At 60.2% G+C, this 230,686-nt stretch carries 173 protein-coding genes, 4 tRNA genes and 1 pseudogene (1 of these 178 cut by a window edge); 112 read left to right on the top strand and 66 right to left on the bottom strand.

The genetic code is table 11. The features are described from left to right. From cobT to J3P97_RS20040, 4 genes are all read left to right on the top strand, one after another. Positions 1-584, top strand: partial view of a nicotinate-nucleotide--dimethylbenzimidazole phosphoribosyltransferase gene (cobT, locus tag J3P97_RS20055; RefSeq protein ID WP_434672614.1) — the 3' portion only. Its footprint begins 472 nt before the window's first position; the window shows 584 of its 1,056 coding nt (coding positions 473-1,056); its start codon lies off the left edge, out of view; the stop codon is at positions 582-584. Continuing rightward, positions 581-1,156 (top strand): alpha-ribazole phosphatase family protein, encoded by a 576-nt coding sequence (gene cobC / locus J3P97_RS20050; RefSeq protein WP_434672613.1) that lies wholly within the window; start codon positions 581-583, stop codon positions 1,154-1,156. Before cobT ends, cobC begins: the two co-directional genes overlap by 4 nt. Before the next feature lie 2 nt (positions 1,157-1,158). Continuing rightward, on the top strand, positions 1,159-1,890 hold the full coding sequence (locus J3P97_RS20045) for an adenosylcobinamide-GDP ribazoletransferase (RefSeq protein ID WP_434672612.1): 732 nt from the start codon (positions 1,159-1,161) through the stop codon (positions 1,888-1,890). A 151-nt stretch (positions 1,891-2,041) separates the two neighbouring features. After that, positions 2,042-8,095, top strand: coding sequence for a leucine-rich repeat domain-containing protein (locus tag J3P97_RS20040; RefSeq protein ID WP_434672611.1), 6,054 nt, complete (start codon positions 2,042-2,044; stop codon positions 8,093-8,095). Positions 8,096-8,261: 166 nt separating this feature from the next. Here J3P97_RS20040 and J3P97_RS20035 read toward each other — a convergent pair whose 3' ends face one another. The 4 genes from J3P97_RS20035 to J3P97_RS20020 are packed head-to-tail and all read right to left on the bottom strand — an operon-like array spanning position 8,262 to position 11,929. Further along, the gene (locus J3P97_RS20035) at positions 8,262-9,545 is read right to left on the bottom strand and encodes a TRAP transporter large permease (protein ID WP_434672610.1); all 1,284 of its coding nucleotides are present in this window, start codon (positions 9,543-9,545) and stop codon (positions 8,262-8,264) included. Then, complete coding sequence (locus J3P97_RS20030; protein WP_434601559.1) at positions 9,542-10,090, bottom strand: TRAP transporter small permease; 549 nt, start codon at positions 10,088-10,090, stop codon at positions 9,542-9,544. The genes J3P97_RS20035 and J3P97_RS20030 overlap by 4 nt, the downstream gene beginning before the upstream one ends. Continuing rightward, positions 10,087-11,082, bottom strand: a complete 996-nt coding sequence (locus J3P97_RS20025; protein ID WP_434672609.1) for a TRAP transporter substrate-binding protein — start codon at positions 11,080-11,082, stop codon at positions 10,087-10,089. The genes J3P97_RS20030 and J3P97_RS20025 overlap by 4 nt, the downstream gene beginning before the upstream one ends. A 22-nt stretch (positions 11,083-11,104) precedes the next feature. Next, a complete protein-coding gene (locus J3P97_RS20020) occupies positions 11,105-11,929 on the bottom strand; it encodes an SDR family oxidoreductase (protein ID WP_434672608.1) in 825 nt (274 codons plus the stop codon). A 273-nt stretch (positions 11,930-12,202) separates the two neighbouring features. On the opposite strand from J3P97_RS20020, the gene J3P97_RS20015 reads away from it, so the two are divergent. From J3P97_RS20015 to J3P97_RS19995, 5 genes are all read left to right on the top strand, one after another. After that, the gene (locus tag J3P97_RS20015) at positions 12,203-20,548 is read left to right on the top strand and encodes an NEL-type E3 ubiquitin ligase domain-containing protein (RefSeq protein WP_434672607.1); all 8,346 of its coding nucleotides are present in this window, start codon (positions 12,203-12,205) and stop codon (positions 20,546-20,548) included. A 77-nt stretch (positions 20,549-20,625) separates the two neighbouring features. After that, positions 20,626-25,581, top strand: a complete 4,956-nt coding sequence (locus tag J3P97_RS20010) for a dermonecrotic toxin domain-containing protein (protein WP_434672606.1) — start codon at positions 20,626-20,628, stop codon at positions 25,579-25,581. 291 nt (positions 25,582-25,872) lie between these two features. Next, the gene (locus tag J3P97_RS20005) at positions 25,873-27,882 is read left to right on the top strand and encodes a hypothetical protein (RefSeq protein ID WP_434672605.1); all 2,010 of its coding nucleotides are present in this window, start codon (positions 25,873-25,875) and stop codon (positions 27,880-27,882) included. A gap of 248 nt (positions 27,883-28,130) precedes the next feature. Continuing rightward, positions 28,131-30,272 (top strand): autotransporter outer membrane beta-barrel domain-containing protein, encoded by a 2,142-nt coding sequence (locus J3P97_RS20000; RefSeq protein WP_434672604.1) that lies wholly within the window; start codon positions 28,131-28,133, stop codon positions 30,270-30,272. Between the two features lie 146 nt (positions 30,273-30,418). Beyond that, entirely contained in the window at positions 30,419-31,894 is a 1,476-nt protein-coding gene (locus J3P97_RS19995; protein ID WP_434672603.1) for a hypothetical protein, read from the top strand. 9 nt (positions 31,895-31,903) lie between these two features. On the opposite strand, the gene J3P97_RS19990 is transcribed toward J3P97_RS19995, so the two are convergent. The 6 genes from J3P97_RS19990 to J3P97_RS19965 all read right to left on the bottom strand — a co-directional run bounded on the left by J3P97_RS19990 (position 31,904) and on the right by J3P97_RS19965 (position 42,647). After that, positions 31,904-32,986, bottom strand: coding sequence for a fimbrial protein (locus J3P97_RS19990; RefSeq protein ID WP_434672602.1), 1,083 nt, complete (start codon positions 32,984-32,986; stop codon positions 31,904-31,906). Positions 32,987-33,046: 60 nt separating this feature from the next. Next, positions 33,047-35,548 (bottom strand): fimbria/pilus outer membrane usher protein, encoded by a 2,502-nt coding sequence (locus tag J3P97_RS19985; protein ID WP_434672601.1) that lies wholly within the window; start codon positions 35,546-35,548, stop codon positions 33,047-33,049. Between the two features lie 33 nt (positions 35,549-35,581). Then, positions 35,582-36,271, bottom strand: coding sequence for a fimbrial biogenesis chaperone (locus J3P97_RS19980; protein WP_434672600.1), 690 nt, complete (start codon positions 36,269-36,271; stop codon positions 35,582-35,584). A gap of 141 nt (positions 36,272-36,412) precedes the next feature. Beyond that, entirely contained in the window at positions 36,413-36,970 is a 558-nt protein-coding gene (locus J3P97_RS19975; protein WP_434672599.1) for a fimbrial protein, read from the bottom strand. A gap of 230 nt (positions 36,971-37,200) precedes the next feature. Next, complete coding sequence (locus J3P97_RS19970; RefSeq protein ID WP_434672598.1) at positions 37,201-42,153, bottom strand: RHS repeat domain-containing protein; 4,953 nt, start codon at positions 42,151-42,153, stop codon at positions 37,201-37,203. Between the two features lie 23 nt (positions 42,154-42,176). Continuing rightward, the gene (locus J3P97_RS19965; RefSeq protein WP_434672597.1) at positions 42,177-42,647 is read right to left on the bottom strand and encodes a hypothetical protein; all 471 of its coding nucleotides are present in this window, start codon (positions 42,645-42,647) and stop codon (positions 42,177-42,179) included. A 209-nt stretch (positions 42,648-42,856) separates the two neighbouring features. Here J3P97_RS19965 and J3P97_RS19960 point away from each other — a divergent pair, with 209 nt between their 5' ends. The 4 genes from J3P97_RS19960 (at position 42,857) to J3P97_RS19945 (ending at position 53,875) form a co-directional block, all read left to right on the top strand. Beyond that, the gene (locus J3P97_RS19960) at positions 42,857-44,650 is read left to right on the top strand and encodes a hypothetical protein (protein ID WP_434672596.1); all 1,794 of its coding nucleotides are present in this window, start codon (positions 42,857-42,859) and stop codon (positions 44,648-44,650) included. A 97-nt stretch (positions 44,651-44,747) separates the two neighbouring features. Further along, positions 44,748-47,240, top strand: a complete 2,493-nt coding sequence (locus J3P97_RS19955; RefSeq protein ID WP_434672595.1) for a hypothetical protein — start codon at positions 44,748-44,750, stop codon at positions 47,238-47,240. Then, the gene (locus J3P97_RS19950) at positions 47,230-50,031 is read left to right on the top strand and encodes a hypothetical protein (protein WP_434672594.1); all 2,802 of its coding nucleotides are present in this window, start codon (positions 47,230-47,232) and stop codon (positions 50,029-50,031) included. The genes J3P97_RS19955 and J3P97_RS19950 overlap by 11 nt, the downstream gene beginning before the upstream one ends. An 88-nt stretch (positions 50,032-50,119) precedes the next feature. Continuing rightward, positions 50,120-53,875 (top strand): RHS repeat domain-containing protein, encoded by a 3,756-nt coding sequence (locus tag J3P97_RS19945; RefSeq protein WP_434672593.1) that lies wholly within the window; start codon positions 50,120-50,122, stop codon positions 53,873-53,875. 39 nt (positions 53,876-53,914) lie between these two features. On the opposite strand, the gene J3P97_RS19940 is transcribed toward J3P97_RS19945, so the two are convergent. Then, positions 53,915-54,649, bottom strand: coding sequence for a response regulator (locus tag J3P97_RS19940; RefSeq protein WP_434672592.1), 735 nt, complete (start codon positions 54,647-54,649; stop codon positions 53,915-53,917). A 54-nt stretch (positions 54,650-54,703) separates the two neighbouring features. Beyond that, the gene (locus J3P97_RS19935; RefSeq protein ID WP_434601540.1) at positions 54,704-54,979 is read right to left on the bottom strand and encodes a response regulator transcription factor; all 276 of its coding nucleotides are present in this window, start codon (positions 54,977-54,979) and stop codon (positions 54,704-54,706) included. Positions 54,980-55,281: 302 nt separating this feature from the next. Between J3P97_RS19935 and J3P97_RS19930 the strand changes: the two genes are divergently transcribed. From J3P97_RS19930 to J3P97_RS19920, 3 genes are all read left to right on the top strand, one after another. Further along, on the top strand, positions 55,282-55,686 hold the full coding sequence (locus J3P97_RS19930; protein WP_434601539.1) for a MarR family winged helix-turn-helix transcriptional regulator: 405 nt from the start codon (positions 55,282-55,284) through the stop codon (positions 55,684-55,686). Between the two features lie 52 nt (positions 55,687-55,738). After that, positions 55,739-56,947: an MFS transporter gene (locus tag J3P97_RS19925; RefSeq protein ID WP_434672591.1), complete on the top strand. Its 1,209-nt coding sequence runs from the start codon at positions 55,739-55,741 to the stop codon at positions 56,945-56,947. A 182-nt stretch (positions 56,948-57,129) separates the two neighbouring features. After that, a complete protein-coding gene (locus tag J3P97_RS19920; protein WP_434672590.1) occupies positions 57,130-57,681 on the top strand; it encodes a glutathione peroxidase in 552 nt (183 codons plus the stop codon). Positions 57,682-57,771: 90 nt separating this feature from the next. On the opposite strand, the gene J3P97_RS19915 is transcribed toward J3P97_RS19920, so the two are convergent. From J3P97_RS19915 to J3P97_RS19905, 3 genes are all read right to left on the bottom strand, one after another. Beyond that, complete coding sequence (locus J3P97_RS19915; RefSeq protein WP_305499461.1) at positions 57,772-59,046, bottom strand: OmpP1/FadL family transporter; 1,275 nt, start codon at positions 59,044-59,046, stop codon at positions 57,772-57,774. Positions 59,047-59,190: 144 nt separating this feature from the next. Next, positions 59,191-59,673 (bottom strand): hypothetical protein, encoded by a 483-nt coding sequence (locus tag J3P97_RS19910; protein WP_434572464.1) that lies wholly within the window; start codon positions 59,671-59,673, stop codon positions 59,191-59,193. A gap of 272 nt (positions 59,674-59,945) precedes the next feature. Further along, positions 59,946-60,170 carry a hypothetical protein gene (locus tag J3P97_RS19905; RefSeq protein ID WP_007898912.1) on the bottom strand — a complete coding sequence of 75 codons (225 nt, stop codon included), beginning with the start codon at positions 60,168-60,170 and terminating at the stop codon, positions 59,946-59,948. A gap of 930 nt (positions 60,171-61,100) precedes the next feature. On the opposite strand from J3P97_RS19905, the gene J3P97_RS19900 reads away from it, so the two are divergent. Both J3P97_RS19900 and rmuC read left to right on the top strand, forming a co-directional pair. Continuing rightward, entirely contained in the window at positions 61,101-61,424 is a 324-nt protein-coding gene (locus J3P97_RS19900; protein WP_434572466.1) for a sel1 repeat family protein, read from the top strand. 175 nt (positions 61,425-61,599) lie between these two features. Beyond that, positions 61,600-62,988: a DNA recombination protein RmuC gene (rmuC, locus tag J3P97_RS19895; protein ID WP_434674576.1), complete on the top strand. Its 1,389-nt coding sequence runs from the start codon at positions 61,600-61,602 to the stop codon at positions 62,986-62,988. Between the two features lie 143 nt (positions 62,989-63,131). On the opposite strand, the gene J3P97_RS19890 is transcribed toward rmuC, so the two are convergent. Further along, positions 63,132-66,602 (bottom strand): hybrid sensor histidine kinase/response regulator, encoded by a 3,471-nt coding sequence (locus tag J3P97_RS19890; protein WP_434672589.1) that lies wholly within the window; start codon positions 66,600-66,602, stop codon positions 63,132-63,134. A 252-nt stretch (positions 66,603-66,854) separates the two neighbouring features. Further along, on the bottom strand, positions 66,855-67,394 hold the full coding sequence (locus tag J3P97_RS19885) for a TetR/AcrR family transcriptional regulator (RefSeq protein WP_434672588.1): 540 nt from the start codon (positions 67,392-67,394) through the stop codon (positions 66,855-66,857). A 102-nt stretch (positions 67,395-67,496) separates the two neighbouring features. On the opposite strand from J3P97_RS19885, the gene J3P97_RS19880 reads away from it, so the two are divergent. From J3P97_RS19880 to J3P97_RS19870, 3 genes are all read left to right on the top strand, one after another. Continuing rightward, entirely contained in the window at positions 67,497-68,690 is a 1,194-nt protein-coding gene (locus J3P97_RS19880; protein WP_434672587.1) for an MFS transporter, read from the top strand. Positions 68,691-68,794: 104 nt separating this feature from the next. Next, entirely contained in the window at positions 68,795-69,943 is a 1,149-nt protein-coding gene (locus J3P97_RS19875; RefSeq protein WP_434672586.1) for a TDT family transporter, read from the top strand. 81 nt (positions 69,944-70,024) lie between these two features. After that, the gene (locus J3P97_RS19870; RefSeq protein ID WP_434672585.1) at positions 70,025-71,899 is read left to right on the top strand and encodes an MFS transporter; all 1,875 of its coding nucleotides are present in this window, start codon (positions 70,025-70,027) and stop codon (positions 71,897-71,899) included. Positions 71,900-72,049: 150 nt separating this feature from the next. On the opposite strand, the gene sugE is transcribed toward J3P97_RS19870, so the two are convergent. The 3 genes from sugE to rdgC all read right to left on the bottom strand — a co-directional run bounded on the left by sugE (position 72,050) and on the right by rdgC (position 74,510). Further along, positions 72,050-72,364 (bottom strand): quaternary ammonium compound efflux SMR transporter SugE, encoded by a 315-nt coding sequence (gene sugE / locus J3P97_RS19865; RefSeq protein ID WP_434672584.1) that lies wholly within the window; start codon positions 72,362-72,364, stop codon positions 72,050-72,052. A gap of 117 nt (positions 72,365-72,481) precedes the next feature. After that, a complete protein-coding gene (locus tag J3P97_RS19860) occupies positions 72,482-73,447 on the bottom strand; it encodes a bile acid:sodium symporter family protein (protein ID WP_434601534.1) in 966 nt (321 codons plus the stop codon). A 142-nt stretch (positions 73,448-73,589) separates the two neighbouring features. Then, complete coding sequence (gene rdgC, locus J3P97_RS19855; RefSeq protein WP_434672583.1) at positions 73,590-74,510, bottom strand: recombination-associated protein RdgC; 921 nt, start codon at positions 74,508-74,510, stop codon at positions 73,590-73,592. Positions 74,511-74,670: 160 nt separating this feature from the next. On the opposite strand from rdgC, the gene J3P97_RS19850 reads away from it, so the two are divergent. From J3P97_RS19850 to J3P97_RS19835, 4 genes are all read left to right on the top strand, one after another. Further along, positions 74,671-74,746, top strand: a tRNA-Val gene (locus J3P97_RS19850). 19 nt (positions 74,747-74,765) lie between these two features. Then, positions 74,766-74,842: transfer RNA gene (locus J3P97_RS19845), tRNA-Asp, on the top strand. Between the two features lie 176 nt (positions 74,843-75,018). Further along, positions 75,019-75,094, top strand: a tRNA-Val gene (locus J3P97_RS19840). A 17-nt stretch (positions 75,095-75,111) separates the two neighbouring features. Further along, a tRNA-Asp gene (locus J3P97_RS19835) sits at positions 75,112-75,188 on the top strand. 684 nt (positions 75,189-75,872) lie between these two features. Here J3P97_RS19835 and J3P97_RS19830 read toward each other — a convergent pair. From J3P97_RS19830 to J3P97_RS19820, 3 genes are all read right to left on the bottom strand, one after another. Then, positions 75,873-76,121: a hypothetical protein gene (locus tag J3P97_RS19830; RefSeq protein ID WP_434672582.1), complete on the bottom strand. Its 249-nt coding sequence runs from the start codon at positions 76,119-76,121 to the stop codon at positions 75,873-75,875. A gap of 234 nt (positions 76,122-76,355) precedes the next feature. Beyond that, a complete protein-coding gene (locus J3P97_RS19825; RefSeq protein WP_434672581.1) occupies positions 76,356-77,492 on the bottom strand; it encodes a catalase family protein in 1,137 nt (378 codons plus the stop codon). 31 nt (positions 77,493-77,523) lie between these two features. Beyond that, on the bottom strand, positions 77,524-79,329 hold the full coding sequence (locus J3P97_RS19820; RefSeq protein ID WP_434672580.1) for a di-heme-cytochrome C peroxidase: 1,806 nt from the start codon (positions 79,327-79,329) through the stop codon (positions 77,524-77,526). Between the two features lie 267 nt (positions 79,330-79,596). On the opposite strand from J3P97_RS19820, the gene J3P97_RS19815 reads away from it, so the two are divergent. The 5 genes from J3P97_RS19815 (at position 79,597) to J3P97_RS19795 (ending at position 82,272) form a co-directional block, all read left to right on the top strand. After that, positions 79,597-80,310, top strand: a complete 714-nt coding sequence (locus J3P97_RS19815; protein WP_305499483.1) for an FKBP-type peptidyl-prolyl cis-trans isomerase — start codon at positions 79,597-79,599, stop codon at positions 80,308-80,310. Between the two features lie 286 nt (positions 80,311-80,596). Continuing rightward, positions 80,597-81,052, top strand: a complete 456-nt coding sequence (locus J3P97_RS19810) for a YkvA family protein (protein WP_434672579.1) — start codon at positions 80,597-80,599, stop codon at positions 81,050-81,052. A gap of 111 nt (positions 81,053-81,163) precedes the next feature. After that, on the top strand, positions 81,164-81,502 hold the full coding sequence (locus tag J3P97_RS19805) for a helix-turn-helix domain-containing protein (RefSeq protein WP_305499486.1): 339 nt from the start codon (positions 81,164-81,166) through the stop codon (positions 81,500-81,502). Then, positions 81,499-81,870 carry a hypothetical protein gene (locus J3P97_RS19800; protein WP_003179080.1) on the top strand — a complete coding sequence of 124 codons (372 nt, stop codon included), beginning with the start codon at positions 81,499-81,501 and terminating at the stop codon, positions 81,868-81,870. The genes J3P97_RS19805 and J3P97_RS19800 overlap by 4 nt, the downstream gene beginning before the upstream one ends. Further along, on the top strand, positions 81,871-82,272 hold the full coding sequence (locus J3P97_RS19795) for a sel1 repeat family protein (RefSeq protein WP_434672578.1): 402 nt from the start codon (positions 81,871-81,873) through the stop codon (positions 82,270-82,272). It abuts the gene before it with no gap. Positions 82,273-82,464: 192 nt separating this feature from the next. On the opposite strand, the gene J3P97_RS19790 is transcribed toward J3P97_RS19795, so the two are convergent. Further along, positions 82,465-84,252, bottom strand: coding sequence for a bifunctional diguanylate cyclase/phosphodiesterase (locus J3P97_RS19790; protein WP_434672577.1), 1,788 nt, complete (start codon positions 84,250-84,252; stop codon positions 82,465-82,467). A gap of 130 nt (positions 84,253-84,382) precedes the next feature. Next, complete coding sequence (locus tag J3P97_RS19785) at positions 84,383-86,461, bottom strand: carboxy terminal-processing peptidase (RefSeq protein WP_434605186.1); 2,079 nt, start codon at positions 86,459-86,461, stop codon at positions 84,383-84,385. A gap of 142 nt (positions 86,462-86,603) precedes the next feature. Here J3P97_RS19785 and J3P97_RS19780 point away from each other — a divergent pair, with 142 nt between their 5' ends. Next, positions 86,604-87,566, top strand: a complete 963-nt coding sequence (locus J3P97_RS19780) for a zinc-binding dehydrogenase (RefSeq protein WP_434672576.1) — start codon at positions 86,604-86,606, stop codon at positions 87,564-87,566. 213 nt (positions 87,567-87,779) lie between these two features. Here J3P97_RS19780 and J3P97_RS19775 read toward each other — a convergent pair whose 3' ends face one another. From J3P97_RS19775 to J3P97_RS19750, 6 genes are all read right to left on the bottom strand, one after another. Next, positions 87,780-88,433 carry an HAD family hydrolase gene (locus tag J3P97_RS19775; protein ID WP_434572490.1) on the bottom strand — a complete coding sequence of 218 codons (654 nt, stop codon included), beginning with the start codon at positions 88,431-88,433 and terminating at the stop codon, positions 87,780-87,782. 45 nt (positions 88,434-88,478) lie between these two features. Continuing rightward, positions 88,479-89,468: an ABC transporter ATP-binding protein gene (locus J3P97_RS19770; protein ID WP_434601528.1), complete on the bottom strand. Its 990-nt coding sequence runs from the start codon at positions 89,466-89,468 to the stop codon at positions 88,479-88,481. Further along, complete coding sequence (locus J3P97_RS19765; protein ID WP_434672575.1) at positions 89,465-90,265, bottom strand: ABC transporter permease; 801 nt, start codon at positions 90,263-90,265, stop codon at positions 89,465-89,467. The genes J3P97_RS19770 and J3P97_RS19765 overlap by 4 nt, the downstream gene beginning before the upstream one ends. Beyond that, positions 90,252-91,088, bottom strand: coding sequence for an ABC transporter permease (locus J3P97_RS19760; protein WP_434605184.1), 837 nt, complete (start codon positions 91,086-91,088; stop codon positions 90,252-90,254). The genes J3P97_RS19765 and J3P97_RS19760 overlap by 14 nt, the downstream gene beginning before the upstream one ends. A 5-nt stretch (positions 91,089-91,093) precedes the next feature. Then, a complete protein-coding gene (locus J3P97_RS19755) occupies positions 91,094-91,900 on the bottom strand; it encodes an alkaline phosphatase family protein (RefSeq protein ID WP_434572495.1) in 807 nt (268 codons plus the stop codon). A 204-nt stretch (positions 91,901-92,104) separates the two neighbouring features. Continuing rightward, positions 92,105-93,172, bottom strand: a complete 1,068-nt coding sequence (locus tag J3P97_RS19750) for an ABC transporter substrate-binding protein (RefSeq protein WP_434572496.1) — start codon at positions 93,170-93,172, stop codon at positions 92,105-92,107. 350 nt (positions 93,173-93,522) lie between these two features. On the opposite strand from J3P97_RS19750, the gene J3P97_RS19745 reads away from it, so the two are divergent. Continuing rightward, a complete protein-coding gene (locus J3P97_RS19745) occupies positions 93,523-94,248 on the top strand; it encodes a UTRA domain-containing protein (RefSeq protein WP_434629121.1) in 726 nt (241 codons plus the stop codon). Positions 94,249-94,255: 7 nt separating this feature from the next. On the opposite strand, the gene J3P97_RS19740 is transcribed toward J3P97_RS19745, so the two are convergent. The 6 genes from J3P97_RS19740 to minC all read right to left on the bottom strand — a co-directional run bounded on the left by J3P97_RS19740 (position 94,256) and on the right by minC (position 98,849). Further along, the gene (locus tag J3P97_RS19740) at positions 94,256-94,438 is read right to left on the bottom strand and encodes a hypothetical protein (RefSeq protein WP_305499501.1); all 183 of its coding nucleotides are present in this window, start codon (positions 94,436-94,438) and stop codon (positions 94,256-94,258) included. 206 nt (positions 94,439-94,644) lie between these two features. Then, positions 94,645-95,934: a M18 family aminopeptidase gene (locus J3P97_RS19735; RefSeq protein WP_434572499.1), complete on the bottom strand. Its 1,290-nt coding sequence runs from the start codon at positions 95,932-95,934 to the stop codon at positions 94,645-94,647. Positions 95,935-96,111: 177 nt separating this feature from the next. Then, the gene (locus J3P97_RS19730) at positions 96,112-96,747 is read right to left on the bottom strand and encodes an RluA family pseudouridine synthase (RefSeq protein ID WP_018612476.1); all 636 of its coding nucleotides are present in this window, start codon (positions 96,745-96,747) and stop codon (positions 96,112-96,114) included. Positions 96,748-96,846: 99 nt separating this feature from the next. After that, on the bottom strand, positions 96,847-97,101 hold the full coding sequence (gene minE, locus J3P97_RS19725) for a cell division topological specificity factor MinE (RefSeq protein WP_039594520.1): 255 nt from the start codon (positions 97,099-97,101) through the stop codon (positions 96,847-96,849). Next, a complete protein-coding gene (minD, locus tag J3P97_RS19720; protein ID WP_042728954.1) occupies positions 97,101-97,913 on the bottom strand; it encodes a septum site-determining protein MinD in 813 nt (270 codons plus the stop codon). Before minD ends, minE begins: the two co-directional genes overlap by 1 nt. A gap of 201 nt (positions 97,914-98,114) precedes the next feature. Beyond that, entirely contained in the window at positions 98,115-98,849 is a 735-nt protein-coding gene (gene minC / locus J3P97_RS19715) for a septum site-determining protein MinC (RefSeq protein WP_030142350.1), read from the bottom strand. A 118-nt stretch (positions 98,850-98,967) separates the two neighbouring features. Here minC and J3P97_RS19710 point away from each other — a divergent pair, with 118 nt between their 5' ends. Both J3P97_RS19710 and J3P97_RS19705 read left to right on the top strand, forming a co-directional pair. Beyond that, positions 98,968-99,900, top strand: a complete 933-nt coding sequence (locus J3P97_RS19710; RefSeq protein ID WP_305499505.1) for a lipid A biosynthesis lauroyl acyltransferase — start codon at positions 98,968-98,970, stop codon at positions 99,898-99,900. Between the two features lie 35 nt (positions 99,901-99,935). Further along, entirely contained in the window at positions 99,936-101,123 is a 1,188-nt protein-coding gene (locus J3P97_RS19705) for a patatin-like phospholipase family protein (protein WP_434672574.1), read from the top strand. Between the two features lie 53 nt (positions 101,124-101,176). Here J3P97_RS19705 and J3P97_RS19700 read toward each other — a convergent pair whose 3' ends face one another. Further along, positions 101,177-101,452: a hypothetical protein gene (locus J3P97_RS19700; protein WP_434672573.1), complete on the bottom strand. Its 276-nt coding sequence runs from the start codon at positions 101,450-101,452 to the stop codon at positions 101,177-101,179. A 233-nt stretch (positions 101,453-101,685) separates the two neighbouring features. Here J3P97_RS19700 and J3P97_RS19695 point away from each other — a divergent pair, with 233 nt between their 5' ends. From J3P97_RS19695 to J3P97_RS19605, 19 genes are all read left to right on the top strand, one after another. Then, the gene (locus J3P97_RS19695; protein WP_434672572.1) at positions 101,686-103,392 is read left to right on the top strand and encodes a ShlB/FhaC/HecB family hemolysin secretion/activation protein; all 1,707 of its coding nucleotides are present in this window, start codon (positions 101,686-101,688) and stop codon (positions 103,390-103,392) included. A 22-nt stretch (positions 103,393-103,414) separates the two neighbouring features. Continuing rightward, on the top strand, positions 103,415-115,690 hold the full coding sequence (locus tag J3P97_RS19690) for a filamentous hemagglutinin N-terminal domain-containing protein (protein WP_434672571.1): 12,276 nt from the start codon (positions 103,415-103,417) through the stop codon (positions 115,688-115,690). After that, on the top strand, positions 115,691-116,074 hold the full coding sequence (locus J3P97_RS19685) for a hypothetical protein (protein ID WP_434672570.1): 384 nt from the start codon (positions 115,691-115,693) through the stop codon (positions 116,072-116,074). A gap of 305 nt (positions 116,075-116,379) precedes the next feature. Continuing rightward, positions 116,380-116,859, top strand: coding sequence for a pentapeptide repeat-containing protein (locus J3P97_RS19680; protein WP_434572512.1), 480 nt, complete (start codon positions 116,380-116,382; stop codon positions 116,857-116,859). A 232-nt stretch (positions 116,860-117,091) separates the two neighbouring features. After that, positions 117,092-117,679, top strand: coding sequence for a hypothetical protein (locus J3P97_RS19675; RefSeq protein ID WP_434672569.1), 588 nt, complete (start codon positions 117,092-117,094; stop codon positions 117,677-117,679). Positions 117,680-118,115: 436 nt separating this feature from the next. Further along, positions 118,116-118,448, top strand: a complete 333-nt coding sequence (locus J3P97_RS19670; protein ID WP_434672568.1) for a hypothetical protein — start codon at positions 118,116-118,118, stop codon at positions 118,446-118,448. Between the two features lie 456 nt (positions 118,449-118,904). Next, positions 118,905-119,288 carry a DUF6124 family protein gene (locus tag J3P97_RS19665; protein WP_434672567.1) on the top strand — a complete coding sequence of 128 codons (384 nt, stop codon included), beginning with the start codon at positions 118,905-118,907 and terminating at the stop codon, positions 119,286-119,288. A 234-nt stretch (positions 119,289-119,522) separates the two neighbouring features. Continuing rightward, positions 119,523-122,111, top strand: a complete 2,589-nt coding sequence (locus J3P97_RS19660; RefSeq protein ID WP_434672566.1) for a hemagglutinin repeat-containing protein — start codon at positions 119,523-119,525, stop codon at positions 122,109-122,111. Between the two features lie 54 nt (positions 122,112-122,165). Beyond that, complete coding sequence (locus tag J3P97_RS19655) at positions 122,166-124,079, top strand: DUF637 domain-containing protein (RefSeq protein ID WP_434672565.1); 1,914 nt, start codon at positions 122,166-122,168, stop codon at positions 124,077-124,079. Positions 124,080-124,096: 17 nt separating this feature from the next. Next, on the top strand, positions 124,097-124,465 hold the full coding sequence (locus tag J3P97_RS19650; RefSeq protein WP_434656418.1) for a hypothetical protein: 369 nt from the start codon (positions 124,097-124,099) through the stop codon (positions 124,463-124,465). Positions 124,466-124,758: 293 nt separating this feature from the next. After that, positions 124,759-125,241 carry a DUF6985 domain-containing protein gene (locus tag J3P97_RS19645; RefSeq protein WP_434672564.1) on the top strand — a complete coding sequence of 161 codons (483 nt, stop codon included), beginning with the start codon at positions 124,759-124,761 and terminating at the stop codon, positions 125,239-125,241. 280 nt (positions 125,242-125,521) lie between these two features. After that, positions 125,522-125,911 (top strand): contact-dependent growth inhibition system immunity protein, encoded by a 390-nt coding sequence (locus J3P97_RS19640; RefSeq protein ID WP_434672563.1) that lies wholly within the window; start codon positions 125,522-125,524, stop codon positions 125,909-125,911. 255 nt (positions 125,912-126,166) lie between these two features. Beyond that, a complete protein-coding gene (locus J3P97_RS19635; RefSeq protein ID WP_434674575.1) occupies positions 126,167-126,361 on the top strand; it encodes an EndoU domain-containing protein in 195 nt (64 codons plus the stop codon). Positions 126,362-126,370: 9 nt separating this feature from the next. Next, positions 126,371-126,757 carry a hypothetical protein gene (locus J3P97_RS19630; RefSeq protein ID WP_434672562.1) on the top strand — a complete coding sequence of 129 codons (387 nt, stop codon included), beginning with the start codon at positions 126,371-126,373 and terminating at the stop codon, positions 126,755-126,757. 168 nt (positions 126,758-126,925) lie between these two features. Next, a complete protein-coding gene (locus J3P97_RS19625) occupies positions 126,926-127,615 on the top strand; it encodes a hypothetical protein (protein ID WP_434672561.1) in 690 nt (229 codons plus the stop codon). 80 nt (positions 127,616-127,695) lie between these two features. Beyond that, positions 127,696-128,022 (top strand): hypothetical protein, encoded by a 327-nt coding sequence (locus J3P97_RS19620; RefSeq protein WP_434672560.1) that lies wholly within the window; start codon positions 127,696-127,698, stop codon positions 128,020-128,022. Positions 128,023-128,556: 534 nt separating this feature from the next. After that, a complete protein-coding gene (locus tag J3P97_RS19615; RefSeq protein WP_434672559.1) occupies positions 128,557-128,742 on the top strand; it encodes a hypothetical protein in 186 nt (61 codons plus the stop codon). A gap of 92 nt (positions 128,743-128,834) precedes the next feature. Further along, a complete protein-coding gene (locus tag J3P97_RS19610; protein WP_434672558.1) occupies positions 128,835-130,469 on the top strand; it encodes a DUF637 domain-containing protein in 1,635 nt (544 codons plus the stop codon). 25 nt (positions 130,470-130,494) lie between these two features. Continuing rightward, the gene (locus tag J3P97_RS19605; RefSeq protein ID WP_434672557.1) at positions 130,495-130,887 is read left to right on the top strand and encodes a hypothetical protein; all 393 of its coding nucleotides are present in this window, start codon (positions 130,495-130,497) and stop codon (positions 130,885-130,887) included. A 97-nt stretch (positions 130,888-130,984) separates the two neighbouring features. On the opposite strand, the pseudogene J3P97_RS19600 reads toward J3P97_RS19605, so the two are convergent. From J3P97_RS19600 to J3P97_RS19575, 6 genes and pseudogenes are all read right to left on the bottom strand, one after another. Further along, positions 130,985-131,284, bottom strand: a pseudogene (locus J3P97_RS19600) (IS4 family transposase); the annotation flags it as partial. 49 nt (positions 131,285-131,333) lie between these two features. After that, positions 131,334-131,633, bottom strand: a complete 300-nt coding sequence (locus J3P97_RS19595; RefSeq protein ID WP_434601507.1) for an addiction module antidote protein — start codon at positions 131,631-131,633, stop codon at positions 131,334-131,336. Next, positions 131,626-131,928 carry a type II toxin-antitoxin system RelE/ParE family toxin gene (locus J3P97_RS19590; RefSeq protein WP_434601506.1) on the bottom strand — a complete coding sequence of 101 codons (303 nt, stop codon included), beginning with the start codon at positions 131,926-131,928 and terminating at the stop codon, positions 131,626-131,628. The genes J3P97_RS19595 and J3P97_RS19590 overlap by 8 nt, the downstream gene beginning before the upstream one ends. A 102-nt stretch (positions 131,929-132,030) precedes the next feature. Further along, on the bottom strand, positions 132,031-132,303 hold the full coding sequence (locus J3P97_RS19585) for a hypothetical protein (protein ID WP_434672556.1): 273 nt from the start codon (positions 132,301-132,303) through the stop codon (positions 132,031-132,033). Between the two features lie 241 nt (positions 132,304-132,544). Further along, a complete protein-coding gene (locus J3P97_RS19580) occupies positions 132,545-133,276 on the bottom strand; it encodes a DUF899 domain-containing protein (RefSeq protein ID WP_434672555.1) in 732 nt (243 codons plus the stop codon). A 19-nt stretch (positions 133,277-133,295) separates the two neighbouring features. After that, positions 133,296-133,433 (bottom strand): hypothetical protein, encoded by a 138-nt coding sequence (locus J3P97_RS19575; protein WP_434672554.1) that lies wholly within the window; start codon positions 133,431-133,433, stop codon positions 133,296-133,298. A 25-nt stretch (positions 133,434-133,458) separates the two neighbouring features. On the opposite strand from J3P97_RS19575, the gene J3P97_RS19570 reads away from it, so the two are divergent. Next, positions 133,459-133,851 carry a hypothetical protein gene (locus J3P97_RS19570; RefSeq protein WP_030141150.1) on the top strand — a complete coding sequence of 131 codons (393 nt, stop codon included), beginning with the start codon at positions 133,459-133,461 and terminating at the stop codon, positions 133,849-133,851. Between the two features lie 126 nt (positions 133,852-133,977). Here the strand turns inward: J3P97_RS19570 and J3P97_RS19565 are convergent, their stop codons facing one another. The 3 genes from J3P97_RS19565 to J3P97_RS19555 form a co-directional block, all read right to left on the bottom strand. Next, positions 133,978-134,844, bottom strand: a complete 867-nt coding sequence (locus J3P97_RS19565; protein WP_434672553.1) for a DUF6279 family lipoprotein — start codon at positions 134,842-134,844, stop codon at positions 133,978-133,980. An 80-nt stretch (positions 134,845-134,924) separates the two neighbouring features. Further along, on the bottom strand, positions 134,925-135,635 hold the full coding sequence (locus tag J3P97_RS19560) for a TorF family putative porin (RefSeq protein WP_434672552.1): 711 nt from the start codon (positions 135,633-135,635) through the stop codon (positions 134,925-134,927). A gap of 197 nt (positions 135,636-135,832) precedes the next feature. Further along, positions 135,833-136,021 (bottom strand): hypothetical protein, encoded by a 189-nt coding sequence (locus tag J3P97_RS19555; protein ID WP_018607615.1) that lies wholly within the window; start codon positions 136,019-136,021, stop codon positions 135,833-135,835. A 317-nt stretch (positions 136,022-136,338) separates the two neighbouring features. Between J3P97_RS19555 and J3P97_RS19550 the strand changes: the two genes are divergently transcribed. Both J3P97_RS19550 and J3P97_RS19545 read left to right on the top strand, forming a co-directional pair. Next, a complete protein-coding gene (locus J3P97_RS19550; RefSeq protein ID WP_434572546.1) occupies positions 136,339-137,175 on the top strand; it encodes a CvfB family protein in 837 nt (278 codons plus the stop codon). Positions 137,176-137,586: 411 nt separating this feature from the next. Then, the gene (locus tag J3P97_RS19545) at positions 137,587-139,041 is read left to right on the top strand and encodes an NCS1 family nucleobase:cation symporter-1 (RefSeq protein WP_434672551.1); all 1,455 of its coding nucleotides are present in this window, start codon (positions 137,587-137,589) and stop codon (positions 139,039-139,041) included. Here the strand turns inward: J3P97_RS19545 and J3P97_RS19540 are convergent, their stop codons facing one another. Beyond that, on the bottom strand, positions 139,042-140,214 hold the full coding sequence (locus J3P97_RS19540; RefSeq protein ID WP_434672550.1) for a YbfB/YjiJ family MFS transporter: 1,173 nt from the start codon (positions 140,212-140,214) through the stop codon (positions 139,042-139,044). A 103-nt stretch (positions 140,215-140,317) separates the two neighbouring features. Between J3P97_RS19540 and ptrR the strand changes: the two genes are divergently transcribed. Beyond that, complete coding sequence (gene ptrR, locus J3P97_RS19535) at positions 140,318-141,211, top strand: putrescine utilization regulator PtrR (protein ID WP_434572552.1); 894 nt, start codon at positions 140,318-140,320, stop codon at positions 141,209-141,211. Positions 141,212-141,350: 139 nt separating this feature from the next. Beyond that, positions 141,351-141,479 carry a PA1414 family protein gene (locus tag J3P97_RS19530; protein WP_256222727.1) on the top strand — a complete coding sequence of 43 codons (129 nt, stop codon included), beginning with the start codon at positions 141,351-141,353 and terminating at the stop codon, positions 141,477-141,479. Between the two features lie 204 nt (positions 141,480-141,683). Here the strand turns inward: J3P97_RS19530 and J3P97_RS19525 are convergent, their stop codons facing one another. The 4 genes from J3P97_RS19525 to speB all read right to left on the bottom strand — a co-directional run bounded on the left by J3P97_RS19525 (position 141,684) and on the right by speB (position 146,197). Continuing rightward, positions 141,684-143,072: a sodium:solute symporter gene (locus J3P97_RS19525; protein WP_434672549.1), complete on the bottom strand. Its 1,389-nt coding sequence runs from the start codon at positions 143,070-143,072 to the stop codon at positions 141,684-141,686. A gap of 200 nt (positions 143,073-143,272) precedes the next feature. Then, entirely contained in the window at positions 143,273-144,778 is a 1,506-nt protein-coding gene (locus tag J3P97_RS19520; RefSeq protein WP_434674574.1) for a purine-cytosine permease family protein, read from the bottom strand. A 51-nt stretch (positions 144,779-144,829) separates the two neighbouring features. Further along, positions 144,830-145,237, bottom strand: a complete 408-nt coding sequence (locus J3P97_RS19515) for a YybH family protein (RefSeq protein WP_305499519.1) — start codon at positions 145,235-145,237, stop codon at positions 144,830-144,832. 9 nt (positions 145,238-145,246) lie between these two features. Further along, a complete protein-coding gene (speB, locus tag J3P97_RS19510) occupies positions 145,247-146,197 on the bottom strand; it encodes an agmatinase (protein WP_045155351.1) in 951 nt (316 codons plus the stop codon). Positions 146,198-146,541: 344 nt separating this feature from the next. Here speB and J3P97_RS19505 point away from each other — a divergent pair, with 344 nt between their 5' ends. Continuing rightward, positions 146,542-147,435: a LysR family transcriptional regulator gene (locus J3P97_RS19505; protein ID WP_434572557.1), complete on the top strand. Its 894-nt coding sequence runs from the start codon at positions 146,542-146,544 to the stop codon at positions 147,433-147,435. Between the two features lie 2 nt (positions 147,436-147,437). Then, the gene (locus J3P97_RS19500; protein ID WP_434572559.1) at positions 147,438-148,034 is read left to right on the top strand and encodes a tRNA-uridine aminocarboxypropyltransferase; all 597 of its coding nucleotides are present in this window, start codon (positions 147,438-147,440) and stop codon (positions 148,032-148,034) included. Between the two features lie 134 nt (positions 148,035-148,168). On the opposite strand, the gene J3P97_RS19495 is transcribed toward J3P97_RS19500, so the two are convergent. The 3 genes from J3P97_RS19495 to J3P97_RS19485 all read right to left on the bottom strand — a co-directional run bounded on the left by J3P97_RS19495 (position 148,169) and on the right by J3P97_RS19485 (position 153,289). Next, entirely contained in the window at positions 148,169-149,533 is a 1,365-nt protein-coding gene (locus tag J3P97_RS19495; protein ID WP_434572560.1) for an HlyD family type I secretion periplasmic adaptor subunit, read from the bottom strand. Positions 149,534-149,752: 219 nt separating this feature from the next. Further along, positions 149,753-151,912, bottom strand: coding sequence for a type I secretion system permease/ATPase (locus tag J3P97_RS19490; RefSeq protein ID WP_434672548.1), 2,160 nt, complete (start codon positions 151,910-151,912; stop codon positions 149,753-149,755). 18 nt (positions 151,913-151,930) lie between these two features. Then, complete coding sequence (locus tag J3P97_RS19485) at positions 151,931-153,289, bottom strand: TolC family outer membrane protein (protein WP_305499524.1); 1,359 nt, start codon at positions 153,287-153,289, stop codon at positions 151,931-151,933. 452 nt (positions 153,290-153,741) lie between these two features. Here J3P97_RS19485 and J3P97_RS19480 point away from each other — a divergent pair, with 452 nt between their 5' ends. Further along, complete coding sequence (locus tag J3P97_RS19480) at positions 153,742-160,125, top strand: retention module-containing protein (RefSeq protein WP_434672547.1); 6,384 nt, start codon at positions 153,742-153,744, stop codon at positions 160,123-160,125. 241 nt (positions 160,126-160,366) lie between these two features. Here J3P97_RS19480 and J3P97_RS19475 read toward each other — a convergent pair whose 3' ends face one another. Both J3P97_RS19475 and J3P97_RS19470 read right to left on the bottom strand, forming a co-directional pair. Beyond that, entirely contained in the window at positions 160,367-160,765 is a 399-nt protein-coding gene (locus tag J3P97_RS19475) for a YbaN family protein (RefSeq protein ID WP_434572566.1), read from the bottom strand. An 8-nt stretch (positions 160,766-160,773) separates the two neighbouring features. Then, positions 160,774-161,361 carry a YecA family protein gene (locus J3P97_RS19470; protein WP_305499530.1) on the bottom strand — a complete coding sequence of 196 codons (588 nt, stop codon included), beginning with the start codon at positions 161,359-161,361 and terminating at the stop codon, positions 160,774-160,776. A gap of 355 nt (positions 161,362-161,716) precedes the next feature. Here J3P97_RS19470 and recQ point away from each other — a divergent pair, with 355 nt between their 5' ends. The 3 genes from recQ to J3P97_RS19455 all read left to right on the top strand — a co-directional run bounded on the left by recQ (position 161,717) and on the right by J3P97_RS19455 (position 166,515). After that, the gene (gene recQ / locus J3P97_RS19465; protein WP_434672546.1) at positions 161,717-163,843 is read left to right on the top strand and encodes a DNA helicase RecQ; all 2,127 of its coding nucleotides are present in this window, start codon (positions 161,717-161,719) and stop codon (positions 163,841-163,843) included. Between the two features lie 117 nt (positions 163,844-163,960). Further along, positions 163,961-164,395 (top strand): MarR family transcriptional regulator, encoded by a 435-nt coding sequence (locus J3P97_RS19460; protein ID WP_305499533.1) that lies wholly within the window; start codon positions 163,961-163,963, stop codon positions 164,393-164,395. Between the two features lie 119 nt (positions 164,396-164,514). Further along, entirely contained in the window at positions 164,515-166,515 is a 2,001-nt protein-coding gene (locus tag J3P97_RS19455) for a FimV/HubP family polar landmark protein (RefSeq protein WP_434672545.1), read from the top strand. 136 nt (positions 166,516-166,651) lie between these two features. Here J3P97_RS19455 and J3P97_RS19450 read toward each other — a convergent pair whose 3' ends face one another. Continuing rightward, entirely contained in the window at positions 166,652-168,841 is a 2,190-nt protein-coding gene (locus tag J3P97_RS19450; protein ID WP_434672544.1) for a patatin-like phospholipase family protein, read from the bottom strand. A 71-nt stretch (positions 168,842-168,912) separates the two neighbouring features. Here J3P97_RS19450 and J3P97_RS19445 point away from each other — a divergent pair, with 71 nt between their 5' ends. After that, positions 168,913-169,200 carry a SelT/SelW/SelH family protein gene (locus J3P97_RS19445; protein ID WP_434572572.1) on the top strand — a complete coding sequence of 96 codons (288 nt, stop codon included), beginning with the start codon at positions 168,913-168,915 and terminating at the stop codon, positions 169,198-169,200. A 19-nt stretch (positions 169,201-169,219) separates the two neighbouring features. Here the strand turns inward: J3P97_RS19445 and J3P97_RS19440 are convergent, their stop codons facing one another. Continuing rightward, complete coding sequence (locus J3P97_RS19440) at positions 169,220-170,110, bottom strand: DMT family transporter (protein ID WP_305499541.1); 891 nt, start codon at positions 170,108-170,110, stop codon at positions 169,220-169,222. Positions 170,111-170,336: 226 nt separating this feature from the next. Next, a complete protein-coding gene (locus tag J3P97_RS19435) occupies positions 170,337-171,080 on the bottom strand; it encodes an AraC family transcriptional regulator (RefSeq protein WP_434672543.1) in 744 nt (247 codons plus the stop codon). A 135-nt stretch (positions 171,081-171,215) separates the two neighbouring features. Here J3P97_RS19435 and J3P97_RS19430 point away from each other — a divergent pair, with 135 nt between their 5' ends. After that, entirely contained in the window at positions 171,216-172,034 is an 819-nt protein-coding gene (locus tag J3P97_RS19430; RefSeq protein WP_434572576.1) for a UDP-2,3-diacylglucosamine diphosphatase, read from the top strand. 175 nt (positions 172,035-172,209) lie between these two features. Here the strand turns inward: J3P97_RS19430 and J3P97_RS19425 are convergent, their stop codons facing one another. Next, the gene (locus tag J3P97_RS19425) at positions 172,210-172,791 is read right to left on the bottom strand and encodes an HD domain-containing protein (RefSeq protein ID WP_434672542.1); all 582 of its coding nucleotides are present in this window, start codon (positions 172,789-172,791) and stop codon (positions 172,210-172,212) included. Positions 172,792-172,801: 10 nt separating this feature from the next. Further along, positions 172,802-173,113, bottom strand: a complete 312-nt coding sequence (locus J3P97_RS19420; protein ID WP_305499548.1) for a DUF962 domain-containing protein — start codon at positions 173,111-173,113, stop codon at positions 172,802-172,804. Between the two features lie 296 nt (positions 173,114-173,409). Here J3P97_RS19420 and J3P97_RS19415 point away from each other — a divergent pair, with 296 nt between their 5' ends. Then, a complete protein-coding gene (locus J3P97_RS19415; protein WP_434672541.1) occupies positions 173,410-174,465 on the top strand; it encodes an AraC family transcriptional regulator in 1,056 nt (351 codons plus the stop codon). Here the strand turns inward: J3P97_RS19415 and J3P97_RS19410 are convergent. After that, positions 174,422-175,876: a TrkH family potassium uptake protein gene (locus tag J3P97_RS19410; RefSeq protein ID WP_434601487.1), complete on the bottom strand. Its 1,455-nt coding sequence runs from the start codon at positions 175,874-175,876 to the stop codon at positions 174,422-174,424. The genes J3P97_RS19415 and J3P97_RS19410 overlap by 44 nt on opposite strands. A gap of 155 nt (positions 175,877-176,031) precedes the next feature. Between J3P97_RS19410 and J3P97_RS19405 the strand changes: the two genes are divergently transcribed. After that, the gene (locus J3P97_RS19405; protein ID WP_434672540.1) at positions 176,032-176,601 is read left to right on the top strand and encodes an NAD(P)H nitroreductase; all 570 of its coding nucleotides are present in this window, start codon (positions 176,032-176,034) and stop codon (positions 176,599-176,601) included. A 167-nt stretch (positions 176,602-176,768) separates the two neighbouring features. Here J3P97_RS19405 and J3P97_RS19400 read toward each other — a convergent pair whose 3' ends face one another. From J3P97_RS19400 to phhA, 3 genes are all read right to left on the bottom strand, one after another. Next, positions 176,769-177,962, bottom strand: coding sequence for an amino acid aminotransferase (locus J3P97_RS19400; RefSeq protein WP_434672539.1), 1,194 nt, complete (start codon positions 177,960-177,962; stop codon positions 176,769-176,771). Continuing rightward, entirely contained in the window at positions 177,962-178,318 is a 357-nt protein-coding gene (locus J3P97_RS19395) for a 4a-hydroxytetrahydrobiopterin dehydratase (protein ID WP_055101412.1), read from the bottom strand. Before J3P97_RS19395 ends, J3P97_RS19400 begins: the two co-directional genes overlap by 1 nt. A 99-nt stretch (positions 178,319-178,417) precedes the next feature. Further along, complete coding sequence (gene phhA, locus J3P97_RS19390; RefSeq protein WP_434672538.1) at positions 178,418-179,203, bottom strand: phenylalanine 4-monooxygenase; 786 nt, start codon at positions 179,201-179,203, stop codon at positions 178,418-178,420. 397 nt (positions 179,204-179,600) lie between these two features. On the opposite strand from phhA, the gene J3P97_RS19385 reads away from it, so the two are divergent. From J3P97_RS19385 to flhB, 44 genes are all read left to right on the top strand, one after another. Further along, a complete protein-coding gene (locus tag J3P97_RS19385) occupies positions 179,601-181,160 on the top strand; it encodes a sigma-54-dependent transcriptional regulator (protein ID WP_434601483.1) in 1,560 nt (519 codons plus the stop codon). A gap of 149 nt (positions 181,161-181,309) precedes the next feature. Beyond that, positions 181,310-182,011 carry a WbqC family protein gene (locus tag J3P97_RS19380; RefSeq protein WP_434672537.1) on the top strand — a complete coding sequence of 234 codons (702 nt, stop codon included), beginning with the start codon at positions 181,310-181,312 and terminating at the stop codon, positions 182,009-182,011. Between the two features lie 52 nt (positions 182,012-182,063). Continuing rightward, positions 182,064-185,609: a glycosyltransferase family 2 protein gene (locus J3P97_RS19375; RefSeq protein ID WP_434672536.1), complete on the top strand. Its 3,546-nt coding sequence runs from the start codon at positions 182,064-182,066 to the stop codon at positions 185,607-185,609. Between the two features lie 45 nt (positions 185,610-185,654). Next, a complete protein-coding gene (locus tag J3P97_RS19370) occupies positions 185,655-186,383 on the top strand; it encodes a class I SAM-dependent methyltransferase (protein WP_434572596.1) in 729 nt (242 codons plus the stop codon). After that, on the top strand, positions 186,380-187,228 hold the full coding sequence (locus tag J3P97_RS19365) for an NAD-dependent epimerase/dehydratase family protein (RefSeq protein WP_434572598.1): 849 nt from the start codon (positions 186,380-186,382) through the stop codon (positions 187,226-187,228). Before J3P97_RS19370 ends, J3P97_RS19365 begins: the two co-directional genes overlap by 4 nt. Next, positions 187,225-188,202, top strand: a complete 978-nt coding sequence (locus tag J3P97_RS19360) for an ATP-grasp domain-containing protein (RefSeq protein WP_434672535.1) — start codon at positions 187,225-187,227, stop codon at positions 188,200-188,202. The genes J3P97_RS19365 and J3P97_RS19360 overlap by 4 nt, the downstream gene beginning before the upstream one ends. After that, positions 188,183-188,860, top strand: a complete 678-nt coding sequence (locus J3P97_RS19355; protein WP_434672534.1) for a metallophosphoesterase family protein — start codon at positions 188,183-188,185, stop codon at positions 188,858-188,860. The genes J3P97_RS19360 and J3P97_RS19355 overlap by 20 nt, the downstream gene beginning before the upstream one ends. 51 nt (positions 188,861-188,911) lie before the next feature. Next, positions 188,912-190,063, top strand: coding sequence for a dTDP-4-amino-4,6-dideoxygalactose transaminase (gene rffA, locus J3P97_RS19350; RefSeq protein WP_434672533.1), 1,152 nt, complete (start codon positions 188,912-188,914; stop codon positions 190,061-190,063). Between the two features lie 175 nt (positions 190,064-190,238). Next, positions 190,239-190,976 carry a flagellar basal body rod protein FlgF gene (locus J3P97_RS19345; RefSeq protein ID WP_305499560.1) on the top strand — a complete coding sequence of 246 codons (738 nt, stop codon included), beginning with the start codon at positions 190,239-190,241 and terminating at the stop codon, positions 190,974-190,976. Between the two features lie 49 nt (positions 190,977-191,025). Then, entirely contained in the window at positions 191,026-191,811 is a 786-nt protein-coding gene (flgG, locus tag J3P97_RS19340) for a flagellar basal-body rod protein FlgG (protein WP_434572605.1), read from the top strand. Positions 191,812-191,882: 71 nt separating this feature from the next. Further along, positions 191,883-192,578 carry a flagellar basal body L-ring protein FlgH gene (flgH, locus tag J3P97_RS19335; protein ID WP_434572607.1) on the top strand — a complete coding sequence of 232 codons (696 nt, stop codon included), beginning with the start codon at positions 191,883-191,885 and terminating at the stop codon, positions 192,576-192,578. Positions 192,579-192,623: 45 nt separating this feature from the next. Continuing rightward, a complete protein-coding gene (locus J3P97_RS19330; RefSeq protein WP_434574135.1) occupies positions 192,624-193,694 on the top strand; it encodes a flagellar basal body P-ring protein FlgI in 1,071 nt (356 codons plus the stop codon). Positions 193,695-193,705: 11 nt separating this feature from the next. Further along, positions 193,706-195,013 carry a flagellar assembly peptidoglycan hydrolase FlgJ gene (gene flgJ / locus J3P97_RS19325; protein WP_434672532.1) on the top strand — a complete coding sequence of 436 codons (1,308 nt, stop codon included), beginning with the start codon at positions 193,706-193,708 and terminating at the stop codon, positions 195,011-195,013. 10 nt (positions 195,014-195,023) lie between these two features. After that, on the top strand, positions 195,024-197,090 hold the full coding sequence (gene flgK, locus J3P97_RS19320; RefSeq protein ID WP_434601473.1) for a flagellar hook-associated protein FlgK: 2,067 nt from the start codon (positions 195,024-195,026) through the stop codon (positions 197,088-197,090). 13 nt (positions 197,091-197,103) lie between these two features. Further along, positions 197,104-198,669, top strand: a complete 1,566-nt coding sequence (locus J3P97_RS19315; protein WP_434672531.1) for a flagellar hook-associated protein 3 — start codon at positions 197,104-197,106, stop codon at positions 198,667-198,669. Positions 198,670-198,779: 110 nt separating this feature from the next. Then, positions 198,780-202,361, top strand: coding sequence for a glycosyltransferase (locus J3P97_RS19310; protein ID WP_434672530.1), 3,582 nt, complete (start codon positions 198,780-198,782; stop codon positions 202,359-202,361). 62 nt (positions 202,362-202,423) lie between these two features. Next, on the top strand, positions 202,424-205,330 hold the full coding sequence (locus J3P97_RS19305; RefSeq protein ID WP_434672529.1) for a TIGR00180 family glycosyltransferase: 2,907 nt from the start codon (positions 202,424-202,426) through the stop codon (positions 205,328-205,330). A 330-nt stretch (positions 205,331-205,660) separates the two neighbouring features. Beyond that, positions 205,661-206,587, top strand: coding sequence for a ketoacyl-ACP synthase III (locus tag J3P97_RS19300; RefSeq protein WP_163006878.1), 927 nt, complete (start codon positions 205,661-205,663; stop codon positions 206,585-206,587). A 276-nt stretch (positions 206,588-206,863) separates the two neighbouring features. Further along, positions 206,864-207,712 carry a flagellin domain-containing protein gene (locus tag J3P97_RS19295; RefSeq protein WP_434572618.1) on the top strand — a complete coding sequence of 283 codons (849 nt, stop codon included), beginning with the start codon at positions 206,864-206,866 and terminating at the stop codon, positions 207,710-207,712. Positions 207,713-207,784: 72 nt separating this feature from the next. After that, positions 207,785-208,150: a flagellar protein FlaG gene (locus J3P97_RS19290; protein ID WP_434572620.1), complete on the top strand. Its 366-nt coding sequence runs from the start codon at positions 207,785-207,787 to the stop codon at positions 208,148-208,150. Between the two features lie 83 nt (positions 208,151-208,233). Beyond that, positions 208,234-209,673 (top strand): flagellar filament capping protein FliD, encoded by a 1,440-nt coding sequence (gene fliD / locus J3P97_RS19285; protein WP_434672528.1) that lies wholly within the window; start codon positions 208,234-208,236, stop codon positions 209,671-209,673. 133 nt (positions 209,674-209,806) lie between these two features. Next, positions 209,807-210,202, top strand: a complete 396-nt coding sequence (fliS, locus tag J3P97_RS19280; RefSeq protein WP_434572623.1) for a flagellar export chaperone FliS — start codon at positions 209,807-209,809, stop codon at positions 210,200-210,202. Positions 210,203-210,213: 11 nt separating this feature from the next. Then, the gene (locus tag J3P97_RS19275) at positions 210,214-210,510 is read left to right on the top strand and encodes a flagellar protein FliT (RefSeq protein ID WP_305499599.1); all 297 of its coding nucleotides are present in this window, start codon (positions 210,214-210,216) and stop codon (positions 210,508-210,510) included. A 174-nt stretch (positions 210,511-210,684) separates the two neighbouring features. Further along, positions 210,685-212,160 (top strand): sigma-54 dependent transcriptional regulator, encoded by a 1,476-nt coding sequence (locus J3P97_RS19270; protein WP_305499600.1) that lies wholly within the window; start codon positions 210,685-210,687, stop codon positions 212,158-212,160. Positions 212,161-212,270: 110 nt separating this feature from the next. Further along, complete coding sequence (locus J3P97_RS19265) at positions 212,271-213,479, top strand: sensor histidine kinase (protein ID WP_434572625.1); 1,209 nt, start codon at positions 212,271-212,273, stop codon at positions 213,477-213,479. A gap of 4 nt (positions 213,480-213,483) precedes the next feature. Then, positions 213,484-214,872, top strand: a complete 1,389-nt coding sequence (gene fleR / locus J3P97_RS19260; RefSeq protein WP_305499601.1) for a sigma-54-dependent response regulator transcription factor FleR — start codon at positions 213,484-213,486, stop codon at positions 214,870-214,872. 232 nt (positions 214,873-215,104) lie between these two features. After that, a complete protein-coding gene (fliE, locus tag J3P97_RS19255) occupies positions 215,105-215,431 on the top strand; it encodes a flagellar hook-basal body complex protein FliE (RefSeq protein WP_305499603.1) in 327 nt (108 codons plus the stop codon). A 15-nt stretch (positions 215,432-215,446) separates the two neighbouring features. After that, entirely contained in the window at positions 215,447-217,231 is a 1,785-nt protein-coding gene (gene fliF / locus J3P97_RS19250; RefSeq protein WP_434629230.1) for a flagellar basal-body MS-ring/collar protein FliF, read from the top strand. Continuing rightward, positions 217,224-218,243 (top strand): flagellar motor switch protein FliG, encoded by a 1,020-nt coding sequence (gene fliG, locus J3P97_RS19245; protein WP_007958288.1) that lies wholly within the window; start codon positions 217,224-217,226, stop codon positions 218,241-218,243. Before fliF ends, fliG begins: the two co-directional genes overlap by 8 nt. 7 nt (positions 218,244-218,250) lie before the next feature. Beyond that, the gene (gene fliH, locus J3P97_RS19240; protein ID WP_434672527.1) at positions 218,251-219,081 is read left to right on the top strand and encodes a flagellar assembly protein FliH; all 831 of its coding nucleotides are present in this window, start codon (positions 218,251-218,253) and stop codon (positions 219,079-219,081) included. Next, positions 219,071-220,429, top strand: coding sequence for a flagellar protein export ATPase FliI (fliI, locus tag J3P97_RS19235; protein WP_434572630.1), 1,359 nt, complete (start codon positions 219,071-219,073; stop codon positions 220,427-220,429). The genes fliH and fliI overlap by 11 nt, the downstream gene beginning before the upstream one ends. Before the next feature lie 6 nt (positions 220,430-220,435). Then, positions 220,436-220,885 carry a flagellar export protein FliJ gene (gene fliJ, locus J3P97_RS19230; protein WP_198797723.1) on the top strand — a complete coding sequence of 150 codons (450 nt, stop codon included), beginning with the start codon at positions 220,436-220,438 and terminating at the stop codon, positions 220,883-220,885. A gap of 102 nt (positions 220,886-220,987) precedes the next feature. After that, complete coding sequence (locus J3P97_RS19225) at positions 220,988-221,293, top strand: STAS domain-containing protein (RefSeq protein WP_258648063.1); 306 nt, start codon at positions 220,988-220,990, stop codon at positions 221,291-221,293. A 5-nt stretch (positions 221,294-221,298) separates the two neighbouring features. Then, complete coding sequence (locus J3P97_RS19220; RefSeq protein ID WP_434672526.1) at positions 221,299-223,005, top strand: ATP-binding SpoIIE family protein phosphatase; 1,707 nt, start codon at positions 221,299-221,301, stop codon at positions 223,003-223,005. 31 nt (positions 223,006-223,036) lie between these two features. Next, positions 223,037-223,381 (top strand): Hpt domain-containing protein, encoded by a 345-nt coding sequence (locus J3P97_RS19215; protein WP_434572634.1) that lies wholly within the window; start codon positions 223,037-223,039, stop codon positions 223,379-223,381. An 87-nt stretch (positions 223,382-223,468) separates the two neighbouring features. Continuing rightward, complete coding sequence (locus J3P97_RS19210) at positions 223,469-224,839, top strand: flagellar hook-length control protein FliK (RefSeq protein WP_434672525.1); 1,371 nt, start codon at positions 223,469-223,471, stop codon at positions 224,837-224,839. A gap of 233 nt (positions 224,840-225,072) precedes the next feature. Continuing rightward, positions 225,073-225,576, top strand: coding sequence for a flagellar basal body-associated protein FliL (gene fliL, locus J3P97_RS19205; protein ID WP_434601461.1), 504 nt, complete (start codon positions 225,073-225,075; stop codon positions 225,574-225,576). A gap of 9 nt (positions 225,577-225,585) precedes the next feature. Then, positions 225,586-226,554, top strand: a complete 969-nt coding sequence (gene fliM, locus J3P97_RS19200) for a flagellar motor switch protein FliM (RefSeq protein ID WP_053120288.1) — start codon at positions 225,586-225,588, stop codon at positions 226,552-226,554. Positions 226,555-226,624: 70 nt separating this feature from the next. Next, entirely contained in the window at positions 226,625-227,083 is a 459-nt protein-coding gene (gene fliN, locus J3P97_RS19195; protein WP_305499620.1) for a flagellar motor switch protein FliN, read from the top strand. Next, complete coding sequence (gene fliO, locus J3P97_RS19190) at positions 227,084-227,521, top strand: flagellar biosynthetic protein FliO (RefSeq protein ID WP_305499621.1); 438 nt, start codon at positions 227,084-227,086, stop codon at positions 227,519-227,521. Beyond that, positions 227,521-228,270 (top strand): flagellar type III secretion system pore protein FliP, encoded by a 750-nt coding sequence (gene fliP, locus J3P97_RS19185; protein WP_434572641.1) that lies wholly within the window; start codon positions 227,521-227,523, stop codon positions 228,268-228,270. Before fliO ends, fliP begins: the two co-directional genes overlap by 1 nt. 23 nt (positions 228,271-228,293) lie before the next feature. After that, positions 228,294-228,563 (top strand): flagellar biosynthesis protein FliQ, encoded by a 270-nt coding sequence (fliQ, locus tag J3P97_RS19180; protein ID WP_003184009.1) that lies wholly within the window; start codon positions 228,294-228,296, stop codon positions 228,561-228,563. A 10-nt stretch (positions 228,564-228,573) separates the two neighbouring features. Next, the gene (fliR, locus tag J3P97_RS19175; protein WP_370871115.1) at positions 228,574-229,350 is read left to right on the top strand and encodes a flagellar biosynthetic protein FliR; all 777 of its coding nucleotides are present in this window, start codon (positions 228,574-228,576) and stop codon (positions 229,348-229,350) included. 3 nt (positions 229,351-229,353) lie between these two features. Continuing rightward, positions 229,354-230,490 (top strand): flagellar biosynthesis protein FlhB, encoded by a 1,137-nt coding sequence (gene flhB, locus J3P97_RS19170; RefSeq protein ID WP_434672524.1) that lies wholly within the window; start codon positions 229,354-229,356, stop codon positions 230,488-230,490. Positions 230,491-230,686: the final 196 nt, after the last annotated feature.

Here is a 230,686-nt window from a genome sequence, read left to right as displayed (position 1 = left end):
GTGCCATGCGCGCCGCTGGCCGCGGAACGCAACTGTTCATCGGTGGCGAGATGGGCATCGGCAATACCACGGCGGCCAGCGCGCTGGCCTGTGCCTTGCTCGATTGCCCGGTGGCGCATCTGGTCGGGCCGGGCACCGGGCTGGATGCGGCGGGTATCAGCCGCAAGGTCCAGGTCATCGAACGCGCCCTGGCCGTGCACGGTGGGTCGAACGGCGACCCGCTGCAAACGCTTTGCAACCTTGGCGGCTTTGAGATCGTCGCGTTGGTCGGTGCCTACCTGGCCTGTGCCCAACAGGGCATCGCCGTGCTGGTGGATGGCTTCATCTGCAGCGTCGCGGCCCTGGTGGCGGTGCGGCTCAATCCGGCGTGCCGGCCCTGGTTGTTGTTCGCCCACCGTGGCGCCGAACCCGGACACCGCCACGTACTGGAAACCCTCGCTGCCGAACCGCTGCTGGACCTCGGCTTGCGCCTGGGCGAGGGCAGCGGGGCGGCGCTGGCGGTGCCGTTGTTGCGTCTGGCCTGTGACCTCCACGGGCAGATGGCGACCTTCGCCGAAGCGGCCGTGGCGGATCGCCCGGCATGACCTTGCGCCTGGACCTGTTGCGCCATGGCGAGACCGAACTGGGCGGCGGGCTGCGCGGCAGTCTCGACGACGCCCTGACGCCACGAGGCTGGGCGCAGATGCACGCGGCGGTCGCAGCGGGCGGGCCGTGGGATCGGCTGGTGAGTTCGCCCTTGCAGCGCTGCGCGCGTTTCGCCGAACAGCTGGGTGCGCGACTTGGCTTGCCGGTGCACTTTGAAAAGGACCTGCAGGAATTGCATTTCGGCGCCTGGGAAGGCCGCAGCGCGGCGGCATTGATGGAGACTGACGCCGAGGCGCTGGGGCGGTTCTGGGCCGACCCCTACGGCTTCACGCCGCCGGAAGGCGAGCCAGTGCTCGAATTCTCGGCGCGAGTGCTGGCGGCGCTCGAACGCTTGCATCAAGCCTACGCCGGGCAGCGCATCCTGCTGGTCAGCCATGGCGGCGTGATGCGGCTGCTGCTGGCCCGCGCCCGCGGCCTGCCGCGCGAGCAATTGCTCAATGTCGAAGTTGCCCATGGCGCGCTGTTTTCTCTCTTGGTGGCGTCCGGTCCAGTCCTCGAGGAGGCGGTCTGAAGATGTTGCCTTTCTGGATCGCCCTGCAATTTCTCAGCAGCCTGCCGGTGCGCTTGCCGGGCATGCCTGAACCTGCGCAACTGGGTCGTTCGCTGCTGTTCTATCCGCTGGTAGGGGTGATGTTCGGCGGCTTGCTCTGCGGGCTCGATGCCTGGTTGTCAGGCGCACCGTTGCTGCTGCATGCGGCGCTGCTGCTGACGGCCTGGGTGTTGCTCAGTGGCGGCCTGCACCTCGATGGCCTGGCGGACAGCGCCGATGCCTGGCTCGGCGGCTTTGGTGATCGCGAGCGTACGCTGCTGATCATGAAGGACCCGCGCAGCGGACCGATCGCCGTGGTCACCCTGGTACTGGTGCTGTTGCTCAAATTCAGCGCATTGCTGGCGCTGATCGAACAGCAGCAGACCTTGGCGCTGCTCATCGTGCCGGTACTCGGGCGTGGCGCGTTGCTGGCGCTGTTCCTCACCACGCCTTATGTGCGTGCCGGTGGCTTGGGCCAGGCGCTCGCCGACCACCTGCCACGCCATGCCGGTTGGCAGGTGCTGTGCGCCGTTGCGCTGGCCTCCGGGCTGGTGGCGGGCTGGGCCGGGCTGGTGGCGTTGATCGTCGCGGCGCTGACCTTCATCGGTTTGCGCCGGATAATGCTGCGCCGGTTAGGCGGGTGCACCGGAGACACGGCGGGGGCCTTGCTGGAACTGCTGGAGATGGCGGTGCTGGTGGGTTGGGCATTGAACTAGTCGGCACTCATTACCGCGACCAGAGACAGATTTACATACCGGCTTACATTTCTCTGCGAGTTATCCACTCACGCTATAACTATGTATGTCATCCGCCGCTTCATGGCTCGATAGGCTCGATGCTTTATCAAGCACAACACGGGTGACATCAATGTCTGTTCTATCTGAAGAAAACGCTGGGGCATCGCTTGCTGCCGACGCAGATCCGCTCTCCATCGCCGCTGTGACAAGCCGCGTCGAATATACCGGCCAGCTCGAACCGGACAACCCCGGGCAAACGCGCCAGGACAGCAGCCTTGAAACGCAGTGGATCCGCCAGCTGGTTGCCTGTTACCCGGCTGAAATACCGAGTAGCCTTGCCCATCCCATCACCCCTGATACGCTGATCCCGGTGATGTACTGGAGCACGCTGAGTACTTACCAGAACGGCACCGAACACATCGATCTGGTGCCTCTGTGGATGCTGGCATCTGGTGAGATGGCTTTCTTGAGGACCTACCTGTCCACGCCGCCGGACGACGCCGAACTCGCGACGACGCTGCTGGGCAGCGCACAGGCCCCTTATCGCTGGCACATGAAGATATTCTGGGGCGATGAACAGAGTGCCGGAACCTTCAGCGACTATAACCGCAAGCAGCTGGCAGATGCGGTCCCGGCCGATGTCCTCGGCGCCCTGGCGGGGCTCAACGACGGATTGCTGCAGGCGATCAGGCAAGGGATGCCACACAGCTATAACGGATTCGCCAGCCTGGCAGTCGGCATGGATTGCGGGACGTTGGAGCAGGAGCTGCGATCAGAGGCCGACGATACGTTCAAGCGACCTGAACGTCAGCGCAGGTCGGTCTACGATCAAGTGCTGGAGCCTGTCAGTCTGTTGCCCAACGGTCTGCGGTTCCGCCCCCACAAGTTTGCCGGGCAGTGGTTGGCCGAACGAGGCCTGAGCAGCGACGCGCAGGTTCGGGTGAATTACCAGGAAGTCGAGACGATCGATTCGGCTTCCGCAAGCAAAGGCGCATCGGTGCCGCTGCTTCACGTCGTCACCCAGGGGTTTTTGAGCACTCACCAGAGCAAGGACAAGTTCTACGCGTCTGCCGCTTCGGCGCGCGAGGGCTGGCGTTATCCGCATATCAGCCAGATGACCGTCGACTTTTCGTCACTTCAGGTCAACGGCAGAGCCTTGGCGCCGGAGCTTCTGCGACAACTGCAAGAAGGTGTCCCACCAGGTTATCAAGGCCCCGGACAATCTCTGATCACCGACGTGGATGAGCAAGGCAAGCTGCTCGGGCCCCAGGAAAAAGCGCGGCTCAGGCAGATGGAATTGCTGGACCTCAACCAAGTGAAACTGGCCCGCCTGTTTGCTGGTCTGCCGACATTCGACTCGGCGCTCAAGAACCGGCTGGTCCGCACGCTGGGTGAAAAATTTGAGGTACGCCAGTTTCAGGCTTCGCTGCCAGCACCTATCGATCCGGATAACTGCTACGTCAATCACTTCGTCACTGACTCCAGCGGCGGACGCTCGCTGACCTCCTCGCAAAGTTTCACCGAGGTAATCCAGGACTGTTTACAGCGTGATGCGCCGCCCCATTATCTATTGGGCGAGGTGGGTTTTTTCAGCCGCCCGGATTCCGTGTCGGAGGAGGACAGCGTATTTGCTGATCCGGTGGACGCGCAGGTCCTACGGACCATGGAGTCGGTCTTCTACTTCCCTCAGCCGACAACCAATGTATCCGTAAGGCGTCAGTTGCGTGACGATCTCAGCAGCTTCTGCAACAGCCGCACATGGGGTTACTTGCTCGAACCGCCAAAGTCGTCCTCCGCCGAAGCGGCCTTGGCATATCTGCTTGCCCAGCGATTCCTGCATCTTCTCAATCTACACAGAGCAGACCAGGAGCCGGCCACCCAGTTGACCCGAAGTGCGCGGGTCCTGCGGGCTGAGGAGGATCGCCTGCTGGACCTCATCACCACTCACCCTTCCTTGGCGGACAGAAACGGTTTGCTGCGCACGCCCGTACCCCATGTTTATGCGGTCATGCTCGATATGGGCAGCGCGACGACGCAGAAATGGCCCGCCGCGATGGTGATCAAGGTACCTGAGCGACGTTCACTGTTCCTTTATTCACTGGAAGGTGGGATACAGCGCTTCGGTTCTTTTCAAGCGCTGGTCTCAAACGTGCACCCTCTCTACAAGGGGGAGGAACGCACGATCCAGGACATTTCTACGGAATTGTCCGAGCCGGTGTTTGTAGTAGCCGCCAATGACCTGCTGCAGCTTCAACGCTCCGCGCTCGAGGCTGCGCTGACAGTTCCCGATGCTCAAGCGCCGGCTTTGGACATTTTTGCGCGCAGCGTAGAGGATGCGCTGGCTTTACCTATGCTGGGGCTTTCCGGGCCTCTGACTGTCCGTCAGGAGACCCTGGTGGAGAACAACCGCCCCAATCTCTATAAAACCGCGGCGCAGGCGGAAAAAAACCGTTATCGCCTGCTGGAGGAGCAAGTCCTCCAGAAGGCCAATAATGTGGGCAAGGAAATCCCGACGCTATGGGAATTTACCCGCCAGAAAGTCAAGGAATATGTGCAGGAAAATCTGCATCCAGCGGTGGATTTCGACCCGGACAAAACCCTGGTCACGCTTGCCTCTGGCACGAACACCGACCCTGGGAAGTCGCGTACCACCAACCTGACCCAGTGGATGCTTGATAACCTGCGCCCCAGGCAGTATCCGAGCGCAATGAGGGATGTGCAGCCCATCCACCTGACAGATCAGGATGGCCGGCGTGTGCGCAATCCGGCCAACGGCTACTTCTATACGTTGACCGGGATCGAGCTGGCCAGGATGACGAAGAGCATCGATGCCGGTGGAAGTTATGAGCTCGTGCTCGTGGAGGCATTGAACAAACCGGACTACAAAGCGGCATGGCAGGCGGCGTATCTGGCCAATATGCGCTTCAAGGGCTACGAAGCGGCCCTTCGGGGCAACGAGGCGTTCAAGGTCATCGTGAAAGATGAAGCTTTCAACCCACCGAAGCCGTGCAAGCAACTCGCCCTCTGGCTGGATGCCGTCCTGAAATCATCCTCGGCGCAGACACGCGCCCGGGTCGGGGGCAAAAAGGTCCATGTCCATGCTCTTCTGCTCGGCGGCAGCCTGGAGGATGGCAGGTCACACGGGTCGGGCGGTGCTGCCAGTATTGAGGGGGCGCTGATCCTGTCGGACCGGCAGAGGCCGGAAATCGAAGGTACGGTTGGCGTTTACTTTCCGGACAGCCCTGATGGCAATGACTTCCATGAGTTCTCCGACCTGAGCGATGGCGTTGCAAGGCTTTTGCTGCGGGAAGAATGGTACGGGTATTTCCGTTCACGCATTTCCTTGGTCGAACCTGAGGAGATAAAGCGGATTCTGGGACGGCGTGGCGGTCGTCCCTTTGTTGGGTGCTCATTGATCGACGGTGATTTTCTTGAAACCCTGCATCGTGCGCACGTCAGCTTCCACAGAGCGCATACCGCGGAGCGTTCCACCAGCAATCGAGATGTTCAAGTTACCTTCAGCGATATTATTCCGCAGATGATCGGGGGGGTATTGGATGTGGTCAGTCTGCTTCTGGTCCCCGGCTATCTACTGATCAAACGGGCCATAACGATCAGTTGGGCAATGTTCAAGACGGGGCTTGTCCCGCTGAACGCCAAAGGCTTGAAGCTTTTGCATCTGTTGGAAAGCACCAGAGGAGGCCTTGCCGGTGGGATGACCGTTCCCTTACGAGGCCAATCCTCGTTCCTGGCGGTGATGGCAGGCCAAAGTCAGAGTGAGGGACGGCTTGGGCTGCCGTTGGAGGAGGCGGTCTACCGTCGTTATGCGGTGACGGATGCATCGCCGATACGGGGGCTTACACCGGATGCCCAGGGCTTTTACCGCGTGACTCTCAAAGACTCGAGTACAGGCCGCGTGACGGCTCGCCCGGTCTATATTCAACAGCGCGACGGGACGGTGTTCCGGGTGCACGATCACACCAGGTTGACCGCAACGGAGGCCAACATTGTCGATCCGGTTACGGGTTTGAGCATCCGCTCCAGTGGTGTGACGAGAAATACGGTGGCACGGATGCCCGACGGTGACTGGCGCGCTGTGGGATTTGGCCGGGGCGGAGCGCATCGATCACTGCAGCGCACGAACGGCAGCGTGACACAACGCCTCAAGCGGCTGTACCCCGCGCACACCGAAGATAACCTCTCGACGCGTGAGCAAAAACTGGGTGCACAAGCCTTGCTCGAAAATACCACTGCTGAAGTGCTGGTTACCCGCTTGGAGAAAGAATGGGCAACGTTGGACGAAGGGCTGCGCAAGTGGCAGGTTCAGGAGGGCATTCATCACCCTGCCGAGAACAGTATCAGCCCCGAGGACTTGTCCTCGCTGCGTATGGAGGTGGCGAAGGAGATCCGCCGCGCCTGGCGGAGTGAGCCGCATCCGGAACACCCGGGAATTGATCTGCATTTGGTACTGACAGGGTGGGAGATTGGTCGACCGCCTCCGATCACCGCGCGTTTCGAGCATATCGAAGAGCTGCATATGGATCTCATGGGCCTGAGCGAGGACCCATCGGATTTCCTGCGGTTGTTCCCCAATATCGATACGCTGTCATTGAATGGCAATAGCCTGACCGTAGTGCCGGCGGCAGTGGGTGAGCTCCGCACGCTGTCGGTCTTGTCATTGGGCAACAATCCACTGGAAATCAAGGAGGATATGTTCGCTCCCTTGCTAGGCTCTGGTTCCGCCAGCAGTTTGCTTTCCCTGGATTTGTCCGGGCTGAGCAGTGGCGGCGAGGCAATGGTCGCAGCCATCGGTCGCCTGGCCGAGCTACCCGCCCTGCGCGCACTGGTGTGGGCCGACAACTTGCATTTCACCCCCCAGAGTTTGCAGGCCATTACGGCTTTACCAAGGTTACGATCGTTGGATCTACGGCACTGCGGCCTTCGCCTCAATGAGCAAGGCAGCGCTTTTCTGCGTACCGCCACGGTCTTGGAAGAACTGGTCCTGAGTGGTAACAATTGCCTTGAGCTGCCCAATCTGTCGGAGCTTGCAGGCTTGCGCATCCTGGAGCTGGCCAATGCGCAGCTTGATCGCGTGCCGGAACTGGCGCTGGCGGTACTCTCCAAGCCTTCACACGAAACGATCTTCGTCAACCTCAGCGGCAACCGCATAACCCACCTGCCAGATGAACTATTTGCCAGACTGCGTGACCTGCCGGCACAGGGGCGTCAGAGGTTGCTGCTTGACGACAACCCCCTGCAAAGCGCCCAAATTCAGGCGCTTCGTGCGGTGGAGCCTGGGGCTTATCGCAATACCGTAGACGTTTGGCTGGACGACCTTCCCGACTTCCAAAGGGCATTGGAAGTGGCTCGCGATGATGTCCAGCAGCGGAACTTCATTAACTGGTTCTCTGACTATATCCATTTCGACCATACCGCAGGGACGCTGGAACCTGCGAGTCGTGACAGGGCTAGCACCGTTCTGGAGCACTACATCAGCTACGCCAATATCCATGCCGACCTGCGGGCTAAAGTTGCAGATTTCGATTTGCAGTTGGGGCAACTGCGCGATCGCCTGCAAGCGCGTATTTCGGAGCGTGAGACACCGGATCTGCACGAGCTGGGGCTGCACTTTCTGATGTTCGAATCGGCCCTGCGCGCCCGCCTCGAACCGCAAGGAGTGCCTTTTGCAAGTTTCCTTTACGACCACTATGACTATTGGGACTTCGGCCTGTTGGAACTCTACCCTGAGGTCGTGCAACGCCAGGCACATATGACCCCAGAGAGGTTCATCGACTGGCTCAGCGGGATTCGTAACGCAGACAACATCCATGATCTGCCCTCTGCGGGGGAGATCACCTGGCGGCCCTACCTGGGATTGATGTCCGACGAATGGGTCGCTTGGGGTGCGGCATATGACGATCTATTGGTGAATGCTCCCTCAGGTGAGCCCATAGACCCGTCGCGTTGGCCTGGGGTGCTGCTCGATAACCTGGCCATGTTGGATGTGAATTGGGCCGCCGGACCGGCGGTGACGCTCACTGACGGCCAATTGTTGCGCACACTCGATATCTTCACCACGGTCAAGACTCAGGAATTCGAGCCCCTGGCACGTCGGGTGACCACCGAGATGGTCACCCGCTGGTGGCCGCGGCGACCGTCATTGCCCATAGACAGGCTGACCTGAGCAAAGAAAGACGTATCCCCGGTGAGCGTATCAACCAACGCCTTGGGCACACCGCCTTGGATTTCGCCTTGTACTTGACCCGCCACATGGAAGTACCGGATTGGGCCTGGCAGTACGCGAGAAAGGGCGTAACGACCCATACCCTTGCTGACTTGACGGTTTGATATTACTGCCCAAACACCCTGTTCGGTAGCCACAACGCCAGGCCCGGGAACAGCAGGATAACGCCAAGCATGGCGACCATCAGCAGCACGTACGGGAGGGCCCCGCGGATGATGGTCGCCAGTGGTGCCTGGGAGAGGGCCTGCAGGGTGAAGAGGTTCATCCCCACCGGAGGTGTGATCATCGCGACTTCCAGGTTGATCACCAGCAGCACCCCGTACCAGATCGGGTCGATGCCCAAATGCAGCATCGCCGGGAGGATGATCGGGGTCGTGATCAGGATGATCGCGATCGATTCAAGGAACATCCCCAGGATCAGGATCAGCAACATCATGACCAGCACGAAACCCAGGGCACCGACATCGGCAGCCACCAGAGTTTCGACGATCTGTTGTGGAATACGCATCTTGATCAACACGTGCGAGAAAACCGTGGCGCCGGCGAGAATCAGGAATAGCATCGCTGAAAGTTTCACTGATTCGATTGATGATTCCCACACCTCACGCCAGCCGACTGTGCGGTAAATGACGACAGTGACCATCAAGGACAACCACGCGCCCACTGCTGCTGCCTCAGTTGCGGTAAAAATGCCCAGGTACATGCCGCTGAGGACAATGATCGGCAGGAGCACAGCCCATATCGATTTGCGCAGAGCCTCGGCCATCTCGCGCAGGGATGCCCTCTTGGGGCGTTGTGTCGTGCTGTCCAGCATGCCCCTGATGACGGCCCAGGCCACGAAGAGCAGCACCATTGCGACACCGGGCCCGATACCGGCCATGAACAGCCTGCCGATAGATGTATCGGTGGTCACTCCGTACAGGATCATCGGACTGGACGGCGGTATGAGAATCCCCAATGTCCCGCCGGCGGCGACTACGCCATAGGCCAGGCGCGGGTCGTAGCCGAAACGGAGCATCTGCGGAATCGCGACGGCACCCACCGTAAGCGCGGTCGCCACGCTCGAACCAGAGATCGCGGCAAACACGCTGCAAGCAATAATGGTCGCCACTGCAAGGCCGCCGGGCAGATGACGAGTGAAGGTATAAGCGGCATCGTACAGATCATCGACGATGCGCCCTTTGATCATCAAGTTTGCCATGAAGCCGAATAACGCAACTGCCACCAGCAGGTATCGGTTGATCTCATGGAAGACGATGTCCATCACGGGGCCAAGGCTCCCTTGCACCAGCAACAGCAGTGTTGCGCCATAAAGCATCAGCGCCGCGAAGATCGGCATGCCGGTGAACAGCAGGATCAACAGGATGCCGAGGATCAACACCAGGATCATCGCGCCGTTTCCCGGGCGGTCGGCTTCAGCAAGGTCTCGACGTTGCGCCAGAGCAGCTCGATGGCGACGAGCGCCAGCAGCATGCCCCCCAGCGGCAACAACAGTTGCAGCATCCAGAGCGGCAGTTCCAGGTGTCCCTCGGTCAACGAGCCGAGCGTCCTTGAAAACCGTGCGGTATTCCAGCCGTTGACGATCAGCAGCCAGGCGACAGCCAGTACGCCCAGATTCGCCCAGATATTCAGGCAGACCGCTACGCGCCCCCTCGACAACGAAGTGACGATATCAACGCCGATATGCCCGCCCGACGCCAGCACCTTGGGAGCGCCCAGCATGACGATGGCGGTCAGTGAGAGAGCGACGATCTCATCACTCCAGGCCGGCGGCGCGCCTGCCAGGTATCGCATCGCAACGGCCAGCCCTATCAATGCCAGGTCCATGAGCACCAGCAGTGCGGCGAATGCCATGGCAACGTTACTGGTCACGCCTACCATGCGTCCATAAAGGCGCAGCGGGCGGCTGTCGCTGAAGCCCGCCGGGGGTGTCATCGCAGCTGCTCGATCAGCGCGAGCAGGCGTTCACCATCGTCGCCTGCACTGTCCAGGAACGCCTTGCGGACGGCAGGCTGCATGGCCTGGCGGAGTTCTTCGACCTGGGCCGCGTCGAGTACGACTACCTCCATACCGCTGTCCACCAGGTTTTTGATGTCCTGCGAACGCACGCCTTCATGGGTGCTCAGCGAACTCTGGACGGCATCGTCCGCCGCGCGCTGGAGGCCCGCCTGGAGTTCGGCGGGCAGGTTGTCCCACCAGTTCGGATTCACGACAAGATTATCGAACGCGAGGAAAACAGTGGACGCCGCACCGTACTTTTGCACTTCATGGAATTTGCGTGAGTAAGCCGCGGCGACACCGGTCACACCGGCGTCCAGCACTCCCGTCTGGAGCGCCTGGTAGACCTCGGACCCCGGCATCGCTACCGGCGCAGCACCCATGGCTTTCAGGCCGGAGTCGAACAGCTTGTTGAAACCGCGGATCCTGACGCCCTGGAAGTCGGCCGGCGAGCGCAGCAACCGGTTCGACGAGGTGAAGATCAGATCATTGGTATCGACGATCCAGGCGATATTGACGACGCCTTTTTCGCGGATTTTTTCATCAAGCAATTTCGCCGCCGGCGAATGGATAAAGGCCTTCTGGCTGGCCGGTGAACTCATCAGGTAGGGGATCAATGTCACCGACATTTCCGGAATCACGTTGCCCCACTGCAGGTTGACGATGGCCGCCGCTTCGATTTCGCCCGAGGCGACCGCCGCATGCTGTTGGCCTGGTTTGTACAATTGCGCGGCCCCGAATATCTGCACCTCGACTCGCCCATGGGTGTGCGCGGCTACATCTTTCTTGAACTGCTCAAGGCGCAAGGCCGAGTGATGGGCTGGAGGAAACTGATGACTCAGGCGCAGGGTGAATTCCTGCGAGAAGGCCAGCGAGATGGACAGCGCGAACGCCGCCATGGCGGTGATGACGAACCTGACTGTTTTCATGGGGTTTCCAGTGTGTCGGTATTCAATCCAGGAATAGGTCGGGCGTCAGCGCGCCGCCTTGCGGGTCGTAGCGGTACTGCTCGAACTCGGTCTGGCCGTGTTCCGCCAGCAGCTCTTCATCGATCAGCAGGCGGCCGGTGATCTGACGTCCGTTGCTGGAGAGAATGGCGCGGGCGGCGTCGGCCATGATGGCCGGCGTGCGGGCGCGCTTGAAGGCCTGGCGTCCGCCGAGTTCGAACTCGATGGCCGCGGTGGCAATGATGGTCTTCGGCCATAGCGCGTTGACACTGATGCCGTACTTCTCGAACTCATCGCTCATGCCGAGGGTGAGCATGCTCATGCCGTACTTGGTAATGGTGTAGGGGGCATGCTGGGCGAACCAACGGGTGGAGAGGTTCAGCGGCGGTGCAAGATTGAGGATGTGGCCGTTGCGGCTTTGCTTGAGGTAGGGCAGGGCGGCCTGGCTGCAAACCATCACCGCCCGGGTGTTGATCTGATACATCAGGTCGAAGCGTTTCGGCGCTAGGTGCTCGACGCCCATCAGACGAATCGCCCCCGCGTTGTTGACCAAGGCGTCGATACCGCCGAAATGTTCTGCGGCCTGGCTCATGGCTGCGCCTACGGCCGTCTCGTCGCGCACGTCCAGTTGCAGGGGCAGGGCCTTGCCGCCGGCGGCTTCGACTTCTTGCGCCACGCTGTAAATGGTCCCGGGAAGTTTTGCGTGGGCCTCGGCACTCTTGGAGGCGATCACAATATTGGCGCCATCAAGGGCGGCGCGCAGGGCGATTTCGCGGCCGATGCCGCGGCTGGCGCCGGTGATGAACAAGGTTTTGCCGGAAAGGGACACTGCGGTGCTCCTGTGCTTGTCTGGGGACTGGAGTGAGTCTTGCGCAAAGCGGGTCGCTCGCTTTCAAGAACCGCACGCAGTTAAGACAAGTTGTTTTCCGATGCATATAGGATCCTTCCCTGATTCCTGTAGGACTTTTCCGCAGCCATGGTGACAATAGGCCTACCCGGTCTTTTGCCGATACAAAAGCGCAACCAGCCTATACATAAGTACCACCTCGCCTGGCCGGGCGCTGTCTAGGGTATCGGTTCGAATTCACGAACCGGAATGCCCATGACGACGATCCAGAACACGGCCCGCCCTGACCCGATCATTGCCGATCTCTACGCGCGCCTTCTGCCGAACCTTCCACGCGACGAATTCCCGCCGACCGCGGAGCAGGCGTTGAGCCTGCTGACCCGGTTTGTCGATTTGCTTGCGCCCTTCAACGTGGCCCTGGAGCGCTGGGGCGATCGGAACTTCATCACCGCCATCGGCACCCAGACTGTGGTGCGGCAGGAGGCTGCCCGGTTGCAGGCTGTTCCGCTGGAAAACCTCGATGCGATTGCCGTGTGCAAGGTCTTGGGCCAACTGAGCATCGCTGCCTGGGAAGGCTTGGCACCTGAAGTTTCATACCCTGCCGAAACACCTCACGCCCTGGCACGCGCCGAGTTCAGGCAGGCGTTGGTCGAGCAGTTGCAGGAACGCAGCCGACAGCCGTTGAGCGAATATGGCTGGGCTCTGCTGGCCAACCTCGCTGATGACAGTTCCTTGCGTAACCAGCAACAAGCCTGGGTCGAGACACTGAACAAACGGCCTTCGCCGATCGAGCTGCTGAGCTCCGCAACGGGGCTGCTTGCCCTGCTGCAAGCCGAAATGCACCAAGCCTTTGCGACGCTTGCCAGAATCGACACCTTGGCGGATTTCGAGCAAGTGGCGGTGACGAAGCACGGCGTCGTCGATGCGAAGCCGCGGACCCTGGCATCGATCATCTTCACCAGTTTCACCAAGGCCGAACTCTTCGATATCGACGACGCCTACGAGTTCTCCGACAAGCGGCCTGGTCAGTTGGAATATCGGTTGCTCGTGAATGGTCGGCAGCTCAGCGCATTCGCCGCCCGCATCCAGACGTTCGGCGATGGACAGGCACTCGAGGCTGATTCCGCCACGCTGGCCGAAGCTTACCGCCGACGTTTCCAACTACAGGCGCGCCTGGCCTGCGCCGACGCCGGGGTGCGGCCCGACGATTTCCAGACCTTGCGCGACGTGTCGGAAGTGCGCGGCGCCATAACCCTGCATGGCGATGATCTGGCTGCCGAGGCCGAGGGCCGAATCCGGGTGACGGCCCTCTACGTCGAGCTGCCGGATGGCAGCCGCCGACAGCTGCACGGCGTGCTGGTGATTGGCACGCGGGCAGACAGCACCGCCATGCTCGTTGCCCCGCACCTGGGCATCGAGCCGTTTTCCGACCTGACGGCGCTGCGGGTCGAGGTGGAGCGGCGTTTTAATGACCCCGGTCTGTTCCGGCCCTGGTTGGGTTACATCCAGGCCCAGGATCGGGCGCTGGTCGGTTTCCACGACCCTGGCGCGAAGAAGCGCTGTCGTTACCAGCAGTTGAACGGCGACGTATTCGAGCACCTGGCGCAGAGCAATCTTGAACGGTTGCGCAGTGACCTGGAGCAGGCCTATCGACACGTCCCCGCGACCGGCTCCTTGAGCGAACTGGGCCAACGTATCGACCGCTTGCTGACGAGCGAAACCACACGATTGACCGAGGCATTGGCGCTACGGACGTTGCGGGCCGCCGAAACCATCGGTATTGAATCGCTGCTGCAGGCCTGCCACCTGCAGGCCCGCCCGGGTGTGGCGTTACCGTTGCAAGGCATGCCCGAGGGCCTGTCGTTGGTGCAGGTTTTTCCGGGGCAGCTCGCCGACGACGCACCTGAGCCCGTCACTGACAACAGCCATGCCGACAGGCTCGAGGCTTACTTCGGTACAGCCGAGGTTGCCCGCATGACCGCCCAGGTGCTCGCTGCCTTGCCTGATCACTACCCCATCCGTGTCGACGCATCGCCAGGCCTGGCCAGGTGCGTGGCGCGCAGGCTCTGGGCCGCGCGGGCAACCCCGGCCGAACTGGCATGGCCTGATCGGGGCGGACGTCACCAGGTCTTTCATTTCCAGGCCGGGTTGCGTGACCCGGCCAAGCCAGCAAAGGCTCACGACAAGCTGGCGCTGGCCAATGCGCTGTTGACCACCGGCGCGGCGGTTGACAGCTGTTTTTCCTGCGACGAATGGATCGAAGCCCAACTCATCACCCAGAACTGGCGACGCGCTGTGGTTCACCGGCACGTCAAGGGCGGCACCGCCATGCCGGATGTCGAGGCCCTTTGCACGGTGCTGGAGGCGCCCCGTGCCTTTGACTACAGCGAAGCGTCTCCCGACAAACTGGCCGAAGAGATCAATCCGCTGCTGGATGCGCTCATCGATTCGCCGGCCTTCGAGCGCTTGCAACAAGCATTGCTCAAACCCGCGGGCTGGCCCGTCGATACCGACGCGGAGCGAGGCCAGGCGCTCGCGCTTTCGGCGATCACCGATTACCTCTATCCACCCGAGGAACACCGCGCCGGTTATCTGTGCGGCTTCAACCTCTACGACCCAGCCCTGGGGGACCATACCTGGCAACAGGTGCTGGACGCGCTGTGGGCACACCTGCGCAATTATTTCCCCCGGCATTCGGAGTGGGCGGGCAGCCTGGCCGCGGTCATGTTGCTGCGCCGCCATGCTCCTGAATTCCTGGTCCGGGGCCGGCCCGCCACACTGTTATACGGCCGTACGCAGACCGCGGTGGATTTTCGCCATGCCGTGGCGCTGGCGCAGGCAACGGTACCCGGGCTCGCCTGGCGCAAGCGTTTCAGCGAACTCGAAACCTTGTGGGCGAGCGTTCTTGCGCAACCCCTGACGCAGGTCCAGCAAGCCGCCTGCGCGGCGCTGCGCAACGACGCCTCGATCTATTTCGCGATGTGTCGAGGCAATTTAAGTGCCGGTGGCCTCGACGAAGTCTCCGATGACGATGCACGACAGGCGATCGAGTTCACCTGTGCAGATGCCGAGCGCCGGGAGAAGAACCTCAACGCGTTGATCGAGTCACCGCCGGACAGGAAGGAAATGGCGCGCGCGCAGATGAAAATCGATGCGCCCGGCGTCGATCAGAACAAGGAGCGATTGACGAGCCTGGCGGAGAAAGAGCGGCTCAACGGTTTTCTGATCAACCTTGCCCAGTGGATCGGCAAGTTGGTCACCACACAGTGGAGGGGCCCTTACATGTCCAACGTCGAGCGCTACATGACCGATGTGGATGGTTATGGCCTCAACGACGATGAACTGGGGTTTGCCGGTAAAGGACTCGGTGGGCCGGCGTTGACCAGGCAGTTCGAGACGGCTTACGAGCGTTTCGAGCAGGCCAGCCAATCCGCTCAGCGCGAGAAAATGATCGACGCCATTTTCGATCTGCCGGCACACCAGCGCCGCGAGTTGCTGGCTGTCGATCGAGTGGTGTCGGTGAGCTTCAAGGATGCCGAGGGCAAGCCAGACAGGCTCGGCCATTTCGGTTTGCTGGCGCTGGGAGACGGTTATGCCTACGAACTGTTCTGCCCCTCCGGCACCGTTCGCAAGGTTGCTCTCGAATCCGGCCCGGACGTTCGCACCGATGAATATTACGGCCCGCCGGTTTCATACCATAACGGTATCCTCGACGTTCATGAATTCGCCGGGCTTCCGCAACTCGACGCGGCGGCTTATATCCAAGGGCGCGAAGGCCTCGCCAGGGAACAGGTGGGCAAGTTGGAATATCTGTTCGAAAATCGCTACCGGGCCACCCATCCGAACAACGTGGTACCGCAGCGCCAGGCTGTCGAGGGGTTCTGCAAGTTGATGGTAGAGCGCCACTTCGCCAAAGTGATCAACCAGTTGCGCGCCTTCTACCGGCGTCGTACGCCGCTGGAGAAGCACTACCAGCAATGGCATCAAGCGCTTGATACGCCGCTGAGCTTCATCGTGCCTTTCTACTCGCTCTACCTGGATATCAAGCACGACCAGGTCGGCACTGCCACGGTGGTGTTCACGGCGTTGGAGATCATCACCTTCCTGCTGCCGTTTCACGCTGCATTCAGGAGCGGCTACGCGGCGTCGGTGACGCTCGGCAGGGTGGTCGCCCGCACCACGAGCCTGGGCGTGTCGAAGGTCGCCTTGCGGTTGGCCAAGACTGGCGCAGCAAGCGCTGCCTTCAGCAAAGTCCTGCTGGTGGGAACGCTTGAAGCATTAAATCCTGTGCCGTGGGGCCTGCTTGCGCTGCTGGGCCGGGCCGGGTGGAAGGGCGCCAGGATGCTGAACGAAACGCTCTGGCGCCTGCGCCAGATTCAGGGGCATTTGGGCAGCGCTTTTGCCTTGGTAAAAGAACAGGTCCGTTATACCGGGATGAGGCGTGCAGCCCTTGCCCCGAAAAGGCTTTTGAATTTGCCCGCGGTCACCCAGGGTCCCGTCGAGACGGCAGCGGGTAATTTTCGTGCGGATTTCAGCTGGGGTAATCGCAAGCTGAGCATCGCGCAGCAAATCGACCTGCATGCGCGGGGCGTGGACGTCAGCGGCGTGGTTCCACACAACCAACTGTATCGCTTGGGCGACGCTGAATACATTTCCATGCAAGGCAACCTGTACCAGGTTCACCGCAGCGCAGATGCGCAACTGCGCATTCACCGTGGTGAGCACCGCGGCCCGCTGGTGGAATACGTCGAGCAACAATGGCGCCTGGCTCAGGGCGGGCTGGCTGGCGGGATGTTTCCGGCAGGCACGCCGCAGCCTTCAACCTCGCGTCAGATCACCTTGCCCATGGAGGGCGTGGAAGGAGCGCCCCCCGATTTCCAGGTGCGCATCGCGGTTCAGGTTGTGTATGACGCCGCTGAAGGTGGATGGCGAGAGAGGCGCGGCGGCCAGCTCGGCGCCATGCTCTGGCGCAACGCCGAAGGCGAATGGCAACGTGGTTCGCTCAGCGAATTCCGTAGCCGGCCAGCGCTGTTGGAGCACGCAAGCAGCCTGCGGACCGTCGAGTTGCCTGCATTGCCAGCGGTGCCGCTGCAGCTTGAACCGGTTCCGGCCATCATCCACTATCTCTGGATAGGGCGGGACCCACTTGGGCGCGATGCCCTGGTCAATCTGGCGATCAACGCACGCCAGGCCCCGCGCTTCCAAAGTATCTTGCATGTGGATCTGGACGCCGATGCACTGCAGCGACTGACCGAGCAAGCGGCTGAACTGATGCCAGGCCTGGTGATCAGGAACCTGAACGACGAACCGTTTTTCCAGAACCTGAGCGGCACGCCTCTCGGCGCGCAATATCGTCATATCACCGGTGCCGTGCAGCCTTACTATCCGGCCGCCTCGCACGTGTTGCGCTACCCATTGATGAATGCCTATGGCGGCATTTATCTGGACGTTGACCACGCCATTCTGACCTCCATCCCGCTGGGTCAGCTCGTTGCCACTGACGACGGGCTGTTGCTGGGCAACTGGGTCGCTAGCGCGTTGGGCTCCGGTTATGCGCCGAGCCATTTTGCCAGTCGTGCGAACAACCGGACCCTGCAGGCGATTTCACTGGAAATGACGCAACGCTATCAAGCCGGACGAGCCCATTACGACAGCATTGCACCGAGGGAAACCCGCCAGCACCTGCTGGACTTCTATCGCGAGCACTCCAGGCTGACAGGCACCTCATTATTCAATGAGATGCTGGCGCCGAGGCCTGAATACCCGCTGATGCGGCAACTCGACTCGCGAAGTACGCTTGGCATATACGATGCGGCATACGAGCGATTGGCTTTCGAAGCGCTCATGCGGCACTTTCCGTTTGCCACGCTGCATCCGATCCAGCCGACTCGGGTGCCGAATTGGCGGCAAGCCTTGGCCCGGTTCGAAGCGCCGCCCCCGGACGCGGTATTGCTGGACCGCATGCGGGCGCTCGATGTTCCCGGTGATTCCAGTTCCGAAGCGGCACTGGCCGCCCTGGCCGCCCTGCGTGCGCAAGGACGAAGCGCTGAGGCGATTGCCGCGACCTTATCGACAATGGGATTCCAGCGCGCGAGGATGGCCGAGGCGCTCGATCGAAGGCAATTGCTGCCGTCTGCCACCTCTCCAGCTCGCATCGAGGAGCACCGGGACCTGTGCACAGCGCTGATGGCGCACTGGCAGGCCGATGCCTGGGCAACCGAGTTGAATCTGCCCCGGACAGTCTTGCGACTCGGCAATGTGCCTGTTGAGTCGCTTGTCGACCTGCCGCCTTGTTTTTATTCGAGCGTGCACGGTTTGCGGTTGGGGCCAGGGATACATTGGCTTAATCGGGAAGCTCTGAGCAGGTTCAATAACCTTTCGCGCCTGGAGGTCGACTGCTCCGACCTCATGGGTTTTTTTGTTCCATCTTCTCAGCACGTTCCGCAATTGCTGCATCTGAGCCTGCTCAACATGCACGACGCCGCACGTCATCTGGGTGCCATTCGACGGATCGCCACGTTGCAAAGCCTCGACCTGACCGGTGCGAGGGGACTCACGCCGCCGGACAACGCGATTGTCGACCTGAGCGACTTCGGGTTGCGCTCGATTATTCTGGACGGCTGCAGGCTTCAGGCTTTCCCGATCATCGATTTCGGTGTGACCGAGCAGTTGTCCCTGGTCAACAACCGGATCGACGCCGTGCCTACGGGATTGCTGGCCAACCCGACCAGTACCGCACGCCACATCGAGGTGAGACTGGAGGGCAATCCGCTGCCGCAACAGGTTCGGGGAAGAATCCTCTTCGCCAACGGTGAGAACCGTCGATACCGGTTTGTCATCGACGACCGGCCGTTACCTGCCGAGCTGGGCCGGCATGTGGAGATCTGGCGGGCGGAGTCGGCACGGATTCGCCAAGTCTTCACCGAGTGGGCGCAGGCAAGCAGCTCCACCAGGCCCGTGCCCGATACTGTCCGCGTAGCCCGCGAACGGCTCGGCGGGCAGATGTTCGAGGCCCATCAACGCTACCGCAGCAGCGGCCAGGGCGCGACGCTGGTGCTGGAGTTGTTGACGGAGCTGCCACCGGACAATCTTCCAGCGTATGCCTACCAGGCGGTACATGACCTGGAGTTGCGGCGCCCTGGCCTTGCTTACCATGAGCTCGGTCAGTTCATAGATCGTTTCCAGGCTCTGCGCAGCCTGACCATCAGCAGCCCGACAACGTCGTTAGGCAGGCTACCCGACGTAATTGGCAGATTACCCGAACTCATGTGGCTGGAGTTGATGAACCTGGGGATCGGAATCGACCAGTCGGCAATGGACCTGTTCGCCTCGGTTGCCAACCTGATACACCTCAACCTGAGCGGTAACCGCTTGGGAGTGATCGACAACGCAACGGCCCTGGCCAATCGCTTCGGTGCCAACGCGGGCCTCTATCTCAGCCGTATGCATATTGAACGGTTTCCCCACTGGATAGACGCACACTTGCTATCGAGCCTGGAAGAACTCGACCTGTCCGAAAATCTCCTCACCCACATTCCGGAAGAGGTATTCAGCAACGAAGGCAATCACCAAGCGTCCACCGAAGTAGTGCTGGCAGGCAACCCGCTCGATCCAGCGCTTTCCCAGCGATTGCTCGACTCGATTGCCGCGGTGCAGCAGGGTATCCCTCGCTTTACCTTCGAACTGGATGACTTGCAGTTCGATCACTTCGCTCAAGCGGGACAGATTCCTGCGGTCAGCGTCGAGCCATGGCTTGAAGGACTCAGCGAAGTTGAAGCCGCGCATCGTCGGCAGCTATGGCAAGACCTTGAGCAACAGGCAGACACCTCGAACCTCATGACCATGGTCAATCAACTGCGACAAACCAGAGATTTTCTTCATGCCGCCCACCGGCCTGCACTGATCAATTCAGTCTGGACGGTACTTGAGCAGGCCGGAAACAACGCAGTTCTGCGCGGCCGAATGAATGGCATGGCCGAAGAAGGCGCTCGGTTGCGTGGGCAAATGGCTACTTGTACGGACGGCTTGCGTGTCGAGTTCGTCCCGATCGAAACCCACGCCCTGGTCCATCAGCCGCTTCCGGCCGGCATGCCGGAGGAGCGACGTGGTGCCTGGCTCTACCAGCGGCTACGTGCCAGCTACCGTGCCGAGGCGCTCGAGTTTGTTGCCAATCGACAGGCTGGGGCGCGCGATGTGGCCGAGGTGCGCATGGCTTATCTGATTGGCGCTCGCGTCCCCCTCGGCTTGCTCGCCGCGCCTCGTAGCATGGCATCTCCGGGATCTGCTCGGCTCAGTAGCGGCGAAGTGTCCAGGGCGGTACAGGATGTTCTGCAGGAGGAGCGCCGGGGAGGCCTGCTCAATTACGGCCAACTCCAGTCGTTCTGGACCCAATATCTGCGCGAACACTACGCCAATCGTTTCGCTAGCCTTGAAGCCGAATATCGGCAACGGTCAGCGGGCGTTGATGATAGGTATCCCGACACTGGCGACCAATGGGCAGCCAGTCAGAGGGAGCAGGCCAGGGTGTATGAGGAGGATCAGGAACGGCTGATACACGAGCTGACCGCCGAGGAGGGCCGCGCGTTCAATCTGGCTGAGTGATCAACCTATACATATGTACCGCCAAAGCCACCAGGCACCCGCAGAAACTGAAGCCTTCACGATAATGGAGGTTTCTGATGTCAACCTTGGCTCACCGCTCATTTATCCGCAGCCGGCTTCCCGCCTGGCTGCTTGATGCAAGTCCCGCCGAACAGGCCAGGATGCGCCAGGCTGCCCTCAGCCTGGCCAGTGCCGGGTATCGGTTGACCGACGCGATAAAGGTTATCCCCTCGATACGCGATTTCGCGCTACCGCGCTTGCAACCGGCCATGGACCGGTTGTTTGGCGCGCCAATCGACCTGGAGTCGTCATTCCTGGTCAGGCCCAACGACCGCGAAAACCATTCGCTGTTTGACTGGGCGCTGTACAACTTCACCCAAGCCGATGCCCAGGCGAAAGCTGGCGTCAAGGGCAGCCGTTTCGAGATTCGTACCGATAGTGCCGTGATAGCGAGACCAAGGCTCAATGAATTCGCAAGCCTGTGTCGCGACCTCGACATCGGTGCCGCTTATCAAACGGAGCTGGAGCGCCGGATACCAACATGGCCGGACAATGTGAATGATCCGCCGTCCCTTGTAATAAAATACCTCGAATATCGTCGGGCACTGCTCCAATACGATGCGCAACGGGCCCGAATCCAGGGCCTGCTGGACGCCGAAGGCGAGCGCATCCTGGCTAACTTCCGTATACAACTCGATGCCGCCCATCCCGTGGAAGCCCTGGCAACGGCACTCGTCAGCGGCCTTGCATTGAACATCAGGGAGGGCGCGGATCATCCGGTGGGTTTGCGTGGCGTACGGGTGTATTGGGCCCGGCACCCTGCCACCGCCAAGGGAAAGGTACCGTTGGTGGTGCATATTCCCGGTGACCCGGTCACGCCGCTCAAGCAATATGCCGGGTCGTTCGATTTCGCCAAGGAACTGTTCGGCCGCCTGGCCCGCACCGGTGATGCCGCGTTCCTGCGCAGCCTGGTGCCGTTGCGCGACCGGAGTTGGTTCGACAAGATTGTGCAGCACAGGCCGAGGGATGAAGAGCGGGACATTATCGCGGCCGCAGTGCCTGATAAATACTTTCACGGCCTTTATCAGGAATGGCGCAGCAGCGTGCTGACACGTTCATCAGAGGTCGCCAGGCCAGTGACTCTAATCGACAACAAGGCGCTGCCGGACAACACCGAATGGTGGCTGACCCTGGAATTGGAAGTCGTCGCCCTGATCGCTCTCAGTGTGGCTGGCGCCGAGGTCGTGGAATCCGCGGCAGTGTTTCTCGGCATCGGGCAACTCATCCGCGATGTTTATGAAGGCATTCAGGAACTGAGCCAGGGCCACCTGCGCCAGGCGATTGAGCATCTGTTCGAGGCTGCGCTGGACGCCGGTCTGGAGGCAACGGGCGAATTCGCGGCCAACAGCCTGGTGGGCGAGATGTTTCCCGTCCCCTTGGCCAATGACAGTTTACGCCTGTGGCATGGGCTCACCGAGGGGTTCATCGCCAAACGCTCACCCCCGGCTGGCTTGGCACCTGACGATTTTGGAATCTGGCGTGCCGCAGGCCGAGCCTGGGTCAAGGTCGGCGAACACTTCTACGAAGTCGTTGGCGATGAGCGTTCGCTGCGCCTCAAGTTGCCGGCGAATTATGCCGGGATGGAGCCGGCGCTTGAGTGGAGCCGAGCCAGAGGGTGGCGCTGGGCTTATCAAAGCCCTTTGTGCATGGAGGGCTTTAGCCTGCTGCGCGAAGTCATCCCGGAATTTCGAGGGTTACGCGATATAAGCCTGCAACGCGCCCAATGGTCGACTGGCATCATTGATGAGCAGCTGCGCTATGCGGCAGTGAACGACACGCCATTGCCGGGGCAGTTGCTTTACATGGCTCGGCGCTTCGAAGCACGCGAGCAGTTGCTGGAGGCCGAGGTCCGTTTACGCGCCGGCGAGGCTTTGCCAAGTGTGCCGCGGGGCATGGTGCAAATGCTCACTCAACTGCCCGGCTGGCCAGCCCAGCGGGCGTTTCGTTATAGCGGCGAAGCAGGCACCTCCTTCGCCTCGCCAGGAATCGGCGCCGAGCTGCTTCTCGACGTGGCGGATTTCAGAGCCGGTCGTTGGCAGCAGCGGTTGCTAGCACAGCTTGGATCAACCGAGGTGCGTGCATTTTTGGGCGAGAGAGCATCAGCGCAGGCACCGGCGATCGTCCATCAGCGCCTCGCCGACCGACTGGCCGACAGGCTGAAGACCAACGGGTATCCGCTGATCGACGCCTTTGCCGATCTCGACGCCTTTACCGATCTTGAGAAGCGTCCCGGTGCGGCGCTGATGCATCGCCTGTTCCCGAGTCTGCCAGGCCCCATGCTCGATTCGCTGCTGGCAAGCGTAACCGGCGAGGAACTGCAAGGGCTGTTGGCCGGTCGGGTGTCGAACAGCCTTGCCAGGCGAACGGTCGAGGCCCTGCGCGAGCTGCGAATCTCCCGTGCGCTGGAGTTCATGCTGGCCTCCGAGGCGAGTAATGATCGCGACCGCCTGGTCATGGCGTTGATAGGCCCCGAGCTGCATTACATGGACGAACTGGTACGGGTCCAGCTCCTTCTTGACAAGGGGTTTATCGGTGGTCCGTTGAGGGTGGGCAGGAGGGGACCGATCAAGACTATTCGCCGCACCGCAGGCCACTATCAGTTGTTTGACGAGGTGGGCAAGGAACTCACCGCGCTGACCAACCTTGAAGTCGCCTTGTCGCGCATATTCTTCAATAGCCAACCCAACGCCATGGATCTGGCCGTTCAGGGGCAAGGTGACCTGCGTGCTCGCCTGTTCGAACGCGCGTTGAAATCCCGTGCGTCGTTGCGCCTCCACCTGGGGATGCTCCCGCTGACACCGCCGAAGCTGCGGTTACTGGGCGGCTATCCGATGATCGACCGTTCGGCGCTGGTATCGGCGCGCCGCACACTGGACGAACGCCTTCGGGCTTTGTACCCCGGCCAAGGCATCAGCGCCGCCGTAAAGGCTGAATTGCAGGCGCGTAGCATCAGTACCGGCAGGGCCATCGAGTTGTTGGTAAGTGCCAAGGAGATTGAATGGAGCCGGCTCGCCTCGAGCCTGCGCCGTTGGGAGAGGGCAGCGGGCAAGCATCATGAAATTGAACACGACAACCCGGCTGTTCGACTGGAGGCACGTCAGCATTTTGGCAAGGCGTTGCGTGAATGTTGGCGGCGTGAAAGGACTTCGCCCTTGGTTGAAGAAGGTGAAGTGCGGGAAGTCTTCTCCTTGGCGGTGGAGGGCGATACGGTCGGGGTGCTGCCGAGCATCAACGCTGATTTCAGCCATGTCGAGCTGCTGATGTTGCATGATATGGGCCTGACGCCAGACCCTTCGCACTTTCTGCGTCTGTTCCCTCGCGTAGCGGCACTCTGGCTCAGTGAAAATCGTCTGACCCGTTGCCCACCGGCAATTGCGCAGATGCCGCGGTTGCGACTGTTGCACCTGGAACGCAACCCGATCGTATTTGATGACCAGACGTTTACCCCACTGCTCGCGGCGGGGGCGGGCTCTGAACTCCAACATATGGATTTGTCAGGAATCGATACCTCGATGGACGCCGAGGGGCCCGGCGGCGTATCTGCCATTGAGGCGCTGGGCCGGTTACCCAGGCTGGAGGAATTGGTGTGGCTGGACAATGACGGCTTCGCGCCAGCGCAACTCCAGGCCATCGGGCGCTTGATTCGATTGAAGTTGCTCGACCTGACGAATTGCCGACTGCGCCTGGACGCGCAAAGTGCTGCTTTTGTGGCCCGGTTGGCCAATCTGCGGCGCCTGAACCTGGGCGGAAATATCATCAGCGAACTGCCGGACCTGACAGGATTATCCCGGCTGACCGACCTGGATCTTTCCCTGGCACGGATCGAGAGCGTTCCCCTGGCCGTCATCGCGCTGCTGCGACGCGATCCCTTGGGGCTGCTCGCCGTTGACCTGTCGGGCAATCGCATTACCAGCGTCGAAGCCCTGTTGCCGACGCTGGCGCGCCCGCTTGGCGAGGGCGAGAGGATGGTTGTGGCCTTGGATGACAATCCTCTGCCGATAGAGCAGATCGAGCGTCTGCGCGGCACCGGGCAAAGCTTTGCCTATAGCCGGGACATCTGGATGGGTAATGAAACGGTGCAACGCCGGTTTGAAGCCTTGCGCCAGAATCCTGCCGATGGACGGTTCCTGGATTGGCTCAGCGATGCGGTGAAGCAGAGCGAAGGCTACGATTTCGGTCCCGATCTCGATAGCGGGAGGGATCGCGCGCTGGCCATTGCCGGGTGTTTGTTCCAGCTGGACGCAGAGACGGCGCAGCTGGCAGGGCTTGTTCCCGGTCTCGATGAACGTTTTGACGCGTTTCGAAAGCGCATTTGCCAGCGTTTGCAGCATCTGCACCTGCCCATCCTGGATGCGGCGACGCCGCCGATCCTGGACGAGCTGGAAACGCACCTCGCGATCTTCCTGTGCTGGTGCCGCGCGACGGTTCAGCCCCAACAGCCACCCTTCGCCTCGTTCATTCATGGTCTCTTCGGTGCCTGGCAGAAATACCTGAGTGATGTGCAAAGATGGGATGACATGCGTATCGCCAATGACGCTACTCAAGAGCGCTTCGTCCAGCGCCTGCTCGAAACCCAGGGCGCATTCTCGGCCTGGGAAAACCCTCAGTACGGCGACCTTTACTGGTTCCCCTACCTTGAAGAAATGTCGGCGCGTTGGGCCAACTTCCAGGCGCAGTGGGATGCGCTCGGCGAAACCTTGACCGAAGCTTCCAGCGCGCCTGTCGACACGTCCCAATGGCCGCAGGTGCTGCGCGAAAACCTGGCGGCCCCCGCCCAACGGCTTCCTGGCCCGACGCTGGAAGCGGCGGCCGACGTGGACTGGGGCAGCGCCGCTGTCCAGCTCAGCGAGGACCAGTATCGCAGGGCATGGGCGATATTTCGTGCGGTGAAGGCCAGCGAGGCCGAGCGCGTGGCCAGGGAGGCAACCGTGGAGTTGGTGGGGCCCTGGTGGGCAGGCAGGGGCGTGCCATAGGTCATGTTGGGAAGGCTGGTGGTGGTCGGTCTTCCCGGGGACGGCTGGGTTGTGATGGGGCGGCAAGGTGTGGCGAGGGCTTGGCTTGGGTGTCTTTGGAGGGAGTTGAACGTGCCTTGGTACCTGTCAACTCTGACAGTATCGCTGCGTTGAAAACGCGTCCTTAATTTGCCAAAGGCTGACGATCAGGCGCAACGGCGGGTTTCTCAGGGCTCGAATCCGCTCCTAGCCCGATCAAGCTTAGGTGCCATGGTTCGACCATGGGTGAGCGAATTGATTGGAGCATGAACAATGACAGGCACTCGCGACTTACCGACTGGCCAACAGGTGCGGGCGGAGTATCGTAAATGGCTTTTGCTCAAGCGCAGGGAAAGCCGGCAAGCTGACAACCACCTGCCTCCCGAGATCGTTGACAAGATTGCCGGTGACCTGGACGGCTTGATGCACATCGACAAAATCACCGCGCCACTGCAGGTAAAGATTCCCATCTGGCCCGATCGTCCCCCTGTTTCGGAGTTCAAGAATGTTCTCTATCTGGATTGGCGTCCGGTCACCATTCCCGAGGGCGAGTACCAGAACTTTCAACAGGAGGACATCGCCGGGCCGCCCGATGTCCCCGACGATCAGTTTCCCCTTGGGCGGGAAATACCCTTGCGGGTGTTTGAGAATTATGAGGGGAAATTCGAATTCAGGTATCGGGTACAAGCATGGAACGCACCCACTCAAACGAGTTCCGACCCGGCGCCTGTGACCATCGACAGAACAGGTCCGCTGGGGCCGCCGCCGAGTTTCGTGCCGCTCGCCGTTATCGCGCAGGACGGCCCCCTTATCACCACGGAGCTGCTGGAGCAACACTCAGGACTGAGATGCGAGATTCCCGACTTCACGGAAGACAAGAAAGAGTCTGTCGTCCTAGCGTTAGCCTTGCTGACCGAAATCCCGGAAGATTTTCCAGAAGCTGGAGATTTGGCGTTTGTAGGCCTCCTGCCCGCGGACCGGAACATTGTGATACCCAAGGATAAGGTCATCGCCCTTGGCTCCAGGAAGCAGTACCTTGCCTACGTCCTGTTCGACAAGGCGGGGAATCGTAGCGACATGTCCTTACCGACCACCCTACAGGTTGCCCTCGGCGCTCTGCCCGCTGATTTGAAAGCCCCGGAAGTACCTCTGGCGGCTGATTCTCTGATTGATCGCGCCGATGGCGCCACTCCGACGCAGGTGCGCATCAACGAGTATACGAATTGGACGCGCGATGACGGCATTGTGGTCAAGTGGGGAACGGACATCGCTCGAACCGCCGTGGGTACGCATTTGCCATTTCCCTTGTTGATCACCGTGCCCTGGACGCACATGAGAGCCGAATACGATTTCGACGCAGGGGGCGCGCAATCCACAGAGGTTGACTATATCGTCTTGCGGGGCGACCACCCCCTGTCTTCGCCGGGCAAGATCGACGTCGATGTCGATCTCGACATACCGGGGCCGGATAACCCCGATCCGGAGCCGACCAACCCGGCGTTGGGTCTGGTCAGATTCGAAAGCTCTAGCGGCAGTGCCACCGAATTGATCATGGCCGATGTGGGAAAACCGGCGACAGGGCATATCAAGTTACCCCAGACCCTGTTGGATGTGCTGGAAACGGACGATAAGCTGACGCTGTATTGGAATGGTGAACCTGTGACTTCATCGCCTTATCTCATCACTGGCTCTGAGGTGGCCGATGTAGAGATTCCTTTCGAGATTCCGTGGGCAGATATCGAAAAAACGCCGGTCATGGATGACTTGCCCATGCACTACACCTTGACCCGTGACGGTTTCGTCAATCCCCAGGAGTCGCAGCGCACACATATAGACGTGGTGGTCGAGGTGGTGGATCTTCCCGAAACGACCTTCCCGGATAGGGAAGGTACGTATCCGCTGAATTGCAACGCATTGATTGAAAAGAATGGGAAGTGGGGAATCCGCGTTCATATCCCGCCGTCGAATTACTTGAAGGAAGGCGAGACGGTGACGGCCACGTGGCAGACCTATGACAAGGACGGAACGACCCCGATACCCGATACCTTTCTTTCGGAAGACATAACTGTCGACCCTCAGCAGGAGTCAAACGGTATCGACTGGTTCATCGAGTACGAAACATACCTCAAGCCCACCTATGACGCTGATCAGTACGGTTGGGGCGAAACGAGCTACAGCATGTCTGTTCGTGGCACCACCGTTTCCTCCGAACCGGAGCGCGTGATGATCGCGGTTTTCGAAGGTGCCGGCCAGCACTGCACCATCCCGAGACCCATACCCTGAGCTTTCCGGAAGTAGAGACAGGAGGACGCGTGACTCCTGTCGTTCGGTTTGGCCTGTTTTCCGGATTTCAGATAAGTCCTACATATTTTAAGAGCGTTAATTCCTAATCTTCGCACCCGCACAAGTTCAGGCGCTCAGTTGCCGGGCGCTGAACGCCTACTGGAAATCTTTACCCGTGGTGTCTGATGAAAATTGAATACGCTTTTGCGCTACGTCCACTGCCCATGTTTGTGAGGTGGTTGACGATCATGCCGTTGTTACTGACCAGTACCCATTCATTCGGCCGCATTGTCGATAATGGCGAGCCGGCGTTTATCGACGGCAGGGACGCGCTGGACAACTATCTGGTCCGGGGCGCCTCAAGCTTGACGGCTAACGGCGCCAGCACCCAGGAGATCGTTGTCGAAAACGGCTCATCCGTCACTCTTGCGGGCACGACAGTGGTAGCCAGTGCCAGCACCTCCACCGGCATCGGTCTGGTGGACAGCGATGCGAGCCTGACCAATAGTCTCGTGACCGCCAGCCGAACAGCGCTGTCACTAGGCAGCGATACCTCGGTCGGCCTGGGCTCCAAGGCGACGGTCACCGGGAGTACCCTCACGGGCGGCGTGGTCGGTGCCGTGGTCGGCGGCACCAGTGAGCTGGTGCTGAGCCAGAGTACGCTCATTGGTACGAGTGGCTTTGGCCTGCAACTGGCGAGTGGCCGGGTCTCCGCTACCAACAGCACAATCGTCGGCGGCACCAACGGTGTCTTGCTGCTCACCGATCAGACCGTGTCGCAGCCCGGCCGCCTGACATTGGATGGCACGACGGTGCAGGGGCAAAGTGGCGCGGCGATCCTGGTCAATGACTTCGGCTTGCCTGCCACCACGGCAGAGATCCTGGTGGGCAATCGTTCCACCCTGGCAGGGGGAAACGGCAAGGTCCTGGAGGTCAAGGGAGTCTCGACCGCCAATATGATCATCGATAACAGCGATGTGAACGGCGATGTCAGTGCGGATGTCGGCGCCACCGCCAACATCACCTTGCAGAACCAGGCAATTTTTACCGGGCGGCTCGACAACGTTGCCAGCCTTGCGGTGAATAGCCAGGCGCAGTGGAACATGGTCGATAACGCCAGCATCGGCGACCTGTCCATGAATGGTGGTACGGTCCAGTTCGGCAGCCCGACCGAGTTCTACAAGCTCTCGGTTGCCAACCTTTCGGGCAGCGGCCTCTTTGTCATGGACGCCGACCTGGTCACAGGCCAGGTCGATACCCTTGAAGTCACCGGTACCGCCACCGGCAGCCACAGCGTGCTGATGGGCAGCAGCGGCGCCGAGCCGACCAGCGCAAGTTCCATTCCGGTGATCCACATCGGCGCCGGCGATGCGCAATTTTCGTTGCTCAACGGGCCGGTGGATCGCGGGGCGTTTTCCTATGAGCTGGTAAAAAAGGGCGATCAGGACTGGTACCTGGACACCACCACAAAAGTGATCAGCCCCGGCACCCGATCCGTACTGGCCCTGTTCAACACCGCACCGACCGTCTGGTACGGCGAACTCAGCACATTGCGCACGCGCATGGGCGAGGTGCGGATGGACAATGGCAAGGCCGGCGGTTGGATGCGCGCCTACGGTAACAAGTTCGATGTCGACGCCAGCTCCGGAGTGGCCTACACACAAACCCAGCAAGGCTTGTCGTTCGGTGCCGACGCCCCCTTGCCATTCGGGGATGGCCAGTGGCTGGTGGGCCTGCTGGGTGGCTACAGCAAGTCGGACCTGGACTTGAGTCGCGGCACCAGCGCCAAGGTCGACAGCTATTACGTGGGTGCCTACACCACCTGGCTGGATGAGCCCAGCGGCTATTATTTCGACGGTGTCCTCAAGCTCAACCGGTTCCAGAACAAGTCCGACGTGCAACTGAGCGATGGCAAAAAAACCGAAGGGCGTTACGACAACCATGGGGTCGGCGCCTCCCTCGAATTCGGCCGCCATATCAAGCTGGCTGACGACTATTTCATCGAGCCTTATACCCAACTCTCCGGGGTGATCATCCAAGGCCAGGATTACGATCTGGACAACGGCCTGGAAGCCGAGGGCGACCGTACGCGTTCACTTCTCGGCAAGGCCGGCGCCACTGTCGGGCGTGACTTCGATCTGGGCGATGGCCAACGGGTGCAGCCTTACCTGCGCGCGGCCTATGCCCATGAGTTTGCAAAAAACAACGAGGTACAGGTCAACGAGGTCATGTTCAACAACGACCTGTCCGGCTCGCGTGGTGAGCTGGGGGCGGGCATTGCCGTGAATCTCAACGACAAGGTGTCGATTCACGCCGATCTCGACTACAGCAAGGGAGACAGTATCGAGCAGCCGTGGGGTTTCAATTTTGGCGCTCGCTATCGCTGGTAAGGGTCTGAAGAGGTACCCGGGAACATCATCGTTCCCGGTTGATACCGCCGCCGATGCCTCATCGCGATAAAACAGCAACTGACGAATCTGCGGGGGAACATTTCCGCAGTTGTTTTTTTCTGCTTGTTCTTGATGAGGGCGCCGACATGTTCAAGTTTCTCGCGTCGTTGAATAAACGCTTCATGTATGAAAAAAGCCTGGTCGATCTGGATCCTCCCACCGCTGTCGGCGTGCTGCCGCCGATTCCGGGTGGCGAAGAGAACCTATTGCCCAAGGATGCCTGGGAACAGCCATTGCGTATCGTGTTTCCCCTTTGGAGCGACGCTGCTCCAGAGGCCGGGATGTACGATACGGTGGAGCTGATATGGGATGAAAATGAAGCCGAACCCGTGGCTACAAAACGTTGGGAGGGGCCTCTCGAACCTGACAGTCCGCCTGCGGATCTGTGGCTGGAAGTTCCTGTTGCCAAGTTGGATGAGGGCGTCCACAGCGTGTATTACCAGTTGCATCCCTGGAACAGTTCGACCCCTCGTCGATCCGTACGGATCAAGGTCACTATTGATAAAACGCCTCCTCAATTGGCCTTTAACAATGTTGTGTTGATCGACCCGACCATTGTCGAAGATGGCCTCTCCGAACAATACCTCATCGACAACAACGGGATCGTGGCCGTGAGCGTTCCCACTTACCTCGAACCGGCCCCCGGTGACCGTATCGTCTGCGCCTGGAAAAACGAGGATAGCGGCCAGCAACGGGAAGTATCCAGGACGCTTACCGAAGACGACTACGAAGAATTCCAGTTTCAACTGGAGTTCGACGAAGCGCTCATTCGCGACATGGGCGACGGGCCGCGTTCGATCTCCTATCGGGTCTTTGATCGGGCCGGCAACGAATCGCCTGAATCCGATCCGATCTCGTTCGTGGTTGCGGTCTTGCGAGCGCCGCATTACGTTCCTTACCCTTGGATCGAGGAAGCCGAAGGCAACCCGTCGCAATATGCCGATCTGAATCCACTGAGGGCTATAAACGGGGCAACCGCGCAGATTCCCGAGGATGCCGTCTATTATGACGATGACGTCGTCTCCATGCAGTTCGGCGAACCTGGTACGGCGGGAGCGATTGCCGTTCCAGTGCCGTGGGGCGTGAAGTCAGTGACGATTCCCGCGGCGAGTATTGCTGCGATGTTCAACAAGGACGTGCCAATGTACTACGGTGTCAAACTCGCGGACGGCACCTCCAAGGACTCGGAGAAACTGACGGTACAGGTCGGAACGTTTACCCAATTCCCGCCCCCCCAGTTGGAACCTCCCTTCACCACTCCGGTATCCAAGGCCGCAATTCCGGCCGGCGGGTTGCCTGTGCATCAAAAAAAATGGGTCTTTATCAGCGAGGCCTGCCTGGTGACTATCAAGGTGTCGGGCTTGAACAGAAGTCTGACCATCCTGGACAAGCACAAGGTCGTAGCGGCGGAGGTCAGCAATGGGGTGCATGTGAAACTGCCTCGGGATTTCATGTTGTCCCTGCCAACCGATACTCAGTTTATCGTGCAAACCCAGGTCAGCTTCGATGACGGCGAACACTGGCAGTTCTTCACCGAGTTGCGACCGATGCTGAAGGCTTGACCAAAGGCTTTACTGGAAGGTGAGGGTGAAGCTCAGCGCGCCATTGGCGCTGCCTGGGCTCACTACGCTGCCGGTCTTGTAGAACCGCGCACTGAAGCCGAGCGTCTTGTCGCGGGCGTTTTCAATGGAACCGAAGAACACGTCCGTGCCCAATGGCACGGGGGTGATCCCATCGCCTCGCAATATCTGGATGCCGACACCCCGGGCGCCCGAGCCATTACCCAGACTGAATACACCGTTACGGCCGTCGCCCTCGGGCAAGGACCCGTTGGCGCCGTCGAGGCGGATGTAGGCGTTGGCCTGGTTGGCGTTGGTCGGGTCGGCCTCGCAGCGGGTCAGGGTGATCGTGAACGGCACAGGCGTGGTGGCATAGTCGGGAGCATTGAAGTCGCCGACCTGCCAGGTACCCAGCGGTACCGGGTCGACACTCACCGGGTTGGCGCCCACTGCACATTGGGACTGAATGACCGTTGCGTTCAGGTTGTAGCCAAAGCCTTTGCCGATGTTGGAGAAATAACCGTCGAACATATGCCGGTTCACCGTGTGCGGACCGGGGGCGATAGGGCCGGTCTTGACCAGCGTGACCAAGCTGCGCAGTCTGGAGAGAGTGAACGGCGTCACCATGCGCTGGCTGAGTTGTGCATCGAAGGGCACCACGGGGCTGCCGCCGATGGGGACGAAGGAGTTGCCGGAATGTCCGTCGAATCCGGCTTCCAAAGTAACGCGCGCACCGATTCCCGGTATGTTGGTGGCGAAAATCCTGTCGTCGACGCCGCCATTGCCAAAGCTGCCCCGACGATGATCGAACGGCGCTATGTTGATGGCGTTGAAGTCCAGCGTCACGCTGCCGTCGTTGGTACAGATGATGGTCGGGCCCGGGCGGTTGCTGGTAACGAATTGGTCGGCAACGCCAATGACGCTGTTGGTACTCGCATCGCGAGGCACGTAGACGGTACCCAGGTTGACCTGGTAGGTGACTGGGCCCGGCGCTGAATCCCACCGGCAGGTATTGCCCATGACGGGCAAGGCAAACTGGCAGCCAGCGAAGACGCCGATCAGGCTGGCGAGGTGTCGCGCTGATAATTTAATCATGAATATCCTGCTGGGGAGGCGGCGTCGCGTCAAAGACGGTATCGCCTGGAAAAAACCGGTTCATCGGCAGATCGCCGTTTGCAAGCGGTAGCCCCGGGACGATGGCAAGCTCTGCGGATCAATGACCAGGCGGCATTGCTGTGCGGGTCTTTCACCCCAGGCAACACTCAAGACTTGCGGTTGCGCGTGAGTGCTCAACAGGGCCTGGCCGCCTTGGCCGACAATTCCGACGACTTCGCCCTCGGCGGATTCGAGCCGGGCGCCAAACGGCAACGGACGACCCTCGAACGTGGCATTGACCACGACTCGCAGGACTGAGCGGGCGGCGAACGTACGCTTGACCAGCGCTCCCCGTCGAGGCACGACCTGGGTGGTGCCGTTCTCCAGTTCGATTTCCGGCCCCAGCTCCGCGGTATCCAGCTCGATCTGGTTGATCCGGTAGGGCCGCAGGTAGGGAACCAGCGCGAAGCCTCGCGCATTGGTGCGTACCCCTGGCGCATTGGCGATACCGACATCCTTGATGCCTGGCACCTCGATCAGCGCCGCGGTTTCTCCCAGGTAGGGACCGAACTCGACACCTTCTCCGTGCAGCACGATGGCACCGGCGCCGTTGACCGACAGGTTGCGGTAGGCATTGCCGTAGTTCAGGCCCGCGCCGAAATTGCCGACGGGCATCTGGTAGCTCATCGAGAGCTCGGCGGCTTGCTGCCGGTGGTTTTCGTTGACGATGCCTGCGCGGTAACCGAGGCGATTCTGGTCCAGGCTGCCGGTGACGCTGGCACGCTGGCTCCAGCTCGTGCCGGTTTTTTGCGTGTCCAGCCTGATGGAACTGGTGTGACCGATGTCCAGCGGGAACGAGACACTCAAGCCCATCTGGCGGTCGCTGGTTTGCTGGCGGCTGCGCAATGACTGGCCGGCATAGAGGCTGTAGTTCACGCTTCGATGGCGGGTATTGAAGTTGAGCTGGAACTGGCGCTGTTGCTGATCGGTGCGCCAGAAATCTTCCTGGAAAAGCGTGAAGGTCAAGGCACTCTGCTGGCCGATGCCCTGGTAGATCGACGCCTCCAGGCGACTGCGCCGGCTGCCCTTGAAGGTAGTGTCCTGGCTGCGCTGGCGCACGGCTTCATCGAAGTCCCGATACCCTTGCGTGGAGTAGCGGTAACCGGCAAAGCGCAGGCTGGTACGTGAATCGAAGCTCTTGCCATACTTGATTGCGTAGCTCAGGCCTTGTACGGAGCCCGCATCCTGGACATCGATCGCGGCGCTGGAGCGGGTGACGTCCAGTGCCAGTGCGCCGATTGCGCCCAAGTCCTTTGCCGCGCCCAGGCTGGCCGCCTGGTAATGCTCGCTGGTCTGCAGGCCGCCGTAGAGAGTCGTGCCCCAGCCGATCCCGCTGGCAAGCGTGCCTTGCCAGAGCATCGGGTCTTCAACCTTTCCGGCGACGTTATAGCGGCCGATGGCAGCACTGTACTTCCAGGTGTTCTCGCGAAGCAGGTTGCCCAGGGATGCGTAGGGTTGGGTAAAACGCCTGACCTGGCCGTCGGCCTCGGTGAGCAGGATCTCCAGCTCACCGCTGCCTCCGCCGGTGTTCAGGTCGTCGATTTCAAAAGGACCGGCGCTGACATAGGTGGAATAGATCGGGTAGCCGCTCTGGCGTATCTCCAGGCGCGCCCGGCTGAACGCCACGCCGCGGATGATCGGCGAATAATTCTGCATGACGTCGGGCAGCATGCCGGAGTCCGATTTGAGCATCACTCCCTTTAGTGCAACGCTTTTGAACACATCACCGCCGCTGTAGGCTTCGCCCACGGTCAGGTTGGCGTGCAGGCCGGGCAGGTCACGCTGGGCGTAAGTGTAGGCCCGCGTCCAGGTGCGCCCGCCATCGCTGTCCTGACGGGCACTTTGATTGCTGCGCAAGCGCCATGGGCCGAGATTGATACCACCGTTCAACAGCAGATCCTGGCTGTCGCTACGTCCCGAATAGCGGGTATCGCCTTGCTGCGCCGAGACCTGGTAATTGACAAACGCGGCGTTGATGCCGTGCTCCCAGCGCTGCGGGTCGACGTAACCGCTGGCCTTGCGGTGCATGGCAATTTGCGGAACCGAGAGGTTCAGTTGCAAGCGCGGCGCATCAAAATCGGCGCGGGCGTCGGGGATCAGGATGGCCAGTTCTACGCATGGACTTACGAGCGTTTCGGGATTGGCGACGCTTTTGGTGTTCACGCCGAACTGATCGAGCAGGGCCATTGTCAGGCAGGCCGACAGAACGGCCGAACCGCCATTGATGAACTCGATGTCGTGCTCGCCCACGTATTGCTGGTTAAGCCTGACCTGCACACGGTAGCGACCCGGCACCAAGCCTTGTTCGTTGGCCATGGCTTGCAAGGCCAACTGGCCGGCGTCGGCATCCTGGTCATGGCCCTGATGCATGAAGCCCGAAAGAAACCGTGCTGGTGTTTGCGCCAGTACGTCGCCCGTCTCGATAAGCATGCCGCTGCCGCCGGCCAGCAGGCAGCGAGCCAGCCGCAGGCGCATGCGCCGGCCTGCTGAAAATCCGATCATGATCATGTTCCCTGACACTGCGGGCTGGAGGGGTTAAGGGTGCTGCCGCACGGGCAAGGTGGCGGGCTCGGTAATGCCGCCGTAGTCGTTGATCGTGGTGAATGAAAGCTGCGCGTCCGTGCCGGGCTGGAAACCTTTCAGCGAATAGACTTCACGCCCGAAGGGCGCCGCCATCGCCGGCCTGTCGATTCGTTTCGACTGACCGCCAGCGCTGATTTCCAGGTGCTGGAAGGTGTAGTGGAAGGGGGTAGGATTGTTCAGCACCAGGCTTGGCATGCCATTGATCGATTGCAATGACCATTGCAAATCCTGGAGCCGCTCCGCCGGGGTTTGCTTCAGTTCCGCAGGGCGATAGAAAAACTTGATGCGCGTACGGATGGCGATGTTCAGCACGTTGCGCTGGTCGGTTTCGGCCTGGGGAATTTCCTTGGCATTAAAAAAGAACAACGACTCGCGATCGTTGGGCAGTGAATGAGGCAAGCCATTGATCTGCACGTGCTGCTCTCTGCCCGGGTTGATGCGAAACAGCGGCGGCGAGGCTACGAACGGTACGATCGTAGTGGTGTCGTCGGCGCTGGTGTTGACCCAGGATTGCACCGCGAAGACTTTGTCGCTGGGGTTGGCGACGATCAGTGAAACGTTGCGTTTGTCACTGTCGAAAATCACCCGGGTCGCGCTCAGCGTCAGGGCTCCCTGGCTCAGGGGGGCGTAGGCCAGGAGCAAGGTCACGGTCCCTGTGAGTAAGGTGCAGGCACGGCGGTATTTTCTTTTTGATCGAAACACTGGGTCATCCCGTGATATTGCTGCGGTCCGTGGTGGTGAACGACGCGGTTGGATGCATGGCTATGCACCCAACCGCGGATCTCACGGGTAGGTGGCGACGAAATTGATATTGGCAATCACCGGGCCGGGAGTAACCGTTGCGCTGATGGAACGATACTTGGCGTGGAAGATCATCCGGGTTTCGCCGGTGGGGTTCAGCGGATAGGCCTTGGACGGCGTGCCGCTGTCGATAGGCGCGTTATCGTTGTCCTTGATGGTCAGGGCGACGCCGGTAGCACCGCCGGTCTGGATCCCGTAGTACTTGCCATCGGTGCCGGCGCTGCCATGGGTACTGGTGAACGTCACCTCCGCTGTATCACCGGCGGAAAAGCCGCAGGCAGTCCCATCCTTGACGCGCAACGCGAACTCGCGGCCGCCGACTTCCGTATCGGCTACCCCGGCGAAATCCAGGGCGGCGACCTCACCCAGGTTGATGGGACCAGGGGCGCCGCTGCCCGGATCGATGGGTTCGATCGGGCAGGTATTGGCATTGATGTGACCGGTGAAATTGATCTGCCCGCTGCTGGTACCGGCGAATGCGGATGCGCCGGCAAGGGCGGTTACCAGCCCGAGGGAGGCTGCCAGGAGGTTTTTTTTCATCTAGTCGAATCCTTGAACAATGAACGGTGAGCCATAGAGGAGGCGATGCACTGGCTGCTCGCGAATAGAGGGCTATCGCGAGGAGGCATGCTTCGGTGGGGGATTCTAGGGAGGGGGTGGGGCAGGGAATATGAGAGAACTCTCATTTCCCGAGACAACGGTTGGGGGAGTGTTTAAGGGTGTTTCCAAAGAGAAAAAGACCAGGCGACCTCAGGGCCGCCTGGCTTCGCTCAGACCTTGTGAACCCCGGGCATGACGGCCGGGTCGCCCGGCTTTCTGTGGGCGTACCACTGTTGACCGCCGAGCACGACATTCTTTGTCAGCTTTTTTTGGTCCCCTGCTACAAGTTGGGCCAGCGCTGGAGGAAGATCATAACTGGTGTTCGAATCGGCTGAACTGGCCCTGCTGCGGGTTCGGAAAGAATTGTCAGACGAGCTGACCGAAGCGGTGCTCGAACGGCTGCCGGAACTCGACGGACCCATCTCCTCCACCTGTGGTGAAAACGTGACTCGACGGTTCTGGTTCCGATTTGGACCGATGCTGTCGTCCGGAGTAGCTGAGCACCGGGGCTCGAACATGCTCAGGTCAAGGTCGGCAAAATCGTCGGTGTCATCCAGCGAGGCCCTGCCTGGAGCTCTTCCAAGCTTGGCCCTCGGAATGGTGATCGGATTCGGGACTTTGGGTACGGGCGGTTTGGGCAACTTGACTTGCGGAAGCGCTATCGCATCCAGGCCCAGCGAGATCCAGCCAAGTGCTTCGCTGGCATTCTCATCCCGGACAAAGCCGGAAGCAACCGCCACTCCTCCCGCCACCACCGATGAGCCCACGGTCACGGCTGTTATGGCGGTACTGATGGCCGCGGCCGAGGTCGTGATGCCCACTTGCGCCATGGCTGCGATCAGCGGCCCCGGATTGAGCGTCACAAATGACAAAACGATGCCGAGGACGGTGGTGGCTGCCGAGACCCCGATATTGAACCCTATATTATTGATAATCTGCCCCTGGCGCGCGTGCCCGGTCGGGTCGCCGAAGGCGATCGGGTTACCGGCGCAATACATGTAGCAATTGAGGCCACCGGCGCCAAAGGGGCTCAGGGCATCCGGGCTGTGGAAGCGCATCAGCGCTGGGTTATAGGCCCGGTAGCCGTTGCCCAGTAAATACCACCCGGTGCTCTCAAGCGCCTCGCCATTGAAAGCCAGCAGGCTCTGCAATGTCGAGTCCGGCCCCCGCTCGCCGTAGGTTCCATAGATGGCGCTGCGCACTTGATCGCCCTGGCTCTCGGCGATGACCGACTGTTTGGCATCGGTCATCAGCAACAGCGTTTGCCCATCGTCGCTGGGGGTCTGTTGGCCGAGGGGCTTCCCCTGGTGATAAAGGAACTGCACATGTTGATCGTCGTGCAGCGTGTCGGTGATCCGCGTGCCCTGGTAGAAACGCAGGGTTTGCGTATCCCCCTGTGGGGTGATCGCCTGCAAGTGGTCGTGGGCATCGTAGCGATAATTTTTCAGGGGCTGTCCGTCAGGGCTGGCGACACTCACCAGACGGCCCTGGCTGTCATAGTCAAGCTGTCGTCCCGCTTCATCCTGCTTCAGGTTGCCGTCCAGATCATAAGTGAAGCGGGTTTCCAGGCTCTGGTAATCAGGATGGCTGTGGCTGGCGCCCACCAGTTGGCAGGGATCGTCCACGGCAAAGCTGAAATGCGTTATGTCCAGTCGCCCGTCGCTGAAAACGGTCCGCGTGTAGATAATGTTGTCCAGCGTATCGAACTCGAAGTACTGGCTGAGGATGGCGTTGCCGAAGCGATCCTTTGGCAGTTCAGTGCCTGAGCAACGGTAGCGTTCCAGGCGCCCGCGCAGGTCGTAGCTGTAGGTTTCCAGCAGAACAGTGGTCCCTGCTACGCGCAGGTGCCGGCTACGCACGTTGCTGTCGGCCTGGTAGGTCAATTCGATCGAGCGCTCGGCCTCAATGGGCTGGTCCTGGGCGTCGAGCAGTACCAAGGTGCGCAGGGTCTCGCGCCCCGCATCATCGAATGCCAGGGTAGCGGTCAGGGTGTTGTGGCTGGCACTGTCGCGGCTGGTGGTTCGGAACAGTCGGCCAATTGCGTCGTATTCGAATGAGGCCTTCAGTTGCCTTTGCTCGATGCTCAGCAGCCGCCCGTTGGCCGGATGGTACTCCATGTGCGTATCGTGGCCGCCAACGTCGGTACGGCTCAACGGACGTCCTTTCAGGGAGGTGCTATAGCGGGTCGTGTACGGTTTGTTGTCGAGGGCATCGGTCCAGGTCTCGGCCTCCAGATGTCCGGCCTCATCATAGGCAAAGGCATATGCGCCCTGGCTGTTTTTCGAGCCGTTCAGTCTGGCGTCCAGCACGTCGATGTCGAAGGATGACTCGTCGTCCGTTGCGGTGATGACGGTCGGCTTCTCGATCAGGCCGTGCTGGTATTGAAACTCGACCGCGTTGCCGGCCGGAGTGACCCGGCGCTTGGGCAGCAGATAGCCAGCCTCGTACTCCCGTGACTCGATCCGGGGACCAACCTTGAACTGTGTCACCCGGTCCAGGCCGTCGAACTCTTGCTCGCCTACGGTGCGGGCGGGCCCGTCGAAATTGCCCGGCTTGACCTCGATCCGGCTACGCAGCTCGGCCCGGCTGTGCGCGGCGTAAGTAGTATGGACACTGGTCAGGTCGGGCAGGGTGGTGCGGACCAGGCGGGCGAACGCATCGTAGCTATAACGTGTGATACCGCCGAGCTCGTCAACCTTTGACGCACAATTGCCCAGGCCATCATAGTCGAATACCGTTCGGCTGATGCGCTGCCCGTTCAGGTCGATCCGTTCGACGCTGACGGTTTTTTCGAATCGGTTGGTAACGGTCCGGGTGCGTGCTGTGCCTTCGATCCATTGTTCGCTGGCAAAAGCTATGGGGTCGTTGAACATCAGGATTTTTACGCCGTCCGGCCGGGTTACGCTGTCGCGCAACCCCCAGGAGTCGTAGCTGTAGGTGGTCGTCAAGGGAAGATCGTTGGTTTCCAGCCAGTCGATTTGCGTTTCTTCCATCAGCAGGCCTTTGTCGTTGTACTGCGCCTTGTAGATATCGCGATAGGTGCCGAAATCCTCCAGCTCCTCGCGTACCACCCGGCTCATTCCGTCGAAGTGAGTCCGTAGCTTCACGCCCTTGACGTCCTCCATTTCCTGAAAGGCCTGGATCGCAACAGGAGGGAGGCCCGTATCGACCGGCCGTATCAGGCGGTAACTATAACGCCGCGCTGCTTCGTATTCCGTGCCGGGGGCCTGGGTTTCACGAACTACCCTGTTCAGTTGGTCATAAAGGTAACTGTATTGAACGCTGTCCTGGGTGATCAGCAAGGGTTCGCCGTGGAGCATCGAACGTTCGTCGACCACCGTCATGACGGTATCGTCGAAGTCCGTCGAGGAGGTTTGCTCGGTTTGTAACGAGCGGGTTTCGGCATTTTTTGTATAGCGGTAATCGATGAAGGAGGTCGGGCCGGTGTCGCTGCCCAGGGTAATTGCCTGCCGGGCTCGCCGGCCATGGGTCAACGGGTCGGCTGGAACGTTGAAGTAGCCGAAGAGGGTCGATGAGAGCTGGCGCTCGATGGGGTCTTTGGTGTCGGTCAGTTCGAACAGTTGCTCTTGTGTCATGGCTATCCAGGGCTTTTGGATAGTGCTGCTGCCCAGCGACGGCAGTGCTTCATAGCGAAACCGGGTACGCAATGGCAATGCACCGCTCTGCAGTCCTGGCACGAGTGTCGGATCGCTTGCGGGGAGGAAGGTTTTTTCGCGCACGTGGCGCACGAACCCATAAGGATCCGCCGGGCACTGCCCTGCCACCCCTTCAGCGGGGTAATAAGCAATGTGTTCGGTAACACCGCTGGGCTCGACCCGCAGCGTCTGGTTGCCGTAAATGTCGAATTCGCTGAGCTGCTTGTCCTGGCGCCAACTACGCGGGTCGTCGCTGATCGACCACAGCGTCGAAATTGTCCGGGGCAACTGGCACTGCCGTGGCTGTTCGTCGAAAGATAGCGTGTCGTCATCATCCGCGTAATAACGGCTGCGGACGGTTTTCTGCCGATTGTCCTGCACGGTGGTTTCTTCGGTCTGCAGGTGGAAGCGGTTGAATGTCCGGGTCACGCTGCGCACGACATCGGTACCGGCCATCAGGCTTTCGGTGGAGCTGTAGAGGTAGGGTTCGTTGACCTTGAACAGATTGTCCAGGCCGTCGTCCGTCCATTCGACAGCACTTCCATAGCCGAGGAAATTATGCCCGTCGCTGGCGTAGCTGTACTTCACCACGATGGGCGCGTTGCCGCCGCCGGGGGCGGTGACATGGTCGGTCACCCTCGGCAGTTTGCGCTGTTCATTGCCGCCGCCGGGAAAGCCATGGCCCGAATCGTTGTACTGGATAGTTTCGTGGGCGCCCAGCGGCGTCCAGACTTCGCTGATGCAGGCCAGCTCGCGCACCGTCCGGTACTCAAAGCGCCAGCCGGCGGCTTCGGTCGTCGGCAGGGTGACCCTGTCGATGCGATCATTTATCAAATTCAAGAGCACCTGCGCCGCAGGGGTGGTGCCGTTGAAGCCGATGCTGAAGGTGACCGTGTGTTTTACCCGGTCGCGGGTGACTTGCAGAAGCCTGCCGCTGCTGTCCTGGATGACGCTAAGCATCGGGCGCCCGTTGAAGACGTCGTACTCGAGCGTGATCTCATGGCCCTGCGCTGAATGGATGCTCACCGGTACTGCCACTTGCGGCTCCGCCCCCTGAAGTTCCAGAGTCTCCACCTGCCCCGATTTATGCACCACCCGATACTTTTTTTCGGGCAGTTCGAAGAGCTGGAAACTTTCGATTTTCTGCTCTTTCATGCGCAGGCGACCCGTATCTCCAGGGTATGACCCCGTGACCTTGAAAGTTTCCCCTGAATGAATCGAGACGATCTGCGTGCTCGGGGCATATTGCGTCAGCGCCAGGTCCCAGCCCAGGCCGAAGCCACTGTCGACCTCGTTCAGAGGGTTGAAGTTGAGCACCAGGGGAATCGCCGGGCCGCTGAGGTCACAGGTTTTCACTTCGGGTAAAGACAGCGACACCGTGTACATGCCCGTCCTTGCATCGACTCCGGACTGGACAAAACTGAGGAAGTTGAAGGCGTTGGAGTGGACGGCGGTGGAAGCGGGCATGGATGAGGCCTCGGTCTGGAAAGTTATTTATCGGTCTCGACGCGTACGCACGAGAGTTTTCCGTGAATGTCTCCGCCCGCGCGGGAGCGTATTTTCAGCACGCCAGGTTCGATGATCGTACCGTCCGTATGACCGTGCATCGATGCGAGGAACATCCAGGGCTCCGTCGGTGTTGTGGTCGGGTTCTTGATGGTACGAACCTCAATTTCCCATCCTTCATCATCCAGACAGCCTTCGCCGTTCTTATCGTCAAAAAAAGTTATATTGACCGCCGACGGGATGCTATCGAATCGAACCGAATAGGCTTGGTCATTGGTACAGCCAAAGTCTGATATAACATGATCGCCCGCCGTTGCTGGAACACTGCATTGAATGTTCGTGTTTTGTTCTCTGATGTAAATTGTGCCAGTGGCGTTTGTGGTGTTTTCCGTCATTCCATAACTTGCGTAACCAAGACCCATTACTAGAGTGAGTAATAACTTGAGATGTCGCATTACTTAATTCCTTTTGTCGGAGTTGGTATTCATTGGGCTTCTTCGCTACGCATCACGTAGCTTCCACCTGACAACGCTAGCAGAGACGCCGCCTCGGTAAACCTAACAGTTCTGATAGTTCCAACGAGCGTCGTTAGGGCGTAAATCTATATACCTGAACCCAAGTGATCCTGTGGATCGCTCAATACTTCCATGCCAAGGAATCGAAGATGACGCTCTCCAATCCGGCACCGGCCATTCCTTTATTAGGTCCGGATAATGCCGTTGACCTTGAGGAACTGGGTGCGCAGGAGCTTGAAACCTTTATAAAGTACGACGGCCTCGCCGACGCGGACTTCATTGTTGTCAATTGGTTCGGTTGTGGCGAATCCGGCGAGATAGTCGATAAATTCAATGACGAAGTCGAAGTGATCGAGGAGGAAGTCACGCCTGACGGCATGCCGGTATTGATCGAGAACAGTCTGCTGCAGGCGCTTCGCAACGGTACGGTTTTTTATTCATATCGTGTGAGAAAACCCGGCGGCGTGCCCGGAGACGAATCGCTTCGGTTGTTTTTCTACGTTGGCAAACGTCCGAGGTCGGTAGCGACCCTGCCGGTGTTGCAGATCCGCGAATCGCACGATCTTCACCTGTCACTCGTTGAGGATGAACCTCGCATTTTTACTCCTTGGGTGGCGCCTTACCAGGCGATGGCCGCTGGAGACACGGTGACCCTGTATTGCCGTCGGTTTGACTCCGACGGCATGGAATTGCCTGCGCTCAAAAACTCACGGACGCTCGAAGAGGAGGGCGTGGGCAAACCCCTGGGCCTGTTTCTTAATCGCTCCGATCTGCTGCGGGCCGAGGATGGAACCATGCAGGTGCACTACGGTATCCAATATGTAGGCACTCCGGGAGAAACCACCCAGTCCCCTGCGCAGACATTCAAGCTGCTGCCACCGACCTCGGTCGGGTTGCCGCCTCTGGAAATCGACGGGCATGACGGCGGCACGCTCAATCCCGCCTTGTTCCCGGAAGGCTTGCTGCTGCGCATCGCAGGCTACCCCGGCATGGAAGTAGGGGATGAGCTCCTCTGTCATGTCTCTTCGTCAATCGCGGATGTGGATCCGGTGATCCTGCGTGCCCGTGTCGATGCGTCCACGCTGGGCAAGGGGTTTCTCGAGTTACACCTGGACGCCGACTGGGTCGCCGCCAGTCAGGGCGGAACGATGGATTTGCGCTATCAATATGCCTGGGAGGGAACGGCACGCTCCTCGGAGCCTTATCGGGTAAACGTACGAGAGCCCCTGTACTTGCCGATGGTCATCGTGCTGGACGCCTACGTCGACCCGGACAATCCGGTAGAGGGCGAAGGTCTTTTGAATGTCACAAACAAGGCCTCTACCGGCGTAACTATCTTGATCGACCCGCTTGCCAACTACGGCCCCGAGGACATCGTTCAACTGCACTGGGAAGGTTATGGCGACGGCGGTAAACATATCGCGACAGTCCCGACGAATGGGCGTACCTACAACATTCCAGCGCAATTCATTCCCTCGAATCTGGATAAGGCTGTGCGGGTTTATTACACCGTTCAGCAGTCAGGCGAGCCTGCCGTGCAGTCGGAAATTTTTACTGTGCGGGTGTTGCCGATCGAGAAACACTTCTACAGAGCCATCCAGTCCGCGCAAGGCCAGGCGAATAACGGAACTATATATGTAAGCCGGATCGGAAGTGAAGGTGAACTGTTCACGCTCCTCTCTTGGCTTTATATGCGTGATGGTCAGGTCGTAACCGCGCAGATTATGGGTAAGGGCCAGGATGGATCTGACTTGATTGTCCCGATTCTTGAAGACTACCCGGTAACAGCTGCGGACGTTGCCAATAAACAAATTGAGAAAAATCTTGCCAGGTCCAGTTTCGAGGGTTTCCAACTGGGTGCGGTAGAAGTTCAGGTCAAGATAGTTTACGAGCCGGGGGCGGAGACACTGTTTGAGCCGGCAAGGTTTACGCTGCGGACTTAGTCTTATAACAACCGAACGATCAATAGGTTGCTGAGTGCGCGTTTGAAGAAGTGTTAGTCGCAGGGAAAATATTAATTTATCCCAGAGGATGAATGTCATGGCAGCAGAACGTAAAACACTGAGCGAATACCTTGAATGGGCCAGCTTGGCGCCTCGTACGAATGATTGGGATGCATTGGTTGCTTACGACCGGGATAAGTGCAACCAGTTGCTGCTTCAGGAGTACATCGAAAAACATCACACGAATTCGATGATGCCGCCCATCAATGAAGCCTATGGCGTATCAGAAAGCACTTGGCGATGGAAGCTGGATTACTTCACCGATACGCCACGTTTGAGTTTTCATAATAACCCGGACAACACCGGCGAGGTCATGATGAGCATGGCCGTCGTCGGTGGCAAGGACATCAGCCTGGACGACACCCTGAGTTTCCCTCAGGTCACCAGAATCGGTTCCTATGATCCTCTGGATCATCCGACACTGGAAGCCAGCAAGGTACCGCTCAAGGAGGTTCAAGGCAACATCAATGATAAGGGTGAAGTGCAGTTGGATCTGGGCGATTCGGCCTCACAAAATAGACTTTGGCTAGAGACCTGTGATCGTATTCCCTTTCAGCAGAAGAAGGCCGGAGCGTTTTTCAAACGCAAATTTCGTGAGGCTCCGGAGGAAAAGCGTCAATTTCACTTGGGTATGTTGGATACTACGACTCAGGAAATAATCAAGCCCGCCTCATTCAAGTTGCGGACCATTATGGAAGCCGGTGCCAATTTACTCGAGGCGGAGAACTACGGTAATGGCGCGCTTGAAATGCGTATCGCCATGGAAGGCTCACTGCAAGGCGGTATGCCTGGAGAAGATTGGTTGTATCCATTGCCCAGTGATCAGCCTGATCTCAATGCATCAATGTTATTTGGCTCGGATTTTTTCATGCATGAAATTATTGGCAGAGGTACGGCCAGGGCATTCAATGCACCAAATGCCACATTCAAGGGTACGAACGATGATAGGGGCTTTGTTCATATAATAGAAGTGGAAAGCTCCGATGGTTATTTGGAGGTTCCAGACTTTGAAGCGACTGCCCCATGGAATATGAGGTTCTCTGGGTATCGGCTACCTATTTTTATTGATGCGGATTCCAAGTTGACCATGTCAATGTACAGGACTGAGGGCGGCCCTCCTCTTCTGAGAGTGGGCATGGGTAATGAAAATGGGAGGTACCCCATGACTTGTGTGTTTGATGGGGGAACCTACGAATTTCAGCTTGGGATTGGTTTTAGTGCAGATTACGCTTTTGCTCTCGATGCGGCGTCGCGCCGGCTCCACGTTACGCTCGTATCAGCCCGGCTGTCACATACTTATGAGCTCACGGAAGCGGCGCCTGCAGGACTCGAGTTATTCCTAGTCACTTCGGGATTCACCGGCATCCTACAAAGTACTGCGGCCAACGCAATTTTGTCAGCGATTAACGGGCTTGAAGCAATTGATCTATTTATCCTTAATACAATCATTTTTAATACTGATGATGCGGTACAGCTTAAGACAGTTGATCCGACGGGGGACTTGGTCCTTTTCGGCGCAATCAGCCCCCGCCTGACCACGTTTGCCATAGACCCCATGGAAGTCATGCTGGGTTATGACGAGAAACGCCAATTTTCGGTAACCCCTACCCCTAGCGACACCATCGACTGGAGTGTCGAGGATCTCGAGGGCGGCACTCTGGGTGTCGGAACCATTGATTCACAGGGTCTCTATACCGCCCCGGCCTTGGCCGATATTCATGGGACCTATCTGCGGGTCAAAGTGACCGCGTCCATCGCTGGGGTCCATACCACCAGGGCGTTGGTTACGGTCGTCGCCAGAACCATTACCCTGAACCCGCTGATTGAAATCTGCAACGCTTCCAAGCCAGACGTGGCCCCTGAGACTCGCGAACTGTCGGCGCACACTTTGAACGGCGCAATGAAATGGAGCGTCGTCGGCGGCGGCAGTATTCCTGCTGACGCAGATGGAGAAGGAAAAAATCTCTACACCGCGCCGTTGGCACCAGAGCAATCCGTCGAGTCTTTCACAATAGATGAAGTGGTTGTAAAAAACACAACAACCAATCAAGAACAAAAAACCCTGATGGTGGTCAAGTACCGGCCTCAATCAGTAGTTATTAAGGCTGAGTTTGAGCAAGCTCCTTATGATTCGGTGAAATTGGTTGTCTCGTTTAATGGTCAGATACCCACCGTGCCTTTGGCGTGGAAATGTATACCCGCGGATGCTGGAGAAGTTGATCCTGCTACCGGGATTTTTACGGCAAGTGGAACCACCAGCAGTCAGTTTGTGCTGATCACGGTCATACTTGATTTGATGGGGATGAAGTTTGACGGTTTCACCATTCTGCCGTTGCCGCTTTCGCCATTGCCGGACAAGCCGATTGTAGAAGAAGATCCGTTTCCAGACCTTGAGACATTGAACGGCTTGTTGGATGCGGTCTCCGAAGAGCTCAAGTCAATCAATCCGTCCGCGAATGCCAGCGAAGAAATCAAAGGCTGTCTGCAGCGCATCGCCACCCTCGCCGAGGATAATCGAAATGGTCAGTAATTCACGTGCCGATATTGTGGCAAAAATGAAGGAGTATTCGATTACCCAAGGCTGGGGGGCCGTGTGTGCCTTCAATCGCGAGCGGCTTAATCGGGTGCTCCAGCAACAGTGGCTGGAAAAATATGACGGTACGAATTACCTGCCGGTATTTTCCGGCCGCATGAACCTCAATGACTCGGGATCCGAGGGAGGCGTGCTGACAAATGTCATGTTGGGCAAACCGTTGCTATCGTTCGAGCCCGCCGACATAAGCAACTCCCGAGCCAAGTTGACTTTGAGCCTTTTAGGCGGAAACTTTGCCGCTTATGAAGATACCTACGGCTTGATGTATGAGTTCGACATCAGCGAAGCCAATGGTTATACGCTCACGGTGGAATTGGACCTTTCCGTTGTGGTGGGGGTGGTTGATCGCTTGGGCAGGGTGACGCTGGACCTATCCAAGGGCGTGAAGTTCTCATGCAACCTCGCGGGGCCGGTGGCCAGTCAAGTCAAGATAGGCATGTACTTCGATGAAGTCTTTAAACAGCTGCCGCCCGAGCAGCAGGTGTATGTGTTGGGCATCCTCGACCTGAAAGGCGACAGCGACCTCACCCCGACGAACTTCATCCTACTGACGCAACGTGCGCCGGGTGCCGAACTGGCGGAGTCTGTCAATGCGCCAGACGGCGCGGTAGTGGTCATGGTGCAGCTCAGGGGGGACGAGATGGGCGGGGATTACCCGTCGCCGGACCGATTCCCGTACCTGATTCCCGATGACGGGGATTTTTCGGCAACGCTGGTCCTGGCGGAAAAATATGTGGAGCGTTCCGATCCTGACAAGTTGGCGCTGATCCAGAGCCTTTTGTTTCCCGGAGAGCAGAATGTATTTGTTGAAGTTTCCCGCGATACGCCCAAGGATCTGGTGATTTTTGGTCGTCTCGACCCTTCCAGAACATCGATGACCATCGAGCCCGCGGTTCGCGTGGTGAAGGCCGGGAGCCAGCCTGTTGCATACACGGCGCTTTTGAACGGCGCCCCGGTAAGTGTCAGTTGGACGGTCAAGAGCCTCAATTCGAATACATCGGCGGGCAGCATCGACGCTGCCGGAAATTACCTCCCCGTTTCCCAAGAGAAGTTGGGCAAGGAGCTGGTGCGCAATATAGTCACGGCTTCCTATTTCGATCCCGATACGCAGCAGACATATCAAGTGCGGGCACTGTTGCTGGTCACGACCCGGTCGATGGCGATTTCTCCCGAAGCCGCGGCACGTATCGAGGGGCACCAGACAAAAACCGTGACCTTTGTCGCATCAGCCCTCAGTGGCTCGACGTTGACCTGGAAGCAACCGACTTATGGGTCGTTGACGGTCCAGGGCAATACGGCGATCTATACACCACCGGCGGCCAGCGAATTGCTTGAGTTGCCCGAATTCACGGTTGTTGACCCCATCATCGTTACGGATAACGCGGGTGAATCGGTCGAAGCGTCGGTGGTACTGACAAGAGCTGCTCCGACACTTGAGATAGAGCCGCGGTTCGTCGGCGGAGTGGGGCGCTCCGCGACCCAGGTATTCACCGAAAAATCAAACGTTCCAGGGGAAGTCGAGCGCACCTGGAGAGTGATAGGAGACGGAACGGTAGATGATAAAGGCGTCTACACCGCGCCCGCAGCGTCTTCCCGATCTTTCGATTTCGTCAGGTGCGAGATTATTGTGGGTGGCATGCTCATCTATGCAGGCTACAGCATCGTAAAACTCGCCGCCCACCAGGAGGAGCCCGGTTGGGAGGGCCTGGTAAAGTTCGACCTTAAACCCCTTGGTGGCGAGGCAATGTTTGCCAACGGTTATCAACAACTGCCGCTGGAAGCGTTCATTGAAACCGATGGGGCACCGCTGACCCTCGAAGAGGAGGCGTCGCTGAAGATCTATCACGTCGGCTCCAACCAGATGGTCCCGGAGCTCCCTGCATTGCAGGAAGGCATCATGGCCGAGGAGCCTCCGCAGCCCGGCGGGCAGTGGGCACAGACGCGAATTCCCAATCGTTTCAAACCCTATGCAGGTATGAGCTCAGTGGCGCCTGGCAAGCAGGCTGAACCGAGCAGGGTGCGTGTGTATATGGTCGGCCGCACCACTGAGGTTACTCGTCTCTATGCGGTTTTTGAAAGCAGCCAGGGTGTCCCGTATCGCTCGGATACAGATAACATTGAGAACGGCATCGTGACGCTGAAGCCCGTCGCTCCGCCCACGCCTACTCTCGCTCACTACGAGCTTACGCGTACCCGAGTGGAGGGTGGGGGAGGAAGTGATCCGGAGGGCGACTACGATTTTGATCATTTCCTCAAGACGACAGACTACTGGGACCTCTCCTATATGCGCGAGGGCCGGGTGGGTGTGGACTTCCAGACCGCAGATGTGCGCGGCAAACATTCATCGATGGTGAAGTGGGAAAGCCAAGCCGCCAATGAAACCATGTTCAGCTACACCGGCTATGGCTATGGCGATCCGCTGAAGAAACCCGAAACATACGTCATGCATTATGACCAGGCGCTAGTTGATAACCTCGACGAAAAACCCAAGCCTGAAATGATTCAACAATATGCTCTGAGCGTGGGTTTATTCAGGGTCGGGCTGTTCCGGCGTGACCATTACGATAACGTCCGACGAGACGCGCATCCGCTCTTGTATCCAATGGAGAGTTCTCCACTGGAGGTCTACCTGACGGACAATGAAGGCAACCATCATGAGCTTGCGATCAGCTTCCAGTCCGGTGACCGCAATCGATTAAGTGTTTCTTTCGCCGGCAAGAAAGGCTGAAAACGATCGTTCTGCTGTGCAATGCGGCGGTGGTCGTATTGCCCAGCACGAACATCGAAGTTCACCTGGCTTATTCGCGAGGTTCATCATGACCGCTTCCACCGCCGTGCATTCCAACGCCTTCAACTTCATGAGCTTCATCCAGACGGGTGTAGACCCACGAACCGGTATCTATACCGTTTCCCTGTCGCTGCGTGAACTGCTCAGCAACCATTTGCGTGGCCCATCGTTGCCGCTGGTGCTCAGCTATAACCCGATGAACACGATCGACAGCGGTTACGGCAAGGGTTGGAATCTGCAACTGAGCCAATACACGCCCAGTACCCAGGTCGTCTCGGTGTATTCCGGCGAGACCTTCAAAGTGACCGGTCCCTACGAAGGCGTTGCCAATCGCCGGCGAATGAAAGAGCAGAAGATCGAGAACTTCCAGTTTTATGAGCTTTCTGCAAGCCAATTCAAGATCGTGCATAAGTCAGGCCTGGTGGAGTGGCTGGAGCCCAAGGGCGCCTCTCCGCAAACGGCTGTGCCTGTCAGGATATTTTCACCGCAAGGTCACGAAATCAGCCTGGACTACATCGTGGTCAATGGTGAGCCGATGCTCAGTGCCATTCGGGACGACAATGGCCTGTTGTTGCAAGTGGTCCGTGACACCGAGACGCATGCCGTCAGGATCGGCTTTACCCCCGTTGGCGGTGCCCCGCTGGCCGAGGTGATCCTGGACATCAGGAACGACCGGGTCGACAGGATCACGTTACCGACTGTTGAAGAGGCAGGTTGGCGTTTCGAATATGACCCGCAGAAGGACGTCATCAGCGAGGTCTGGACACCGTTGGGGGGGCATGAGCGCGTCCTGTACCAGGACGAGGGGCATGGTTTCCCGGGCAACGGCAATGAGCAACGCAAGTTGCCCAGGGTCACCGGGCATATCACCGACCCTGGCGCCGGCCAAGCGCCCATCGAGGTTCGATACAGCTACGGAGCCGATGGGCATAACTTCCTGGGTTACGGAAGCGGCGTCAACTGGACGGACGACGGCCTGGATAACCTTTATAAAGTCCTCGATGCCTATGAATATCAAACCACCGAGGAGCTGGTCGGAGCGAACGCGATACGCAGCGTCACCCGCGTCTTCAACCGCTTCCATTTGCTGGTATCACAGACGACTCTCCAGGGCACACACCAGCAGATTCTCAGCAATCGTTATTATGTGGACGATGACCCCAAGGCGCCTTTCGACCAGCAGCCACGCCAATGTCAGCTTCTGAAGGAAGCGGCCACGCGCTGGGAACTGACCGATGATCCAAGGGAATGGCGCGAGGACGTCGAACTGAGCGAGTACGACATTCATGGCAACCAGACCTTGAGTGTCCAGGCCAGCGGTGTCACCGAGGCGACTTCCTACTATCCGGCCGCGGGCGTTGTCGGCCAGTGCCCGCAGGATCCCTACGGGTTCGTCCGGCATGTCGAGCAAACAACCATCACGCCGACCACCGATCCGTTGCGTGTCCCCGACGTGCAGGCCGGCGCGCCAACCCTACGGACCCGCTACCGTTATATCGAGCTGCCAACGCTTGCCAAAAGCGACCTCAAGGAGCCCTGGGCAGTTGTCGCCGAGCAGGCCCTTTATCAAGTCGACCAGGCGGACGTCTTGCTGGAAACCACCCGCTCCGGGTATTTCGACACGCCGCTGGATCCTTTGATACATGGGCTCATTCAACTGGAAACTGTCGAGCGGGTTGGCGCAGATCAATCGTACGTCTCGACGACGGGTTATCAGTACAGCATCAAGACGGATGAGGAAAAGGCCAGGAAGAACAAGACGGACAAGGCTTCAGAGGTGCTCTTGGGTGAAACCGCGTTCGCCACTACCGAGACCTTTACCGGGCATGACAGCCTGGTCAAGGTCGTCAGTACGGAGCGTTCGCTGCTCAACGGCGAGCCCCTGCTCAGCCAGGACAAGGACATCCGCATTCGTAACACCTACGATGCCCTGTTGCGTGTAGTGGCGGAAACCGTTGCCCCCGACGATCCTGTCTATGCCGCCACGCGTTCCTACACCTACCGGCTGGTTCGCCCGTCGGACAGCGGCGAGGCGCTGGCGGCCGGGCAGGCTTGGCAGGAGATGGAAAACGTCAAGAAGGTCAAGACCCGTACCTGGTTCGACGGGTTGAATCGGCCCGTCAGCGAGGAGCAGCAAGATTTCGACTTCTCCGCTGGCGAATATCGCGAGACCTACCGGGCGACGCATAACGCTTTGGGGCAGTTGACCGAAGAACACGAAATCGATTGGCTGGAACTCGAACCCTTGGTTTTGAAGACCACCTACACCTTCGATGACTGGGGCGAGCAATCGAGCAGTACCGATGCTGCGGGCGTTACGCAACACACTCTGCAGGACCCTATCAAGTTCACCAGCACTGAGTGGACGCAGGGCATGGGCAAGACCGTCACCACCACCAATCGCCTGGAAAAGCCGGTGAAAGTCGAGCGCTTCGACCTCGCGCAGGCGTCCGTCAGCGTCCATGGCTATTCCTACGATGGCCTGGGCCGTACGGCTGTGGAAAAAAACGCGGCGGGTTACGAAACGTCTTATCTCTACGATGCGTTCGATCGCATGCTCGAATCGACTTTGCCGACGCAGGACAAAGTTGTCCGTGAATACGCCGGCCATAGCCGTGGCGATCTGCCAACGCTGATCAAGGTCAACGACAAGGTCCTCGGCACCCAGGCTTTCGACAGCCTGGAGCGCTTGGTTGAATCGACGACCGGGGGCCGAGTCACCCGACACGAGTACGACACCAGCTACACCAAGGCCAATCGGGTCGTCCAGCCCAGCGGCGACGTGATCCATTACGAATATGCCTATGAGCTCACAGATGAACCGCTCACTCGCAAGGCTGTGGCGGGGGAGGCAACCATCCAGCGCCTGCAGGAGGTTCCGGCGCCGATCGAAGCCATTTACGGCTACGATTTCCAAGATGCCCGGCTGCTCAATTCGGCTGAAACCGACATCCAACTGGAACGTACTTACGACGTCCGCGGCGAGATCAAGACGGAAACACGCAAAGTCACTGACGTGGTTGATCCCTATGCCATGACGTATGTCCACAGTCGGCTCGGAAGGATCATCCGGTACTACGATGTGATCGGTCAGGTCCAGTTGTCCGAATATGATCGAACTACCGGCAAGCTGGCCTACACCGAATTGGGTGTGCCGGGCACTGGCGGCTACGTGAGGAGTGACTTCACCTATAACGTCCAGGGACTGACGGAGCGTATTTCCACCGTTGATGGCTCGAACAATAAGGTGAGCATCCAGCTTGAGTACGACGCCTTGGGGCGCGAGACGCTGCGCACGTTCGATTTCAACGGCGCCCAAACGTGGTTGAAACAGGTCTGGAACAATCTCGATCAGGTCGAACAGCGTGAACTGAGTGAAGGCTCGGCGCCGGGCGAAACGTTGTTGCGCGACGAGAACTATCGGTACGAGCTACGTGGACGACTTGAGGAGTATTGGTGCGATGGGCCCCAATCACCGGTGGACCCGTATGGCAATGTCATTTCGGAGCAAGTCTTCTTTTTCGATGCGCTGGACAATCACGAAGAGGTCCGTACGACCTTTATCAAAGGATCGGCGACCGAAATCAATAAGGCTCAGTTTGAATACACCGGTGAGGATCCGACTCAATTGACTGCGGTGGTGAATTCCCATGTCGATTATCCGGACATCACCTTGGAATACGACGCCAACGGCAACCTGATCAAGGATGAAGAAGGACGAGCCCTTTCTTATGATCTTCTGTCACGTTTGGTCGAGGTGAGTGGGCCCAGCCCGTCGAACTGACGGGGGCTGTTTCCAGTGTCATGTCGTAGAAGCGAGGGCTCAGTTGATCAATCCGCTGACCCGCGCAAACTCCACCAGCCCACCGTCATGGTCAAGCCCCAGCTTGTCCATGGCGGTGCGCTTTTGTCGGCTGATGGTTTTCTCGCTGCGGTTGAGTTGCGCTGCAATTGTCCTGCCTGACAAACCCCGGACAAACAAACGCACCACTTCTAGCTCCCGGTTGGAAAGATTGTTTGACGCGCCGACGGTGGCTTTAGTTGGCGAGTACTGGGCCTCGAGAATGCCCTTGAACGCAGGGCATACATGCCGGTGCCCCCGGGTGGTTGTCAGGGCCGCTTGCTTGAGATTGACCAATGGGCTGCGCTTGTCGAACAACCCATCTACGCCGGCGTCGAGCAATGCTCGCAGCACCGAGGGGTTGCGCAACATGGTGATCACCATTAAGGGGCAGCGGCGATAGTGTCGTTTGAGATAACCCATCAAGGTCAGGCCGTCGGGAAAGCGGCAGTCGGGCATCGAGTAGTCAGTGATCACCAGGTCGCATGGAGTGCGCTTCAGGTGCTCAATCAGTTCATCGGCGTTGTGGGCCTTGGCGACTACCGAAAAGGCCGGGTTCGACAGCGCCATTTCCATGCCCATGAGTACCACGGGGTGATCGTCGGCGAGGATGATGCGTAACGATCGATCAACCGCAGGCCTGTAGGCGATGGGTGCATTGCCCCACGCTTCAGGGCTGGCCGTGTTGCAACTCGGGTACAGGGCATTCAGGGGCATTGTTACCTCGACAGGATTACTTCATCCACACCGCCGTCGAAACCCCAGCCTGCATCAGATCAAGCCTTGTTCCCGGGCAATTTTCCCGGCGAGATGACGCGAGCTGACGCCGAACTTCCGGCGGATGTTATTGAAGTGGTAATTGACGTTGGCTTCGCTGCAGTCGACGATCCTGGCGATTTCCCAGGAGGACTTGCCGATCTCGCTCCATTGCAGGAATTCTTTCTCCCGGTTCGTCAGGCGCACGGCTTGGGCTTCGTTGCTTTCTGCGCCGCGCAGGTGGGTAGAGCCTGCTGGCGAACGACTTGAAACAGTGCTGGCTTGGTACATGATTGAATCTCCCATTCATCATCATTGATGGCGTGGACGCGGTGCTGTCCTGCTGTCGCTTGCACGGCGCCCCCCAAGGCCTGGGCAGGACTGGGGATACCTCCTTATATCTGGATTCAATCCCGGCGAAACCTGTCAGGATTGACAGGTGCGGACTTTAAGCAGGTCACCGGGAAAAGGCTGTCAGGCCGAGGCCACGCAGCTTGTAGGACATATCGCTGGGACTTGCTTGCCGTGTGTTGGGGCAGTGACATTCTTTGAATTAACTTGCGTTAACTTAATCGCGGGTATATACACGCACCATGCTTGCCTCTCAATGTTTGTGCATCAACCTGCGTCGTGCCGCCCGTGGCGTCAGCAGGTATTACGACGGCGCCCTCGACGGCTTCGGGATCAACGTTGCCCAGTATTCTTTGCTGAACAACCTGGCGCGCCTGGACCAGCCGAGCATTTCTTCCCTGGCCGAGGCCATGGGCCTGGACCGCAGCACCCTGGGACGCAACCTCCGGGTGCTGGAAGGCGAGGGCTTGGTGAAGCTGGCCGAGGGCGAGGATCTGCGTAACCGTATCGTCGAGCTCACCGAGGCCGGACGTGCCCGACTGGCGGCGGCGCAGCCGGCCTGGGAAACGGCGCAACAGAAACTGATCGACAAGCTGGGCGCGGAAAAGCGTGCGACCCTGTTGGCCTTGCTGGATGAACTGGCGTGATGCCGGTTCGTCCGCTGATAAGTGGGTATATACCCGCGACCGGAGAACAATAATGACATCGATGTGGCGTACCTGTGGTTGGGTCCTGGTGGGCAGCGCGCTGATCCTGGCGTTATCGCTGGGTGTGCGACATGGCTTTGGCCTGTTTTTGGCGCCGATGAGCGCGGATTTCGGCTGGGGTCGCGAGGTGTTTGCCTTCGCGATTGCCTTGCAGAACCTGATCTGGGGCCTGGCGCAGCCGTTTACCGGCGCGCTGGCCGACCGCTTCGGCGCGGCGAAAGTGGTGCTGATCGGTGGCGTTCTCTACGCCGTCGGGCTGCTCCTGATGGGCATGGCCGACTCGCCTTGGTCGCTGTCGTTGAGCGCGGGACTGTTGATCGGCATCGGGCTGTCCGGCACCTCGTTTTCGGTGATCCTTGGCGTAGTCGGACGGGCCGTGCCAGCGGAAAAACGCAGCATGGGCATGGGCATCGCCAGCGCCGCCGGCTCCTTCGGCCAGTTCGCCATGCTGCCGGGCACGCTGGGGCTGATCGGCTGGCTTGGCTGGTCCGCCGCGCTGCTGGCGCTGGGCTTGTTGGTGGCGCTGATCGTGCCTCTGGTGAGCATGCTCAAGGACGCGCCGGCGCCGCTGTCCGGGCATGAGCAGACGCTGTCCGAAGCGTTGCGCGAGGCCTGCAGCCATTCAGGGTTCTGGCTGCTGGCCGTGGGCTTTTTTGTCTGTGGTTTCCAGGTGGTGTTCATCGGTGTGCACCTGCCGGCCTACCTGGTCGACCAGCACCTGCCTGCCAGCGTCGGCACCACCGTGCTGGCGCTGGTCGGGCTGTTCAATATCTTCGGTACCTACACGGCCGGCTGGCTGGGTGGGCGCATGTCCAAGCCGCGGTTGCTGACCGGCTTGTATCTGGCGCGGGCGGTGGTGATCGGCCTGTTCCTCTGGCTCCCCGTGACTACCACCACGGCTTATGTCTTCGGCATGGCGATGGGCTTTTTGTGGCTGTCGACGGTGCCGTTGACCAACGGTACGGTCGCGACCTTGTTCGGTGTGCGAAATCTTTCGATGCTCGGTGGGATGGTGTTCCTGTTCCACCAGTTGGGCTCGTTCCTGGGTGGCTGGCTGGGCGGGGTGGTGTACGACCGCACCGGCAGCTATGACCTGATCTGGCAAGTGTCGATCCTGCTCAGCCTGTTGGCGGCGGCATTGAACTGGCCGGTACGCGAGCGTCCGGTGGCGCGCCTGCAAGCACAGGCCGGTGCCGCATGAGCCGCGTCGGCCCATGGTTGGTCGCGGCCGGCGCCGCGCTGTTGCTGGCCTTCGCCTGGTGGGGCTGGCACCAGGGCGGGTTGGCGTTGATGCAATTGGGCATGGGTAACTGCTGAACAATGGACGGCGTCGGGCGGGCGGAGTAACGTCCTGGTCTGACAGGCTTTCAAGGAAAATCCGACATGCTGATGCGCTGGCTTGCTGTTCCCACCCTGTTGCTGGCTGCGGCCGGGCAAGTTTGGGCGGCTGATTGTCCGCCGCTGCTGGAGGGCTCGCTGCCCAAGCTGCGGGCCAAGGAAACCATCGACCTGTGCCAGCGCTTCGCCGGCAAGCCCCTGGTGGTGGTCAACACCGCCAGCTTCTGTGGTTTTGCACCGCAGTTCAAAGGTCTCGAAGCGCTGAACCAGCACTATAAGGGGCAAGGGCTGGAAGTGCTGGGCGTACCCTCCGACGATTTCAAGCAGGAGTCCAAGGATGGCGCGGAGACGGCCAAGGTCTGCTACGTCAACTACGGCGTGACCTTCACCATGACCGAGCCGCAGCCAGTGCGCGGCGCGGACGCGATCCCCTTGTTCAGGCACCTGGCCGAACAGTCCAGCGCGCCGAAATGGAATTTCTACAAGTACGTTGTGGATCGCGAGGGCAGGGTGGTCGGCAGTTTTTCCAGCCGGATCAAACCCGACGATCCTGACTTCATCAAGGCAGTGGAAACGGCCATCGCTTCGAAACCCTGACCGCCAGCCACGAAAAAGCCCCGCCTCTTTGCAGAGTGCGGGGCTTTTTTTCGCTTCAGCTGGCGAAGTGTTCAGCTTCGCCGTGAATCATCAGAAGCGGTAGGTGGCACCGACACCAAAACCGTTGGCGCTGTTTTCGTATTCAGCGTTGTAGGCCTGGCCCAGCGCGTTGCTGCGGTTGACGTTGACTTTTTCTTCCTTGAGGTAGGAGTAGGCCACGTCGATGGTCAGGTCGTCGGTCGGGCTCCAGCCGGCGCCCAGGCTGAAGATGGTCCGGTCGCCGGTAGGGATGCGTGGCGAGCGGTCTTCGTTGTTGGCAGGCGACTGGTCGAAGGTCAGGCCGGTGCGCAGTACCCACTGTTTGTTCAGCTGATAGGACGTACCGATGGCGTAGGCCCAAGTGTCGTGCCAGTTCTGTTCTTCGGTGATGGTGCCGAAGAGGGCTGGGTTCAGGGCACCGCCGCCAGTCAGGTCGTTATCGACGGTGATGTCCTTCAGGCGGCTCCAGCGGGTCCAGGTGCTGCCTGCATAGACGGTCCAGGCGTCATTGATTTCCTGGGTAACCGAGAAGTCCACCGATTCAGGCGTGGTGATGTCCAGCGAAGCGTCATAACGTGCACGGCTCAACAGGAAGCCCGGCGTACCGGCACCCGGGCTCACTTCGGTGTGGCCTTCGAGCTTGTACTTGACCTTGGAGTGGTAGGTCAGGCCGACACGGGTGCTGTCGGTAGCCTGGACCATCAAGCCGATGTTGTAGCCGTAGCCGATGTCATCGCCCTTGATCTTGACGTTGCCGTCGTTAGGCGAGAACGGTGTGGTCAGTGCCGATTCCAGCGAACCGGAGATACGGTTGATGGTCGGGCCGAAACCGATCGATACCTTGTCGTTGAAGGCATAGCTGATGGTTGGCTGGAAAGTCACGACCTTCACTTCGCTCTTGCTGCCGAAGTTGCGGCCCTGGAAGCTGTTTTCATAATCGGTGATCAGGCCGAACGGGGCGTAGACACCCAGGCCGAATGCCCATTTGTCATCGATAGGCTTGACGTAGTAGCCCATCGGAACGCCGGTGAACGGAACCATGTCGCCGTCGTTGGTGCCGGAGCGGGTACCGCTGGCATCGTTGATATCGGTGGACGCGTCGATCACGGCGAAGCCGCCGGTCACTTGCTCGCGCTTGAGGCGCGACATACCGGCAGGGTTGCCAAACACGGTGCTTGCATCATCGGCAGAAGAAGAACGACCCGCGAAGCCAGTGCCCATGCCACTGATGCTTTGTTCGTTCAGGGCAAAACCACTGGCAAAGAGTTGGGTGGATGCCAAGGTAACGGCAAGGCCAAGGGTGGTTTTGAGCATCATTTTTTTCATTGTTAGAACTCCAGGTGATCACCGACGCGAAAATTACCAACATTTTCCTTCAAGCGCTATAGCTTGTATGGCTTGATTTAGAGGGGTTTTGTAGGACAATCTGACCAAATTCACTGAAGTTGTAGGAACTTTCTGATTTTCCATTCAGCAAGCGACCTGATTCAGTGGCGAAACACAGTTTTGCCAGGCACAGGTGAAATCTCGCAGGCGTCCCTGGGGGTGAAAAGTCTGCCGCCAGATCCGCGCCATGCCCAACAGGTCGCCGGCCTCGGGCAGCGGTGTGGCCTGTTCCTCCACCAGCAGCCAGGCGATGGCCGTGGCGTAGCGCAGGTTGACGGTCAGTTCCAGATGGGGACCGCTCAGGAACGCATGCTGGCTCGCCAGGCCGCGTACCAGGCTGGCCCGCTCCGGGTCCAGCGCCAGGTAGTCGTCCCATAAGGCTCGGTGGCGAGGTTCGGTGATGCGGTACAGGCCGTGCCCGCGCCGATCGTGCAACGCCGCGCCAAGCCCGGACTGGCTGGCGGCAATGCCCAGCAGCAAGGTCTCCGCCGCCTTGCTGTGACTCCCCAGGTAGAGGAGCGTCGGACGGATCACGTATCGACACAGTTCGCTGGCAGCGATACCCATAAAACCCTCGAGACGGAAAAGGGGCGAAGCCTGAAGATGTGGCCTTGGCAGCAGTGGATCGGTTCAGGCTCCGCCGAAGCGGATCAGGCCGCTTGACTTGAAGTGTAGTGTCATATCCCTGCTGTAAAGGACTGTTTTTAAACCATCTTCATCGAACGGTTATGACGGTTATAGCGCTTTGTACTTAAGCCGTTGCGCTTTATCGAGAAATGCCAGGCAATAAAAAACCCCGCTTTTCGGGGCGGGGTCTTCGGTTTCAGCTTCCGGGCGTCTCAGGCAACCAGTGCCTGGCGGGTACGCTCGATCACGGCCTGCAGCGGTTCTGCGCTGGAGTACTGGTCGGGATACAGGCGTTCGCTATGACGGGCGATGCCGTGTTCGTTGACCAGCGTGAAGCTGAAGCAGCCTTTGCGAGCGGCCATGATCAGGCAGTTCATTGGGGCAAAAGCGTTGGTCAGGGTGCGGATGGCATCCTGGGTATGGATTTGAGTAGACATGTTAGGTGTTCCTGCAAATGACACGGTTAAGAACCGTGCCGCGTTAAAACGTTCCAGTAACGTCGACCACCATTGGTCGAACGAAGAACCCGACTGGAACAAAGCAGCCAGTTTGAGCGCTATAAAAAGGCGCGCTTGGGCTGGCAGGTAGGTACTTAGGAGGGCAGGCAGCACATCAAGGGCAAAGGTTCTGGGCCCGGGGTGAAGATCCTGATCAATTTTGCAGGTTGGTTCGGTCAGAGTAACGAGCTTGGCAGACACCCTTTGCATTCGATCAAAGGCAGTGTTGACGCAAGATTTACCTGGAAACCATCGAGGAGGTCGGTCTCTTTTTATCGGTGGAGCTGCCCTTGAGGGTGGCTGACCGTGGAGATGTGTTCGACCTGGAATTGACTTTCAGCTTGGTACTAACGCCGCGGATACTAACGGATCGAATCCGTGAAGGGAAGGCCAGTGATCAATAAATATTCAAATCCGACCAGTGGGACGCCGCGCTATGCCTTGCGTGGCTGGCGAGCCTGGGCGATCAGCCAAGGCACTCTCCCGGGTTATCCCCAGGTGACACCTCTGCGAATGCCTCAAAAAGCGCGGCGATATAACCGTTCGCGTGTTACTTGTGCACACTTGCGACGAGGCTTGTCACCGAACTGTCATGTAGGAACATTCTGAGGTGGGTGCCTGCATCCAAAATTTAAGTCAATGAAAAACATCGCTTTTTTTAGCTGGTGAAAAAATCGTCAGTTTGAGCGCAGGCCCCGTTCCACAGGGCTTGCGGCGAGTTCCGGGTAGGTTGTCCACTGAGTTATCCACAGCTTCTGTGGATTGTCCCAACCGCTTGCTCTAGGACGGGCGTGCCGGTTTTTTTCGACTTTACCCGTACGAAAAAAGGAGTAGAGTGGCGCGCCTTCTGACCTGTCACCGTAGTGCGTTATGAAGTTCCGCTCAGTATCAAATCCTGTTACCTCCACACCCCAGGGTGTTACCCCACCCAAGCGTATTTCGATGCGCGTGGCCGAATGGTTACTCGACAGCCCGCGCCTGGGCGACAGCCCCAGCGTCAAGCACCTGGCCGGCCGCCTGCTCAAGCAACCGGCCCGTGAAGGCGTGGTGGCCGCCCAGAGCCGTCTCGGCCAGTTGATGTGCCGCGAATGCGGTAACGCTCGCGACCGGCGCATCGGCCAGGACCTGCTGCGCCAGGCTGCCCGGGCCGGCGATCACCGCGCTCGCCAGGCGCTGGGTGAAATCGAAGACTGAGCTGGGCAACGCCGGGTTGCTTGGTTAACCTTCGGGCTTTATTTCATCCGCGGAAATTGTCATGGCTATGGATTTGACCAGCCTGTTGCTTGGTCTTGCGGGCGCTGCGCTGCCGTTGCTGGCCCTGGCCTGGCATCTGCAACGCCAGGCCAGCGCGGCGCAGACCGAACTCGCCCTGCTGGAAGAACGCCTGGCGACCGCGCACATGGCCCACGACGGGTTGAATGCCCAGCTGGATGCCTGCCGCGACGAAATCAGTGACCTGAGCCAGGCCAATGCCGCCAAACAGGCCGAGCTCGCGGCGGCCAGTCGCGAAGTCGAATTGCTGCAGATCGAGCGCGACAATGCTCGGGACGCGGCCCACGCCTGGAATCTCGAACGGGCCAACAAGGAAGCGGAACTGCGGCGGCTCGATGCCCAGGCGGCTTCGTTGCACGCCGAATTGCGCGAGCAGCAAGAAAGCCATCAGCAGCGCCTCAACGACCTGCAAGGTTCGCGCGACGAGTTGCGGGCGCAGTTCGCCGAGCTGGCCGGAAAAATCTTCGACGAACGTGAACAGCGCTTCGCCGAAACCAGCCAGCAGCGCCTAGGACAACTGCTCGATCCGCTGAAGGAGCGCATCCAGTCGTTCGAGAAACGCGTCGAGGAAAGCTATCAGGCCGAGGCTCGCGAGCGGTTTTCCTTGGGCAAGGAGCTTGAGCGCTTGCAGCAATTGAACCTGCGCCTGAGCGATGAAGCCACCAACCTTACCCGCGCCCTCAAGGGGCAGAAAACCCAGGGCAACTGGGGCGAACTGATCCTCGAGCGGGTGCTCGAACACGCTGGCCTGGAGAAGGGCCGCGAATACCAGACCCAGGTCAGCCTCAAGGGCCCGGACGGTGAGCGTTTCCAGCCGGACGTGTTGATTTACCTGCCCGGCGATAAACAGGTAGTAGTCGATTCGAAGGTCAGCCTCACGGCTTACCAGCAATACGTCGCCGCCGAAGATGACGCCATCGGCCAGCTCGCGCTCAAGCAGCATGTCGTGTCGTTGCGAGCCCACGTCAAGGGCTTGGCCGGCAAGGACTACAAGCGCCTCGACGGTTTGCACAGCCTGGATTTCGTGTTGCTGTTCGTGCCGATCGAGGCCGCGTTTTCCGCCGCGCTGCAAGCCGAGCCGACGCTGTTTCAGGAAGCCTTTGACCGTAACATCGTGATCGTCAGCCCGACGACGCTGCTGGCGACATTGCGGGTCATCGACAGCTTGTGGAAGCAGGAGCGCCAGAGCCAGAACGCCCGGGAAATTGCCGAGCGCGCCGGATGGCTGTACGACAAGTTCGTCCTGTTCATCCAGGACCTCGATGAAATCGGCAACCGCCTGCAGCAACTGGACAAAGCCTACAGCGCCGCGCGCAACAAGCTGACGGAAGGGCGCGGCAACCTGGTCAGCCGCAGCGAACAACTGAAACTCCTCGGCGCCCGGGCGAGCAAGAGCTTGCCGACGGAGCTGCTGGAGCGCGCGATGGCGGATGTGGATGGGTTGCCTGAGGTGGCGGAAGAACCCAGCACGGACACCCAAGGCTGAAGTTGAACTCCAGGCCTGAAACCGAACCCCCGTGGCGAGGGAGCTTGCTCCCGCTGGGCTGCGCAGCGGCCCCTCTTTTATGAGTGCTGCGCACTCAAGCGGGAGCAAGCTCCCTCGCCACGGGAGACCGTGCCCCCGCTTTACTACAACGGCAAATGCCGACTCAACAACGCCCGCAACGCCGCCGGCTTCACCGGTTTGGCCAGGTAGTCCAACCCCGCCGCGTGCACTTGCGCCACCGTCTCCGGCCGGCCGTCGGCGCTGATCACCACCCCCGGCACCGGCTCGCCCAGGCGCGTGCGCAGCCAGGCCATCAGCTCGGTGCCCGTCTCGCCGTCGTCCAGATGAAAATCCACCAGGGCCAGTTGCGGACGCCCGCCCTGGGCGAGCCAGCGCTCGCACTCTTCGCGGTTGCGCGCGGTCCAGACCTGGCACCCCCAACGCGTCAGCAAACTGCTCATGCCGATCAGGATGCTGTCTTCGTTATCCACACACAGCACCTGGGCCCCGCTCGGCAATTGGCCGTTGGGTTCGGGCGCGGCACAGGGAGCAGCGGCCTGGGTGCTGGCCAACGGCACGCTGACACTGAACACGCTGCCGCGCCCCAGCCAGGAACGCACGCGCAACCGGTGGTCAAGCACGCGGCACAGGCCATCGGCGATCGCCAGGCCCAGGCCGAGGCCTTTTTCGGCGCGGGTCTGATGGCTGTCGAGGCGCTTGAACTCTTCGAAAATGACCTGCTGTTTGTCTTCGGCAATGCCGGGGCCGCGATCCCAGACCTCCAGGCACAGCTCGCCCTGGCGGCGGCGAACGCCCAGCAGCACAGGACCTTTGGCGTAGCGGAAGGCATTGGTGAGGAAGTTCTGCAAGATCCGCCGGAGTAGCTTGATGTCGCTGTCGACCCGCAGGCGCGAGCCACGCACGCGGAACTTGAGCCCTTGCTCCTGGGCCAGCACGGTGAATTCGGCGCCCAGGGTATCGAACAGGTCGTTGAGCACGAAGGGCTTGCGATCGGGGTTGATCTTGCCGTTCTCCAGGCGGGAGATGTCGAGCAGGTCGGTGATCAGGTCCTCCGCCGAACGCAGCGAGCTGTCCAGGTGCTGCACCAGTTGCCGGGCTTCGCCGGGCAGGCTGTCATGCTGGTGGGACAGCGCGGCGGAGAACAGTCGCGCGGCATTCAGGGGTTGCATCAGGTCATGGCTGACGGCGGCAAGGAAGCGGGTCTTGGACTGATAGGCGGCTTCTGCGGTGCTCTTGGCCTCGGTCAGCGCCAGGTTCAGCTGCGACAGTTCCCGGGTGCGCTCGGCCACCCGTTGCTCCAGCCCTTCGTTGGCCTCGGTCAAGGCTTGGGCGGCTTCGCGGAACGCGGTGATGTCAGTGAAACTCATGACAAAGCCGCCACCGGGCATCGGGTTGCCGATCAGCTCGATCACCCGGCCGTTGGGGAACAGCCGTTCCGAGGTATGCGCGCGGCCCTGGCGCATCCAGTGCAGGCGGCGTGCGACATGGACCTCGGCCTCGCCGGGCCCGCAGAGGCCGCGTTCGGCGTTGTAGCGGATGATGTCGGCGATCGGCCGGCCGACGCTGATCAGTCCGTCGGGGTAATTGAACAGCTCCAGGTAGCGACGATTCCAGGCCACCAGCCTGAGGGACTGGTCCACCACGCTGATGCCCTGGGTAATGTTTTCGATAGCCCCTTGCAGCAGCGCGCGATTGAACTGCAGCACCTCGGACGCTTCGTCGGCGATCCGCACGACGTCCTCCAGTTGCATCTCCCGCCCTTCAATTGCCGCCTTCACCACCGCCCGCGTCGAAGAGGCCCCCAGCACACCGGCCAGCAGGCGCTCGGTGTGGGCGATCCATTCGCTGTCGGCATTCTGGCTCGGGTTGAAACCTTTGCCCTGGCGGTAGGCGAAACGGATGAAGCTCTGCCGCGCGCGCTCTTCGCCGACGAACCGGGCGGCCAGTTGCAGCAGATCGTCAATCTGTACCGCGAGCATCGAACGAGGGTTGGGGCGGGCGCTGATTTCCTGGCCGATGAAGCGCCCGGCCTGCCAGTGCTCCGACACGCGGGTGCGGGACAACACCGAGACCCAGGCGAACAGGATGAAATTGCCGGCCAGGGACAAAACCACCCCTTGCGTCAGCGGAGTAATCGGCAGGTCCAGCGGGTTGCCGTGCAGCCAGGCCAGGCCGGGAAAACTGCTCAGTGACCAGCCCAGGCTGTGGGCGGCGATCGGCAGCACCAGCGTATAAAACCAGAGGAAAATTCCCGTGGCGAGACCGGCGAACACGCCGCGTCGGTTCGCCTGTTTCCAGTACAGCGCGCCGAGCATCGCGGGCGCCAGCTGAGTCACGGCGGCGAAAGCGATCTGGCCGATGGTCGCCAGGCTCGCCGTCGACCCCAGCAGCCGGTAACTGACGTAAGCCAGCAGCAGGATCACGACGATGCTCACCCGGCGTACCGACAGCATCCACTGGCGGAACACCTCGAAGGGCCGCTCGGCGTTGTTGCGGCGCAACAGCCAGGGCAGCAGCATGTCGTTGGAGACCATGGTCGACAGGGCGACACTCGCCACGATCACCATGCCGGTGGCGGCCGACGCGCCGCCGATGAACGCCAGCACCGCCAGGGCCGGGTGGGCCTGGGCCAGCGGCAGGCTGATGACGAACGAATCCGGCAGCACCGAACTGGGCAACATCATCTGACCGGCCAGGGCGATCGGCACCACGAACAGCGCGGCCAGCGCCAGGTACGCGGGAAACACCCACTTGGCCAGGCGCAGGTCCTGCGGGTCGATGTTCTCGACCACGGTCACATGGAATTGCCGGGGCAGGCAGATGATCGCCATCATCGCCACGCCGGTTTGCACGACCATGGACGGCCAGTTGATGGTTTCCTTCCAGTATTGCTCCAGGCGGGGCGCCAGCATCGCCTGGTTGAACAGGTCATCAAAACCGTCATAGAGGCCAAACGTGACGAACGCGCCGACGGCCAGGAAGGCGAACAGCTTGACCAGCGACTCGAAGGCAATCGCCAGGACCATGCCGCGATGGTGCTCGGTGGCGTCCAGGTTGCGGGTACCGAAGACGATGGTGAACAGCGCCAGGATCAGCGAGACGATCAGGGCGGTGTCCTGGGCCCGGGTGCCCATGGCGTCGGCGCCGGCGCCGATCAGCAGGTTCACGCCGAGCACGATGCCCTTGAGCTGCAAGGCGATGTAGGGCAGCACGCCGACCAGGCAGATCAGGGCGACCACAATCGCCAGGGACTGCGACTTGCCGTAGCGGGCGGCGATGAAGTCGGCGATGGAGGTGATGTTCTCCTGCTTGCTGATCATCACCATTTTCTGCAGGACCCACGGTGCGAACACCAGCAGCAGGATCGGTCCGAGGTAAATCGGCAGGAACGACCAGAGCTGTTCTGCGGCCTGGCCCACGGCGCCAAAGAAGGTCCAGCTGGTGCAATAGACCGCCAGCGACAGGCTGTAGACCCAGGCCCGCACGCGCGGCGGCAACGGCGTGCTGCGTCGGTCGCCGTAGAAGGCGATGGCAAACATGATGGCCATATAGGCCAGGGCGACAACGGCAATCAGCCCGCTGGACAGCGACATGGAAACTCCCGGACAAATATCCCCGGGCTCGGGCCCGGCACGACAGTCTCGCATGCCCGCTCGGGTTCGTCAGTGTCGACCAAGGTCGGGGCGTGGCGGGGTGTCGCGGGTGGGGTGGGGTGCTCGGGTTATCGGGTGTTCTTTCGGGCCTCTTCGCGAGCAGGCTCGCTCCCACAGTAGATCTGCGGTGCACACAGATCGCGTGCCCGCTGGAGATCCCATGTGGGAGCGAGCCTGCTCGCGAAAGCGGCCTTACTGACCCAACGCTATGTCAACCAACCGATACAACTCCTCGCCCTCCAGCGGTGCAGTGGCAAAGAGGATACGAAACACCGTCGGCGCCACGATCACATTCACCAGCCGCTCGATGCCCGGATTCGGCTCATCGGGATAGCGGTCCAGGATGATCTGCAACTGACCGCTGATGATGCCCACGCAATAGCCCGGCGTGGCGCAGGCCTGGATGTCGCGCATCATGTTGCGGCCGGGCTCGGAACTCATTTCGTCCAGGTACTGCTCGGCCCAGGCGCGCAAGTCGCCGCGCAGGCTGCCGGTATTGGCCGGCTCGCCATCCGGGCGCATACGTGCGATGGCGACATCCGCCAGCAGCGCTTGCAAGTCGCCCCAGCGCCGATAAATGGTGGACGGCGTCACCCCGGCGCGCGCGGCGATTTGCGGCACGGTCAGGCTGGCGCGATCCTGCTCCTGCAATAGCGCGCGAACGGCCGAATGAATCGACTCCTGGACCCGGGCGCTTCTGCCGCCGGGGCGTAAACCTTCTTTAATAGCCATGAATCGGACCTTAACACAAAGAATTTGCTTTAAGCGCATGCTGGTAGCACACTCGGCAAAAGCAAAAAATTAGCTTTTGTGAATGCCTTGTGGAGCGTGCCCATGTCTCGTCCAGCTTCGACCCGCGCCAGCCTGATATTTCTGGCGCTCACCTTGCTCGGCTTCCTGGCGGCGTCCAGCGCGCCGACGCCGTTGTATCACCTCTACCAGGAACATATGCAGTTTTCCCCGGCGATCCTGACACTGATCTTCGGCGTGTACGCGTTCAGTCTGCTGGCGGCTTTGCTGGTCGTCGGTTCGCTGTCGGATTACCTCGGCCGCAAGCCGGTGATCTTTGCGGCACTGCTGCTCAACATGCTGGCGATGCTGCTGTTTATCAACGCCGACAGCGTCGCCTGGTTGATCGGTGCGCGTTTGATTCAAGGTTTTGCCACCGGAATGGCCACCAGTGTATTGGGGGCGGCGTTGCTGGACTTCGATCGTCAGCAGGGGCCGCTGATCACCAGCGTGGCGCCATTGCTCGGCATGGCGTGTGGCGCGATGGGCTGCGGCCTGCTGGCTGAGTTCGCGCCGATGCCGCTGCAATTGACGTATTGGCTGCTGCTGGCATTGTTTCTCCTCCAGGCGATTTATCTGTGGCGCCTGGCGGAAAGCGTAAGCCCGCAGCCCGGGGCCTGGCGATCGTTGCGCCCGACTTTGCATGTACCTGTCCAGGCCCGGCGCGCCTTGTGGCTGATATTGCCTCTGGACCTGGCGGCTTGGGCGGTCGGGGGATTCTATTTGTCCCTGGCGCCATCACTGGTGCGGGCCGCGACCGGTTCGACATCGAACCTGATAGGCGGCGCGCTGGTGGCTGTGCTCACCCTCAGTGGTGCCTTGTCGATCTACACGCTGCGTAACCGGGCGGCAAGAACGATGCTGCGGCTTGGCGCCGGTCTATTGGTGCTCGGCCTGGGCCTGGTATTGACGGCCGTACACACGGCCAGTCTGCCGTGGTTTTTCATTGGCACCTTGATCACCGGCAGCGGTTTTGGCGCGGGATTCCTCGGCGCCCTGCGCAGCATCATGCCGCTGGCCTTGCCCCACGAACGGGCCGGCCTGATGTCGGCGTTCTACGTGCTCAGTTACCTGGCCTTCAGCCTGCCTTCGTTGCTGGCGGGAAACCTCACGCGTATTTTCGGGCTGATCCCGACCACCGATGGCTACGGCGCCGTGCTGATTGTGATGGCAGTCGGTGCGCTGGCGGGCTTGCTGCGCCAGCCTGCGCAACCGCTGGCGGAGGGGGTGGGATCGTGAGGGTTTATCTGTAAAACAGAATAGATATAGAGAAATTACCCGTTATATAGATATTCTTTTCAGTTCTAGCATGGCTTTACCTCATCCGATAACGAGGATTGACCATGACTTGCTGCGCTGCGAAAAACCGTTTACGCCCGCTGAGCCACTTGGCCGGACCCTTGGAGGTCGTCCGACAATTCACCCCGAACTGGTTCGCCGCCACCATGGGGACTGGCGTGCTGGCATTGGCCCTGGCGCAAGTGCCAGGCGGCAATGCCGGATTGCATGCATTTGCTGAAGGGCTGTGGTTGTTCAACATTTTCCTGTTTGCTCTGTTCACCGGGCTGTACAGCGCTCGCTGGATGCTTTTTTTCAACGAGGCCCGGCGAGTTTTCGGCCATTCAACGGTCTCGATGTTTTTCGGCACCATTCCCATGGGCCTGGCGACGATCATCAACGGCTTTCTGGTGTTCGGGTTGCCACGCTGGGGGGATAGCGTGGTGGCGGTGGCAGAAGTGTTGTGGTGGATCGATGTCGCGATGTCGCTGGCCTGCGGCGTGCTGATTCCGTTCCTGATGTTCACCCGCCAGGAGCACCGCATCGACCAGATGACCGCCGTGTGGCTGTTGCCCGTGGTGGCCGCCGAGGTGGCCGCTGCCAGTGGCGGGTTGCTGGCGCCACACCTTGGCGACGCCCATGCGCAGCTGGTCACGTTGGTTACCAGCTACGTGTTGTGGGCATTTTCACTACCGGTGGCGTTCAGCATTCTGACCATCCTGCTGCTGCGCATGGCCCTGCACAAACTGCCGCATGAAAACATGGCCGCCTCGAGCTGGCTGGCCCTCGGCCCCATCGGCACGGGCGCCTTGGGCATGTTGCTGCTGGGTGGCGAGGCACCGCTGATTTTCGCCGCCAATGGCTCGCCGGGCGTGGGCGAGGTTGCCTCGGGGCTGGGGCTGGTGGCCGGCATCACCCTGTGGGGCTTGGGTTTGTGGTGGATGTTGATGGCGCTGTTGATCACCGGGCGCTATCTGCGCGAAGGCATCCCGTTCAATCTCGGCTGGTGGGGTTTCACCTTTCCCTTGGGCGTGTACGCACTGACCACGCTGAAACTGGCGAGCGTGCTGGGGCTGGTATTTTTCAACCTGCTGGGTTGCGCATTGGTGGTGATGCTGGCGGTGATGTGGCTGATCGTCGCTCGGCGCACGGTGCTGGGCGCCTGGCACGGTGAGTTGTTCGTGTCGCCTTGTATTGCGGGGCTGGGGAAATAATCGTCAAAGACAGGTAATGTGTGGCCTGGATCGAAAAAGCGTCATTCCAATAAGCGTCCAAGCCACTCAGGAACATGGAAGATGAGTCACCCCTCGCAGTTCACCTTGCTTCGCACGCGGCGTTTCCTGCCGTTCTTCATCACGCAGTCCCTCGGCGCGTTCAACGACAATATCTTCAAGCAGTCGCTGATCCTCGCCATTCTCTATAAATTGACCATCGAGGGTGATCGCTCGATCGGGGTCAATCTGTGCGCGCTGCTTTTCATCCTGCCGTTCTTCCTGTTCTCGGCGCTGGCGGGCCAGTTCGGCGAAAAGTTCGCCAAGGATGCGTTGATTCGCCTGATCAAGCTTGGCGAAATCGCGATCATGGCGGTCGGCGCGGTGGGTTTCCTGTTTGATCATCTGTGGCTGATGCTGGTGGCGCTGTTCGCCATGGGCACGCACTCGGCGCTGTTCGGGCCGGTGAAGTATTCGATCCTGCCGCAAGCCCTGCGCGAGGATGAACTGGTCGGCGGCAACGGCCTGGTGGAGATGGGGACGTTCCTGGCGATCCTTGCCGGCACCATCGGCGCCGGGATCATGATGTCCTCGGCCAATTACGCGCCCGTGGTGTCGGTGGCGATTGTCGGCATCGCCGTGGCCGGTTACCTGGCCAGCCGCGGCATTCCACGGGCGGCGGCAGCCTCGCCGCAGATGCGCTTGAACTGGAACATCTTCAGCCAGTCCTGGGCGACCCTGAAGCTGGGCCTCGGGCAGACCCCGGCGGTATCCCGCTCGATTGTCGGCAATTCCTGGTTCTGGTTTGTCGGCGCGATCTATCTCACCCAGATCCCGGCCTATGCCAAGGAGTGGATGCACGGCGACGAAACCGTCGTGACGCTGATCCTGACGGTGTTTTCGGTGGGGATCGCCCTGGGCTCGATGCTCTGCGAAAGGCTCTCGGGGCGCAAAGTGGAGATCGGCCTGGTGCCGTTCGGTTCGTTCGGGCTGACGGTGTTCGGCTTGCTGTTGTGGTGGCATTCCGGTGGAATCCCCGCCAGCGTCGACGGCCATGGCTGGCTGCAAATTCTAGGTTTCGGCCACGCCTGGCTGGTGCTGATCGATATCCTCGGGCTGGGTATCTTTGGCGGTTTCTACATCGTGCCGCTGTATGCATTGATCCAGTCGCGCACCGTTGAAAACGAGCGGGCGCGAGTGATCGCCGCCAACAACATTCTCAACGCCTTGTTCATGGTGGTCTCGGCGATCGTTTCCATCGTCCTGCTGAGCCTGGCCAAGCTGTCGATCCCGCAGCTGTTCCTGGTGGTGTCGCTGCTGAACATCGGCGTCAACGCCTACATCTTCAAGATCGTCCCCGAGTTCAGCATGCGTTTCATGATCTGGCTGCTCAGCCATTCCATGTACCGCGTGGAGCATCGCAACCTGCAAGCGATCCCGGATGAGGGCGCAGCGTTGCTGGTGTGCAATCACGTATCGTTTGTCGATGCCTTGCTGATTGGTGGCGCGGTGCGTCGGCCGATTCGTTTTGTGATGTACTACAAAATCTACAACCTGCCGATCCTGAACTTCATCTTCCGCACCGCCGGGACCATTCCGATTGCCGGGCGCCAGGAGGATATCCACATCTATGAAAAAGCCTTCAGCCGCATCGCCCAGTACCTTAAGGACGGTGAGCTGGTGTGCATCTTCCCTGAAGGAAAGTTGACCGCCGACGGTGAGATCAACGAGTTCAAGAGCGGGCTGACGCGCATCCTGCAGGAAACCCCGGTGCCGGTGATTCCCTTGGCATTGCAGGGCTTGTGGGGCAGCTTTTTCAGCCGTGATCCGAGCAAGGGACTGTTTCGGCGGTTCTGGTCGCGGGTGACGCTGGTGGCGGGGACGGCGGTGGCGGTCGAGGCGGCGGAGCCGGCGAAATTGCAGGCGTTAGTCGGGGAGTTGCGCGGGGCGGTCAGATAAGCCAAAAACCTGTGGGAGCGAGCTTGCTCGCGATGGCCATATACCTGTCGACATTGATGTTGCTGACAGACCGCAATCGCGAGCAAGCTCGCTCCCACAAAGGCATTTGATCTAATGTGGGAGCGAGCCTGCTCGCGAAGGTGTAGTGGCTTAAGCGCTGATCTTGAGCCCGACCAGCCCGGCGATGATCAGCGCAACGCTGGCCAGGCGAATCAGTGCCATCGACTCGCCAAACAGGATGATCCCGGCGATCACCGTGCCCACGGCACCGACCCCGGTCCAGATGGCATAGGCGGTGCCCAGCGGCAGCTCCTTCATCGCCAGGCCGAGCAGGCCGAGGCTGATCGCCATGGCGGCGATTGTCAGTGCGGTAGGGAGCGGGCGGCTGAAGCCGTCGGTGTACTTCAGGCCGACAGCCCAGCCGACTTCGAACAGGCCGGCGAAAAACAGAATGATCCAGGACATCACACACCTCATCGATGGATGGGGTCGTCCCCGGATAAAAACTTCACGGCATTGCGGGGTCGTCCCCACATTGGGCGCAAGAGTGCCCAATGCTGACTATTCGGTCAAGTCCTTCGGTCAGTCCGCGGTTTGTCGGGCGAGCTCTTCGCGGTCCTGTTTTTCGCTCATGCGCCGGAACCAGGTCGAGAGCAGGGCGCCGGAAATGTTGTGCCAGACGCTGAACAGCGCGCTGGGCACTGCCGCCAGCGGCGAAAAGTGCGCGCTGGCCAATGCCGCACCGAGGCCGGAGTTCTGCATACCGACTTCCAGCGACAACGTCTTGCGTTGGGCCAACGGCAACCCGAAAAGGCGACCGGTGAAATACCCCAACAGGTAGCCGAAGCTGTTATGCAGGATCACGATCGCCATGATCAGCAGGCCGGACTCAGCGATCTTTGCTTGGCTGGCTGCCACCACCGCCGCAACGATGATCACGATACTGACCACCGATACCAGCGGCAGCACCTCTACGGCATGACGGACCCGCGCACCCAACAAACGTTGGGCAACGATACCCAGTGCGATGGGCAGCAAGACAATTTGCAGTATCGACCAGAACAATGCCGAGAACGATACCGGTAGCCAGGCCGAGGCCAGCAGCCATATCAGCGTCGGGGTCAGCAGCGGGGCAAGCAGGGTGGTGATGGCGGATATCGCTACGGCCAAGGCCAGGTCGCCGCGGGCGAGCCAGGTCATAACGTTGGAGGACGTGCCGCTCGGGCAGCAACCCACCAGAATCACGCCGACGGCGATTTCGGGCGGCAGGCTGAATACCTGGCAAAGCAGCCATGCTGTCCCCGGCATGATCACGAACTGGGCAATCACCCCCAGGGCCACCCGTCCAGGGCGACGAGCCACTTCGGCAAAGTCTTCCAGCTTCAGTGCCAGGCCCATGCCGAACATCACCAGGCCCAGCAGCGGCACAATGGCGCTTTTGAGACCGATGAACCAGGTCGGCAGAAAGAACGCCACGACGGCGAACAGCAACACCCAGTAAGCGAACGTATTGCCGACGAAGCGGCTCAATGCAGCCAGTGCACGCATGATCTGATCCTTATTATAAAAAACACCGGATACCCGTGTGGGAGCGAGCCTGCTCGCGAAAGCGGGGTGTCAGTCAACATCGCTGTGGCTGTCATACCGCTATCGCGAGCAGGCTCGCTGCCACAGGGGCTATCCGCTACTTTTAGATCCCTTGCGGAATCTCTTCGCCACCCAACGCTTCGACCACCGCCGGCAGGAACTCGCCGAACGTCAGCATCATCAGGGTGAAGCTGGCGTCCAGTTGGCCGAGGGCTTCGTCGCCGCCGTCCTGTTCCGCCTGGTCTTGCAGCAGGTCTTCGAACTTCAGGCGCTTGACCACCATTTTGTCGTCGAGCACGAAAGACAACTTGTCTTGCCAGGCCAGCGACAGTTGCGTCACCACCTTGCCGGTGTTCAGGTGCAGCTGGATCTCGTCGCTGGTCAGGTCCTGGCGCTTGCAACGGACGATGCCGCCATCTTCATGGGTATCGCGCAGTTCGCATTCGTCCAGCACGAAGAAATCGTCTGCGGCTTTCTGGGTCTTGACCCAGTCGGTCATGATCGCGGTCGGGGCCGTCTTCACTGTCAGCGGGCGCACCGGCAGCGTGCCGATGACTTCGCGCAGGGTCGAAAGCAGGTCTTCGGCGCGTTTCGGGCTGGCCGAGTTGACCAGGATCAGGCCCTGTTTCGGCGCGATCGCGGCGAACGTGGACGAACGGCGGATGAAGGCGCGAGGCAGGAAGGCCTGGATGATCTCATCCTTGATCTGGTCCCGTTCCTTTTTATAGACCTTGCGCATCTGCTCGGCTTCGATCTCTTCGACCTTTTCCTTGACCGCGTCACGGACGACGCTGCCCGGCAGGATGCGTTCTTCCTTGCGTGCGGCAATCAGCAAAAAGTCCTGGCTGACATGCACCAGGGGGGCGTCTTCGCCTTTGCCAAATGGCGCGACGAAACCGTAAGTGGTCAACTCCTGGCTTGCACAGGGGCGTGCCAGTTTGCTCGCCAGTGCAGTTTCCAACGCCTCGGCATCAACAGGCAGATCTTGGGTCAGGCGATAGATAAGCAGGTTCTTGAACCACATGGGGTGAGTCTCTCCTTTATACAAAGGGGGGCATTATTCTCTTCGCGGCGCCATAGGCCAACCCTTCGCTAAGCCTTTGGAAGGCCTGAAAAAATTAAATTAAAAAGTGCTTGCCAGCTTAGGAAGTGCTCCGTAGAATGCGCGCCACACCGAAAGCGAAGGGTGATTAGCTCAGCCGGGAGAGCGTCTGCCTTACAAGCAGAATGTCGGCGGTTCGATCCCGTCATCACCCACCATTCGCTTCAAGTGTTATGCGCAGCGGTAGTTCAGTCGGTTAGAATACCGGCCTGTCACGCCGGGGGTCGCGGGTTCGAGTCCCGTCCGCTGCGCCATATTCGGTAACCTGGAACACTGAACGCCAGGTCACCACAGAAAGCCCGCTAACGCGGGCTTTTTGCTGTCTGGAGTTTCTGTGGTGCGCGTGAATCACATTTTTTTGCTGGATTTATCAATTAAATCAGCACGTTATAAAAAACTGTGAGAGAATGCGCCCCGCATCGAAAGTGCAGGGTGATTAGCTCAGCCGGGAGAGCGTCTGCCTTACAAGCAGAATGTCGGCGGTTCGATCCCGTCATCACCCACCAAACTTTCAATGTTACGCGCAGCGGTAGTTCAGTCGGTTAGAATACCGGCCTGTCACGCCGGGGGTCGCGGGTTCGAGTCCCGTCCGCTGCGCCATATTTGGTATCTGGAACGCTGAACGCCAGGTACCCGCCAGAAGCGGCGCTTTTCCTTATAAGAGGGGAAGGCGCCGTTTTTTTTTGCTTTCGATATCTGTTTTTCTCAGAGGGGTGTGTATATCCGTTTCTGCGGTAATGGCCACTGGCGGTTTCGCTTTTACAGCGACTCACTTTTATGAAGCGTAAAAGTAAGCAAAACGCTTCTGCCCCACCACTCGGCACCTCGCCTAGGCTCGGTGTGCCCTCACTCCGGCATTGCTCCGTGGGCCCGCCGCGAAGGGCCGTCCCTGGCCCAGCGCGGCTACCTCGGCATCCATGCCGAGGTGCCCACTGCGCAATGCCTGCGTTCGGCCAGCGTGGTTAATGGGGCGCCGAAATCAACGTCCACCGCGAGGCGGCCTTAAAGCCGGCCTCGCTCTCCCAGTCGTACTCCGATCCAACTGTGGGAGCGAGCCTGCTCGCGATAAAGCCGGCACATTCGACATCTTCATCGACCATGCCACCGCCTTCGCGAGCAGGCTCGCTCCCACAGGTGCGTTGTGTCGCCTACAAATCCATGGCCGAACGCGGAGCCAACTGTGGGAGTGGGCTTGCCCACGAAGAGGCCGGCACATCCAACATCTTCATCAACCATGCCACCGTCATCGCGAGCAGGCTCGCTCCCACAGGTGCATTGTGTCGCCTACAGATCCATGGCCGAACGCAGGGCCAATTGTGGGAGCGAGCCTGCTCGCGAATAGGCTGGCACATCCAACATCTTCATCAACCATGCCACCGCCATCGCGAGCAGGCTCGCTCCCACAGGTGTCTCCCACAGGATGAACACGGTCAACCAAAACCAGGTCGGCTCGAAGGCCGCCTCGCGGTGGACGTTGATCTCGGGCGCCCCGTTAACCACGCTGGCCGAACGCAGGCATTGTGCAGTGGGCATCCCGGCATGGATGCCGGGATAGCCGCGCTGGGCCAGGGACGGCCCTTCGCGGCGGGCCCACGGAGCAATGCCGGAGTGCGGGCATGCCGAGCCTTAGCGAGGCACCGAGTGGTGGGGCAAAAGCGCTTTGGTTACTTTCACGCTTTTTGAAAGTGACTCGCCGTAAGGGCGAAACCATAAGCAGCCGTTACCGCAGAAACGGATATACACACCACACCACACCACACCCACCACCTACTGCTCAGCATTCCGACTATGCCGATAATCGCTGACCGCCTCATACACCGCTTTACGCAAACGATTGATACCACCGATGGGCCGATGCGCCTCGAGCCCAAACCACGGATTGAACGACAGGTTGTCGCAGGCCAGGTTCAGCTTGGGCGTATCGAAATCCTGGGCCGGCACCTTGATCCGCGCCACCGTCTCGAATGGCGCATCGCTTTCCCGCCACTCGATACTGGTGTCTTCGATCGGCATGTATTTGCCCGGGTCCTGACGCTGGATCTGGAGCACAAAACAGGCTGGCACGCGGTCTGTGGATAACTGCTGAGTCAGTGCGCTGCGCAAGAAATTCGGCAGGTCCTGGTTCTGCTTGGGCAGGGTGTAGGCTGGGCAGTTGTCCGGATCCGGCGCGACGCGAAACTTGGCATTGGCCGCGCCGAACTTGTACGGCGATACCGAGAAATAAGTGGTCTGGGTCGGGCTCGCCGGAGGCGGGGAGAGTGTCGCCAGGGCGATGAACAGATGACGGATCTGCCAACTGCGTGGGTCCAGGCTCGGAAAGAAAGCCATCGCCTTTTTTCCGTCAGCCTGGGCCGCCACGTTCTGACGGTATTCGGCGACATCGCTGACAAAGAAGTTCGGATGATTGAACATCACGAAGTCCTGCTCGCCCTGCGATTGCCGGTCAGCGAGCAATTGCTTGCCAGGCACATCCAGCAGCTTGATGGCCATGCCTCGTGCATCGCGCAGGCTGTCGAACTGTGGGTAAGCGTTGCCGTTGGACAGGCGGATCGTCGCCTGCCAGGTCTTGCCCGGTTCGGCGAATACGCCCTGGCGCAACGGTGCCGGCAGATCGCCGGGCACCTGGACTTCGGCCATCACGCAGCCGTGGGCCTTGGCATGGGCATCGCGCAGGTAGCGCGTGCCTTCGCGGTGCTGGTCGACGATGCGGATGGCGGTCTGGATGATGTCCTGGGTCATGGTGCTTTCACCGGCCGGTATCTGTTCCCTGTCCGCGACCGGCCCACTGTGTTGCCAGGCGAACCAGGCCGTGGCCACGGCCCAGCCGAGCAGGCCGATGCCCAGCAGCCAGAGGAGCGTCTTGCCCAGAAAGGCGCCGAGGCGCAGCCAGAGCTTTATGAGCATGGTGCAATCCTTTTACCTGAAAGATTCATCATCACAGTTGCGACTCCAGCGGTCCGCCCAGCACCTTCAAGTACTCCAGCAGCGCCCAGCGCTCCTGCGGTTGCAGCAAACGGCCAATGACCCCATTGCCTCGTTCGCCGGCGCGGAATTCATGGCCGCTGTTATGGTTGCCAGTGATGCGGGTGTCGAACAGGAAGGCATTGGCAAACGCTTCGGTGCGATAGCCCAGGTGCCGCGGGTCGTACTCGAAGCTGCCTTTATAAAAGGTGGTCGCCCGCTCGGCCTGCGGCGAGAGCAACTGGTAGATGGTCGGCACCGAGCCGTTGTGCAGGAACGGCGGTGTTGCCCAGACGCCGGCCAATGGCCGGGCCTTGTAGGCGCGAAATTCACGGACGCCGATGGGCAGCCCGAAACCGTCCAGTGCCGGACGTTCCACCGGCGTGACGCCGGCATCCCGGTAAGCGCGGTTTTCGACGAATGCGGTGACGTAGGCCAACCCCTTGGCGACCGAGATCTGGCTGAGGTCCAGCGGTTCTGTCGGGGCAGGGTGCAGTTGCACTTCCAGCTTCGCCAGTTCGGCCGGGTCCCATTGCAGGCTGGTCAGGTTGAAACGGTGATCGGCAATATTATTCGCGGTGCCCGGGTCCGTGCCGATCACCTTCACTGGCAGCATATGCAACTGTTGCACCGGCCGGTCAGGTCCCTGGACGACTCTGGGCACATGGCAGCCGGCGCAGTTTTCTTCGAACAACGCCTTGCCCTTTGCCGCCAGGGGCTTGTCAATCGAACCCAGCAACGCTTCCGGCCATACGGGTGGCTTGAGCAGTTGCAAGGTCTCTTCAATCTTGTTCAGGTCGCGCACCCGCACGCTGGAAGGGTAGCGCGCATCGCCTTGCAGCGGCTTGCCCTGCGCATCGAAGAAACTCAACGTGGCGCCAACCCCCAGCGCCTCGCCGACGTTGCGGGCCATCGGCTGCTGCGCCGAACCGTTCCACTGTACCCAGTCGAACGTCCACATTTCCCACAACTGTGGGTAATCCACCGGTGCGTTGGCGACCCGGTAGTTTTCTGCCGAAATGGCATCGCCAAAGCTGGCATTGGCGATGCGGCCAAAGGCATCGGTGCGGCCCGGCCCTTCCTCGGTGGGGTAGAGGCCGCGGTGGGTGTCGTTCCAGGCCGTGCGCAGGAACATATTCAGGGAAATCTTGAAGTCCTTGCGCAACTCTTCATGGCGAGCGTCATAGTCATTGCCCAGCACCTGGCGGGCGAAGCGTTCGAATTTCCATGGGTTGTAGTAAGTCGAGGCGAGACTTGCCACCAGTGCCTGTCCGAAACTGCCGCCGCGCAATGTCGGAACAGTCGACGGCAATACGTGTTGGGCCGAGCCGCCATCGATCCGGATCGCCTGGCCCTTGAAATGCAATTCGCCGGTGTGGCAGGCGGCGCAGGTAATGTCGAGGTATTGCTCGTTACTACCGGCGTTCTGGTGTCGGGTGAAGCCCACCGGTAAGTTGCCGGGGTTCAGTGGCGTGGCTTTCTGCGCCGGATCGACCAGAAAACCGAAGCGCGCCAGGTAGTCCGGCGAAGCGAAGCGCTGTTCCGAGAGCGGCAATTCAAGCGCGGTGAACCACTCGTAACGCAGGCCTTTGACCTGAGTGCCCTGAGGCGTGAAATAGTAAGTCTGTCGCTCGGCGGCGCTCCATTGGTCGAGGTAGTGCACCTGTTGGACGGGCGTGTAGGCCGGCAGGCGCGGGTTGGCCACGTAATAAAGCACCACGGCCACGACCACGATGACCAGCGCGAGGATCAGCAATAAAAAGCGAGAGAGGAGGCGCACGGTTTACGTCCTTGTTTTTTTAATATGCCCTTATGCCTCAGCGCCGCTTGGCCGGCAAGTGGCCATTACCCCGCGCTACGAGTAGCGGCCGATCTGGCCGTGTATAACAGATGACAGATGCTTCATCTGCCGAGGATCAAAAAGCGTTTGCCGACCTGAACTTATCATCGCTTTGTGGCTCACATGCCGGTAGCCATTGGTCGTGGCCGCCTGATAAGCTCGCGGCTTTACTCGATTGCCCTTTAGGCGCATGAACAAGGAAATAGCATGAAACAGCATCGGTTGGCGGCGGCGGTAGCCCTGGTTGGCCTGGTACTCGCGGGTTGTGACTCGCAGACCAGCGTAGAGCTGAAAACCCCGGCGCAGAAAGCTTCCTACGGTATCGGCCTGAACATGGGCAAAAGCCTGGCTCAGGAAGGTATGGATGACCTGGACTCCAAAGCAGTTGCCCAGGGCATCGAAGATGCCGTCGGCAAGAAAGAACAGAAGCTGAAAGACGAAGAGCTGGTCGAAGCCTTTGCCGCGCTGCAAAAGCGTGCCGAAGAGCGCATGGCCAAGATGAGTGAAGAGTCGGCAGCCGCCGGCAAGAAATTCCTCGAAGAAAATGGCAAGAAGGCCGGCGTCACCACCACCGCTTCCGGCCTGCAGTACGAAGTGGTCAAGAAGGCCAGCGGCGCGCAGCCTAAGCCGACCGACGTGGTGACTGTTCACTACACCGGCAAGTTGACCAACGGCACTGTGTTCGACAGCTCCGTGGAGCGTGGCAGCCCGATTGACCTGCCGGTCAGCGGTGTGATCCCGGGTTGGGTTGAAGGCCTGCAATTGATGCATGTCGGCGAGAAGTACAAACTGTACATCCCGAGCGACCTGGCCTACGGCGCCCAGAGCCCGAGCCCGGCGATCCCTGCCAACTCGGTCCTGGTATTCGACCTGGAACTGCTGGCAATCAAGGATCCGGCAAAAGAAGGCGCAGCCAAGTAATTGCGCCTGTCTTGATGAAAACGCCTCGCTCATGCGGGGCGTTTTTGTATCTGGCATTCGACGTGGCAAAAAAACCGAACGCGCAGGGCAAGCTACAGTCATAGGCAGTACAGCGCTGTGCTGGATGCGGTCGACCCGTCGGGTAGGTGGTTGCCGTTTATTTATGTGAGTAAAAAACGCCCGATCTAAGCCAGGCCCTTATGAAACGGGGGGCGCAGCGTTGAAATGCAGCTCTGTTCACAAGGTTATCCACAATTTGTGTGGATAACATTTCAGTGGAGAAAAAATGAAGGCCCCGTGGAATTTCGCGCGATTTCTTCCCCTGGCGGGACGGCTCCTGGCCCGCGGCAGACTGCCCACGCTGCTGTTCGCCGTTGCCAGCAAGGGCGCCCGGGAGGGCAGTCGCCTCGGCAAGCTCAAGGAGGACCTGCGTCTGCTGCAGGCTCTATGCCTGGCTTACTGGCGGGGCGAATATCGCGCCGTCAGTGCCAAATCGATGCTCTCGGTGGTGGCGGGCCTCATGTATTTCCTCAGCCCGCTGGATGCGATTCCGGACTTGCTGCCCATGCTAGGCATGTTCGACGACATTGCGGTGCTGGCCTGGATCATGAAAACCCTCGACGACGAGCTGGGTGCCTTCCGTGCCTGGCGCGAGCAGCAGTCGCCGGAGAAACTTGCGCGGGTTGAAAGGCTTCCCGACACCCCGGAACAACTCCAACTGCAAGGGCCGAAAAAAAGCTGATCTGGCCCGTTTCCCCGCGAGATTTCATCGCCCCGCGACCTTGGCCGCTATTAGGATTACACTTCCAAGAAAAAGCTTACTTGCTAAGTGTTGTTGTCCTACGGGGTAATCATGGATATTCAAATAATCACGCGCGACGGAGAGCCCGAGTACGCGGTTTTGCCGTGGGATCAGTACCAGGCGCTGCTGAAGGCAGCCGGCATCAATCAAGCACCGCAAGAAGCCACGGTCCGCCATGCGGCGGCACCCGGCCAGGTTCTCCCTGGCCTGGATCAATTACGCAGTTTGCGCGAAGGGAAGGGCATCGCCATCGAGGCGCTGGCCCGCACGGTAGGCATCAGCCCGTCTTATCTGGCCATGATCGAAAGCGGCGAGCGTCAGCCCGATGCCGCGATCAAGCGCAGTCTGGCCTGGGAACTGACGGTGCCGGGTTGGAGGGATGAATCGTGAGTGTACGCATCAGTCGGCAACATTGGGACGGGTTGTTGGGTGAGTTGGACCAGGCGCGTCGCCAGCGCCATTTATTGACGTACCGCGCCTTGCTGGAGCGCTTGCAACTGCCTAGCCCGGCCATGCAGACATTGACCGCCGCACTCGAACATCTGGCGGCGCTGGACGCCCGGGCCGAACAGCCACTGCGCAGTTCGTTGGTCATCAGTCAGGGGGCCAGTCGCCTGCCACGCACCGGTTTTTTCGAATGTGTTGAACGCCTCGGGCGCTTTTCCGGCCCCTCCGACGGCGTCGCCGCCGCATCCTGGCATGCGTCGGAAGTGGTCCGGGTGTTCGAATACGAGTACCCCGAATCGGCGGAGGCCTGAGTGCTCTGGCGGATCAAGGCTCGGGCCGGTTATTGGCTGGCGCGCCGGTTGTTCCATTGGTCATGGTTGGTTCGGCAGCCCCGTGGCTGGGCCTGGCTTGAAGGCCAGTTTGCGCGCATGGCGAACCTGGGCGACGTCGACGCCCAGAGCTTCTACGGGCATATCCTGACATTTCGCGGCCAAGGGCTCGGCGCACGGGAAGAGGGCATTCGCTTGCTCCGCCTGGCGGCACTGGCCGGTGACGGCAAGGCCGCCTACCAGGTCGGCGTCATCAGCCTGGCAGGCTCTACCACCAAGGCGCCGGATCCGGACGAAGCGGCGCGTTGGTGGGCCTTGGCCCTGAAGGCCGGGCATCCGCTGGCCGAGGTCAAGCTCAAGGCGCTCGAGAGCAAGGAACCCTGAAACCGTTCGTGGCGAGGGAGCTTGCTCCCGCTGGGCGGCGAAGCCGCCCCAAACCAGTCTGCTCGATCAACCAGGCACACCGAGGCGCTGCCCAGAGGGTCTGCTACGCAGCCCAGCGGGAGCAAGCTTCCTCGCCACGGGATGATCATCACTCACAGCGTGATTATCACCCACAGGTTTTTTACCTGAAGCTCACGCTGAGAAACCCAGTTCCGCCACGGGCGCCTGCTCAACCAGCCCGTTAATCAGATACAAACTCCCCCCGACGATTTCCTTGGCATGGTGCTTGGCCTGCGAAGCCATTTCCGCCAACTGGCTGGCATCCAGCTCCGAACAGGCCTCGGCGCGCAGATGCACCACCCCGATCGACAACGACAGCAAGGCGAAGTCCTGTCGTATGCCCTGTCGGTTCAACGCGGTAAAACATCCGGCTTCCAGATGCTCGGGCCGGTAGAAGCGGCGGCAGTGGTTCTGGAAGTCGCTCAGCAGTTGGGTCAGGCGCTTGCGCCAGTCGTCCGGGCCGAGGACCAGCAGGAAGTCGTCGCCGCCGATGTGGCCGACGAAGTCGCGGCTGGGGTCAATGCGTTCGTTCAGGCATTGGGCCAGGCACAGCAGGACTTCGTCACCGCGACCGTAGCCGTAGATGTCATTGAAGGGCTTGAAACTGTCGATGTCGACGTAGCAGATCACCGACTCCTGGCGCTGCTGCAGCAGGCGCGTAAGGCACTGCTGGATGGGCACGTTGCCCGGCAGCAGAGTCAGCGGGTTGGCGTAGCGCGCCTGTTGGATCTTCAGTTCGGTGATGAGCTTGAGCACGTCGATCACCCGGCCCAGGCCCAGGTAGCCGCCGTTGAGGGTGATGATGAAGTCTTCTTCGATGCGCTGGCGGGCGCGGCTGGTGATGAGGCGGCTGACTTGTTGCAGTGACTGGCTCAGTTCAACCGCGAGGAAATCATCGCTCATCAGGCGGCTGATGGGCTTGCGAGCGAACAGGTCGGTGGCGAAAGGCTTGAGCAGGGCATCCGAGAGCGAATGACGATGGACGATGCCGCACGGTTGGCCACGGTCGTCCAGCACCGCCAGGGAATTGAGGTTGGCCTGGCGCCGGAACGCTTCCAGTACCGCTGCCGTCGGTGTGTCGTGGGCGACTGCCGGTTGTTCGTTGAGCAGCGCAGTGAGGTCGTTGACCTCATCGCCCAGCGGCACCACGCCGCTGTCCTGGCGGGGCATCAATGCCTTGGCGTCCTGGGATGGATGCTCCTGGGGCCGGGCGAGCAAGTAGCCCTGGACCAGGTCGACGCCCATTTCGATCAACACGGCGAGCTCTTCCGGCAGTTCGATCCCTTCGGCGATCACCTGGGCCCGTGAAGCCTGGGCGATCTTGAGAATGGAACCGACGAATTCACGCTTGAGTGCGTCCTGGTGAATGCCATCGATGAAATGCCGGTCGATCTTCACGTAGTCAGGTCGCAATTCGGACCACAGCCGCAGGCTTGAATACCCGGCACCAAGGTCATCCAGGGCAATGGAAAAACCCATGGCTCGATAGTGATGCAAGGCGGTTTGCAGCAACTGGAAGTCATCGATAGGCGTTTGTTCGGTCAGTTCGATAACCACCTGGCTGGGCGGAATGCCGAAGTCCTGTAACAGCTGCAGGGTGCGGCCGGTCTGGTGGGCCGATTCGAGCAGCGATTCTGGCGAGACGTTGAGGAACAGTTTGCCCGGCAGCTTCTGTTCATTGAAGCGCTGGCAGGCGCTGCGTCGGCAGGCCAGCTCCAGTTCGCTGAGGCGTCCGGCCTGGCGCGCCACGGACAATAACGCGATGGGGGAGTGCAGCGGGCTGTTCGACGGGCCACGGGTCAGGGCCTCGTAGCCGAGGATGCGTCGTTCGGAAAGACAGATGATCGGTTGGAACAGGCTGTGCAAACCGCTTTGACTCAGGATTGAGCTCAAGGCACTCAGCTGTTCTGTCGTGGTCATGGCGATCTCTGGCGATAAAAAAAGGACTGGGCGCGACCCCTGCTGGGGTGCGCCCGGTCCTGTATTTCACGACAGACTGATGTCAGTTTGATGACACTCCGACGAGCACCACCATTAAAAGGCCATCACCTCAATGTTTGGCGACCGCCGTATTGAGCTTGAGGTAATCGAGCAGGATCCGACCGGTTTCGCTCAGATAGGCGTCGTCTTCCGGCTTGGTTTTTTCCGGCTCGGTGATGAGGTCTTCGTCTTCCTTCTTCAGCTCTTTGAGCGGCTCCTCGCCCTTGGCCTTGCGACGCAGGTTTTCCATGGCCAGTTGCTTGGCTTCGATGTCGGCATGCTGCGCGCGGCGCTCGGCTTCGTTGAGGGTGACGGTTTTTTCCATCATCAACTTCTGCGCCAGGGCCAGCTTGTCGCGAATGAACACAAACTCCGCGTCTTGGGCGGTGCGGGCGTCATGCTCGGATTTCAGCTGGGCCAGGTACGGCTTGAACGGGTCCACGGCCGGCTTGATTGCAGGCCGGATGGTGTCCCACGGCATGGCTTCGGGCAGGGCGCTCTCACCGATTTCCTTGGTGTCGATGATCGACGGGTAATCGATGTCAGGCAGCACGCCCTGGTGCTGGGTGCTCTGGCCGGAAACCCGGTAGAACTTCGCCAGGGTCAGTTTCAGTTCGCCGTGGTTCAGTGGCTGGATGGTCTGCACGGTGCCTTTGCCGAACGTCTGGCCGCCGATGATCAGCGCGCGGTGGTAGTCCTGCATGGCGCCGGCGAAAATCTCCGAGGCCGAGGCCGACAGGCGATTGACCAGCAAGGCCATTGGTCCCTTGTAGAACGCGCCGGGGTTTTCGTCCTCGAGCACATCGACCCGGCCATCGGCGTTACGCACGAGCACGGTCGGGCCTTTGTCGATGAACAGGCTGGTCAGTTCGGTGGCTTCCTGCAACGAGCCGCCGCCGTTGTTGCGCAAGTCGATGACCACGCCGTCGACCTTTTCCTTCTGCAGTTCGGTGAGCAGTTTCTTGACGTCGCGCGTGGTGCTCTTGTAGTTCGGATCCCCGGCGCGGAAAGCCTTGAAGTCCAGATAGAAAGCCGGAATCTCGATGATGCCGAGCTTGTAGTCCTTGCCGTCCTGCTTGAGCTGGAGGACCGATTTTTTCGCGGCCTGTTCTTCCAGCTTCACTGCTTCACGGGTGATGGACACGACTTTGCTGGTCTGGTCGTTCGGCGCATTGCTGGCCGGGATGACTTCCAGGCGGACCACCGAACCTTTCGGGCCGCGGATCAGCTTGACCACTTCGTCCAGGCGCCAGCCGACCACGTCGACCATTTCCTTGTTGCCCTGGGCGACGCCGATGATCTTGTCCGCCGGGGCGACCTGCTTGGTCTTGTCGGCAGGGCCCGCCGGCACCAGGCGCACGATCTTGACCTGATCGTTATCGCTCTGCAGTACCGCGCCGATGCCTTCCAGGGACAGGCTCATGTTGATGTCGAAGTTTTCCGCGTTATCCGGCGACAGATAATTGGTGTGCGGGTCGTAGGACATCGCGAAGGTATTGATATAGGCCTGAAAGACGTCCTCGGCGCGGGTCTGGTCCAGGCGCGCGAGTTGATTCTTGTAGCGCTTGGTCAGGGTTTCCTGGATCTGCTTGGGATCCTTGCCGGCGATCTTCATACGCAACACTTCGTCCTTGACGCGTTTGCGCCACAGGTCGTCGAGTTCGGCGGTGCTCTTGAGCCATGCAGCGTCCTTGCGGTCGACCAGCAAGGTTTCCTTGGCATTGAAGTCGATCTTGTCGACGCCCTTGTTCAACTCGGCAAGGGCGTAGTCCAGGCGCGCCTTGACGCGGTCCAGGTAGCGCTTGTAGATAATGAACCCGGCGTTGAGGTCGCCGCTCTTGAGGAAGTCGTCGAACTGGGTCTTCCACTTGTCGAATTCGGCGATGTCGCTGGCCAGGAAATAACTGCGCGACGGATCAAGCAGCTTCAGGTAGCTGTCATAGATGATGACCGAGCGCGCGTCATCGAGTGGCGGCTTGCTGTAGTGATGGCGCTTGAGCAATTCAACCACGTTAAGGCTGGCGATCACCTCGTCGCGATCGGGCTGAAGCTTGTCCCAGCTGTTGGCCGCGAACGCAGTGTTCGAGAGCGCTGAAGCGCCAAGGCCAATAAATAGGGCAAGTGCAGTGCTGGGGAAAAAGTGCTTCATGCTGATTCGACGCAGGGACAATTGATCACGCATATTAGGCCGTCTTTGAAGTCGCCGGTTCCATGTGGCCCGGGCGCATAATGCAAGAAAGCCCGGCGTTGTTACAGCAGCGGGCCCAGTCGAGACTCACTATGGAGGCACCGTGAAAGCATTGCAAGGCGTTGAAGGCCAAGTGGTATGGGCAGATGAGCCAAGTCCGGCGTGTGATGCCGGGCAAGTTCGCATCCGTGTAGCGGCCGCTGGCCTGAATCGGGCCGATTTGTTGCAGAAAGCCGGGCATTATCCACCGCCACCCGGCGCCAGCCAGGTGTTGGGGCTGGAATGTTCCGGGGTGATCAGTGAAGTCGGGCCGGGTTCCTCCTGGCAGGTCGGCGACCGGGTTTGCGCCTTGCTGGCAGGCGGCGCAATGGCCGAGGAAGTGGTGGTCGATGGTCGGCATGTGTTGCCCGTGCCGGAAGGCCTGTCACTGGCCGAAGCCGCCGCGCTGCCTGAGGTCTACGCCACCGCGTGGCTGAATCTGTTCCAGCTGGCCGGGCTCAGGCCGGGTGAAAAAGTGCTGCTGCATGCCGGCGCCAGCGGCGTCGGTTCAGCCGCGATCCAGCTGTGCAAGGCGTTCGGCAACCCATGCTGGGTCAGCGTCGGTTCGGCTGAACGACTGGCCTATTGCGAAGCGCTCGGTGCCCAGGGCGGCGTGGTGCGCACCGACGATATCAACAGCCTGAACGACTTCGGGCCGTTCGACGTGATCCTCGATCCGGTCGGCGCGAACTACGCCAGCCTCAACGTGAAACTTTTGTCAGTTGACGGGCGCTGGGTATTGATCGGGCTCATGGGCGGGCGCACCACCGAACTCGATCTGGCCCAGGTGTTGGGCAAGCGTATCCAGTTGCTGGGCTCGACTTTGCGCAGTCGAAATGATCAGTTCAAGGCCGACCTGATCGCCGAGTTGGGGCAGCAGGTGTGGCCGTTGTTCGCCGACAAGCGCCTGAGCCCGCAATTGGCCAGGACGTTTGCGATCAGCGATGCCGAGGCGGCGTTTGCCGAGCTGGCGACCAATCAGGTGTCCGGGAAATTGGTCCTGGAGGTCGTTGACAGCCTGAGCTGATCGGGAGTCGGTCCCCTGTGGCGAGGGAGCTTGCTCCCGCTGGGCGGCGTAGCCGCCCCAATCCGGACGACGCGACTGTTCGGAAGGATCGCGTCAGCCAGCTTTACGACTGCTTCGCAGCCGAGCGGGAGCAAGCTCCCTCGCCACAACAGCCACAACAGCCACAACAGCCACAAGGCAATATGGCCTCAGGTATTGTGGAGTTGATCTGCTTCACTTCCAGGTATGAATCGGCCAGCCGGCCGATTCGGCGTGGGCCTTCAGGACCGGGTCCGGGTTCACGACGTGCGGGTGATCGACCTTGAGCAGCAACGGCAGGTCATTACGTGAATCGGAATAGAAGCTCGCGCCTTCCAGGTTTTCTTCCTCGGCGTCCAGCCAGTCCAGCAGTCGGGCGATCTTGCCTTCGCGATAGGTCAGGGTGCCCACGGTCTTGCCGCTGTACACGCCATGGGCGACGTCCAGCTCGATTGCGAGGATCTCATCGATGCCCAGGCGTTCGGCGATTGGCTTGACCAGGTGCGTGCCCGAGGCCGAGATCACCAGGATCCGGTCACCGGCCTTGCGGTGCTCGGCGATGGCCTTGGTGGCGTCGCTGAAGATGATCGGTTCGATGAAGTCTTCCACCCACGGCGCCACCAGGTGTTCGATCTCTTCCGGCGTGCGGCCGATCATCGGTTCCAGGCTGAAGTCCATGTACTCTTCCATGCGCAGCTTGCCGTGGCTGTAGGCGTCCATCAGCTCGTTGTTACGGCGCATGAACGACTCGGGATCGACCCAGCCCAGGCGCCCCATCTGCTCGCTCCAGAGGGTGGCGCAGTCGCCGTGGATCAGGGTTTCGTCCAGATCAAAAATTGCCAGAGCCATCAACGCGCTTCCCTATTCAAGATATCTTCAAAATCAACCAGACCCTCAGGCTACCTCGCACAGCGCCGATGGATCGATGGAAAGTGCCAGCCGTGCACCATCGGGATGCAGGTCGGCAGCCGAGCGGTTGAGCACATCCACCACCAGTTCTACGCCGCGGGCCTCGACCCGGTAGCGGATCACGTTACCCAGCAGGCTGTGGCTGCGGATCAGCGCGTCGGGTTCGCCGTTGCGACTCAGCTCGATGGCTTCCGGGCGGATGGCGATGCGACCGTTCACCGGGCGTTGCAGCAGCTTGCTCGCGGCGTCGGCGTCGAGCAGGTTGTAGTTGCCGATGAAGCCGGCGGCAAAGACATCGACGGGCGCAGTGTAAAGGGTCTCGGCATCGCCGCTCTGTACGATCTTTCCCTGATTCATCAGGAAGATCCGGTCAGACATGGTCAGGGCTTCTTCCTGATCGTGAGTGACAAAGATGGTGGTCAGGCCCAGTTCCCGCTGGATCTGACGGATCTGTTCGCGCAAGTGCTTGCGAATCCGCGCGTCCAGCGCCGACAGCGGCTCGTCCAGCAGCAACAGGCGCGGCCGGGTGACCAGGGAGCGGGCCAGGGCCACGCGCTGGCATTGGCCGCCGGACAGTTGATGCGGGTAGCGGGCGGCAAAGTCATGCAGCTCCACCAGTCGCAGGATCTCCAGCACACGCTGGCGACTGTCCGAAGCGTCGACCTTTTGCATGCGCAGGCCGAAGGCGACGTTCTGCTCCACGGTCATGTTGGGGAACAGCGCATAGCTCTGGAAGACCATGCCGATCCCGCGCTTCTGCGGACTCAGCGGCACGATGTCCTGGCCGTCCAGCAGGATCTGGCCCGCATCCACCGCTGTCAGGCCGGCAATGCAGCGCAGCAGCGTGGACTTGCCGCACCCGGAAGGGCCGAGCAGGGTGACGAATTCGCCCTTGTGGATTTCGCAGTTGATGTCGCTGAACACCGGCGTGCCGGCGTAGCCTTTCTGCAAATGTTGGACGCTGACGTAGCTCATTGGCTTTTGTCCTTGTTCAAGATGTTGGCCGCCCAGGTCAGGACCAGTACAAAAAAGAAGTAGGAAATCACCAGCGCACTGGTGAAATGGCCGCTGCTGTTGCGCATGTTGTTCAGGTATACCTGCAGGGTTTCATAGCGGGTGCCGACGAGAATGTTGGCAAACACGAACTCGCCGAACAGGAACGAGAAGGACAGCAGCAGCGCGACCATCAGGCCCTTGCGCAGGTTCGGCAGCACCACCAGCAACGCGGCCTGGAAAGTGCTGGCGCCGAGCAGTTGGGCGGCGTCCATCAGGTCGCGCAGGTTGATCGCTTGCAGGTTATTGGTGATCGCCCGGTACATGAACGGCAAGGCGACGGTGAAGTAGCAGCCAATCAGGATCCACGGCGTGCCGACCATCGCCAGCGGCCCGGAGCCATAGAGCTGCAACAACCCCACCGAAGACACCACCGGCGGCACCGCGAAGGGCAGCAGGATGAGGATGTTCATCAGCGCGTCGAGTTTTGGGAAGTGATAATGCACCACGAACAGCAGCGGCAGGATCAGCACCACCGAGAGCACCAGCGCGCCCACGCAGACAATCAGCGATTGGCCGAAGGCGTGCAGAAAGCGCGGGTCGCTCCACAGTTGCAAGTACCACTTGAAGGTGAAGCCGCTGGGCAGCACGGTGGCCGACCAACTGCTGGCGACGGAATAGATGAGCGTGCCGGCCAGCGGCAGCAGCAGGATGGCGAACAGCAGGTACACCACCGCTCGATGATAGAACCCGGCCGGGCCCGATTCAGCGCGAGACATGGTAGCTCCTCTTGAGCAGCAACTGATGGATGACGGTCACCAGGGTCATCAACGCCACCAGCACCACGGCCAGGGCGCTTGCCATGTTCGGGTCGAGGGAAATGTCGCCGGAGACCATCGCCGCGATGCGAATCGGCAGGACGTTGAAATTGCCGGTGGTAAGCGCATAGACCGTGGCATAGGCGCCGAGGGCATTGGCCAGCAGGATCACGAACGTGCCGAGCAGCGCCGGGGTTAGCACCGGCAAGCCGATGTGCCGCCAGAACTGCCAGCCGCTGGCGCCCAACAGGGATGCCGACTCACGCCAGTCCTCGCGCAGCGCGTCAAAGGCCGGGTAAAGCAGCAGCACGCCCAGGGGGATCTGGAAATAGGTGTAGAGAATGATCAGCCCGGTTTTCGAGTACAGGTTGAAATCCTCGATGATCCCCGCCTGCTTGAGCATGATCGTGATGCTGCCGTTGAACCCCAGCAGGATGATGAACGCAAAGGCCAGGGGCACGCCGGCGAAGTTGCTGGTCATGTTGGCGAAGGCGTTGACGAAGTTGCGCAGCCGCGAATCGACGCGGCGCAGCGAGTAGCTGCCGAGCACGGCGATGAGGATGCCGAACACGCTGGACCAGAAACTGATTTCCAGGCTGTGCTGGATCGCCTGTCGGTAGAATTTCGAGCTGAAGATCTTGCTGAAGTTGGCCAGGCCCCAGCCGAACTCTTCCGATTCCAGGCTGTTGACCAGCACCCAGAGCAGCGGGGCGACCTGGAACACAATGAAAAAAATTGCGAAGGGCACCAGGCACAACACTGCCAGCCATTTGCCGCGCGTCATGGCATTCACTTGAGCAACTCCTGGCAATAGGGTTTGTCGTGGGCGACGCCGAGCAGCTGGCAAATGGTGCCGCACAGTTCGGTTTGCCGAGGGGCCGCGTTGGCGTCAAGGCTGAAGCCATCGCCGAGGACAAACAGCGGTACTTCCCGTTCTTCCGGTAGCAGGCCGTTGTGGGAGCGGTCGTTGTTCATGCCATGGTCGGAAGTCACCAGCACCTGATAACCGGCGTCGAGCCAGGCTTGCAGATATACCGCCAGGTTGATGTCCGCCGAGCGGGCGCTGTTGCGGTACTGCGGGGTGTCGAGGCCGTGCTTGTGACCGGCGTCGTCGATGTTCATCGGGTGCACCAGCAGGAAATTCGGCAGGTAGCGCTGGCGCAGGTGTTCGGCATCGGCGAACAGATGGGAATCGGGGTAGTGGTCATTCCAGTAGAAATGTCCGTATTGAATCGGCAGGTCGGGGTTTTCGGTATGGCGATCACGACCGGCGACGAAGGGTGACACGTTGTACAGCTCGCTGACCCAGTGATAGGCCGCAGCCGCCGTACTCAGGCCGGCGTCGGTGGCGTAATGGAAAATGCTGCGCTGGTTCGACAGGCGCGAGACATTGTTGTGCACGATCCCGCTGTCGATGGGTACGACGCCGGTGAGGATGCATTCGTAGAGTGGGCGGGACAGGGCGGGCAGCTCACATTCCAGTGTGTAGAGCGCCGCGCGTCCTGCGCCGACATACGCCTGCAAATGTCCCATGGCATGCCGGGCGACTTCGTAGTTGAGGCCGTCGAGCACCACCAGGATGACGTTGTGCTTCATGGGGACCGGAACTCCGGGCAGATACCAGATAACTCGAATTCTCCGCAGGTCGATTGTGGGAGCGGGTCCCTGTGGGAGCGAGCCTGCTCGCGAAGGCGGCGGGTCAATTGGCACAGGTGTTGGCTGTGCCACCGTCTTCGCGAGCAGGCTCGCTCCCACAGGACCTGCTCCCCACACTTGGATCTCCGAGCGGGAGCTAGCGCCTCACTTCATCTCGACGATGACTTCTTCATTCCACTGCTGCGGCAGTGCCTTGGAGGTCTTCTCCCACGCGTCGGCATCCTTGATCGGCGTCACGCCTTTGTACTGCTCGTTCGGCAGCAGCTTGGCCTGGACTTCTTCCGGCAGTTTCAGGTGCTCGGCGCGGATCGGCCGGGCGTTGCCCTTGGCCAGGTTGATCTGGCCGGCGTCGCTGAAGATGTACTCGCGGGTCAGCTTGGCGGCGTTCGGGTGCTTGGCGTATTTGTTGATGATGGTGGTGTAGCCGGAGATCACCGAGCCGTCGGACGGAATCAGCACGACGTAGTCATCCGGGCTGGCCATCTTGGCCTTGTAGCTCAGGCCGTTGAAGTCCCAGACCACGCCGACTTCGACTTCACCTTTTTCCATCGTGGCGATGGTCGGGTTGGCCATGGACAGGCGGCCTTGCTTGGCGATATCGGCGAACAACAACAGGGCCGGTTTAATGTTCTTCTCGTCGCCACCGTTGGCCAGGGCCGCAGCCAGCACGCCGTTGGCGGCCTGGGCGGCGGTGCTCACGTCACCGATGGAAACTTTGTACTTGCCGGTCTTCAGGTCGGCCCATTTGGTCGGCACTTCGGAGCCGTGCAGCAGTTTCTTGTTGACGATGAACGCAATGGTGCCGGTGTAGGCCAGGGCCCAGTTGCCGTCCTTGTCCTTGGCCCAGTCCGGGATCTGTTCCCAGGTGCTTGGTTTGTAGGGCTGGACCACGCCTTGCTTGACCGCGATCGGGCCGAAGGCGGCACCGACGTCGCCGATGTCGGCGCTGGCGTTGTCCTTCTCGGCGGCGAACTTGGCGATTTCCTGGGCCGAGCTCATGTCGGTGTCGATGTGTTTCAAGCCATAGAGCCTGGCCAGGTCGTCCCAGGTGCCTTTCCAGTTTGCCCAGTCATCGGGCATGCCGACGCTGTTGACGGCGCCTTCCGCTTTCGCAGCGGCTTCCAATGTTTTCAGATCGGTATCAGCGGCCATGGCGGCGGTGCACATGGCAATGGTCGAGCCTAACAGTGATGCCAGGAAAAGCTGTTTCATCCGAAGCTCCTATGGGCGTTTTCAACGCTGCGATTGCGATGGTGTTGGTCTAGGTCAGCAATACCTGAGCCAATGTAGGCGCGTCCCATGACATTTTGATGTCGATGCAAGGTTCGCCAGCAATCGTCGGGCTCATGAAGCGTCGCTGCGTCATAAGCGTAGACCATGAGTAAGCAACTGATCTGCAAGGCCTTGGCCGTTAATTTGCAAGCCGATGTGTTGACCGTTCAGCGGTTGTGTCATCTATCAGTCATGCGCAGTGCCTAGGCTTGCAGGCATGAGCCGTGGATTGCTGTGCGATCGAATCCTGCCCCGAAACAGTGCTGGTCTAGTCCAGATAGGTAACGTTGATGCGCGTTGAGACAACCAAAGCGGTGACAACCATCGGACAGGTCCTGCAGGAGCAGCTCGATCACGGCTTGCTGGCGCCTGGTAGCAAGTTGCCGGCCGAGCGCAAGCTCAGCGAGTTGTTCGGCACCACGCGGATTACCGTGCGCGAGGCGCTGTTGCAGCTCGAAGCCCAGGGCCAGATCTACCGGGAAGAGCGCCGGGGCTGGTTCGTGTCGCCACCACGGCTGGCCTACAACCTGATGCAGCGCAGTCATTTCCACGCGATGGTCAGTGCCCAGGGACGAGTGCCGTCGACCCAGGTAATCTCGGCCCGCCTGCAACCCGCGTCGGCGGCGGTCTGTGCCTGGCTGCAATTGCCGGCGCTGTCCAGCGTCATCCAGATCTGCCGCACCCGGCGCATCGACGAACGCCTGGTGCTGTACGTCGAGCACTACCTGAATCCCGCGTATTTCCCGGACATCCTCGAATTTGATCTCAACCAGTCGATGACCGAGCTGTACGCGCGCCACTACGACCTGCGCTACGGCCGGGTGAAATTCGAAATCGTGCCGACATCGCTACAGCCGGAAGCCGCCGCGGCGCTGAAAGTGTCGGTGGGCAGCCCCGGCCTGCGGATTGCCCGGGTCAATTACGACCAGCATCAGCGGCTGATCGACTGCGACCTGGAGTTCTGGCGCCACGATGCGATCCATGTCGGGGTGGACGTGCCGGAACAGTCGGCCTGAGGCGCGTTCAGGAGACGTCGTTGAGCTTGGCCAGGATCCTGAACAGCACCGTGACGAGAATCAGCAACATGCCGATCCACATGGCAAACACACCGACGTTCTTGTCGCGGAAATTGAAGCCGATGGCGAGCAGGATCATGCCGGCGATGATGGGCACCAGCATGGCGTTGAACGAGGTCATGGAAATCATGGCGACAGCCTTGTCGGGAGGGATAAGGTCAGTCTAGTTGGGGTTTGGCGAGGAAGGCGGGTATGCACGCACCGTGACGCATGCTCTTGTGGCGAGGGAGCTTGCTCCCGCTGGGTGGCGCAGCCGCCCCAAAATCGGCGACTGAACGCAGATTTTGCCAATGCTGCGCATTGGAGCGGGAGCAAGCTCCCTCGCCACACAAAGGCTTACGGCAATTCGCGAGACGCGTAGAACGCGCTCAGCACTTTCACCAGGTGCGCCAGGTCGTGGCTGCCGCAGAGCTCGCGGATCGAATGCATGGCGAAAGTCGGCAGGCCGATGTCGACCGTGCGTACGCCCAGCTGGCTGGCGGTGATCGGGCCGATGGTCGAGCCGCAACCCATGTCGCTGCGCACCACGAAGCTCTGCACCGGCACTTCCTCGGCCATGCACAGATGGCGGAAGAACCCAGCGGTTTCGCTGTTGGTGGCGTAGCGTTGGTTGCTGTTGACCTTGATCACCGGGCCGGCGTTGAGCTTGGGGCCGTGGTTGGCGTCGTGCTTGTCGGCATAGTTGGGGTGTACGCCGTGGGCATTGTCCGCCGAAACCAGCAGGGACTTCTGAATCGTGCGTACGAACTCTTCACCTTCGGGCAGCAGGCGGCGCAGGGTCTGTTCGAGCATCGGACCGTCGGCGCCACACGCCGAGGTGGAACCGACTTCTTCGTGGTCGTTGCACACCAGCACGCAGGTTTCTTCGGTGTCGGCGGTCAGCAAGGCCTGCAGGCCGGCATAACACGACAGCAGGTTGTCCAGGCGCGCACCGGTGATGAAGTCACCGTGCAAACCGATGACCGCTGCGCTTTGGGTGTCATAGAAGCTCAACTCGTAGTCGAGCACCACGTCGGCGTTCAAGCCATGTTCCCGGGCCAGCTGGTCGGTGAGCACGGCACGGAAATCAACGCGTTCGTCACCGGCGAATTGGGCGAGGATCGGCGGCAGTTCGTTCTGCGGGTTGATCGCCCAGCCCTGGTTGGCTTCACGGTTGAGGTGGATAGCCAGGTTCGGGATCGTGGCAATCGGCGCCTTGAAATCGATCAACTGGCTCTCGACCTTACCGTCGCGGCGGAAGGTCACCCGCCCGGCCAGGGACAGGTCGCGGTCGAACCACGGCGCCAGCAGTGCGCCGCCGTAGACTTCCACGCCCAGTTGCCAGAACCCGTGACGTTGCAGTTCCGGCTGCGGCTTGACCCGCAGGCATGGGCTGTCGGTGTGCGCGCCGACCAGGCGGATACCGTCGTGCAGCGGTGAGTTGCGGCCCAGCTTGAAGGCAATGATCGAGGAATCGTTGCGCGTGACGTAATAACGACCATTGGCCTCGGTGGCCCAGGTTTCGCGCTCATCAAGACGCTGGTAACCCGCCGCTTCCAGGCGCTGGGCAAGGCTGGCGGTGGCATGGAACGGGGTGGGGGAGGCCTTGAGGAAATCGATCAGGCCCTGGTTCAACTGTGCACGCATAAAGAACTCCAGACAGCAATGGGCGGGAGTTTACCGTATTAGCAGCGTAGGTGAGCATTCCAGGCGGAACTGTGGCGAGGGAGCTTGCTCCCGCTGGACTGCGCAGCAGGCCCAAAAAGGGGTCGCTACGCAACCCAGCGGGAGCAAGCTCCCTCGCCACTGTGTCGGAGGTGTTTTTCAGAACGGTGCAGGGCACTCGAAGCGCAGGCGCTCGCCGCTTTGCGGGTGTGTGAAGCTGAGCATGCTCGCGTGCAGGCACAGCCGTGGCCAGGCGGCCAGGGCTTGCGGGTGGGCATAGAGCCCGTCGCCCAGCAGCGGATGGCCGATGGAGAGCATGTGCACGCGCAATTGATGCGAGCGTCCGGTGATCGGCGTCAATTCGACCCGACACCAATCACCGCAACGCTCCAGTACACGCCAGAACGTCAAGGCATGCTTGCCCTGTTCGTGGTCGACCACATGGCGGGGCTTGGTCGGCGGGTCGTAGCGCAAGGGCAGGTCGATGCTGCCGCTGTCCAGCTCCGGTTGGCCCCAGCACAATGCCGTGTAGGCTTTTTCGGTTTCTCGATCATGAAATTGCCGGGACAGTTCGCGATGGGTGTCCGGGTCACGGGCCAGCAGGATGATGCCGGACGTTTCCCAATCCAGCCGGTGCACGATTCGCGCTTCCGGATAACCGTTTTCCTGCAGGCGGGTGATCAGGCAATCTTTGTTGTCGTCCGCCCGGCCAGGCACGGAGAGCAGCAGGGTCGGCTTGTCGACCACCAGTACGGCGGCGTCCTGGTGGATGATGCGGATGTTGGACAGGGGCATTGAACAGTCTCGTAACAAACGCCAACGGCGGCTCGAACCCTTCTCCTTGTCCTGTGAGGGGGAGAAAGGCCCGAGCCGCCGTGGCACCTGCTGGGTCGATCAGCGATCCGGCAGGGTGATATTGAGTTCCAGGATCGAGCAGCTGCCCTGGCTTTCCAGCGCGACATGCACGTCATCGTTGCCGATATTGACGTACTTGCGGATCACTTCCACCAGTTCCTTCTGCAAGGCAGGCAGGTAGTCCGGGGTACTGCGTTGGCCGCGTTCGTGCGCCACGATGATCTGTAGACGCTCTTTCGCGACCGAGGCGGTACTGGGCTTTTTGTTGGCACGAAAGAAGTCAAAAAGGTTCATTACCTACCTCCAAACAGGCGCTCGAAGAAACCTTTCTTCGTGACGTCGAGGAATCGATGCTCGACGGTTTTGCCCAGCAGACGATCGACCGCATCGCTGTACGCCTGGCCGGCGTCGCTCTGGTCGTCAAGGATGACCGGCACGCCGGAGTTCGAAGCCTTGAGTACCGCCTGGGATTCCGGGATCACGCCCAGCAGGGTCACCGCGAGGATTTCCTTGACGTCTTCGACGCCGAGCATTTCGCCGTCGCTGACGCGTTGCGGGTTGTAGCGGGTCAGCAGCAGGTGCTCCTTGATCGGCTCCTCGCCGTTCTCGGCGCGACGGGATTTGCTTGCCAACAGGCCGAGCATGCGATCGGAGTCGCGTACCGACGAGACTTCCGGGTTGGTCACAACGATCGCTTCGTCAGCGAAGTACATGGCCAGGTGGGCACCTTTCTCGATACCGGCCGGGGAGTCGCAGACCACGAATTCGAAGTCTTCCTTGAGTTGCATCAGGACTTTTTCCACGCCTTCCTGGGTCAGCGCGTCTTTGTCGCGAGTCTGGCTGGCGGCCAGTACGTAGAGGTTCTCAAGGCGCTTGTCCTTGATCAGGGCCTGCTGCAGGTTCGCTTCGCCATTGACCACGTTGACGAAGTCATAGACCACGCGACGCTCGCAACCCATGATCAGGTCGAGGTTACGCAGGCCGACGTCGAAGTCGACGATGACTGTTTTGTGGCCGCGCAAGGCGAGGCCGGTACCGATAGCGGCGCTGGTGGTGGTCTTACCCACACCACCCTTGCCGGATGTAACCACGAGAATCTTGGCCAAGGTGTTTCACCCCTAAGGAAAAAGGACTTTGTCAGCCCCTGAAAAACATCTCTGGAAAAACTGCTGCAACTGGACAGGCTTGGCTGGAATCGGATGCGGGCGGGGTCTACCTTGGGTAAACAGTGCCTGATCCTTTTTCCTACGTCATTCAAGCCGTTTTCGCTAGGTTTTAGAGATGCTTGGAAAATGCGGCAGTATCCGTTAAAGCCGAATGATGTTCAACACGTCGCCCGACAGGCTTACCTGGACCCCGGCACCCCATAACGGGTCGCGCCGCAAGTCCTCGGAAACCTTGTATTGCCCGGCGATAGAGACCAGTTCAGCGCTCAACTGCTGACAGAAGATCCTTGCCTTGGTGTCACCCTTGACACCGGCCAGCGCACGGCCGCGCATCGGGCCGTATACATGGATGTTGCCATCGGCGAGAAGTTCCGCACCCGGGCTGACCGAGGACACCACGACCAGGTCGCCGCCCTGGGCGTAGATCTGCTGCCCGCCGCGTACCGGCGAGGTGATCACGCGGGTCGGCTTGATGGTCGGCTCCGGCGGTTTTTCCGGTTTTTTCGGTTCCGCCGGGCTCAGCTCCAGCACGCGTTCACGGGCGCCGGAGGGTGGCAGCACCGGAATGTCCACGGCGATGGCGGCGGCGATGTCTTCGATGCGGCTGGCGCGGATCGCCAGGGTGCGTAGCCCATGCTGGCGGCAAACGCGCATCAGCCCCGGCAAGTCGACCGAGCCCTCACCGGCCGGCAGCTTGTCCAGCGCCAGTACCAGCGGGGCATTGCTGAAAAAATTCGGCGCCTGGGCGACTTTCGCCGCGAGTTGCCGGTCAAGGCCTTCCAGGTCGTTACGGGCCAGCTCCAGCACCGTAATGGCGAGCATGCTGCCCTTCAGCTGGAACACGGGATCTTGGTCTAGCGGTTCGGTTTGGCTCATGGTCGGCGTACAACGGCTTGTCACTAAAAGTGCCGAGACTTATAACGAGATCGTCCGCGAGCCGCAAGCCGGGTCGAACGATGTAGAATGCGCGGCCCAGGTATTAATGGAAGCTGTAATGGATCGCCCGCGTTTTCGAGCTGCTTTTTTTCATCCGCGTTTCTGGCTGCTGTGGTGCGGCCTGGGGCTGTTGTGGCTGATCATCCAGTTGCCTTATCCGCTGCTGTTACGGATCGGTCGCGCCTTGGGGGCGTTGATGTATCGGGCGGCCGGCGACCGACGGCGCATCGCCAGTCGTAACCTGGAACTGTGTTTCCCCGAAAAATCCGCCGCCGAGCGCAAGCGTCTGCTCAAGGAAAACTTCGCCTCCACCGGCATCGCCTTCTTCGAAATGGCCATGAGCTGGTGGTGGTCGCGTTCGCGGCTGGCGAAGCTGGCCCATGTCGAAGGCCTGGAGCATCTCAAGCAGGCCCAGCGCGACGGCAAGGGCGTGATCCTGATGGCGCTGCATTTCACCACGCTGGAAATCGGCGCGGCGCTGCTCGGCCAGCAGCACACCATCGACGGCATGTATCGCGAGCACAAGAACCCGTTGTTCGACTATATCCAGCGCCGGGGCCGCGAACGGCATAACCTCGATTCCCTGGCGGTAGAACGTGATGACGTGCGCGGCATGCTCAAATTGCTGCGCGCCGGCCGGGCAATCTGGTACGCACCGGATCAGGACTACGGCGCCAAGCAAAGCGTGTTCGTGCCGCTGTTCGGCATCCAGGCGGCCACGGTCACCGCGACCAGCAAATTCGCGCGCCTGGGCAAGGCACTGGTCGTGCCGTTCGTTCAGGAACGCCTGGCCGATGGCAGCGGCTATCGTCTGGTGATCCAGGCGCCGCTGGAGGATTTTCCCGGCGAGACCGAAGAGGTTGATTGCCTGCGCATCAACCAATGGGTCGAGCGCTCGGTAAGCCAGTGTCCCGAGCAATACCTCTGGGCCCACCGGCGCTTCAAGACCCGGCCGCCCGGCGAGCCGAAGCTGTACGATAAACGCGGTTGATCATATAGCCCTATGACTGGACACGGAGTATCGCGATGACCCCAGCTGAACCGGTAACAGGTTTGATTCTTTCCGGCGGTGGGGCTCGAGCGGCGTATCAGGTCGGTGTATTGGCGGCGATTGCCGAGTTGCTGCCGGAGGGCGGTCGCAACCCGTTTCCGGTGATTGTCGGTACCTCTGCCGGTGCGATCAATGCGGTCAGCCTGGCGAGCGGAGCGATGGACTTCAAGACCGCCATCGAACGCCTGACGGCCTTCTGGCAAGCCGTGCGCAGCCACCAGGTGATGCGCAGCGACTGGCGCGGGGTCATGGGCCAGGCGACGCGGTTCATCGGCCATAGCCTGCTTGGCCTGGGAGCCAAGCTGCCGGTGGCGCTGATCGACAGTTCGCCGCTGCGCGAACTGCTCCAGGCGCAATTCCATGCCGCGGGTATCGAGCAGGCGATTGCCGAGCACCAGTTGCGCGCGGTGGCGGTTACTGCCTTTGGCTACGAATCCGGCCAGGCGGTGACCTTCTATCAGGGCCGTGGCACCATCGACGCCTGGCTGCGTCATCGGCGTATCGGTGTGCCCACTCAGCTGTCGGTGGAACACCTGCTCGCCAGCTCGGCGATCCCTTTGCTGTTCGCGCCGGTCAAGATCGGCCCGCAATATTTCGGCGACGGCGCGGTGCGCCAATCGGCTCCCATCAGCCCGGCCCTGCACCTGGGGGCCAACCGCGTGCTGGTCATCGGCGTCAGCGGCAACCCGCGCAGCGTGTCGGCCCAGGATCCACTGGAACGCAGCTACACCGGCCTGCAGCCGACCCTGGCGCAGATCGGCGGCCATATGCTCAACAGCACGTTCATCGACAGCCTGGAAAGTGACATCGAGCTGCTTGAGCGCCTGAACAGATTCAGCCACATGCTGCCAGACGATGTGCCGGCCCACGCCCTCGGCGCGGCACCGGTGGAAGTGCTGGTGATTTCCCCAAGCCAGCCGATCGACGAAATTGCCGCGCGCCATCGCCAGGAGCTGCCCCGAGCGTTGCGGGTATTTTTGCGTGGGCCGGGTGCGACCAAGACCAGCGGTGCCAGTGTGTTGAGTTATCTGTTGTTCGAGAAAGGTTATTGCAGCGAACTGATCGAGCTGGGACGGCAGGATGCCCTGGCGCAACGCGAAGCCTTGATCCGGTTCCTGAGGTTGGCCCAGCCCGGGGTTGCGCTCGGCCTCGCGGCGAATTGACCGGGCGACGCCAGGCCGGTCTGGACAGTCCTTTCCTATCCGCGCCAGGCTGATTATTCGGCTTTGTTCTGCGCCTCTTCAAGCTCCCTCAGGCGCTTATCGATCAGTTGGCATTTGTCCGGTACGTCCTTGCTGGACGTTTCCAGGTTCATCGCCTGCAGTTCTTCATTCATTTCCTTGGCCTTGGCCGGATCCTGTTCGGTGAGCTTGGTCACTTTATCCGCCAGTTGCTCGCGCTTGATGGTCGCTTCTTCGGGGGTGCAGGTGGCCCAGGCGGGCAGGGCGCAGGTGAGGGTGGCGGCGAGGGTGAGTTGGATGAGGTTTTTCATGGCTCGGGCCTCGTATTCCTTTGTTGGGCAGGTAGACGGTTGAGGCCGGGCTGCCAGGGAAAGTTCATTTGCGCGGTTCCCGGTAACGAGGTTTCCCGACTTTCAGGATCGTCTGGTTTCGGATGAATGGTCGCGACACCCCGCTCAAAGCTCGAACGGTTGGTTGACGTCAAAATGATGGCTCATTAATATCGCGCCACTATTTTGATGTCATTGATTTCGAGGGATCGAACATGTTCTCACCCGCCCCTTGGGCGAGGTTGTGCCTGGCTTTGCTGTGCCTCTCTCCGCTTACCCTTGCTCTCGCCGCGCCGACGCCCGGTGATACCGACCTGATCCGCGAGCGCCAGAACCGCTTGCTCGAAGAGCAACGCCGGCGTCTCGAGGAACTCAAGGACTTGCCCGGCAAGGAGGCGCAACCGGCCCAGCCGACGACGCCTGCCGAGACCCGCTGTTTCACGATCAAGACCATCGAACTCAAAGGCGCCGACAGCCTGTCCGCCAGCGAGCGCGAGCAGTTGCTCAAGCCCTACATCGGCCAATGCCTGGGCGTGCCGCAGCTTAACGAACTGCTCAAAGTCATCACCGACCATTACATCGAGAAAGGCCTGGTCACCAGCCGCGCCTACCTGCCGCAACAGGATCTGTCCGCCGGGCATTTGAGTGTGTTGGTGGTGGAAGGGCGTCTGGAAGGCCTGAAGGGCGCCGAGAACAGCCGGTTGTCACCGCTGGAGTTGGCGATGGCGTTTCCCGGCAAGACCGGCGAGTTGGTCAACCTGCGGGAAATCGAACAACTGGTGGACCAGCTCAATCGCCTGCCCTCGAACCAGGCGAAAATGGAGCTGACCCCCGGCCAGAACGTCGGTGGCAGCGAAGTTCAGGTGACCAACGATCCGCAAAAGCCCTGGCGTGCCGGCCTGTCCCGCAGCAACGACGGCCAGCGCAGCACCGGCGAGCAACAGTGGGGCACCAGCTTTGAATGGGACAGCCCGTTGGGGTTGGCCGATCAGTTGATGTTGCGCGGCGGTCACGACGCGATGACCGACCACCAGCACACCTCCAACAACGCCATGCTTTATTACAACCTGCCCTGGGGCTGGTGGAACTTCAGCTACACCTACAGCCAGAGCGAATATCGCTCGCAGATCCCGGCCAACGGCTTCAACTTCAAGCAGACCGGCGACAGCCAGAACCATCAGTTGCGCGTCGAGCGGGTGATCCATCGTGACGCCGTCAGCAAGACCTCCCTCAACACGGGCCTGGCGTACCTGCGCACCAACAACTTCATCGAAGACAGCAAGCTCGATGTCAGCAGCAATCGCCTCAGCGAAGGCCAATTTGGCATCAACCATGGCCGCCGGATCGGCAACGCGTTCGTCAACCTGGACCTGGGCGTGCAGCAAGGCATCGGTGCCTTCGATGCCCAGGGTGATAACGACCCGGGCCCCGGCCAGGCCGACGCGCATTACCGCAAGTACACGGCCACCGCCAGCTACCTGCAACCCTTCAAGGTGTGGGGCGAGTCGTTCAGCTTCAGCAGCCTGATGACCGGCCAGCGCAGCGAAGACGTGCTGTTCAGCCCGCAACGCATGAGCCTGGGCGGGCAGTCGTCGATTCGTGGCTACAAGGACCAATCGTTGTCCGGCGACAGCGGCGGCTACTGGCGCAACGACCTGCGCTGGAGCCGTCCGGTGACGCTGGAGTGGCTGCGCCCGGTGTTTGCCGAATACGGCACCAGCCTTGGTTATGACCAGGGCGTGATCCGTGGCGATCGCTACAACGACGATCAGCACGGGCGCATGTCGAGCAACTCGCTGGAGTTGTTCGCACGTGGCGAGCACCTGAGCGCCAGCGTCACCTTCGCCCATTCCCTGGAACGTCCGGATGCCCTGACCGAGCGCGAAGCGCCGATCTACTTCCGCGTAGACGTATCCATTTAATCTGCTGCAACGAGACCTGATCATGGACGACCGCCAATACGCCTTCCTGGCCCGCCAACCTTCTGCTGCCCTGGAAAACCGCGAGCGGTTTCTCGGGATGCCCAAGCGCGGTCTGGCGTTCCTCTTGGCCAACGTCATGTTCTGGCAACCGATGTGGGCCCAGGCCGAAGGCATCGTCGTCAGCGCCCCGGGCACCGGCCTGGATCGGGCCGGCAATGGCGTGCCCATCGTCAACATCGCCAAGCCGAATGCCAACGGTCTGTCCCACAACCAGTTCAAGGACTACAACGTCGGCAGCAACGGCGTAATCCTCAACAACGCCACCTCGCGCACCCAATCCACGCAACTGGGCGGGATCATCGTCGGCAACCCGAACCTCCAGGGCGCAGCCGCCACGACCATCCTCAACGAAGTCAACGGCGGCAGCCCCAGCCAGTTGCGCGGCTACACCGAAGTGGCCGGGCAATCGGCCCACGTCATCGTCGCCAACCCCTACGGCATCAGCTGCAACGGCTGCGGCTTTATCAACAGCCCGAAAGTGACCTTGAGCACCGGCAAACCAATCGTCGAAAACGGTCGGCTGGATCGTTATCAAGTGGACCAGGGCAGCGTCGCCATCGAAGGCGCCGGTCTTAATGCCAGCAACGTCGACCACTTCGAAATCATCACCCGTAGCGCCAAGATCAACGCCGAGATTCAGGCGAAGAACCTGACGATCGTGGCCGGTCGCAACGACGTCAACGCCGATACCTTGAGCGCCACCGCCCGCGCCGATGACGGCAGCGCCAAGCCGGAACTGGCGATCGACTCCTCGGCGTTGGGTGGCATGTACGCCGGCGCGATCAAGCTGGTCGGCACCGAGGCTGGGGTTGGGGTGAAGCTGGACGGCAAGTTGATTGCCAGTGGCGGGGATATTCAGCTCGATGCCAATGGGCATTTGAGCATGGTCGATACCTCGGCCAGCGGGGCGGTCAACGTCAAGGCGGCGAGCCTTGATGCGCAGGGCCCGGTTTATGCCGGCACGACGCTGAATGCGCAGACTCAGGGTGACCTGAGCAATCAGCAAACCCTCGCCGCGCGGGACAGCATCACGTTGAATGCCGGTGGGCAGTTGAGCAACAGCGGCATTATTGAAGCCGGAGTGAATGCCGACACCACGCGCAATGCTTCGGGAGATGTGAGCCTTACAGCGCAGAACCTGAACAACAACGGCAAGAGCATCGTCGCCAGCCGTAACCTCACCGCCAACGTTGCGCAAACCCTGAACAACCAAGGCGGCACCCTGAGCGCCGGGCAAACCGCCACGGTAAAAGCCGGGACGCTGGACAACCAGAACAAGGGTCGCGTGCTGAGCAGCGGCGCGCTGGGCGTTACTGCCGACAAACTCCTCAACACCCAAGGCACCGTCAGCAGCAACGGCAACCTGACGGCCAATGTCGGGCAGTTGATCAACAACGCCGGTGAGCTCAGCAGCCTGGGTAACGTCACGTTGCGCGTTGCCTCGCTGGATAACGTCGCGGGTCTGGTGGCGGCGGGGCAGATGCTCGACATCAGCGCCAGCGGCCAGATAAACAACCAGAGCGGGCGCCTCACGGCGAGCAAAAACGCCCAATTGAGCGCCGCGTCGCTGGACAACCGCCAGGGCTCGCTTTCGACCCAACAAGGGCTGAACCTGAACCTGGCGGGGCAACTGCTCAACGCGCAGGGCAGCGTGATCAGCAGCGACACGCTGCAGTTGAAGGCCGGCCAGGTGAACAACGCCGCCGGCCGCATCGCCAGTGCCAAGGCGCTGGACGCCAGTGTCACCGGCCTGGATCAACAGGGCGGTCAGTTGTTCAGCAACACCAGCGTTGCGCTCGACCTCAACCACGGGCAGTTGAACAACCAGGGCGGGCTGATCAATGCCCCCGGCAGCCTGTTGCTGAAAAACCTCGCGGCCGTGAACAACCGCGACGGCGAAATCTCCAGCAACCAGGCGTTCAGTCTGAACGCCACCAGCCTGGACAACAGCGGCGGCAACCTGAGCAGCAATGCAGACCTGACCGTAAACATCGACGGCACATTGACCAACGTCGATGGCGAGATTTCCAGCGCGGGCCTGACCCGGCTCAACGCGTTGGCCTTGAATAACAGCAACGGCCAGGTGCTCGGCGATAACGCCTTGGACATTGACGTGGGCGGTGCGCTGGACAACCGCAACGGCGTGCTCGGCTCGGGCAAGGCTGTGGCGATCAAGGCGGCCAGCCTGAACAACAGCGCCGGCGGCCAGTTGATCAGCGACGGCAGCCTGACCGCACGCATCAGCGGTGTGCTGGACAATCAGAACAAGGGCGAAGTGGTTGCCAAGGGTGCGATTGACCTGCAAACCGGCCATCTCGACAACCGCGGCGGTCGTCTGGCCGGCAATGATCTGCTGAGCGTGCACAGCGATTCCGTGGATAACCGTGGCGGGAGCCTGCGCGCCGACAAGGCCTTGCAATTGACGGTCGGTCAACTGGACAACCGGGAGGCCGGGGTCATTTCCGGCAAAAGCAGCGTCACCTTCGACGGCGCGCGCCTGGACAACCGCGCGGGGTTGCTGACAAGCGTCGGCCCGCTGACCTTGAAGGTCCGTGAAGTACAGAACGGCCTCGGTCGCATCTCCAGCCAAGGCCAACTCACTGCCAACCTCGGCGCCCTGCAACAGCAGGGCGGTGCGCTGGTCGCTCAAGGCAATCTCAGCCTGAGCGCCGACACGCTGGATAACCGCAACGGCGGTTTGGTCGGTACCACAAAGGCACTGGATCTGCAGGTCGGGCAGATCGATAACCGGGCCGGCGAATTGTCCGCCGGTCTTGGCGCAACGATAGGCGGCCAGCGGCTGGACAACAGCGAGGGCGGCAAGCTCATCGTCGGCACTGACCTGGAAATGAAAGTTGCCGAGTTGATCAACCAGAGCAAGGGGCTGATCCACGCCCAAGGCCACATGGCCTTGAGCGGCACCTCGCTGGACAACAGCGAGGGTCTGCTCAACAGCCTCAACGGCCTGGTGATCACCCTCGATAACGCACTGTTGAACAGCAAAGGCCTGATCAGCAGCGAAGGCGAGTTGACTGTCGAGGCGGGCAGCCTCGACAACACCGCGGGCAGCCTGAGCAGCGCCGCGATGTTGTCGATTGCCAGCGGTGCAGGGTTGATCAACCAGGGCGGCTCCATCAGCACCGACGCCGCACTGACCGTCAAAAGCGCCAGCCTGGACAACAGCCAGAAAGGCCTGATCTCGGGCAAGGGCGCGACCCAGGTCACCACCGGGACCCTCAACAACAGCCAGGGCGGGCTGCTGACCTCGGGCAATACCCTCACGCTCAACGCCACGCAGGTGAACAACGCCGCCGGCCGTATTGCCAGCAGCCAAGCCCTGACCGCATCGGTCACCGGGTTGGAGCAACAGCAGGGTGAATTGTTCAGCAACACCCGCCTGAGCCTGGACATGAACCAGGGCCAGTTGAACAACCAGGGCGGCTTGATCAACGCCTCGGGTGCGTTGCTGATGAGCAACCTCAAGGACGTGAATAACCAGGGCGGGGAAATTTCCAGCAAACAGGCGTTCACCCTGTCCACGCAGAACCTGGATAACAGCGGCGGTAAAGTGCTCAGCAGCCAAGGCCTGATGCTCAGAACCGCCCAGATTCTCAACAACGCCCGCGGCGTCATCTCGGCCGCCTCGCTGGACAGTCGTAGCAACAGCCTCGACAACAGCGATGGCTTGATCAGCAGCCGTGACCGACTCGATGTGACCGTCGACTCCTTGCTCGACAACCAGCGCGGCTCACTGATCGCCGACGGCGCGCTGCTGTTGGCTGCCGATCGCCTGGACAACCGTGCCGGGAGCATCGCCGGCAAGACCGGGCTCGATGCGAGCGTCAACACGGTGGATAACCGTCAAGGCACGTTGATCAGCACCGACGCCCTGACGCTGAAGGCCTCCAGCCTCGACAACCGTCAGGCCGGTTTGATCGGCGCGACAAAAGCGCTGGATCTCGACGTGGATGAGCTGGACAACCGTGGCGGTGAGCTGTCGGGTAACGCCGACGTCACGCTGGTCAGCCAGAACCTCGACAACAGCGACGGCGGCCAGGTGTTCGCCGGGCAAGCGCTGAAGTTGACCGTGGACAAATTGCTCAACCGCACCAAAGGCCTGCTCAGCGCCAAGACCGAACTGGAGCTCAACGGTGGCTCGCTCGACAACAGCGGCGGCTATCTGGTCAGCCAGCAGAACCAGCGCATCAACCTGAGCCGCGACCTGCTCAACACCCAAGGCCAGCTCAGCAGCGAAGGCACCCTGAACGTCACCGCCGCCAACCTGATCAACACCGGCGGCAGCCTGTCCAGCGCGGCGGACCTGACCGTGCACAGCCTGGGGCGCGTCGACAACCAGGGCGGCGAACTGGTCACCGACGGCGCATTGCTGCTCACCAGCGCGGCGCTGGACAATCGTCAGCAGGGCAATATCAGCGGTAAAGGCGCGGTAAACGTCACCACCGGTGCTTTCGACAACAGCCAGAAGGGCCGGCTCAACAGTGGCGGCACGCTGAACCTGACGGCCGCCCAGGTCACCAACCAGGATGGCGGCCGCATCGGCAGCCAAGGCGCGTTGACCGCGTCGGTTACTGGCCTGGACCAACAGGGAGGTCAGCTGTTCAGCAACACCTCGCTGAGCCTGGACCTGCACAACGGCCAGCTCAACAACCAGGGCGGCTTGATCAACGCCCCCGGCGCCCTGCTGTTGAAAAACCTCAACGGCGTGAACAACCAGGGCGGCGAAATCTCCAGTGCGCAAGCCTTTACCCTGGCGGCGCAAAACCTCACCAACGACAGCGGCAAGCTGCTGAGCGGCCAAAGCCTGACCCTGCGCATCGCCCAGGCGCTGAACAACGTCAAAGGCATGATCGGCGCGGCCACCGTCGATGCGAAGGCGCAAAACCTGGACAACAATGGCGGCACGATCACCAGCCGCGGCGGCCTTGAGCTGACTGTCGATCAACAACTGAACAACCAGGCCCAAGGCCTCATCAGCGCGGCGCAACTGCTCACCCTCAACAGTGGCGACCTGAACAACCAGGGCGGCAGCGTGTTGGCCGGCGGTGCGTTGATCCTCAACGCCATGGCCCTGAACAACAGCGCCAACGGCCTGATCAATGCCCAAGGCGACCTCACACTCGGCGCCGACTCCCTGGATTCCAGCAACGGTGGCGAAGTGTCGGCCAAGGGCGACATCAACCTGACCCTGGCATCGCTGACGCAAGACGGCGGCCGCCTGCTCGGCGAAAAAGCCGTCACCCTGAACCTCGGCAACGGCGACCTGAACAATCGCAATGGCCTGATTACCGGCAAAGGTCCGCTGACGTTTAATGCCTTGCGCGACCTGAACAACCAGGGCGGCGAAATCTCCAGCAGTCAGAGTTTCAACCTCAAAGGCCGGACCCTGGATAACAGCGGCGGCAAGCTGATCAGCAGCCAGAACCTGAGTCTTGACGGCCAGGCATTGGTCAACCAGAACGGTTTGATTTCCGGCTGGCAAGGACTGCTGGTCAACGGCGCGAGCCTGGACAACCGCAACAACGGCACACTGTCCAGCCGCAACGGCAATGTAAACCTCAACCTGCTGGGCAACCTGCTCAACGGCGACGGCGGGGCGTTGGTCAGCCAGGGCAGCCTGGGCGTGACGGCCGTCTCGGTGGACAACACCAAGGGCATTCTCAGCAGCGGCGGTGCGCAGAACCTCACCCTCAGCGGCGAGTTGGATAACGGCCAGGGCGGCCTGATCGACAGCGGCGCGGGCCTGACCATCAAGGCCACTTCCGTGGCGAACGTCAGTGGCGCGGTCAATGCTCAGCAGGCGCTGACAGTCGACACCGCCGGGTTGAATAACCGCCAGGGCAGCCTGATCGGCAACGCAGCCGTCAACCTGAACCTCAATGGCGTGCTCGACAACAGCGGCGCCAAGCTTGCCAGCGCCGGTCCGCTGACCGTAAAAGGCGCGACCGCGATCAACAACCAGGGCGGCCAGATCGCCAGCCAGGATCAACTGACCCTGCTCACCGGCGCTCTGGACAACAGCAACACCGGCACCGTCGCGGCAAAAAATGCCCTGGCGATCACCGCCACCGGCGCCGTGCAGAACCATAACAACGGCCTGATCTACAGCCAGACGGCTGATGTCGAACTGAATGCCGCAAGCCTTGCCAACGGCAAGGGCGAGATGCAGGGCCAGACCGGCCTGGACCTCGAACTGAGCGGCAACCTCGACAACCAGGGCGGCAAACTCATCGCCCAGACCGGCGACGTCAGCGTTGGCGCCGCCAGCATCGACAACCGCGGCGGCACCCTTGCCGCACTCAAAGGCGCGATTGAAGCGCGCACCGTGGGCGTATTGCGCAACGGTCTGGACGTGAACAACAAGGGCGGCGTGATCCAGGGCCAGCGCCTGAACATCCGCGCCTTGGCCGGCCTGAACAACAACGGCGGACGAATCGCGGCCCAGGCCGGCGATGTCATCATCAACACCGCCGACCTGAACAACCGCAACGGTGGCCTCTACGCCACCGGGCTGGTCAATGTCAGCGGCGCCAACCTGGATAACAGCGCCGGCCAGATCGCCGGCAACCGTATCGAGCTGGGCCTGAGCGGGGTGCTGACCAACACCGCTGGCATCCTGGAAAGCGACAGTACAATGGCGGTGCGCGCGGCGACCCTCGATAACCAGGCTGGACAGTTACGTGCCCTGGGCCGCGCTGGCAAAACCGACTTCCAGATCGGCAGCCTTTTCGACAACCGTAACGGCAGAATCGAAACGGCCAACAATGAGCTGACCCTCAACGCCGCTGACTTCCAGAACCTCGGCGGCAGCGTAGTGCACACCGGCAACGGCACCTTTGATATCTCCACCGCCAACCTCACCAAAGCGGGCGGCAGCCTCGTCACGCGTGGAGCCCTGACGCTCACGGCAGACAACTGGACCAACAGCAGCGTGATCCAGGCGGGACGGCTGACGGTTAATGTCAACAACCTGACCCAGACCAGCAGCGGGCAGTTATTGGCGTCCAATAGCTTCGTGGGCAGCGGCAGCAACTGGAGCAACGACGGGCTGATCGCCAGCGATGGCACGGCCAACCTTTTGCTGGGCGGAACTTATAGCGGCAATGGGCGCTACAGCAGCGTGGGCAGCTTGGGATTGACGGCCGCCTCGATGAACCTGGGCACTGCCGGCAGCGTTGCCGGCGGAGACATCTCGAATATTGGAATTTCCGGTCAACTCAACAACTCTGGCCGGATGACGTCTGCCTCTGGAATGACCGTCAACGCTGGCTCAATCAACAACTTCGGGACCTTAGGCAGCAGTGGCAACCTTCGCCTGGCCGCGTCCAGCCTGCTGAACCAGAACGGCTTGATTTTCAGCGGCGGCGACATGGCGCTGCGCGTCAATGACTTTACCAACCGTTTTGCCGACGTTTATGGGCTGGGCAATGTCAGCATTGGTCGTGACGACAATGGGGGTTGGAGTGCATCGATTGCCAACGTCTCGGCAAGCATTGAGAGCGGAGGGGACTTGACCCTGGCGGGTGACCACATCGAGAACCGCAAGGATGTGTTCGAGGCTACGGGTGGGTTGGTGTCGGGTTACATCGGGATCAAGTGTTACACCTGTGCAGCGTTCGCTCCATACATTGGTTACCGCGAAGACGGTTACATGGTCTGGGTAGAGAACTATACGTCCCAGATTGTTCAGGATTCTGCGTCAGCCAGTATGACGGCCGGAAGAGGTTTTCTAGCTAGTGGGGGCGAGTTTCTCAATCTGGCCTCGACGGTTAGCGCCGGCGGTAACTTGACCATGAACCTGCAGACTTTCACCAACAGCGGGGCGTCTGTAGGCGATTACAGTGTGCGACGCTCTTTCAACTTACCTCACAACGCTAATCAGAATATGGCTTATTGGGAGGCGGTAATGAACTACAACGCCGCCAACGATCCCCTTTACTATGACCAATACCAGCGTCCTAGCTTGCATGCCTGGAGCTCTACCGATGTCGAGTCCATGTTCAGGGTACTTTCGAAGTCTGGAGGTCGCGGGGATAATCCCTACACTTCCTTTGGCTTAGTTCATGTTGATGGGGCTCCTGACAATCTTGACCCGGCACACTACAACGATGGAGTGCGTACCGACGCCCCGGATTCTGTCAAAAACGCCGCTTTCTTCGAAAACACCATCACCTACAACGGTCCCTCTACCTTCGCCAGTGCCGTTGTACAGGCCGGCGGTGCGGTGCACATTAATGCAACTCAGAACCTCACCAACAGTGTCGTTCGTGAAGGCGTCACTATAAATAGCGGTGCCTCAAAAGTTGGGTCGAGTCAACTCGGCGGTCAAGTGACACCAGCGATCATACAAATCAATGGGCAACTCCCACCCAATCTCGCCCAACAACAGGTCAACCCATTGACCCTGCCAGGCTTCAGCCTGCCTACCGGGCAAAACGGTCTGTTTCGCTTGAGTGGCCAAGGGGGATCGAGCCAGCAAGCGACCCAAGCCAATAGCGGGCCACAAAGCTGGAGCATGAGCAGCTCCTCGATCAGCACTGCCCAGCGTCAGCAAGACTTGCCGGATATCCAGACGCGTAGCTTGCAGATCGGTGCCAGCGCCCCAGTGGCCTCTAGCGATCGACAACTGACCGCGACCACTCGTCAAACCACCGACAGCAATGTCAGCGCCAGCGCTCTCAACGTCAGTGCGCCCGTCGAAAGCGGCCACTCTACGCCAATGCCGGCTCGCAACAGCGGCCCTGGCGCTGTCACTCAAGTGGGGGGCGTCGACGGGACCAACCCAACGACGAACGTCGTTTCTACGCCAGTGACGAGCCAGACCATCACGCGCGTTCAAGGCTTGCCGGATACCTCGTTCAAATCCAACCCGCAGAAATACCTGGTCGAAACCAACCCGGTGCTCACAGACCTCAAGCAGTTCATGAGTTCGGATTATTTGTTGGAAAATCTCGGCTACGACCCGGACCAGAGCGCCAAGCGTCTGGGCGATGGTTTCTACGAACAAAAGTTGATTCAAGAGGCCGTCGTCGCGCGGACCGGCCAACGCTTCATTGACGGCCAGACCTCCAACGAGGACATGTTCAAGTACCTGATGAACAACGCCATCGCCAGCAAGCAGGAGCTGGACCTGGCCGTGGGCGTGAGTCTCACCTCGGAACAAGTTGCGGCGCTGACTCACGACATCGTCTGGCTTGAAGAGCATGTCGTGAACGGCGAAAAAGTCTTGGTGCCGGTGTTGTACATGGCACAGGCCAACAACCGCCTGGCACCGAACGGGGCGTTGATTCAGGGGACTGATGTTCAGTTGATTGCTGGGCAGGATCTGAAGAATGCGGGGACTTTGCGAGCGACCAATAACCTCAGTGCCAAGGCAACTAACGACATCGTTAACAGTGGGCTGGTCGAAGCGGGTGGGCGGCTGGATCTATTGGCGGATAAGAATATCGTCAACAAGGCCGGCGGTATCCTTGTAGGACGTGATGTGAACCTGACCACTACCACCGGTGATGTGCTCATTGAGCGTTCCATCACGGCCAGCGGTGACAATAAGCGCCTGCATCGCGAATACGTCGACAGTGCTGCACGTATCGAAGCCGCGAACGATTTGACCATCAAGGCTGGGGGCAACTTCACCAGCAATGGCGGAGTCCTTCAGAGCGGGCGAGACACCACTATCAATGCAGTCGGTGATGCCAATATTGTCACCGCCGAACAGCGTAACAGTGGAACGCTCGGCAGACAGACTTCAAGCATCACTCAATATGGCTCTACGCTTGATGTTGGCAGGGACTTGGTCGTTCGTGCCGGACGAAACCTCGCGGAAGTGGGCAGCCAGATTGAAGCCAAGCGCGACATTGGCATGACTGCCGTTGAAAACGTATTCCTGAGCTCCGCTGCCAACGAAAGCCACTCTTATTCCAAATCCAAGAAAGTCACGACCCAAGAGGACCACGTCAAACAGGTCGGTAGCAGCATAAAGGCAGGGGGAGATATTTTCCTAAGCGCCGGCAAGAACATGGCGGTGGTCTCGACGCAGATCACCGCGGGGGACGAGGCGTATCTGGTAGCTGGCGAGAAACTTGAACTGCTGGCCGCGCAAGATACCGATTACTCGCTGTATGACAGGAAAAAGAAAGGCCGTTGGGGCAAGCAGCTTAAGCGGGATGAGGTTACCAAAGTCACTCACATCGGTAGCGAGATATCCACCGGCGGTAGCTTGAAACTGATGAGCGGGGGGGATCAGAAATATCAAGTTGCCAAGTTGAACAGTAGTGGTGATCTGACTCTGCAAAGCGGAGGCGCCATTACCTTTGAAGGCGTCAAGGATCTCGATCAGGAAAGCCACACAAAAACCAATTCGAGCATGGCCTGGAATTCCATGAAGGGCAAAGGCCACACTGACGAAACCCTGCGTCAAAGTGAGCTAGTGGCGAAGGGCGACCTGGTCATCAAAGCCGTCGACGGCTTGAAAATCGACATCAAGCACATTGATCAGAAAACCGTCAGCCAAACCATCGATGCGATGGTACAGGCCGACCCTGAATTGGCGTGGTTGAAGGAAGCTGAAAAGCGAGGCGATGTCGATTGGCGTCGTGTAGAAGAAATCCACCAGAGTTTCAAGTATTCGAACTCGGGCCTTGGCGTCGCCGCCCAAATGGTCTTGGCAATTGTGCTGGCGGTGGTCACGGGCGGAGCTGGTGCGGGCCTGGTAGGGGCCGGCGCTGGAACCTTCTCGGCAGGCTTTGCCAATGCGGTTTTGATCGCGGTGGAAACCAGCGCAGTGAACAGCGCCATTAGCAACCAAGGTGATTTGGGCGCAGTTCTAAAAGACATCACCAGCAGCGAAAGTCTCAAGGGATATGTGGTTTCAGGGATGATGGGCGGTATCGGGAACAGCCTCGGCTACGACCCTACTAAACTGGGCTTCGATTGGAACAGCGTCGGTCAAATCGTCTTGAAGACGAGCGCAGAATCGGTGGTCCAAACCGCCCTGCAGGGCGGCAGCCTTGGCGATAATTTTGTCGATAACCTGCTCGGTGCCGTTATTGATATTGGCGGAGCTGTTGCCGCCAATAACGTCGGCAACCTGACCCTGGCCGAAGGAAGCCCCTCCAAAATTGCCGCCCATGCCTTGGTCGGTGGCTTGAAGTCGATGGCCATGGGGGGCGACTTCAAGACAGGGGCCTTGGCCGGAGGCGCCAACGAAGCGCTCGTGCAATACTTGGCGGAGCTGGTGCTGCCTAAAGGATATGATCCAAACCGACCAGGAGCCGAGCAGGACAAGGCCAATTTGTTGGCAATGTCGCAGTTGCTTGGTGTGCTCACAGCGGTGGTTTCAGGGACCGACCCTCAGCTTGCGGCAGACATTGCCGCCAATGCCACCCAGTACAACTACTTGACGCATTCCGACCTTGAGCGGGCGGCCAATCGGTTACAAGGCTGTCAGAGCAGCTCATGCATAGATGAGGCTTATGCCACATACCATGAGTTGAGCGAGCGGCAGACGCTGGAGGCACTGGTCAGCTGTGGCCAGCAAGTCGGGAATTGCAAGGGCATCTCGGCGCTGGATGCAGAGGTGCAGGCCAGGAAAGAAAAACTCCGTGATTTGATGGACTCAGCATCACCCAAAGCCCGCGAAACCTTTGAATTGTTGATTGCTGAAAACAACGAGTTTCAGAACCTGTTGGCGGGGGTGACCACAGAGCATTCGGCGAAGGCGGTGACGGATATCCTGATTTCGAAATGGGGTATAAGTCCGGAATACGCTAGGGCTATTATTGATGGTACCGTTACGCTTGCGGTTGGGATGGGTGCGGGTCGCAAGGGAGCGGGAGGAAACGGCGGAGGGACAAAAGGAACTGGAACCGTTTTCGATTCAATAAAAGGAACGCAAGATGTCTATCCTGGTTCTGTGGTTCCAAAGTCCTTTGAAATGAAGTTGCCTAACGGTCAAACAGTATGGGTACATGGGAACGCAACGGAGCACATGGCCGAATATGCAGCGTCCAAAGCACTCACCCATACTCCGGAAGCAGTGCGGCTAACAAGCCAGGTCCAGTTGGAAAGCTTCCAGTCCGCGGTGAATACGGCTACCAAAATCAAAATGCCGTATGGCGAAAGAATTAGTGTGGATGGGTGGCAACTAGAGTTCAAACCGCCTAGGGCAGAAGGCGAGCTACCCGCCATCATACACGCGAGATATACAGGGGCTTACTAAATGGATATTAAAATAGATAGCCCGATTCGGGTCGGGATGAGTTTGCTTGAGTTTGATGATCGTATTCCGTCGATAAGGTTTTTTGTAGAGTTGAGTGTTGAAAAATTTGAGTTTTCTTTTTCGATAAAAATGAGCTGCTGGATTGAGTGCGCTGTACTCGATACGTTTGTTGACATGCTTAAGCGGGAAAGGGTGGCTCGGATGCATGATGTAAACAATGACTTCTCTCTCGTAGTTGACTGTGAGAATAATAGATTGCTTTGGTCCTCTGTCAAAAGGGATGTTTTTGGCAATGCGATAAACACCGGTGGGGAAGAAGCTTTAGCTAATGGCGCAACGAGTAAAATACTACAGGAGTTTGAAAGCTATCCGAAATGGTGGTGATTTGGACTGTCTGGTCCTGAAATAGGTTTACACCTGTCAGGACTACAAAAAGGTACAAAAAGTACAGAAAGGGGACGGATTTATTTTTCTTTGACCCGCGCAGCGCTGAGCAAAAGGGAACGGATTTATTTCGAGGAAAATGGTGGGTATTTCCCTCTGGCGACCAGCAGAGATGCTCCGCATCCTGAACCTGATTTGCAGTGAAGGAAAATAAATCCGTCCCACTTTTCTTTAGCGCCAAGCAAAATCGGTCAAACTAGACCGGTAACGGCCGTGAAAGTTGATCCGGTAGATTGGGGGAATAGATGATAGTTATTCATTTTGAAACCGGTGAGGAGTTAGAGTTGCCCTTGGAGTGTTTGGCAGGCTCGAACCTCAGAGGATTGGAGCTTCATCGTGCGGTTTTTGATAGTCTAGATCTCATAAAGACTGACTTTTCAGGCGCGAATTTGCGAAATGCGTCCTTTAATAATTCGTTATTAAATGGAGTGGTCATGCGTGGTGCTGCACTGATGAATGCCGCTTTAATTGGTGCGCAGATAAAAGCAGCAGATCTTTCGGGTGTTATGGCAGTTGGAGCCGATTTTTCCGAGGCTGACCTTTCAATGTCTAATCTGAAAGATTCGGATGTTGGTGGTGCTAGTTTTATCAAGGCGAATTTGTGTGGCGTTAATTTTGGCGTTAGGAGAATGGATGGTGCTATTTTTTTTGAAGCCATATTTAATGAAGAGACAGTTTGGCCTGAAGGCTTTGATCCTATAGGGGGAGGCGCAATAAAAGTATAGCGGAAACTTCCATGGGTGTAGATGTCAGGGATCCCTCAGGGTCTGTCCCCGTTATTCCCCTTATTCCATATGGAAAAATTCCCAGTGCATCTGACTTGGAATCGCTGGGGTTACGAGTAGTGCAGGATTCGAATCTAGACTCAAGATTTGCTGGTCAAATATTTCTTCGTACGGGTAGGAGTGTTATTACGGATCTTCGCAGTATGAGAACAATTGTGCTGGAGAAAGTCAGATGATTATTAATATTGACTTTGATGTGCTCAATACTTTTGACTGTACCTACGGGGAATTTGAAGAGGAGGCGGGTAAGGTCAAGGTTTTCGTAAAGGGCGGCTTAGCATTGCCATATGGAAAGCTTACGAGCGTAGGGAACAAGATTTATTTTGGTAAGTGTGCGAAGGAAAATAGTGAGAATGTTGAACGGCTATTTCCTAGATATTACATTTATGATCCCTCACGAAATGCTGAATATGTCGAGTGGGGTTTGTGTGACGGGGGATTGAAAGCACGCACTGGCACTGGCGAATGGACTTACTATGAAGGTGAGTCCAGTGGCTTGTATGCGATGCACGAGTATGTTGGTGGTTGTTGGTTTGTGTTTGATGAGGTTGTTTTTTATAGGAGAACTGTTGATACATATACGCCCGATCGTCAAGGTTCTTCGGGGGAAAGAAGTGTGCAGTTGTCTGGCGAATCCTATTTTGCTAATCAGCTCACAAAAGATTTTATTTTAGAGGGTGTGCTTGATGTTTTTCCTGGTCCTGGATGGATGTCTTGGATGGTTCGCGCAAAAACATTCTATATAGAGATTCGTCAGTAAATAACTGGGAAAGGGGAGCGTGGGAAAAGGGGGCAGACTTGAATGGCACTTAGTTAACCCTCTTCGGGTGTCCATTTTACTGCTCTCGGCCGTTGCTGATCGATGTGTTTTTGCCTGCTAATCATGAACTGTGCGATTCGATGGTGGAAATGCAAAAAACTGGAATGGCTCGTCGGTCAACTATGAGTCCCCTAATCATATGCATGGAATGTTTATGTATAAGTTTTCCCTTATGGTCTTAAGCTGATCCTGACCTTGCCCGGCTGTAAATCCAACGTCAGAGACTCCTCCCCCTCGCTGCTCAACAACGGCATCCAGTTCCAGCAAAACAAAGTGACCGTCGATGCACAGCACGCCAAGGTCATTATGAAAGCGTCCGGTGCCACCTTATCCGGTGGAGTTTTCCATCAGGCGCGCGGCGGATCCTGATCAGCGTATGGATGTGCAGGGAACCGTAGTGGATACCGGTCGGGGCAAGGTGTTCGGGTGGATTGCCAAGGTCAACGAGACGGTGCACAGCGCAATCTTGAAGCACTTTCAGCAGTTGGAAGTTCAGGCTGACATTGATCAGCCCTTCGAGGTGTCAGGCTTCGCCAGTGGCGGGAGCATTGGTAATGGTTACCGCTGTGGTCCGGTCCGGAGCATTTTTACGCCGGAGCGGAGTAAGGTTTATCTGGTGGAATTCCAGTTTGTGAGCAGTCGGTGCGAGCAGCATGTGTTTGATGTCTCGCAGCCACAGGAGCGTGTTCCTGTGGCGAGCTTGCCTTAGTGCCTGAATGGGGCGAAGTTGCTGATGCCGGATTGGGGGGGCTGGTTTTGGGGCTGCTGCGCAACCCAGCGGGAGCGAGCTCCCTCGCCACGGGGATGGTGTCGGGCTGTCAGGTGGCATGCGTCCTTCGAGAATGTAGGAACGTTCGGCCCTACATAAGGAAATGTCCGACGTGTTTTTAAGGTTGTCGATCGGAAGCGCGGTCTCTAACCTTTCAACGTCGCTGCCAAATCAGCGACCGGGTGTGGAAACCTGAATTTAGTAGTGGCATGGCTGAACATCGTGTTGCCGACGTCCCGTTTCGTCTGCAAACTGCGTCTTGGCGGCTGTGCGTGGGCAGACTTCGGTCTGGCCGGGTCCTGCTAACCGGTATTTCCACCCCGCGTACCGCTGCCACCTAATGCTGTGTGGAAACGACAAAGGGATGGCTCCAATTTTTAAGCAGGAGCATTGAATATGGATAAGCCAGTCCCCGACCCACCCTTCAACAAACTCAATCCGCTTGCCGGCTTCGATTCCATCGAAGAACTGCTGAAAGACCGCGCCGCCGCCGAGCGAGTCCTCGATCATTACCTCAACCCGAAACCTCCTGAGACAAGTACCGATCCACGCATTGACAGCCTGTTTTCGGTTACGGCGGATGCCGATGCCGACACGCTGTTGAGCAGTACCTCGGAAACCCTGGCCTCAATCAAAGCCATGGCCGAGGATCTGGCTTTTGAAGTGGAGGGCACGCGGCGCAGCGTGGCGCTGGGGATTCATCAGTTGGTGGAGTTGTGCCAGTTGCTGGTGGACAAGGCGCTGGATCAGCTTGAAGCTCAGGCCAGCCCGGCACCTTAGTTATGATCGTTCCCACGCTCTGCGTCACTAGTGTCCGGTAAAAAACCAAGGGGGAGCTTGCTCCCCCTTGCTGTGCCTGCTTCGTAAGCAATAATCAGGTTTTCAGACTCGATTTTCGCCCATGTTCAGCAGCACTCGATTTGCGCAAATGCTTCCATCGGTAAAAGGGCAAAAAAGGGACGTGGTAAAAGGGGACGGATTGTCCGGCGGAGATGCTCCGCATCGTGATCCTGATTGTCCGGCGACAGCACCACCATCATTGCCTCAACCTCACTGAACAACAGCGTACAAACGGTCAACGCGCCAATTCTCACCAGCGACAGCAAGGTCGACGACACCGGCACGCTGCGGGCAACCACGCCGTTCATTGTTCATCTCAACAGCCAGCTTCCACCTGACCTGGCCCAGCAACGGGTCGACCCGCTGGCTTTGCCGGGCTTTGTCATGCCCCAAGGCCAGAATGGCCTGTTCCGCTTGAGCGGGCAGGGCAGCAGCAGCGCGCCGGCCTCTCAGGCGCCGGTGGTGCCATCCACCTGGACGATAGGCGGTGCCAGCGTGAGCGCCTCGGACCGGACCACCGGTATACCGGCCCTCACCGGGCGCAACCTTCAGATTGCTGACGTCGGGCAGGTTTCGGCGGCCGATCGGCAGTTGCAATTACTGGCTCGCGAAGGTGCTGACATTACCGTCGGCGCCTCAACCATCCAGACCGCAATCCCGACGGACCCGGTTACAGGCATGCCCCAGTTGCCTGGACATACCCACGAAGGCACCGGCATCGGAGGCGCTGGTGCGACTGATGTTTCGGTGGCAATTCCCAAGCCTGTTACCAGCCAGACGGTGGCGCGCGTGGCAGCCCTGCCCAATGCGACAGTCACCTCCAACCCGCACAAATACCTGATCGAAACCAACCCGGCGCTCACCGAGCTCAAGCAATTCATGAGCTCGGACTACCTGCTGCAGAGCCTCGGCTACGACCCCGACCAGAGCGCCAAGCGTCTGGGCGACGGCCTCTATGAACAGCGCCTGGTGCAGCAAGCCGTCATCGCCCGCACCGGCCAACGCTTCCTCGAAGGCCAGACCTCCAACGAGGGCATGTTCAAGTACCTGATGAACAACGCCCTCGCCAGCAAGCAGGAGCTCGACCTGTCCGTGGGCGTCAGCCTCACCTCCGAACAAGTCGCCGCCCTGACCCACGACATCGTCTGGATGGAAAACGTCGAGGTCAACGGCGAGCAAGTCCTCACGCCAGTCCTGTACCTGGCCAACGCCAACAACCGCCTGGCCGCCAACGGCGCGCTGATCCAGGGCCAGGACGTGACCCTGATCGCCGGCAAGGACCTGAGCAACGCCGGCACCCTGCGCGCCAGCAATAACCTCTCGGCCACCGCCGCCAACGACCTGACCAACAGCGGCCTGATGGAGGCCGGCAACCGCCTCGACCTGCTGGCCGGCAACGACCTGACCAACAAGGCCGGCGGCATCATCGCCGGGCGCGACGTGTCGCTCACCACGGCGCGGGGCGACGTGGTCAACGAACGCACGGTGACCAACTACGACGACAAAAACGGCGCCTGGTCATGGTCGATGGGTTTTGCCGACAGCGCCGCCCGGATCGAGGCCGGCAACAACCTGAGCATCGACGCCGGACGCGACTTCAACACCATCGGCAGCGTCGTGCGCAGCGGCAACGACCTGACCCTCGAAGCCGGCCGCGACGTCAACATCGTCTCGGCGCAGAAGGCCGACCGCATCACCGACCACGGCGATCACGATGACTCGGCGATCAAACAGCTCGCTTCCGAAGTGACGGCAGGCCGGGACCTGGATGTCACGGCCGGTCGCAACTTGACAGCCATCGCCAGCGAACTCGAAGCCAAGCGCGACGTGGGCATGAGCGCCGGCGGCGACATGACCCTGGCGTCGGCGGCGGATGAAGTGCATTCGTACAACAAAGGCTCAAGCGTCACCCGCAAGGAAGACCACGTCAGCCAGGTCGCCACCACCGTGAAAGCCGGCGGCGACGTCGTGCTGGGCGCCGGCAACGACATGACCCTGATCGCCAGCCGCATCAGCGCCGCGAATGAAGCGTATCTGGTGGCGCAGAACAAACTGCAACTGCTGGCCGCACAGAACTCCGACTACACGCTGTATGACATGGAGAAGAAGGGCGGTTGGGGGAGTAAGAAGACTCAGCGCGATGAAGTGACGGATGTGAAAAACATCGGGAGCGAGATCAGCGCTGGGGGGGATTTGACGTTGGTCAGTGGGGGGGATCAGCGGTATCAGGTGGCGAAACTGGAGAGTGGTGGGGATATTTCGCTCGACAGTGGTGGTTCGATTACTTTCGAAGCTTTGAAGGATTTGCACAAAGAAGACCATGCAAAAAGCAAAGGCAGCATGGCCTGGAGTTCAATGTCGGGTAAAGGCAGTACCGACGAAACCCTGCGTCAGACCCAGATGGTTGCTGCTGGTGCTATCGCAATCAAAGCTGTCGATGGGCTGAACATTGATATTAAGCAGGTCAGCCAAGAGAGCGTGCACCAATCGATCAAAGCCATGATCGATGCGGACCCGCAACTGGCATGGTTGGCCGAAGCCGAGAAACGCGGCGACGTGGATTGGCGCAAGGTCAAGGAGGTTCACGACTCTTACAAATACAGCCACTCCGGGATGGGGCCGGCTGTGCAGATGATCATCGCTATTCTCGTGGTTTACTTCACTGCAGGCGCGGCCAGTGGCTTGATTGGCACCATGGCCGGGAGTTCTGCAGCAGCTGGTTCAGGTGCAGCCTTGGCCGCAGCCGGAACAGCTACCACATGAGCTGTGGCCGGCGGCGCATTGGCTGGCTCAACAGTGGCCGCAGGTTGGGCCAACGTGGCGCTCACCGCTATCGCAACCGGCGCCGCGAGCAACGCCACCATCAGCTTTATCAATAACGGTGGCAACCTGGGAGCGGTGTTCGAGGACGTAACTTCTTCGGACGCCTTGCGCGGTTACGTGGTGTCGGGGGTAACGGCGGGTCTGACAGCCAGCATCTTCGACAAGATGACCGGTACCACCACCACGGTGGAGGGCGTCTTGCCTAACGCCGGCAAGGTAATTGCGCAAGGCGGTTTAGGGAGCTTGGAAGGAATTGGCCGATTTGGTGCCAACCAACTGCTGCAGAACGGTACGTCAACTTTGCTGGACCGGGCGCTCGGTGGTAATAGCCAGTTCGACGATGCCCTGCGTAGCAGTTTGGCGAATACCTTTGCTGCGGCGGGATTCAATCTGGTAGGGGATCTTGGTAAAGGGTTCGATTTAAAGGAAGGCGGTCTAGCTAAGGTTGGTTTGCATGCAGTAATGGGCGGTCTCGCAGCAGAGGTAGCTGGAGGTGATTTCAAGACTGGCGCACTGGCTGCCGGCTTGAACGAGGCTCTGGTTGATACTCTGGCCAAGCAATACGACGCCATGCAGCCTGACCAGAAGCAAAGATTGTGGGTGATGAACTCTCAGTTGATCGGCGTACTTGCGGCCGCAGCAGGCGGTGGTGATGCGGCAGACTTGCAAACCGGTTCATGGGCTGCGCAGAACAGTACGCAATACAACCGTCAACTGCACCCGGACGAAATCGAATTTGCCAGCGATAAAGAGCGAGTAAAGCGATACGCTGCGCAGAACGGCTTAACCGAAGAGAAGGCACAGCAGGAACTGCTGCGTACTGCTGCCGCCATGGTGGACCGTGGTTGGGACAGTGTGCTGACGGAAGGTAAGACGGCGAGAGCAGCAGATTATCTTCGAGTGGAGTTGAACCAGTACAAGAGCGACACGCTGTTCAAGGTGTCGTTGGCCGATTACAACAATGAGCGTGTTGGCCTGGTCGAGTTGTTTAAAGACAAAACCGCACTCGATAAAATGCTCAAGAACGTTGCATTGGTTGATCCGCTAGACTACCGGACCGATGCACGTTACATGCGTGAAGTGCTTGACGCCAAGGGACGAGGTAGCCAGGAAGGTTTTGCCTTGGCGGTGGAAGGCATGGCAAGCGGTCCGTCGAAGGCGGCGCTTTGGGCAATGGGAGCGGCCAACTGTCCTAGCTGTGCGGCGGCTGATGTGCAGGAGGCTTGGAACGCAGTCTTGAGTATTCCGGAGGAGCTTCGGCTGAAAGGGTACTTGGACAACTTGCATATTATGCAGGGTGGCGGTGCTGCGGTCCTACAGTCGAATGAGGCGTCCAGCACTGCTATAGGCGTTGGTATTGGGGTTGCGCTGGAAGGTGGGCTTTCTGGATTAACAACCGGGAAGACACCTGTAGGTATTGTGGGGCAAGGGCCTAAACCCGTATTGGTGTATCTCGATAACAACAGTTCTCCAGATATTCGTAATCGGCTAATAGGAGCAGTTCAGGATGTCCGGCAGGATTTACCTGACAGAGGTAATGTTGCTTTTGCAGAAATCAACATACCTGCCCTATCCAGTGAACAATTGCTGATGAAGTCTTTTAGCGGGTACGATCAGCGTGTCGACGATTTTCTACCAAAGCCAAATGGAAGCTTAGATAGTTGGGTTCTGAAGCCGGATAGCGCAACTTCAAAATATATAGGTGGGCCGGGTGCATACTTGAGAGATGCGGATACTGAATTTAAGATCTTGGAAACAGTTGCGCAGAGGCTTGGTCAGAATACTAGCGCAACAGGGCGCATAAACTTGCTCTCTGAAAAAGCAGTTTGTCCTAGCTGTACAGGGGTGATCTTACAATTTAGGGAGCTTTATCCAAATATCCAGTTGAATGTATTTACGCGTGATTGAGTTTTATTGGAGGTCCTTTGAGTTATTCCGACATGTTGTATGAGATGCAGGTTTCGTATAGTGAAGCTACTCATAATAAAGGTCTTACAATCTATCAGGCCTTTGCTTACGCTTACGATGAGATGGATGCGTTTTTGCATTCCAAAGCGCACCGGGTAAGGGTTCAGGCCCTCACCGCTTTATTTTTCGTGGCAATAATGGGGGGGGTGAAGTTTGCTAGGAATGATCCTTTCACAGATGATGTTTTTGAAGAGCTCAGCGGTGCGTACTCTAAGCTGCCTGAGTTTGGGTTGGGTAGCAGTAGTGATGAAGACGAAAAGCTAATGCTTGAACATATACGCTTAGTCGCTAGCTATACTGGTGTCATTGATGCTTCAGGTGTCTAAAAGTGCATAGAGATACTAAGTATCTCCATGTGATCTCGTTTTACGGAAAAGGACCGATAAAGGGAGCGTATTGTTTATGGACAGAAAAGGGGACAGATTTATTTCTGAGCCTGTGGTGATGCGGAGTGATCAGGCCTTGGTTGATTGTGTAGGGGCAAAGCTGATCGGAAAATAAATCTGTCCCCTTTTTTTGCTTTTATTCATACTGGGAAGGTTGGTTCGATGGATTTTGGTGTAAAGTACGGCCATTTAGGTGGAGTTGCCGAGAGGGCCTTGTTGGAGGCGCTTAAGAAATGAATGCTGTTTTAGATAAAGATTTTGGTAAGTTATATTTTGATGGGGCTTGGAAAGGGCTATGTGAAATAGTTATTTTTGGGAGTCGCTGTGAGGTGGAGCTTGTTGTTCAAACTTTTGATGCTGCTCCAATATCAGAAAGTCAGCGGCTTGCGTTTCGCGAGTTCAATTTAAATAAAATCTCGATTTCCTTATTAGTCGAAGATGCTGTCTTTAATTATTACCTCAATAGGCTTGAAGAGTACAGAGAAAGCTTCGGTGCTGCTGAAGTTGGTGCCAATGCACCTAAGGTCTATGCAGTTGATGACATGCAGGATTTGGTTTCTTTGAAACGTATTAAAGTGATGTCTGCGTTTGATGCGGAGGCGCGTCAGATTGGTTTCATATTTGATGCCAAATTTGACCCGCAGCTTGGTCTAGGGGTCTTGGTCACTAATTGCTCCGTAGAAGCTGTAGATACGCAAGATATTTTGTTGGGGTGACAAAGAAAAGAGAGAAAAGGAGGAAATTTATCTGACTAGAAAAAAAGGGGGCGGATTTATTTTTCTCGTGACTAACGGAATGCTTCACATCTCGATCTGATTTGCAGTATGGGGAAATAAATCTGCGAAAAAGGGGGACAGATTTATTTCTCTGATTGTCGGCGGAGTGCTCCGCATCGTGATCCTGATTCGCAGTGGGTGAAATAAATCTGTCCCTTTTTTACCAGCGAGCGGTCGATACTATCGATCTTATTGGGTCAGCTTTAAATGGTGTCGGGATATGACGTTTCGTGAGTTGGAAAGACTTACTCAAATTGGTTGTCTACCAGAAGACAGCCCTTCGTCTTTGACCGAGTGGTATCTTTTGGTATGCGATACTCCACTAGATCTCTTAAGTATAGGAGATGTATGTCGCGCAATTAGGCAAAATCTTTCTGTTAATGAACTGTTGCCCTTTGCTGTGATATTGCTACATGATGATGTGTTGGCAGGAGAGAGATACGACGGCGAGCTGCTTGCAGCTCTTGCAAATGTGAGTGCAGAGTGTTGGCAGGGAAATACAAGATTGGCGCAAAAGGCCGCTTGCGCTTTGGCCGAAGTGAAGAATTTAAGCCAAGATCCCGAACTGTTAAAGGATGCTTCAATTCTAATGAGAACACTTGGCGTTTAAGTGGTTTGTAAGTTGGTGCAAAGGGCGCAGCTGAACTTAATGCACAAGCCTCACTTTCTGTAAGCAAAGTTACTGCTGCCTCGATTTTGATGGCCATATCCTCAACGCTGAAGTGAAGCCAAATGGTAATGTCGCTGGCGGACATTGAACTGCGTCAGGGGGGCAAGTGACTCCAGGTACGGCCTCGACACCGAATGCGCAAAGTGTGTATAGCGCTAGAATTCAGGTGGTAGATCCAGTCAATCCAGGACGGTTCTGCCTAAGACGAACAACGGCGGTATATCTACATTATTTCCCGATTCCTGGTCCGCTGATCGTATAAAAGTTGAAGTGGATGGTGCCCCCCAGAACAGAACAGTTGTAGGTAACAAATGGACCGGGACGACCCCTAGTGGTGTGCAGGTCGAGGGGTATATCAGCCCCAAAGCTACCGTTTATCCAAAATTTTAGGCGCATGCAATGAAGCTGCTTTTTTCATGGGAAAGATCGGCTGGAAGTCTTTCGCCGAGCTGTAGTTCAAGCACTGTCAACAAAGAGGGTGTTAGTCCACTTGCCTGCCTCTTAACCGATGATGGTGGGCAAACGTCTTTAGAGGCGGTGTCGTGGTTGAATGAGGGTTTGAATCGGATAAGATTAGTTAAAGAGTCTAAGATTGTTTTTTCAGATTGGAGTCGTGATGCATGGGGAGCTGAATTATCCAAGGATGTAGTAAAAATTTATTCGCTATATGATGAGAATTACTTCGAATTGCTTAATATCGACTCATTTGAAGCGGCTCTATTGGCCTGGTTGAACTTTATTCAGCTGAAGCCAAGAGCTGGAGCAGCACAGGAAATTGAAGTCTGAAGAAAAAAGGGGGCGGATTTATTTTTCGTGTGTTAAGAATAAATCTGCCCCCTTTTTTTTGAGGATATTTTGCTAACCTCTGCGTTAGCGGCTGGAGCTAATAAGGCTCTGGTCCAGATGGTGGGGGATAAGATTTTTCCTGGCGTTGCACATGATCAGGCTCTAGCCATGACATCACAGCTCTTAGGCATGGTCGTTGCCGCTGGGGCTGGTGGTAGCGAGAAAGATCAAGAAGTTGCTGGTTGGGTGACGGGTATAGCCACTGCCAATAACTACTTAGAGCACATTGAAGTCGAGAAGCTTGAAGGCGAACTTATTGGCTGTCGCTACAATCCTGATCCAGCTGTTTGTCGAGAAAACGTAAAAAATAAATTTCAAGTTATTAGCGACAGCAAAACCGGTGCATCTCTCTATAATTGTAAGAAAAATGGTGAGGCGGCATGTGCAGATCAACTTGCTGGCGCTCAGTCCGACTCTGCATCCTTGGACTGGTTAGTTGGTTCTTCCAAGTTAAGTTCTGAAGAGCGGGATATTATTGAACATTTCCAAGATATCAATCACGCCGACGACCGGGTAGCCTACGATCCTTGGAAGCAAACATTTTGGCAGGAGTCTGGTGCTGCGGGTGTTGTGCTACGTGGGGTTGCGGGAGGAATAGGTGCAGCAGATAGAGCTGCAGCAGCGTATGCCTATGCTGAGGGGAAGCTTTCTGTAGAGCTAATAAACTCCACGATGCAGCCATACAAGGCAGGCCAGGTTATTTCCAACGGCGGCCGGGGGGTAACAAAGCATGCGGAGTACTTTGGCTTTGAAATACGGCAGAGTTGCGAAAGGTATATAGAAGTGATGCTCAATTGAATGGGCTTGCAGAAAAGTCTATTAGAGATATTCTACGCGGTGATCAAAACGATGGGAGTGAGTAGGAGGTATCCGGATGGATGGATGACCTATACATTACCGGGCGGAAAGGCAGCGAGTTGGGGGCTGGATGGAAAATTTATCGGCTTTCGTGGAGTGCAATGATGAAGCAGCTAGAGTTTGAAAAGGTAGGTGATATAAATAGTTTTTTTCCTTATTTGTGTGTGTATTTTAAGGGTGAGAGTGAGCCGTTTATGGATATTGGAATATCTGAGAAGGGGGTTATTGAATTTAACTTTTATTCGAGTAAGAAAGATGTGGTTCTAAATATGTATCAGTGGAGCGAGCTATCTGAACGTGCTCAGATTTTTCTAAAAGCTGAATTGCAGAATAAAGAGTTAGAGTAATGAAAAAAGGAAAAAGAGGACAGATTTATTTTTCTCCTGACTAGCACAGTGTTTCACATCTCGATCTTATTTGCAGTGGGTGGAAATAAATCTGTCCTCTTTTTTTTGCAGGGCGTGGTAATGAAGGCTGTTTCTGAAGGAAAACTAGTTGGTCATCAAGGCTCTGGGACAGGACGCCCAATTTATGAGTTAACTATTAATGGGCAGCCGCAGCGAATTGCAGTGACTGTTGGCGACAACGGCTTTGTCGTAGGTGCAAATCCAAGAGGTAGTGTTAAATGAAATATATAAAACTGATGGCGGACTATCAATGTCATCCGCTTTGGAATATGACTCCCGATGAGTATGGAGACATAGATCCTTGCGAGCTTCCTATATCTGAGGAACTACAGCTACGTCTATCAAAATGGGCCTCTATATACAACGAAACACTGGATGTAGATTACCCGCCAAACTCCGGATTCAAGAGTGAGGATTTGGAGCGACAATTCAAATTGGAGGGGGAGCGATTAGCCGAAAGTTTGAGGTGTGAGCTTGGTCCAGATTATTCTATTTTTTTTAAAATTTAAAAAGGGACAGATTTATGTAGACCAGGCAAAGCTTGGTCGCCTGAAAAAAAGAAAAGGGGACAGATTTATTTTCGAGGAAAATGGTGGGCATTTCCCTCTGGCGACCAGCAGAGATGCTCCGCATCCTGAGCCTGATAGTGAAGGAAAATAAATCCGTCCCCTTTTCTGATCAACGCCGTCGATGGCCTCCAAATCGACGTCAAGCAAGTCAATCAGGAAACGGTCAGCCAATCCATCGATGCGATGGTCAAAGCGGATCCGAAACTGGCCTGGCTGAAAGAAGCAGAAGCGCGGGGTGACGTCGACTGGCGGCAAGTGAAGGAGATTCACGAGTCGTTCAAGTACAGCAATTCCGGGCTGGGGCCTGCTTCGCAACTCATTATTGCCATTTTGATGTCGGTCGTCATGGGGCCGGCAGGGCTGGGCATAGTGAGTGCTAGTGCCGGCGGCGTCGTTGCTACCAGTCTGGCGACTACAGCGGTGACCAGCACTATCAACAACAAAGGCGACCTGGGTGCTGCGCTTAAGGAAACGTTTAGTTCGGATAGCCTGAAGGGGGCTGCTATAGCCGGGGTCACCGCTGGCGTACTTAATTACGCAGACGCCAATTGGTTCGCCGCTACATCGCAAGGTCAAGAATTCGCCAACCTGCTGACCAGTACTAATTTCACTGATATCGCTATCCGGGCGGGGGGCCGGGCGGTGCTCTCTAGCGGTATCTCAACCGCAATCGGTGGCGGCAGTTTTGGCGACAATCTGGGTTCGGCACTGTTGGGGGAGGCCGGCAGTGTGGCGATGGCCACTGGGTTCAAATGGGTTGGCGATACCATCAAGTTCCCCGATGGCGGCCTTCAGAAAATCGTTGCACACGCGATCATGGGAGGGTTGCTGGCTGAGCTAACGGGGAGTGATTTCAAGACAGGGGCGGTGGCCGCTGGTTTGAATGAAGCGCTCATTCCCGGCATGACCAAAATTGCAAACGGGAACGAGGAGCTGCAAGTTGCGCTATCGCAGCTGACGGGGTTGTTGGCGGCAGCCGCGGTCGGAGGCGATCTGGATACAGGCTCCAAGATCGCCGAGAACGCGACTACCTTCAACTATCTGTTTCACGCGGAGCTGGTCGAAAGAGAACAGAAGCTAAACACCTGCGCCTCCCCTGCGGAGTGCCAAGCTGTCAGGGACCATTACAACAACCTCGACGCCAGTCGAAACGAAAAGTTCGGCCAGTACTGCAAGCTTAACCCGGCGGATTGCTTGCAAGTGACCAAGCAGCTGGTGGCTGAGATTCCGGCCAATGAGAAGTTGCTGCATGATGGCAGAAGCGCCGGGCTCGATCGTTCGGCAGCAATTTGGGAGATCGCTCGGAGCAACGAGCGAGCCATCAACACCGGCATCATTGAGAAGACGCGCACCGATAAAGGCGACGCTGCTGCGTGGCTGGCGGAGCTTGCTTCGGATGGACTGAGTCAGGATCGGGGGCTGTTCTCGTCGACTGCTGGGGGGAAGGGTGGTACAACCGGGATTAAGGTTGGGGTTGTAGGAAGCGATGCTGCGAAGGGCGGAGCAAAGACACCACAAACCCTTGAGCAAATAACTAATCCTCCTCAAGGGCCAGTAATTCCATCTGGCTGGGTCAGTCGTCCGGGGAAAAATGGTGGAGAAATATATTACCCTTCCGGGACCGATCCTGCGAAAGGGGAGCACATTCGAGTCATGCCTCCTGGCTCATCGCCTGTGCCTGGATATGAGAACGGATACTGGCGTTGGCAAAACGCCGGCAAACAACCAATGAACCCCGCGACGGGAAAACCTGGTAAAGGTCAGGGCGACACACATGTTCCGCTCCCTTCCAACACTTTACCGCCGGTTCGTCGTTGAAATTACCTGTTTAGTTAGGTGACGTATGTACGCATTGCCAGATGATTTTGATTTTTTGTTATTGTCAGGGTGTTACTTGGAGGTGGTTAGTTTTGGGGTGGCAACCACTAATCTAGATTTTGCACGTCCGCAGACGGTCCCCGGTATACCTCCCTATAAGGTCTCGTTCTGTATAGAAGGAAGGTTGTCATATAAAGTGGACGGTGTCTTAGGGTGTCGAGAGTTTTCTGACTCGTATACGAGTGCGCCCTTATTAGATTTACTGCTCCAAGATGTCGTTTCGGTTAAAGCGTTTGAAGGCGCAACGCTGGAAATAGCATTCAGCTCCGGTGACTTGATCGTTCTTGAAGCAGATGGCGAAAGTGGCTATGAAGCTTATTCGATTTATCTGGATTCTGGTGACGTTATAGTAATTTAGTTTTTAAAAAAAATAGCATTTATCTTTGCTGCGTTGAGTGCTGATGGTGGAAAAAGGGGACTGGAAAAAAGAAAAAAGGGACAGATATGAATGGCGCTTACTTAACCTTCTTCGGGTGACCATTCTTCCTGACCTCGGCCCTGGCTGATCGACGTGTTTTCATCAGCATGGGGTAAGGCTTGGGTCTTCGTTTTATGGCGCGCGGCTCAACCCTGCCAGGACGCCTTCCAACACGTTTCTGGGCGATCAGCTCAAGCAGATTCAGCATTTGATCTTCTTGCTCCTGAACCCCGTACTGCCTCAACGCAAGGCACAGTTGAAGGCTATGTTTGAAGCTCAGCTCGCGAGGCAGACAGTCGGCCAACAGAGCTGATTGCGCCATGAGCATCCGTATCAGCTAGTTAGCCGTTAAGTAAGCGCCACTCGAATCTGTTTCCTTTTTTCTTTCACGACCCCGTATGCGTGTGTGGCCGAGCCGTCATGTCGACGCCAAGTGCCTTCATGACCGCCAGCATTGTTTTCAGAGTGGGATTACCATGTTCGCTAAAGGAGCGGTATAGCTGTTCGCGCGACAGGCCCGTTTCCCTGGCCAATTCGGTCATCCCCTTGGCTCGTGCGACGACTCCCATCGCTTTGGCGATATAACTTGCATCGCCGGTTTCTAAGGCATCGCTTATGAACTCCGCGATGGCCTCGGGAGTGCAGAGGTATTCTGCTGGGTCGAATTCGGTAAAAATCTCAGTCATTTTGTGCTCTCCACGCCTGCATTATCTGGTGGGCGGTTTCAATGTCGCGGCTCTGACTGCCCTTGTCACCCCCGCAAAGCAGAATCACCAGCATGTCGCCCTGCCGGTAGAAATACACCCTGTAGCCAGGCCCATAGTGAATTCGTAGCTCACTGATACCATGGCCGACTGGAGCGACATCGCCGGGTAAACCCTCTATCAGTCGATTGATCCGTGAGGTAATACGAGCTCTACCGGTGTCATCCTTAAGCTTTTTCAGCCAGGATCGGAATTTGCTGGATTCGATCTTCTTCATAAAATGTAGTCTATAAAATACAGAAAAAGCAAGGCTGCATATTTAGCAGCAAGCGTGAGCCCATAATGTGAAACTGGCGACCCCGAAGGTCGCCCGTTTTCGTTATCCGGCAGCCTGCGCCCGCAACCGTCTTCCGATCACATCCATCACGTCACATCCATCGCGCAGAGAAATCGTCAACAGCTTGCAAAAGTCGGATAGCACGACGGTATCGGAGCTGATTTCTGAGCGGAACGCGATATTTTCCAGCACTTGGGTTACGCAACGGATGCGGTAGTCGGCGGTTTCGAAAAGAACGTCGAGTGGGGCTTCGGTGTCGATGAGCAGGGTGGCGGGAGTGCAGTCGACGCCAGTGATGGGTATGTATCTGGTCATAGCAAGAGCCTCGGAGGTTGATGAGTCTCTCTGTTGATTCGGGTCGCCAAACCCCGCCGCTATTGGGCGACGAGGGACTATAGGCCGACCTTCTCCATCGCCACAAGACACCGTTTTCCGAGCTTCATGTAGGGCGTTTCGCTTGGCATCTTTCGGCTTAAAGCAGGCGACTGCTGCGCAGTCGAGCGGGAGCAAGCTCCCTCGCCACGGGGGCGGTGCTCGACTTCGGGTGGTTGGCGCGTCAGCCATGGCAGCAGCTGTGGGGCTTGGCTTCCTGGTATTTATCGTGGTGGCGCACCCAGTCCATGATTTCGCCTTCGTTGCGGCCCTTTGGCGTGAGGTCGAGGTAGTTGTAGGCGCCGACCAGGATGTCGAGGCCGCGGGCGTAGGTGGAGTAGGTGTGGAAGATGTCTCCGGCTTCGTTGCGATAGAAGACGCTCAGGCCTGGGAGTTCGCTCTCGGCGCTGTCGGTTTTTTCGTAGTTGTAGGTGGCTGTTCCGGCGGCGCTGTCTTGTGCGTTGAAGCTCACGCCGAAATCGTGGTTGAAGTCGCAGCCTGCCGATGAGACCCAGTCGAAGACCCAGCCCATGCGCCGTTTGAACGGCTGGAATTCGGCGAACGGGGCGTGGGAGACGGCGACGACGGCGACGTCGTGGTGGGCCAGGTGTTGGTTGGCGCCGTCGATGTGGTCGGACAGGAACGAGCAGCCCTGGCAGCCCTCGGTCCAGCCGGGGCCGAACATGAAGTGGTAGATGATCAGTTGGCTGCGGCCGCCGAACAGGTCGGCCAGGCTCAGTTCGCCGTGGGGGCCTTGGAAGCGGTAGGGTTTGTCGACTTTCACCCAGGGCAGCGCGCGGCGTTCGGCGCTGAGTTTGTCCCGTTCGCGGGTGAACGCTTTCTCCTGGGCGAGGTGTTCGCGGCGGGCGGCGAGCCAGGCTTCCCGCGAGACGACCTGATGGTGCTCGATGTTCATGGGGCTTCTCCTCAGAGACTCATTGATCGGCGATTGCATTGCCTAGTCGTTTGGCGGCCGGCGGATTCGACAAACCGCTGGTCGGCGTGGAAAAGACGCCGCCGGTAAACCCGGCTGAACGGCGCCGCACCGCCTCGGTCACAAACTGAGTAGGCATCTCACTCTCTAGAGGATGGACCAGGATGACGACTTATAACTGGGACTTGATCGAACGGTTGCTGCACGAAGTGCAAAACGGCGCCGGCCACAGTTTTACCCCTCGGCCCTATGCGGAGCAGCACGCAGCGGAAAAGGCAGCTCAGGGCGAGGAAATCGAGAACCTCGATCATCTGAAAGCGGTTGCCGGAGAGTATGAAAAACTGCTGCTGGAGCGTGGTTATATCGAGCCGCGGCCGGAGGAAGAGGGCGGCAATGGCGAGAATTTTGTGCTGACGCCACGTGGCTCGCGGTTGTTGAGCCTGATCGACAGCAGCATCCCGGGCAATGATCATCCGCGGCAGGTGCTGGATGAGCAGGAAGATGCGCTGGATGAGTTTACTTTTGATGATCTGGCTTCGAAGGCGCAGATTGCCTGATGGATTCACCCATTCTCCTGTGGGAGCGAGCCTGCTCGCGAAAGCCGTCTGACAGGCAACTTACGTTTGACCGTCAGGCCGCCTTCGCGAGCAGGCTCGCTCCCACAGGGGGATTTGTGGTGGGGCTTATGGGCGTGCTGCTTTCAGGCACTTCAAATCGCTGAAATCCTTCTTCACCCCGTCAATCTTCTTCAACAGCTGTTCACGCTGCGTCGGGGTGCTCTGTGCCATCAGGTCCACCAACAGACTGCGGGCCTGGGCTTCGGTTTTGTTGTAGGCCTCGCGGTAGGCGGGCGTCCACAGACTTTCCCGGTTCACCAGTAGTTGCTCGATGCGTTTCGGGAAGTCGGGGCTGTGGCGCTGGGCGACGGCTTCGCTGAACTGGTTCTGCCAGTGGGCGCGGTTGGCGATCCATTGCTGGTTCTGATCGCCAAGCGCGGTCGACCAGGCTTGTACGCGTTGGCGCTGGGCGTCGTTGAGCGGGCCGATCCAGTCGTTCAGGCGTTTTTCCATGCGCTCGGCGCGTTCCTTGATCTGTTGTTGCAAGGTCGGCTTGAGGTAGTCCCGCTGGCGTTTGCGTTGATCCTTGATGAAGGCGGCGTCCATGTCGGCCACCTGGTCATCGCTCAGGCCTTGTAACAGTTCGGTGGCCGATGGGGTGATTTCCCGGGCGGTTTCGGCGATCGCGGCCTTGGCTTCGCGGGTGCGTTGCTGCAGGGCTTCGTCAGTCACCTGGTCGTTCTGCACCATGGTTTTGAGGCGATCGAGCCAATCCAGGTAGCCGGGCAATTGCGTAGTGCAATGCCAGCTCAGGTGTTCCTTGAGGCGGTCGTTGAACCAGTCTTTCTGCTCGCCGTTGATCTCCAGGTAATCGTTGAGGGTCCAGGGGATGATCAGGTCGAGGTTGCGGTAGGCCAGGCCGACACGGCTGCAAGCGGTGAGTGTCAGCAGCAGGGCGATGAACATGGCGGTGCGTGTTAACCAGCGCGACATGAGCGAGTCCTTGCGAAGGCGGAGGTGCTTTGTTTGAGCATGGCAGGCGCGCGGCAGTTCAGCCGATTAATAAGTAACGCCTAGTAAAAAGGATGGGCCATCTTGAGGGTCAGTAAGCTGTCGCATTCGCTGTTGTGGCCGGAGTATGCGGAGCAACTGCTGCCGCTGAGGCTTGAGTCGCTGTAGATCAGGTCCAGGTCGATGCCTTTCCATGGGCGGGAGATTTTCAACGACCAGTCACTGAAGCTGCTGACGTAGCCGTTATCCACGGAAACAGGCGAGTTGAGCTGGTGGGTGGTGTATTTGGCGCTGATGCCAATGCCGAACGGCACGTTGCCGCCCAGGTCGGCGAACAGGGTGCTGTTCTGTTTGTCCGGATCGTTGCTCAAGGCGGCGCCGAAGCGGCTGCCGAGCAGGGTCAGGCCGCCGTAGAATTCCTGGCTGTCGAGAGTATCGACGGTAGGGTAGCTGTAGTGGATCAAGCCGACTTCGTAGCCCAGGGTCTGGTCGAAGGGTTGTTTGAAACCCATGTAGGAATCGATCTCAAGGTCGGCAGATACGCCGGCGCTGGGTGACCACTGCCCGAAGTACCAACCGCTGTCATGACTCAGGTCCAGGCCACCGTGGAACGAGCCGGTGCTCGACGGCGTGACCAGGCCTTGGGCCATGCTGCGGCTGGGTGTGGTGCCGAGTTTGAGATCGAAGTCGCCGAGCTCGCGCTGGAACACCTGCCCATAAGAAGCGGGGCAAGCGAGCAGGCTGAACGTCAGCAGGACAACAGGAATGCGCATGCTTCACTCCATGAATAGCGAGGAGCAGGGAATCGTAACCAAGCTGAAACGCTTGAGCTAGAGAGGTGCAAGCATACCGGCGAATGCCCGGCAGCGATGGCCGTTCGTCGATTTATGCGTGAGGGGGATCAAACGAGGGAGGTTCCAGTCCAAGCGCTTCGAGATTCAAAGCGCTTTGGGACCAGGTGAAACGGGGATTACTTCTTGCCCAGGCTGATCTGCTTGGACGGACCGAAGGTCTGGCCGCTGACACCTTTGGCAATCTGCTGGATTTCGCCGCCGGACTTGAGGAACGCAGCGATCTGGTCGTTGATCGACTCGCTGGTTTCAACGGCTGGAGCTGGCTTTGCTTTGCTGTTGGATGCTTTTACGCGCATGACGGCCATTAACCTATGGATAATTAATTGGGCCAGGCATCGTACAGGAAATACTTGACAATTGCTTGGTAAATATCCCTCCGGAATATAGCGCAGCGAGGCCGGAAATATTACCGATTTATGTACGTTTATCGCCCTAAGCCACTGTTTTAAATAACAACCTTTGACGTGGTTCGGGCTCGAAATGTGGCGATTCGCCTCGCTGCCGTCTGACGAATGGCCGCTCTCTCGCTGAAAACCCAGGAAAATCAACGGCTGCACCGGCGACCACGAATCACGCGGCAAAACCGGGTAGAATGCCGCCCACGTAATGAGGGTATCTGGAAATGGCTTTAGTCGGGCGCTACAACAGTTTGCAAGTGGTTAAACATACCAACTTCGGTTTATATCTGGATGGCGGCGCGGACGGCGAAATCCTGCTGCCCAACCGATATATCCCCAAGGATATTCCGAGTGAAGATGAAGACTGGCTCAATGTTTTCATTTATCTGGACAGCGACGACAAACTGATCGCTACCACGGAAAAACCGAAAGTCCAGGTAGGCGAGTTCGCCAGTCTGAAAGTGGTTGAGGTCAACAGCATCGGCGTGTTCCTGGATTGGGGCCTGCCCAAGGATCTGCTGTTGCCGTACTCCGAAGAAAAACGCCAGATGACCGCCGGCGAATACTGCGTGGTGCACGTCTACCTCGACAAACACACCCGCCGCATCACTGCCACGGCGCGCCTGGACCGTTACCTGGACAAGACTCCGGCCAACTATACGCCTGGGCAGGAAGTCGATCTGCTGGTTGCCGAAGCCACTGACATGGGCTTCAAGGCAATCATCAACAACAAGCATTGGGGCTTGATCCACAAGAACGAAATCTTCAAGTTCATGCGCGCCGGCATGCAGGAGAAGGGGTTCATCAAGGAAATCCGCCCGGACGGCAAGATCAGCCTGAGCTTGCAGCCAGTGGGCCAGGAAGCGGCGACCAGCCTCAATGCGAAGATCCTCGCCAAGTTGCGCGACAACAACGGCACGCTGCCGGTCAGCGACAAGAGCGACCCGGCGCTGATCAGCAGCCTGTTTGGCGTGAGCAAGGGCAACTTCAAGAAGGCCATTGGCGCGCTTTACAAGAATGGGCAGATTGTCATTCATGCGGATCGTATTGAGTTGGCCTGATCGCACTACTGGGCTTGTGGCCTGTGGGCTTTTGGGCTCTTGATCTCGTGGCGAGGGAGCTTGCTCCCGCTGGCCCGCGCAGCGGGCCCCGGCGTCCTTCCTGACCTACCGTGGCGATGAGGACATTGTTTGGGGCCGCTCCGCACCCCAGCGGGAGCAAGCTCCCTCGCCACGGTGATCTTCGTTGTATACAAAAAATTGCACCCTAAGCATGCACCCGCGCCCCGTTCGTGGGCGCATGCCGATGCTCGCTCGGTCTTCCCTTGCCCTGCAAACCACGGTTTGTCTCGGATCTTGCGCCTGTGGCACGCATTCTGCGTAGCAACCCGTATACAAACCATGCCGGCTCCCGTGCGCAGTGTGGTGGACAATCAATTCGGGGGCACGGCGGTACTCAAAAGGAGCCCCGCAATGTCCGAGCAATTGCCCAACGGCTACAGCCCCCGTCTCTATAACGAAGACCTGGGACCGCTGCCGCAGAAATGGAATTGGTACAACATCTTTGCGTTCTGGATGAGCGACGTGCACAGCGTCGGCGGCTATGTGTTTGCCGCCAGCCTGTTCGCTCTGGGCCTGGCGAGTTGGCAGGTACTCATTGCGCTGCTCGGCGGGATTTGCATTGTGCAGTTGATCGCCAACCTGGTCGCCAAGCCGAGCCAACAGGCGGCGGTGCCTTATCCGGTGATATGCCGGCTGGCGTTCGGCGTGTTCGGAGCGAATATCCCCGCGGTGATCCGCGGCCTGATCGCGGTGGCCTGGTATGGCATCCAGACCTATCTGGCGTCCAGCGCACTGATCATCGTGGTGCTGCGGTTTTTTCCTTCGATGGAAGCCTACGCAACACCGCATTTTGCCGGTTTGTCCTACTTGGGCTGGTTCGGTTTCCTCGGGTTGTGGTTTGTCCAGGCGCTGGTGTTCTGGACGGGCATGGAGTCGATCCGTCGTTTTATCGACTGGGCCGGGCCGGTGGTGTATGCGGTGATGTTCCTGTTGGCCGGCTGGATCGTCTGGAAGGCCGGCTGGAGCAACATCAGCTTTACCCTGGCCGAGAAATCCTTGTCTGGCTGGCAGGCGTTCGGCCAAGTGATCGTGGCAACAGCCCTGGTGGTCTCGTATTTTTCCGGCCCGACCCTGAATTTCGGTGATTTCAGCCGGTACTGCCGGAGCATGTCTGACGTGCGTCGCGGCAATTTCTGGGGGCTGCCGGTAAATTTCCTGGCCTTCTCGCTGGTCACCGTGGTGATTGTGTCCGGGACATTGCCAGTGTTCGGCGAAATGCTCCACGACCCGATCGCCACCGTGGCGCGCATCGACAATGACGTAGCGGTGTTGCTGGGGGCTTTCGCCTTTGTGACCGCGACCATCGGCATCAATATTGTCGCCAACTTCGTGTCCCCGGCCTTCGACTTCGCCAACGTGGCACCGAGCAAGATCAGTTGGCGCGCCGGCGGCATGATCGCGGCGGTGGCCTCGATTTTCATCACGCCGTGGAACCTGTTCAACAACCCTGAAGTGATCCACTACACCCTGGACGTCTTGGCGGCGTTCATCGGCCCGTTGTTCGGCATCTTGCTGGTGGATTACTACCTGATCAAAAAGCAACAGATCGACATCGATGCGCTGTTCAATGATGGGCCGAGCGGGCGTTATTACTACAGCGGCGGCATCAACTGGACTGCGGTCAAGGCGTTGATTCCGGCGACGCTGATGGGCGTGGCGATCACCTTCACGCCGCTGCTGCAACCGATGGCCAACTTTGCCTGGTTCACCGGGTGTTTCCTCGGCGGGGTGCTGTATTTCGCCTTGGCGCGGCGTGAGCCAGCCCTACAACTGAATACCTCGCTCAACCCGGCTGGCCAGGCCTGATCAGCGCAGGGCGGTCTGCGCGCAAGGGCTCGTCGCGCCACGTCTGGCGGGCCGCAGCAACAGTCCGCCGGCCAACAGCAGTCCGCTGCCGGCGACGATCAGTGCCGGTTGCAGACCGCCACTGAAATGGCTGCTCAGCGCCGCCAGCAGGGGGCCGCTGAGCTGGCCGATGGCAAAACACGCGGTCAGCAGGCCGATGTTGCGCTGGGTCGCGTGGGGGGCTAGCTCCCGGGCACGCATCACCATCAGTTGCATGCAGGCGAGAAACGGCGCGCCACAGAGAAACACGCCCAAGGCCAGACCCGAGCCGCTGCCCAGCAGGCAGGCAAACACGCCAGCGGCTTGCAGCCACAACGTCGCCATCAGCCAGCGACTGGTGGTGTTCGGGTTTGGCCGGCGCAGGCTCACCAGCAGCACACCGGTGGCGGCGGCCAGGCCGAAGCAGGGCCAGAACAGGTCGGCCTGCCATTGCCCGTGAAATTGCGCCGAAGCCATCTGCGACAGAAACGTCGCTGGAATGATGTAGCCCACGCCATACAAGGCGTAGACCACGCAGAGCCGGGCGATGCCGCTGCTGCCGGAAGTGACGACTGGCGCTGCGAGGGTGGCCGCCGGCGCGGGTTTCGGCAGGGCCGGCAGGATGACCAGCAACATCAGCAGCGCCGCGCCGGCGTACACCAGCCACAAGGTGGCGGATGTCTGGCCCAACAGGTTCGAGCCAAGGGCCAGCAAGCCCGTAAGAAAAATCCCCATGCCCGGCCCGGCAAATACCAACGCACCTAGCCGAGGCCGTCCCGCTGCCGCCGCCAGGGGTTGGCTCAACGCGGTGATCATCACCATCACCCAGGCGCTCGCCACGCCGGTGCCAAAGCGCAGCGCCAGGTGCGGCCAGAAGCCCCAGGCCCAGAACGACGCGAGCGTCAGCAGCACGCATAACCACAGGCCGCCCAACAGCCGTCGCTGCACCTGTTCGGCGCGACGGGCGAACATGGCGTCCAGCGCGCCGAGGAAGTAACCCAGATAGTTGGCGGCGGCAATCAGACCGGCGGCGGTCAAGTCGACCTGACCTTCGCCGATCAAATGAGGTAACTGCGGTGTAAGGGCGAAGCGGCCGATGCCCATGGCCATCATCAAGGCAATGAAGCTGGCGAGCAGGCGAATCAAGGGCGACATGGTCGATCTCCGGCGTCGAGGTGATTGACCGTCAGGCTAGAACCGATTGACTTTCATTAAAAATGAATAATATTGAGTAACTTGTTCTTTTTTGGAGAATGTCGTGGAGTTCAGCCAGTTACGGATTTTCCAGGCCGTGGCCGAGGAAGGTTCCATCACCCGGGCGGCCGAGCGCCTGCACCGGGTGCCATCGAACCTCTCGACCCGGCTCAAGCAGCTCGAAGAGCAGCTGGGCGTGGATCTTTTCCTGCGCGAGCGTCAGCGTTTGCAATTGTCGCCTGCGGGAAAAGTCCTGTTGGACTACGCGACCAAGCTGTTCGCCCTGCATGACGAAGCCCATGCGGCGGTGCAGGGCGGCCAGCCGGCCGGGGATTTTGTGTTGGGCACGATGTACAGCACAGCGGCGACCCACTTGCCGGACTTGCTGGCGGCTTACCACCGGGCCTACCCGGCGGTGAACCTGCAAGTGCAATCGGGGCCGAGTGGAGAATTGCTTGAAGGCCTGCTCACCAATCGCCTCGATGCGGCGCTGGTGGACGGTCCGCTGGAGTTGGCCGGGCTGGATGGCGTGCCGTTGTGCGACGAGCGGCTGGTGCTCATCACCGAGGCCGACCATCCACCGGTGCGCAGCGCGCTGGACGTGCAAGGCCGTGCGGTATTCACCTTCCGGCGTGGCTGTTCGTACCGAATGCGCTTGGAAGCCTGGTTCGCCCATGATCATGCGACCATGGGCCGGGCGATGGAAATCGAGTCGTACCAGGGGATGCTGGCCTGTGTGATAGCCGGCTCCGGAGTGGCGCTGATGTCCGAGTCGATGCTCGCCAGCCTGCCGGGTCGGGAACGGGTAAGTGTGCATGCGTTGGCCGAGCCGTTTGCCAGCGCGACGACGTGGTTGATGTGGCGCAAAGGCATGGTCGGCGCCAACCTGAACGCCTGGATCGAGTTGCAACAACAAGCGTGGCCGCGGGCGCCAATGATCACGGCGCAATCGGCTTGAACTCCCAGCGTGGGATTTGGATCAATTCAGTAACAGATCATTGCAATCTGTAACGAGCATTGCGTAGGACTTCGGACTATTATCAGTGCGAAGGGGCCACAGAAATCTGCCGCTCGCACCACCCTGAGGGGGCACCACGATGAAAGAGAAAATCCAGAACTGGCTTCACGACTTGGGTGTCGCGCTCGGCCTGATCGAACCGCCCATGCAGCCGATCCCGATCCGCACCGACGACGAGCAACGCCGCCGCCAGCCGCGCCGCCGGTAAACCCACTTTTTTGGAGAGATCGCAGTCTCGGGCCGTTTCAATTGAAACGGCCCGAGACTGCGATCTTTTTATTTATGGCCTAGGCCCCTGTGGGAGCGAGCTTGCTCGCGATAGCGGTGGATCAGCATGAATCCGTGTTGAGCGTACCGCCGTCATCGCGAGCAAGCTCGCTCCCACAGTGATTTCATCGCCAGCAATTACCGATCAAACCGCCTTGGCCACCACCTCCGACCGTGGCGACAGCAGGCTCACCACCACGAAGCTCACCAATGCCACGCTCAGGCTGTAGTAGATCGGCGTGTTCGCATCCAGGCCATCCTTGAACATGAAGAACAGCGCGGTGACGAAGCCCAGCGACATGCTGGTGATCGCGCCGGCGGTGGTTGCGCGTTTCCAGTAGATCGCCCCGATCAGCGGGATCAGCATGCCGCCGACCAGCAGGTTGTAGGCCAATGTCAGGGCGCTGATCACGTCGCTGACGACCAAGGCGATAGCCAATACCACCGCGCCCAGCAGCAGGGTCGCGATACGGTTTTCGTGAACGTCGCCGTCGCCGCTTTCACGGCCCTGGCGCAAGCGGGGCAGCAAGTCCTGGACCACCGTGGTGGATGCCGCGAGCAGGCCTGCGGCGGCGGTGGACATCAATGCCGCCAACGCGGCTGCGATTACCAGGCCGCGAATGCCGTTGGGCAGGCTGGTCTGTACCACGCTGGCGAAGGCGTTGTTGACGTTTTCCAGGTCCGGCAGCAAGACCTTGGCGGCCATGCCGATCAGCGCACCGGCAAGGCCGTAGAGCACGCAATACAGGCCGGCCGCGGTGCCAGCGACTTTCGCCACGCCTTCGCTGCGGGCGGTGAACACCCGTTGCCAGATGTCCTGGCCGATGAAGATGCCGAAGAAGTAGATCAGGAAGTAGGTGAGGATGGTGTCCCAGCCGATGGCGGTGAAATCGAAATAACGCGCCGGCAAAGCCGCCACCATTGCATCCCAACCGCCGGCATCGACGATCGACATGGGCATCAGCAAGAACACCAGGCCGATGGTCATGATCAGGAACTGGACGATGTCGGTCAGGGTCAGCGACCACATGCCGCCGATGGTGGAATAAAGAACCACCACGCCGCCGCCCACCAGGATCGAAACCCAGAAGGGCAGGCCGAACAGCACCTGCATGACCGTGCCGATGGCGATGGTCGAGGTGGCGCCGATCATCAGCGCATAGACCAGCATGATCACCGCGCTGGCATGGCGCGCGGCCGGGTTGTAGCGGCGCTCCAGCACTTGGGTCACGGTGTAGATCCTCAGCTTGAGCAACGGCTTGGCGAGGAACAGGCTCAGCCCGACGATGCCCAGGCCGATGGCGCCGCACAACCAGAAGCCGGAAATGCCGTGTACATAGCCCAGACGCACGGTGCCGATGGTCGACGCGCCACCCAGCACGGTGGCGGCCATGGTGCCCAGATAAAAACCCGGACCGAGGTTGCGCCCGGCGACGAGGTAGTCGTCGCGGGTCTTGGCGCGGCGCATGCCGTACCAGCCCAGGGCGATCATGCCGGTGGCGTAGATGAGAACGACGATTAAATCCAAGGCCATGATGGCGTGTCTCCGGTTCTATTTTTTATGTGGGCGAGGCTGCTGGCGCTGACACCGCAGCCTCAGTGCGAACGGGCTTTCGTGGCGAGGGAGCTTGCTCCCGCTCGACTGCGCAGCAGTCGTCGCTTTCAATTCAGAAAACCTTGGGGTCGCTGCGCAACCCAGCGGGAGCAAGCTCCTTCGCCACGGGAATTGGTCAGTCAGGCGGCCTGTCGCAGTTCTGGCGGGTTTAGCGGATCAGCGCTTCGCGGATCCTGCGGCCCATACACCGCCGCCGGTTCCGGAAACAACCCGAGCAACAGCAGGTACACCACCGAGGCCAGCCCCAGGGTCACCGGCAGGCTTATGTCGATGCCACCGGCCAGCTCTCCCAACGGCCCGACGAATTGCCCCGGCAGGTTGACGAAGCACAGCCCCACCAGTGCGCTGGGAATCCACGCCCCCAGGCCGCGCCAGTTCCAGCCATGGCTGAACCAGTAGCGCCCACCGGTTTCGCCACGGGTAAACACTTGCAGGTCGTCCGGGCAGTAGAAGCCGCGGCGCACCACCAGGCCGATGATCATGATCACCATCCACGGCGTGGTGCAGGTGATGATCAGCACGGCGAACGTCGAGACGCTCTGCACCAGGTTCGCGGCGAAGCGCCCGATGAAGATGAACGCAATCGACAGCACGCCGATCAGCAGCGTCGCCTTGACCCGCGACAGCAGTCGTGGGAACACGCTGGACATGTCCAGCCCGGTGCCATACAGCGAGGTGGTGCCGGTGGACATGCCGCCGATCACCGCGATCAGACACACCGGCAGGAAGAACCATCCCGGCGAGACCGCCAGCAGGCCGCCCACGTAGTTGTTCGAGGCGATGTAGTCCGGCGCCTTGATCGAGACGATGGTGGCGGTGGCAAGGCCGAACAGGAACGGTATCAATGTGGCCAACTGAGCGGCGATGACCGCCAGCATGATGCGTGGCTTGGGCGTGTTGCGCGGGATGTAGCGCGACCAGTCGCCGAGGAACGCGCCGAAGGAAATCGGGTTGCTCATGGCAACCAGCGCCGCGCCGATGAAGGCGGCGTAGAAGCCCGGCTGGCCGAGGCTGACCGTGCCGGCGAACTGGCTGTCGAAGCTTGGCGCGAAGGCGAAGATGCCCAGCAGGAACAACAGGCTGGCGGCCCATACGGCGATGCGGTTGACCCACAGCATGAAGCGAAAGCCGTAGATGCACACCGTCAATACCAGCAGGGCAAACAGGCCGTAGGCCAGGCCCAGGCTCAGGTCGGTTTCCGGTACGCCGACCAGTCGCTTGGCACCGCCGATCAGCGCGTCGCCCGAGCTCCATACCGACAGCGAGAAGAACGCAATGGCGGTCAGCAGCGACAGGAACGAGCCGACGATTCGCCCATGGACGCCAAAATGCGCACCCGAGGACACGGCGTTGTTGGTGCCGTTGAGCGGGCCGAACAGGCCCATCGGCGCGAGGATGATCGAACCGACCAGTACCCCCAGCACGATCGCCCAGACCCCGGCCTGGAATGACAGCCCGAACAGCACGGGGAAACTGCCGAGCACTGCGGTGGCAAAGGTGTTGGCGCCGCCGAAGATCAGTCGAAACAGATCCCCCGGCCCGGCGGTTCGTTGATGGTCGGGGATCTGTTCGACCCCGTTGGTTTCAATTTGCGTAAGGCTTTTATCGTTATTGTTATTCATGATCTGCTCCGATCATCGAGGCGCGTTCATCGGATGTGAACGTCGCCTGTTTGGCTAAGGGGGTGGCAGCCCTTCCGGCATTGCGGACAAATGTTCATGACAGGCCAGCCATAGGCCTTGTTGTTCTTGGCGAAACACGATGGTTTCGCGCTCCTGGCTAAAGTGCAGCTCCCCTTGCATGCGCAGCTCGGTGGCCACGTCATGGATGAAAATCGCCACGTCCCCTTGCAGGCTGACGAAGGCGTTGCTCGAGGTGCAACGCAGCACCTCGAAGCCATCCTCGGCGCGCCAGCGGTCCCACAAGGCCTGGTAGGCCTCGCGTGACAGCAGCGGCTGTTCGAGGGTGTAGAACACGAAGCTCGCATCGGCGCTGAATGCGCCGAAGTAAGCCTCGCGGTCATTGCGGGCAAACGCCGACACCAGTTCGGCGGCGGCCTTGAGAACCTGATCTCGATGGCTCATGGCGGCGCCTCAGCGATGGACCACGCCGGGCAGTACGCAGAGCATCTCGTACAGCAGGTTGGCGCCCAGCAGCGAGGTGTTGCCGGTGGTGTCGTACGGCGGCGAAACTTCTACCAGATCGCAACCGACCAGGTCGAGACCCTGGCAGCCACGGACGATCTCGATCGCCTGGATGGTGGTCAGGCCGCCGATTTCCGGGGTGCCGGTGCCTGGCGCCCAGGCCGGATCGATGCCGTCGATGTCGAAGCTCAGGTACACCGGGCCGCCACCGACTTTCTCGCGCACTTCGGCCATCAATGGGGCCAGAGACTTGTGCCAGCATTCTTCGGCCTGGACCACACGGAAGCCCTGGTTACGGCTCCAGTTGAAATCTTCGGCGGTATAACCCTGGGCGCGCAGGCCGATCTGCACCACGCGATCGCAGTCGAGCAGGCCTTCTTCCACGGCGCGGCGGAAAGTGGTGCCGTGGGCGATTTTCTCGCCGAACATGTGATCGTTTACATCAGCGTGGGCGTCGATGTGCACTAGGCCGACCTTGCCATGCTTTTTGTGGATCGCCCGCAGGATCGGCAGGGTGATGGTGTGGTCGCCGCCCAGCGTCAGGGGGATGACGTTGTGTTCGAGGATCTTGTGGTACGACTCTTCGATGATCCGCACCGCGTCCAGCAGGTTGAAGGTATTGATTGCCACGTCGCCAATGTCCGCCACCGACAGCGAGTCGAACGGCGCGGCACCGGTGGCCATGTTGTAGGGGCGGATCATCACGGATTCGGCGCGGATCTCGCGGGGCCCGAAGCGGGTACCGGCGCGCAGCGAGGTGCCGATGTCCAGTGGCACGCCGACAAAGGCAGCGTCCAGGCCGGCGGCGGTGGGCAAATGGGGCAGGCGCATCATGGTGGCGATGCCGCCGAAGCGCGGCATTTCGTTGCCGCCCAGTGGTTGGTGAAGAATCTTGTCCACGGGTAGGGCCTCATCGTTTGTTTTATTTATCAGGGGCCGATTCTGCGAAAAGCCTTGGCGGTGAAGAATCGCTGACGGCAAATACTTAGTTCAGATTTTTCTAAACTAATGGTGGGCAGGGCGATAGACTCCGCAGCAGCGCAATCCCGGGGCACATGATTAACCTCTGTGGCGAGGGAGCTTGCTCCCGCTCGGTGGCGCAGCCATCGCAAAACCAGCCAACGCGGTCTGCCTGATACATCGAGGTGAATGGTTTTGGGGCCGCTTCGCAGCCCAGCGGGAGCAAGCTCCCTCGCCACAAAAGCACGGCAGGCTCCGTATATGTGTGATCTGGAGATACCCCCATGGCCAACGCTCTACCCGACCTGAAACTGCTGCGCATTTTTGTCAGCGTGGTCCGTCACCAGGGGTTTGCCAATGCCCAGCACGAGCTCAACCTATCCACGTCGGCGATCAGCACCTACATGAGCCAACTCGAATCGGCCCTGGGCCTGGTGCTCTGTCATCGTGGGCGGGGCGGGTTCAGCCTGACCAGCAAAGGCGAGCTGTTCCATCAGGAGACCCTGCGCCTGTTGGGCGAGCTCGAAGGCTTCGAGCAATACGCCGCGGCGCTCAAGGGTGAGTTGCGCGGTACGCTGAACCTGGGCGTGATCGATTCGACGGTCAGCGACAAGGCGTTGCCGTTCGCCGAAGCCATCGGCGCCTACAGCCAGGAGCACCCGGCGGTGCATTTGCACTTGTCGGTCATGAGCCCCTACGAGTTGCAACTCGGCGTGCAGGACAATCGCCTGGACCTGGCCATCGGCGCGTTTTCCACGCGCATGAGCGGGCTGGTCTATATGCCGCTGTACCGCGAACAGCACTGGTTGTATTGCAGCAACCGGCATCCGTTATTCAACGAACGGCGCATCCCCGAGCAACTCATTACCCAGCAGCGTATGGTCGGGCGCGGTTACTGGAGCCAGGCCGAACTGGCGCGCCACGGCTTCAAGCACAGCGCGGCGACAGTAGAAAGTATGGAAGCGCAACTGATTCTGGTGCTGTCAGGTGCCTACATCGGTTATCTGCCCGAGCACTACGCCCAGGCCTGGGTCGACAAGGGCGATCTGCGCGTGCTGCTGCCGGCGACCTTTGGCTATCAGGCACCGTTTTCAATGATCGTGCGCCGTGGCCGCAGCCGCGAGCCGCTGATCCAGACCTTCCGTGATCTGCTCAAAGCTCAACTGAACCAGGCCTGATCATGTCCAGAATTCAATGCCCGCGTTGCCACCGTCCGCAAAGCCATTGCCTGTGCCCATTGATCCCCAGTCTCGACAGCCGCACCCGCGTTCTGCTGTTGCAGCATCCCAGCGAGGTGAACCATGCCTTGAACACGGCGCGGTTGGCGGCGTTGGGCCTGAACAACGCCGAATTGATCGTCGGCGAGGTGTTCGAGGATTTGCCCAGGTTGCTCGATCAACCGGGTTATCAGGCGCGGTTGTTGTTTCCCGCCGACGATGCGCAGCCGATGCAAGCCTACGGTCCCAGCGATGACCCGCTGCTATTGGTCGTCCCCGACGGCACATGGCGCAAGGCGCGCAAGCTGCTGCACCTGAACCCGTTGCTGGCGGCGCTGCCGAGGGTCACCCTGGCCGACGGCGGCGTGTCCCGTTACCGCTTGCGCAAGGCGCCCGGGCCGGGCGCGTTGTCGACGGTGGAGGCGATTGTCCAGGCACTGCAAACCCTCGAAGCACCGACAAGTTTCGAGCCGTTGCTGAGGCCGTTCGAGGCGCTGATCGAGGGGCAGATCGCGGCGATGGGGGAGGAAACCTTCAGGCGTAATCATTCCGGGAAGTAGGTTGTTGGTGCTGGCCTCTTCGCGAGCAGGCTCGCTCCCACAATGGATCTTCTGTGCTCACAATATTCGGCATCAACCAAGATCCCCTGTGGGAGCGAGCCTGCTCGCGAAAGCGGCGGAACAATCGCCACATATCAGCGCTCACGCATCGCCTCGGTCCGCGCCTTCAGCACCGGCTTGAGCAGGTAATCCAGCACACTTTTCTCCCCGGTGATGATGTCCACCGTCGCCACCATTCCCGGGATGATCAGCAACGGTTTGGCATCGCCGCCCAAATGGTTTTTATCGGTGCGCACCTGGATCAGGTAGAAACTGTTGCCCTTGTCATCGGTGATGGTGTCGGCGCCGATCAGTTCGAGCTTGGCGCTCAGGCCGCCATAGATCGTGTAGTCGTAGGCGCTGAACTTGACCATGGCTTTCTGGCCCGGGTGGAGAAAGGCCACGTCTTGCGGGCGGACCTTGGCTTCGATCAGCAGGTTGTCCTCCAGTGGCACGATTTCGACCATGTCGCTGCCCGGCTGGACCACACCGCCAATGGTGTTGACCTTGAGCTGCTTGATCACCCCGCGCACCGGTGAGACCACGGTGGTGCGGGTCACCCGGTCATCGATGGCAATGCTCGATGCGGTGATTTTCGACAGTTCAGTGCGTTTCTCGTTGAGCTCCTTGGCCGCGTCGGAGCGGAAGGACTGCTCCGATTCGTCGATCTTGCTCTTGATCTCGTTGATCGCCGACTCGGCCCGAGGGATCGCCAGGGTGGTGGCGTTGAGTGAGCCGCGCACCTCCACCGCGCTGCGCTTGAGCCGGAGGATTTCCACCGGTGAAACCGCCCCGGTGCGCACCAGCGGCGCCGACATGTTCATTTCTTCCTGCAGCAAGGACAGGGCCGAGCTGAACTGGCCTTGTTTGGAGCGAAACTCGGCGAGTTCCTGGGTTTTCTGCCGCAGCTGTTCGGTGAGGGTGCGTTGCTCGCTGGCCAGGCGCCGCTGGCGTTGTTCATATAACGAACGTTCGTCCTCGGCCACTTGCGGGGCCTTGGCGGTCACCTCTGCCGACAGCGCGAACGGCCTCCCTTCAGCCTCGGCCGACAGGCGTTCGACCTGGGCCGTGAGGGCATAACGATCGGCCTCGCTCTCGCCCTTGTTTGACAGGAACCGCGTGTCATCCAGGCGCAGCAGGGTCTCGCCCTTGTTCACCATCTGGCCTTCGCGTACGAAAATCTCGGTGACAATGCCGCCTTCCAGGTTCTGGATCACCTGGATCTTGCTTGATGGAATCGCCTTGCCTTCGCCCGTGGTGACTTCCTGCAGCACGGCCAGTTTGGCCCAGACCAACCCGCTGACAATCAGCCCGGCGGCCAGCCACACCGTCACGCGTGAACGCCGGGGCGAGTCCTGCAACGTCGCGCTGGCAGTTTCCGGCATGAACTCGCTTTCGGCGCTTTTGCTGAAACTGCCGAAGTAGCTTCGGGCGGCTGAATCAGGTGTTTGAGCTGGCATGGACGGTACCCGTTGATTAATAGATTCACAGTGCTGCTTTTTGTGGCGAGGGAGCTTGCTCCCGCTCGGCGGCGAAGCCGTCGTAAAACCTGCCGACGCGGTCTGCCTGACACAACCAGGTGAATGGCCTTGGGGCTGTTTCACAGCCCAGCGGGAGCAAGCTCCCTCGCCACAGGTGTTAACCATGTGTCCCCGGACCAAACGGATATGTGTCGGCTTCTACACCGCCGCAGACCCCACCCGCCCTTTGCGCAGCGCATCAATCACCGCGTCCTTCGGTCCGTCCGCCACGATCCGTCCGTTTTCCAGCACCACCAGGCGATCCACCAGGCTCAGCATCGAGGTACGGTGGGTGACCAGCAGCACGGTCTTGCCCTGCACATGGGCGTGAAGTTTTTGCCGCAAGGTATCTTCGCTGCTGTTGTCCATGGCGCTGGTGGGTTCATCGAGCAAGAGGATCGGCGGGTCGAGCAGCAGGGCCCGGGCCAGCAGCACGGCCTGGCGCTGACCGCCGGACAACAGCTGGCCGCGCTCGCCGACCGGGCGATCGAAGCCTTGCGGGTGCTGGCGCGCCAGTTCGGTCACGCCGGTGAGTTCCGCCACCTCCAGCATGCGGCCGTCGCTGATGTAGCGGGCGCCAAGGGTGAGGTTGTCGCGCAGGCTGCCGGCCAGCAGAGGCAGGTCGTGGGCGACATAGCCGATCTGCTGGCGCAGGTCGGCGACGTCCAGTTGCCGCAGGTCCAGGCCATCGAGCAGCAACTGACCTTCCTGCGGCGCATAAAAACCCATCACCAGGCGCGCCAGGGTGCTTTTGCCCGAGCCGCTGCGGCCGATGATCCCGACGCGCTCGCCAGGCTTGAGGCTGAAACTGACGTTCGCCAACGCCGGGGTACTCTGGCCGTCGTAGTGGAAGGTCACGCCGCTGACATCCAGGGCGCCCTGCAATTGGGTGCGCTCCAGCGGACGCTGGCTGGCGTCGCGCTCCTGGGGCAGGGCCATCAAGGCGTCGGTGCTGCGCATGGTGAGCTGGGCTTGCTGGTAGCGGGTGATCAGCCCGGCGATCTGGCCCAGCGGCGCGAGGACCCGGCTGCCGAGCATGTAGGTCGCCACCAGTGCGCCGACGCTGAGGTTGCCGGCAATGATGCTGTAGACGCCGGCAACGATGGTTGCCATGCCGGCCAGTTGTTGCAGGAACAGCGTGCCGTTGGTTGCCAGCGCCGAAAGGTTGCGGGCGTGGCTGTCGAGGCGGGTGAGGGCGCCATGAGTGCTTTCCCACTGATGCTGGCGTTCGCTTTCGGCGCTGCAGGCCTTGAGGGTTTCCAGGCCGCCGAGGGTTTCGATCAGCAAGGCCTGGCGCTGGGCGCCGAGGGCCAGGCTTTTCTGCACGGTGTCGCGCAGGCGCGCCTGGATGATCATGGCGAAAACCACGGTGATCGGGAACGCCACCACGGGTATCACCACCAGCCAACCGCCAAGCAGGCCGATCACCACCAGCATCAGCACGGCAAAGGGCAAGTCGATCAGGCTGGTCAGGGTCACGGCGGTGAGAAATTCCCGCAGGCCCTGGAAATCATGGATGCTCTGGGCGAAGCCGCCGATGGTCACTGGTTTGGCTTTCATCGCCATGCCGGTGATGCGTTCGAACAGCGTGGCGGAGAGAATCACGTCGGTTTTTTTACCGGCGCTGTCCAGCAGATGAGCCCGCACGACCCGCAACACCAATTCGAACCCGGTGCCGATCAGCAGCCCGACGGCCAGCACCCACAATGTCGACGTGGCCTGGTTCGGCACCACGCGGTCGTAGGTCTGCATTACGAACAGCGGCACCATCAACCCCAGCAGGTTGATCAGGAAGCTCGCCAGGATCGCGTCGCTGTACAGCCAGCGCGACAGTTTCAAGGTGTCACGAAACCAGGCCTCGACTCGCGGCACCAGCGGCGCGCGCAAATCTTCCAGTTCGTGGCGCGGTCGGGCGAACAAGGCCTGGCCGCTGTAGTCGGCGGCCAGCTCCTGGCGGCTGACCCATTGTTCGCCGCCATCGGCTTCGCTGGGCAGGATCAGCGCCTGGCCGTCGTCGCCCCAGCGGCGAAATATCGCGCAGCGACCTCCGGCCAGAATCAGCATCACCGGCAGATTGAGCGCTGAAATGTCCGCCAGGTCACGACGCAGCAGCCGCGCCTGCAGACCGGCCCGGGCCGCTGCGCGAGGCAGCAGGTCCAGGCTCAGGCGTTGGTGCGCCATTGGCAACCCGGCGCTGAGGCTGGCGCGGCTGACAGTCGCGCCATGGAGTTTGCAGAGGATCAACAAGCCGTCCAGCAACGGGTCATCGAAGTTCAGGCGCGGGTCGGCGCCGGGGATTACCGGTTCCATGCGGGTCATGTCGATCGCTCCCATGGCCTACTTCAGTTCCGGCAGCCGTGCCTGGTTCTTGACTTCGGTCTGGGCGACGGCGTCGGCCGGCAGCACGATCCGCTGTTTGCTCAACAACAGGCCCATATTCGCCAGCACGCGGTACATCGAGTATTCCTCGGTGTAGCGCACCTCGGTGTAGCGACGGTTGGCGTTGTACAGCTCGTTTTCGCTGTCGAGCAAGTCGAGCAGGGTCCGTTGGCCGAGGCCGAACTGGTCTTGATAAGCGGCACGCACGCGGGCGGTGGTGTCGGCGTACTCACGGGCCGTCGGGGTCTGTTTGCGGGCGTTGAGCATCGCGTTCCAGGCCAGGCGCGTGTCTTCGTTGAGTTGGCGCAGGGCGTTGTTGCGGATGTCCATGGCCTGGTTGATCTGGTGGGCGTTGGAGGCCAGCCGGGCCTTGTCGCTACCACCGCGCAACAGGTTGTAGTTCATCACCACCCCCAGCCGCCAGTTGTTGTCGTGGCCTTCTTCGCCGCCGAGGTTGTTGTTGGCGCCCACCGCCGCTTCCGCATCGAAGCGTGGGTAGAACGGTGATTTCGCCACTTCGTACTGGCTTTCGGCGGACTGGATGTCGGCCTGGGCCGATTTCAGGTACGGGTTGTTATCCACCATGCTCTGCTGGGCTTCGCGCAGGTCGACCGGGATTTCGCCCTTGGTCGACGGCGGGGCTTCCAGCTCATCGGGCATGCGCCCGACCACGCTGTAGAAGTTCGCCTCGGCATCGGCCAGGTCGACCTGGGCGGTATCGTAGTTGTTTTCCGCCAGGGCCCGACGGGCATTGGACTGGTCGGAGTCGGCCGTGCTGCCCACCCCACGCTCGGTGCGCAGGCCGATCTGGTCGTTGACGCGCAGGTGCGCCTGCAGGTTGTTCTTGGCCAGGGTTACCAGCTCGCGACGCTTGAGCACTTCCAGGTAGACCTCGATGGTCCGCAGGGCCAGGTCCTGCGCGGTGCCCTGGGCGTAATAGGCGCGGGAGTTGACCACACCCTTGGTGCGTTCCACTTCGTTGGCGGTGTTGAACCCGTCAAAGATCATCTGACGCAGGCGCAGCTCCGACTGGGTGTAGGTGAGGATATTGGTGTGATGGTTGCCCAGCGCCCGGGTGTTGGTGTTGTCGCTGTAGCCCCGACCGTAGCCAGCGTTCAAATCCACCGACGGGAAAAAACCGCCCCGGGCGACCTTGACGTCTTCATTGGCCGACAAACGGCTGTCCACCCGCTGTGCGAGTTCCGGGTGGGTCGCGATGGTGCTCTGTATCGCTTCGGTCAAGGACATGGCCTGCGCTTGAGAAGAGCAGGCCATGGCCAGCAAAACCGCGCTGCAGAGAGGGGTAAGAACGCGCATGGGATGCATCTCCTGAGGTCTGTTGTGCTTCGTTGTCGCCAGAATATTGACGTGTAAAAGATCAAAACCGTTTCAACCTTGTAACAACACAGCTAAGAACATTCCAGGAAAAGCCTAAGAAGAAATTCTCATAAGTATTATTCCAAAACAATCTTATGTGCTTGGAAAAAACCGGCACATTGTTCAACGAGAAAGCCTTTGTATTTAAGGCTCTTGACGGATTCCAGACGTCAATAAAAAGTTCCGGATAAATTTCGAAACGATGTGAAGAAGGGCAAAAAGATTTAAAAGCGAGGCGGTATGCGTGACGGTTTTTTGTCGTTGTGGCGAAAATCCGGTACCTTCCGATCTCGCGAAAGCTGGCAGATTTTCCAGATTCTGACGGCCAGCCTGAGTCTCGCTTCTTCACCCAGCACAGGTGCCGACTACGGTTGGCAACGGAGGAAATGCACATGGCAGCGCTCATCGGTACCGTCAGCAAGGTCGTAGGGCAGGTTTTCGCAGAGGCCGCCGGTGGGCTGCGGCGCCCGTTGATCGAAGGTGATCGGTTGTACGCCGGTGAGCACCTGATCACCGGCGCTGAGGGCGCAGTAGCCGTGCATTTGCAGAACGGCCAGGAACTGACCTTGGGCCGCGAAAGTGACCTGACCCTGACCCCGCAGCTGCTCGCCAACCAGGCAGCGCCTGTCGACACGCCCGAAGCGCCAGTGCCAAGTAATGCGCAACTGACCGATGTGCAGCAATTGCAGCAAGCCATCGCCGCCGGCGCCGACCCGACCCAGACGGGCGAGGCCACGGCGGCGGGCGCCGAGGGCGGCAACCCGGGCGGAGTGGGCGGTGGGCACAGCTTTGTACTGCTGGAGGAGGTAGCCGGGGAGGTTGATCCTCTGATTGGCTTCCCAACCGCCGGGTTCAACGGGATTCCCGAGTTTCCACAACTGGAGCTGGCGGCTGATCCGGACGGCAACGATGGCGATGATGGCGATGGAACCGTGCCGCCGGTCATTCCTGAAACGCCGGACAACCCCGTCACCCTTGGTGGCGTGACCGTGGACGGCGGCGAGCTGAGCACCAACGAGGCCAACCTTGCCGACGGTACCGCCAGCAATCCTGGCGCGCTGGTGCAAAGCGGCACCTTCAGCATTTCCGCCCCCGACGGCTTGAACAGCCTGAGCATCGGCGGTATCAGCGTGATCGCTGGCGGCGTGGCTTCAGGTTTCCCGCAGTCCGTCACCTCGGCGCTGGGCAACACGCTGACCATCACCGGCTATGACCCGGCCACTGGCGTGGTGAGCTACACCTATACCCTGATCGACAACGAAACCCATCCGGCGGGCGATGGTGCCAACACCATCAGCGAGCAATTCCCGGTCGTGGCCGTCGATAACGACGGCGATACGGCCAACGGAACCCTGGACGTCAACATCACCGACGACGTGCCTCAAGCCGTGGACGACAGCCACGCCAGCAGCGCGTCGGAGACCCTCGTCACCCTCACTGGCAACGTATTGCCCAATGATGACCAGGGCGCTGATCGCATACCCACCGGTCCCGACAGCGGGCCGATCATCGGCGGCACGTTCACCGGTACCTACGGCACGCTGGTGCTCAACCCCAACGGTACGTACACCTACACCCTGAATACCAGCGACCCGCAATTCGTTGCGTTGCACGGCGGCGGCAACGGCACCGAAACCTTCACCTACACCCTGACCGACGCCGACGGCGATACCAGCACCGCCAACCTGGTGCTGCAAGTGCACAACAACGACGACCCGGTGATCATCAACGGCCTCGACACCGAAGGCGGCGAGCTGACGGTGCAGGAGAAAAACCTCGGCGACGGCAGCGACCCGGACGCCTCGGCGCTGACCCAGAGCGGCACTCTCACCGTGACCGCGCTGGACGGCGTGCAAACCCTGAGCGTCGGCGGCATCACTGTGGTCAGCGGTGGCGTCGCCGCCGGTTTCCCGCAATCGATCACCACCGCGTTGGGCAACACCTTGACCGTCACCGGCTTCAACGCCGCCACGGGCGTGGTCAGCTACAGCTACACCTTGCTCGACAACGAAGCGCATCCCAACGCCAACGGCGCCAATAGCCTGGGCGAGCAGTTCGGCGTGGTGGTCACCGATGACAACGGCACCACGGCCACCGGCAACCTGGACGTGAACATTGTCGATGACTTGCCTCAAGCCATCGACGACAGTAACGCCGGGGTCGCCTCGGAAAACAACCTGACCCTGACCGGCAGCGTGCTGCCCAACGACAACCAAGGCGCCGATCAAGTGGCGTCCGGGCCGATTACTCCCGGCACTTTCACCGGCACCTACGGCACGCTGGTGCTCAACGCCGACGGCTCCTACACCTACACACTCAACCCTGGCGACACCGATTTCAAAGGCCTGCACGGCGGCGGCAACGGCAGCGAAACCTTCACCTACACCCTGACCGACGCCGACGGCGATACCAGCACCGCCAACCTGGTGCTGCAAGTGCACAACAACGACGACCCGGTGATCATCAACGGCCTCGACACCGAGGGCGGCGAGCTGACAGTGCAGGAGAAAAACCTCGGCGACGGTAGCAACCCGGACGCCTCGGCGCTGACCCAGAACGGTACTTTCACCATCACCGCGCTGGACGGCTTGCAAACCCTGAGCGTCGGCGGCATCACTGTGGTCAGCGGTGGCGTCGCCGCCGGTTTCCCGCAATCGATCACCACCGCGTTGGGCAACACCTTGACCGTCACCGGCTTCAACGCCGCCACGGGCGTGGTCAGCTACAGCTACACCTTGCTCGACAACGAAGCGCATCCAGATGCCAACGGCGCCAACAGCCTGGGCGAGCAGTTCGGCGTGGTGGTCACCGATGACAATGGCACCACGGCCACCGGTAACCTGGACGTGAACATCGTCGATGACTTGCCCAAGGCCCACGCCGACTCCGCCTCGGTGGAAGAGGGCGCGACGGTCAGCGGCAACGTGCTGAACAACGACGAGGGCGGCGCCGACGGGCCTGCCGCCAGCGGCGCAGTGATCGGCGTACGCGCCGGCAGCGATACATCGAGCTCCGCCGTAGGCGGCCTCAACAGCCAGATCAATGGCACCTACGGTTACCTGACCCTGGACGCCAACGGCAATGCGGTCTACCACAGCAACCCGAACGCCGTCAGCGCACCGGGCGCCACCGATGTGTTCACCTACACCGTGCGCGACGCTGATGGCGACGAGAGCACCACGACCATCACCATCGACATCGATAACAGCTGCCTGGCCGCAACCCCTGACCAGGAAATCCGTGTCTACGAAAAAGCCCTGGATCTCAACCAGGATGGCCAGGACCTGGCCCCCGGCACCGTCACCGGCAGTGCGCCGAATGCCAGCAGCGAAACCGCGAGCGGCAGCCTTGTCGGCTCGGTGACCGGTGCCGTCGGCGCCGTCACCTTCGCCCTGATCGGCAATGCCACTGGCGCCCATGGGCAACTGTTGCTCAACCCGGACGGTTCGTACACCTACACCCTGACGTCGCCCGCCACGACAACGCCCGCCGCCAATGATGGCCCGAACGTGTTGAGCGAAAGCTTCACGTATCAAGCTACGGACTCACTCGGTAACAGCGTCACCAGCACCATCGTTATCAACATCGTCGACGATGTGCCCAAGGCGCACTGTGATACCGCGGCGGTGGTGGAGGGCGGGACGGTCAGCGGCAACGTGCTGGATAACGACGTGCTCGGCGCCGATGGTGGCGTGGTGATCGGCGTGCGGTCCGGCAACGATACGTCAAGCCCGGCCAACGGCGGCCTGAACAGCCAGATCAACGGCACCTACGGCTACCTGACCCTGGATGCCAATGGCAACGCGGTCTACCACAGCAATCCGGACTCCGTTGGCGTACCGGGTGCCACCGATGTATTCACCTACACCGTGCGCGACGCCGATGGGGATGAAAGCACCACGACCATCACCATCGACGTGCACAACAGTTGCCTGGTCGCTGAAACCGATCATGACGTCACCGTTTATGAAAAAGCCCTGGACCTGAAACAGGATGGCCAGGACCTGGCCCCCGGCACCGCCACCGGCAGCGAGCCGGGCAGCACCGGCGAAACCGCCACCGGAACCTTGGTCGGTTCGGTCAGCGGTGCAACCGGCGCCGTGACATTTGCCTTGGTGGGAGACGCCAATGGCGCTCACGGCCAGTTGCTGCTCAACGCCGACGGCTCTTACACCTATACGCTGACCTCGCCGGCGAATACCACGCCGCATGCCAACAATGGCCCGAACGTATTGACCGAAAGCTTCACCTATCAGGCCACCGATTCCCTGGGCAACAGCACCACCGGCAACCTGGTGGTCAGCATCGTCGACGATGTGCCCAAGGCTGTCGCGTCCGAGCGTTCGGTCACGGCGGTGGAGATCGATTCAAACCTGCTGATCGTGCTCGACGTGTCCGGCAGCATGAAAGACGATTCCGGTGTGCCGGGCCTCTCGCGAATGGACCTGGCCAAACAGGCGATCAGCGCCTTGCTCGACAAATACGACGACATGGGCGACGTGAAAGTCCAGCTTGTGACCTTCAGCGGCAGCGCCACCGGCCAGAGTGCCGTGTGGGTGGACGTGGCAACCGCCAAGACACTGATCGCCGCGCTGAAAGCGCACGGTGATACCAATTACGATGCGGCTGTGGAGATGGCCAAGACGGCGTTCGCAACACCGGGGCAACTGACCGGCGCCCAGAACGTTGGCTATTTTTTCTCCGACGGCAAGCCGACCAAGGGCGATATCGGCCCGGCGGACGAGGCCGCGTGGAAGGCCTTCCTCGACGCCAACAGCATCAAGAATTACGCCGTCGGCCTGGGCAGCGGCGCCAGAAACGTCAATCTTGACCCGCTGGCCTACGACGGCAGCACCCACACCAACACCAACGCGGTGGTGGTGACTGACTTGAACCAGCTCAATTCGGTGCTTTCCGGCACTGTGCAAGGCGTGCCGGTTACCGGCAGCCTGTTTGGCGAAGGCGGCTCGTTCGGTGCCGACGGCGGGTTTATCAAAAGCCTGGTGGTGGACGGCACGACCTACAGCTACAACCCCGATGCCAACGGTGGCCAGGGGGCGCTGACCGTCAGCGGCGGGGCCAACCACGGCGCCTTCAACACCACGACCAACACCGTCAGCATCGCCACCGGGCATGACGGCATGCTCGTGGTGAATCTTGATACCGGCGCGTTCAGCTACACCTCCCAGACCACCACCAGCACCTTGATCACCGAGAACATCGGCTACACCCTCAGCGATAACGATGGTGACCTGGCGGGCTCCAACCTGGTGATCAAGGTCCAACCCAACAGTGCGCCCGTGGCGGTCGATGACAACGTCATCACCAACGTGCTGTCGGGCAACATCGTGGTTCCGGGTGAACTGCTGCTGGGCAATGACAGCGACGCCAACGGCGACCCGCTCTCCGCATCGCCGACCAGTTTTAACACCGGTTGGGTGGCCAGGGGCGCGGATTTCACCGGCAGCACCGGTACCGCCAGTTTCACTGGCAACAACGCCCAGTCGATCAGCCTCAACCGCAGTGCCTTCGTCGCCAACACCGCGAGCATGACCGCGGTGCTGGTGGTCAGCGGGGCGCTGGGGGCGGTGTCGAACAACAACGCCAACGATGAAGACCGGCTCAACATCAGCCTCAAGCAAGGCGAAACCCTGACCCTGGATCACAATCTCACGGCCGGTCGCATCGCCATGGAATATTCGCTTAACGGCGGCCCCTTCATCGCGATCAACGATGGTGCATCGTTCACCGCGGCGGCGGATGGCAATTATCAGATCCACGTCACCAACATTCCCAACCCCGGCAATGGCAACGCCAATGCCTCGGAAAATTACCAATTGACCCTGACCGTCAACTACGCCGGTGCCCAGGACACTACACCCGATTATCACGGCAGCTACACTGCCAGCGACAACCACGGCGGCAGTGACTCCGCCGGGGTGGGCATCAGCTATCAGGCGGGCCACACCCTGACGGGGACCACGGGCAACGATGTACTGCTGGCCGGCAATGGCAACAACGTGCTCAACGCCGGCGACGGCAACGACATCCTCAGCACCGGCGCGGGCAACAACACCTTGCATGGCGGGGCTGGAGATGACTTGCTCTACAGCAGTACCGGTAACGACCTGCTCGACGGCGGCACTGGCAACGACACCGCCAGTTATGCCCATGCCACCGGCGGCGTCACGGTAAATCTCGGCCTGCTGGCCGGACAGAACACCCTGGGGGCCGGCACCGACACCCTGGCCGGCATCGAGAACCTGGTCGGTTCGAACTTCAACGACCACCTGACCGGCGACAGCTTGAGCAATCGCATCGACGGCGGCCTCGGCCATGACGTGCTCAACGGCGGTGACGGCGATGACCTGCTGATCGGCGGCCTGGGCAACAACACCCTCACCGGTGGCAACGGCGCCGACACGTTCCAATGGCAAGCGGGCAACAGCGGTCACGACGTCATCACGGATTTCACCCCGGGCCTCGACAAACTCGACCTGTCGCAACTGCTGCTGGGCGAGAACGGCAGCGCGGCGTCGCTTGATGACTACCTGCACTTCAGCGTGACCGGCAGTGGAGCCTCGTTGATCACCAGCATCGACGTCAGCAGCACCGCCGGCGCCACGCCGAACCAGACCATCGACCTGGCCGGCGTCAACCTTGCCACTCACTACGGTGTCACGCCGGGCGCGGGCGGAATGATCGGCGGCGCGGACACCGCGACCATCATCAACGGCATGCTGAACGACCATTCGTTGAAGGTCGACACGGTGTGAGATGAGCTGAAACGACAAAACCCGCCATCTCTGCTCTGGAGATGGCGGGTTTTTCATTTTGGCCCGCGCGAAATTTTCCCGGACCCAGGCACCGCTGTTCCCGTGGCGAGGGAGCTTGCTCCCGCTCGGCTGCGCAGCAGTCGTAAAATCGGCAGGCGCGGTCTGCCTGGGGAATCGCATCAGCTGATTTCAGGGCGGCTTAGCCTCCCAGCGGGAGCAAGCTCCCTCGCCACAAGGGCGTTCAGTCAGGTTTGCGCAGGGTCTTCTGCCTGAGGATATACACCGTCACCAGCACCGCGCTGGTCAGCATGAACACCCGCGCCCACGGCAGGGGCACCAGGTAGCACGACAGCAGGATGCTCGCCCACATCAACCCGATGGCGTAGACCTTGCCCTTGAGCGGGATGCCGTTGCCGCTGAGGTAGTCGCCGATCCAGGGGCCGAGGCGCGGATGCTCCACCAGCCAGCGGTAGAAGCGGGGCGAACTGCGGGCGAAGCAGGCCGCGGCCAATAACAGGAAGGGGGTGGTGGGGAGGACGGGAATAAAGATGCCGATGACCCCCAGCACCACACTCAGCCAGCCGATGGCGAGCAGAGCGTAGCGCAGGATCAGCGGGCGATTGCCGAGGGGCGCGGGCACCTGCTGACTCAGTGGTGGCGCGGCTTGAGGATCGCCGGTTTCTCGTCCGGGGCGTTGCACAGCAGGTACAGGGCGGTGAGGGCTTCCGGGATCTGCACGATCATGTCATCCATCAGGTTAGGGTCGGCGGCAATGTCGGAGAACTCCGGTTGCTCGTCGAACAGGCCGGAACCGACCATGATCGGCAGCAGCATTTCGCTGACTTCCTCTTCGGCGGTTTCGAACCAGGCCGCTTCGCGCAGGAACACACCCTCCATGAAGCCGATGCACCAGCCGCGCAGTTCCGAATCGTCCGGATCGTCGCCCAGGTCCAGCTCGCACGGCAGCTCGAATTCTTCATCGGAAGCCAGTTGGCGGGCGATGTGAGCCTTCAGGCCGACCAGCGTCGCTTCGATTTCGGCGCGTTGGGCTTCGTCGCTGTAGTGCGGTTCTTCGGCGAACAGGGCGTCGATCCATTCACGCTCCGGCACCTGCTCGGAGCAGATCGACAGGGCGGTCAGGTAGCCATGAGCGGCCACGTAATCCAGCGCTTCTTCGTGCAGCTCATCGGCGTCGAGGAAGACTTGCAGGCGGGTCAGTTGCTCAGCGAAGGACATTACAGGCTACCTTGGGGAATAAACAATGCGGGAATTCTAGGCTTTCTTGAGCGCTCAGGCCAGCCGCGTGGTGGATTTGCTTTCTTGCCGGCCATGCATCACTGGTCTCGAGCCTACAGAGTCCCTGTGGCGAGGGAGCAAGCTCCCTCGCCACGGGGTGGGGCTTGTCCGGCATTTGCCCTGAAACCTCCCGTCAGCAACCCCCTTCGCAACGAAGCCCTCGGGTATACTGCCGCGTTTTGTGATGCCCTGCGGCATCCCGGCGGTTCGAAACGCGCACTTACGATTTGCCGGTGCAGCGTTTGTGTTTCTGGACCAGCCTTGCAGGGATGTTTCGGTGATTTTTGGAGTTTTTATGCTCGAACAGGCTCAACGCGTCCTCAAGGACATCTTCGGCTACGACAGTTTTCGTGGCCGCCAGGGTGCCATCATTGAGCGCGTGGCCAGCGGTGGCGATGCCTTGGTGCTCATGCCTACCGGCGGCGGCAAGTCCTTGTGCTTCCAGGTGCCCGCGCTGCTGCGCAACGGCCTCGCGGTGGTGGTATCGCCGCTGATCGCCTTGATGGACGACCAGGTCGCGACCCTCGAGGAATTGGGCGTTGCCGCTGCCGCGTTGAACTCCACGCTGAGCGCCGAGCAGCAGCGGGACCTGGCGGCGCGCATCCAGCGCGGTGAAGTGAAAATGCTGTACCTGGCGCCTGAACGTCTCGTGCAGCCGCGCATGCTGGCCTTTCTCCAGAGCCTGGAAATCGCCCTGTTTGCCATCGACGAAGCCCACTGCGTATCCCAATGGGGCCATGACTTCCGTCGTGAATATCTGCAGCTGGGGCAATTGGCCGAGCTGTTTCCCGACGTGCCGCGCATCGCCCTGACCGCCACCGCCGACAAACGTACCCGCGAAGAAATCGTCGAGCGCCTGCACCTGCAGAACGCCGAGCGGTTCCTCTCCAGCTTCGACCGCCCCAACATTTTTTACCGCATCGTGCCCAAGGAGCAGCCGCGCAAGCAATTGCTGGCGTTCCTCGCCGAGCGCCGCAGCGACGCGGGTATCGTCTATTGCCTGTCGCGCAAGAAAGTCGAGGAGGTGGCGGCGTTCCTCAGCGAGCAAGGTTTCCCGGCATTGCCCTACCATGCCGGCCTGCCCAACGATCTGCGGGCCTATCACCAGAAGCGCTTTCTCAACGAGGAAGGCCTGATCATGGTCGCCACCGTGGCGTTCGGCATGGGTATCGACAAGCCCAACGTACGGTTCGTCGCGCATTTGGACCTGCCCAAGTCGCTAGAGGCCTATTACCAGGAAACCGGCCGTGCCGGTCGTGACGGTTTGCCGGCCGATGCCTGGATGGCCTACGGCCTGCAGGACGTGGTGATGCTCAAGCAGATGTTGCAGAACTCCGAGGGCGATGAGCGCCACAAACGCCTGGAACAACACAAGCTCGACGCGATGCTGTCGCTCTGCGAGGAAACCCGTTGCCGCCGCCAGACCTTGCTGGCCTATTTCGATGAGGACATGCCCGAGCCTTGCGGGCATTGCGACAACTGCGTCGACGGCGTGGAAACCTGGGACGCCACCGAGCCGGCCCGCCAGGCACTGTCGGCCATCTATCGTACGGGCCAGCGCTACGGCGTGGGACATCTGGTGGACGTGCTGCTGGGCAAGGACAACGAAAAGGTCCGCAGTTTTGGCCATCAGCATCTTTCGGTGTTCGGCGTGGGCAAGGCCCGCACTGAGAGCGAGTGGCGCTCGCTGTTCCGGCAACTGGTGGCGCGCGGCCTGGCCGACATCGACCTGGAAGGTTATGGCGCCCTGCGCCTGAGCGCGACCTGCCGGCCCTTGCTCAAAGGCGAGGTCAGCCTGGAACTGCGTCGCGACCTCAAGCCCGCAACAGCGATCAAGAGCAGCAAGAGCCAGGCCAGCCAACTGGTGCGTGGCGAGGAGCGCGATCAGTGGGAGGCCTTGCGCGCCTTGCGGCGCAAGTTGGCGGAGGAGCATGGCGTGCCGCCCTATGTCATTTTCCCCGATTCGACTTTGCTGGAAATGCTCCGCAGCCAACCGACTTCCCTGGCGGAAATGGCCCGGGTCAGTGGCGTTGGTGCGCGCAAGCTGGAGCGTTACGGCGAGGCTTTCCTCCAAGTGCTCGGCGGCGAAGCCGAAGCGCCGAAAGCCGTGGCCGATGTACGCCACGAACTCATCACGCTGGCTCGTGCCGGCATGACCCCGCTACAGATCGCCGGGCAATTGCAGTGTTCGGAAAAGAATGTCTACACGATGCTGGCCGAGGCGATCGGCCAGCAGCAGCTTTCCTTGGAACAGGCGCTGGATTTGCCCGAAGAATTGATGGGCGAAATCCAGGACGCGTTTCTCGACGGCGAGGGTGAATTGCCCGCGGTATCTGACGTTGCCGCGCTGTTTGCAGGCCGCGTTCCGGAAGGCGTCCTGTATTGCGTCAGGGCTGCACTGCAATCGGAATTTGAAGTCTGATCAAACAGTTACGCTCCTTTAACGATTCACTACAGTGCCAGCCTTGCTTGAATCCGAAGCTCATGCTTAGCTGACTAATAATTAGTATTTCTCTATTTAGATTCTGATGAGTTTTTTATGCCTCTAACCGATCAACACCGCTTTGGCATGCAGTTGGCGCAAATGTCCCGGGGCTGGCGAGCCGAGCTGGACCGTCGCCTCGCCGGGCTGGGCCTGTCCCAGGCGCGTTGGCTGGTGCTGCTGCACCTGGCCCGCTTCGAACAGGCGCCGACCCAGCGTGAACTGGCCCAGAGCGTCGCCGTTGAAGGCCCGACCCTGGCCCGCTTGCTCGACAGCCTGGAAACCCAGGGCCTGGTGCAGCGCCAGGCCGTGGCCGAGGATCGCCGCGCCAAGAAAATCGTGCTCTGCGCGCCGGCCTTGCCGCTGATTGAACAAATCGAAACCATTGCCACGCAGCTGCGTCGGGAGTTGTTTGAAGGCGTTGATGAAGAGGATATGCGGGTGTGCATGCGGGTTCACGGCAGGATCCTGGCCAACCTGGAAAAATCCTGAGGCACATCCCTGACACCAGGTTTTTGAGATTCGCCGGTTAGCGAACTATAACCAGTAGTAAGCGTTCCTAATGGAAGCGTTTGCGCCGAGGTTGGTTCTGGTAATCGAAAGGGATGCCCATGCTTGAAAGTCTGCAGTCCACGTTGCGCAACTGGGTCAACGTGTTGATAGTCGTGGGTGCCCTGGGCTTTCCGGCCCTGGCGTCGGCGCTGGGGCTGGGAGAGATCACGCTTCATTCCGCGCTGAACCAGCCGTTGCGCGCCGATATCGCCTTGGTCGATGCGGCCGGCCTGGGCGAGGGGGATTTGTCGGCCAGCCTGGCGAGTCCGGACGATTTCAATCGCGCCGGGGTGGAGCGGGTATTTTTTCTCAACAGCCTGCGTTTCACGCCGGTGTTGCGCGGCGAGCGCAGTTTCATCCGGGTGACTTCCAGCAAGCCGGTGGAGGAACCTTTCCTCAATTTCCTGGTACAGCTCAACCAGCCTAACGGCCGGGTGCTGCGCGAATATACCGTGCTGATCGATCCGCCGGGCATGCCAGGGATCGTGCCGACCGTGGACGAGCCTTCCGCTGCGGCCGAAGCAACACCCGCGATCAAGCCGCCACCGGCCACACAAGGCAAGCGCTACACCGTCGTGCAGGGCGACAACCCCTGGATCATCGCCAAGCGCCTGCATGACGCCGGCAGCAATGCCTCTGTCAATGAGCTCATGCAGGGCATCCAGGCGCTGAACCCTGGCAGCGAGCGGCTTTCCATCGGTCAGCGCCTGTTGCTGCCCGACTCGGCCATATTGCCGCCTCCCGCCGCAGCCCCTTCAACTCCGGCCTCTGTCGTCCCCGACAGCAATGCCGAGCAACTTGCCGCCTCGGTGCTGCAAAACCAGCAACAACAGAAAACCATCGACGAACTTCAAGCCCGGCTTCAGGCCCAGGACGCGGAAATTGCCGGCCAGCGCCAGCAGATCAGCGAGTTGCAGGCGCAACTGGCGCAGACATCGCCATCGACTGTTGTCGCGACGCCGCCGCCAGAGGAATACGTCGAGCCCGCTCCGGTGGTCGAGGCGGCGCCGGCCGGCGAGGCAGAGGGCATCGACTGGCTGTGGGTGGCGGGGCTGGTAGGACTGCTGGGGTTGCTCGCCGTGTTGCTGTTTCTCCGCCGTCGGCAACAGCAGGAACTGGCGGATCCGCAGCCGATGTCCGAGCCTCGCGAATTGATCCTGGACGATGACGAACCCGAGACTTACACGCAGTCCGGCACCGAACGCCCTGAAGTCGCCGCGTCGTTCAATAACGGCGATGCGCCGCTCGGCGATGTGCTCGAAGGGGTGGGAATCTACCTGACCTATGGCCGCTTCACCGAAGCGGCGGGCTTGTTGCGCGCCGCGTTGCTGGCGGAGCCGGAGCGTACCGACCTGGGCCTCAAGTTGCTCGACGTGCTGGGCAAGCAGGGCGATGTCATCGGTTTCCAGGCCCAGGAGAACCACCTGCTGGCCCAAGGTATCGATCGCCAGGCGCTGGAAGAAGTCCGCGGGCGCTACCCGAGGATCTCCATGGTTACCGCGCCCGTTGAGACCTCCCTTGATACGCCGCGTGATGCGCCGCTTGATGCGCCTGCGCCGACAGAACCCCTGGCACGCATTCCAGAGCCCGAACCGCCCCGTCCCGCCAGCGACGAGTTCGAGCTGAAGCTCGATAGCTTGTCCATGGAGAACAGCTGGGACCTGACCGACACCCCGCAGGCCTCCGCTGAACCGAAATCCCTGGAAACCTTCGAAACCGGCACCTTGTCGCTCTCGGGGTTCGATGAGCCCGACCTGCAATGGGGCGCGCCCCTGGAAACCGAGTCGCTGGACGATGATTTTCTCGACGGGTTTGCCGACGAAGAGCAGTCGCTGGAGCTGGAGCCGCTGACCGCCGAACCGGAATTCGACTCCCTGTCGCTCGAACCGGTGTCCTTTGAGGCGCAACCCTCGCAGCATTCCGAAAAGCTCGAAGAAGCCCAGAATCGTATCGATGAGGGTGACCTCAAGAGCGCCATCACGCTGCTGGAGGAACTGGTGGAAGAGGGCGACGAGCCGCTCAAGGAAACGGCCCGGGTCTTGTTGGCCGGGATTCGTTGAGGCAATTGCATGGCCGACGCAGATCCCCTGTGGGAGCGAGCCTGCTCGCGAAGAGGCCATCACCTTCAAAATATTCATCGACTGACACTCTGCCTTCGCGAGCAGGCTCGCTCCCACAAGGTAGGAATAATATGCTTTAGAACGTCTGCCCCAGATTCAGATACACCGCCTGCTCATCATCGTCGTTGAAGCCATAACTGAAGTTGAGTGGCCCCAGCGGCGTGTCGAACCCGAGGAAAATACTGGCGGCGTTGATGTAGCCGCTGTCGAATTCATTGTCGTTGTTCCAGGCCCGGCCGCGCTCCAGCGAACCGCCGACATACAGCGGGAAATCCAGCGGCAGGTAGGCGCGCGGCGTGAGCCTGCGGTAGTACACGGCGCGCATCAGGCTCATGTTCTGGCCGGATATCCCGTCTTCGCGAAAGCCCGACAGCTGTCGGGCGCCGCCGAGGACGAAGCTCGACGTGACGACCTCGGCGGTGTCCAGGGTCCGGCCATAACGACCGCCGAGGATGAAGGTATCCGGGCCGCTGCTCAGGGCCTTGTCCAACCTGAATTCCCACTGGCGATAACGCTGGTCGGAACCTAATCCGGGTTCGTACTGGCGCCAGGACAAGCCGATGTCTTCGCCTTCGTGGGGGAAGTAGACGTTGTCCAGCGAGTCGAATGAGTATTTGAGCTCGTAGAAGCCTTCGTTGAAGTTTTCGCTGGGCTGGTCGTGATCGCCGATGCGCACGTCCGCCTTGCCCCAGGCCTGGCCGACACCGAAGCGGATTTCCCCGCTGTTGCCGATCTGCCGGCCCAGGTTCAGGCCGAAGCCATAGCGCTCGACCCGATACTGGGCGACCGGGTCGTTATCGAGGATCGACTCGACGTTGCGCGATTCGAATTGTCCGTAGGGCGCGATGAAGTAGCGCGAGCCGACGTCCAGCGGCTGGTAGAACTCGCTGTACAGTTCCTGCTTGTCGCCGATCTGCGCCCGTGTCAGCCATTCGGCGCCGAGGCGATTGATACCGTTGACCCGGTAGCTGGCACCGAGGTTGAAAGCGCTGTCGCCGCGCATGTCGTCCGACAGGCTCAGGCCCAGGCGCAGGTAGTCCGTGCCGGTGCGTCGGCCCCGGGCGCTGATCACCAAGGTGTTGTCCGCGCCCTTGTGCACTACGCGGTATTGCACCTGCTCGAAATAATCCAGGCCGTACAAGGTGCCCATGTCGGTTTGCAGGCGACCCAGGTCCAACGGCTCGCCGATTTGTTGGCGAACGTAATAGCGGATCACGTCGTCACCGACTTTCGAATCGTTTTCCACCCGTATCGCGGTGATGACCGGCGTGCGTTCGCTGGGGGTGCGCGCCGCCATCAGCTCGGCGTCGGCCGGTTCAGGGCGACGCAGGTGTGCCAGGCGGGCCTCGAGTATCCGGGTGGCGCGGTAACCGGCGTCGATCATTTCCGTGGCGCGGCCAAAATCGGTGGAGCCAAAGCTCGCCAGGGCGGGCTGGATCAGCACGTCGTTGTTTTTCAGCGTCGCCAGTTGTTCCTCCGAGTTGCGCCGGGTCATCAGGGTGGTCGACTGATTCAGCACATCCACCACCGTGACCAATTGCTTGCGGTTGCGCAGCGGCGTGCCGATATCGACGACGATGGCCATGTCCACGCCCATTTCCCGGGCCACGTCCAAGGGAATGTTGTCGCTCATGCCGCCGTCCACCAGCAGCCGCCCGTCCAGTTCCACCGGGGCGAACACCGCCGGGATCGACATGCTGGCACGGATCACCTTGGGCAGGTGGCCCTTGCGGAACACGACTTTTTCGCCAGTAGCGATGTCGGTCGCCACGGCGCGGAAGGGGATTGGCAGCTTGTCGAAATCCCGGGTATCGCTGGCGTGGGCCAGCAGGCTTTCCAGGAGCAGGGCCAGGTTCTGTCCCTGGATCACGCCCAATGGCAGGCCGAGGCTGCCGTCGTCGCGAAAGCTCAGCTTCTGCTTGACCAGGAAATCCCGGTCATCCTGCTTGCGCCGGAAGGGCACGTCCTTGCGCGGTGGGGCATCGGATAGCGCCTGCTGCCAGTCGATGCCCAGGGCGAGTTTCTCCAGCTCGTCGATCTTGTACCCGGAGGCGTATAGACCGCCGATCACCGCGCCCATGCTGGTGCCGGCGATCGCGTCGATCCTGATGCCTTGTTCTTCCAGAGCTTTGAGCACGCCAATATGCGCCAGCCCACGGGCCGCGCCGCCGGAAAGTACCAGGCCGATCTTCGGTCGCGGCGCTTCGACCGCGTCGGCGAACAGGGGCAGCAGTAACAGGAGCAGGCATGGCAGCAGGCGGCGCATCGTCAATCTCGGGGCAGGCGGTCAAAGGCGAGTAGTATAACGACGCCTTTGACCGCAGGAGCTCACCCGCAATGACCGCTCACAAACCGGAAGTCGTCATCACTTACTGCACGCAGTGCCAATGGTTGCTGCGCGCCGCCTGGCTGGCCCAGGAGTTGCTCAGCACGTTTGGCGACGACTTGGGCAAGGTGTCCCTGGTGCCGGGCACCGGCGGGGTGTTCCATATCAGCTGTGACGGTACGCAGGTCTGGGAGCGCAAGGCTGACGGCGGTTTTCCCGAGGCCAAGGTCCTCAAGCAGCGGGTCCGCGACCGGATCGACCCGGAGCGCGACCTGGGGCACAACGACCGGGTTCAGTGACTCGTTTCAGTAACCTGGCTCAGTGAGACGAGGCCTGGGCGCCGGCGCTGGATTTTTTCGTGCCATCGAGCTGGCTCGACACGACGATCGCAACGATGATCAGCACCCCACCGAGCAGCATGCGCAGCGTCGGGTTCTCATCGAACAGCAGCCAGGCAATGGTAATGCCGTAGACCGGTTCCATGGCGAACACTACCGCCGCGGTGCGCGCCTTGATCACCGCGAGGCTGGCGACGAACAGGCTGTGGGCCAGGCCGGTGCAGAACACCCCGAGCAGGCCGATCCACAACCAGTCGATGGGGCGCACGTCGCTCAGTTGTGGCGCGGCCATCGGCAACAGGCATAAGCCCACGACCACGTTCTGGCACAGCGCGGCCTGCACCGGCGGTACGTGCGCGGAGCCGGCGCGATTGGTCAGCGACAACAGCGAGAACAATAGACCCGAAGCCACGGCCCAGAGCAAACCGGTGGTGGCGCCGCTGGCCAGGTCAAAGTCCGGTGTGACCAGCACCAGGCCGACGCTTACCAGCACCACCAGGAGAATCTCGTTGGCGCGGATCCGCTCGCGGAAAATCAGCCCCTCGAGCAATACGGTGAAGGCCGGGAAACTGGCGAACCCCAGCGTGGCGATGGCCACCCCGGCGACTTTTACCGAGATGAAAAAGCTGACCCAGTGTCCGGCCAGCAACAGCCCGCCGAGCAGCAACCGGCGAGCGTCGCGGCCGCGCAATTTTTGCCAACGGGTGCGGCTGGCGAACCGGGCAAACACCGCCAGGGCCAACACGGCGAACACCGCACGGCCAAACACAATGACCGCCGGCGAGGCGGCGGCCAGTTTTCCGAACACGCCGGTCAGGCCAAACATGAGCGCGCCGATGTGCAAGGCGCCGAGGGCGGTACGGGGAGTCATTGCAATCCTTTCATTCGATAAGACACAGCGAAAGTCCTCTGTGGGAGCGAGCCTGCTCGCGAAAGCGGTAATTCAGGCCATGGGGATATCGGCCGGCGGATGGCATTCGTCGGGTCGCTGCCTGGAGCAAGCTCGCCCCCACAGAACCATCCCTTATGGATTGTCGTATTCAAGCGCGGGCGAGGCGCCAGTGTCTGTCGCGAGCCTAGCGAATTTTAGCGCGGGTCTAGCGCCGAAGCTTGCCCGGCGAAACACCGAACTCGCGCAACACCGCTGCGGAGAATGCGCTTTGCGAACTGTAGCCAACCTGATGGGCGATTTCGCCGATGGGCAGGTTCGAGTCTCGCAACAGTCCCACGGCCTTGTGCAGGCGGCGGCTGCGGATGTATTCCATTGGCGTCTGCCCGCGTTCGGCGACGAAGCGCGCATGCAGGCGCGCGCTGGAAAGCCCGGCGACCCGCGCCAGGTCCGCCACTTGCAGCGGATAGGCCGCGTGCTGGTCGATATGAGCGTCCAGCGCGGCATAGGGCAGGTGCCGGCTGCCGCTCGTTTGCTGGCGGGCGCCGTTGAGGCTGGCCAACAGCAGCACCGCGCCTTGCTGGGCGATCAGCGGATCGTCCACCGGACTGCCCGCGAGCCAACTTACCAACTGGCTCTGCCCCGTATCCAGGGGCAGGCGGATATTGCGGTCGAGCAAGCGCCGGCTGGCATCGGCGTGATCGCCCAGGCATTGCCCGACCCAGTCATCATCAGGCACATCCAGCACCAGGCAACGGCTGCCCCGAGGACTGCCGCAGGCGTGATGGGCGCCGGCGGGTACCACCACGAAACTCTGCTGCACCACCTGGCTGCCACGCCCTTCGACTTCGAAGTCCAGCGCGCCGGACAAGCCGAACACCAGCTGCGCATGGTCGTGGCTGTGGACAATCAGATCGTGGCTGTAGTGGCGTAGCGTGAGGATCGGTCTCATCGCGGTCTCCCGTGGCAGGCGGCCAGTCTACACCGAGGGCGTGGCGCCTCGCGCTGTCATGCAATCGACTCATTATTGTCATGGGTCATTAACCGCTGGCGTGCACTGTGGTGAAAACGATCAGAGGGTTGCCCAATGACCAGCGCCGAGCTCGCCAGGCCCAGCCGCAAACAGCGTGTCCGCACCCTGTGGATTTCCGACGTTCACTTGGGCACGCGAGACTGCCAGGCCGAGCACCTGTCGCACTTTCTCAAGGGCTATCACGCCGACAAGGTCTACCTGGTGGGCGATATCATCGACGGCTGGAAACTGCGCAGTGGCATGTATTGGCCCCAGGCCCATACCAACGTCATTCGTCGCCTGCTGACCATGAGCAAGCGCGGCACCGAGGTGATCTATGTCACCGGCAACCATGACGAATTCCTGCGGCGCTATTCGAAGCTGATCCTGGGCAACATTCAACTGGTGGACGAAGCGGTGCATGTCACCGCCGATGGTCGGCACCTCTTGGTGATCCATGGCGACCAGTTCGATGTAATCACCCGTTACCACCGTTGGTTGGCCTTTCTTGGAGATTCGGCCTACGAGTTCACCCTGACGCTCAATCGCTGGCTCAATCATTGGCGGGCCCGTTACGGCTACGGTTACTGGTCGCTGTCGGCGTACCTCAAGCACAAGGTCAAGACCGCCGTCAGCTTCATCAGCGACTTTGAAGAAGCCATCGCCCATGAGTGCGTGAAGCGTGAACTGCATGGCGTAGTGTGCGGGCACATCCACCATGCCGAGATTCGCACGGTGGGCGGGGTGGAGTACCTCAACTGCGGCGATTGGGTCGAGTCGTGCACGGCGCTGATCGAGCATTGGGACGGCTCGATCGAGCTCTATCGCCTGGCGGACGCCCAGGCGCGCGAAGCGCTGGTCAAGGCTGAGTTGAAAGTGACTGAGCCTGCCTGAACTTTAAACGTTTAGTGGAGAGGAGCTGTTGTGGCGAGGGAGCTTGCTCCCGCTCGGCTGCGCAGCAGTCGCCAATTGGACAGCGCAAGGTGTCTGGATAAATGCAGGCGCCTGAACGGGGGCTGCTGCGCAGCCCAGCGGGAGCAAGCTCCCTCGCCACAGGGAAGTGTGTTTCTCAGGTTTCGGCCATCGCCGCCTTGTAGATCGATTGCTTCGGTGCCGCAAACAGCCTTTCCAGCATTGGCTCGAAGAAACTCAGCGGCAGCGTGTCGTACTCGGGATCGAACGCCGCAGCGTCGTATTCTGCACAGAAATCGATCGTCGCCTGGTACTGCGGGTGCGCCCTAAACTGCTCCCGCAGGTGCCGGTCCATGCCCAGGTGATGGAAGAAGTAGTAGCCCTGGAAGATCCCGTGTTTTTCCACCATCCACAGGTTCTCGGCGCTGACGAACGGCTTGAGGATCGCCGCCGCGATGTCCGGATGGTTGTACGAACCCAGTGTGTCGCCAATATCGTGGAGCAGGGCGCAGACCACGTACTCCTCGTCTCGCCCGTCGCGGTAGGCACGGGTGGCGGTTTGCAGGGAGTGGGTCAGGCGATCCACGGGGAAACCGCCGAAGTCGCCATCGAGCAATCTCAGGTGGGTCAGAATCCGGCCCGGCAACTGCCGCGCGTAAGCGCTGAAGTCGGCGGCGATGATCGCCCAGTCTTCCCGGCTGCCGTCCTGCATGTGGGTGAAGCGCGCGTGAGACGTCATCGGCAATCTCCTAGAACGCCACCTTGCCCAGCAGCATGTCGCGGTACATGACGAAGTCGCCGAGCAGACTGTAGAGAGGGTGTTGGAAAGTCGCAGGGCGGTTTTTTTCGAAGAAGAAGTGCCCGACCCAGGCGAAGCCGTAGCCGGCCACCGGCAGCGCAACCCACAGCCACCAGGCGCCGACGACGAGGGCCAGGGCGAAAACCAGGATGACCAGGGAGGTGCCGATGAAATGCAGGCGCCGGCAGGTGCTGTTGCTGTGTTCGCTGAGGTAATACGGGTAGAACTCGGCGAAGGTGTTGAATCGGCTGGTGTTTTCCAAGACTGCAGGCTCTTTGGTTAATGTTCTATCACTTGAGTCTAGAGCGATCACCTTCCACAGCCAGTGACAATCAGCGCCACTCTAGTGTCCTGTCTTACAAATACTGTTCCTTTTGGACGGCGTCTGTTGCCGTCATGCTGCGTTGCCGCTCCTCGCCATAGCGGGCTATGACTCGTCGCGGCGCCTTGCCTGACGACAACAGCCACTCGTCAAAAAGGAACGTATTTGCAAGACAGGACACTGATATCCTTCGCCAATCCAGCCGTACCCTGCGGCTCGTCATGCAAGCAAACGTCATGAGCGAACGAACGACTTCTTCAAGCTGGGCGATGGGGATTGTCAAGGCGTTGGAAATGGACGGCCTGGACTGTCGGGCGCTGTTCAAGCAACTGGCGCTGGATTTTGCTGCGCTGGAGGATCCCGACGCGCGCTTTACCCAGGACTCGATGACGCGGCTCTGGCAATTGGCGGTGGCTCGTTCCGGCAATCCGGCCATCGGCCTGAACATGGGCAAGGTGGTACGCCCGGCATCGTTCCATGTGGTCGGTTATGCATTGATGTCCAGCCGCACGCTGGTCGAGGGCTTCCAGCGGCTGGTGCGCTATCAGCGGATCATTGCCGAAAGCGCCGACTTGAGTTTTCGTCATCTGGAGGAGGGCTATGGGCTAATTCTCACCGTGCATGGCGATCACCTTCCGCCGACCCGGCAAAGTGCCGAAGCCTCCCTGGCCTGCGCGCTGTCCTTGTGCAGCTGGTTGACCGGACGCACCTTGCATCCGGTAAAGGTACTGTTCCAGGGTTCCGAACCCGTTGACCTGGCACCGTATCAACAGGCTTTTGGCGCGCCACTGGTGTTCGATGCTCCCTACGACGCGCTGATTTTCCAGCAGGAGGACATGGAGGCGCCGCTGCCCACGGCCAACGAGGCCATGGCGCAGCTCCACGATCGGTTTGCCGGCGAATACCTCGCACGCTTTTCCGAAAGCCGCGTGACCCACCAGGCGCGGCAGGTGCTCTGCCGGCTGCTGCCCCGGGGCGAGCCCAAGCGGGACGTGGTCGCGCAGACTCTGCACTTGTCGCAACGTACCTTGCAGCGGCGCTTGCAGGATGAGGGCACGAGTTTCCAGAACTTGCTGGACGACACCCGCCGCGAACTGGCCGAGCAGTACCTGGCGCAGCCGACCATGACGCTGCTGGAAGTGGCTTATCTGTTGGGGTTTGCCGACCCGAGCAATTTTTTCCGGGCCTTTCGGCGCTGGTTCGGGACCACGCCCGGCGAATACCGGGCGCGGGCTGTCGCGACGCCGGTCAGTGACGCCAGAACGCCGGAATACACAGCACGAACACCGTAATGATCTCCAGCCGGCCGAGCAGCATGCCGCCGGAAAGAATCCACTTGGCGGCGTCCGGCAGCGGGGCGAAGTTGCCGGCCGGGCCGATGGTCTCGCCAAGCCCCGGGCCGACACCGGACACGGTACTGGCCGCGCCGGTCAGTGCCGTCATCCATTCGACGCCCAGCAGCGACAGCAGCAGCGCGATGACGCAGATGGTGATGGCGAAGAAGAACGAGAATGTCAGGATCGACCGGACGATTTCTTCGTCGAGGCGGTGACCGTTGTATTTCTGCTTGATCACCGCGCGCGGGTGGATCAGTTGGTTAAGGTTGGCCCGAAGCAGGATGTAGGCAACCTGGAAGCGGAAAATCTTGATCCCGCCGGCGGTCGAACCCGAGCAGCCGCCGACGAAACCCAGGTAGAAGAACAACATCAGCGAGAAATTGCCCCACAGGCTGTAGTCGCCCAAGGCAAAACCGGTGGTGGTGACGATGGACGTCACGTTCAGCGCCACGTGCCGCAGGGCGTCGAGCCAATGCAGGTCGGTGGTGGCCCAATACCAGGTGCCGAGCACCAGCCAGGTGACCAGCAGCACGCCGATGAGCCCCTGGACTTGCTGGTCCTTGATCAGTGCCCGACGATTGCCGCGCAGGGTCGAGACGTAGAGGGCGAACGGCAGGCTGCCGAGGATCATGATGACAATGGCGACCCAATGCACGGCCGGTTGCGTCCATTTGGCCAGGGACAGGTCGGAGGTGGAAAAACCGCCGGTGGAAATGGCTGACATCGAATGGTTGATCGCATCGAACAGACTCATCCCGGCCCACCACAGTGCCAGCGTGCCGAGAATGGTGATGCCGACGTAGGAGGCCACGATCAGCCGCGCCACCATGTGGGAGCGCGGCATGACTTTCTCCGAGCGATCGGACGATTCGGTCTGAAACAGCCGCATGCCGCCGATGCGCAGCAGCGGCAGGATCGCCACCGCCATGCCGATGAAGCCGATACCGCCGAGCCAGTGCAGCAGCGAGCGCCACATCAGGATCCCCGGCGACATCGTGTCCAGGCCGCTGAGGACCGTTGCACCGGTGGCGGTAATGCCCGACATGCTTTCGAAAAACGAATCGGTGTAACTGATGTGCTGGGTCAGCAAGAACGGCAGCGCGGCAAAGACACACACCACCAGCCAACTGCTGACCGTCAGCAGGTACATGTCCCGGGGGCGCAGATGGATGTGCTCGGGGCGTCCGGGAAGAATCAACGCGAGGCCGGCGACAAAGGTAATCATGCTCGACCAGAGGAATGATGGCAGGTCGCTGGTGCGTTCGTAGATCAGCAACGTGGCCATCGGCACGATCATGAAGATCGCCAGGGTGATCAGGAATATGCCGATGATGAAACCAATGATCCGCAGGGTCGGCAACGCCATGAAGTCCGCTCGGGCTGATAGGGGAAAGGGCGCCATTCTACCTGCGACAAGCGGCATGTAAACCGGCGCCCGGCGCTGCTTGCAACTGAATTTGCACTAACGAACTGGCGGCACAAGCCACTAGAATAGCCGAACATTTTTCCAGGAGGTCGCCGATGCAGGCTCTCGACGCTTTGCTCAACCGTGTTTCCGTTCCGCGTCTGGTGGACCCTGCGCCCACGCCCGAACAGCGTCAGGTCATGTTCGCCGCAGCGATGCGTGCGCCGGATCACGGCCAACTGCGCCCGTGGCGTTTCCTGACCGTCGAAGGCGAGGCACGTCACCGCATGGGTGAGCTGCTGGCCGAGGCGGCACGCTTCAATGATCCACTGGTGCCGGAAGCCGTGGTGGAGAAGGCCCTCAACGGCCCGCTGCGCGCGCCCTTGGTCGTGGTGGTGATCGCGCGATTGCAGGACCATTTCAAGATTCCCAAGCCTGAGCAATTGCTGGCAGCCGGTTGTGCGGCCCATGGGATTTTGCTGGCCGCTTATGCCCAGGGCGTTGGCGGGGTGTGGCGTACCGGGGAATTGGCGTATTCGCCCCACGTAGCGCGGGGGCTGGGCCTGGAAGAAGGGGAGGAGGTGATCGGCTTCCTTTACCTGGGTACACCGCAAAAAGAGGCGCGCGCGGCGCCGCAGGAAGATATCGGGCAGTTTGTGCAGGAATGGACCGGGCCACAGGTTTGAACCCTGGCGTTGCTTTCGTGGCGAGGGAGCTTGCTCCCGCTGGGCTGCGCAGCAGACCCAAAAGGCGCCAACGCACTCCTTCAGACGGAACGCGTTAGCCAATTCACGACGGCTGCGCCGCCGAGCGGGAGCAAGCTTCCTCGCCACAACGGCAATAGCCTGCTGGGTTAACGGCAAACATCCGCAATCGCCAGCGCCAACGCATCCAGGCGCGTCGCGTCGATGCCGGCGACGTTGGCCCGCCCGGTGCCGACCATGTAGACGCTATGGCGCTCGCGCAGGTGCCCGACCTGTTCCGGCGAGAGGCCGGTGTAGGAAAACATACCGCGTTGCACCCCCATGTGGGCGAAGCGTTCGCGCAGGCCGTGGGGTTCGAGCGCTTCCAGCAGGCCGCTGCGCAACTGAGCGATGCGCAGGCGCATGGCTTCCACTTCGTCGGCCCACAGGCCCTTGAGTTCCGGATTGCCAAGGATCGTCGCCACCACCGCCGCGCCATGATCCGGCGGCGTCGACCACAGGTTACGGGCGATGTTCGCCAGTTGACTGCGGATGTCGACCAGTTTCTCGCCATCGTGGGCGCAGACGATCAGCGCACCGGTGCGGTCGCGATAAAGACCGAAGTTCTTCGAGCATGAGCTGGTGATCAGTACTTCGGGCAGCGCTTCGGCGAACAACCGCACAGCCCAGGCGTCCTGCTCCAGTCCGTCGCCAAAGCCCTGGTAGGCGAAGTCGATCAGCGGCAGCAGGCTGCGGCTGCGCACCACGTCGAGCACCTGGCGCCATTGCTCATGGGTCAGGTCGAAACCGGTGGGGTTGTGGCAACAGGCGTGCAGCAGTACTACGTCACCCTTTGGCACCTGGCTCAGGGTTGCCAGCATTGCCTCGAAATCCAGGCGGTTGTCGGCACCGACGTAGGGGTAGTGGCTGGCCTTGACGCCAGCGGCGGCGAAAATGGTTTCGTGGATCGGCCAGGTCGGGTTGCTCAACCAGACGCCGCGGCCCGGCAGGCACTGGGCGATGAAGTCGGCGCTCAAGCGCAGGGCGCCGGTACCGCCCGGTGTCTGGGTGGCGCCGGCGCGTTTCTCGGCGAGCAACGCTGAATCGGTGCCGAGCACCAGTTCATTGATCAACCGGCCGAACGCGGCGTCACCATGACCACCGATGTAGGTCTTGGTGAACTGGCGGTCCACCAACTGCTGCTCGGCCTGTTTCACTGACTGGAGAATCGGCGTCAGGCCCTGGGCATCCTTGTAGACGCCCACGCCCAGGTCGAACTTGCCTGGATTGCTGTCCGCCCCGTAGGCCTCCATCAGGCCGAGGATCGGGTCGCCGGGCACGCGGCCGATGGCATCGAAATGCATTACTTGCGACCCTCGGCGGTCTTGGCGACATCGTCGGTACGGGCGGCCATGATGAAGTCGTTGCGGTGCAGACCCTTGATGGAGTGGCTCCACCAGGTCACGGTGACTTTGCCCCACTCGGTGAGCAGGCCGGGGTGATGCCCTTCAGCCTCGGAGATTTCACCGACCGCGTTGGTGAACGCCAGGGCGTGCTTGAAGTTCTTGAACAGGAAGACCTTTTCCAGCTGCATCACGCCGTCGCGCACTTCGATGTTCCAGTCGGGGATCTGCTTGATCAGGATCGGCAGTTCTTCGTCGCTGACTTGCGGGGCATCGGCGCGGCAGGCTTCGCAATGGGCTTGGTTCAGAGTGTTCATGGTGTGTTCCCGGATCGAATATTTGGAAAACGTCGATGCGCCCACGCTAAAGCAAAGCCGCGTGGCGCAACAGACTCAATTGAAAGCAAAAGTAGCGGCTCACGCGGCTTTCGGTGGAAATTTCGGCGCGTGCAGGCCCAGTTCCCGGCCGCGCCTGACCATGTCCATGATGTCCTCGTGGGCCAGGTCGAACAGGCGCTTGAGCTCGGGCAGGACGAAATACACCGGCTGCAGGATGTCGATGCGATACGGCGTGCGCATGGCCTCCAGCGGGTCGAAGGCTTGATGCTCCGGCTCGTCCGACAGGCAATAAACGGTTTCCCTGGGGGAAGACAGGATGCCGCCGCCGTAGATGCGCCGACCGTGCGGGGTATCCACCAGGCCGAACTCGATGGTCATCCAGTAGAGGCGCGCCAGGTAGACGCGTTCCTCCTTGGAAGCCTGTAGGCCAAGTTTGCCGTAGGTGTGGGTAAATTCAGCGAACCACGGGTTGGTCAGTAACGGGCAGTGGCCGAAGATCTCGTGGAAAATGTCCGGCTCTTGCAGGTAATCGAGTTCTTCACGGGTACGAATGAACGTCGCGACCGGAAACTGTTTGCTGGCGAGCAGTTCGAAAAACGTCTGGAACGGGATCAGGGCCGGTACCCGGGCGACTTGCCAGCCCGTGGTCTCGCCGAGCACCTTGTTGATTTCTCCCAGTTGCGGAATGCGGTCGTGGGGCAGGCCAAGCTTGTCGATGCCGTCCAGGTATTCCTGGCACGCACGGCCTTCAATGACTTTCAACTGGCGGGTGATCAGCGTATTCCACACCGCGTGTTCTTCGGCGGGGTAGTCGATAAAACCTTGCGCATCGGGCTCGCGGGCCACGTATTGCGTCTGCTTCATGCTGCTCTCCTGCTGTTATCCCTCAAGGGGAAGACTTTGTTTTTTGTTATGTCCAGCGATGCATTAGAGATAACTCGAAGCTGCGGAATGCGCATCGGCCTGGCGACGATGGATTGGGGGAAGGATGGGTTAATCCGTAAAGTTTTCGTTACGAGTTGGCGGGTGCAGCGATCTTTACGGGGTTTTCAGGTGGGAAACGGCCTACATCTGTCACATAATCTTGACGACTATTTGCGCTGTTGCGCCGAAAAAACTTGTGGCGAGGGAGCTTGCTCCCGCTGGGGCGCGAAGCGGCCCCTGTTTTGGGTCTGCTGCGCAGCCCAGCGGGAGCAAGCTCCCTCGCCACAGAGGGGCTGGAATGGCGCGCTTTTCTACTCATATGCACCTGGGCCCTCTTATGCGCATCAAAGTCCATTGCCAGAATCGCATCGGCATCCTGCGGGACATCCTCAACCTTTTGGTGGAGTACGGCATCAACGTCGCCCGGGGCGAGGTCGGTGGCGAGCACGGCAATGCGATCTACCTGCACTGCCCGAACCTGATCAATATCCAGTTCCAGGCGTTGCGTCCGAAGTTCGAAGGGATCGCCGGGGTATTCGGCGTCAAGCGGGTAGGGCTGATGCCCAGCGAGCGTCGGCATATGGAGCTCAACGCCTTGCTCGGCGCCCTCGAGTTTCCAGTACTGTCCATCGACATGGGCGGCTCTATTGTCGCGGCCAATCGGGCGGCGGCGCAGTTGCTCGGGGTGCGGGTCGACGAAGTGCCGGGCATCCCGCTGTCCCGCTACGCCGAGGACTTCGACTTGCCGGAACTGGTGCGCGCCAACCAATCGCGTATCAACGGGCTGCGCGTCAAGGTCAAGGGCGATGTGTTCCTGGCGGACATCGCCCCGCTGCAGTCGGAGCACGACGACAGCGAAGCCATGGCCGGCGCGGTGCTGACCCTGCACCGCGCCGACCGGGTGGGCGAGCGTATCTACAATGTGCGCAAGCAGGAGCTGCGCGGCTTCGACAGCATTTTCCAGAGTTCGAAAGTGATGGCGGCAGTGGTTCGCGAGGCGCGGCGCATGGCCCCGCTGGACGCGCCGCTGCTGATAGAAGGCGAAACCGGCACCGGCAAGGAGCTGCTGGCCCGCGCCTGTCACCTTGCCAGTCCGCGCGGGCAGTCACCGCTGATGGCGCTCAACTGCGCCGGGCTGCCGGAGTCCATGGCCGAGACCGAGTTGTTCGGCTACGGCCCCGGGGCATTTGAAGGTGCCCGGGCCGAAGGCAAGCTCGGCCTGTTGGAATTGACTGCGGGAGGCACGCTGTTCCTCGACGGCGTTGGGGAAATGAGCCCGCGCCTGCAAGTGAAACTGCTGCGCTTTTTGCAGGACGGATGCTTTCGTCGCGTCGGCAGTGACGAAGAGGTCTACCTGGATGTCAGGGTGATCTGCGCGACCCAGGTCGACTTGTCCGAACTCTGCGCCCGAGGGGAATTCCGTCAGGATCTGTACCACCGCTTGAACGTGCTTTCCTTGCATATCCCACCGCTGCGCGAATGCCTCGATGGGCTGGAACCATTGGTGGAACATTTTCTCGACCAGGCCAGTCGCCAGATCGGCTGTCCGCTGCCAAGGCTTGCCCCGGCGGCGATGGACCGCCTCAGCCATTACCATTGGCCGGGCAACGTCCGGCAGTTGGAAAACGTGCTGTTCCAGGCCGTTTCCCTGTGCGACGGCGCAAAGGTCAAGGCCGAGCACATCCGCCTGCCGGACTACGGCGTGCGCCAACCCCTTGGCGACTTTTCCCTGGAGGGCGGGCTTGACGAGATCGTCGGCCGTTTCGAGAAAGCGGTGCTGGAGCGCTTGTACTCCGAACACCCGAGCAGTCGCCAGCTGGGCAAGCGGTTGGGGGTTTCCCATACGACTATTGCCAATAAGCTGCGCGAGTATGAGGTGGGCAAGACCGAGCCCTAGCGCGCAACCACAGCGGGCGGGGCGCGCTCGCTGGCAGCAGCTGGTATGAGATTTGCTGTATCCCGTCCTGTCCCCCGCTTATTCATGTTCGGTGGCGATTTTTTGACAGGGCAGAGCCCCCGGTTTCCGCTGCGTACGTGAGGTTCAGGATGCATAAGAAAATAGCTGTGGTGCAGTCGAATTACATTCCCTGGAAGGGCTATTTCGACATGATCCGCAGCGTCGATGCGTTCATCCTTTATGACGACGTCCAGTACACCCGCAACGACTGGCGCAACCGCAACAAGATCAAGACTGCCCAAGGCGAACACTGGCTGAGCATCCCGGTCACGACGAAGGGCCGTCTCGGCCAGTTGATCAATGAAGCCCAGGTCAGCAGTCCAGACTGGGCCGCCGCGCACTGGAAGACCATCGAACAAAGCTACCGGCGCGCGGCGTGTTTTGCGCAGATGGAGGGGCCGATTCGCGCGCTCTACGAGCAGGCCGCCGACTTTACCCACCTGACCCGTATCAATCAGCTTTTTATCGCCGGCTTGTGTCCCCTGTTGGGCATTCATACGCCGCTTTACCGTTCCGAGGAACTGGGTGGCGTGGCGGGCAAGAATGAGCGCCTGATTCACCTGTGCCAGAACCTCGGCGCCAGCGAGTACCTCTCGGGACCCGCAGCCAGTCATTACCTCGACGAAGCGGCCTTTGCCGCCAGCGGTATCGAGATTTCATATATGACCTACACCGGCTATCCCGAATATCCGCAGGTATACGGCGACTTCCAGCATGCAGTCAGTGTCATCGACCTGTTGTTCAACACCGGCGCGGATGCTCCGGCTTTTCTGGAGAAAGGGGCTGCCTGACGGTGCCTTTGCCAGTGACACCCTTTTGATTTGATTCTGGAGATTGCACCCGATGTCGAACCTCGCGCAGCTGGACGCTCATTCGCTCGAACAGGCGTTGGCGCGTCTACGGCTGATGTATGCCAAACCCGAGCATCCATACTACTTCCTGGCACCTGCCTACCGGGAATCGTCGTCGGGCGTCGTCTCGCTGCACTACCTCTGCCATATGCTCAACCTCAGTGGTCGCGAGGCCTACATCTGCGGCACTGAAGTGGTCAATCCGGACCTCAAGACCCCGGTAATCACTTCCGCGATCAAACAGCGCCATATCGCAGCGGGCAAGGTGCCGATCGCGGTCTATCCCGAAGTGTTCCCGGGCAATCCGCTCAACTGTTCGGTGGTGGCGCGTTTCCTGCTGAACTTCGAAGGGTTCCTTACCGGGAAAGGCATGGACGCCGCGCCCAACGATTTGTTTTTCTATTACGCATCCAGGCTCGCCGAACATCGTGGCGACCCTGATGGCGACCTGTTGTGCCTGCCAGCGATCGATATCGAAATGTTCTCGTCTGTCGGCGCTGGAGCCGAGCGCAAGGGCAGCTACCTTTACCAGAACCGCCACCCGCTGGAACAGATCGATTACTCCCGGCTGCCAGCGGATATCCGCCTGCTGAGCATGGCCAATCCTTTGTCCCTGCCCGAGCTGGCCAAGGTTCTGCGCAGCGCCGAGGTGATGTACAGCTACGAGTGGTCGATGACCTGCGTGATGGCCGTGCTGTGCGGTTGCCCAGTGATTTTCATTCCAGGGCACGGTGTCGACCAACCACTGCTCGACAACAGTTTCTTCGGCAGTGTCGGCTTTGCCATGTTCGATCAGCCGGACGCCCTGGAACACGCCCGTGCAGGCCTCGGTGAGGCCTTGCACCGCTACGTTGAACGCACCGCCTCTTTCTGGCAGCAGTTGGACGTGTTTATTACCAAAACCCAGGCAACCGCCGCCCGGGAGGCGGTCGGCAACCGTCTGGGCTCGCTTGACTGGTTGCGCCAACGCTACCCGACGGCGCAACAATTGCGCCTGGTCAATGAACGCTTGGCAAACGCGGCGGCGCCTGACTTCACGGTCCTGGTTCGCGATAACGGCAATCAGTTGGCGCTGGCTCACACCCTCGACAGCCTGGATCGCCAGTTGTACCAGCGCATCCATGTGTGCGTGACGGGGGATGTTGATCCGGGGCGTGCCAACGTCCAGTGGCTGGCCTGTGATCCGCGGCAACCGGCGGCCGCCATCAATGACTTGCTCGAAGGCATCCAGACCGACTGGTGCTTGCTGGTCGAGGCGGGCGAAGAGTTCACCGCCGCAGGTTTGCTGGTGACGGCTCAGAATCTGCTGGATGCGCCTGACAGTTGCCTGGCGGTTTACGCCGACGAGGCGCTGCGTATAGGCGGGGTGGTCGACCTGTCGTTGCGGCCTGACCTTAACCTCGATCTGCTCCTGGCGTTTCCGGCCGGGCTCTGCCGTCACTGGATGTTCCGTCGTGAGGCGCTGGTGCGCTTGAGCGGTTTTGACCCTGCCTGCGGTGAAGCCTTTGAACTGGCCTACCAATTGCGCCTGATCAGCGAGCAAGGGCTGGGCAGTATTGGCCACGTCAGCGAACCCCTGTTGATCGCCAACGAGGTGCGCCAGGCGGAATGCGCCGATGAGCGCGCGGTCATCGACGCGCATCTCAAGGCGCGTGGCTACGCTCAGGCGCGAGCGGTTGCACTGGACAATGCGCCGGGTCGTTATCGTATCGATTACGGTCACGAGCGGCAGGCTTCGGTCAGCATCCTGATCTGCCTGGAAGGCCAGTTGGGGAATTTCCAGCGCTGCCTGGAAAGCCTGTTGACGCAGACCGATGCGGTGGACTTCGAGGTCTTGCTGATTGAGCCGGGCAACGACGATCCCGCCTTGCTGGAGTGGCTGGGCCTGGTCGAGCAAATGGGCGCAGGCCGTTTCCAGGCGTTGCGTTTCATGCCGGGGCAGTCCCGTGCGGCGATGTGCAACGCGGCGGCCCAAGAGGCCCGCGGCGAGTACCTGCTCTGGCTCGATGCACAAAGCGCTGTGCTTGAGCCGGGTTGGTTACAGGCGTTGCTCAATCAAGCCCAGCGCCCGGAAGTCGGCGCGGTGGGCGGCACGTTGCAGGATAGCCAGGGGCGTATACGCCAGGCAGGTCTTGTGTTGGGGCTGGGTGGCATTGTCGGTCGGGCTTTTGCAGGCTTGTCAGCCCAGGCCGAAGGTTACATGGGCCGTCTCGGGCTTGAGCAGAACTGCTCGGCGGTGGGCGGCGAATGCCTGATGCTGCGGCGAGCGCTGTTTCTTGAGGCCGGTGGTTTCGATACCGATCCACTGCTGGCGCCATGGACCCATGTGGACCTGTGCCTGAAGTTGCAGCAGGCCGGTTACCTGAACGTCTGGACGCCTTACGCACGACTGTTGGTGGACGCTTTGCCAGACACTACCCGTGCCAACAGCGAGCAGGAAGAGGCGTTGTTCGCCCGCTGGCTGCCGCAGCTGGCCCGCGACCCCGTCTACAACACCAATTTTTCCTTGCGCGCAGGCGAAGGTTTTGTCCGCGAGAACAAGGACCTTTGCTGGTACCCGCTGCAAGGCAGCGTGCCGAGGGTCCTGGTTTGTGTGACTGACCAGCAGGTGGGGGCCTATTCACGACTGGTCCAGCCATTCAGCACATTGGTTGAAGCGGGGCAGGTCGAAGGCGCGGCTGTTTCGAGTGTGCTATCACCGGTGGAAATCGAGCGTCTGGCTCCGACCACCGTGGTCTTGCAGCGTCCTCTGGATGATGCCGGGCTGTTGGCCCTGAGCCGTCTGAGAGCATTTTCCAAGGCATTCACCGTCTACGACCTGGACGGTTATCTGCCGCAGATGGAATTGAAGGGTGATTACTCCGCCGATGAGCTGCTGGAGCGCCTGCGGTTCGGGATGATGCAGGCTGATCGGGTGCTGGTGCCCACGCCAGAGCTGGCCGAACTGCTGCAAGGCCAGCACGATGATATCCGCGTGCTGGAAACCCTGTTGCCGGCCGCCTGGGGGCGCGTACAAAGCAAACGACGCATGGGCGCCAAGCCGCGCCTGGGCTGGCTGGGTGGCAAGGATGCCGAGTTGCTGGCCAATGTGCTGCCTGCATTCGCTGGCGAAGTGGATTTCGTGGTGTTGGGTGACTGCCCCGCGGCACTGCAACCTTTTCTGAAGGAGCGCCACCCGGCTGTCGCGCAGCAGCAGTTGGCGGCGGCCATGGCAGCCCTGAATCTTGATCTTGCATTGGTACCCATGGCGCAAAACCTGGGTAATGCCTGTTCGGGCGACCTGCGTGTCCTCCAGCATGCCGCTTGCGGGCATCCGGTCATTTGCAGCCGGGTGCCGGGTTTTGTCGGCGGTGAGGCGTTGCCGCTGTCCCGGGTGAGTAACGAGGCGCAAGACTGGATCCGCGCCATTCGCTTGCATCTGGGAGACCGTGAGGCTTCCGCGACGCTGGGAGATGCCTTGCAGTCAAGCGTGCGTGCGCAGTGGCTGCTCGAAGGCGAGCGTCTGGATACCTGGCGGCGGGCGTGGTTGGCCGATTGATCTCTATAAATTATGACCTTGGTCACTCAGCGGAGAGCATGTGACATGAGCAACGATCTCGATACCTTCATCGCAGCCTACAGCGACAGCTTTGGCTACGCGTACGACAACAACATCATTCTCAACTGGTATCCCCAACGCATCATGGCGCTGTGCACCCAGACGCAGAGCCTGCTGGAGCTGGGTGTCGGCCATGGTTTCAGCACCCACCGATTTTCGCAGTTCTTCAGTGAGCACACGGTCATCGATGGTTCTGCCTCGGTCATCGCCCAGTTCAAGAGCCAATACCCGGACAATGCGGCCGAGGTCGTTGAAAGTTATTTCGAGACGTTCGACACCGACAAGCGTTTCGACCTGATCGTGATGGGTTTTATCCTTGAACATGTCGATGATCCACAGACTGTACTGCAACGGTTCAAGCGTTTTCTCGCCCCCGGCGGTCGTTGCTTCGTGCTGGTTCCCAACGGCGAGTCCCTGCATCGGCGATTCGGTCATGCTGCCGGGCTGCTTGGCGACATGACGGCCCTGGGCGGTGGTGATCTTGAGTTGGGTCATGTGCGCAGCTACTCACTACAGACCCTGACCGCGGAACTTGAAGCCGCCGGGCTCCAAGTGGTGCGCAAGGAAGGCGTATTTCTCAAACCCTTCACCACCGGGCAATTGAAAGAGCTGAACTTGAGTCCGGACATCATCCAGGCCATGTGCACCGTGGGCATCGATTATCCAGAGCTGTGTTGTGCAATGATGCTGGAAGCGACAGTCGCGCCATCATGAAAAGCCTGGTCATAGGGAGTACTTCGGTCATCGGCAAGGCCATCGCCCAGGCGTTGTCGCGCCATGGCCCGGTCAAATTGGCGGGGCGCCGAGACGCCGATATTGCCGTTGACTTGAATAGCCAGCAGCCCTGCGCCTGCGACGAGCGCTTCGACGTGGTTGTGCTGGCAGCGGCTGATTTCGGCGGCAGCGAGCCAGATGATCTGATTCGCGCCGAACGGGTCAACAGTGCCGGTGCATTGGCTGCCTGTCGTCTGGCCGAACAGTGTGGGGCGCATCATTTCATTCTGCTGTCGTCGCGTTGGGCCAGCCATCAGCCGACGGACCCCTATTTTGGCATCTATTCGCTTTCCAAACGCCATGCTGAAGAAGTGACGAGCCTGTATTGCCAGGAAAGGGGCATGGCGTTGACCATCCTGCGCATCAGCCAGGTCTACGACAGCGGCGAGCAGTGCCGGCCGCACCAACCGCTGTTATACGCCATCGCCGACAAGGCTCAGGCGGGGCAAACCGTCCAGTTGTATGGGAAGAACGACGCCAGGCGCAACTACCTGCATCTGAGTGACCTCGCCGAGGTCTGCGGGCGGGTGGCGGAGAAAGGCATTGCTGGCCTGTACAACTGCGGCCATCCCGAATCTCCGCGTCTTTCCGAAATTGCCCAAGCCGCCTTCGAGGCGTTTGGCAAGCCGATAGATGTGCGCTTTCTGCCTGAAAAAAGCGATATTCCCGATCTGCCTCCCTTCGACTGTGGGGATGAGCTCTACGAGCAAATAGGCTTTATTCCGCGAATAGACATTCGCGGTGGCTTTGAACTGATGAAAGTGCAGCGGGAGAGTCTGTCATGAAGACCGTCATGGTGACGGGCGTAGGCGCCATCATGGGCTACGGGCTGCTCAAGTCGCTGCGTGCGGCGGACCCTGCTGTGCGCCTGGTCGGCACCGATATCTACGACGACGCGGTTGGTCGCGGCTGGAGCGATGTGTTCGTGCAGGCCCCGTTGACCTCCGCCCCGGAGTACGGCCAATGGCTGGGCGAGACACTGGCCGGGCACCAGGTGGATCTGCTGATCCCGGGGATCGAACAGGACATCCACTGGCTCTCGGACAACCGAGCGTTGCTTGCCACATTCGACTGCCAGGTGGTGCTCAACAACCAGAACCTGATCGAGCTTTCCAGGGACAAGTGGGCCATGGACCAGGCGCTGCGGGAACTTGGTGATGTCAGCCGTATTCCGAGCCTGTTGTCGGGGGATTTTCACTCGCTCAAGGCGGCCCTGGGGCTGCCGTTCCTGCTCAAGCCGCGCAGGAGCTACGCTTCCAAAGGGCTGGTCTGGGTTCACCAGGAGCGCGATTTCACGCCTCACGCGGCACTGCTCGGTGACCACCTGATGGCGCAGCCGATCATTGGCAGCGCGGCTGATGAATTCACCGTGGCGGCGTTTGGCGATGGTCGGGGCGATGCCGGTCCGATCATCGCGTTCCAGCGCAGACTGGCGTCGGACGGATCCACCGCCAAGGCTTGGGTGTATCAGGATGACTCGCTGGATCAGACCGTGATTCGGTTGTGCCACGCGTTCAAACCGGTGGGGCCGACCAACTTGCAGTTCCGGCGTGGCAGCGACGGCTCATGGAGTCTGCTGGAGATCAATCCGCGAATATCCTCGACCAGTTCGATACGTCGCGCATTCGGCTACAACGAGGCGGCGATGTGCCTCGATTATTACCTCGAGGGCAAGACGCCCAGCCAGCCAGCCATCCGTAATGGCTTCGCCGTTCGTTATATAGAGGACTTCGTGGTCTATGATCGGGATCATTTCTGACGTCCATGGCAATTACAGTGCCCTGCGGACGGTGCTTGCCAGGCTGGATGAGTTGGGTGTGTCGCAGATTATCTGTCTGGGCGACACGGTCGGTTATTACAGCCAGGTCAACGAGTGTTGCGAGGCCTTGCGCGAGCGGAATATTTTCTCCGTGATGGGTAATCATGACTGGTACCTGGCCAGGAACGAGCGATGCCCTCGCTCCAACAGTGCCAATGCCTGCCTGGACTACCAGCGGGGCGTCATCACTTCGCAGAACATGGCCTGGCTGGGATCGCTCCCGGAGCGCTCGACGCAGCACGAGTTGAGCATCGTCCACGGCGGATGGAACGATCCGCTGGACGAATACGTGCGGCCTTCAGATGCGTATTTCGGCCCCTTGCCCGGACGGTGTTTCGCCTCGGGCCATACCCATGTCCAGTACTTGTGGAGCGGGCAGGGCAAGGTCTATTGCAACCCCGGTTCGGTTGGCCAGCCCCGTGACGGCGACCCCCGTGCGGGTTTCGCGACCTGGGACGGTGAAGCGTTCAACCTGCATCGGGTTGACTACGATATCGGTGAAACCCAGCAGGCCATGAACAGGGCCGGGTTCACGCCATACTTCTACGAAAATCTTGAAACAGGCAGTCAGATAGGTGGGCGGATCAGTGCGGTTTGAGGTTTTCTGTTATGCGCCACCCATCACCCTGCCCACCTGGGGACGTTTGCAATGAGCAACGAAACGATATTCTTCAACCGTCCGTACATGACCGGCAAGGAACTGGATTACATTGCCCAGGCCAAGTTCGGCAACATGCTCGCCGGCGATGGCCCGTTCACCAAGCGTTGTCACCGCTGGCTGGAATCGCACACGGGTTGCAACAAGGCATTGCTCACCCATTCATGCACCGCTGCGCTGGAGATGGCCGCCTTGCTGCTGGACATCCAGCCCGGCGACGAAGTCATCCTGCCTTCCTTTACCTTTGTCTCCACGGCCAACGCTTTTGTGCTGCGCGGCGCGGTGCCGGTCTTCGTCGATATACGTCCCGATACGCTGAACCTGGACGAACGCCTGATCGAGGCGGCGATCACTTCGCGGACCAGGGCTATCGTGCCCGTTCATTACGCCGGTGTGGCTTGCGAAATGGACAGTATCCTGGCGATCGCGCGCAAGCATGGGCTGGCGGTCGTCGAAGACGCCGCGCAAGGGGTGATGTCAACCTACAAGGGCCGGGCGCTGGGCAGTATCGGTGAACTCGGGGCCTTCAGCTTTCACGAGACCAAGAACGTGATTTCGGGGGAGGGCGGGGCATTGCTGGTCAATGATCCCGCCATGGCGGTGCGAGCCGAGATCATCCGGGAAAAAGGCACCGATCGCAGTCGTTTCTTCAGGGGCGAAGTGGACAAATACACCTGGCAGGAGGTGGGCTCCTCATTCCTGCCCGGCGAAATGACCGCAGCCTTCCTCTGGGCCCAGTTGGAAGATGCCCAGGCCATCACCGACCGCCGCCTGGCAATCTGGGACCACTACCACGCGGCGCTGGCAGGCCTCGAGCAACAAGGAGCGCTGCGTCGCCCGATAATTCCTGAGGATTGCCAGCACAACGCGCATATGTACTACGTACTCCTCGCCCCAGAGGTGGATCGCCAGGCCATTCTTGATGAGCTCAAGCGTCACGCCATCTATCCGGTGTTCCATTACGTGCCGCTGCACTCGTCTCCCGCTGGCGTGCGCTATGGGCGCGTGCATGGCTCGATGGACATCACCGACGGTTATTCCGAGCGTCTGTTGCGTCTGCCGATGTGGCTCGGTTTGAGCAACGAGCAGCAGGACCGGGTAGTGGATGTACTCGGCAATGCTTTGGCTGCGCTTGCCACTTAGCGGCATGACACCGCCGGTTTTTCGACTTCGGCACCCATTCAACAATGTCCACTGAAACCCCAGAGCCCTTGGTTTCAAGGGGCTGGGCCCGCCAGAAAAAAGTTGGTCTGCTAATTGCTTAAGGCTCTGCAACACAGCAGTGGACGGCAAACGTCCGGCATGCAGAGGAACGACAGTGGACAAGTACCTTTATGTGGCAATGACCGGCGCCAGCCAGAACGCACTGGCGCAGCGGGCCCATGCCAACAACCTGGCGAACATCTCCACCAACGGTTTTCAGAAAGACCTGGAGCAGGCACGTTCGATGCCGGTGTTCGGCGACAGCTTTCCGGCGCGGGCGTTTGCCATGTCCGAACGGCCTGCCACCGATTTCACCCCGGGTGCGCTGATTGAAACCGGCCGTGAACTGGACGTGGCGGTCAGCGGGCCGGGCTGGATGGCCGTGCAGAACCCCGACGGTGGCGAAAGCTACGTGCGCACCGGCAGCCTCAACGTCGACGCCCTTGGCGTGCTGCGCGCCGGCAACGGCATGCCGGTGATGGGCAACGGCGGTCCGATTGCCGTGCCGCCAGAGCAGAAAATCGAAATCGGCCAGGACGGCACCATCAGCATCCGCGCCATGGGTGAAGGCCCACGGGTAATGGCTGAGGTGGACCGCATCAAGCTGGTCAACCCGGACCTCAAGACCATGACCAAAGGCCTGGACGGCTCGATCCGTTCCAAGGACGGCCAGCCGGCGCCCATCGATGGCAACGTGCAGCTGGTGTCGGGGTTCCAGGAAGCGAGCAACGTCAATGCCGTGGATGAGATGACTTCGGTGCTGGCCCTGGCCAAGCAGTTCGAGCTTCACGTCAAGATGATGACCACCGCCAAAGAAGGCGATGAGGCCATGGCTCGGGTCTTGCAGATCTAATCATTAATTACAGCGCTGCGCCGAAAAACAGGCGTATGAGGAGAATCGAATGCTTCCGGCTCTTTGGGTTGCCAAAACAGGTCTGTCCGCCCAGGACACCAACCTTTCCACTATTTCCAACAACCTGGCGAACGTTTCGACCACGGGTTTCAAACGTGATCGCGCCGAGTTCCAGGACCTGCTCTACCAGGTAAAACGCCAGCCAGGCGCCCAGTCGACCCAGGACAGCGAATTGCCGTCGGGCCTGCAAGTGGGTACCGGTGTGCGCATTGTCGGCACCCAGAAAAACTTCAACGCCGGTAGCCTGCAAACCACCGAGCAGCCGCTGGACATGGCCATCGACGGTCGCGGTTTCTTCCAGATCCTGCAGCCGGACGGCACCACGTCCTACACCCGTGACGGTACCTTCCACCTCGACTCCAACGGCCAGATCGTCAACGCCAGCGGTTTCGCCCTGGAGCCGGCCATCGTCATCCCGAACGATGCGCAGACATTCACCGTGGGCCGTGACGGCACCGTGTCCATCACCATCGCGGGCAATCCGGCTGCGCAGGTGATCGGTAACCTGCAGACCGCTGACTTCATCAACCCGGCCGGCCTGCAGGCGGTGGGTAACAACCTGTTCCTGGAGACCGCCGCCAGCGGCGCGCCGCAAGTCGGCACCCCGGGCCTGAACGGTTTCGGCACCACGCTGCAGAACACCCTGGAAACCTCCAACGTGAGCACCGTCGAGGAAATGGTCAACATGATCACCACTCAGCGCGCCTACGAGATGAACTCCAAGGTGATCTCCACCGCCGACCAGATGCTCTCGTTCGTCACGCAGAACCTGTAATACGTCGCTAAATCCGTCATTACGTAGATAGGGCGGCCCCAGGGTCGCCTGCAACACCAAGAGGTAGGGTCATGAATCGCTTTGTATCTGTTCTGGCATTGAGTGGGGTTACCGCGCTGGCGGGCTGTGTCGCGCCAACGCCCAAGCCCAATGACCCGTATTACGCTCCGGTGTTGCCACGCACGCCGTTGCCGGCTGCCGCCAATAACGGCTCGATCTACCAGGCTGGCTTCGAACAGAACCTGTACAGCGACCGCAAGGCTTTCCGGGTCGGTGACATCATCACCATCACCTTGAACGAGCGGACCCAGGCGAGCAAGAACGCCAACTCGCAGATCGACAAGAGCAGCCAGACCAGCGTCGGCCTGACGTCGTTGTTCGGCTCCAGCCTGACCACCAACAACCCGATCGGTGGCGGCGACCTGAGCCTCAACGCTGGCTACGGTTCCGACCGCGCCTCCAAGGGCGACAGCCAGTCCGGCCAGAGCAACAGCCTGACCGGTTCGATCACCGTGACCGTCGCCGATGTACTGCCCAACGGCATCATCGCCGTGCGCGGCGAGAAGTGGCTGACGCTCAATACCGGTGACGAACTGGTGCGCATCGCTGGCATGGTCCGCGCCGATGACATTTCCACCGACAACACTGTTCCGTCGACCCGCGTGGCCGATGCGCGCATCACCTATTCGGGCACTGGTGCCTTTGCCGATGCGAGTCAGCCAGGTTGGTTCGACCGTTTCTTCCTCAGCCCGAAGTTCCCTTTCTAGGTGATCAAGTTGAATCTTAAACAGCTGTTGATCGGTGCCCTGGTGATGTCGGCAGCCTTCACCGCTCAAGCCGAGCGCCTGAAGGACATCGCCAGCATTTCCGGCGTGCGTTCCAACCAGTTGATCGGCTACGGCCTGGTCGTGGGCCTGAACGGTACCGGTGACCAGACCACCCAGACTCCGTTCACCCTGCAGACCTTCAACAACATGCTGTCGCAGTTCGGCATCAAGGTGCCGGCCGGCTCCGGCAACGTGCAGTTGAAGAACGTCGCGGCGGTGTCGATCAGTGCCGACCTGCCGCCGTTCGCCAAGCCCGGCCAGCAAGTGGATATCACTGTCTCGTCCATCGGTAACTCCAAGAGCCTGCGTGGCGGCACCTTGCTGCTGACCCCGCTCAAGGGTATCGACGGCAACGTCTACGCCATCGCCCAGGGCAACCTGGTGGTGGGCGGGTTCGATGCCGAGGGTCGCGACGGTTCGAAGATCACCGTCAACGTTCCGTCGGCGGGCCGTATTCCCGGCGGTGCGTCGGTTGAACGTGCCGTGCCGAGCGGCTTCAACCAGGGCAACAGCCTGACCTTGAACCTCAACCGTTCCGACTTCACCACGGCCAAGCGCATCGTCGACAAGATCAACGACATGCTCGGCCCAGGCGTGGCCCAGGCCATCGACGGTGGCTCGATTCGCGTCACCGCGCCACTGGACCCGAGCCAGCGCGTCGACTACCTGTCGATCCTCGAAAACCTCGAGGTCGATCCGGGCCAGGCGGTGGCGAAAGTCATCATCAATTCGCGTACCGGCACCATCGTGATCGGCCAGAACGTCAAGGTCTCGCCGGCCGCCGTGACCCACGGCAGCCTGACCGTGACCATCACCGAAGACCCGATCGTCAGCCAGCCGGGGCCATTGTCCAACGGCCAGACCGCCGTGGTTCCGCGCTCGCGGGTCAATGCCGAACAGGAAGCCAAGCCGATGTTCAAGTTCGGCCCGGGCACCACCCTGGATGAGATTGTCCGGGCGGTGAACCAGGTCGGCGCGGCGCCGGGCGACTTGATGGCCATTCTTGAAGCCCTGAAGCAGGCCGGCGCGTTGCAAGCCGACCTGATCGTGATTTAAGGAAAGCGGTCATGGTGGATATGCGCAAAGGCGCCTTGATCAGCGGCGATTCGGGGTCCTACTCGGACCTCAACCGCCTGAACCAGCTCAAGGTCGGCGACAAGAACAGCGAAGGCAACCTGCGCAAAGTGGCGCAGGAATTCGAGTCGCTGTTTCTCGGCGAAATGCTCAAGTCCATGCGTTCGGCCACCGAGGCCCTGGGCAAGGACAATCCGATGAATACTGCCGAAGCCAAGCAGTATCAGGAAATGTACGACCAGCAGCTCGCCGTTTCGATGTCGCGCGAGGGTGGCGGCATCGGCCTGGCCGACGTGCTGCTGCGCCAGATGTCGAAGAACAAACCGACGGCGCCAGGTGAGGCGGCTACGTTGTCCGCCGCCAAGCAGCAAGAGGCGCTGGACAAGGTGACCAAGCCGGTTGTAACGCCGGTGGCCGCCGGAACGCTGCCCACCGACGGGCCTTTGTCGCGCACCAATGGCCAGCGCCCGCTGTGGGCTTCGCGGGCCGTGAGCACACCGCAAGGTGCAGGCGAGGGCGTGCACCGCAACGATATGGAATTGCTCAACCAGCGTCGCCTGGCGCTGCCGCCGAAATTGGCCGACCGCCTGCTCGCCGGGCTGGTGCCTGCGGCTGCGGCCTCGACCGAGGCGCCCGCTCAGAACATCCTGCCTGACCGCGCCGTTGCCGCCGTCAAGCCGGCTTCCGGTGAGCTGGCCAATGGCGACTGGCTGGCGGCGCTCAAGGCGTCCGAGCCCAAGGGCGACATGCAAGTCTATAGTCGCGCCGTGGCCCAGCCACCGCTGGCGCCGGCGCGCAAGGCCTTCCGCGATGCCGATGAATTTGTCAACGCCATGCTGCCGATGGCCAAGGAAGCCGCCGACCGCATCGGGGTCGACCCACGTTACCTGGTGGCCCAGGCCGCGCTGGAAACCGGCTGGGGTAAATCGGTGATGCGCCAGCCCGATGGCAGCAGCAGCCACAACCTGTTCGGCATCAAGGCGAGCAAGAACTGGACGGGCGATTCGGCGCGCGCCATCACCAGCGAATTCCGCAATGGCGAGATGGTCAAGGAGACGGCCGAATTCCGTTCCTACGCCTCGTACCGCGACAGTTTTCATGACCTGGTCAATCTGCTGCAAAGCAACAGCCGCTATCAAGCTGTGCTGAAGTCGGCCGATAACCCGGAACAGTTTGTACGCGAGTTGCAGAAGGCCGGTTACGCCACCGACCCGAACTACGCCAACAAGATTTCGAACATAGCCCGGCAGATGACGAGTTACCAAAACTACGCCTCGGCTGGTGCCACCACGACTTTATAAGGTCTGAACCATGAGTTTGCTCAATATCGGGATGTCGGGTCTGTCCGCAAGCCAGACCGCACTGGTGACCACGGGTAACAACATCGCCAACGTTGATACCGCTGGGTATTCGCGTCAGCAGACCGTGCAGACCACCAAGGCGTCGAACCAGTACGGCAACGTGTTCATTGGCTCCGGCACGACCTTGGCTGACGTGCGCCGGGTCTATAACTCGTACCTTGAAGCACAACTGAAGACCACCACCTCGCTGAACAGCGATGCGGCGGCCTATCAGGGGCAGATCACCCCACTCGATTCGCTGCTGTCGGACAGCGGCACCGGCCTCAATGGCGCACTGACCAAGTTCTTCGCCTCGGTGCAGAACGTCAACGCCAAGCCAGGCGACGATGCCTCCCGCCAGTTGCTGCTCAGCGATGCCCAGGCCCTGAGCAACCGCTTCAACTCGGTTGCCAGCCAGCTGACCGCGCAGAGCGAGAACATCAACGGCAACCTGTCGAACATGGTCGAGCAGGTCAATAACCTGGCGGCTACCGTTGCACAGTTGAACAAGAAAATCGCCGAGGTTTCCAACGCCGGCGGCGCCCCCAACGACCTGCTCGACGCCCGTAGCGAGACCATTCGCCAGCTCTCGACCTTCACCGGCACGCAGGTCGTCGAGAACGGCAGTAGCCTGGACATCTACCTGGGTTCCGGCCAGCCACTGGTGATGGGCAATATCACCAATAAACTCGAAGCAGTACCGGACAAGAACGATCCAGGCCGCATGGGGATCCAGCTCAACAGCGGTTCCAGTTCCATGGACCTGACGTCGGTGCTCACTGGCGGCGAGATCGGTGGCTTGATGCGCTACCGCAGTACCGTGCTCGACCCGGCCATGAACGAGCTGGGGCGCGTGGCCCTGGTGGTCGCCGACCAGATGAACAGCATCCAGGCATCGGGCATCGACATGAACGGGGCCTTTGGCTCCAACCTGTTCAGCAACATCAACAGCGCCGCGCAGATCAGCCAGCGCAGCGTTGCCTCGTTGAACAACAGCGCGGGCTCCGGCAACTTCAACATCGCCATCACAGACTCCGGCAAGCTGACCACCAACGACTATAAGGTGACGTTCACCAGCGGCACGGACTACACCGTCCAGCGCCTGCCCGACGGCACCTCGATGGGCGCGTTCAACACCGCGACCACGCCGCCGCCGGTGATCGACGGTTTTTCCATGACCTTTGCCAACGGCACTGCGGCCGTCGGCGACTCGTTCAAGCTCACCCCGACCCGCAACGCGGCGACCAACATCAAGACCGAGATGACCGACTCCAAGCGGCTGGCGATTGCCGCGCCGTTGGGCGCCGCCATCACGCCGGGCGGCAGCGGCACGCTGACCATTCCGGCCAGCGGCCAGCCAACCATGACGACGAAACTGGACATCTACGATGCGGCCACCACCAGCATCATCCAGAACGGCATCAAGAATTCCATGCCAGTCAAAGTGGTGTTCGGGGCGACTTCGGCCGGTGGCACCAGCCAGGCCTACCGGCTGCTCGATGCCCAGGGCGGCTTGATCAGCAGCGGCACGATCACGCCCGGCCAGAACAACACCCTAAGCCTGAGCGTTCCGCTCAAGGACGCCACAGGCGCGCCGATCTTCGACTCGTCCGTACCTCCGGTGCAGCGTACCGTCACGTTCGACATGTCGATTGCCGGCGCGCCATCCGATGGTTCAGGTATCAACATCAGCCTCAGCCAGCCCGGCAGCCTGGACAACCGTAACGGTACGATCCTGGCCGGCTTGCAGACCGCCAAGACCGTCGACACCGGCTCCAGTAGCAAGGGTATTTCCCTGAACGATGCCTACGGCAAACTGGTGGAAGGCGTCGGCGCCAAGGCCGCCCAAGGCAAGCTCGACAGCGCCGCCACGGGTGCAATCCTGAACAACGCCAAGACCGCCCGCGACTCGCTGTCGGGCGTGGACCTGGATGAAGAAACCGGCAACCTGGTCAAGTTCCAGCAGTACTACACCGCGTCTTCGCAGATCATCAAGGCGGCGCAACAAATCTTCAGCACACTGATCAACAGTCTTTAAGGAGCCGTAGCCCATGCGCATTTCTACTTCTCAGTTCTACGAAAGCACGGCTGCGAACTATCAGAAAAACTTCGCCAAGGTGGTCAAGAGCAGCGAGGAAGCCAGCAGTCTCGTGCGGGTGAACACCGCCGCTGATGATCCGGTGGGGGCTTCGCGCCTGCTGCAGTTAGGCAACCAGGCGTCGATGCTTTCTCAATACGAAGCCAACGTCACCACCATCAAGGCGACCCTGGGCACGACCGAAGCGGTCATGACCAGCATTGGCAACGTGTTGCAGCGCGCCAAGGAATTGGCCGTGAGTGCCGGTAACGCCGCCTACACCGACGCAGACCGTAAAGCAGTGGCTTCGGAGTTGGGTTCGATCGAGGATCAGTTGCTGAGCCTGATGAACACCAAGGACGAAAACGGCAAATATATCTTCGCCGGTTCCAAGGGCGATGTCGTACCGTTTACCCGCAACGACGATGGCACCTACAGCTACAACGGCGACCAGGTGACCCTGGACCTGCCGATCGGCGACACCATGACCATGGCCACCAACAGCACCGGCTGGGAAGTGTTCCAGCAAGCCGTCAACACCAGCCGCACCCAGGTCACCATGACCGCGCCGGCGGTGGATGATGGGCGCGTGGTGCTGACCAACGGCCAAGTGTCCTCCGGCGTGAGCTACAACAGCCAATTCCGCAGTGGCGAACCGTACACTGTGGAGTTCACCAGCGGCACCCAGCTGAAAATCACTGACTCAGGCGGCAACGATGTGACTGCCGAAGCCAGCAAGGGCGGGGCTATTGATCCCAACAGCCAGGCCGGCCAGACCGTGAGCTTTCGAGGTGTCGACTTGACCCTGAACGTCAACCTTCATGCGGGCGATGTTGCAGGCACGGTGTTGCCCGGTCATACCTTCACCTTGGCCGCCAAACCCGATTCGTTCACGCCGGCCCGCGGCCCGGGCAACGCCACCGCGACCCAGATCACCGCAGGCCAGATCACCGACCCGGTGGCCTACCACGCCAGCTTCCCGACAGGCTCGGCGGTATTGAAATTCACCAGCGCCACGGATTTCGACCTGTACGCCGCGCCACTGACCGCAGACAGCAAACCGGTGTCCAGTGGCACCCTGGCGGGCAACGTCGCCACCGCATCCGGCGTGAGTTTCACACTCAATGGAGCCCCGGCGGCCAACGATCAGTTCAGCATCGCGGTCAATACCCACGAGACGCAGAACGTCCTGGACACCGTGAGCCAGTTGCGGACTGCTTTGAACACGCCGGCCGATGGCAACAACATCGCTGTCCAGAAGCTGAACGCGGCGTTGGCTTCGGGCATCGGTAACCTGGCCAGCGGTACCGACCACTTGACCAGTGCATTGAGCTCGGTCGGCGGACGCGGTCAGTCGCTCGATACCCAGAGCGATACCAACCAGAGCTTTGTCCTCGCCAACTCGCAAACCCAGTCGGCGATCCGTGACTCCGACCCGGCGGAAGTGATGACGCGCCTCACTTTGCAGCAGACTATGCTTCAAGCGTCGCAGTTGGCGTTCAGCAAGATCGCTCAATTGGGATTGTTCAACAAGATGTGATCCAGGGCAGGGACCGTGACGCTATACGCGGTCCCTTACCCCTTCATTTATACGATTCAGGACGTCCTGCTCTCGCCTGAGTTGGCGCCCACCGGTTGAGAGCCAAGCGTGTGAAACTAGCTCCTCTTGTCAGCATTGCCATCCCCGCGTACCACCCACGCTTTTTCCGCCTCGCCTTGCAAAGCGCGCTCGAGCAGACCTACGAGAACCTTGAGATCGTCATCTGCGACGATTGCCGCACCGATGGAATCGAGCGGATCGTCGAGGAGCTCGGCGTCGACTCGAAGGTTGCGTTGCGCTACCTGCCCAACCCGACTCGGCTGGGGTTCCAGCAAAACCTGCTGCGCTGCCTTGATGAGTCCCGGGGCGAGTACATCAAGTTCCTTTGCGATGACGACCAGTTGCTGGCGTTTTGCGTCAGCCAGCAGGCGGCCATCCTGCAGGAGCATCCGCAAGTATCGCTGGTGATCAACAAGCATCATTTGATCGATGCAGACAACTTTGCCCTGCCGATCCGCGTTGAAAACACCGGCATCACGCAGTTCGATGCGATGTTCAACGGCAGCGACATGCTGGCGTATTTTGAGAAAACCACCCGCAACATTCTCGGCGGTTTGAGCGGCGCATTGATGCGTCGGACTGATGTCGAGGCCCTGCTGCCAGCGTTGGCGCGGCCCGGTGAAGGCTTCGAGGCGGTCCTGGATTTTGCCTTGTTCATCTGCCTGTTGCGCCGGGGCAATCTGGTCCAGCTGTATGCTGAGGGCAGCGGCCAGCGCTTGCATCCGGACCGTCTTGCGCGTCAGGCCAAGATGCTTGAGGCGGCCACGGTCGAGCTGACATGGCTCAAGGAAATGCTCGCCCAACGCAGCAGCGAGCCGGCGCCCGCCAGTGGCTGGGTGCGCTACCAGGCCCTGGAGCGGGACAAGGAGCAAGCGACGTCCGAGTGGGAAGAGATCAACGTCTATTCGGTCATTGCGACTCGGCAGGGCGTCATCGGCTCGCAAGTCGGCACGGACATCGAAAGCTACGCGGACCTCTATGTGCAGTGGTTGGAATGTCGGCGTTTCAGCCCATTGCGCAAGCAGGTCCTGTCCCGACAGATAGCCCGCTGGGCCTATCGTCCGATGATCGTGCCCGTCATCATCGACGAGCAGGACGATCCTGGTGCGTTGGGTGTTACGTTGCAGAGTCTCTCTGCCCAAACCTATGCCTGCGAATCGGTGCTGCTGCTGTCCAACGGCCGCCAGGCGCTGGACAACCATGTGCTGCGCCTTGGCCTGCAAGCGGACTGGGCGCAGCAGCTCAACGGGCTTCTGCCGCAACTGGACGGCGCCGACTGGTTCTATTTGTTGCGTGCCGGCGATCGCTTGACCGATTCGGCGCTGCTGATATTGGCCGACCGGATTGTCAGCTCGCCGGCGGCTGCCTGTATCTACAGCGATGAAGGCGCGCTGGTGGATGACAAGTCGGCGGAGCCGATCTTCAAGCCCGACTTCAATCTCGACCTGATGCGCGGTTATCCCTATGTCGGTCGAACCCTGGCGTTCGAGCGTGCGCGATTCCTCGCCTCGGGTGGATTCGATCCGAGCCTGGGCGAATTGGCGCCCCATGACCTGATCTGGCGACTGGTGGAAAAGGACGGACCGCAGGTCATCGGCCATATTCCGGAAGTCCAGGTCGAGTCGACGTTTTCGTTTGCGCAGTGGCTGTCGCTACCGGAAGTCATCGAGCAGAACGCCCGGCTGACCACCACCCACCTGCAGCGTATCGGCGTGCCCCACCAGCTTCATCCCGGGCCGCTCCTGGCGTTGATCCCGCGCATCGAATACCTGTTCTCCGAGCGACCGCTGGTGTCGATCATCATCAGCGTCAAGGATGACCTGGGCGCGCTGGAACGTTGCGTCAACAGCCTGATCAGCACCACCACGTATCCGCACTACGAAATCATCATTGTCGACAACGCCAGTGAAAATCCCGAGTTGCAGCATTGGCTCCGGGCGATGGCTGAGCTGGGCAGTGAAAAGCTGCGAATATTCGCCCATCCCGAAAGTGCCAGCGAAGCGCTGATCCGCAACTTCGCCGCGCAACAGGCGCGCGGCGAATACCTGTTGTTGCTCAACCCCAATTGCGTCGTGCTGGAAGCCGCCTGGCTGGACGAGTTGCTCAATCATGGCCAACGTCCCGAGGTCGGCATCGTCGGCCCGCGCACACTCAACCTGCAAGGCCGGGTCATCGACTCCGGCATGATCATGGGGCTGGGTGGGTTGGCGGGCAGGGCGTTCGTCAACGAATCGGTAACGTCTGGCGGCTATATGCAGCGCTTGCAAGCTGTGCAGAACTGGAGTGCTGTCGGTGATCACTGCGTGTTGGTGCGCAAGCAGGTCCTGGAGGAAGCCGGTGGGTTCGATGAGTCGATCACGACGCAGCGCATCAACGCTCTGGAGTTATGTCAACAAGTCAGTAAAGACGGTTACCTGATCGTCACCACGCCTTACTGTGACGTTGTCCTGGCGTCCGGCGTGGAAGCCAGCCGCGATGCTTCCTGGAAGCAGCGGCTGGAGCATGAACAGGAGGCGTTCTATCAGCGCTGGTTGCCCAGGATCGCCAACGATCCGGCCTACAACCGTAACCTGACCCTGACCGGGAAAAGTTTCAGTCTGGAGCCCGGCCCACGTACCGGATGGAATCCGCTGGTTACCCGCAACGTACCTTCGATCCTCGGGCTTGCGGTGAATACCTCGGCCGTGGGGCATTACCGGGTAAGCCAACCGTTGTTCGAACTCGAAGCAGCGGGTCGAATCGTCGGGCGTGTTGCCTACGATACGCCCTCGATCATCGACATCGAGCGCCAGTCGCCGGATGTGATCATTCTTCAAGGTCGCTACAACGTGGGTAAGTTCAAGGACATTGCCCAAGTCAAGACTTACTCCAAGGCCATGCGCATCTACGAGTTGGATGACTACATCGCCAAGGTTCCGGAAAAGAACGAACACCGTCGCAACATGCCGGACAACCTCGAGGACTTGCTGCGCAAAGGGATTGCCCTATGTGATCGAGTGGTGGTTTCCACCCATCCATTGGCGGACGTCTTGTCCAGCATGCACCACGACATCCGCGTCGTGCCGAACATGTTGGCCGCCGGCCTGTGGAACCAACTCAGGCCCCAGCGGGCAACCTCCAGCAAGCCACGTATCGGTTGGGGCGGCGGCACCAGCCACCGTGGCGATCTGGAACTCATTGCGGATGTCGTTCGGGAATTGGCCGATGAAGTGGAGTGGGTTTTCTTCGGCATGTGCCCGGATTTGCTCAAGCCGTATATCCATGAGTTCCATCCTGGTGTGAGCCTGGCGGCTTATCCGGCGAAGCTTGCCAGTCTTAATCTCGACCTGGCCCTGGCGCCGCTGGAATTTCATATTTTCAATGACTGCAAAAGCAACTTGCGCCTGCTGGAGTACGGTGCGTGCGGCTATCCGGTCATCTGTTCGGATACCGAAGCCTACCGAGGTCACCTGCCTTGCACGCGGGTCCTCAGCAACAGCACCGAAGAATGGCTGGCGGCCATCCGCATGCACCTGGCGGATCCGATTGCCAGTTACCGGATGGGTGACGAATTACGTGAAGTGGTGCTGCGCGACTTTATCTTGCGCGGCGATAACCTGCAGTACTGGGCCAATGGATGGTTGCCGGATTGATGGGTTGCAAGCTCGAAACTCCGGTGTCGCTGATGCGGCCATCCACTCGTTAAGGAATCAATATGCAAAGCAATGTCTCAACCGGATCGACTGCGCCGTTGAATGAACGGATTACCCTGGTGCTGCTCGCTCACGACCAGTCGACTGCCCTGCGGCGAGCGTTGCGCTATTACCGCGACAGTTCGTTCGCATTACTGGTTGTCGATTCGTCGAGCCGGATCGACGCTGATATCGAGGCAGCATTTCCCACCGTGCAATATCTGCACGCGCCCGCCGCCAAGGGTTTTGGTGACAAGGTTCGCCAGGCCGTCGAGCGAATCGCCACGCCTTACCTGGCGATTCTCGATGTCGAGAGTTTCCTGTTGCCCCAGGCACTTGAGCAGGCGCTGGGTTTCCTCGAAGCCCAGACCGATTACAGCGCCTGTCAAGGCTACAGCCTGGCGTTCGAAGCCCATGCCGACCGTATCGACTATTACTTGCTCGACCGCAAGGGCTGTGAAGACTATTGCGACGCCTCAGTGCAAGCCCGCCTGGCAGTGTTTGCCGAGGATTGCCCGTCCTTGGTGAACGCCCTGACGCGCACTGAAACCCTGCGCCGCAGTTACGCTTCGTTGCCCGCCGGTTTTGATTCGCGGTTACAAGAGGCCGGCCACTCCCTGGCGGTGTTGGCTCAGGCGAGGGTCCGCTTGCTGGACCTTCCCTACGGTGTGCATGAGCGCAATCGCGTGGCAAAGCCGCGAAGCCTCCCCGCAGTGGCGCCTGGCGCCCAGGACATGCTGGCAGTCGCTGAACAGGAGCGCCTGGCCACGACGCTGGCCAGTGCCCTCGGCACGGATGTGTCGGTGCGCGAGTACGCCAAGGCCATTGTCAAGAAGCTGGACGAGCGTTCGGTGCCGCAGGCCGGAAAACTGTTCGAGTCGATCTGGGATTCGCGACGTGGCGAACCGGTTCGTCGTTTCGAACCGACGCAATACGTCGAGTTGCCTTTTTATAACCAGGCTTTTTTTGACGTCCTCACCGCACTGGAATTCCTGCTTCACGCGGCACCGAGCGGGCTGGTGCAGTTGACGGAACTGGAAGCCGTCATGCTCAAGCAGAAAGAGCTGTCTCGCCCCCAGCGCAACACCAGCGCCGAGCCGCTTGATGAACAGCTGGCGAGAGCCTTCCTGAGCTATGCCTTCAACCAGGATCTCCTGAAACAACTGCTTGAAGTCATGCAGGCCAAGGGTGACGAGCGCTACGTGCAGATGCTCCAGGCCTGGAAGCAAAGGCTCGAGGCGGCGGCGTTTGAAAATACCGCGAGGTTGTTCGATGCCACGCGCTCCGGCCAACTGCTGCGCTGGCTAGAAGCGCGCGAACCGAGCGCCAGCGAAGCGCGAAAAGTCTCCAAGTACCTGGCTGCTCGAAACGGCGGCCCTACGTTTGGCATTTTGATCCTCGACCTGGACGCCGACATCTTCAAGATGCAGGCCACCTTCGACAGCGTAATCAATGGCTATTGCCGGGCGTTCAAGATTGTCGTGTTTACCAGCGGTGACTTGCCGGCCGAGACGACGCCACAGAACGTCCTGCATTTCGTCAAAGTCAACGAGAGCAACTACGTCGACAAAATCAATCAAGTGGTCAACCAGAGCGATTGCGACTGGATGGTCATGGCCGAGGCCGGCGATGAGCTGACGCCGGGTGGCCTGTTCCGGGCGAGTGTGGAATTGCTCGCCGCTCCACAGTGCCAGGCCGTGGCGATGGATGAGTTTCAGCGCCAGCCGGATGGAAGGCTGGCCGATATCTTCCGACCCGGTTTCAACCTTGACCTGCTGCAAAACTACCCGGCGTTGATGGCTCGTCATTGGCTGGTACGCCGCGAGACACTGGTGAAGCTCGGCGGTTATTCCCGTGAGTTCAAGAAGGCGATGGAGTTCGATCTGTTGTTGCGTCTGATCGAGCAGGACGGCCTGGAAGGGCTTGCCCACCTGGATGAGCCGCTGCTGATAGGCCAGGCGCCACCGGTGGAAGACAACGTCGATGAGCGCAAGACATTGCTGCGTCATCTGGCGGTTCGTGGGTATCAAGCCGACGTGAGCGCGGTAATAGCCGGTACTCACAAGATCGACTATCGCTTTACCGAGCGACCGCTGGTGTCGATCATCGTCCATGGCAGGGCTGACCTGCCGGTATTGCAACGCTGCCTGCTCAGCGTGCTGCAACGCACCCGCTATCAGCGCTACGAAGTATTGGTCCCTACCGGGGCGGCAAACCATTCCGTACTGCGTACCTGGCTCGACGGCCAGGGGCACCAGGCCAGTCGCGTTCGTTTGCTGGATATCGAAGCGGGCGTCGCGACCGGGTCGCTGATCAACGCTGCCAGCCAAGAGGCCAAGGGTGACTACCTGGTTACCCTGGCGGCCGACAGCGAAATGGTCAACGTCAACTGGATCGAATCGCTGCTCAATCAGGCGTTGCGTCCGGAAGTCGGCGTGGTCGGTCCCCGACTGATCGAGCGCGATGGACGTATTACCCAGGCCGGCCTGATCTTGGGCTTGAACGACGCAGTGGGTTCTGCCTTCGTCGGCGAGCCGAAGCACGCCAGGGGCTACATGAACAGGCTGGTGGTCGAGCAGAACTGTTCGGCGGTGTCGTTTGCCTGCCTGATGATTTCCAAGCAGTTGTTCGAAGCTGCCGACGGCGTAGACAGCGGTCTGTTCGACGAGGCCCTGGGTGATGTCGACCTGTGCCTCAGGGTCGGCCAGGCCGGCTACCTGACGGTATGGACGCCACACGTGCTGGTCATCCAGTCCGGTGTGCTGGCGAGTACGCCTGAGACTCTGGCGGCGCTGCGTGAGAAGTGGTCCGAGGCGTTTGCCCAGGATCGTTTCTACAATGGCAACCTGGCATTGGACGGCACCGGTTTCACCTTGGGCCCGGTGCGCAACGTACCGTGGACCGACTTGTTGGACGAGCCTGCCGCATAACCCTGCCTTACGAGGCTTCCCAGCCACGCCGGCAGGTAAAACCTGCCGGCGCCTTCGCCGAAGTGCACCAACACCCCCCCAGAATTCCCTGACGCCGCCGCGCACCATTACAGGAGTGACGCGGCTGCGTTTGTCATGAAAAAATGCTCCTTCAGGACAAAACGGCGTGACGCATAGGTCATAAAGTGCATCTTCACTGTATTGTATTCCCGGAGTGGAGGCCTGTTCGTTCGCCGGACAAGGCGTCCGCCCTTGGAAATCAACCATTTTTGAAGCGCCCCTGAGCTTTCGGGGGTGAACCTAGTCGCAGTACATGATCGGGAAGCCATGATGATTGGCATAAAAAGCATAGCGAGTTATGTGCCGACCGCTGGTGTGGATAACTACGCTCAGGGTGCCAAATTCGAGAAGGATGAAGAATTCATCCTTGGCAAGATCGGTTCGGCGTTCCTGCCGCGCAAAGACGCCGACCAGGAGACTTCGGACCTTTGTGTCGAAGCCGTGAACGCATTGTTCGCCAATAACCCGCAGCTTTCGCGCGAGTCGATCGACGCGTTGATCGTCGTCACCCAGAACGGCGATGAAGAGGGGTTGCCGCACACCGCCGCAATCGTGCAGGACAAACTTGGCCTGCCGACCCATGTGGCGGCGTTCGATATATCGCTGGGCTGCTCGGGCTACGTCTACGGCATCTATGCCTTGAAAGGCTTCATGGAAGCTGCAGGGCTGAAGAACGGGCTGCTGGTTACAGCCGACCCGTATTCGAAAATCGTCGACCCGGAAGATCGCAACACCACCATGCTGTTCGGCGATGCCGCCACGGCCACCTGGATGGCCGAAGGCGCCAGCTGGCAGTTGGGCAAGGCCAAGTTCGGCACCGACGGTTCCGGCGCGCCGCACCTGAAGGTCAGCGACGGGGTGTTTTTCATGAACGGCCGCCAGGTGTTCAACTTTGCCTTGCTGAAGGTGCCGGCGCATTTGCACGAGCTGCTGAACGAATCTTCGCTGCAAGCCAGTGACATCGACGCGTTCTGCATCCACCAGGGCAGCGCGGCGATCGTCGATGCTGTGGCGCGGCGTTTCGAGGGCGAGCCCGAGAAATTCATCAAGGACATGGTCGAGACCGGCAATACCGTGTCGTCGAGCATTCCGCTGCTGTTGGAAAAGCACGTGCTGGACGCAGATTGGAAGCGCGTGGCAATCAGCGGTTTCGGTGTAGGCCTGTCGTGGGGGTCGGCGATTCTCTATCGCGACTGAGCCCGGGCTGATCTCTGAATGGCGCTCCAGGCTTGGTCTGGGGCGCTTTTTTTTGCCTGGCGTTCGTTGCAGGTTTTCTTGACGCCATTTTTCGGGCCTTTATTGGCCGGTAAGTCCTTGTTTTTACGGGGGTGGCAGACTGCTAGCAAATTTTTTGAAAAAAGCCCTCAAGCAAGTTCCTAATCCGACGATAACTATTACGAAGGTTCTCTAGGCCACACCCCGGCGGTTGCCAAGGGCCGGAAGCCGCAGTACCCAACCAACGAGGAATTCGTCATGGCTTTAACAGTAAACACCAACACCACTTCGCTGAACGTTCAGAAGAACCTCAACCGTGCTTCCGACGCTCTCTCCACTTCGATGACTCGCCTGTCTTCCGGCCTGAAAATCAACAGCGCCAAAGACGACGCCGCCGGCCTGCAGATCGCTACCCGTATGACCTCGCAAATCCGCGGTCAGACCATGGCGATCAAGAACGCCAACGACGGTATCTCCATGGCGCAGACCGCTGAAGGCGCGATGCAAGAGCAAACCAACATTCTGCAACGTATGCGTGAACTGGCCATCCAGTCCCGTAACGACAGCAACAGCGCAGATGACCGTGTTGCTCTGAACAAAGAGTTCTCGCAGATGAGCGACGAACTGACCCGTATCGCCAACAGCACCAACCTGAACGGCAAGAACCTGCTCGACGGTACCGCCAGCACCATGACCTTCCAGGTCGGTTCGAACACCGGTGCTGACAACCAGATCTCCCTGACCTTGAGCGCCAGCTTCGACGCTGCAAGCCTGGGTGTTGACTCGGCGATCACCATCGTTGGTTCCGACAGCGCTACTGCCGAGACTAACTTCTCGGCCGCAATGGACGCAATCACCAGCGCCATCGACACCATCAACAGTGCTCGTGCCGACCTCGGTGCTGCACAAAACCGTTTCGCCAGCACCATCTCCAACCTGCAGAACATCAACGAAAACGCCAGTGCTGCACTGGGTCGCGTACAAGATACCGACTTCGCTGCTGAAACTGCACAACTGACCAAGCAGCAGACTCTGCAGCAAGCGTCTACCTCGGTTCTGGCTCAGGCCAACCAACTGCCATCCGCTGTACTGAAGCTGCTTCAGTAATAGCCGGATGAGTTTTAGCGGGGGAGTGCGCTTGCGTGCTCTCTCGCTTTTTCCGTTCAAGAGGTGATGGACATGGATATGAGCGTGAAGCTGAACTTGTCTTATCCAGCGGCGAAGCCGGCGCCTTCAGTGGTCGACAAGCCAGTGGAGAAGCCTCAGGCTGACGTGGCTACCTTGACACCGGTCAAGGAAACTCCGAAAGACGCTGCCGCCGAGCAGGACAAGCTGAAGAAAGCCGTGCAGGAAATCGAGAAGTTCGTCCAGTCGGTCAAGCGTAACCTGGAGTTCTCAATCGACGAGCCTTCTGGCAAGGTAATCGTCAAGGTGATTGCCAGTGGTTCCGGTGAAGTTATTCGTCAGATCCCGAACGAAGAAGTTCTGAAACTGGCCCACAGTTTAAATGATGCAAACAGCTTGTTGTTCAGCGCTGAAGCCTGACAGCTGGCACGAATTTTGTTGCTCTATTCTTTTGGGCGTTGTATTGGCCAAAAGGCCGGCGACACACTGAAGGGAGTATCACCATGGCAAGTCCAATTCTTCCGGGACTGGGTCTAGGCTCAGGCCTTGATACCGGTGCAATCGTCAAGGCGCTGGTGGATTCTGACAAAGCGGCCAAGCAAGGCCAGATCACCCGTGCGACGACGACCACGAGCAATAACATCTCCGGGATTGGAAGCCTGAAGTCCTTGCTGGCCGCCTTCAAGACTGCGATGACGGAGCTGTCGAGCAGGACCAATCCGGCGTTTTCCGGTTTTGCCGCAACTTCTTCTGCTACGAACTTCGTAACTGCCACCGCCACCAACTCGGCGGTATCCGGCACTTACACGATCAAAGTAGGAAATATCGCCACTTCGTCCAAGGTCGCGAGTGCAGCCTTTGCCGGCGGTACCACCAGCGCTATTCCCACTGGCACCATGACCATCAAGCAGAACGGCGTCGATCGTACCCTCGCGGTGCCGGACGGCTCGACCCTGCAATCGGTTCGTGATTCGATCAACGCTGACTCTTCGCTCAAGGCTGCGGGTATCAGTGCCAACATCGTGACCGACTCCTTCGGTTCTCGCCTGGTGCTGGGGTCCAGTACCACCGGCGCCGGCTCCGACATTTCGGTCAGCGGCATTGCCGGGTTGGAGATCGATGGGACCAATGTCGTGGGTACCCCTGGAAGCCCGATGACGGCCACTTCGGCGGGGGCCATCGGTGCCGTGGCGGTCGATGCCAAGTTTTCCGTCGATGGCATGGAACTGACTAGCAAAAGCAACAAGGTCGACCAGGCGATCTCCGGCTTGACCTTGAACCTGGTAGCGGGAGGGACTGGAGGGACGGAGGCAATTTCTACTGTTACCGTGGCGCCGAACAATGACGGCCTGAAAGCCTCGATCCAGAAATTCGTCGATGCCTATAACGCGGTGGCCAACAGCATTACCGCGCTGACCAAGCCGTCGCTCGATAGTGATGGTAACCCGACGGTGCCGGCCAAGTTGACCGGTGACGCATTGCCTCGCTCGCTCCTGGCGGCGATGCGTGGTCCTTTGTCTGAAACAGGCGCTGGCGACAAGCTTACGGTGCTGGCCCAGTTGGGTGTTACAACCGATCAGAAGACCGGTGCGTTGAACTTCGATGGGACCAAATTCACTGCAGCAATGACTGACAAAAAGCTCAGTGGTGAGGTCGAGACGATGTTCACCGGACCTGATGGCTTGCTGGAGCGCATGGAAAAAGCGATCCTGCCGTTCAGTCAGCCTGGCGGCGTCCTTGATCAGCGGACCACGGCGTTGACCAGGACCCAGACGCGACTGAAGAACGATCAGGAAGCCCTGGATCGTCGGGTCGCGACCCTGACCGCGGTGTTGACCAAGAAGTACAACGACATGGATACCCTGGTTGGCAAGCTCAAAGCCACCGCCAACAACATCACTTCCATGTTCGAAGCGATGAACGCGCAGCAGCGAAACAGCTGATTCCAGCTGATACGAAAAAGCCCGGAAGCGTCGCAAGGCGCTCCCGGGCTTTCGGCTTTTTTCGATCTAAAGTTTTTTGACGCGGCGTCGATACGCTGTTTATACGAACTGATGTTTTTTGATGAGGTAGAACATGAATCCGATGTTAGCCCTTCGCCAATACCAAAAAATTGGTGCTCAGGCGCAAACCTCCGAAGCAGGTCCCCATCGTCTTGTGCAAATGCTCATGGAAGGTGGCCTGGACCGTATCGCCCAGGCCAAGGGTGCGATGGAGCGCAAGGACATCGCCAGCAAGGGCGTGTTGATCGGCAAGGCCATCGGCATCGTCGGCGGTCTGCGTGAAGGCCTCGATCTGGAAAACCAGGCTGAGTCAGTCGCCGAGCTGGACGCACTCTACACCTACATGATGAAACGCCTGGCCGAAGCCAACGTAAAGACTGATCCGAAGATCCTCGACGAAGTCGCCGAGTTGCTTCGCACGGTCAAGGAAGGCTGGGATGCCATTGCCACGCCTGGTCCGCAATTCTAAGGAGTGCTCTCATGAGTCTTGTCCTGCAGCGAATCGAACAAACCCGTGATGCCCTGGTTGGTGCCTTGGCTGAGCGTAATTGGGAAGCCATTGGTCAACTGGACCTGGCATGCCGTTCCTGCATGGAGGACGTCTTGAGCGAGTCCGAGGTGGACGAGGCGGCGTTGCGTAATAATCTGGAAGAACTGCTGGGGGTTTATCGCCAATTGCTGGAAGCGGCAACGGGCGAGCGTCAGGCAATCGTGAGCGAAATGTCGCAGATTCATCAGGCACAGAACGCGGCGAAGGTTTATCACTTGTTTGGCTGATTTAATTTTCAGTTAATCCGAACAAAGTGCGCCATAAATTTGACTGTGCACGATTTTTTGACTTAACTAGTGGCTGTTTACAGATTTCAGGCGTCTACAGGCATGACAAGTCTGCAAGCGTCTAGCTTGCCCCCAAATTCCGGGCACTGAGTTGACTAGGGAAGTTGCTATTGCATGTGGCGTGAAACCAAAATTCTCCTGATCGATGACGATAGCGTCCGCCGCCGCGACCTGGCGGTGATCCTGAATTTTCTTGGCGAAGAAAATTTACCCTGCGGTAGCCATGATTGGCAGCAGGCTGTCGGCTCTCTGTCGTCCAGTCGTGAAGTCATTTGCGTCCTTATCGGGACGGTAAATGCTCCTGCGTCGCTTTTGGGCTTGCTAAAGACACTCTCGACCTGGGATGAGTTCCTTCCAGTTTTGCTGATGGGCGAAAATTCTTCTCTCGACCTGCCGGAAGACCAGCGCCGCCGGGTGCTTTCCACCCTGGAAATGCCGCCGAGCTACAGCAAATTGCTCGATTCGTTGCACCGCGCCCAGGTTTATCGTGAAATGTACGACCAGGCGCGTGAGCGCGGCCGGCATCGCGAACCCAACCTTTTCCGCAGCCTCGTCGGCACCAGCCGTGCCATCCAGCACGTGCGCCAGATGATGCAGCAGGTGGCCGACACCGATGCCAGCGTGCTGATCCTGGGCGAATCCGGTACCGGCAAGGAAGTGGTCGCGCGCAACCTGCATTACCATTCCAAGCGCCGCGAAGCGCCATTCGTGCCGGTCAACTGCGGGGCGATTCCCGCCGAGCTGCTCGAAAGTGAATTGTTCGGTCATGAGAAGGGCGCGTTCACCGGCGCGATCACCAGCCGCGCCGGGCGTTTCGAACTGGCCAACGGCGGCACGCTGTTCCTCGATGAAATCGGCGACATGCCGCTGCCGATGCAGGTCAAGCTGCTGCGCGTCTTGCAGGAGCGCACTTTCGAGCGCGTGGGCAGCAACAAGACCCAGAGCGTCGATGTGCGGATCATCGCCGCGACTCACAAGAATCTCGAGACCATGATCGAGGTCGGCAGCTTCCGCGAAGACCTTTATTACCGTCTCAATGTATTCCCGATCGAAATGGCGCCGCTGCGCGAGCGGGTCGAAGACATCCCGCTGTTGATGAACGAGCTGATCTCGCGCATGGAGCATGAGAAGCGTGGTTCGATCCGCTTCAACTCGGCGGCAATCATGTCCCTGTGCCGCCACGGCTGGCCGGGCAACGTCCGCGAGCTGGCCAACCTGGTGGAACGCATGGCGATCATGCACCCCTACGGTGTGATCGGCGTGAATGAGCTGCCGAAGAAATTCCGCTACGTCGATGACGAAGACGAGCAGATGGTCGACAGTCTGCGCAGCGACCTGGAGGAGCGGGTGGCGATCAACGGCCATACGCCGGATTTCACCACCAATGCCTTGCTGCCGCCGGAAGGCCTGGACCTCAAGGATTACCTGGGCGGCCTGGAGCAAGGGCTTATCCAGCAGGCTCTGGACGACGCCAACGGCATCGTCGCCCGCGCGGCAGAGCGCTTGCGCATTCGTCGAACCACCCTGGTGGAAAAGATGCGCAAGTACGGCATGAGCCGTCGTGAAGGAGATGAACAGGCGGATGATTGACGCCTGTTTTGCAACCGCCTGATTTTCAGGCGGTTTTTTTTCGGCACGGGTATTGCTACAGCTCTCTCAACGTTCCGTTTAACTGACGGTCAGCCAAGCGAGAGAGCACGATGACCCAAGCCGCCCTGATGTCTTCTGTCCCCGAGCCGGGACATATGCCGTCCGCCGAACAGGCTGGCCGGCTTGGACTTGAGCAGGCGTTTTCGCTGTTCAGCCAGATGTCCAGCCAGTTGACCGACTCCTACAGCCTGCTGGAAGCGCGGGTTACCGAGCTCAAGGGTGAGTTGGCGGTGGTCAGTGCCCAACGCATGCAGGAGTTGGCGGAAAAAGAACGCCTGGCCAACCGGCTGCAGAACCTGCTCGACCTCCTGCCCGGCGGCGTCATTGTCATCGATGCCCACGGCTTTGTGCGCGAAGCCAACCCGGCGGCGTGCGAGCTGCTTGGCCTGCCTCTGGAAGGCCAGCTCTGGCGGCACGTCATCGCTCGCTGCTTCGCGCCCCGCGAAGACGACGGCCACGAAGTTTCCCTGAAGGATGGTCGACGGTTGTCCATTTCGACCCGTTCGCTGGATGCCGAGCCCGGACAGTTGGTGCTGCTCAACGACCTGACCGAAACCCGTCACTTGCAGGACCAATTGGCCCGCCACGAGCGTCTGTCTTCCCTTGGGCGGATGGTCGCGTCGCTGGCTCATCAGATCCGTACGCCGCTGTCTGCCGCGTTGCTGTACGCCAGTCATCTGACCGAGCAGCAACTGCCGATGGAAACCCAGCAACGCTTTGCCGGCCGCTTGAAGGAGCGCTTGCATGAGCTGGAACACCAGGTGCGCGACATGCTGGTGTTCGCCCGTGGCGAGTTGCCGCTGACCGACCGCGTCGCGCCCAAGGTGCTGCTGCAGTCTTTGCAGGCCGCAGCATTGACCCATGTGCAGGGCGTGTCGATCCGCTGGCAGTGCGACAGCCATGCGGGCGAGGTGCTGTGCAACCGTGACACGCTGGTGGGCGCGGTATTAAATCTTATTGAAAACGCGATTCAGGCCAGTGACGTTGATGTCCGTCTGAAAGTGCACCTGTATACCCGCGACAACACCTTGCGCCTGTGTGTCAGCGACAGCGGCAGCGGTATCGAGCCGTCCGTGCTGGCACGTCTGGGCGAGCCATTTTTTACCACCAAGACCACTGGAACCGGCCTGGGCCTGACCGTGGTCAAGGCGGTGGCGCGTGCCCATCAGGGCGAATTGCGGCTGCGCTCGCGGCTGGGGCGCGGTACGTGCGCGACGGTGTGCTTGCCGCTGTTCTCCAGCGCGCAAGGGGTGGAGTGAGCAAATGGCGACCAAGGTTCTACTGGTTGAAGATGATCGCGCGCTACGCGAAGCACTCGCCGATACGTTGCTGTTGGCCGGGCATGATTATGCCGCTGTCGGTTCGGCGGAAGAGGCATTGCTCGCAGTGGCCCGTGAGCCATTCAGCCTGGTGGTCAGCGACGTCAATATGCCGGGCATGGACGGCCATCAATTGCTCGGCCTGCTGCGCGCACGCCAGCCGCAACTGCCAGTCCTGTTGATGACCGCCCACGGCGCCGTCGAGCGGGCGGTGGATGCCATGCGCCAAGGGGCGGCGGATTATCTGGTCAAGCCGTTCGAGCCCAAGGCGCTGTTGGACCTGGTGGCTCGCCATGCCTTGGGCAGCCCCGCTGTCGAGGGCGAGGGGCCGGTGGCCATCGAGCCGGCCAGTGCACAGTTGCTGGAGTTGGCCGCGCGGGTAGCTCGCAGCGACTCAACCGTGCTGATTTCCGGCGAGTCCGGCACGGGCAAGGAAGTCCTGGCCCGCTATATCCATCAGCAATCCCGGCGCGCCAGCGAACCGTTCATTGCCATCAACTGCGCGGCGATTCCTGACAACATGCTCGAGGCGACGCTGTTCGGCCACGAGAAAGGTTCGTTTACCGGCGCTATCGCGGCCCAGCCTGGCAAGTTCGAGCAGGCTGATGGCGGCACCATTCTGCTGGATGAAATTTCCGAGATGCCGCTGGGCCTGCAAGCCAAGCTGCTGCGCGTATTGCAGGAGCGGGAAGTGGAGCGGGTCGGCGCGCGCAAGCCCATCAGTCTGGACATTCGCGTGGTGGCGACGACCAACCGTGACCTGGCCGGGGAAGTAGCGGCGGGGCGCTTTCGTGAAGACCTTTATTACCGACTGTCGGTTTTTCCGCTGGCCTGGCGTCCACTTCGTGAGCGCACCGCCGATATCCTGCCGCTGGCCGAGCGCCTGCTGGCCAAACACGTCAATAAAATGAAGCACGCGGCGGCGCGGTTGTCCGCCGAGGCGCAGGCCTGTCTGATCGCCTATCCCTGGCCGGGCAATGTCCGGGAACTGGACAACGCCATCCAGCGGGCGCTGATCCTGCAGCAGGGCGGCTTGATCCAGCCGGAAGATTTCTGCCTGGCCGGCCCGGTGGCCTGCGCGCCTTTGCCGGTGTTGCAGTCCGCCCCGGCGCAGATTCCTCCCGGGGAAGTGATGGGGGAAACCGCGGGCGCCCTGGAAGATGACCTGCGCCGTCGCGAATTCCAGATGATCATCGACACCTTGCGCGCCGAACGCGGCCGACGCAAGGAGGCGGCTGAACGCCTCGGTATCAGCCCGCGGACCCTGCGCTACAAGCTGGCGCAGATGCGTGATGCCGGGATGGATGTAGAGGCTTATCTCTTCGCCAGTTAAACCATTAAACAAACCCTGTGGGAGGGAGCCTGCTCGCGAAGACAATGGTCCTCGCGACGCGGGCGCCGGCTGACACACCGCTATCGCGAGCAGGCTCGCTCCCACAGGAGCCTGGAAGGATCCGCGCGCGCATTTGTTTCCGACGGCCACGGAGCTGGCACCCTTGTTGCTAATACCTATGTACCCGCTGAGTAAGTGTCAAAAAAATGCGGGCCGCCAGAGAGAATAGATCATGAGCCAAGGTATTGAATTTAATCGGTTGATGCTGGACATGCGCTCCATGCAGATGGACGCCATGGCCCAGCCTAAATCGGTCGCGGTGCCCCAAGTGGCCGGCAGCAGCTTTTCCGACATGCTCGGTCAGGCCGTCAATAAAGTGAACGATACCCAGCAGGCTTCGAACCAGTTGGCCAGTGCTTTCGAGATTGGCAAAAGTGGCGTCGACCTGACGGACGTAATGATCTCTTCGCAGAAAGCCAGTGTCTCGTTTCAGGCGTTGACCCAGGTACGCAACAAGCTGGTTCAAGCCTATCAAGACATCATGCAGATGCCGGTCTAAGGAAACTATTGAGTCATGGCAGAAGCAGCCGTTGATAACGTTCCAGCCAAGGCAACTCCGGTAGACGGCAAACCGCCGTTGTTCGGTCTGTCTTTCCTGGAAAACCTCTCCGAGATGACCATGCTGCGTCAGGTTGGCCTGTTGGTCGGCCTGGCTGCCAGCGTGGCGATTGGTTTTGCCGTGGTTCTCTGGTCCCAGCAGCCGGACTACCGTCCGCTGTACGGCAGCCTGGAGGGCATGGATGCCAAACAAGTCATGGAAACCCTGGCTTCCGCCGACATCCCTTATACCGTCGAACCCAATTCCGGCGCCTTGCTGGTCAAGGCCGACGACGTCGCGCGCGCACGCCTCAAGCTCGCCGCCGCTGGCGTGACACCGACCGATGGCAACATCGGATTCGAGATCCTCGACAAGGACCAGGGCCTGGGCACCAGCCAGTTCATGGAAGCGACTCGTTATCGTCGCGGCCTGGAAGGCGAATTGGCGCGGACCATTTCCAGCCTCAACAACGTCAAGGGTGCCCGCGTGCACCTGGCGATTCCGAAAAGCTCGGTCTTCGTGCGCGATGAGCGCAAGCCGAGTGCCTCGGTACTGGTCGAACTGTATTCCGGCCGCTCGCTTGAGCCAGGCCAGGTCGTTGCCATTATCAACCTGGTGGCAACCAGCGTTCCCGAGTTGAGCAAGTCGCAGATCACCGTGGTCGACCAGAAGGGCAACCTGTTGTCCGACCAGGCGGAAAACTCCGAACTGACCATGGCCGGCAAGCAATACGATTACAGCCGCCGCATGGAAGGCATGTTTACCCAGCGGGTGCACAACATCCTGCAACCGATCCTCGGCAACGGCCGCTACAAGGCCGAAGTCTCGGCGGACGTGGACTTCAGCGCCGTCGAATCGACTTCCGAGCAGTTCAACCCGGATCAACCGGCGTTGCGCAGCGAGCAGTCGGTGAACGAACAACGTACCGCCAGCAATGGCCCGCAAGGTGTACCGGGTGCCCTGAGCAACCAGCCACCAGCGCCGGCCAGCGCGCCGCAAACCACCGGTGGCGCTACCGCCGCCGCAGGCATGGTGCAGCCAGGCCAGCCGCTGATCGACGCCAATGGCCAGCAGATCATGGACCCGGCCACCGGCCAGCCGATGCTCGCGCCGTACCCGGCCGACAAGCGTCAGCAATCGACCAAGAACTTCGAGCTCGACCGTTCCATCAGCCACACCAAGCAGCAGCAGGGCCGTTTGAATCGCCTGTCGGTCGCAGTGGTTGTGGACGATCAGGTCAAGGTCAACCCGGCCAACGGCGAAACCAGCCGTGCGCCATGGACCGCCGACGAATTGGCGCGCTTCACTCGCCTGGTGCAGGACGCCGTCGGTTTCGACGCCAGCCGTGGCGACAGCGTCAGCGTGATCAACGTACCGTTCTCCCTGGAGCGCGGTGAAGAAATCGCCGACATCCCGTTTTATTCGCAACCCTGGTTCTGGGATGTGGTCAAGCAGGTATTGGGTGTGTTGTTCATCCTGATACTGGTATTTGGTGTGCTGCGTCCGGTGCTCAACAACATCACCGGTGGCGGCAAGAACAAGCAGCTGGCAGGCTTGGGCGATGTAGAGCTGGGAGGCATGGGCGGCCTGGATGGCGAATTGGCCAACGATCGCGTCAGCCTCGGCGGGCCGCAGAGCATTCTGCTGCCAAGCCCGAGCGAAGGCTATGACGCTCAGTTGAACGCCATCAAGAGTCTGGTGGCAGAGGATCCGGGTCGTGTGGCCCAGGTCGTGAAAGAGTGGATTAACGCAGATGAGTGATAATCGAGCCGCTGTTGCCAAATTGTCCCGGGTCGACAAAGCCGCGATCCTGCTGCTGTCCCTGGGTTCGACGGACGCCGCCCAGGTGCTGCGCCACATGGGACCGAAAGAGGTCCAGCGCGTCGGCGTGGCCATGGCGCAGATGGGCAATGTGCACCGCGAGCAGGTCGAGCAGGTGATGAGCGAGTTCGTCGACATCGTCGGCGATCAGACCAGCCTGGGCGTCGGTTCCGACGACTACGTGCGCAAGATGCTCACCCAGGCCCTGGGCGAGGACAAGGCCAACGGCCTGATCGACCGGATCCTGCTGGGTGGCAACACCAGCGGCCTGGACAGCCTGAAGTGGATGGAGCCGCGCGCGGTCGCCGACGTGATCCGTTACGAGCACCCGCAGATCCAGGCGATCGTCGTTGCATACCTCGATCCGGACCAGGCCGGTGAGGTGCTCGGCAACTTCGACCACAAAGTGCGCCTCGACATCATCCTGCGGGTTTCGTCGTTGAACACCGTGCAGCCGGCGGCCCTGAAAGAATTGAACCAGATTCTCGAGAAGCAGTTCTCGGGCAACTCCAATGCTTCGCGCACCACCCTGGGCGGTATCAAGCGCGCGGCGGACATCATGAACTTCCTCGACAGTTCGATCGAAGGTCAACTGATGGACTCGATCCGCGAAGTCGACGAAGACCTGTCCGGTCAGATCGAAGACCTCATGTTCGTGTTCAACAACCTGGCCGATGTCGACGACCGCGGTATCCAGGCACTGTTGCGCGAAGTGTCCTCCGATGTGCTGGTGCTGGCCCTCAAGGGCTCGGACGAAGGCGTCAAGGAGAAGATCTTCAAGAACATGTCCAAACGGGCGGCCGAACTGTTGCGCGACGACCTCGAGGCCAAGGGCCCGGTGCGCGTCAGCGATGTGGAAACCGCACAGAAGGAAATCCTCACCATCGCCCGCCGTATGGCCGAAGCCGGAGAAATCGTGCTCGGTGGCAAGGGCGGCGAAGAGATGATCTAAGGTCGTTATGTCTGCCAAGAGCGATGATTCACCCAGCGACCTGATCCGCGCCCGCGACGTCGGTGGTTTCGACGTCTGGTCGCTGCCCAGCTTCGATCCCCATGTGCCCGAGCCTGAGCCAGAACCGGTGGAAGAGTTGCCGGAAATGGAAGAGGTGCCGCTGGAGGAAGTCCAGCCGCTGACCCTCGAAGAAGTCGAGAGCATTCGCCAGGAGGCCTACAACGAAGGCTTCGCCATCGGCGAAAAGGAAGGCTTCCACAGCACCACGATCAAGGTCCGCCAGGAAGCCGACGTGGCGCTGACGGCCAAGCTGCGGGCGCTGGAATCGCTGATGCTGAACCTGTTCGAGCCCATCGCCGAGCAGGACACCCAGATCGAGAAGTCCCTGGTCGGGCTGGTGCAGCACATCACCCGACAAGTGATCCAGCGCGAGCTGGCCATCGATTCGAGCCAGATCGAGCATGTCATGCGCGAGGCCCTCAAGCTTCTGCCCTTGGGCGTCGGAAATGTGCGGCTATACATTAATCCGCAGGACTTCGAGCTGGTCAAGGCCTTGCGCGAGCGTCACGAGGAAAGCTGGCGCATCGTCGAGGATGAGACCTTGCTGCCCGGCGGTTGCCGGGTGGAAACCGAGCACAGCCGCATTGATGCGACAATCGAAACACGCATCAGCCAGGTCATGGCCAAGCTGTTCGACCAATTGCACGAGCAGGCCCTGCATCCGGCTCCGGCCGATTTGAGCCTGGAGTTGCCGGACGAACCCGAGACCGCCGTCATCGTCGATCCGGACCCGGCCGAACTGACTGCTCTGGAAGTGGACGGCCGTAATGCGCCTTGACCGAACCAGCTTCGGCAAGCGCCTGGGCAGCTACGCCGAGGCCACTGAACTGGCCGGCCAGCCAATCCTGGAAGGGCGCCTGTTGCGTATGGTCGGCCTGACCCTCGAAGCGGAAGGCCTGCGCGCCGCCATGGGCAGCCGTTGCATGGTGATCAACGATGACAGTTATCACCCGGTGCAGGTCGAAGCCGAAGTGATGGGCTTCTCCGGCAGCAAAGTATTTCTGATGCCGGTGGGCAGTGTCGCCGGAATAGCCCCTGGTGCCCGCGTGGTTCCGCTGGCCGATACCGGTCGGCTGCCCATGGGCATGAGCATGCTCGGCCGAGTGCTGGACGGGGCCGGGCGGGCCCTGGACGGCAAGGGCGGCATGAAGGCCGAGGATTGGGTGCCGATGGACGGCCCGACAATCAACCCGCTCAAGCGTGACCCGATCAGCGTGCCGCTGGACGTGGGCATCCGTTGTATCAACGGGTTGTTGACGGTCGGTCGCGGTCAGCGCCTGGGCCTGTTCGCCGGTACCGGTGTGGGCAAGAGTGTGTTGCTGGGCATGATGACCCGCTTTACCGAAGCCGACATCATCGTGGTGGGGCTGATCGGCGAGCGGGGCCGCGAGGTGAAGGAATTCATCGAGCACATTCTCGGCGAAGAAGGGCTCAAGCGTTCCGTGGTGGTGGCGTCGCCGGCGGACGATGCGCCGTTGATGCGCCTGCGGGCCGCGATGTATTGCACGCGCATCGCCGAGTATTTTCGCGACAAGGGCAAGAACGTCCTGTTGCTGATGGATTCGCTGACCCGTTTCGCCCAGGCCCAGCGGGAAATCGCCCTGGCCATCGGCGAGCCGCCGGCCACCAAGGGTTATCCGCCTTCGGTGTTTGCCAAGTTGCCGAAACTGGTGGAACGGGCCGGTAACGCGGAGAAGGGCGGCGGTTCCATCACCGCTTTTTATACCGTGCTGTCCGAGGGTGACGATCAGCAAGACCCGATCGCCGACTCGGCCCGAGGCGTACTCGACGGCCACATCGTGCTGTCCCGGCGCCTGGCCGAAGAAGGGCATTACCCCGCCATCGATATCGAAGCATCGATCAGCCGGGTCATGCCGTCGGTCATCAGCGCCGAGCACATGAAGCGCGCCCAGCAATTCAAGCAATACTGGTCACGTTACCAGCAGAGTCGCGACCTGATCAGTGTGGGCGCCTACGTGCCCGGCGGTGATCGTGAAACCGACATGGCTATCAATCTTTATCCGGCCATGGCGGTCTACCTGCGCCAAGGCTTGAACGACAACATCGGTATGGCCGCCAGCGAAGCGCACCTGCAAACCATCTTTGCCCCCGTCGCGGGCGGATAAACGCCTATGGCCACGAGTCGTGCGGCGCGCCTGGCGCCGGTGGTGGACATGGCGGAAAAAGCCGAAAAGACTGCCGTTCAGCGGCTGGCTTATTTCCAGGGGCAAGTGGCCGTTGCCGAAAGCAAGCTGGCCGACCTGGAGAATTTTCGCCTCGAATACCAGGAGCAGTGGATCGCCCGCGGTAGCCATGGCGTTTCCGGGCAATGGCTGTTGGGCTACCAGGGGTTCCTCGCACAGCTGGGCACCGCGATCGATCAGCAGCGCCAAAGCCTCGTCTGGCACCAGAACAACCTGGAAAAGGCTCGCCAGAGCTGGCAGGAAGCCTTCGCCCGGGTCGAAGGGCTACGCAAACTTGTACAGCGCTATATCGATGAGGCTCGGCAACTGGAAGACAAGCGCGAGCAGAAATTGCTCGATGAACTGTCTCAGCGTCTGCCGCGCCATGATCCGTATTGATCATGAAAGCGGAATTCTGTCGGTTGGAGGGTTTGATTCCTTGCTCAGACCTCTACCTGATGCTACACCTTGTACACATATGTCCACGACAAGGAAGTGAATATGTCTGTCGTAACTGAAGTGTCCCCAGATGGACAAAAGCTGACGATCTCGATCAAAGGTCGATTCGATTTTGGCCGGCATCAGGAGTTTCGTGAGTCTTACGAAAAGCTCAATACGAAGCCTGAGTCCATCGTGGTGGATTTGAAAGAAGCCACCTACCTCGACAGCTCTGCCTTGGGCATGCTCCTGCTGTTGCGCGATCATGCCGGTGGCGACGAGTCGGATATCCGAGTGGTCAACAGCAGCAGCGACGTCAAGAAAATCCTCGCGATTTCCAATTTCGACAAGTTGTTCGATATCAGTTGATTACCATGCAATCGTCGCCGGAGCCGCTGACGATCCTGATTGCCGAAGACAGTGCCGCCGACCGGCTGCTGTTGTCGACTATCGTCCGCCGTCAAGGCCATCAGGTGCTCACCGCAGCGGATGGCGCCGAGGCGGTCGAAGTCTACCGGGAGCAGCGTCCGAACCTGGTGCTGATGGACGCGATGATGCCCGTCATGGATGGCTTCGAGGCCGCGCAGCAGATCAAGCAACTGGCCGGGGACCAACTGGTTCCGATCATTTTCCTCACCTCGTTGACCGAAAGCGAAGGGTTGGCCCGTTGCCTGGAGGCTGGTGGTGATGATTTCCTCGCCAAGCCCTATAACCAGGTGATCCTGGCCGCCAAGATCAAGGCCATGGACCGCTTGCGTCGGTTGCAGGCCACGGTGGTCGAGCAGCGTGACCAGATCGCCCGGCACCACGACTACCTGCTTAACGAGCAGCGGGTTGCCAAGGCGGTGTTCGACAAGATCGCCCACTCCGGTTGCCTGAGCGCGCCGAATATCCGTTACCTGCAATCGCCCTATGCCTTGTTCAACGGCGATCTGCTGCTGGCCGCCTTCAACCCGGCTGGTGACATGCACATCCTTCTTGGGGATTTTACCGGCCACGGCTTGCCGGCGGCGGTCGGGGCGATGCCACTGGCTGAAGTGTTCTACGGGATGACCGCGAAAGGCTACGGCCTGGCGCAGATCCTGCGGGAGATGAATGCCAAGCTCAAGCGCATCCTGCCAGTGGACATGTTCTGTTGCGCAACGCTGCTGTGCCTGAGTTTCCAGCGCTGCACCGTCGAAGTCTGGAACGGCGGCATGCCCGATGGTTACCTGCATGACAGCCTCAGTGGCGTGCGTACGCCGTTGCCGGCGCGGCACTTGCCGTTGGGCGTGCTCACGCCGCAACTGTTTGATGATCGCACTGAAGTGCATCCGATGTCGGTGGGTGACCGCGTATTCCTGTTGTCTGACGGCGTCATCGAAGCCAGCGACCGCGATGATCAGCCGTTTGGCGTGGAAAGGTTGCAGCAGGTATTTGCGGCCAACCGCGAGCCCGATCGACTGTTCGAAGATATCCAGCAGGCCCTCGGTGATTTTCGCGGCGAGGCCCGCGACGACTTCAGCATGGTCGAGGTGCGGCTGGTCGCGCCGACGCAACTCAGCCCGCCACCACCGGTCTATTCCGATAGCGGCCAGTCGAGTCCGCTGGATTGGTCGGTGAGCTTCGAGTTCCGTGCGCAGACGCTCAAGCGTTTCAACCCGATGCCTTACCTGTTGCAGTTATTGCTTGAGGTCCATGGGCTCAGGGGTCAGAGTGGCGCCTTGTACAGTGTCCTGACAGAGCTTTATTCCAATGCGCTGGAACACGGCGTACTGGGGCTCGATTCGAGTCTCAAGCGTGATGCGGCGGGGTTTGCCCGCTATTATACGGAGCGCGGCATCCGTCTGGATGAGCTGGACAGCGGCCATATCCGCATGCATCTCCACGTGACTCCCCAAGGGGAGGGTGGGCGCCTGGTCATTGAGGTCGAGGACAGCGGCCAGGGGTTCGATGTCAGCCGTGTGCTGGCCCGGCCTGTGGATCGTGGCCGGTTGTCCGGGCGCGGTGTAAGCCTGGTGCGCCAGCTATGCCACGAGGCCAGTTGGTCCGACGATGGTCGTAGTGCGCGCGTGGAGTTTTTCTGGGAGGCTCTGGCATAATCGGGGTCATTCTTGATCAAGGAGCGAACAAGTGAGCGAGATTCATCTGGATCGGGACGTGCTCAGCACGTTGAAGGAAGTCATGGAGGAAGGGTATCCGGAATTGCTGGATACGTTCCTCAACGATTCCGAGGCACGCCTGCGTGTGTTGCTTGAGGCCAGGGACGCGGAGCAATTGAGCGCCACCGCCCACAGTTTCAAGGGCAGTAGCAGCAATATGGGCGCCATCCGCCTGGCTGAACTGTGCGGCGAGCTGGAACAACGCGCCAAGCAGCCCTCGCTGGGTGGAATCGAGAAACTGGTCAGCGAGATCAACAGCGAATTTACCTACGTTCGAAAGCTTTGCAAGGAAGAGCGCGAAGGCTTTCACTGTTAAAAAGGTTGTTGTTCGGCGCGTTGGCCCATCCCTTGCATTGTCCTGTCTCGACTGCATCAAAGATCCCAGTGCAGCGGAGACCATTTCATGCCCGTTACGCCTAATACACTCCTTCAGGCCGTTACCCAGGCCAAGCCGCAGGCCACCGTCAATCCGTTGGCAGCTGGCCCGGACGCCGGGAATAAAGCCTCCAGTTTCGCCCAGGTCTTCGCCAAGCAGGCCCCCGTCAAACCCTCGACGGCCCTTGAACCGGCGATTAAGCCGGTGCGCGACAAGGTCTCCGACAACACCGTCAAAAAGGATGCAGGCAGCGACACGGCTGCCGCTCCTGAGCCGGCGGTTGCCGATAGCGGCAAAGCCTTGCCCGCCGACAAGCCGGCCACGGCCGACGACAAGCCCATGCAGGACGATAGCGATACGGCCGAGACGCCTGTAGCCGACGCCGCCCCAGTCGATCCGACGCTCGACCCGGCCTTGCTTCCCGGGGTAATCGTGCCTGAAGTCGTTGCCGAGGCGATGCCCGCGCCTGTGGTTGATACAACCGAGGCGCCAGTCGTCGCGGCAGTCGCGGCGCCCGTGGTGGCTTCGGCCACGCCGGCTACGCCGGCACCGGTGACCGATCCGGAATTCGACCCACAGGCCGATCCGCTCGACGCCTTGCCGGCGTTGCGACTGGCGATGGAGCAGAGCGGCCATGTGTCCGCTTCCAGCCAGGCGCAGCCCAAGGCAACGGCGCCGGCGTCCGTCGATGGCGAACCGACGTCGGCCCAGACCTTCACGACCGGCATGGCGAACATGCTCAATGTACAAGCCGACCAGGACAGTACCAGTGCCGGCAGCCAGGGCGGTGAGAAGGCGTTCAGTGGCTTGCTCAACGAAGGCCTCAAGGATCTGACCGCAGCCTCTAGCGACACGCGGGTAGATGATTTCGCCAACCGCCTGGCGGCATTGACCCAGGCGGCTACGCCAAAAACCGCCAACACGGTCCCGGTCAACCAGCCCATCGCCATGAACCAGAGCGGCTGGACCGAAGAAGTGGTCAACCGGGTGATGTACCTGTCGAGCGTCAATCTCAAGGCGGCTGATATCCAACTGCAGCCGGCCGAGCTCGGGCGCCTGGATATTCGCGTGAACATGGTCCCCGACCAGCAGACCCAGGTCACGTTCATGAGCGCCCATTCCGGCGTCCGTGAAGCCCTCGAAGGCCAGATGCATCGCCTGCGCGACAGCTTTGCCCAGCAGGGTATGGGCCAGGTCGACGTCAGCGTGTCGGATCAGTCGCGTGGCTCCCAGGGTCAGGAACAGCAAGCCCAGCAGCAGGCCCAGGCTGGTCGCACGAGCTCTTCCTCTGGCGGCCGAGTGGATTCGGTGGACGAAGAGTTGCCGGCCAGCGTTGCCGAAGTGGCGGCCAACACCACCAGCGTCATCGGCACCAGCGCGGTCGACTACTACGCCTGATCCAACGCGGTATTTCCCCTGTGGGAGCGAGCCTGCTCGCGAAAGCGCACTGTCACCCACCCTTGCGGGGCTGACCCGGCGCCATCGCGAGCAGGCTCGCTCCCACATTGGTTTATGCGGTACTGAAGAGCGCAAGCGACCATGATCCTTAGCCCTGACACACTTCTGGCATAACACTTGCTCCAGCCAAGCCGTGCAACAGTGAAACCCCCGATTAGCGACGGATTATTGGCATGGCGAAGAGTGAAGCAGCAGCTGTAAAAGACCCCGCAACCAAAGGCAAACTCAAGCTGATCATCTTGATCGTGGTGGGTTTGCTCCTGGCGATGGGTGTTTCCGTGGGGGCGACCTGGTATTTCATGCACAGCGCTCAGAGCAAGCCGGCAGAAGTGGTGGAAACCGCGCCAGTGGGCAAGCAGCCGGCGATTTTCGAGCCGATGGCTCCCGCATTTGTGGCCAACTACACCCAGAACGGTCGCCAGCGCTACATGCAGGTGAGCATCACCCTGCTGGGCCGCAACCAGGCTGACCTGGAAGCGCTGCGGGTGCACATGCCGCTGATTCGCAATAACCTGGTGATGCTGTTCTCCGGACAGAGTTTCGACACCCTGGCCACTCCGGTCGGCCAGGAAATGCTGCGTCAGAAAGCCACGGCCAGCGTTCAGGAAGTGGCTCAGAAAGAGCTTGGCAAAGTGGTGATCGAACAGTTGCTCTTCACTAACTTCGTATTGCAGTAGGAACACGACATGGCCGTGCAGGACTTGTTGTCCCAGGACGAAATCGACGCGCTGTTGCATGGTGTCGACGACGGCCTGGTGCAGACCGAAAACGCTGCTGAACCGGGCAGCGTCAAAAGCTACGACCTGACCAGCCAGGATCGCATCGTTCGCGGACGCATGCCGACCCTGGAAATGATCAACGAGCGTTTTGCCCGTTATACCCGCATCAGCATGTTCAACATGCTGCGCCGTTCGGCCGACGTGGCCGTCGGTGGCGTGCAGGTGATGAAATTCGGCGAATACGTGCACTCGCTGTACGTGCCCACCAGTCTCAACCTGGTGAAGATCAAGCCGTTGCGCGGCACTGCGCTGTTCATCCTCGACGCCAAGCTGGTGTTCAAGCTGGTGGATAACTTCTTCGGCGGTGACGGCCGTCACGCCAAGATCGAAGGCCGCGAATTCACGCCGACCGAGCTGCGCGTCGTGCGCATGGTGCTGGAGCAGGCTTTCATCGATTTGAAGGAAGCCTGGCAGGCGATCATGGAAGTCAACTTCGAGTACATCAACTCGGAAGTTAACCCGGCCATGGCCAACATCGTCGGTCCGAGCGAAGCCATTGTCGTGTCGACTTTCCACATCGAACTCGACGGTGGCGGCGGCGACCTGCACGTGACCATGCCGTACTCGATGATCGAGCCGGTGCGCGAAATGCTCGACGCCGGTTTCCAGTCGGACCTCGACGACCAGGACGAGCGCTGGATCAATGCGTTGCGCCAGGACGTGCTGGATGTCGACGTGCCGATCGGCGCGACGGTTGCCCGGCGCCAGCTGCGCCTGCGGGACATCCTGCATATGCAGCCGGGGGACATCATCCCCGTCGAGATGCCGGAAGACATGATCATGCGCGCCAATGGCGTGCCGGCCTTCAAGGTCAAGATGGGCTCTCACAAAGGCAACCTCGCGTTGCAGGTGATCGAGCCGATCGAACGCCGCTGAGTGCTGTCAATCGCTTAAGTTTGTAACGGATTTTAGTTTTTTACCGATTCTTGCCCGCCGAGGAAACATGATGGCTGACGATATGAATACCCAGGATGACCAGGCGCTGGCCGACGAATGGGCTGCGGCCCTGGAAGAAACCGGCGACGCCGGGCAGGCCGATATCGATGCACTGCTGGCCGCCGATACCGGCAACCACGCTTCCAATCGCATGCAGATGGAAGAGTTTGGCAGCGTGCCGAAAAGCAATGAGCAAGTCACCCTCGACGGGCCGAACCTGGACGTGATTCTCGACATCCCGGTGTCGATTTCCATGGAAGTGGGCAGCACCGACATCAACATCCGCAACCTGTTGCAGCTCAACCAGGGCTCGGTGATCGAGCTGGATCGCCTGGCCGGTGAACCGCTGGACGTACTGGTCAACGGTACCCTGATCGCCCATGGCGAAGTGGTGGTGGTCAACGAGAAGTTCGGCATTCGCCTGACGGACGTGATCAGCCCGAGCGAACGCATCAAGAAGCTGCGCTGAATGAAAGGCTTTCTCGCCGCAGCCTTGATGCTGCCGTTCAGCGTGCTGGCGGCCGAGCCCGCGGCCACGGCGGCGGTTGCGCCGGCAAGTGGCGGCAGCATGGCCGGGCAATTGGCGCAGTTGGTGCTGGGCCTGCTCGTGGTGCTCGGGTTGATTTTTTTCCTCGCGTGGATGCTGCGGCGCGTGCAACAGGCGGGGCCTGCCGGCAAAGGCCAGGTCATCGACATCATCAGTTCCCGCGCGCTCGGCCCGCGGGATCGGCTGGTGCTGGTGCAAGTTGGCAACGAGCAGATCCTGCTCGGCCTGAGCCCTGGCACGATCACCGCTTTGCACGTTCTCAAGGAGCCGGTCCAGGTGCCCGCCACCGAGCAGGCCACCCCCGAATTTGCCCAGCGGCTCATGGAACTGCTGGGTAAAGATCAGAAGGATAAAAAGTAATGCCGTTGCGCATTCTGTTGGCGCTGGCCCTGTTGCTGGCTGCACCGTTGGCGTTTGCCGCCGACCCGTTGTCGATTCCGGCGATCACGTTGGGCACCAACGCCGAAGGGGCTCAGGAGTATTCGGTCAGCCTGCAGATCCTGCTGATCATGACCGCGCTGAGTTTCATCCCGGCGTTCGTCATGCTGATGACCAGTTTCACCCGGATCATCATTGTCTTTTCGATCCTGCGCCAGGCCCTGGGTTTGCAGCAGACGCCGTCGAACCAGATCCTCACGGGCATGGCGTTGTTCCTGACCATGTTCATCATGGCGCCAGTCTTCGACCGGGTGAACCGTGATGCGCTGCAACCCTACCTGGCCGAAACCCTCAGCGCCCAGGACGCGGTGGCCAGGGCCCAGGTGCCGATCAAGGATTTCATGCTCGCCCAGACGCGCAGCAGCGACCTGGAGCTGTTCATGCGCCTGTCCAAGCGCACCGACATCGCCAGCCCCGACCAGGCCCCATTGACCATCCTGGTGCCAGCGTTCGTGACGTCCGAGCTGAAAACGGCGTTCCAGATCGGTTTCATGATCTTCATCCCGTTCCTGATCATCGACCTGGTGGTCGCCAGTATCCTCATGGCGATGGGTATGATGATGCTGTCGCCGCTGATCATTTCATTGCCGTTCAAGATCATGCTGTTCGTGCTGGTGGATGGCTGGGCCTTGATCATCGGTACGCTGGCGGGCAGTTTCGGCGGTGTTTAGACCACTTGCGCGGGTAGCACGATATGACGCCTGAAGTAGCGGTAGACCTGTTCCGCGAAGCACTCTGGCTGACCACTATGATGGTTGCCATCCTGGTGATTCCGAGCCTGCTGGTGGGCTTGCTGGTGGCGATGTTCCAGGCCGCCACGCAGATCAACGAACAGACCCTGAGCTTCCTGCCGCGCCTGTTGGTGATGCTGGTGACGCTGATCGTCGCCGGTCCGTGGCTGGTGCAAACCTTCATGGAATACATCCTGCAGCTGTACGGCAGTATTCCCCAGTTGATCGGCTGACCCGATGTCGATGCTCGAACTGACGGACACCCAGATCAGCAGCTGGGTGGCGTCGTTTATCCTGCCGCTGTTTCGCGTCACCGCCGTGCTGATGAGCATGCCGGTCTTCGGCACGACCCTGGTTCCAGGCCGTGTGCGCCTGTACCTGGCCGTGGCAATCACCGTTGTCATCGCGCCCGGACTGCCGCCGATGCCGCCGGTCAATGCCCTTGACCTCAGTGCGCTGATGCTGGTGGCCGAGCAGATCCTCATTGGTGTCCTGCTGGGGTTTTCACTGCAGCTGTTCTTCCAGGCGTTCGTGGTGGCCGGGCAAATCATTTCGATCCAGATGGGCATGGCGTTCGCCTCCATGATCGACCCCACCAACGGCGTCAACACCGCGGTCATCGGGCAGTTCCTGACGATGCTGGTGACGTTGCTGTTCCTCGCCATGAACGGGCATCTGGTGGTGTTTGAAGTGCTCACCGAGAGCTTCACCACAATGCCGGTGGGCAGTGCGATGCTGGTCAATCATTTCTGGGACATCGCCGGCAAGCTCGGCTGGGTCCTGGGGGCGGCGATGCTGCTGGTATTGCCAGCCATCACCGCGCTGCTGGTGGTCAACATCGCTTTTGGCGTGATGACCCGCGCGGCGCCGCAGCTGAACATTTTTTCCATCGGCTTCCCCCTCACGCTGGTGCTGGGCATGGTGATCTTCTGGGTCAGCCTGGGGGATATTCTCAACCAGTATCAGCCGTTGGCCACCCAGGCCTTGCAGCTGCTACGCGACATGGCACAGGCGCGCTGAACCATGGCTGAGAGCGAAAGCGGTCAGGACAAGACAGAAGACCCCACGGAGAAACGCACCAGGGAGTCCCGCGAGAAAGGCGAGATCGCCCGCTCCAAGGAGCTCAACACCCTGGCGATCATGCTTGCCGGCGCTGGCGGCTTGCTGATCTATGGCGGCGATCTGGCGCTGGAACTGCTGGAGATCATGCGCCTGAATTTTTCCTTGCCCCGGGAAGTGTTGCTGAGCCCTGGCGCCATGACGCAGTACTTGCTGCATTCGGGCAAGATCGCGCTTCTGGCGATTCAGCCCGTGCTGATCTTTTTATTGTTGGCGGCATTCATCGGCCCGATTTCGCTGGGCGGATGGCTCTTCGCCGCCGGCAGCCTGGCACCCAAGTTCAGCCGGATGAACCCGGCCGCCGGCATCAAGCGCATGTTTTCCACCACGGCGCTGGTGGAGCTGCTCAAGGCTTTTGGCAAGTTCCTGCTGGTCCTGTCCGTCGCGTTGGTGGTGCTGGAGGGCGACATCGACGATCTGCTGCGCATCGCCCATCAACCGCTGGAACAGGCCATCATTCATAGCGTGCAGTTGGTGGGATGGAGCACGTTGTGGATGTCTTGCGGCCTGATCCTGATCGCTGCCATCGATGTGCCGATCCAGCTCTATCAGAGCAAGCAGAAGCTGATGATGACCAAGCAGGAAGTGCGCGACGAGCACAAGGACTCGGAGGGCAAGCCGGAGGTCAAGCAGCGGATTCGCCAATTGCAGCGCGAGGTCTCCCAGCGGCGCATGATGGCGGCGATTCCCGACGCCGACGTGGTCATTACCAACCCGACCCACTATGCGGTGGCGCTCAAATACGATCCTGAAAAAGGCAATGCGCCGGTGCTGCTGGCCAAGGGCAGTGATTTCCTGGCGTTGAAGATCCGCGAAATCGCCGTTGCCAACGAAGTGATGCTGCTCGAATCGCCGGCGCTGGCGCGCTCGATCTACTACTCCACCGAACTCGATCAGGAAATTCCCGGAGGTCTGTACCTGGCTGTGGCCCAGGTGCTGGCCTACGTCTACCAGATCCGCCAGCACCGCGCCGGCAAGGGCAAGCGTCCCGAACCGCTCAAGGACCTGCCGATCCCGCCGGATTTGCGCCGCGATTCCTGAGTCAGCCGATGCTATACCCTTAGGGCATCGACAAACCCGTGGCGAGGGAGCTTGCTCCCGCTGGGCCGCGAAGCGGCCCCAAAACCCGCCAGATGCGGGGCATCAGACACACCGCACCCGCCGGTTTGCGACTGCTTCGCAGCCGAGCGGGAGCAAGCTCCCTCGCCACGAGTTCCCATTCTTCTCAAGTGAACCG

It is taken from the genome of Pseudomonas sp. R1-15 (assembly GCF_051132085.1).
In the GTDB taxonomy this organism is placed as follows: Bacteria; Pseudomonadota; Gammaproteobacteria; order Pseudomonadales; family Pseudomonadaceae; genus Aquipseudomonas.
Note: the sequence above shows the minus strand (reverse complement) of the source record. Positions and strands in the feature narration are given on the sequence as shown.

Coding starts and splice junctions, on each gene's coding strand:
- cobC (WP_434672613.1), top strand. CDS start 581: ATGACCTTGCGCCTGGACCTGTTGCGCCATGGCGAGACCGAACTGGGC.
- J3P97_RS20045 (WP_434672612.1), top strand. CDS start 1,159: ATGTTGCCTTTCTGGATCGCCCTGCAATTTCTCAGCAGCCTGCCGGTG.
- J3P97_RS20040 (WP_434672611.1), top strand. CDS start 2,042: ATGTCTGTTCTATCTGAAGAAAACGCTGGGGCATCGCTTGCTGCCGAC.
- J3P97_RS20035 (WP_434672610.1), bottom strand. CDS start 9,545: ATGATCCTGGTGTTGATCCTCGGCATCCTGTTGATCCTGCTGTTCACC.
- J3P97_RS20030 (WP_434601559.1), bottom strand. CDS start 10,090: ATGACACCCCCGGCGGGCTTCAGCGACAGCCGCCCGCTGCGCCTTTAT.
- J3P97_RS20025 (WP_434672609.1), bottom strand. CDS start 11,082: ATGAAAACAGTCAGGTTCGTCATCACCGCCATGGCGGCGTTCGCGCTG.
- J3P97_RS20015 (WP_434672607.1), top strand. CDS start 12,203: ATGACGACGATCCAGAACACGGCCCGCCCTGACCCGATCATTGCCGAT.
- J3P97_RS20010 (WP_434672606.1), top strand. CDS start 20,626: ATGTCAACCTTGGCTCACCGCTCATTTATCCGCAGCCGGCTTCCCGCC.
- J3P97_RS20005 (WP_434672605.1), top strand. CDS start 25,873: ATGACAGGCACTCGCGACTTACCGACTGGCCAACAGGTGCGGGCGGAG.
- J3P97_RS20000 (WP_434672604.1), top strand. CDS start 28,131: ATGCCGTTGTTACTGACCAGTACCCATTCATTCGGCCGCATTGTCGAT.
- J3P97_RS19995 (WP_434672603.1), top strand. CDS start 30,419: ATGTTCAAGTTTCTCGCGTCGTTGAATAAACGCTTCATGTATGAAAAA.
- J3P97_RS19990 (WP_434672602.1), bottom strand. CDS start 32,986: ATGATTAAATTATCAGCGCGACACCTCGCCAGCCTGATCGGCGTCTTC.
- J3P97_RS19985 (WP_434672601.1), bottom strand. CDS start 35,548: ATGATCGGATTTTCAGCAGGCCGGCGCATGCGCCTGCGGCTGGCTCGC.
- J3P97_RS19975 (WP_434672599.1), bottom strand. CDS start 36,970: ATGAAAAAAAACCTCCTGGCAGCCTCCCTCGGGCTGGTAACCGCCCTT.
- J3P97_RS19970 (WP_434672598.1), bottom strand. CDS start 42,153: ATGCCCGCTTCCACCGCCGTCCACTCCAACGCCTTCAACTTCCTCAGT.
- J3P97_RS19965 (WP_434672597.1), bottom strand. CDS start 42,647: ATGCGACATCTCAAGTTATTACTCACTCTAGTAATGGGTCTTGGTTAC.
- J3P97_RS19960 (WP_434672596.1), top strand. CDS start 42,857: ATGACGCTCTCCAATCCGGCACCGGCCATTCCTTTATTAGGTCCGGAT.
- J3P97_RS19955 (WP_434672595.1), top strand. CDS start 44,748: ATGGCAGCAGAACGTAAAACACTGAGCGAATACCTTGAATGGGCCAGC.
- J3P97_RS19950 (WP_434672594.1), top strand. CDS start 47,230: ATGGTCAGTAATTCACGTGCCGATATTGTGGCAAAAATGAAGGAGTAT.
- J3P97_RS19945 (WP_434672593.1), top strand. CDS start 50,120: ATGACCGCTTCCACCGCCGTGCATTCCAACGCCTTCAACTTCATGAGC.
- J3P97_RS19940 (WP_434672592.1), bottom strand. CDS start 54,649: ATGCCCCTGAATGCCCTGTACCCGAGTTGCAACACGGCCAGCCCTGAA.
- J3P97_RS19935 (WP_434601540.1), bottom strand. CDS start 54,979: ATGTACCAAGCCAGCACTGTTTCAAGTCGTTCGCCAGCAGGCTCTACC.
- J3P97_RS19930 (WP_434601539.1), top strand. CDS start 55,282: ATGCTTGCCTCTCAATGTTTGTGCATCAACCTGCGTCGTGCCGCCCGT.
- J3P97_RS19925 (WP_434672591.1), top strand. CDS start 55,739: ATGACATCGATGTGGCGTACCTGTGGTTGGGTCCTGGTGGGCAGCGCG.
- J3P97_RS19920 (WP_434672590.1), top strand. CDS start 57,130: ATGCTGATGCGCTGGCTTGCTGTTCCCACCCTGTTGCTGGCTGCGGCC.
- J3P97_RS19915 (WP_305499461.1), bottom strand. CDS start 59,046: ATGAAAAAAATGATGCTCAAAACCACCCTTGGCCTTGCCGTTACCTTG.
- J3P97_RS19910 (WP_434572464.1), bottom strand. CDS start 59,673: ATGGGTATCGCTGCCAGCGAACTGTGTCGATACGTGATCCGTCCGACG.
- J3P97_RS19905 (WP_007898912.1), bottom strand. CDS start 60,170: ATGTCTACTCAAATCCATACCCAGGATGCCATCCGCACCCTGACCAAC.
- J3P97_RS19900 (WP_434572466.1), top strand. CDS start 61,101: ATGAAGTTCCGCTCAGTATCAAATCCTGTTACCTCCACACCCCAGGGT.
- J3P97_RS19890 (WP_434672589.1), bottom strand. CDS start 66,602: ATGTCGCTGTCCAGCGGGCTGATTGCCGTTGTCGCCCTGGCCTATATG.
- J3P97_RS19885 (WP_434672588.1), bottom strand. CDS start 67,394: ATGGCTATTAAAGAAGGTTTACGCCCCGGCGGCAGAAGCGCCCGGGTC.
- J3P97_RS19880 (WP_434672587.1), top strand. CDS start 67,497: ATGTCTCGTCCAGCTTCGACCCGCGCCAGCCTGATATTTCTGGCGCTC.
- J3P97_RS19875 (WP_434672586.1), top strand. CDS start 68,795: ATGACTTGCTGCGCTGCGAAAAACCGTTTACGCCCGCTGAGCCACTTG.
- J3P97_RS19870 (WP_434672585.1), top strand. CDS start 70,025: ATGAGTCACCCCTCGCAGTTCACCTTGCTTCGCACGCGGCGTTTCCTG.
- sugE (WP_434672584.1), bottom strand. CDS start 72,364: ATGTCCTGGATCATTCTGTTTTTCGCCGGCCTGTTCGAAGTCGGCTGG.
- J3P97_RS19860 (WP_434601534.1), bottom strand. CDS start 73,447: ATGCGTGCACTGGCTGCATTGAGCCGCTTCGTCGGCAATACGTTCGCT.
- rdgC (WP_434672583.1), bottom strand. CDS start 74,510: ATGTGGTTCAAGAACCTGCTTATCTATCGCCTGACCCAAGATCTGCCT.
- J3P97_RS19830 (WP_434672582.1), bottom strand. CDS start 76,121: ATGCCCACTGCACAATGCCTGCGTTCGGCCAGCGTGGTTAACGGGGCG.
- J3P97_RS19825 (WP_434672581.1), bottom strand. CDS start 77,492: ATGCTCATAAAGCTCTGGCTGCGCCTCGGCGCCTTTCTGGGCAAGACG.
- J3P97_RS19815 (WP_305499483.1), top strand. CDS start 79,597: ATGAAACAGCATCGGTTGGCGGCGGCGGTAGCCCTGGTTGGCCTGGTA.
- J3P97_RS19810 (WP_434672579.1), top strand. CDS start 80,597: ATGAAGGCCCCGTGGAATTTCGCGCGATTTCTTCCCCTGGCGGGACGG.
- J3P97_RS19805 (WP_305499486.1), top strand. CDS start 81,164: ATGGATATTCAAATAATCACGCGCGACGGAGAGCCCGAGTACGCGGTT.
- J3P97_RS19790 (WP_434672577.1), bottom strand. CDS start 84,252: ATGACCACGACAGAACAGCTGAGTGCCTTGAGCTCAATCCTGAGTCAA.
- J3P97_RS19785 (WP_434605186.1), bottom strand. CDS start 86,461: ATGAAGCACTTTTTCCCCAGCACTGCACTTGCCCTATTTATTGGCCTT.
- J3P97_RS19775 (WP_434572490.1), bottom strand. CDS start 88,433: ATGGCTCTGGCAATTTTTGATCTGGACGAAACCCTGATCCACGGCGAC.
- J3P97_RS19770 (WP_434601528.1), bottom strand. CDS start 89,468: ATGAGCTACGTCAGCGTCCAACATTTGCAGAAAGGCTACGCCGGCACG.
- J3P97_RS19765 (WP_434672575.1), bottom strand. CDS start 90,265: ATGTCTCGCGCTGAATCGGGCCCGGCCGGGTTCTATCATCGAGCGGTG.
- J3P97_RS19760 (WP_434605184.1), bottom strand. CDS start 91,088: ATGACGCGCGGCAAATGGCTGGCAGTGTTGTGCCTGGTGCCCTTCGCA.
- J3P97_RS19755 (WP_434572495.1), bottom strand. CDS start 91,900: ATGAAGCACAACGTCATCCTGGTGGTGCTCGACGGCCTCAACTACGAA.
- J3P97_RS19750 (WP_434572496.1), bottom strand. CDS start 93,172: ATGAAACAGCTTTTCCTGGCATCACTGTTAGGCTCGACCATTGCCATG.
- J3P97_RS19745 (WP_434629121.1), top strand. CDS start 93,523: ATGCGCGTTGAGACAACCAAAGCGGTGACAACCATCGGACAGGTCCTG.
- J3P97_RS19740 (WP_305499501.1), bottom strand. CDS start 94,438: ATGATTTCCATGACCTCGTTCAACGCCATGCTGGTGCCCATCATCGCC.
- J3P97_RS19735 (WP_434572499.1), bottom strand. CDS start 95,934: ATGCGTGCACAGTTGAACCAGGGCCTGATCGATTTCCTCAAGGCCTCC.
- J3P97_RS19730 (WP_018612476.1), bottom strand. CDS start 96,747: ATGCCCCTGTCCAACATCCGCATCATCCACCAGGACGCCGCCGTACTG.
- minE (WP_039594520.1), bottom strand. CDS start 97,101: ATGAACCTTTTTGACTTCTTTCGTGCCAACAAAAAGCCCAGTACCGCC.
- minC (WP_030142350.1), bottom strand. CDS start 98,849: ATGAGCCAAACCGAACCGCTAGACCAAGATCCCGTGTTCCAGCTGAAG.
- J3P97_RS19710 (WP_305499505.1), top strand. CDS start 98,968: ATGGATCGCCCGCGTTTTCGAGCTGCTTTTTTTCATCCGCGTTTCTGG.
- J3P97_RS19705 (WP_434672574.1), top strand. CDS start 99,936: ATGACCCCAGCTGAACCGGTAACAGGTTTGATTCTTTCCGGCGGTGGG.
- J3P97_RS19700 (WP_434672573.1), bottom strand. CDS start 101,452: ATGAAAAACCTCATCCAACTCACCCTCGCCGCCACCCTCACCTGCGCC.
- J3P97_RS19695 (WP_434672572.1), top strand. CDS start 101,686: ATGTTCTCACCCGCCCCTTGGGCGAGGTTGTGCCTGGCTTTGCTGTGC.
- J3P97_RS19690 (WP_434672571.1), top strand. CDS start 103,415: ATGGACGACCGCCAATACGCCTTCCTGGCCCGCCAACCTTCTGCTGCC.
- J3P97_RS19685 (WP_434672570.1), top strand. CDS start 115,691: ATGGATATTAAAATAGATAGCCCGATTCGGGTCGGGATGAGTTTGCTT.
- J3P97_RS19680 (WP_434572512.1), top strand. CDS start 116,380: ATGATAGTTATTCATTTTGAAACCGGTGAGGAGTTAGAGTTGCCCTTG.
- J3P97_RS19675 (WP_434672569.1), top strand. CDS start 117,092: ATGATTATTAATATTGACTTTGATGTGCTCAATACTTTTGACTGTACC.
- J3P97_RS19670 (WP_434672568.1), top strand. CDS start 118,116: ATGGATGTGCAGGGAACCGTAGTGGATACCGGTCGGGGCAAGGTGTTC.
- J3P97_RS19665 (WP_434672567.1), top strand. CDS start 118,905: ATGGATAAGCCAGTCCCCGACCCACCCTTCAACAAACTCAATCCGCTT.
- J3P97_RS19645 (WP_434672564.1), top strand. CDS start 124,759: ATGAATGCTGTTTTAGATAAAGATTTTGGTAAGTTATATTTTGATGGG.
- J3P97_RS19640 (WP_434672563.1), top strand. CDS start 125,522: ATGACGTTTCGTGAGTTGGAAAGACTTACTCAAATTGGTTGTCTACCA.
- J3P97_RS19630 (WP_434672562.1), top strand. CDS start 126,371: ATGAAGCTGCTTTTTTCATGGGAAAGATCGGCTGGAAGTCTTTCGCCG.
- J3P97_RS19625 (WP_434672561.1), top strand. CDS start 126,926: ATGACATCACAGCTCTTAGGCATGGTCGTTGCCGCTGGGGCTGGTGGT.
- J3P97_RS19620 (WP_434672560.1), top strand. CDS start 127,696: ATGGATGACCTATACATTACCGGGCGGAAAGGCAGCGAGTTGGGGGCT.
- J3P97_RS19610 (WP_434672558.1), top strand. CDS start 128,835: ATGGTCAAAGCGGATCCGAAACTGGCCTGGCTGAAAGAAGCAGAAGCG.
- J3P97_RS19605 (WP_434672557.1), top strand. CDS start 130,495: ATGTACGCATTGCCAGATGATTTTGATTTTTTGTTATTGTCAGGGTGT.
- J3P97_RS19595 (WP_434601507.1), bottom strand. CDS start 131,633: ATGACTGAGATTTTTACCGAATTCGACCCAGCAGAATACCTCTGCACT.
- J3P97_RS19590 (WP_434601506.1), bottom strand. CDS start 131,928: ATGAAGAAGATCGAATCCAGCAAATTCCGATCCTGGCTGAAAAAGCTT.
- J3P97_RS19585 (WP_434672556.1), bottom strand. CDS start 132,303: ATGACCAGATACATACCCATCACTGGCGTCGACTGCACTCCCGCCACC.
- J3P97_RS19580 (WP_434672555.1), bottom strand. CDS start 133,276: ATGAACATCGAGCACCATCAGGTCGTCTCGCGGGAAGCCTGGCTCGCC.
- J3P97_RS19575 (WP_434672554.1), bottom strand. CDS start 133,433: ATGCCTACTCAGTTTGTGACCGAGGCGGTGCGGCGCCGTTCAGCCGGG.
- J3P97_RS19570 (WP_030141150.1), top strand. CDS start 133,459: ATGACGACTTATAACTGGGACTTGATCGAACGGTTGCTGCACGAAGTG.
- J3P97_RS19565 (WP_434672553.1), bottom strand. CDS start 134,844: ATGTCGCGCTGGTTAACACGCACCGCCATGTTCATCGCCCTGCTGCTG.
- J3P97_RS19560 (WP_434672552.1), bottom strand. CDS start 135,635: ATGCGCATTCCTGTTGTCCTGCTGACGTTCAGCCTGCTCGCTTGCCCC.
- J3P97_RS19555 (WP_018607615.1), bottom strand. CDS start 136,021: ATGGCCGTCATGCGCGTAAAAGCATCCAACAGCAAAGCAAAGCCAGCT.
- J3P97_RS19550 (WP_434572546.1), top strand. CDS start 136,339: ATGGCTTTAGTCGGGCGCTACAACAGTTTGCAAGTGGTTAAACATACC.
- J3P97_RS19545 (WP_434672551.1), top strand. CDS start 137,587: ATGTCCGAGCAATTGCCCAACGGCTACAGCCCCCGTCTCTATAACGAA.
- J3P97_RS19540 (WP_434672550.1), bottom strand. CDS start 140,214: ATGTCGCCCTTGATTCGCCTGCTCGCCAGCTTCATTGCCTTGATGATG.
- J3P97_RS19530 (WP_256222727.1), top strand. CDS start 141,351: ATGAAAGAGAAAATCCAGAACTGGCTTCACGACTTGGGTGTCGCGCTC.
- J3P97_RS19525 (WP_434672549.1), bottom strand. CDS start 143,072: ATGGCCTTGGATTTAATCGTCGTTCTCATCTACGCCACCGGCATGATC.
- J3P97_RS19515 (WP_305499519.1), bottom strand. CDS start 145,237: ATGAGCCATCGAGATCAGGTTCTCAAGGCCGCCGCCGAACTGGTGTCG.
- J3P97_RS19505 (WP_434572557.1), top strand. CDS start 146,542: ATGGCCAACGCTCTACCCGACCTGAAACTGCTGCGCATTTTTGTCAGC.
- J3P97_RS19500 (WP_434572559.1), top strand. CDS start 147,438: ATGTCCAGAATTCAATGCCCGCGTTGCCACCGTCCGCAAAGCCATTGC.
- J3P97_RS19495 (WP_434572560.1), bottom strand. CDS start 149,533: ATGCCAGCTCAAACACCTGATTCAGCCGCCCGAAGCTACTTCGGCAGT.
- J3P97_RS19490 (WP_434672548.1), bottom strand. CDS start 151,912: ATGACCCGCATGGAACCGGTAATCCCCGGCGCCGACCCGCGCCTGAAC.
- J3P97_RS19485 (WP_305499524.1), bottom strand. CDS start 153,289: ATGCGCGTTCTTACCCCTCTCTGCAGCGCGGTTTTGCTGGCCATGGCC.
- J3P97_RS19480 (WP_434672547.1), top strand. CDS start 153,742: ATGGCAGCGCTCATCGGTACCGTCAGCAAGGTCGTAGGGCAGGTTTTC.
- J3P97_RS19470 (WP_305499530.1), bottom strand. CDS start 161,361: ATGTCCTTCGCTGAGCAACTGACCCGCCTGCAAGTCTTCCTCGACGCC.
- recQ (WP_434672546.1), top strand. CDS start 161,717: ATGCTCGAACAGGCTCAACGCGTCCTCAAGGACATCTTCGGCTACGAC.
- J3P97_RS19460 (WP_305499533.1), top strand. CDS start 163,961: ATGCCTCTAACCGATCAACACCGCTTTGGCATGCAGTTGGCGCAAATG.
- J3P97_RS19455 (WP_434672545.1), top strand. CDS start 164,515: ATGCTTGAAAGTCTGCAGTCCACGTTGCGCAACTGGGTCAACGTGTTG.
- J3P97_RS19450 (WP_434672544.1), bottom strand. CDS start 168,841: ATGCGCCGCCTGCTGCCATGCCTGCTCCTGTTACTGCTGCCCCTGTTC.
- J3P97_RS19445 (WP_434572572.1), top strand. CDS start 168,913: ATGACCGCTCACAAACCGGAAGTCGTCATCACTTACTGCACGCAGTGC.
- J3P97_RS19440 (WP_305499541.1), bottom strand. CDS start 170,110: ATGACTCCCCGTACCGCCCTCGGCGCCTTGCACATCGGCGCGCTCATG.
- J3P97_RS19435 (WP_434672543.1), bottom strand. CDS start 171,080: ATGAGACCGATCCTCACGCTACGCCACTACAGCCACGATCTGATTGTC.
- J3P97_RS19430 (WP_434572576.1), top strand. CDS start 171,216: ATGACCAGCGCCGAGCTCGCCAGGCCCAGCCGCAAACAGCGTGTCCGC.
- J3P97_RS19425 (WP_434672542.1), bottom strand. CDS start 172,791: ATGACGTCTCACGCGCGCTTCACCCACATGCAGGACGGCAGCCGGGAA.
- J3P97_RS19415 (WP_434672541.1), top strand. CDS start 173,410: ATGAGCGAACGAACGACTTCTTCAAGCTGGGCGATGGGGATTGTCAAG.
- J3P97_RS19410 (WP_434601487.1), bottom strand. CDS start 175,876: ATGGCGTTGCCGACCCTGCGGATCATTGGTTTCATCATCGGCATATTC.
- J3P97_RS19405 (WP_434672540.1), top strand. CDS start 176,032: ATGCAGGCTCTCGACGCTTTGCTCAACCGTGTTTCCGTTCCGCGTCTG.
- J3P97_RS19400 (WP_434672539.1), bottom strand. CDS start 177,962: ATGCATTTCGATGCCATCGGCCGCGTGCCCGGCGACCCGATCCTCGGC.
- J3P97_RS19395 (WP_055101412.1), bottom strand. CDS start 178,318: ATGAACACTCTGAACCAAGCCCATTGCGAAGCCTGCCGCGCCGATGCC.
- phhA (WP_434672538.1), bottom strand. CDS start 179,203: ATGAAGCAGACGCAATACGTGGCCCGCGAGCCCGATGCGCAAGGTTTT.
- J3P97_RS19385 (WP_434601483.1), top strand. CDS start 179,601: ATGCGCATCAAAGTCCATTGCCAGAATCGCATCGGCATCCTGCGGGAC.
- J3P97_RS19380 (WP_434672537.1), top strand. CDS start 181,310: ATGCATAAGAAAATAGCTGTGGTGCAGTCGAATTACATTCCCTGGAAG.
- J3P97_RS19375 (WP_434672536.1), top strand. CDS start 182,064: ATGTCGAACCTCGCGCAGCTGGACGCTCATTCGCTCGAACAGGCGTTG.
- J3P97_RS19370 (WP_434572596.1), top strand. CDS start 185,655: ATGAGCAACGATCTCGATACCTTCATCGCAGCCTACAGCGACAGCTTT.
- J3P97_RS19365 (WP_434572598.1), top strand. CDS start 186,380: ATGAAAAGCCTGGTCATAGGGAGTACTTCGGTCATCGGCAAGGCCATC.
- J3P97_RS19360 (WP_434672535.1), top strand. CDS start 187,225: ATGAAGACCGTCATGGTGACGGGCGTAGGCGCCATCATGGGCTACGGG.
- J3P97_RS19355 (WP_434672534.1), top strand. CDS start 188,183: ATGATCGGGATCATTTCTGACGTCCATGGCAATTACAGTGCCCTGCGG.
- rffA (WP_434672533.1), top strand. CDS start 188,912: ATGAGCAACGAAACGATATTCTTCAACCGTCCGTACATGACCGGCAAG.
- flgG (WP_434572605.1), top strand. CDS start 191,026: ATGCTTCCGGCTCTTTGGGTTGCCAAAACAGGTCTGTCCGCCCAGGAC.
- flgH (WP_434572607.1), top strand. CDS start 191,883: ATGAATCGCTTTGTATCTGTTCTGGCATTGAGTGGGGTTACCGCGCTG.
- J3P97_RS19330 (WP_434574135.1), top strand. CDS start 192,624: ATGTCGGCAGCCTTCACCGCTCAAGCCGAGCGCCTGAAGGACATCGCC.
- flgJ (WP_434672532.1), top strand. CDS start 193,706: ATGGTGGATATGCGCAAAGGCGCCTTGATCAGCGGCGATTCGGGGTCC.
- flgK (WP_434601473.1), top strand. CDS start 195,024: ATGAGTTTGCTCAATATCGGGATGTCGGGTCTGTCCGCAAGCCAGACC.
- J3P97_RS19315 (WP_434672531.1), top strand. CDS start 197,104: ATGCGCATTTCTACTTCTCAGTTCTACGAAAGCACGGCTGCGAACTAT.
- J3P97_RS19305 (WP_434672529.1), top strand. CDS start 202,424: ATGCAAAGCAATGTCTCAACCGGATCGACTGCGCCGTTGAATGAACGG.
- J3P97_RS19300 (WP_163006878.1), top strand. CDS start 205,661: ATGATTGGCATAAAAAGCATAGCGAGTTATGTGCCGACCGCTGGTGTG.
- J3P97_RS19295 (WP_434572618.1), top strand. CDS start 206,864: ATGGCTTTAACAGTAAACACCAACACCACTTCGCTGAACGTTCAGAAG.
- J3P97_RS19290 (WP_434572620.1), top strand. CDS start 207,785: ATGGATATGAGCGTGAAGCTGAACTTGTCTTATCCAGCGGCGAAGCCG.
- fliD (WP_434672528.1), top strand. CDS start 208,234: ATGGCAAGTCCAATTCTTCCGGGACTGGGTCTAGGCTCAGGCCTTGAT.
- fliS (WP_434572623.1), top strand. CDS start 209,807: ATGAATCCGATGTTAGCCCTTCGCCAATACCAAAAAATTGGTGCTCAG.
- J3P97_RS19275 (WP_305499599.1), top strand. CDS start 210,214: ATGAGTCTTGTCCTGCAGCGAATCGAACAAACCCGTGATGCCCTGGTT.
- J3P97_RS19270 (WP_305499600.1), top strand. CDS start 210,685: ATGTGGCGTGAAACCAAAATTCTCCTGATCGATGACGATAGCGTCCGC.
- J3P97_RS19265 (WP_434572625.1), top strand. CDS start 212,271: ATGACCCAAGCCGCCCTGATGTCTTCTGTCCCCGAGCCGGGACATATG.
- fleR (WP_305499601.1), top strand. CDS start 213,484: ATGGCGACCAAGGTTCTACTGGTTGAAGATGATCGCGCGCTACGCGAA.
- fliE (WP_305499603.1), top strand. CDS start 215,105: ATGAGCCAAGGTATTGAATTTAATCGGTTGATGCTGGACATGCGCTCC.
- fliF (WP_434629230.1), top strand. CDS start 215,447: ATGGCAGAAGCAGCCGTTGATAACGTTCCAGCCAAGGCAACTCCGGTA.
- fliG (WP_007958288.1), top strand. CDS start 217,224: ATGAGTGATAATCGAGCCGCTGTTGCCAAATTGTCCCGGGTCGACAAA.
- fliH (WP_434672527.1), top strand. CDS start 218,251: ATGTCTGCCAAGAGCGATGATTCACCCAGCGACCTGATCCGCGCCCGC.
- fliI (WP_434572630.1), top strand. CDS start 219,071: ATGCGCCTTGACCGAACCAGCTTCGGCAAGCGCCTGGGCAGCTACGCC.
- fliJ (WP_198797723.1), top strand. CDS start 220,436: ATGGCCACGAGTCGTGCGGCGCGCCTGGCGCCGGTGGTGGACATGGCG.
- J3P97_RS19225 (WP_258648063.1), top strand. CDS start 220,988: ATGTCTGTCGTAACTGAAGTGTCCCCAGATGGACAAAAGCTGACGATC.
- J3P97_RS19220 (WP_434672526.1), top strand. CDS start 221,299: ATGCAATCGTCGCCGGAGCCGCTGACGATCCTGATTGCCGAAGACAGT.
- J3P97_RS19210 (WP_434672525.1), top strand. CDS start 223,469: ATGCCCGTTACGCCTAATACACTCCTTCAGGCCGTTACCCAGGCCAAG.
- fliL (WP_434601461.1), top strand. CDS start 225,073: ATGGCGAAGAGTGAAGCAGCAGCTGTAAAAGACCCCGCAACCAAAGGC.
- fliM (WP_053120288.1), top strand. CDS start 225,586: ATGGCCGTGCAGGACTTGTTGTCCCAGGACGAAATCGACGCGCTGTTG.
- fliN (WP_305499620.1), top strand. CDS start 226,625: ATGGCTGACGATATGAATACCCAGGATGACCAGGCGCTGGCCGACGAA.
- fliO (WP_305499621.1), top strand. CDS start 227,084: ATGAAAGGCTTTCTCGCCGCAGCCTTGATGCTGCCGTTCAGCGTGCTG.
- fliP (WP_434572641.1), top strand. CDS start 227,521: ATGCCGTTGCGCATTCTGTTGGCGCTGGCCCTGTTGCTGGCTGCACCG.
- fliQ (WP_003184009.1), top strand. CDS start 228,294: ATGACGCCTGAAGTAGCGGTAGACCTGTTCCGCGAAGCACTCTGGCTG.
- fliR (WP_370871115.1), top strand. CDS start 228,574: ATGCTCGAACTGACGGACACCCAGATCAGCAGCTGGGTGGCGTCGTTT.
- flhB (WP_434672524.1), top strand. CDS start 229,354: ATGGCTGAGAGCGAAAGCGGTCAGGACAAGACAGAAGACCCCACGGAG.